Source organism: Acinetobacter soli (genome assembly GCF_018139125.1).
Classification (GTDB): domain Bacteria; phylum Pseudomonadota; class Gammaproteobacteria; order Pseudomonadales; family Moraxellaceae; genus Acinetobacter; species Acinetobacter soli.
Genome location: NZ_CP073241.1, coordinates 1,557,130 through 1,787,815 on the forward strand (window position 1 = coordinate 1,557,130; position 230,686 = coordinate 1,787,815).

At 44.0% G+C, this 230,686-nt stretch carries 204 protein-coding genes, 5 tRNA genes and 1 pseudogene (1 of these 210 cut by a window edge); 86 read left to right on the forward strand and 124 right to left on the reverse strand.

The window, feature by feature from the left end; all coding sequences use genetic code 11:
* From proB to KCV09_RS07140, 9 genes are all read right to left on the reverse strand, one after another.
* A protein-coding gene (proB, locus tag KCV09_RS07100; protein WP_151794522.1) for a glutamate 5-kinase crosses the window boundary here: on the reverse strand, positions 1–248 show its beginning. Its footprint begins 886 nt before the window's first position; 248 of the gene's 1,134 nt are visible here — the first part of the coding sequence; it begins with the start codon at positions 246–248; its stop codon lies off the left edge, out of view.
* Positions 249–266: 18 nt separating this feature from the next.
* Positions 267–1,469: an Obg family GTPase CgtA gene (gene cgtA, locus KCV09_RS07105; protein ID WP_004939203.1), complete on the reverse strand. Its 1,203-nt coding sequence runs from the start codon at positions 1,467–1,469 to the stop codon at positions 267–269.
* Between the two features lie 148 nt (positions 1,470–1,617).
* Complete coding sequence (locus KCV09_RS07110; RefSeq protein WP_004939204.1) at positions 1,618–2,298, reverse strand: hypothetical protein; 681 nt, start codon at positions 2,296–2,298, stop codon at positions 1,618–1,620.
* Positions 2,299–2,307: 9 nt separating this feature from the next.
* The gene (locus KCV09_RS07115; protein WP_151815001.1) at positions 2,308–3,036 is read right to left on the reverse strand and encodes an MFS transporter; all 729 of its coding nucleotides are present in this window, start codon (positions 3,034–3,036) and stop codon (positions 2,308–2,310) included.
* 151 nt (positions 3,037–3,187) lie between these two features.
* Positions 3,188–4,645, reverse strand: a complete 1,458-nt coding sequence (locus tag KCV09_RS07120) for a glyceraldehyde-3-phosphate dehydrogenase (protein WP_025094955.1) — start codon at positions 4,643–4,645, stop codon at positions 3,188–3,190.
* Positions 4,646–4,892: 247 nt separating this feature from the next.
* Positions 4,893–5,825 (reverse strand): EamA family transporter RarD, encoded by a 933-nt coding sequence (gene rarD, locus KCV09_RS07125; protein ID WP_212515726.1) that lies wholly within the window; start codon positions 5,823–5,825, stop codon positions 4,893–4,895.
* 114 nt (positions 5,826–5,939) lie between these two features.
* The gene (locus KCV09_RS07130; RefSeq protein ID WP_004939213.1) at positions 5,940–6,530 is read right to left on the reverse strand and encodes a lipocalin family protein; all 591 of its coding nucleotides are present in this window, start codon (positions 6,528–6,530) and stop codon (positions 5,940–5,942) included.
* A 119-nt stretch (positions 6,531–6,649) separates the two neighbouring features.
* On the reverse strand, positions 6,650–8,671 hold the full coding sequence (gene uvrB / locus KCV09_RS07135; RefSeq protein WP_055415193.1) for an excinuclease ABC subunit UvrB: 2,022 nt from the start codon (positions 8,669–8,671) through the stop codon (positions 6,650–6,652).
* 74 nt (positions 8,672–8,745) lie between these two features.
* Complete coding sequence (locus tag KCV09_RS07140; protein WP_212515727.1) at positions 8,746–9,438, reverse strand: SDR family NAD(P)-dependent oxidoreductase; 693 nt, start codon at positions 9,436–9,438, stop codon at positions 8,746–8,748.
* A 216-nt stretch (positions 9,439–9,654) separates the two neighbouring features.
* Between KCV09_RS07140 and KCV09_RS07145 the strand changes: the two genes are divergently transcribed.
* The gene (locus tag KCV09_RS07145; protein WP_039910097.1) at positions 9,655–10,470 is read left to right on the forward strand and encodes an A1S_2505 family phage non-structural protein; all 816 of its coding nucleotides are present in this window, start codon (positions 9,655–9,657) and stop codon (positions 10,468–10,470) included.
* Between the two features lie 130 nt (positions 10,471–10,600).
* Positions 10,601–12,028, forward strand: a complete 1,428-nt coding sequence (locus KCV09_RS07150; protein WP_076032051.1) for a sensor domain-containing diguanylate cyclase — start codon at positions 10,601–10,603, stop codon at positions 12,026–12,028.
* Positions 12,029–12,097: 69 nt separating this feature from the next.
* On the opposite strand, the gene KCV09_RS07155 is transcribed toward KCV09_RS07150, so the two are convergent.
* Positions 12,098–12,280, reverse strand: a complete 183-nt coding sequence (locus tag KCV09_RS07155) for a hypothetical protein (RefSeq protein WP_004939225.1) — start codon at positions 12,278–12,280, stop codon at positions 12,098–12,100.
* A 210-nt stretch (positions 12,281–12,490) separates the two neighbouring features.
* Here KCV09_RS07155 and KCV09_RS07160 point away from each other — a divergent pair, with 210 nt between their 5' ends.
* Entirely contained in the window at positions 12,491–13,723 is a 1,233-nt protein-coding gene (locus KCV09_RS07160) for a pyridoxal phosphate-dependent aminotransferase (protein ID WP_004939227.1), read from the forward strand.
* A 165-nt stretch (positions 13,724–13,888) separates the two neighbouring features.
* Here KCV09_RS07160 and KCV09_RS07165 read toward each other — a convergent pair whose 3' ends face one another.
* Positions 13,889–14,314: a hypothetical protein gene (locus KCV09_RS07165; RefSeq protein WP_004939231.1), complete on the reverse strand. Its 426-nt coding sequence runs from the start codon at positions 14,312–14,314 to the stop codon at positions 13,889–13,891.
* A gap of 236 nt (positions 14,315–14,550) precedes the next feature.
* Between KCV09_RS07165 and KCV09_RS07170 the strand changes: the two genes are divergently transcribed.
* Positions 14,551–14,626: transfer RNA gene (locus KCV09_RS07170), tRNA-Asn, on the forward strand.
* A gap of 90 nt (positions 14,627–14,716) precedes the next feature.
* Here the strand turns inward: KCV09_RS07170 and miaE are convergent.
* The 10 genes from miaE to KCV09_RS07220 form a co-directional block, all read right to left on the reverse strand.
* On the reverse strand, positions 14,717–15,373 hold the full coding sequence (gene miaE / locus KCV09_RS07175) for a tRNA-(ms[2]io[6]A)-hydroxylase (protein ID WP_004939234.1): 657 nt from the start codon (positions 15,371–15,373) through the stop codon (positions 14,717–14,719).
* Between the two features lie 10 nt (positions 15,374–15,383).
* Complete coding sequence (pdxJ, locus tag KCV09_RS07180) at positions 15,384–16,109, reverse strand: pyridoxine 5'-phosphate synthase (RefSeq protein WP_048764761.1); 726 nt, start codon at positions 16,107–16,109, stop codon at positions 15,384–15,386.
* 13 nt (positions 16,110–16,122) lie between these two features.
* A complete protein-coding gene (gene recO / locus KCV09_RS07185) occupies positions 16,123–16,833 on the reverse strand; it encodes a DNA repair protein RecO (RefSeq protein WP_004948625.1) in 711 nt (236 codons plus the stop codon).
* Between the two features lie 11 nt (positions 16,834–16,844).
* Positions 16,845–17,039, reverse strand: coding sequence for an NF038104 family lipoprotein (locus tag KCV09_RS07190; RefSeq protein WP_004939242.1), 195 nt, complete (start codon positions 17,037–17,039; stop codon positions 16,845–16,847).
* Between the two features lie 15 nt (positions 17,040–17,054).
* Entirely contained in the window at positions 17,055–18,083 is a 1,029-nt protein-coding gene (gene era, locus KCV09_RS07195; protein ID WP_171063765.1) for a GTPase Era, read from the reverse strand.
* Between the two features lie 11 nt (positions 18,084–18,094).
* Positions 18,095–18,787 carry a ribonuclease III gene (gene rnc / locus KCV09_RS07200; RefSeq protein ID WP_004939248.1) on the reverse strand — a complete coding sequence of 231 codons (693 nt, stop codon included), beginning with the start codon at positions 18,785–18,787 and terminating at the stop codon, positions 18,095–18,097.
* Positions 18,759–19,133: a DUF4845 domain-containing protein gene (locus tag KCV09_RS07205; RefSeq protein WP_004939253.1), complete on the reverse strand. Its 375-nt coding sequence runs from the start codon at positions 19,131–19,133 to the stop codon at positions 18,759–18,761. The genes rnc and KCV09_RS07205 overlap by 29 nt, the downstream gene beginning before the upstream one ends.
* Positions 19,134–19,157: 24 nt before the next feature.
* On the reverse strand, positions 19,158–19,985 hold the full coding sequence (gene lepB, locus KCV09_RS07210; protein WP_004939254.1) for a signal peptidase I: 828 nt from the start codon (positions 19,983–19,985) through the stop codon (positions 19,158–19,160).
* A 16-nt stretch (positions 19,986–20,001) separates the two neighbouring features.
* Positions 20,002–21,819: a translation elongation factor 4 gene (gene lepA, locus KCV09_RS07215; RefSeq protein ID WP_004939257.1), complete on the reverse strand. Its 1,818-nt coding sequence runs from the start codon at positions 21,817–21,819 to the stop codon at positions 20,002–20,004.
* A gap of 262 nt (positions 21,820–22,081) precedes the next feature.
* Positions 22,082–22,546: an acyl-CoA thioesterase gene (locus KCV09_RS07220; protein ID WP_149930761.1), complete on the reverse strand. Its 465-nt coding sequence runs from the start codon at positions 22,544–22,546 to the stop codon at positions 22,082–22,084.
* Positions 22,547–22,670: 124 nt separating this feature from the next.
* On the opposite strand from KCV09_RS07220, the gene KCV09_RS07225 reads away from it, so the two are divergent.
* Complete coding sequence (locus KCV09_RS07225) at positions 22,671–24,077, forward strand: glutamine synthetase family protein (RefSeq protein ID WP_373869355.1); 1,407 nt, start codon at positions 22,671–22,673, stop codon at positions 24,075–24,077.
* Between the two features lie 83 nt (positions 24,078–24,160).
* Here KCV09_RS07225 and KCV09_RS07230 read toward each other — a convergent pair whose 3' ends face one another.
* A complete protein-coding gene (locus KCV09_RS07230) occupies positions 24,161–25,543 on the reverse strand; it encodes a Do family serine endopeptidase (RefSeq protein WP_151815474.1) in 1,383 nt (460 codons plus the stop codon).
* A gap of 223 nt (positions 25,544–25,766) precedes the next feature.
* Between KCV09_RS07230 and nadB the strand changes: the two genes are divergently transcribed.
* Positions 25,767–27,407 (forward strand): L-aspartate oxidase, encoded by a 1,641-nt coding sequence (gene nadB, locus KCV09_RS07235; protein WP_119025927.1) that lies wholly within the window; start codon positions 25,767–25,769, stop codon positions 27,405–27,407.
* A gap of 21 nt (positions 27,408–27,428) precedes the next feature.
* On the opposite strand, the gene tmk is transcribed toward nadB, so the two are convergent.
* Genes tmk through pabC form a run of 3 tightly spaced genes read right to left on the reverse strand, consistent with a single transcriptional unit; the run spans position 27,429 to position 29,925 of the window.
* Entirely contained in the window at positions 27,429–28,037 is a 609-nt protein-coding gene (gene tmk, locus KCV09_RS07240; protein WP_004939272.1) for a dTMP kinase, read from the reverse strand.
* A 9-nt stretch (positions 28,038–28,046) separates the two neighbouring features.
* The gene (mltG, locus tag KCV09_RS07245) at positions 28,047–29,111 is read right to left on the reverse strand and encodes an endolytic transglycosylase MltG (protein ID WP_151815472.1); all 1,065 of its coding nucleotides are present in this window, start codon (positions 29,109–29,111) and stop codon (positions 28,047–28,049) included.
* A 1-nt stretch (position 29,112) separates the two neighbouring features.
* Positions 29,113–29,925: an aminodeoxychorismate lyase gene (gene pabC, locus KCV09_RS07250; RefSeq protein ID WP_104124118.1), complete on the reverse strand. Its 813-nt coding sequence runs from the start codon at positions 29,923–29,925 to the stop codon at positions 29,113–29,115.
* Positions 29,926–30,097: 172 nt separating this feature from the next.
* On the opposite strand from pabC, the gene KCV09_RS07255 reads away from it, so the two are divergent.
* From KCV09_RS07255 to KCV09_RS07280, 6 genes are all read left to right on the forward strand, one after another.
* A complete protein-coding gene (locus KCV09_RS07255; RefSeq protein WP_212515728.1) occupies positions 30,098–31,099 on the forward strand; it encodes a sulfate ABC transporter substrate-binding protein in 1,002 nt (333 codons plus the stop codon).
* A gap of 22 nt (positions 31,100–31,121) precedes the next feature.
* Positions 31,122–31,727, forward strand: a complete 606-nt coding sequence (locus KCV09_RS07260) for an alpha/beta hydrolase (RefSeq protein WP_119025929.1) — start codon at positions 31,122–31,124, stop codon at positions 31,725–31,727.
* Between the two features lie 74 nt (positions 31,728–31,801).
* On the forward strand, positions 31,802–32,635 hold the full coding sequence (gene cysT / locus KCV09_RS07265) for a sulfate ABC transporter permease subunit CysT (RefSeq protein ID WP_004939286.1): 834 nt from the start codon (positions 31,802–31,804) through the stop codon (positions 32,633–32,635).
* Positions 32,632–33,522, forward strand: coding sequence for a sulfate ABC transporter permease subunit CysW (gene cysW / locus KCV09_RS07270; RefSeq protein WP_025094972.1), 891 nt, complete (start codon positions 32,632–32,634; stop codon positions 33,520–33,522). The genes cysT and cysW overlap by 4 nt, the downstream gene beginning before the upstream one ends.
* Positions 33,523–33,532: 10 nt before the next feature.
* On the forward strand, positions 33,533–34,594 hold the full coding sequence (locus KCV09_RS07275; RefSeq protein WP_004939291.1) for a sulfate/molybdate ABC transporter ATP-binding protein: 1,062 nt from the start codon (positions 33,533–33,535) through the stop codon (positions 34,592–34,594).
* A gap of 52 nt (positions 34,595–34,646) precedes the next feature.
* On the forward strand, positions 34,647–35,570 hold the full coding sequence (locus KCV09_RS07280) for a CysB family HTH-type transcriptional regulator (protein ID WP_151976339.1): 924 nt from the start codon (positions 34,647–34,649) through the stop codon (positions 35,568–35,570).
* Positions 35,571–35,627: 57 nt separating this feature from the next.
* Here the strand turns inward: KCV09_RS07280 and carO are convergent, their stop codons facing one another.
* Positions 35,628–36,359: an ornithine uptake porin CarO gene (gene carO, locus KCV09_RS07285; protein ID WP_025094973.1), complete on the reverse strand. Its 732-nt coding sequence runs from the start codon at positions 36,357–36,359 to the stop codon at positions 35,628–35,630.
* A 302-nt stretch (positions 36,360–36,661) separates the two neighbouring features.
* Here carO and dapD point away from each other — a divergent pair, with 302 nt between their 5' ends.
* The 5 genes from dapD to KCV09_RS07310 all read left to right on the forward strand — a co-directional run bounded on the left by dapD (position 36,662) and on the right by KCV09_RS07310 (position 39,951).
* A complete protein-coding gene (gene dapD / locus KCV09_RS07290; protein WP_004939296.1) occupies positions 36,662–37,483 on the forward strand; it encodes a 2,3,4,5-tetrahydropyridine-2,6-dicarboxylate N-succinyltransferase in 822 nt (273 codons plus the stop codon).
* A gap of 112 nt (positions 37,484–37,595) precedes the next feature.
* Positions 37,596–38,306: a 7-carboxy-7-deazaguanine synthase QueE gene (gene queE, locus KCV09_RS07295; protein WP_004948660.1), complete on the forward strand. Its 711-nt coding sequence runs from the start codon at positions 37,596–37,598 to the stop codon at positions 38,304–38,306.
* 24 nt (positions 38,307–38,330) lie between these two features.
* Positions 38,331–39,002 carry a 7-cyano-7-deazaguanine synthase QueC gene (gene queC / locus KCV09_RS07300; protein WP_025094974.1) on the forward strand — a complete coding sequence of 224 codons (672 nt, stop codon included), beginning with the start codon at positions 38,331–38,333 and terminating at the stop codon, positions 39,000–39,002.
* 13 nt (positions 39,003–39,015) lie between these two features.
* Positions 39,016–39,426: a hypothetical protein gene (locus KCV09_RS07305; RefSeq protein ID WP_151808278.1), complete on the forward strand. Its 411-nt coding sequence runs from the start codon at positions 39,016–39,018 to the stop codon at positions 39,424–39,426.
* A 60-nt stretch (positions 39,427–39,486) separates the two neighbouring features.
* Positions 39,487–39,951 carry a peroxiredoxin gene (locus KCV09_RS07310; protein ID WP_076032037.1) on the forward strand — a complete coding sequence of 155 codons (465 nt, stop codon included), beginning with the start codon at positions 39,487–39,489 and terminating at the stop codon, positions 39,949–39,951.
* Positions 39,952–39,997: 46 nt separating this feature from the next.
* Here the strand turns inward: KCV09_RS07310 and KCV09_RS07315 are convergent, their stop codons facing one another.
* Positions 39,998–40,561 carry a nicotinate-nicotinamide nucleotide adenylyltransferase gene (locus KCV09_RS07315; protein ID WP_151815470.1) on the reverse strand — a complete coding sequence of 188 codons (564 nt, stop codon included), beginning with the start codon at positions 40,559–40,561 and terminating at the stop codon, positions 39,998–40,000.
* A 100-nt stretch (positions 40,562–40,661) separates the two neighbouring features.
* On the opposite strand from KCV09_RS07315, the gene KCV09_RS07320 reads away from it, so the two are divergent.
* On the forward strand, positions 40,662–41,462 hold the full coding sequence (locus KCV09_RS07320; RefSeq protein ID WP_151791789.1) for an enoyl-CoA hydratase-related protein: 801 nt from the start codon (positions 40,662–40,664) through the stop codon (positions 41,460–41,462).
* Between the two features lie 116 nt (positions 41,463–41,578).
* Positions 41,579–42,361 (forward strand): nitroreductase family protein, encoded by a 783-nt coding sequence (locus KCV09_RS07325; protein ID WP_025094977.1) that lies wholly within the window; start codon positions 41,579–41,581, stop codon positions 42,359–42,361.
* On the opposite strand, the gene KCV09_RS07330 is transcribed toward KCV09_RS07325, so the two are convergent.
* Both KCV09_RS07330 and KCV09_RS07335 read right to left on the reverse strand, forming a co-directional pair.
* Positions 42,345–42,677: an NGG1p interacting factor NIF3 gene (locus KCV09_RS07330; RefSeq protein ID WP_151815469.1), complete on the reverse strand. Its 333-nt coding sequence runs from the start codon at positions 42,675–42,677 to the stop codon at positions 42,345–42,347. The two genes, KCV09_RS07325 and KCV09_RS07330, sit on opposite strands and share 17 nt — an antisense overlap.
* Positions 42,678–43,596: 919 nt before the next feature.
* Positions 43,597–43,674: pseudogene (locus tag KCV09_RS07335) on the reverse strand (NGG1p interacting factor NIF3); the annotation flags it as partial.
* A gap of 122 nt (positions 43,675–43,796) precedes the next feature.
* On the opposite strand from KCV09_RS07335, the gene KCV09_RS07340 reads away from it, so the two are divergent.
* Positions 43,797–44,990 (forward strand): YbfB/YjiJ family MFS transporter, encoded by a 1,194-nt coding sequence (locus KCV09_RS07340; RefSeq protein WP_151815468.1) that lies wholly within the window; start codon positions 43,797–43,799, stop codon positions 44,988–44,990.
* Here KCV09_RS07340 and KCV09_RS16410 read toward each other — a convergent pair.
* Positions 44,977–45,096: a KGW motif small protein gene (locus KCV09_RS16410; protein WP_004939335.1), complete on the reverse strand. Its 120-nt coding sequence runs from the start codon at positions 45,094–45,096 to the stop codon at positions 44,977–44,979. The genes KCV09_RS07340 and KCV09_RS16410 overlap by 14 nt on opposite strands.
* A gap of 121 nt (positions 45,097–45,217) precedes the next feature.
* Positions 45,218–49,054, reverse strand: a complete 3,837-nt coding sequence (gene purL, locus KCV09_RS07345; protein WP_151815467.1) for a phosphoribosylformylglycinamidine synthase — start codon at positions 49,052–49,054, stop codon at positions 45,218–45,220.
* A 254-nt stretch (positions 49,055–49,308) separates the two neighbouring features.
* Here purL and KCV09_RS07350 point away from each other — a divergent pair, with 254 nt between their 5' ends.
* The 10 genes from KCV09_RS07350 to pal all read left to right on the forward strand — a co-directional run bounded on the left by KCV09_RS07350 (position 49,309) and on the right by pal (position 58,394).
* A complete protein-coding gene (locus KCV09_RS07350) occupies positions 49,309–50,643 on the forward strand; it encodes a deoxyguanosinetriphosphate triphosphohydrolase (RefSeq protein ID WP_004939340.1) in 1,335 nt (444 codons plus the stop codon).
* A gap of 110 nt (positions 50,644–50,753) precedes the next feature.
* Complete coding sequence (gene ruvA, locus KCV09_RS07355; protein ID WP_025094982.1) at positions 50,754–51,359, forward strand: Holliday junction branch migration protein RuvA; 606 nt, start codon at positions 50,754–50,756, stop codon at positions 51,357–51,359.
* Positions 51,360–51,366: 7 nt separating this feature from the next.
* Positions 51,367–52,371, forward strand: a complete 1,005-nt coding sequence (ruvB, locus tag KCV09_RS07360; RefSeq protein ID WP_004939345.1) for a Holliday junction branch migration DNA helicase RuvB — start codon at positions 51,367–51,369, stop codon at positions 52,369–52,371.
* Between the two features lie 76 nt (positions 52,372–52,447).
* Positions 52,448–53,080, forward strand: coding sequence for a hypothetical protein (locus KCV09_RS07365; RefSeq protein ID WP_151815466.1), 633 nt, complete (start codon positions 52,448–52,450; stop codon positions 53,078–53,080).
* Positions 53,081–53,368: 288 nt separating this feature from the next.
* Complete coding sequence (ybgC, locus tag KCV09_RS07370) at positions 53,369–53,776, forward strand: tol-pal system-associated acyl-CoA thioesterase (RefSeq protein WP_004939350.1); 408 nt, start codon at positions 53,369–53,371, stop codon at positions 53,774–53,776.
* A 26-nt stretch (positions 53,777–53,802) separates the two neighbouring features.
* A complete protein-coding gene (gene tolQ / locus KCV09_RS07375; RefSeq protein ID WP_004939353.1) occupies positions 53,803–54,501 on the forward strand; it encodes a protein TolQ in 699 nt (232 codons plus the stop codon).
* Positions 54,501–54,947 carry a protein TolR gene (tolR, locus tag KCV09_RS07380; RefSeq protein WP_004939356.1) on the forward strand — a complete coding sequence of 149 codons (447 nt, stop codon included), beginning with the start codon at positions 54,501–54,503 and terminating at the stop codon, positions 54,945–54,947. The genes tolQ and tolR overlap by 1 nt, the downstream gene beginning before the upstream one ends.
* 3 nt (positions 54,948–54,950) lie before the next feature.
* On the forward strand, positions 54,951–56,417 hold the full coding sequence (tolA, locus tag KCV09_RS07385) for a cell envelope integrity protein TolA (RefSeq protein WP_212515729.1): 1,467 nt from the start codon (positions 54,951–54,953) through the stop codon (positions 56,415–56,417).
* 93 nt (positions 56,418–56,510) lie between these two features.
* Positions 56,511–57,794, forward strand: a complete 1,284-nt coding sequence (gene tolB / locus KCV09_RS07390; protein ID WP_004939365.1) for a Tol-Pal system beta propeller repeat protein TolB — start codon at positions 56,511–56,513, stop codon at positions 57,792–57,794.
* 30 nt (positions 57,795–57,824) lie between these two features.
* Complete coding sequence (gene pal, locus KCV09_RS07395; RefSeq protein ID WP_004939367.1) at positions 57,825–58,394, forward strand: peptidoglycan-associated lipoprotein Pal; 570 nt, start codon at positions 57,825–57,827, stop codon at positions 58,392–58,394.
* A gap of 57 nt (positions 58,395–58,451) precedes the next feature.
* Here the strand turns inward: pal and KCV09_RS07400 are convergent, their stop codons facing one another.
* Positions 58,452–58,643, reverse strand: coding sequence for an NF038105 family protein (locus KCV09_RS07400; protein ID WP_004939372.1), 192 nt, complete (start codon positions 58,641–58,643; stop codon positions 58,452–58,454).
* Positions 58,644–58,821: 178 nt separating this feature from the next.
* On the opposite strand from KCV09_RS07400, the gene KCV09_RS07405 reads away from it, so the two are divergent.
* From KCV09_RS07405 to KCV09_RS07425, 5 genes are all read left to right on the forward strand, one after another.
* Complete coding sequence (locus tag KCV09_RS07405) at positions 58,822–59,796, forward strand: class 1 fructose-bisphosphatase (RefSeq protein WP_151815051.1); 975 nt, start codon at positions 58,822–58,824, stop codon at positions 59,794–59,796.
* Positions 59,797–59,845: 49 nt separating this feature from the next.
* Positions 59,846–60,622, forward strand: a complete 777-nt coding sequence (locus tag KCV09_RS07410) for a TrmH family RNA methyltransferase (protein ID WP_151815052.1) — start codon at positions 59,846–59,848, stop codon at positions 60,620–60,622.
* A gap of 163 nt (positions 60,623–60,785) precedes the next feature.
* Positions 60,786–61,403: an RNA polymerase sigma factor gene (locus KCV09_RS07415; RefSeq protein ID WP_048765816.1), complete on the forward strand. Its 618-nt coding sequence runs from the start codon at positions 60,786–60,788 to the stop codon at positions 61,401–61,403.
* The gene (locus tag KCV09_RS07420) at positions 61,390–61,710 is read left to right on the forward strand and encodes a hypothetical protein (protein ID WP_004939385.1); all 321 of its coding nucleotides are present in this window, start codon (positions 61,390–61,392) and stop codon (positions 61,708–61,710) included. Before KCV09_RS07415 ends, KCV09_RS07420 begins: the two co-directional genes overlap by 14 nt.
* A complete protein-coding gene (locus tag KCV09_RS07425; protein ID WP_004939388.1) occupies positions 61,700–62,101 on the forward strand; it encodes a DUF3106 domain-containing protein in 402 nt (133 codons plus the stop codon). The genes KCV09_RS07420 and KCV09_RS07425 overlap by 11 nt, the downstream gene beginning before the upstream one ends.
* A gap of 57 nt (positions 62,102–62,158) precedes the next feature.
* On the opposite strand, the gene KCV09_RS07430 is transcribed toward KCV09_RS07425, so the two are convergent.
* From KCV09_RS07430 to cxpE, 4 genes are all read right to left on the reverse strand, one after another.
* Complete coding sequence (locus tag KCV09_RS07430) at positions 62,159–64,567, reverse strand: CSLREA domain-containing protein (protein ID WP_151815053.1); 2,409 nt, start codon at positions 64,565–64,567, stop codon at positions 62,159–62,161.
* 14 nt (positions 64,568–64,581) lie between these two features.
* Positions 64,582–66,399 (reverse strand): rhombotarget A, encoded by a 1,818-nt coding sequence (gene rbtA / locus KCV09_RS07435; protein ID WP_212515730.1) that lies wholly within the window; start codon positions 66,397–66,399, stop codon positions 64,582–64,584.
* A 114-nt stretch (positions 66,400–66,513) separates the two neighbouring features.
* Positions 66,514–67,221, reverse strand: coding sequence for a DnaA regulatory inactivator Hda (gene hda, locus KCV09_RS07440; RefSeq protein WP_004939397.1), 708 nt, complete (start codon positions 67,219–67,221; stop codon positions 66,514–66,516).
* 20 nt (positions 67,222–67,241) lie between these two features.
* On the reverse strand, positions 67,242–68,432 hold the full coding sequence (gene cxpE, locus KCV09_RS07445; protein ID WP_004948710.1) for a chloramphenicol efflux transporter CxpE: 1,191 nt from the start codon (positions 68,430–68,432) through the stop codon (positions 67,242–67,244).
* 134 nt (positions 68,433–68,566) lie between these two features.
* Here cxpE and purM point away from each other — a divergent pair, with 134 nt between their 5' ends.
* The gene (gene purM, locus KCV09_RS07450) at positions 68,567–69,637 is read left to right on the forward strand and encodes a phosphoribosylformylglycinamidine cyclo-ligase (RefSeq protein WP_004948712.1); all 1,071 of its coding nucleotides are present in this window, start codon (positions 68,567–68,569) and stop codon (positions 69,635–69,637) included.
* Positions 69,634–70,266: a phosphoribosylglycinamide formyltransferase gene (gene purN / locus KCV09_RS07455; RefSeq protein WP_048765810.1), complete on the forward strand. Its 633-nt coding sequence runs from the start codon at positions 69,634–69,636 to the stop codon at positions 70,264–70,266. Before purM ends, purN begins: the two co-directional genes overlap by 4 nt.
* Before the next feature lie 59 nt (positions 70,267–70,325).
* Here the strand turns inward: purN and KCV09_RS07460 are convergent, their stop codons facing one another.
* Positions 70,326–71,129 carry an alpha/beta fold hydrolase gene (locus KCV09_RS07460; RefSeq protein ID WP_004939412.1) on the reverse strand — a complete coding sequence of 268 codons (804 nt, stop codon included), beginning with the start codon at positions 71,127–71,129 and terminating at the stop codon, positions 70,326–70,328.
* Between the two features lie 14 nt (positions 71,130–71,143).
* Positions 71,144–72,160, reverse strand: coding sequence for a signal peptide peptidase SppA (sppA, locus tag KCV09_RS07465; protein ID WP_004939415.1), 1,017 nt, complete (start codon positions 72,158–72,160; stop codon positions 71,144–71,146).
* Positions 72,161–72,293: 133 nt separating this feature from the next.
* On the opposite strand from sppA, the gene KCV09_RS07470 reads away from it, so the two are divergent.
* Positions 72,294–73,310: a lysophospholipid acyltransferase family protein gene (locus tag KCV09_RS07470; RefSeq protein ID WP_004939417.1), complete on the forward strand. Its 1,017-nt coding sequence runs from the start codon at positions 72,294–72,296 to the stop codon at positions 73,308–73,310.
* Here the strand turns inward: KCV09_RS07470 and KCV09_RS07475 are convergent.
* The 5 genes from KCV09_RS07475 to KCV09_RS07495 all read right to left on the reverse strand — a co-directional run bounded on the left by KCV09_RS07475 (position 73,243) and on the right by KCV09_RS07495 (position 79,384).
* On the reverse strand, positions 73,243–75,669 hold the full coding sequence (locus KCV09_RS07475; protein ID WP_212515731.1) for a DNA internalization-related competence protein ComEC/Rec2: 2,427 nt from the start codon (positions 75,667–75,669) through the stop codon (positions 73,243–73,245). The genes KCV09_RS07470 and KCV09_RS07475 overlap by 68 nt on opposite strands.
* A gap of 77 nt (positions 75,670–75,746) precedes the next feature.
* Positions 75,747–76,433, reverse strand: coding sequence for a lipoprotein-releasing ABC transporter ATP-binding protein LolD (gene lolD, locus KCV09_RS07480; RefSeq protein WP_004939423.1), 687 nt, complete (start codon positions 76,431–76,433; stop codon positions 75,747–75,749).
* A complete protein-coding gene (locus tag KCV09_RS07485) occupies positions 76,426–77,661 on the reverse strand; it encodes a lipoprotein-releasing ABC transporter permease subunit (protein ID WP_151815058.1) in 1,236 nt (411 codons plus the stop codon). Before KCV09_RS07485 ends, lolD begins: the two co-directional genes overlap by 8 nt.
* 329 nt (positions 77,662–77,990) lie before the next feature.
* Complete coding sequence (locus KCV09_RS07490) at positions 77,991–78,908, reverse strand: DMT family transporter (RefSeq protein WP_212515732.1); 918 nt, start codon at positions 78,906–78,908, stop codon at positions 77,991–77,993.
* 8 nt (positions 78,909–78,916) lie between these two features.
* Positions 78,917–79,384 (reverse strand): YaiI/YqxD family protein, encoded by a 468-nt coding sequence (locus tag KCV09_RS07495; RefSeq protein ID WP_004939433.1) that lies wholly within the window; start codon positions 79,382–79,384, stop codon positions 78,917–78,919.
* A gap of 221 nt (positions 79,385–79,605) precedes the next feature.
* Here KCV09_RS07495 and KCV09_RS07500 point away from each other — a divergent pair, with 221 nt between their 5' ends.
* Positions 79,606–80,544: a hypothetical protein gene (locus tag KCV09_RS07500; protein ID WP_076032019.1), complete on the forward strand. Its 939-nt coding sequence runs from the start codon at positions 79,606–79,608 to the stop codon at positions 80,542–80,544.
* Positions 80,545–80,582: 38 nt separating this feature from the next.
* Positions 80,583–80,729 carry a hypothetical protein gene (locus KCV09_RS07505; protein WP_004939440.1) on the forward strand — a complete coding sequence of 49 codons (147 nt, stop codon included), beginning with the start codon at positions 80,583–80,585 and terminating at the stop codon, positions 80,727–80,729.
* Positions 80,730–80,785: 56 nt separating this feature from the next.
* Here the strand turns inward: KCV09_RS07505 and serC are convergent, their stop codons facing one another.
* Positions 80,786–81,865, reverse strand: a complete 1,080-nt coding sequence (serC, locus tag KCV09_RS07510; RefSeq protein WP_151815933.1) for a 3-phosphoserine/phosphohydroxythreonine transaminase — start codon at positions 81,863–81,865, stop codon at positions 80,786–80,788.
* Between the two features lie 371 nt (positions 81,866–82,236).
* On the opposite strand from serC, the gene KCV09_RS07515 reads away from it, so the two are divergent.
* The 4 genes from KCV09_RS07515 to KCV09_RS07530 are packed head-to-tail and all read left to right on the forward strand — an operon-like array spanning position 82,237 to position 86,998.
* Positions 82,237–83,661 (forward strand): TolC family protein, encoded by a 1,425-nt coding sequence (locus KCV09_RS07515; RefSeq protein ID WP_212515733.1) that lies wholly within the window; start codon positions 82,237–82,239, stop codon positions 83,659–83,661.
* A 13-nt stretch (positions 83,662–83,674) separates the two neighbouring features.
* Entirely contained in the window at positions 83,675–84,763 is a 1,089-nt protein-coding gene (locus KCV09_RS07520) for an HlyD family secretion protein (protein ID WP_212515734.1), read from the forward strand.
* Between the two features lies 1 nt (position 84,764).
* Positions 84,765–85,895 (forward strand): ABC transporter permease, encoded by a 1,131-nt coding sequence (locus KCV09_RS07525; RefSeq protein WP_212515735.1) that lies wholly within the window; start codon positions 84,765–84,767, stop codon positions 85,893–85,895.
* Complete coding sequence (locus KCV09_RS07530; RefSeq protein ID WP_212515736.1) at positions 85,892–86,998, forward strand: ABC transporter permease; 1,107 nt, start codon at positions 85,892–85,894, stop codon at positions 86,996–86,998. The genes KCV09_RS07525 and KCV09_RS07530 overlap by 4 nt, the downstream gene beginning before the upstream one ends.
* Positions 86,999–87,040: 42 nt before the next feature.
* Here KCV09_RS07530 and gyrA read toward each other — a convergent pair whose 3' ends face one another.
* The 4 genes from gyrA to KCV09_RS07550 form a co-directional block, all read right to left on the reverse strand.
* Entirely contained in the window at positions 87,041–89,785 is a 2,745-nt protein-coding gene (gene gyrA / locus KCV09_RS07535; protein WP_212515737.1) for a DNA gyrase subunit A, read from the reverse strand.
* A gap of 368 nt (positions 89,786–90,153) precedes the next feature.
* Entirely contained in the window at positions 90,154–91,089 is a 936-nt protein-coding gene (locus KCV09_RS07540) for an FAD-binding protein (protein ID WP_004939462.1), read from the reverse strand.
* Positions 91,090–91,106: 17 nt separating this feature from the next.
* A complete protein-coding gene (locus tag KCV09_RS07545) occupies positions 91,107–91,856 on the reverse strand; it encodes an electron transfer flavoprotein subunit beta/FixA family protein (protein WP_004939466.1) in 750 nt (249 codons plus the stop codon).
* Positions 91,857–92,271: 415 nt separating this feature from the next.
* Positions 92,272–93,171, reverse strand: coding sequence for a tyrosine recombinase XerC (locus KCV09_RS07550; protein ID WP_171497753.1), 900 nt, complete (start codon positions 93,169–93,171; stop codon positions 92,272–92,274).
* Between the two features lie 176 nt (positions 93,172–93,347).
* Between KCV09_RS07550 and KCV09_RS07555 the strand changes: the two genes are divergently transcribed.
* Positions 93,348–93,974, forward strand: coding sequence for a LysE family translocator (locus tag KCV09_RS07555; RefSeq protein ID WP_171497752.1), 627 nt, complete (start codon positions 93,348–93,350; stop codon positions 93,972–93,974).
* Here the strand turns inward: KCV09_RS07555 and KCV09_RS07560 are convergent.
* The 6 genes from KCV09_RS07560 to KCV09_RS07585 all read right to left on the reverse strand — a co-directional run bounded on the left by KCV09_RS07560 (position 93,971) and on the right by KCV09_RS07585 (position 100,349).
* Positions 93,971–94,579, reverse strand: coding sequence for an alpha/beta fold hydrolase (locus KCV09_RS07560; RefSeq protein ID WP_151815255.1), 609 nt, complete (start codon positions 94,577–94,579; stop codon positions 93,971–93,973). The genes KCV09_RS07555 and KCV09_RS07560 overlap by 4 nt on opposite strands.
* 100 nt (positions 94,580–94,679) lie before the next feature.
* Complete coding sequence (gene dapF / locus KCV09_RS07565; protein WP_151815256.1) at positions 94,680–95,525, reverse strand: diaminopimelate epimerase; 846 nt, start codon at positions 95,523–95,525, stop codon at positions 94,680–94,682.
* A gap of 3 nt (positions 95,526–95,528) precedes the next feature.
* Complete coding sequence (gene lysA / locus KCV09_RS07570; RefSeq protein WP_151815257.1) at positions 95,529–96,779, reverse strand: diaminopimelate decarboxylase; 1,251 nt, start codon at positions 96,777–96,779, stop codon at positions 95,529–95,531.
* Between the two features lie 23 nt (positions 96,780–96,802).
* Positions 96,803–97,021, reverse strand: coding sequence for an LPS translocon maturation chaperone LptM (gene lptM / locus KCV09_RS07575; protein ID WP_004948757.1), 219 nt, complete (start codon positions 97,019–97,021; stop codon positions 96,803–96,805).
* A 123-nt stretch (positions 97,022–97,144) separates the two neighbouring features.
* The gene (locus tag KCV09_RS07580) at positions 97,145–98,557 is read right to left on the reverse strand and encodes an amino acid permease (protein WP_004939488.1); all 1,413 of its coding nucleotides are present in this window, start codon (positions 98,555–98,557) and stop codon (positions 97,145–97,147) included.
* A 253-nt stretch (positions 98,558–98,810) separates the two neighbouring features.
* Positions 98,811–100,349, reverse strand: a complete 1,539-nt coding sequence (locus KCV09_RS07585; RefSeq protein WP_151815258.1) for an alanine/glycine:cation symporter family protein — start codon at positions 100,347–100,349, stop codon at positions 98,811–98,813.
* A gap of 358 nt (positions 100,350–100,707) precedes the next feature.
* Between KCV09_RS07585 and radA the strand changes: the two genes are divergently transcribed.
* The gene (gene radA, locus KCV09_RS07590; RefSeq protein ID WP_004939495.1) at positions 100,708–102,087 is read left to right on the forward strand and encodes a DNA repair protein RadA; all 1,380 of its coding nucleotides are present in this window, start codon (positions 100,708–100,710) and stop codon (positions 102,085–102,087) included.
* 143 nt (positions 102,088–102,230) lie between these two features.
* Positions 102,231–103,229 (forward strand): Tim44 domain-containing protein, encoded by a 999-nt coding sequence (locus tag KCV09_RS07595; RefSeq protein WP_025095008.1) that lies wholly within the window; start codon positions 102,231–102,233, stop codon positions 103,227–103,229.
* A gap of 36 nt (positions 103,230–103,265) precedes the next feature.
* Here KCV09_RS07595 and epmA read toward each other — a convergent pair whose 3' ends face one another.
* The 3 genes from epmA to KCV09_RS07610 all read right to left on the reverse strand — a co-directional run bounded on the left by epmA (position 103,266) and on the right by KCV09_RS07610 (position 105,760).
* Entirely contained in the window at positions 103,266–104,255 is a 990-nt protein-coding gene (gene epmA, locus KCV09_RS07600; RefSeq protein WP_151815259.1) for an EF-P lysine aminoacylase EpmA, read from the reverse strand.
* On the reverse strand, positions 104,252–105,319 hold the full coding sequence (locus KCV09_RS07605) for a 4-phosphoerythronate dehydrogenase (RefSeq protein WP_151815260.1): 1,068 nt from the start codon (positions 105,317–105,319) through the stop codon (positions 104,252–104,254). Before KCV09_RS07605 ends, epmA begins: the two co-directional genes overlap by 4 nt.
* Positions 105,320–105,427: 108 nt before the next feature.
* Positions 105,428–105,760 carry a hypothetical protein gene (locus KCV09_RS07610; protein WP_151815261.1) on the reverse strand — a complete coding sequence of 111 codons (333 nt, stop codon included), beginning with the start codon at positions 105,758–105,760 and terminating at the stop codon, positions 105,428–105,430.
* 280 nt (positions 105,761–106,040) lie between these two features.
* On the opposite strand from KCV09_RS07610, the gene antA reads away from it, so the two are divergent.
* The 4 genes from antA to KCV09_RS07630 all read left to right on the forward strand — a co-directional run bounded on the left by antA (position 106,041) and on the right by KCV09_RS07630 (position 110,510).
* The gene (gene antA / locus KCV09_RS07615; RefSeq protein ID WP_212514985.1) at positions 106,041–107,456 is read left to right on the forward strand and encodes an anthranilate 1,2-dioxygenase large subunit; all 1,416 of its coding nucleotides are present in this window, start codon (positions 106,041–106,043) and stop codon (positions 107,454–107,456) included.
* A 2-nt stretch (positions 107,457–107,458) separates the two neighbouring features.
* Complete coding sequence (antB, locus tag KCV09_RS07620) at positions 107,459–107,950, forward strand: anthranilate 1,2-dioxygenase small subunit (RefSeq protein WP_004939507.1); 492 nt, start codon at positions 107,459–107,461, stop codon at positions 107,948–107,950.
* 10 nt (positions 107,951–107,960) lie between these two features.
* Entirely contained in the window at positions 107,961–108,992 is a 1,032-nt protein-coding gene (gene antC / locus KCV09_RS07625) for an anthranilate 1,2-dioxygenase electron transfer component AntC (RefSeq protein ID WP_212514986.1), read from the forward strand.
* A 459-nt stretch (positions 108,993–109,451) separates the two neighbouring features.
* Positions 109,452–110,510 (forward strand): AraC family transcriptional regulator, encoded by a 1,059-nt coding sequence (locus tag KCV09_RS07630; RefSeq protein ID WP_076032001.1) that lies wholly within the window; start codon positions 109,452–109,454, stop codon positions 110,508–110,510.
* 87 nt (positions 110,511–110,597) lie between these two features.
* On the opposite strand, the gene KCV09_RS07635 is transcribed toward KCV09_RS07630, so the two are convergent.
* From KCV09_RS07635 to KCV09_RS07725, 19 genes are all read right to left on the reverse strand, one after another.
* Positions 110,598–111,545: a SphA family protein gene (locus tag KCV09_RS07635; protein ID WP_212514987.1), complete on the reverse strand. Its 948-nt coding sequence runs from the start codon at positions 111,543–111,545 to the stop codon at positions 110,598–110,600.
* 48 nt (positions 111,546–111,593) lie between these two features.
* Positions 111,594–112,124: a flavin reductase family protein gene (locus KCV09_RS07640; protein ID WP_212514988.1), complete on the reverse strand. Its 531-nt coding sequence runs from the start codon at positions 112,122–112,124 to the stop codon at positions 111,594–111,596.
* A 23-nt stretch (positions 112,125–112,147) separates the two neighbouring features.
* Positions 112,148–113,386 carry a styrene monooxygenase/indole monooxygenase family protein gene (locus tag KCV09_RS07645; protein ID WP_212514989.1) on the reverse strand — a complete coding sequence of 413 codons (1,239 nt, stop codon included), beginning with the start codon at positions 113,384–113,386 and terminating at the stop codon, positions 112,148–112,150.
* 48 nt (positions 113,387–113,434) lie between these two features.
* Positions 113,435–114,226: an SDR family oxidoreductase gene (locus KCV09_RS07650; protein ID WP_004939520.1), complete on the reverse strand. Its 792-nt coding sequence runs from the start codon at positions 114,224–114,226 to the stop codon at positions 113,435–113,437.
* A gap of 18 nt (positions 114,227–114,244) precedes the next feature.
* Complete coding sequence (locus KCV09_RS07655) at positions 114,245–115,492, reverse strand: dienelactone hydrolase family protein (RefSeq protein WP_212514990.1); 1,248 nt, start codon at positions 115,490–115,492, stop codon at positions 114,245–114,247.
* Positions 115,493–115,751: 259 nt separating this feature from the next.
* Positions 115,752–116,729 (reverse strand): AraC family transcriptional regulator, encoded by a 978-nt coding sequence (locus tag KCV09_RS07660; protein WP_119025961.1) that lies wholly within the window; start codon positions 116,727–116,729, stop codon positions 115,752–115,754.
* A gap of 225 nt (positions 116,730–116,954) precedes the next feature.
* The gene (locus tag KCV09_RS07665; RefSeq protein ID WP_171063767.1) at positions 116,955–118,229 is read right to left on the reverse strand and encodes a Glu/Leu/Phe/Val family dehydrogenase; all 1,275 of its coding nucleotides are present in this window, start codon (positions 118,227–118,229) and stop codon (positions 116,955–116,957) included.
* Between the two features lie 136 nt (positions 118,230–118,365).
* Positions 118,366–118,632 (reverse strand): PAAR domain-containing protein, encoded by a 267-nt coding sequence (locus tag KCV09_RS07670; RefSeq protein WP_004939535.1) that lies wholly within the window; start codon positions 118,630–118,632, stop codon positions 118,366–118,368.
* A gap of 23 nt (positions 118,633–118,655) precedes the next feature.
* Positions 118,656–119,420 (reverse strand): OmpA family protein, encoded by a 765-nt coding sequence (locus KCV09_RS07675; RefSeq protein WP_151976273.1) that lies wholly within the window; start codon positions 119,418–119,420, stop codon positions 118,656–118,658.
* A gap of 2 nt (positions 119,421–119,422) precedes the next feature.
* The gene (tagF, locus tag KCV09_RS07680) at positions 119,423–120,382 is read right to left on the reverse strand and encodes a type VI secretion system-associated protein TagF (protein WP_212514991.1); all 960 of its coding nucleotides are present in this window, start codon (positions 120,380–120,382) and stop codon (positions 119,423–119,425) included.
* 34 nt (positions 120,383–120,416) lie between these two features.
* Entirely contained in the window at positions 120,417–124,238 is a 3,822-nt protein-coding gene (gene tssM, locus KCV09_RS07685; RefSeq protein ID WP_212514992.1) for a type VI secretion system membrane subunit TssM, read from the reverse strand.
* 40 nt (positions 124,239–124,278) lie between these two features.
* The gene (locus tag KCV09_RS07690; RefSeq protein WP_212514993.1) at positions 124,279–125,682 is read right to left on the reverse strand and encodes a hypothetical protein; all 1,404 of its coding nucleotides are present in this window, start codon (positions 125,680–125,682) and stop codon (positions 124,279–124,281) included.
* Positions 125,679–126,677, reverse strand: coding sequence for a type VI secretion system baseplate subunit TssG (tssG, locus tag KCV09_RS07695; protein ID WP_151796235.1), 999 nt, complete (start codon positions 126,675–126,677; stop codon positions 125,679–125,681). The genes KCV09_RS07690 and tssG overlap by 4 nt, the downstream gene beginning before the upstream one ends.
* Positions 126,641–128,452 (reverse strand): type VI secretion system baseplate subunit TssF, encoded by a 1,812-nt coding sequence (tssF, locus tag KCV09_RS07700; protein ID WP_212514994.1) that lies wholly within the window; start codon positions 128,450–128,452, stop codon positions 126,641–126,643. The genes tssG and tssF overlap by 37 nt, the downstream gene beginning before the upstream one ends.
* Before the next feature lie 11 nt (positions 128,453–128,463).
* Positions 128,464–128,937: a type VI secretion system baseplate subunit TssE gene (tssE, locus tag KCV09_RS07705; protein WP_039910098.1), complete on the reverse strand. Its 474-nt coding sequence runs from the start codon at positions 128,935–128,937 to the stop codon at positions 128,464–128,466.
* A 69-nt stretch (positions 128,938–129,006) separates the two neighbouring features.
* Positions 129,007–129,510, reverse strand: a complete 504-nt coding sequence (locus tag KCV09_RS07710; RefSeq protein ID WP_004939568.1) for an Hcp family type VI secretion system effector — start codon at positions 129,508–129,510, stop codon at positions 129,007–129,009.
* A gap of 45 nt (positions 129,511–129,555) precedes the next feature.
* Positions 129,556–131,040, reverse strand: a complete 1,485-nt coding sequence (tssC, locus tag KCV09_RS07715) for a type VI secretion system contractile sheath large subunit (RefSeq protein WP_004939570.1) — start codon at positions 131,038–131,040, stop codon at positions 129,556–129,558.
* Entirely contained in the window at positions 131,033–131,536 is a 504-nt protein-coding gene (gene tssB, locus KCV09_RS07720; RefSeq protein ID WP_004939573.1) for a type VI secretion system contractile sheath small subunit, read from the reverse strand. Before tssB ends, tssC begins: the two co-directional genes overlap by 8 nt.
* A 21-nt stretch (positions 131,537–131,557) precedes the next feature.
* A complete protein-coding gene (locus KCV09_RS07725; protein ID WP_088459297.1) occupies positions 131,558–132,205 on the reverse strand; it encodes a hypothetical protein in 648 nt (215 codons plus the stop codon).
* A gap of 389 nt (positions 132,206–132,594) precedes the next feature.
* Between KCV09_RS07725 and tssH the strand changes: the two genes are divergently transcribed.
* From tssH to KCV09_RS07755, 6 genes are read left to right on the forward strand one after another with little or no spacing between them, the layout of a single operon-like run.
* A complete protein-coding gene (gene tssH / locus KCV09_RS07730; protein WP_407651957.1) occupies positions 132,595–135,258 on the forward strand; it encodes a type VI secretion system ATPase TssH in 2,664 nt (887 codons plus the stop codon).
* A gap of 17 nt (positions 135,259–135,275) precedes the next feature.
* On the forward strand, positions 135,276–136,376 hold the full coding sequence (gene tssA / locus KCV09_RS07735) for a type VI secretion system protein TssA (RefSeq protein WP_212514996.1): 1,101 nt from the start codon (positions 135,276–135,278) through the stop codon (positions 136,374–136,376).
* Between the two features lie 16 nt (positions 136,377–136,392).
* On the forward strand, positions 136,393–137,760 hold the full coding sequence (gene tssK / locus KCV09_RS07740; RefSeq protein ID WP_004939583.1) for a type VI secretion system baseplate subunit TssK: 1,368 nt from the start codon (positions 136,393–136,395) through the stop codon (positions 137,758–137,760).
* 11 nt (positions 137,761–137,771) lie between these two features.
* Positions 137,772–138,575 carry a type IVB secretion system protein IcmH/DotU gene (icmH, locus tag KCV09_RS07745; RefSeq protein ID WP_004939586.1) on the forward strand — a complete coding sequence of 268 codons (804 nt, stop codon included), beginning with the start codon at positions 137,772–137,774 and terminating at the stop codon, positions 138,573–138,575.
* Between the two features lie 11 nt (positions 138,576–138,586).
* Positions 138,587–139,156 carry a hypothetical protein gene (locus KCV09_RS07750; protein WP_212514997.1) on the forward strand — a complete coding sequence of 190 codons (570 nt, stop codon included), beginning with the start codon at positions 138,587–138,589 and terminating at the stop codon, positions 139,154–139,156.
* Positions 139,157–139,165: 9 nt separating this feature from the next.
* Positions 139,166–140,128 (forward strand): M15 family metallopeptidase, encoded by a 963-nt coding sequence (locus tag KCV09_RS07755; protein WP_004948820.1) that lies wholly within the window; start codon positions 139,166–139,168, stop codon positions 140,126–140,128.
* A gap of 17 nt (positions 140,129–140,145) precedes the next feature.
* Here KCV09_RS07755 and prpF read toward each other — a convergent pair whose 3' ends face one another.
* Positions 140,146–141,327 carry a 2-methylaconitate cis-trans isomerase PrpF gene (gene prpF / locus KCV09_RS07760; RefSeq protein WP_111813192.1) on the reverse strand — a complete coding sequence of 394 codons (1,182 nt, stop codon included), beginning with the start codon at positions 141,325–141,327 and terminating at the stop codon, positions 140,146–140,148.
* Between the two features lie 48 nt (positions 141,328–141,375).
* Between prpF and KCV09_RS16415 the strand changes: the two genes are divergently transcribed.
* Positions 141,376–141,507 (forward strand): hypothetical protein, encoded by a 132-nt coding sequence (locus tag KCV09_RS16415; protein ID WP_265735991.1) that lies wholly within the window; start codon positions 141,376–141,378, stop codon positions 141,505–141,507.
* Between the two features lie 424 nt (positions 141,508–141,931).
* Here KCV09_RS16415 and KCV09_RS07765 read toward each other — a convergent pair whose 3' ends face one another.
* Together KCV09_RS07765 and KCV09_RS07770 are read right to left on the reverse strand one after the other, a co-directional pair.
* Positions 141,932–143,224 (reverse strand): Y-family DNA polymerase, encoded by a 1,293-nt coding sequence (locus KCV09_RS07765; protein WP_119025972.1) that lies wholly within the window; start codon positions 143,222–143,224, stop codon positions 141,932–141,934.
* 4 nt (positions 143,225–143,228) lie between these two features.
* Positions 143,229–143,840, reverse strand: a complete 612-nt coding sequence (locus KCV09_RS07770) for a LexA family protein (RefSeq protein WP_025095019.1) — start codon at positions 143,838–143,840, stop codon at positions 143,229–143,231.
* A 144-nt stretch (positions 143,841–143,984) separates the two neighbouring features.
* Between KCV09_RS07770 and KCV09_RS07775 the strand changes: the two genes are divergently transcribed.
* Entirely contained in the window at positions 143,985–144,236 is a 252-nt protein-coding gene (locus KCV09_RS07775) for a hypothetical protein (protein ID WP_212514998.1), read from the forward strand.
* Positions 144,237–144,378: 142 nt separating this feature from the next.
* On the opposite strand, the gene KCV09_RS07780 is transcribed toward KCV09_RS07775, so the two are convergent.
* The 9 genes from KCV09_RS07780 to KCV09_RS07820 all read right to left on the reverse strand — a co-directional run bounded on the left by KCV09_RS07780 (position 144,379) and on the right by KCV09_RS07820 (position 152,571).
* Positions 144,379–144,825, reverse strand: a complete 447-nt coding sequence (locus KCV09_RS07780; RefSeq protein WP_119025974.1) for a PaaI family thioesterase — start codon at positions 144,823–144,825, stop codon at positions 144,379–144,381.
* A gap of 248 nt (positions 144,826–145,073) precedes the next feature.
* Positions 145,074–145,805 (reverse strand): PqiC family protein, encoded by a 732-nt coding sequence (locus KCV09_RS07785; protein ID WP_151815394.1) that lies wholly within the window; start codon positions 145,803–145,805, stop codon positions 145,074–145,076.
* Positions 145,795–147,450, reverse strand: coding sequence for a PqiB family protein (locus KCV09_RS07790; RefSeq protein WP_212515761.1), 1,656 nt, complete (start codon positions 147,448–147,450; stop codon positions 145,795–145,797). Before KCV09_RS07790 ends, KCV09_RS07785 begins: the two co-directional genes overlap by 11 nt.
* A gap of 36 nt (positions 147,451–147,486) precedes the next feature.
* On the reverse strand, positions 147,487–148,245 hold the full coding sequence (locus tag KCV09_RS07795) for a paraquat-inducible protein A (protein WP_151815395.1): 759 nt from the start codon (positions 148,243–148,245) through the stop codon (positions 147,487–147,489).
* On the reverse strand, positions 148,242–148,922 hold the full coding sequence (locus KCV09_RS07800; RefSeq protein WP_151815396.1) for a paraquat-inducible protein A: 681 nt from the start codon (positions 148,920–148,922) through the stop codon (positions 148,242–148,244). The genes KCV09_RS07795 and KCV09_RS07800 overlap by 4 nt, the downstream gene beginning before the upstream one ends.
* Positions 148,923–149,203: 281 nt before the next feature.
* Positions 149,204–150,184, reverse strand: a complete 981-nt coding sequence (locus KCV09_RS07805) for a zinc-binding dehydrogenase (RefSeq protein ID WP_151815397.1) — start codon at positions 150,182–150,184, stop codon at positions 149,204–149,206.
* A gap of 64 nt (positions 150,185–150,248) precedes the next feature.
* Positions 150,249–150,938, reverse strand: coding sequence for a type 1 glutamine amidotransferase domain-containing protein (locus KCV09_RS07810; protein WP_151764022.1), 690 nt, complete (start codon positions 150,936–150,938; stop codon positions 150,249–150,251).
* 3 nt (positions 150,939–150,941) lie between these two features.
* Complete coding sequence (locus KCV09_RS07815; protein ID WP_151815398.1) at positions 150,942–151,565, reverse strand: TetR/AcrR family transcriptional regulator; 624 nt, start codon at positions 151,563–151,565, stop codon at positions 150,942–150,944.
* 82 nt (positions 151,566–151,647) lie between these two features.
* Positions 151,648–152,571, reverse strand: coding sequence for a LysR family transcriptional regulator (locus tag KCV09_RS07820; RefSeq protein WP_151820023.1), 924 nt, complete (start codon positions 152,569–152,571; stop codon positions 151,648–151,650).
* Between the two features lie 89 nt (positions 152,572–152,660).
* Here KCV09_RS07820 and KCV09_RS07825 point away from each other — a divergent pair, with 89 nt between their 5' ends.
* Both KCV09_RS07825 and KCV09_RS07830 read left to right on the forward strand, forming a co-directional pair.
* A complete protein-coding gene (locus KCV09_RS07825; protein WP_212514999.1) occupies positions 152,661–153,299 on the forward strand; it encodes a LysE family translocator in 639 nt (212 codons plus the stop codon).
* A 181-nt stretch (positions 153,300–153,480) separates the two neighbouring features.
* A complete protein-coding gene (locus KCV09_RS07830; protein WP_151815400.1) occupies positions 153,481–154,176 on the forward strand; it encodes a tetratricopeptide repeat protein in 696 nt (231 codons plus the stop codon).
* 75 nt (positions 154,177–154,251) lie between these two features.
* Here KCV09_RS07830 and KCV09_RS07835 read toward each other — a convergent pair whose 3' ends face one another.
* Complete coding sequence (locus KCV09_RS07835; protein ID WP_151765405.1) at positions 154,252–155,139, reverse strand: DMT family transporter; 888 nt, start codon at positions 155,137–155,139, stop codon at positions 154,252–154,254.
* A gap of 202 nt (positions 155,140–155,341) precedes the next feature.
* Complete coding sequence (locus KCV09_RS07840) at positions 155,342–156,220, reverse strand: alpha/beta fold hydrolase (RefSeq protein WP_004939657.1); 879 nt, start codon at positions 156,218–156,220, stop codon at positions 155,342–155,344.
* Positions 156,221–156,583: 363 nt separating this feature from the next.
* Between KCV09_RS07840 and KCV09_RS07845 the strand changes: the two genes are divergently transcribed.
* Complete coding sequence (locus KCV09_RS07845) at positions 156,584–156,751, forward strand: hypothetical protein (protein ID WP_228127985.1); 168 nt, start codon at positions 156,584–156,586, stop codon at positions 156,749–156,751.
* 330 nt (positions 156,752–157,081) lie between these two features.
* On the opposite strand, the gene KCV09_RS07850 is transcribed toward KCV09_RS07845, so the two are convergent.
* The 12 genes from KCV09_RS07850 to KCV09_RS07905 form a co-directional block, all read right to left on the reverse strand.
* Complete coding sequence (locus tag KCV09_RS07850; protein WP_004939665.1) at positions 157,082–157,225, reverse strand: zinc ribbon-containing protein; 144 nt, start codon at positions 157,223–157,225, stop codon at positions 157,082–157,084.
* A gap of 762 nt (positions 157,226–157,987) precedes the next feature.
* Positions 157,988–158,302: a hypothetical protein gene (locus tag KCV09_RS07855; RefSeq protein WP_228301551.1), complete on the reverse strand. Its 315-nt coding sequence runs from the start codon at positions 158,300–158,302 to the stop codon at positions 157,988–157,990.
* An 85-nt stretch (positions 158,303–158,387) separates the two neighbouring features.
* Positions 158,388–158,549: a hypothetical protein gene (locus KCV09_RS07860; RefSeq protein WP_162893984.1), complete on the reverse strand. Its 162-nt coding sequence runs from the start codon at positions 158,547–158,549 to the stop codon at positions 158,388–158,390.
* Positions 158,550–158,572: 23 nt separating this feature from the next.
* Positions 158,573–159,673 carry a hypothetical protein gene (locus KCV09_RS07865; protein ID WP_212515000.1) on the reverse strand — a complete coding sequence of 367 codons (1,101 nt, stop codon included), beginning with the start codon at positions 159,671–159,673 and terminating at the stop codon, positions 158,573–158,575.
* 148 nt (positions 159,674–159,821) lie between these two features.
* Positions 159,822–162,455 (reverse strand): Fe/S-dependent 2-methylisocitrate dehydratase AcnD, encoded by a 2,634-nt coding sequence (gene acnD / locus KCV09_RS07870; RefSeq protein ID WP_212515001.1) that lies wholly within the window; start codon positions 162,453–162,455, stop codon positions 159,822–159,824.
* Entirely contained in the window at positions 162,455–163,612 is a 1,158-nt protein-coding gene (gene prpC, locus KCV09_RS07875; RefSeq protein ID WP_004929159.1) for a bifunctional 2-methylcitrate synthase/citrate synthase, read from the reverse strand. Before prpC ends, acnD begins: the two co-directional genes overlap by 1 nt.
* A 216-nt stretch (positions 163,613–163,828) precedes the next feature.
* Positions 163,829–164,713: a methylisocitrate lyase gene (gene prpB, locus KCV09_RS07880; protein ID WP_004929161.1), complete on the reverse strand. Its 885-nt coding sequence runs from the start codon at positions 164,711–164,713 to the stop codon at positions 163,829–163,831.
* 21 nt (positions 164,714–164,734) lie between these two features.
* Positions 164,735–165,415, reverse strand: a complete 681-nt coding sequence (locus KCV09_RS07885; protein ID WP_004948854.1) for a GntR family transcriptional regulator — start codon at positions 165,413–165,415, stop codon at positions 164,735–164,737.
* Between the two features lie 423 nt (positions 165,416–165,838).
* Positions 165,839–166,846, reverse strand: a complete 1,008-nt coding sequence (locus KCV09_RS07890; protein ID WP_212515002.1) for a transketolase family protein — start codon at positions 166,844–166,846, stop codon at positions 165,839–165,841.
* 12 nt (positions 166,847–166,858) lie between these two features.
* Positions 166,859–167,704, reverse strand: coding sequence for a transketolase (locus tag KCV09_RS07895; protein ID WP_119690468.1), 846 nt, complete (start codon positions 167,702–167,704; stop codon positions 166,859–166,861).
* 18 nt (positions 167,705–167,722) lie between these two features.
* Positions 167,723–169,021, reverse strand: a complete 1,299-nt coding sequence (locus tag KCV09_RS07900) for an MFS transporter (RefSeq protein ID WP_212515003.1) — start codon at positions 169,019–169,021, stop codon at positions 167,723–167,725.
* A gap of 75 nt (positions 169,022–169,096) precedes the next feature.
* Positions 169,097–169,846 carry an SDR family NAD(P)-dependent oxidoreductase gene (locus KCV09_RS07905; protein WP_212515004.1) on the reverse strand — a complete coding sequence of 250 codons (750 nt, stop codon included), beginning with the start codon at positions 169,844–169,846 and terminating at the stop codon, positions 169,097–169,099.
* Positions 169,847–170,032: 186 nt separating this feature from the next.
* On the opposite strand from KCV09_RS07905, the gene KCV09_RS07910 reads away from it, so the two are divergent.
* Positions 170,033–170,935: a LysR substrate-binding domain-containing protein gene (locus tag KCV09_RS07910; RefSeq protein WP_212515762.1), complete on the forward strand. Its 903-nt coding sequence runs from the start codon at positions 170,033–170,035 to the stop codon at positions 170,933–170,935.
* Positions 170,936–170,945: 10 nt separating this feature from the next.
* Here the strand turns inward: KCV09_RS07910 and KCV09_RS07915 are convergent, their stop codons facing one another.
* On the reverse strand, positions 170,946–171,329 hold the full coding sequence (locus KCV09_RS07915; protein WP_119690453.1) for a VOC family protein: 384 nt from the start codon (positions 171,327–171,329) through the stop codon (positions 170,946–170,948).
* 217 nt (positions 171,330–171,546) lie between these two features.
* On the opposite strand from KCV09_RS07915, the gene KCV09_RS07920 reads away from it, so the two are divergent.
* The 6 genes from KCV09_RS07920 (at position 171,547) to tcuB (ending at position 178,647) form a co-directional block, all read left to right on the forward strand.
* A complete protein-coding gene (locus tag KCV09_RS07920; protein WP_039910099.1) occupies positions 171,547–172,476 on the forward strand; it encodes a LysR family transcriptional regulator in 930 nt (309 codons plus the stop codon).
* Positions 172,477–172,743: 267 nt separating this feature from the next.
* Positions 172,744–174,054 carry an MFS transporter gene (gene tcuC, locus KCV09_RS07925; RefSeq protein WP_212515005.1) on the forward strand — a complete coding sequence of 437 codons (1,311 nt, stop codon included), beginning with the start codon at positions 172,744–172,746 and terminating at the stop codon, positions 174,052–174,054.
* 89 nt (positions 174,055–174,143) lie between these two features.
* On the forward strand, positions 174,144–174,938 hold the full coding sequence (locus tag KCV09_RS07930) for a substrate-binding domain-containing protein (protein ID WP_212515006.1): 795 nt from the start codon (positions 174,144–174,146) through the stop codon (positions 174,936–174,938).
* Between the two features lie 131 nt (positions 174,939–175,069).
* Positions 175,070–175,999, forward strand: a complete 930-nt coding sequence (locus KCV09_RS07935; RefSeq protein WP_212515007.1) for a LysR family transcriptional regulator — start codon at positions 175,070–175,072, stop codon at positions 175,997–175,999.
* A gap of 103 nt (positions 176,000–176,102) precedes the next feature.
* Positions 176,103–177,509 carry an FAD-dependent tricarballylate dehydrogenase TcuA gene (gene tcuA, locus KCV09_RS07940; RefSeq protein WP_212515008.1) on the forward strand — a complete coding sequence of 469 codons (1,407 nt, stop codon included), beginning with the start codon at positions 176,103–176,105 and terminating at the stop codon, positions 177,507–177,509.
* Complete coding sequence (gene tcuB / locus KCV09_RS07945; RefSeq protein ID WP_212515009.1) at positions 177,499–178,647, forward strand: tricarballylate utilization 4Fe-4S protein TcuB; 1,149 nt, start codon at positions 177,499–177,501, stop codon at positions 178,645–178,647. Before tcuA ends, tcuB begins: the two co-directional genes overlap by 11 nt.
* Positions 178,648–178,670: 23 nt before the next feature.
* On the opposite strand, the gene KCV09_RS07950 is transcribed toward tcuB, so the two are convergent.
* Entirely contained in the window at positions 178,671–179,315 is a 645-nt protein-coding gene (locus tag KCV09_RS07950) for a TetR/AcrR family transcriptional regulator (protein WP_212515010.1), read from the reverse strand.
* A gap of 310 nt (positions 179,316–179,625) precedes the next feature.
* A tRNA-Ser gene (locus KCV09_RS07955) sits at positions 179,626–179,715 on the reverse strand.
* A 306-nt stretch (positions 179,716–180,021) separates the two neighbouring features.
* Between KCV09_RS07955 and greB the strand changes: the two genes are divergently transcribed.
* Positions 180,022–180,498: a transcription elongation factor GreB gene (gene greB / locus KCV09_RS07960; RefSeq protein WP_004939704.1), complete on the forward strand. Its 477-nt coding sequence runs from the start codon at positions 180,022–180,024 to the stop codon at positions 180,496–180,498.
* Between the two features lie 549 nt (positions 180,499–181,047).
* Positions 181,048–182,160, forward strand: a complete 1,113-nt coding sequence (locus KCV09_RS07965) for an MltF family protein (protein ID WP_004948882.1) — start codon at positions 181,048–181,050, stop codon at positions 182,158–182,160.
* Between the two features lie 75 nt (positions 182,161–182,235).
* Here KCV09_RS07965 and KCV09_RS07970 read toward each other — a convergent pair whose 3' ends face one another.
* Entirely contained in the window at positions 182,236–182,619 is a 384-nt protein-coding gene (locus KCV09_RS07970; RefSeq protein WP_004939712.1) for an SCP2 sterol-binding domain-containing protein, read from the reverse strand.
* 207 nt (positions 182,620–182,826) lie between these two features.
* On the reverse strand, positions 182,827–183,732 hold the full coding sequence (gene ttcA, locus KCV09_RS07975; protein ID WP_025096236.1) for a tRNA 2-thiocytidine(32) synthetase TtcA: 906 nt from the start codon (positions 183,730–183,732) through the stop codon (positions 182,827–182,829).
* 513 nt (positions 183,733–184,245) lie between these two features.
* On the opposite strand from ttcA, the gene KCV09_RS07980 reads away from it, so the two are divergent.
* Positions 184,246–185,094: a lytic transglycosylase domain-containing protein gene (locus KCV09_RS07980; protein ID WP_076031961.1), complete on the forward strand. Its 849-nt coding sequence runs from the start codon at positions 184,246–184,248 to the stop codon at positions 185,092–185,094.
* A 150-nt stretch (positions 185,095–185,244) separates the two neighbouring features.
* Positions 185,245–186,150: a protease HtpX gene (gene htpX / locus KCV09_RS07985; RefSeq protein ID WP_004939720.1), complete on the forward strand. Its 906-nt coding sequence runs from the start codon at positions 185,245–185,247 to the stop codon at positions 186,148–186,150.
* Between the two features lie 43 nt (positions 186,151–186,193).
* On the opposite strand, the gene KCV09_RS07990 is transcribed toward htpX, so the two are convergent.
* The 3 genes from KCV09_RS07990 to KCV09_RS08000 form a co-directional block, all read right to left on the reverse strand.
* The gene (locus KCV09_RS07990; RefSeq protein ID WP_151815293.1) at positions 186,194–186,769 is read right to left on the reverse strand and encodes a DUF4112 domain-containing protein; all 576 of its coding nucleotides are present in this window, start codon (positions 186,767–186,769) and stop codon (positions 186,194–186,196) included.
* Between the two features lie 33 nt (positions 186,770–186,802).
* Complete coding sequence (mgtE, locus tag KCV09_RS07995) at positions 186,803–188,149, reverse strand: magnesium transporter (RefSeq protein ID WP_004948890.1); 1,347 nt, start codon at positions 188,147–188,149, stop codon at positions 186,803–186,805.
* Positions 188,150–188,249: 100 nt separating this feature from the next.
* Positions 188,250–191,348, reverse strand: a complete 3,099-nt coding sequence (locus KCV09_RS08000; protein ID WP_212515011.1) for an efflux RND transporter permease subunit — start codon at positions 191,346–191,348, stop codon at positions 188,250–188,252.
* Positions 191,349–191,609: 261 nt separating this feature from the next.
* Here KCV09_RS08000 and KCV09_RS08005 point away from each other — a divergent pair, with 261 nt between their 5' ends.
* Entirely contained in the window at positions 191,610–191,987 is a 378-nt protein-coding gene (locus tag KCV09_RS08005; RefSeq protein ID WP_004939730.1) for a diacylglycerol kinase, read from the forward strand.
* A 269-nt stretch (positions 191,988–192,256) separates the two neighbouring features.
* On the opposite strand, the gene groL is transcribed toward KCV09_RS08005, so the two are convergent.
* The 4 genes from groL to KCV09_RS08025 all read right to left on the reverse strand — a co-directional run bounded on the left by groL (position 192,257) and on the right by KCV09_RS08025 (position 196,127).
* A complete protein-coding gene (gene groL / locus KCV09_RS08010) occupies positions 192,257–193,891 on the reverse strand; it encodes a chaperonin GroEL (RefSeq protein ID WP_004939733.1) in 1,635 nt (544 codons plus the stop codon).
* Between the two features lie 64 nt (positions 193,892–193,955).
* The gene (gene groES / locus KCV09_RS08015; protein WP_004939735.1) at positions 193,956–194,246 is read right to left on the reverse strand and encodes a co-chaperone GroES; all 291 of its coding nucleotides are present in this window, start codon (positions 194,244–194,246) and stop codon (positions 193,956–193,958) included.
* Between the two features lie 164 nt (positions 194,247–194,410).
* Positions 194,411–195,202, reverse strand: a complete 792-nt coding sequence (locus tag KCV09_RS08020) for a metallophosphoesterase family protein (protein ID WP_212515012.1) — start codon at positions 195,200–195,202, stop codon at positions 194,411–194,413.
* The gene (locus tag KCV09_RS08025) at positions 195,183–196,127 is read right to left on the reverse strand and encodes a diacylglycerol/lipid kinase family protein (RefSeq protein WP_048763991.1); all 945 of its coding nucleotides are present in this window, start codon (positions 196,125–196,127) and stop codon (positions 195,183–195,185) included. The genes KCV09_RS08020 and KCV09_RS08025 overlap by 20 nt, the downstream gene beginning before the upstream one ends.
* A gap of 398 nt (positions 196,128–196,525) precedes the next feature.
* Between KCV09_RS08025 and KCV09_RS08030 the strand changes: the two genes are divergently transcribed.
* Positions 196,526–198,355 carry a phosphoenolpyruvate carboxykinase (GTP) gene (locus tag KCV09_RS08030; RefSeq protein ID WP_151815290.1) on the forward strand — a complete coding sequence of 610 codons (1,830 nt, stop codon included), beginning with the start codon at positions 196,526–196,528 and terminating at the stop codon, positions 198,353–198,355.
* A 103-nt stretch (positions 198,356–198,458) separates the two neighbouring features.
* Here the strand turns inward: KCV09_RS08030 and glpD are convergent, their stop codons facing one another.
* On the reverse strand, positions 198,459–199,976 hold the full coding sequence (glpD, locus tag KCV09_RS08035; RefSeq protein WP_212515013.1) for a glycerol-3-phosphate dehydrogenase: 1,518 nt from the start codon (positions 199,974–199,976) through the stop codon (positions 198,459–198,461).
* 209 nt (positions 199,977–200,185) lie between these two features.
* Between glpD and KCV09_RS08040 the strand changes: the two genes are divergently transcribed.
* On the forward strand, positions 200,186–200,614 hold the full coding sequence (locus tag KCV09_RS08040; RefSeq protein ID WP_004939754.1) for a hypothetical protein: 429 nt from the start codon (positions 200,186–200,188) through the stop codon (positions 200,612–200,614).
* A gap of 32 nt (positions 200,615–200,646) precedes the next feature.
* Here KCV09_RS08040 and KCV09_RS08045 read toward each other — a convergent pair whose 3' ends face one another.
* Both KCV09_RS08045 and folD read right to left on the reverse strand, forming a co-directional pair.
* Complete coding sequence (locus KCV09_RS08045; RefSeq protein ID WP_104124235.1) at positions 200,647–201,318, reverse strand: class I SAM-dependent methyltransferase; 672 nt, start codon at positions 201,316–201,318, stop codon at positions 200,647–200,649.
* A 2-nt stretch (positions 201,319–201,320) separates the two neighbouring features.
* Entirely contained in the window at positions 201,321–202,169 is an 849-nt protein-coding gene (gene folD / locus KCV09_RS08050; RefSeq protein ID WP_004939760.1) for a bifunctional methylenetetrahydrofolate dehydrogenase/methenyltetrahydrofolate cyclohydrolase FolD, read from the reverse strand.
* 153 nt (positions 202,170–202,322) lie between these two features.
* On the opposite strand from folD, the gene KCV09_RS08055 reads away from it, so the two are divergent.
* From KCV09_RS08055 to KCV09_RS08070, 4 genes are all read left to right on the forward strand, one after another.
* Positions 202,323–202,396 (forward strand) — tRNA-Cys (locus KCV09_RS08055).
* Positions 202,397–202,407: 11 nt separating this feature from the next.
* Positions 202,408–202,494 (forward strand) — tRNA-Leu (locus KCV09_RS08060).
* 178 nt (positions 202,495–202,672) lie between these two features.
* Positions 202,673–203,836 carry a glycerate kinase gene (locus KCV09_RS08065; RefSeq protein WP_151815288.1) on the forward strand — a complete coding sequence of 388 codons (1,164 nt, stop codon included), beginning with the start codon at positions 202,673–202,675 and terminating at the stop codon, positions 203,834–203,836.
* A gap of 73 nt (positions 203,837–203,909) precedes the next feature.
* Positions 203,910–203,996 (forward strand) — tRNA-Leu (locus KCV09_RS08070).
* A 119-nt stretch (positions 203,997–204,115) separates the two neighbouring features.
* Here KCV09_RS08070 and KCV09_RS08075 read toward each other — a convergent pair.
* From KCV09_RS08075 to rlmE, 4 genes are all read right to left on the reverse strand, one after another.
* On the reverse strand, positions 204,116–204,430 hold the full coding sequence (locus tag KCV09_RS08075) for a DUF5713 family protein (protein WP_004939767.1): 315 nt from the start codon (positions 204,428–204,430) through the stop codon (positions 204,116–204,118).
* Between the two features lie 78 nt (positions 204,431–204,508).
* Positions 204,509–205,363, reverse strand: coding sequence for a dihydropteroate synthase (folP, locus tag KCV09_RS08080; RefSeq protein WP_151815287.1), 855 nt, complete (start codon positions 205,361–205,363; stop codon positions 204,509–204,511).
* A gap of 118 nt (positions 205,364–205,481) precedes the next feature.
* On the reverse strand, positions 205,482–207,377 hold the full coding sequence (gene ftsH / locus KCV09_RS08085; protein WP_004939774.1) for an ATP-dependent zinc metalloprotease FtsH: 1,896 nt from the start codon (positions 207,375–207,377) through the stop codon (positions 205,482–205,484).
* 135 nt (positions 207,378–207,512) lie between these two features.
* Positions 207,513–208,163 (reverse strand): 23S rRNA (uridine(2552)-2'-O)-methyltransferase RlmE, encoded by a 651-nt coding sequence (gene rlmE / locus KCV09_RS08090; RefSeq protein ID WP_004939777.1) that lies wholly within the window; start codon positions 208,161–208,163, stop codon positions 207,513–207,515.
* A 197-nt stretch (positions 208,164–208,360) separates the two neighbouring features.
* Between rlmE and yhbY the strand changes: the two genes are divergently transcribed.
* Together yhbY and KCV09_RS08100 are read left to right on the forward strand one after the other, a co-directional pair.
* Positions 208,361–208,687 (forward strand): ribosome assembly RNA-binding protein YhbY, encoded by a 327-nt coding sequence (gene yhbY, locus KCV09_RS08095; protein WP_004939780.1) that lies wholly within the window; start codon positions 208,361–208,363, stop codon positions 208,685–208,687.
* Positions 208,688–208,699: 12 nt separating this feature from the next.
* Positions 208,700–209,236 (forward strand): DOMON-like domain-containing protein, encoded by a 537-nt coding sequence (locus KCV09_RS08100; RefSeq protein ID WP_004939784.1) that lies wholly within the window; start codon positions 208,700–208,702, stop codon positions 209,234–209,236.
* 48 nt (positions 209,237–209,284) lie between these two features.
* Here KCV09_RS08100 and KCV09_RS08105 read toward each other — a convergent pair whose 3' ends face one another.
* Complete coding sequence (locus tag KCV09_RS08105; protein ID WP_004939787.1) at positions 209,285–209,713, reverse strand: hypothetical protein; 429 nt, start codon at positions 209,711–209,713, stop codon at positions 209,285–209,287.
* Between the two features lie 342 nt (positions 209,714–210,055).
* Between KCV09_RS08105 and carA the strand changes: the two genes are divergently transcribed.
* The 3 genes from carA to greA all read left to right on the forward strand — a co-directional run bounded on the left by carA (position 210,056) and on the right by greA (position 215,011).
* Positions 210,056–211,195: a glutamine-hydrolyzing carbamoyl-phosphate synthase small subunit gene (carA, locus tag KCV09_RS08110; RefSeq protein WP_004939789.1), complete on the forward strand. Its 1,140-nt coding sequence runs from the start codon at positions 210,056–210,058 to the stop codon at positions 211,193–211,195.
* 14 nt (positions 211,196–211,209) lie between these two features.
* Complete coding sequence (gene carB, locus KCV09_RS08115) at positions 211,210–214,443, forward strand: carbamoyl-phosphate synthase large subunit (RefSeq protein ID WP_004948917.1); 3,234 nt, start codon at positions 211,210–211,212, stop codon at positions 214,441–214,443.
* Between the two features lie 91 nt (positions 214,444–214,534).
* Positions 214,535–215,011 (forward strand): transcription elongation factor GreA, encoded by a 477-nt coding sequence (gene greA, locus KCV09_RS08120; protein WP_004939793.1) that lies wholly within the window; start codon positions 214,535–214,537, stop codon positions 215,009–215,011.
* A 73-nt stretch (positions 215,012–215,084) separates the two neighbouring features.
* Here greA and KCV09_RS08125 read toward each other — a convergent pair whose 3' ends face one another.
* Positions 215,085–215,447 (reverse strand): MGMT family protein, encoded by a 363-nt coding sequence (locus KCV09_RS08125; protein ID WP_212515014.1) that lies wholly within the window; start codon positions 215,445–215,447, stop codon positions 215,085–215,087.
* 199 nt (positions 215,448–215,646) lie between these two features.
* On the opposite strand from KCV09_RS08125, the gene KCV09_RS08130 reads away from it, so the two are divergent.
* The gene (locus KCV09_RS08130) at positions 215,647–216,093 is read left to right on the forward strand and encodes a universal stress protein (RefSeq protein ID WP_004939800.1); all 447 of its coding nucleotides are present in this window, start codon (positions 215,647–215,649) and stop codon (positions 216,091–216,093) included.
* Positions 216,094–216,182: 89 nt separating this feature from the next.
* On the opposite strand, the gene KCV09_RS16355 is transcribed toward KCV09_RS08130, so the two are convergent.
* A complete protein-coding gene (locus KCV09_RS16355; protein ID WP_228301552.1) occupies positions 216,183–230,216 on the reverse strand; it encodes a BapA/Bap/LapF family large adhesin in 14,034 nt (4,677 codons plus the stop codon).
* Positions 230,217–230,686: the final 470 nt, after the last annotated feature.

The window sequence follows — 230,686 nt, forward strand, 5'->3', positions numbered from 1 at the left end:
TGAAGACTGGGTAGATCGGTGGGTCGGCTCGAAAGCTTCATGCGAACCATACCTTCTGCAACCGCACCAGACGACACCAATATAATTTCGTGTCCGGCAGTGTGTAGATCGGCAATTTGAGTTGCCCAATGCGAAATTGCATCTAGATCTAGACCTTGTCCGTTGGCGGTAAGAAGAGATGATCCGATTTTAACAACGATACGTTTACACGCCTTGAGCTGTCGTTGCCCATCGATCACTTCAATCATTTTTCCCTCGAGTTCGTCTTAACGAACGTAAATCACTTCTACTTCGTCATCATCGTCGTCAAAATCATCACCCTGACCTGCTTCACGCTGTGCTTTACGCATGGCTCGGTATGCTTCTTTTGCTGCGATCGTTTGTTCACGTGTTTCAGCTTCAAGCTGTTCACGGAATGCTTTTACTTGTCGTGCGTATTCTGGATCTTCAGCTTCAAGTTCGCGCTGCTGTTCAATCTGATCCATCAAATAGTACACCACTTCTTTGGTGCCTTCTAAGAGTAAGCCTGAGGTACGAAACACCGGGCCAGTCCACTCTAGCTCATCCAAGATATGTTTACACCATTCTTCGCGGCTGGCTTCTTCAATCTGATCGAGTTTGTTGAGTACCAGTACAACAGGAAGCTGAGCCAGCGTTGGAGAGAATTTTTTCAATTCGCCAATGATCGCTTTGGCATTGTGTACCGGATCAGAACCATCAATTGGTTGAACATCCACAATGTGCAACAAAATACGTGTACGTGCCAGATGTTTCAAGAAACGAATACCAAGACCTGCACCTTCCGCAGCGCCTTCGATCAATCCCGGAATATCGGCCATCACAAATGAACGATGTCGGTCGGCATCGACCACACCTAGGTTCGGTACCATCGTCGTAAACGGATAGTCTGCAACTTTTGGTTTCGCCGCACTCACTGCACGAATAAACGTCGATTTACCTGCATTTGGCATACCGAGCAAACCAACATCTGCAAGTACTTTCAGCTCAAGACGAATCTCACGAAATTCGCCTTTAATCCCTGTGGTGAATTTACGCGGTGAACGGTTAGTCGATGACTTAAAGTGTGTATTTCCTAAGCCACCATCACCACCGCCAGCCACCAAAACACGCTGACCATCTTCAACCAAATCGCCAATAATATCGCCAGAATCGACATCCACAATGGTGGTGCCTACTGGTACTTTTAATACAACATCTTCGCCACCACGGCCTGTACAGTTTGCGCCGGCGCCATTTTTACCACGTTCTGCACGGAATTTACGGGTATAACGGTAGTCAACCAGTGTACCGGTGTCGTCATCGGCCTGAATATAGACGCTCCCGCCTCGACCACCGTCACCCCCATCTGGACCACCAAAAGGTACAAATTTTTCACGGCGAAAACTGGCCACGCCATTGCCACCGTCGCCAGCCTCTACGGTAATGACTGCTTCATCAACAAAGCGCATTTGCCAATCCTCTAAAATCTCTAAAACCGCCTATTCTGCCATATTTTAAAGGATTTCTCGAATATAAAATCAGTTATTTCACCTGTACGCGAGAAAGCCGATGCAGAGGCTTGCTGTATATGAAGAACAACATCTTCATTTGAGCTGTTTAGGGGTGTATATTTCGTAGTGGTAACTGGATGTGCATATCCAGATTGGCCTGTGTTTCTCTTACCTCGTTATACATAATGGCATTAAATGTCGCGACTTTTCGCATGGTCATCGGATCATCAATATTCAAAGTCGGTTTAAACTGATGTTTCACAGCCAGATTGATTGGTTCATCAAACTCAAAATACACCGGACCATTAAATACAATTTTAATGGGCACCTGATAAGTACGATTCAAACGAAATGGCACATCCAGCCGAATCGGAATATTCATTTTCAGCGGAAATTTAGGTAACAGCTGATTTTGGTAAATCAGATCTGTCGTGCTCTCGACCGGCATCTGTTCATCAATTTTTATAGTGGTTAAATAATCCACACTCACAGAAACAGGTGTTTCTACTTCAAAGGCCAACTGAGCCAGATATTTGCCTTTAAGGGGCAAGGAAAGCTGTCGGTTAATGTGGATATCGGTATTAAGCTGCCCCATAGAATGGGTTTCCAAATGGTTGCCTACCTCGATGCGTGTAGGCAAATACTCCGATAATTGCACCTGTGCATGCTGCGCTGAAACATACATGGAAGCCTGAATGTTGAGGTAAAGCCAAAATAGCAATGCCACAAGACCAACCACCGCAACAAAGCTCAGTAATGTGCGTTTCAATGATCCGAATAACCACATAGTCACCCCCTATTGCACGCCCGACTGGACAGCAGTTGAGGGAGCAGCAACGGGTTGTTTCTTTAGCGTCACGCTAGACAGCGGAATTTTTAATTCGCCTTTCTGAATTTTGATAGGCAAGGTATTCTTCACTTCTACGCTTGCTGCAAGTGCAGTTTTGATTGGTACATTTAAATGCCCATCGACTGGAATATTGGTTTTCAAGGTCGTGTTGAGCGGTATATTTAAGTTTTCTTGAAGCACTGTTCGCACAGGCGCATCAAATTTTAGATGGACGTTTTGATCAAGTGGCACTTGAATGTCTAGAGGTACGTCTAGGTTAATGGGAATGGTGCCTTTAATCGGCAGCGTGATATCACGTCCGAGTACTCTGACCTGTACTTTGGTATCAATCGGTAAATCCTGACGAACCTTGAGCACTTCTTTTACCGGAATAATGGTTTTAATCGGCACCTGATTATCAAAGTACACTCGCGGCGTCAGCGTTTGAGTGAGTGGGATATTCAGGTTTTCGTGTATGGGAATGGTCGCATTGACGCGTCCGCTCACATCCACATTCAAGGCATCCTGAATTTTAACTTTGGCTTGAAGTGGTTCTTGTAAATCAATATTCACGGCCTGATTTTCAAGCGGGATATACACATTAAAATGTTTAAATACCCAGATACCAATCGCAACACCGACAATACTGGCCAGCACAATAAACACCAGCCCTCCGAGCAATTTCTTGATCTGCAACGTACTTTCCTTTTGCAACTTTTTTATTTTACTTGGCTTTCAGCTTGGTAATCACTCACCAATATCCAGCTTGGTTTCCAATTTAACTGTCATTACATCATACATAAAAAAGCCCAGTCGAAACTGAGCTTTTTATATTTTTTAAACTGGCTTATGCCACGCTAAGTGCAGGCACTTTCGGATAGTTTACGCCACACATTTTTTCTGCAATACGAAGTACCTGACAGCTATAGCCAACTTCGTTGTCGTACCATACATATGCTGTCAAATGTGTACCTGATGTAATGGTTGCTTGCGCATCAAATACACCTGCTGTACGAGAGCCGATAAAGTCGCTTGAAACTACTTCAGTCGAATTGGTATACCCGATTTGACCTTGAAGGTTTGAGTTGATTGAAATTTGACGAATATATTCATTCACTTCATCACGATCAACTTCTTTCTCAAGCGTTAGATTCAAAATCGCCAATGAAACGTTTGGTGTTGGTACACGTACCGAGTTACCTGTGAGTTTACCTTTCAGTGCAGGTAATGCTTTGGCCACCGCTTTTGCAGCACCAGTTTCGGTAATCACCATGTTTAGTGTTGCAGCACGGCCACGACGGTCTGCCTTGTGGTAGTTATCGATGAGGTTTTGGTCATTGGTAAATGAGTGAACAGTTTCCACGTGACCATTTAAAATCTTGTATTTATCATCGATTACTTTAAGTACACCAGTGATGGCATTCGTTGTACAGCTTGCAGCAGAAATGATTTTATCTTCATCTAAAATGTCGGCTTGGTTTACACCAAATACCACATTTTTCATGTCGCCTTTACCTGGTGCAGTCAATACTACACGTGCAACACCTGGGCACTTCAAATGTTGGCTCAAGCCATCAAGATCACGCCATTTACCAGTGTTGTCGATCAAAAGCGCGTTGTCGATACCATAAGCAGTGTAGTCTACTTCTGCTGGACTCGATGCATAAATCACTTTGATGAACTTACCGTTTGCAATAATTGCTTCGTTTTCTTCATCAATCGAAATCGTACCGTCGAATGAACCGTGAATTGAATCACGACGTAGCAAAGATGCACGTTTTGCCAAGTCGCCATCAGATGACTTACGAACCACAATGGCTTTTAAGCTTAAACCACGACCCAAACCAGATTGGCTGATAATCAAACGCGCCAAAATACGACCGATACGACCAAATCCGTAGAGAACGACATCTTTTGGCTCTTCAGAGGCTGCATTGCCTTTGATTGATTCAACAGCTTGCGCAACAAAAGCGTCGACATCGCCGCCCTGCTGTTTGTAGGCCACTGCCAGCTTACCAATATCCACTTCGGCAGAACCAATATTGTCAAGTTTTGACAAGGCTTCTAAAATTGGGAAAGTATTAACAACAGAAAGCTCGACATCGACAACACGTGTACGACGATGTGATTTCAAGATCTGGATGACAGAGCGGTTAATTAAAGAACGGCCATAAACAGAAACAACGATATTTTTTTCGCGATACAACTTGCCAATCAAAGCGATCATATGTTCCGCGATTTCTTCGCGATTTGTCCAACGTCCTTGATGTTCAGCATGCAGTGCGATGATAGTCTCTTTGCTCACAGATACGTCCTCTAATTAATGTTATCTAGGCGTGAATTTCAAAACGCGATAATTGTAAATCAAAAGGCGCCAAGATTAAATCGGGCGCCAGCGCTTACACCTATATTTTTTCATATAATTACTATAAATTTATAAAATGATTAAAAATATTTTTTAAAATTTATTTATAATATTTCGTGACGAAATTATTAAACGCCAAAATATGCTTAGAAAACAAGCATTATTCATTAAAAGCTTCATTTCGTGTTCAATTTTCATCTTGCCTCTTTTCATATTGAGCGACATTACGTTTCAACATACGCGTGTTGCGTTGCTGTCGCCATAAATGCAATGCACCTTCTACCACCAATAACAGCACAGCCACCCAAATTGGGATATAAGTCCACCAGTCTTCTGGGTTGATTGTTTCTCCAATCATGAGCGAAGCAAGCGCGAGTAAAATTGGCTCTAAATAGCTAAGCAATCCAAACAATACCATGGGTAAAAAGCGGCTCGCCAAAATATAACTTCCAAGTCCAATGGCACTGAATAACCCAAGCCCAGTCACGACCAAAAGTAAATTTAATATGCTCCATCCATTAGGTACGGTGCCCAAATACGACACATAATAAAATGCAACCGGTAAGCTGAGGACGATATCCCACCAGAAACCACCTAAATGATCGGTTTTAAGTTTGCGTCGTAAAAAGAAATACGCAGCATAACCAAAGGCGACCAATAAGGTTTCCCATGCGATGGTGCCTTGTTGCCAAATTTCATGTGCAACGCCGAGTATCGCGAGAGCAACTGCTGCTTGCTGAAACTTAGAGAGTTTTTCCTTATAAAAAAGACTGCCCACCAATACTAAAACCAAGGGCAGTAGAAAATAACCGAGCGATACCTGCAATCCCCGACCATTCATTGGCCCCCACATAAATAGCCAAAGCTGGATCGACACTAAAAGAGATGAAAGCAAGAGATACAGTAGAAAAACGGGTCGTTGTTTTATTTTTTCATAAATCTGTTTAATGTAATGTAAATCACCGATTAACCACATAAATAAGGTTAAAAACGGCAAGGTTGAAATCATGCGCCAACCAAAAGTTTGCTCTGCGTTTATTCCGGTCAAAAACTGGCTATAAAAGTACAACACCCCAAACGTAACCGATGCCAAAACCGACAGCGCAATCCCCTGAAGCATATCTCTCCCCCGCTTGACCAAATAATCAAAAAGACGTTGTACAATACTGAATTTAAACATCTAATAAAAGAAAAACCACGCTAGGCATGGTTTTTCTTTTCATCTATATAGCGCTTATTGGGCCGTATGCTGTGGCCGAATAATGTCATTGAGTTCATAACCCAAGCTTTTCGCGTAGGCCAGATAGTCATTTACGACGTCTTCTGAGGGATGAGGCGTCCGCGATAAAATCCACATATATTTGCGAGATGGCTCACCCACCAAAACGGTTTGATAGTGTTCGTCCAGCTTTAAAATCCAGTAGTCGCCGCGTGCAACAGGCACCCATCGCACTATTTCTGGTAAAAAACTTACTTTCAATTTGGAATTATACGGAGGATTGACCACAAAGGCCTCGCCAAGCGACTGATGGCGCTGACCATCACTGCCCATACATTGGTTATCGACTGTAATATTACCGTTTTCATTTAAAGTATAGGTTGCGGTGATATTTTTGACGCATTTATTTTCAAAATACATGGGCTTACGAACCACTTCGTACCAAACCCCCAAGTATTTGTCTAACTCTACACGCTCCACAGGCGCGAGTGGTTTATTGTGTGCGTAAGCCATGGTTGCAACCGCTAATCCTGTCAATACGGCGCCACCCAATGCAATCTTTGCTAAACGCCAGCCCCCTTGTGGGATATTTTTATACAATGGCATTCAAGTTCCCTCAAATATTAGCTCATCATGATAGTTTGCAACGGATTGTTCATTAGAGTAGCGCTTTTTTTTGAAATTAATGTAGAGATATGTAGCACTTAGCTCCACATTCATTGGTATTACTGGATCATTTGCGCTTTAAGCCGCAAGATTTCATCACGGATACGAGCGGCTTGCTCAAACTGCAACTCTTTGGAAGCCTTGAGCATTTCTTTTTCAAGCTTGGCCAGATGTTTCGCTAATAGTTTAGGATCTGCCAAGATATGTCGCTCATCTGCACTCAGTGCTTTTGCCTGAGCAGATTCAGACAGCTCTATCTCGTCTTCATTAAAGACTTCGCCTGTATCAATCTCTTTGATTTTCTGACGCACCGCACTACGTGGTGTAATGCCATGCTGTTCATTAAACTCAATTTGCTTGGTACGACGACGGTCAGTTTCATCAATGGCTTTTTGCATTGAATCCGTCATCTTATCGGCATATAAGATGGCTTTACCTTTGATATTTCGCGCTGCACGCCCAATGGTCTGAATTAAAGAACGCTCAGAGCGTAAAAAGCCTTCTTTATCTGCGTCTAAAATTGCGACCAAAGACACCTCAGGCATATCGAGCCCTTCACGCAGCAAGTTAATACCCACCAGCACATCATATACACCAGTACGCAGCTCATGAATAATTTTCACCCGCTCTACAGTGTCAATGTCTGAGTGTAGATAGGCCACCTTAATACCATATTCTTTTAAGTAAGACGTGAGATCTTCTGCCATACGTTTGGTCAGTGTGGTGATTAACACGCGCTCATCAATCTCTTTACGCAGGTTGATTTCGGAAAGTACGTCATCGACCTGTGTGAGTACTGGTCGAATTTCGATTTCCGGGTCAATCAAACCAGTTGGGCGCACCACCTGCTCCACAATCTGCTCAGACTTTTCTAGCTCGTACTTGGCTGGTGTCGCGCTGACAAAAATTGTCGATGGAACAATTCGCTCCCATTCTTCAAATTTCATCGGTCGGTTATCCAGTGCGCTTGGCAAACGAAAACCGTAATTCACCAGATTTTCTTTACGAGAACGGTCACCTTTGTACATAGCACCAATTTGCGGCACGGTCACATGCGACTCATCAATAATCAGTAAGGCATCATCTGGAATATAATCAAACAATGTTGGCGGTGCTTCGCCTGCCGGGCGCCCAGAAAGATGCCGTGAGTAGTTTTCAATACCGTTGGTGTATCCAAGCTGCTGCATCATTTCCAAATCATAGCGAGTACGCTGATCAATGCGCTGTGCTTCAAGCAACTTGTCATGGTCTTTAAAGAATTTGAGTTGTTCTTTCAGTTCATCTTTGATCGTACCGATGGCGCGGGTGAGATTATCTTTAGGCGTAACATAATGGCTTTTTGGATAAATTGTCACGCGGGGTACTTTACGCTGCATTTTACCTGTGAGCGGATCGAACCAGCGAATTGAATCGACTTCATCATCAAACAGCTCGATGCGAATCGCGAACTGATCGGATTCGGCAGGAAACACATCCAGAATTTCACCGCGAATACGGTAGGTACCTCGTAAAAATTCCAGCTCATTCCGGGTATATTGCATCTCGACTAGGCGTCGGATCAAATCGTCACGATTGACACGATCGCCTTGCACCACATGCAAGAGCATTTTCATATACGCTTCAGGGTCACCCAAACCATAAATGGCCGAAACCGAGGCCACAATAATCGCGTCGCGTCGCTCTAAAAGTGCACGCGTAGCCGACAAACGCATCTGGTCGATGTGGTCGTTAATCGCGGCATCTTTTTCAATAAAAGTATCCGACGAAGGCACATATGCTTCTGGCTGATAGTAATCGTAGTAACTTACAAAGTATTCAACCGAATTATTCGGGAAAAAGGCCTTGAATTCACCATAAAGCTGAGCAGCCAGCGTTTTATTGTGAGCCATAATGATGGTCGGACGCTGTGTTTGCGCGATCACATTGGCCATGGTGTAGGTTTTACCCGAACCCGTAACCCCAAGTAATAGCTGGTTACGATAGCCGCGCTCAATGCCATTGACCAACTTTTCAATCGCTTGAGGCTGATCACCTGCGGGTTGGAAACTTGTCACTAAATCAAAAGGCTGGTTGTCGTTCACTGGCACGCTCAAAAATAAGGGGTCATACAAACTATTAGGGCAAACTGAAACTTTTCAAGCCCGATGACTGGTCGTTAGTAGGCAATTACAGTGCCGTCCCAATTTAATAATTTACCCTGCTCTGCCTGACCAAAATGATCCATAACATCGATCAAACGCGTAGCAGTCTGCTCTGCACTGTACAATCGATCTGGTGAAATATTTTTATGAAAAGGTTTAGACAGCTCAGAATCCGTAGTTCCCGGGTGTAAGCTCGCCACATAAATTTCAGGCGATTTACGCCCCCACTCAATACTCAGGTTTTTAATAAACATATTTAAAGCGGTTTTGCTCATGCGATAGCTGTACCAGCCACCCAATGCATTGTCATCCAGACTGCCCACCTTAGCCGATAAAGACAGCCATTTGAGTGAAGAGGTTTTGGTCAAAACAGGAGCCAAGGCTTGTGCAAGATGTATATGCGTGAGCACATTTTTTGAAAAAGATTCATACACCCAGTCATCCTGAATCTGGCTGAGCATTTTTTCTGGCATATGAGTATCATCGTGCAACATACCTGCACAGCAAAAAACGCGAGTGGGTTGAATTGAAGCAAGAAAAGTCTGTACTGCCGAAATATTCGAGGCATCGGATAAGTCGATCTGTAAATTATGCTGCCCCAAATCCGAACGGCTAATGGTGTAAACTGGTTCGTCTGAACGCGCTCTTAGCGCTGCAACCAATGCATTTCCAATGCCTGTAGAGGCGCCTGCGACAATTATGCTCATGATCTTCTCTTTATAATGATTTTCTACAGATTCAGCATAAAAAAATGCGTGTGAATTTTATGTCATGAAAAAATAATCTTGCTATTCTTGATCTGTTTCTCTCAAAATCATGTCACGCTACTAAGCCCTGTAAAATAAAAAAGCGCACTATTTTTTGCTTGATTTGTGACTGAATCAATTGCACCATGAACTTATTACAGCAAGAATAAGATCATGATGAGCTTTCAATACCACGACGAAACAATTGTGACTGAGCTACCAGAAAATACCGTGTTTGTATTTGGTAGCAACATGGCTGGGCAACATACGCATGGCGCTGCACGTATCGCCGCACAGCATTTTGGTGCTGTAAAAGGTGTAGGACGTGGCTGGGCGGGCCAAAGCTTCGCGATTCCTACCTTAAATGAACACCAACAACAAATGCCGCTTTCACAGATTGCGCACTATATCCATGATTTTAAAATTTATGCTCAAAATCACAGCAAAATGACGTATTTTTTAACGGCACTCGGCTGCGGGATAGCAGGCTATAAAGTATCGGAAATCGCGCCACTATTTCGTGGTATGAGCAGCAATATCATCTTTCCAGAATCATTTAAACCCTATATCGAAGAGAACGCGGTTTCACTGTTTCCAAATCTCACCTCGCGTATGGTGCAAGCATTTATTACCGATGAGGTGATTTTTTACTTCGATCATGGCAGTGAATCCTTCGAGGATGCACTACAAAAAACATCATTGAGCGATACCGAGAAAGCCATTGCATTAATTGTCTTAAATGAAGATTTATATCCACGAGATCGTTACGGACGTGGTCGTGAACACGAGCTAAAAGACATTCTTGGAAAATTAAACGGTAAAATCTTTAATTTTCATGGCAATACCGAAGGCGCCATGATTTTTGTCAGCGTGATTGTTGCATTGATGGAACTATATGACATTGATGAACAGGATTTCGTCAAACTCTGGCGTAATGAAATCGAAATTGTTCATCCGGCAAATCGAGGCCAAGCGATCAGCGAAACCACTTAAAGGTCATTTTAAGCAGTAAAAAAAAGATGACCTAACTGGATGATTTTTTTAGCCAGTCTTATTTTTTGTTTAAAAACACAAGGCTTATGATTATACTGCTGAAAAAATAGCCCTTGAAAGTTGAGCCACCATGCCTACGCTAGATTCTTCAATTTTTGATCTTGCACCTATTCCAATGTGGCTCGAAGATTACAGCGGGATCAAAATTCAGTTTGATGAGTGGCGTGATCAAGGAATCCAAGATTTACGAACTTTTCTTCGTGAAGATCTCGAACGTGTTCGACAATGCGCACATAAAATCAAGCTGATTCGTGTCAATCAAAAAACCTTACAACTTTTTGAAGCAGCATCGTTTGAGCAGCTTTGCGACAATCTGGCGGTTATTTTTCAGCAAGACATGCTCGATTCACATTTGAATGAATTGGTCGATTTATGGGAAGGTAAAACGCTATTTTCAAGTATGGCCGTCAACTACACGCTCAGTGGTCGGCGCTTGGATATACAATTGCACGGTACCATTTTACCGGGCTATGAAGATTCATTTGCGCGTGTACTGGTCACCACTGAAGATGTCACCCAAGTTCACCATGCACGCCGCTTAGAAGAAAAAAATCGTCGACTGGCCGAATCTCGTTTTCACTATTCACCGGCCTCGTTATGGGTTGAAGATTTCAGTCGTGTCAAATTCCGGCTTGATCAGCTCAGACAGCTGGGAATAGATGACTTTAGAACCTTTATTGATGTCCATCCCGAGTTTGTCAATCAATGTGTGGAAGACATCCTGATTTTAGATGTCAATCAAGCGACCCTCGATTTATTTCAAGCACCCGATAAAGCAACACTGCTTAAAAATACGCATAAAATATTTGCAAAAGAAATGCTCAGCACCTTTCGTGAACAGCTTATCGAGTTATGGAAAGGCAATATCCATCATCAGCGAGAAGCAATTAATTATGCACTCGATGGCAGTATTCGCAATGTATTGCTGCAATTTACCGTGTTTCCGGGTTATGAGCACAACTGGGGCATTGTGCAGGTCGCCTTAACCGATATTACAGCACGCAAAAAGGCAGAAAATTACCTTGAGTATTTAGGTAAACACGATGTGTTGACCAAACTTCATAACCGCTCGTTTTATAGCGAAGAAATTCATCGCTTAGAACGCAGTATGGTGCGCCCTATCTCATGTATTTTTTTAGACATGAATGGGCTTAAAGCTATCAATGATTATCATGGTCATGATGCGGGAGATGATGTACTCAGGCGTGTGGGTCAGATCTTAACGCAATCGATTCAGCAAACTCCATATACGGCGTCTAGAATTGGCGGCGATGAATTTGTAATTTTAATGCATGGAGCAGACGAAACGGCGGTCAGCGTGATGCTACAAACCATTGATGCCCTACTCACTTTGGATAATCAGTTTTATTCGAGCCAGCCGATCAGTATTTCTATGGGATATGCCACAACACGCGAACATGAAACGATGGAAAGCATGTTAAAGCGCGCAGATGCCGAGATGTATACAAAGAAAAAAATGCATCATGATCGCGTTTAAACCATTTTATCTCATACAAAAAAGCCCCTACAATTTTGCAGGGGCTTTTTAATTGTTTGATGACGCTGCTTAGCGTTTTCCCATCGAACGACGTGTTCCGCGCGGTGGCATCCAGGTGCGGTCTGCATACTGCTCAGGTTTCGGACGCACATAATTGTGTGCGACATCCTCTTCGTTTTGATCTGCTGGATTTGCAATTGGAAAAGGTAATTTAACCAAAGCTTTTTTGGCTTTTGGCTTGGCTTGACTCATGTTCTGTACTCAAGTTTTCTTGAACAACGCATATATTAAATGATTTTGCTTCAGGATGCTTTTAAAAATCGTAAATGATGATGATCAAGCTGAATTTACAGGTGTCTCTGAATGTTTTTTTATTTTTGTTTTGATAATAAAACACGAACTGAGGTTTTTGGGCTAAGATAGTGTGCTTTTATTTTTTATCCCACAAGAAGGAATATTGCCGTGGACGTACGTCTGTCTGATCGTGTAAATGCCATCAAGCCGTCCCCTACTTTGGCCGTTACGAACAAAGCAGCAGAACTTAAAGCTGCAGGAAAAAACGTAATTGGTTTAGGTGCAGGTGAACCAGATTTCGATACCCCGCAACACATCAAAGATGCTGCGATTGAAGCAATTCACAATGGCTTCACCAAATATACCGCAGTAGATGGTACGCCAGGCTTAAAAAAAGCAATTATTGCAAAATTCAAGCGTGACAATAATCTAGATTATCAAGCAAACCAGATTTTGGTTTCATGTGGTGGCAAACAATCGTTCTTCAATTTGGCACTTGCGTTGCTTAATAAAGGCGATGAAGTAATCATCCCAGCACCATTTTGGGTGAGCTACCCAGATATGGTGATTATTGCCGAAGGTACGCCAGTCATCGTGAAATGCGGTGAAGAGCAACGCTTTAAAATTACCCCAGAGCAGCTTGAAGCAGCCATTACTCCAAATACACGCTTATTGGTATTGAACAGCCCATCCAATCCGACAGGCATGATTTACACCAAAGCAGAGCTTGAAGCACTTGCCGATGTACTTCGTAAGCACCCACAAGTATATATTGCATCTGACGATATGTATGAACCGATTCGTTGGGAAGATGAATTTTATAACATCGCGACTGTGGCACCCGATTTATACGACCGTACCATTGTATTAAATGGTGTTTCAAAAGCGTATGCCATGACTGGCTGGCGCATTGGCTATGCAGCGGGTCCTGCAAAAATCATTGGCGCAATGAAGAAGATTCAGTCGCAATCGACTTCTAACCCAACCTCAATTTCACAAGTTGCAGCAGAAGCAGCACTAAATGGCCCTCAAGATGTGTTAGAGCCAATGATTGAAGCGTTCAAACGTCGTCATGATTTGGTTGTAAACGGCTTAAATGCCATTCATGGTATTTCTTGCCTGCCTGCGGATGGTGCATTTTATGCCTATGCCAACATTCGCCCATTGATTCGTGCCAAAGGCCTCAAATCGTGCACCGAGTTTTCTGAGTGGTTATTAGAAGAAACTGGTGTTGCAGTTGTACCTGGTGATGCATTCGGTCTTGGTGGCTTTATGCGTATCTCATACGCTACCGCAGATGAAGTATTGGTTGATGCATTAGCCCGTATTAAAAAAGCGGCAGAATCCATTGACGGTATCGATGCAGCCATTGCTTCAATTCAAGCTGAAAAAACAGCTTAACTGTTAAGTTCCCGATTTATAAAAAAAGCCTGTCTTCGGATAGGCTTTTTTTATGGCTGAATTGTTCATTATTTTTCACTTGATATACTTTTATTTTTGCACAGCTATTTATACGTTTAAATACACTGCATCCCGCTCATCATATAGCTTTAAACAGCATTTTGCTTAGCTATAACGCTTAGGGCGTGATAGTGTCAAATAATGACAATAATACGGAAAGGTATGATCAATCTCGATCTGCTTTACCTGCTGATCTTGTGTGCTCCATGCATAGGCATAAGCAGGAGAAAATAGACCGCTACGCTCAATGGAAAACAAAAACAACGAGTTATCCCAGCTTTCAGACGCACGTTCCCACAAGTGATCCGCTGAATCATGTAGCAATTTAACCTGATGCTCAGTCCATTTATCGCCAAACCAGAGTTGCAATAAATCGCCTAAATAGATTTTTTCTTGACTAAAAACGGCAAAATGAATGTGCGCGTCGGTGACATTTTGATAATACTGCTGAGGATCGCGAATAATGTCGAGATAGTTTTTTTGATAGAAAGCGAAATCAGAAAAGATTTGTTCAATTTGAAGAGTCGGCATGATATAGCCCTCCGGTTTAGCCATTTAGTGCTGGCAAGTTGGTTAAATCCACACTGTTCAGATGACCATCTGAACGTTCTCTTATATAAAACATAACAGTGATTTTCGTGCCGTGCAAGCAAAATTGATAATTTGAGCCAGTTTGCTCAAATAAGAAACATACACACTAAAAATGAAACAAAGATGACAAATTTGGCTTGACCCCTGTCAAAATCTCCTTATAATCGCATTCAGATTCTCCCATAGCTCAGTCGGTAGAGCGACGGACTGTTAATCCGCAGGTCCCTGGTTCGAGCCCAGGTGGGAGAGCCAAATATCAAAAAGCCCGCAGCATTAAAGCGGGCTTTTTTTTGCCTAAAAATCGCTATAAAAAAACCTCTTATACAAAGAGGTTTTTTTATTTTAAGCAGCCTGTGCTTCTGGTACGCCACTATGAAAACGAAACACTTTATCTGCTGAGAGAATGAGGTTTTTTTCTACTTCACGAATTTGCACAATGCGCTGTTGAATATCCTCTTCAGGGTTCTTCATTTTTGCCGTTTGTGCAACCTCTAAAGCCAGTGCCAGATAGTCCTCAAAATGCCGAGATTCAGACTTGAGTAGATATCGGTAGTAACGCCCTAATTCGTCATCGACATGCGGTGCCAAGGCATGAAAACGCTCACACGAACGCGCTTCAACAAAAGCACCAATGATTAAAACATCAATGAGTGCTTCTGGCTCATAGGTTCTAATTTGTTTGCGAAGTTCACCCGCATAGCGCCCTGCACTGACCGCCTTCCATTCCTGCCCACGTTTTTTCATCAACTCGAGCACTTGCTCGTAGTGCAACATTTCTTCACGCACCAGTTGCGCCAGCTTCACCTGTAAATCTGTAAAAAAACTGTAGCGGAACATCAAATTCATGGCTGTTCCTGCTGCTTTTTTTTCACAATTGGCGTGATCTTGCATTAATAATTCAAGATTATTGAGCGCTTCGTTCAACCATGCTTGAGGTGTTTGACACCCCAAGAATTCAATTACAGGTTGCATCAGTTCATCATAGTTTGGACTTGACATCTTGACTCACTTATCCTGCCGCTTGAATCGCAGCCTTCATTTGCTTTACAGCTTGCTCAAGTCCAACAAATACACTATCTGCAATAATCGAATGACCAATATTCAATTCATGAATCTGCGGGATCGCAGCGATCGGAGTAATGTTCTCTAAATTCAGGCCATGCCCTGCATTTACTACCAGCCCTTTGCTTGCAGCATATTCAGCGCCACGTACAATCCGCTCTAGCTCGGCACGCTGTTGTTGCTCACTGCTTGCATCGGCATAGGCGCCTGTATGCAGTTCAATCGTCGGCGCACCACAGGCAATGGCAGCATCAATCTGGGCAACATCGGCATCGATAAATAACGACACATCACACCCTATGGCAGTTAACTCAGCTGTCGCTGCTTTCACTTTTTCAAAATTCCCTAGAACATCTAGCCCACCTTCTGTGGTGACTTCCTGACGTCGCTCCGGAACAAAGCAAACATGTTGAGGTTGAATTTCCTTGGCAAATGCAATCATTTCATCTGTCACTGCAAGCTCAAGGTTCATACGTGTTTTAAGCACTGGACGCATACGACGTACGTCGTCATCTTGAATATGACGGCGGTCTTCACGCAAATGCAGTGTAATGCCCTCGGCACCTGCTTGCTCACACACCAGTGCAGCCTGTACAGGATCTGGATAAACGGTTCCTCTAGCCTGTCTCAAAGTTGCGACATGATCGATATTGACGCCAAGCAAAGCAGCCATACAAACATCCTATTTATGAACGAGATTGAGTATTTTGAATCCACAATTGGCGACTTTTTAATGGTCGGTCTCCCAAAAGGGATGTAATCATCTGACGGTATAGTTTACCTAATAATTGTAATTGGTCGGGAGAAAATTCGTTCCCGATTTGATAATTCTGCATGCAGCCAATCAATTGCCCAGACAAGGTCGACTGGGTGTGCTGTAAAACAGGCATAAAGCCTTCTGTAGACTGAAACTGATAGTGCGCTAACGGATTAATCGGTTGCTGATTAGCATCGATTTCAAAATCGATGGCATAGCCCAGCTCTTGCAATAACACATGCTCAAACTGCCTTAAAATCTGTTTCAGGTAATGACTCGGTGCCTGTTGCTGATGCAAATGTTGTAATTGCAGCAAAGTGTGCTGATAGTGCCGGAAAGTTTCTGGCATAGGCTCTTCTAGCGGGCATAAACGCAGTAAAACTTCGTTGAGATAAAATCCGGCAAAAAATGCATCGCCCTGAAAGAAAACCGGAAAGTTTAAAATTTCGAGCTTGGTAAAATTTTTTAAGTCACCTTTGCCTGTGGCTTGCAAGGTAAGAGGCTGATACTGCGGAGGAGGATTTTGCCGAAGAATACCATCGATACGACCGTATTCTTCGCTAAACAAATGCACGATATGACTTTTTTCACGATAACGCCGGTGATGAATCAGATAACCATGAAGGACTTGGTTTCGCATAAAAACGCAAACTAATCCTTCTTGGCTGAGTCTTTATCGTCATCCCCATCGGGAATCACGGCACCCACCACCGCAGCAGTACCTTTAACCACCCCTTTGGTGGTTTTGTAGGCCACCTTGACAGGAACAGTCACAATCTTGGTAATACAGCCTTGAAGCATCAACACGCAACCCAGCAGAACAACACAGCGAATCATGACTGTCATCGACATTACTCTTGTTTAAATATCACTATAGCCCAAGCTTTTCAGCGCACGCTCATCATCAGACCAGCCACCTTTGACTTTCACCCAAAGCGTGAGCATGATTTTTTGTTCAAACATTTTTTCCATGTCTGTACGTGCTTCCATACCAATCCGTTTGAGTTTAGCGCCTTTATCACCAATCACAATGGCTTTTTGTCCAGCACGCTCAACAAAAATGGTCGCATCGATATAGGTACAAGCAGGCTTCATACGGCCAGTCTTTTCACTTATCGCCGGTTCTTCAGTTTTAAATGATTCAATCTGCACCGTCAAATCGTATGGCAATTCTTCACCAAGCTGACGCATGATTTTTTCGCGAATAATTTCGCTGGCCAAGAAACGCTCTGAACGGTCGGTCACTTGATCGAAAGAATACAATGGCGGTTGAAACGGCAGGTATTTTTCAATGATGTCACGCAAATGATCTAGATTTGCACCACGAAGCGCAGAAACAGGAATAATTTCTGCAAAGTTCATGAGCTTTGCGCGCTCTTGAATGAGAGGCAGCAAGCTGCGTTTTTCTTCTACGGTATCAATTTTGTTGATCACCATAATGACCGGCATATCTGCGTTTTTGAGCTTTTCAAGCACAAGATCGTCATTTTGAGTCCATTTGTGACCATCGACCACAAATAGCACCAAGTTCACGTCACGCAGTGCAGAGTGCGCTGCACGATTCATCATCTTGTTGATCGCACGCACTTCTTTTTTATGCATACCCGGCGTATCGACATACACCGCTTGAGATTTTTCGCGTGAATCGATTCCCACAATTTTATGACGTGTGGTTTGCGGTTTACGTGAAGTAATCGAAAGTTTTTGACCCAACAAATGGTTCATTAATGTGGATTTACCCACATTTGGACGCCCAACAATTGCAACAAAGCCGCTACGGAAGTCGGAAGGTATCTCGACACCGGCGGAACTAAAAAATTGATCAATCAGATTTGGGGATTGATTTTCATCATTATCATGTGAATCTGGATTGATTTGATCAGAATGCATCGACATGCAAATTACTGCTCCAATAACTTTAAAATTTCTGCCGCAGCTGCTTGCTCAGCAAAACGGCGGCTCGAGCCCTCACCTAAAACATTTGGTAGCCCGGCTACCACACATTCTACTTTAAAGTGCTGGTGAGGGGCATCCCCTTGAATATCCACAACCTCGTAAACAGGGAGAGGTTTTTTACGTGCTTGTAAATACTCTTGTAAACGCGACTTCGGATCTTTTAACTGATCTGTCGGTTCGATATGATCCAGATAGGGTACATACCAGTTTAAAACAATTTTGTTTAACAAATTTAAATCGGCGCTATCGACATAAATTGCACCGATAATCGCTTCGACCGTATCGGCCAGAATTGATTCGCGATGATGTCCACCCGATTTTAATTCACCTGTGCTTAAAATTAAACAGCGACTCAGTTTCAAATCATTTGCGATTTTACCAAGCGCTTCTTGACGCACCAAGGTCGCACGCATGCGCGTTAAGCGACCTTCATTTTCATGCGGATAAGTCTGATACAAATAATTGGCAATGATCATACCCAACAGCGAGTCGCCCAAAAATTCAAGGCGCTCGTAGTTGTACTTGTGACTAACAGATCGATGCGTGAGTGCAAGCTGAAGTAATTCCAACTGCTTAAACTCGTATCCGATCCGACTCTGTAATCTTGGATCACTGAGTTTGGACTGCGTTTTGTTCAAAATTTTTCTCAAATTTTATAACTAAATCAATATTAAACAAGAACGGTCTTCTTACTTCATATTGTTTGCTAACGCGTAAACCACCTTTGTTCGTTACCTTTGCAATCTCGTTAAATCGAACGTCACGTACACTGTTCATGTCTAAACGCTGATTCATCTGGGTCACAAATTTATCGACCGCGATATTGCGAGGAGATTCACGCATTAAGGCGTCGATCTGGTTATTGATGATTCGATCATCCCAATAAGCCGGAGCAACTGCCACTGCTGCTTTAAGTACTAAAGCAAAGACAATAATCCCCAAAAAAACACCTAAATACGAAGCACCCCATTGAGACTTGCGCATTTGTTGTTGTCCTAATTTCTAATTTTAGTCAATTGTACCATTTCGGTTGAAGGATGGAATCTTAAAGCCAGGTTCTTTATGCATCCAAATATAGAATGCACGCCCAGTCAGATTCTCTTCAGGTACAAATCCCCAAAAGCGACTATCTGCACTCTGATCACGGTTATCGCCCATGGCAAAGTAATGCCCTTTTGGTACCGTAACTTCCCAGTACATTCCGTCTTCAGCGGCATATTTACCGTTGTCGATGTAATTGATAAACGGCGCTTGGCGTGCAATGTTGACCCCTTCAAGCTCACGCATGGTAAAGGTATGCTCACCCAAGGTCTCTTTATGATAAATCGAGGTTGGAGTGTCTAAACTGTCTTTTTCACGACTAAACTGAGTCGCAACTTTAGGTACTTTCTGACCATTAATGCTTAACTGACCATGATCATAGACAATATGATCGCCCGGCAGGCCAACCACACGCTTGATGTAACTGATGGTCGGTTGTGGTGGATAACGAAATACAATCACATCACCGCGTTTTGGCTCACCTACATCAAGAATTTTGGTGTTTACGATCGGAAGACGAACACCATAGTCGTATTTATTGACCAGAATAAAGTCGCCAGTTTCGAGGGTAGGTACCATTGAATCAGACGGAATATTAAACGGTTCAATAATAAACGATCGAAGCACTAAAACCACGGCCAGCACTGGCCAGAAGTCGTACGCCCAAGTAATGATAAAATTTTCGCTTCCCCGTCCTTTGGTTACACGTTGCTTAAACACCAACTTGTCGAGAAGCCACACCAAGAAAAAAATGAGCGTGACAGGAACGAGAATTAAATTAAAATCAAAATCCATGGGCGAGTCCTAAAGGTTATCTCTCTACTTTTAATACAGCTAGAAACGCTTCTTGTGGGATTTCAACACTTCCCACTTGCTTCATACGTTTCTTACCTTCTTTTTGTTTCGCAAGCAATTTCTTCTTACGCGAAACGTCACCACCATAACACTTCGCCAATACATTCTTACGCATGGCTTTTACGGTTGAGCGCGCAATAATTTGAGCACCAATGGCCGCTTGAATTGCCACGTCAAACATCTGACGAGGAATCAAGTCTTTCATTTTTTCAACCAGTGCAATACCACGGTGACGCGCATCCTGACGGTGACAGATCATGGCCAATGCATCGACCTTTTCACTATTAATTAACACGTCTACCTTAACCAGAGATGAACTTTCAAAACGGACAAAGTTGTAATCGAGTGATGCGAAACCACGTGAGCAAGATTTTAAGCGGTCGAAAAAGTCCATGACCACTTCAGCCATTGGAATTTCGAACGTCACCGACACTTGGTTGCCTAAGAATTTCATGTCTTTTTGTACACCACGGCGCTCGATACATAGCGTCATGACATTACCAAGATATTCTTGAGGCACCAGAATATGACATTCTGCAATCGGTTCGCGAAGGTCTTCTACCGTGCTGGCATCTGGCATTTTAGACGGACTGTCGATATAAATCGTATCGCCTTTTTTGGTCAGTGCCTCATACACTACGGTTGGTGCAGAGCTGATCAGGTCTAAATCGTATTCACGTTCAAGTCGCTCTTGTACGATTTCCATGTGCAGCATGCCCAAGAAACCACAGCGGAAACCAAACCCAAGCGCATCAGAACTTTCAGGCTCGAAAAATAATGCCGAGTCATTAATTTGAAGTTTCTGCAACGCTTCACGGAACGGTTCAAAATCGCTTGAATCGATTGGAAATAATCCCGCATAGACCTGTGGTTTAACCTTTTTAAACCCTGGCAAAGTTTTAACTTCTGGCGTTGCAGAAAGTGTGATGGTATCACCTACCGGCGCACCAAAGATGTCTTTAATCCCCGCAATCACAAAGCCTACTTCACCCGCTTCGAGCATGTCAGTTTCGGTATGTTTTGGATTGAATACACCTACAGAGGTGACTGGATGCACCTGACCGGTCGACTTAACCAGCATTTTGTCGCCCTTACGGATACGACCTTGCTTGATACGTACCAAGGAAACAACGCCTAAGTAGTTGTCAAACCATGAATCGATAATCAGTGCTTGCAGTGGCGCATCACGATCACCTTCTGGTGCTGGAATCACATCGACCAAGCGCTCAAGCACACCTTCAACCCCAAGACCAGTTTTTGCTGAACAAGTCGGTGCTTCAGTGGCTTCAATACCAATAATTTCTTCAATTTCGTGAATAACGCGTTCTGGCTCGGCCTGTGGCAAATCAATCTTGTTGAGAATCGGTAAAACTTCTAAGCCCTGCTCAATTGCGGTATAGCAGTTGGCAACAGATTGCGCCTCAACACCTTGTGCTGCATCGACCACCAAAAGTGCGCCTTCACACGCTGCAAGTGAACGTGACACTTCGTATGAAAAGTCGACGTGTCCTGGTGTATCAATAAAGTTGAGTTGATATTCTTGTCCATTCGGATGCGTGTAATACAAGGTTACCGATGCCGCTTTAATGGTAATTCCACGTTCCCGCTCAAGTTCCATTGAATCCAATACCTGAGCTTGCATTTCACGATCTTGCAAGCCACCGCACATTTGAATAAAACGGTCAGCAAGTGTCGATTTGCCGTGATCGATGTGTGCAATGATCGAGAAGTTACGAATATTTTTGATATCAACGGATTTTTTAGCCGATGCCATAGATTACTCTGAAAAAAAGTACACCTTAAAGCGCAATACTGAACATAGCATGCAAGGTGTAAAAAGGACTGTCCTGAATTGCTGCACAGTATAAGCAACCAGACACCAAAAATATAGTGCGATCCGGCGCATTTCACAAAGTAATCGAAATGGGTTAAGAGCGTTGCATCTTGAGCCACGCCTCCCTTATTCACTTAAACCACTGTTCTATGACATCTCTTTAACATGCACTGATATCCCATCAGATCAATCAATCGCGCACTTATTTAGAAGGATGAACTGCGTAACACATCGTAAAGTCGATCGGATTAATGTCCTTCGATAAAGGCTGATACGCTTGAGTAAACGTCGGAGACATGCGTTTTGGTCGGCCTGAACTCATCTCGATGCAGGCCCATTTGGTTTTCGCTACAAACAAGATTGTCTGATCTTTAGGGCGATAAAATACGTACTGGCGTGATAGGTACAAACTATCGAGTGCATCTAACCATGTGCGTAAAATCAGTTCATCTCCTTCAAACGCGGCCTTACGATACTGGACATGATGCTCCACCGCCACCATGGCATGATTGAGCTGTTGATACTGTTTTAATCCAAGCCCCAGTGCATTGACATGCTTACTGGCCACATCTTGCATCCACTGCACATAAACCACATTGTTCACATGACCCAGTTGATCAATGTGTTCAGCGCTCACCGTCAGAGCCAAATCAAAAATTGCACTCATCTTTTGTCCGTTATTGTCATTGAAAAAGTTACGCAGAATTTACGTTACATCTTGCTGTGCTTCATCTACGCTTTTGAGCACGATACAAAGATAGGTTTAAAACATGAGTAGCCTGATCGTTTCAATGTCAAAGCAAACCCCACGTCGCTTTTCAGTGAGCTCATTGCCCATTGACCTTGAAGCGCCTACCACCGCACATTCTAAAAATAACAGCTCTGCGTTTTTGCAGGAAGTCGAAGAATACCTGAAACGCTATCCAAATACACAACATATTGATGTATGCCTGCACGATCTCAATGGTCATATTCGTGGCAAACGCATCGATATCAACAGCCTGCGACAACTCGATAAAGGCTGCTATTTCCCCCTATCGGTCTATGCCATGAATCTAGATGGAAAAGTCAATGAAGAGACGGGTTTAGGTAAATATATTGGCGAGCCAGACCGATTATGCCGTCCTATTTTAGGGAGTTTAAAACCCGCAGCGATTCAACCTGAACTCAACGCTCAGGTGTATGTTTCAATGCAAGATGACACGCTAATAGACTGTCCCTATGAACCTCGGAATGTGCTCAAGAAAATTGTCAATCAGCTACATGCTGAGCAGTATTATCCAGTGATGTCGGCCGAGCTTGAGTTTTATTTGTTTGATATCACCGCCCGCTCACATGATGCCCTGCTCAGTAATCAAAGCTTTGATATGGACATGCCTGAACGAGATTTACAGGTGCTGCAAGAAATTGAACGAATTGCGAAATTACAGTCGATTCCCATTACAGGCCTAGTCGCAGAATCTGCCATGAGCCAATATGAGATCAATATTCTACATCGTCCTGATATTCTGACCTTGTGTGATCAGATCCTGTCGTTAAAACGTATTGTTAAGCAGGTCGCCAAACAATTTCATATGCAGGCCTGTTTCTTGGCAAAACCCGATTTGCATCAGGCTGGAAGTGGCATGCATTTTCATCTGAGTATCTGCGATTCAAATTTGCAAAATCGCTTTCGTACCTCTTCGCCAGATCAACCCTGCAATGCATTACAACAAGCCATTAGTGGATTGGTCGATTTAATGCCTGCTTCCATGGCAATTTTAGCACCCAACATCAATTCTTATCGTCGTTTTCAACCCGGCCAGCATGTGCCTATGGAAGCCAACTGGAATATCAATAACCGCAATGTGGCCATCCGCATTCCCTGTGCAGATGCAGAGAATCAACGGCTCGAATATCGGGTAGCTGGTGCAGACTGTAATCCCTATTTAACCGTAGCGGTGATTTTAACGGGAATTTTACATGGTATAGAGCACTCACTGGAAATGCCTAAACCTTCCCACCAAATCAAGCAGCTTCACGAACATATTTTTTTACCTCAGCAGCAACTAGATGCACTTGATCGGTTTAAAAATAATACAACACTCCAGCACTATCTAGGTCGAGAGTTTTGCGAGCTCTGGCACACCTTAAAGTACGCCGAACATCAACACGTTTATCAGCAAATCACCAGTGCCGAAAAAGCATGGGACTTATAATAATAACAACACGTTTAAAACAACAAAAAGCCAGAAGCAGATGCTTCTGGCTTCAAATTAAGTACGTTTTAACATTGTGCCGATTAGTTAATACGTAAACCCAACATGGCGCGTTGCCCTTGACGAATCAGTGAAATGCGAGCAACCGAATTTTTAGGAAGCGCAGCAACCGCTCTGGCAAACTCGCTGGTATTGTTAATTCGAGTTGAATTGATTTGAACAATCACGTCTCCCGGCATTAAGTTTGAGCGCGAAGCCAAACCGCCACGGGTCACATCCTGCACAAAAATACCGCCCGAAATATCCAGACGCGCTTGTTCATCGGTGGTTAGGTTACGAATTGCCATACCCAATACCGGCCCGTTTTGTGCAGCCGCTTTTTCAGAAGTTGCAGGTGTATCGTCTGGTGCTGTGGTGAGCGTAGCCGCAACATTCATTGGCTTACCGTCTCGAAGGATTTCCAATTGAATCACCTGTTTCGGCATGGTTCGATTCAGATAATTCAGTAGCTCAGAAGTGCGTGAAATCGGGTTGCCATTATATTTCATAATAATGTCCCCTGCCTTTAAACCAACCTTGGACGCAGGTGAACCCGGTGTAACCTGATTAATCAGCGAGCCCTCAGGTTTTGGCAAGTTGTAGGCATCGGCAAGATTCCGGTCAATATCTTGTAGCATTACACCCAAATACGAACGTGTGACTTTGCCCTTGGTTTTTAATTGCTGTGCAACGTCCATTGCCACATCAATTGGAATGGAGAACGACAACCCCATATAACCGCCTGTACCGCTGAAAATTCTGGAATTGACCCCGACCACTTCACCTTGCTGATTAAATAGTGGGCCGCCTGAGTTGCCCGGATTTAATGCTACATCGGTCTGGATAAAGGGCACTGAGGTTTCGCCCACCATATTGCGTGATTTTGCACTGACAATCCCCGCAGATGCCGAATAATCAAAACCAAACGGCGAACCAATTGCTAAAACAGGCTGTCCTACTTTCAGCTGATCGACATTACCAATTTTTAATGCAGGAAAATTCGCACCATCAACTTTCAATAAAGCCACATCGGTACGTTCATCACTTCCAACCACTTTGGCATCAATTTCACGACGATCATTTAACGTGATGGTAATGCGTGATGCATCCTCAACCACATGATGATTGGTGAGCAAGTAGCCATCCTTGCTGATAAAAAATGCACTGCCGTATCCCGTTTTTTCTTGCGGTGCCTGCTGCTGTGGAATAATGACCTGATTTCCAAAAAAACGGCGTAGGATTTCAGGAACTTGCTGCTGTAATAGCTCCTCTTGCGTCATTTTCTTAACGACACTGACACTGACCACCGCCGGACTGACTTGCTCGACCAGATTGGAAAAGTCCACAGGTGCTGCTGCATTTACCTGTGCAGCTGCCACGGTAAACGTCACCGCATACAATCCTTTTTTTAAATAACTATTACGCATCACAAATTACACCTACACAATTCGCTTCAATCGTTTTGTTTTTATCATAAGATTTTTAGACATTTCGTAATAATATGTTTAATTAGTGGTGGCAAAACAAGACCTTAGTTTTCCGTTACAAAAATGAAATATGATTGAAATTTTTATTCACCTCAAACCGGTCGAAGTCTTGCCTTTTTTGCAAAAAAGCGTTGTTATTATCAGACTTTTTTAAAATTAGCTGATGGACATGTCTAATTTAAATTCTACGCATCAGTTTGATGTGATTATTGTGGGCAGTGGCGGAGCCGGCTTAAGTCTCGCACTTTCACTTCCGAGCCATTTCAATATTGCGATTTTGGCCAAATCTTCTCTCACTGAAGCCAGCACATTTTATGCGCAAGGCGGCGTAGCTGCTGTACTCGATAAAACCGACTCTATTCAACAACACATCGACGACACTATGGTTGCTGGTGCGCACCTGTGTGAATTAGATGCGGTCAAGCAAACCGTGGAAGGCGGACGTCCATCCGTTGATTTCTTATTAAAACAAGGGGTTGAGTTTACTCTCGATGAAGATGCACAGCTTCACCTGACCCGTGAAGGTGGACACTCGCAGCGTCGTATTATTCATGCAGCCGATGCAACCGGAAAGGCCATTTCGACCACATTAGTGCAGCGTGCACAAGAGGCACCCAATCTCACAATTTTTGAAAATTTCGTCGCCATTGATGTGATTAGCCTGCATAAGCTTGGACACACAGATCAACCCAATCGTGCAGTAGGTTTATACGCACTTGAAGAAGCAACAGATCGAATCCATACATTTTTGGCGCCTTTTACCGCATTGGCTTGCGGTGGTGCCATGAAGGCTTATCTGTATACGTCTAACCCGGATATTGCAACAGGTGACGGGATTGCGATGGCCTATCGTGCAGGTTGCAGGGTTGCCAATATGGAATTCAACCAGTTTCATCCCACCTGTTTGTATCATCCACAAGCACGCTCATTTCTGATTACTGAAGCCATGCGCGGTGAAGGTGCCTACTTACGTTTACCCGATGGTGAACGTTTTATGCTTCGATTTGATTCACGTGCAGAATTGGCGCCACGCGACGTTGTGGCGCGTGCGATCGATTTTGAGATTAAACGACTCGGTATTCGTCACGTCTGGCTCGACATTACCCATAAGCCGGCAGCATTTATTCAGGAGCATTTTCCCACCCTGTATGCGCGCTTACTGGAACTGGGCATCGATATTACCACGGACATGATTCCAGTCGTACCGGCTGCACATTATACCTGTGGGGGTGTGGTGGTCGACGAAAACAGTCAGACCGATCTTGAAGGGCTATATGCGATTGGTGAAACATCGTACACCGGATTGCATGGTGCAAACCGTATGGCCAGTAATTCACTGCTTGAATGCTTTGTTTATGGGATGGGCGCAGCATCTGATATTGAGCGAAAATTTACTCAACCGTTTGATTTTCCAGATGTGCCTGCATGGGACGACTCACAAGTGACCAATGCCGATGAAGATGTGGTGATTTTACAAAACTGGGATGAGCTACGTTCAACCATGTGGAATTATGTGGGGATTGTTAGAACAACCAAGCGTCTACAGCGTGCACTGCATCGCATCGAAATGCTTAAAAGTGAAATTACCGAATATTATCAAGATTACCGCGTCAGCAAGAATTTGATTGAACTACGGAATTTGGTATTGGTGTCCGAGATGATTGTACGCTGTGCCATGCAGCGCAAAGAATCACGCGGCTTACATTACACACTGGACTATCCAGAGCTTGGCTCAGAACTTCGAAAAACGGTGCTCACTCCACCTCATTTTGAAGTGGAGCAACCGCTCGTCAATCTGGCATAAAGGCCTAGCACGAATCTAAAGTCAGATTCGTGCTTCTAAATGCTCGAGCGCAGCTTCAAATACTCGATCTGGCGCTTGTGTCGCATCCAGACGCTTGACGCGTTCTGGATATTGCAGGCTCAACTCTTCATAACCTGCACGAACACGACTAAAAAAAGTCATTTTTTCTTGTTCAAAACGATCCAGCTCTCCACGCTCGCGCGCACGCGACATCCCCAGCTCAATCGGTGCATCTAACCAGAAGGTCAGCTCAGGCATACAATTGACAAAGGTTTGATTCAAAATCGAGAGTTTGTCTTTACTTAAACCACGGCCAGCACATTGATAAGCATAGCTGGCATCGGTAAAACGATCGCTCAGAACCAGTTTCCCCTGTTTCAATGCAGGCTGAATGACTTCTTGAATATGCTGCGCACGCGCCGCGTACATTAGCAATAGTTCAGTGTCTGAACTCATACTTTCGCTATGATTAACAGCAAGCAGTAAACTGCGAATCTGTTCTGCAAGCGGTGTCCCTCCCGGTTCACGGGTAAGTACCACCTGCTGACCGGCTGCCTCAAAATATTCGTACAGCTTACGAATTAGCGTGGTTTTTCCTACACCTTCCGTGCCTTCAAAACTAATAAACATTCAAATACCTTAATTTTTCGATCTTAACACGGACAAATACTGTTGAACCGCTTGATTGTGCTCCTGCAAAGTCGCACTAAATTTATGCCCGCCGTTGCCAGTAGCAACAAAATAAATATTGTCAGAATTGTCTGGATGCATGGCAGCCTCAATGGCTTTTTTACCCGGCAATGCAATTGGGGTTGGGGGTAATCCAGCCATGGTGTATGTGTTATAGGCAGTAGGTGTTCGCAAATCCTGACGGGTAATATTGCCGGTATAGCGCTCACCCATACCGTAAATAACAGTCGGATCTGTTTGCAATCGCATACCCAATTTTTGACGACGTACAAACACGCCCGAAACTTGACGTAGCTCTGAATCCAAACTGGTTTCTTTTTCAATAATCGAGGCCATAATCAACGCCTCATATTTATTTTTATACGGCAGACCCGGTGCTCGCTTTTGCCACGCCTCATCTAAGGTTTTCATTTGATAGCGATACAAATCGATTAGGATTTTTTTATCCGACTCACCTTTGGCAAAAAAATAGGTGTTTGGTGCAAATAGTCCTTCAGGATGATCGTACGGAATATCCAGAGCCTTCAACATTTCTTGTTGCGGTAAATTGACCACGCTTTTTTCAACCAAAGGATCTTTTTTAAGAATCTCGACCAACTGTTTAAAAGTGGTACCTTCAATCACCAAAATACGATTCATTTGCGCATTATCGGCGTTTGAGAGCATTGCCAGAACTTGTCGAATACTCATGCCCTGCTGAATTTCATATACGCCTGCTTTTAAACTGTCATGAATAAAAAACTTTTGATAAATTTTCAAAACGATTGGCAAGCTGACTTTTTCATCACGACCCAGACGGTCGATAAATCGCGTGTAGGTATCACCGGGAGCAATCGACAGCATTTGTTTTTTACCTTCGATTGGGTAGGCACGAAACAAATTACTCCATAGCACCCAAAACATGGCCACTAAGATGATCAATAGTACACATGTGAAACGATGTTTTTTCCACCCCGAAGAAGGCAGTTTTTGCGATGTGTTTTTAGATTTCGGCTTTGTGGGCTGCTTCGACATATCAATCAATCTGATTCAGTTTAAGAGTGTGGAAAAGTGTCAAACATGCCTCGGTACTTAAAGATCGCGAATGCATCCGCGAGGCAATGGTCATCGGATGAAGCGTATTACAAAAAAATAGCGCCTGAACCTGATCGAGTTCATCGAGATGAATCTGACGTTCAAGAATATCGATACCGGCCTGTTGGGCCCGATCCAAAATTTCAGTTCGCATTAAACCGCGAACGCCATTATAGCGAAGTTCGGGCGTAATCCATGCGTTATTTAAGTAAATAAAGCAGTTACTGCTTACGCCTTCAACAATATTCCCGTTTAAATCTGCCACCAGTGCTTCTGCCCAGCCGTATTGATCTGCCTGCTGCTTGAGCAAGACTTGTTCGAGTCGATTGAGCGTCTTAATGCCGACCATATCTGGCATGGTCAATCCGATACGGCGTGGCAAAAGACCGACTTCTACATGCTGCGGTGCGGTGTCACTATAGGCTTGCGGATAGAAAAATACATACAGATCCGCATTATGATCTGGAACGCTATAGCCTCGTGGGCCTTCACCCCGACTGATCAAAAGTTTCAGCGTTCCAGTGAGCACTATCTCCTGATGAGTCAGTTGCTGTAGGCTTTGCTCAATCAGCTTTAAATCAACATTTAATCCCAATTGCTGGCAGGCATAGTTCAAGCGCTCATAATGTCGATTGGCCAGTTGAATCTGCCCTTTCACAATGCGTGCTGTCGAAAAACACCCATCCCCATATTGAAATGCGCGATCCTGTAGAGCAACAGACGCAACGGGTTGAGCATTTTTAAAGCACCACATAGGTAATTTCTCTATTTTTAGGCAGCTTAGTGTAAAACCGAACCATAAAAATGATGCATTTTCTTATTTCTTTTTTATTCATATAAAATTCATTTTTTATTATTTTTTATGGATAGTAACTCATTGTATTCTCCTTTTTAGATTTAGAACTAACCTATTTAAGGATATGAATATGCGATTTGCACAGTTAAAAATTGGGGTACTGGCTGCATTAATCTCCGTTTCTTCATTTGCAGCAAAAGACTTTTTAAACGTGTCTTATGACCCAACACGTGAACTCTACGAAAACTTCAACAAGGAGTTTGGCGCGTACTGGAAACAACGTACTGGTCAAGAGATTAACTTTAAACAATCACACGGAGGTTCTGGCAAACAAGCACGTGCCGTGATTGATGGTTTACAAGCCGATGTGGTTACCCTTGCTTTGGCTGCCGATATCGATGAAATTGCCGATAAAGCAAAACTACTACCACCCGATTGGCAAAAGAAATTTCCAAATAACTCAACACCATATACCTCAACGATTGTATTTCTAGTCCGTAAAGGTAACCCAAAAGGTATTAAAGACTGGAGCGACATTACCAAGCCTGGTGTCGAAATTATTACGCCAAATCCAAAAACCTCAGGTGGTGCACGCTGGAACTACTTAGCGGCATGGGCATGGGCAAAACATAAATATGGTTCAGACGCCAAAGCACGCGATTTTGTGCGCCAAATTTACAAACAGACCAAAGTGCTTGATTCAGGTGCTCGTGGTGCGACCACAACCTTTGCTGAACGCGGTATTGGCGATGTGTTATTGGCATGGGAAAACGAAGCTTATCTGGCGGTACGTGAACAACCTGGCAAGTTTGAAATTATTACGCCTTCGCTTTCAATTTTAGCTGAACCACCTGTGGCAATTGTAGAAAAGAATGTTCAAAAAAATGGCAACGAAAACCTAGCGAAAGCTTATCTAAACTTCTTGTATTCACCTAAAGGCCAAGATATCGCGGCGAAAAACTTTTATCGCCCACGTGATCAAAATATTTTGAAACGCTACAGCGGCACCTTTAAACCACTCAAACTGGTCACGATTGATCAAGAGTTTGGCGGCTGGAAAAAAGTACAAAAGGCACACTTTAGTAATGGCGGCGTCTTTGACCAAATTGTTAAAGAAAATAGCGCAAAATAATTGAGCGTTCAGGAGCATGATGATGGTTCATACAGTAATTGTTCCGGGTGTTGGTGGTAGTGAACAACATCATTGGCAGTCATGGTTACAACGTCAACTGCAGTCATGCTCACGTGTCGAACAAGCCGATTGGCATCGACCTGTACTTTCTGAATGGGTAGAACAACTGGCGAAGCATGTACGCTCAATTCATGGACCAGTACAACTGGTGGCGCATAGTTTTGGCTGTTTAACCAGTTTGGCGGCTTTGAAAGAGCATCCAGATCTGACGCACAAGATCAAGCATTTGACCTTGGTTGCACCCGCGAATCCAGCGCGTTTTGGAGATGCAGGATTCGCCAGAGACAGCACCAACAATTATTTAGCCTATTTTGAATCACTTAAACCAATCGTTCGAACACAGTTGCTGATGAGTGAAAATGATCCGTGGCTACATGTGCAAGATGCACAGCATCTTGCACACTGCTGGAAGTTAAAGGCCGTCAGCCTAGGCCATGTTGGTCATATCAATGTGGCTTCGGGTTTCGGTCCTTTTCCAGAAATATTTGACTACATTCTCCCAGAAAAACAGCGTACTGGATCTGTACGTGCGCGTTACAGCAATCGATTTTTTGGCTTTGCACTGTAAATCAATGTTGGGATTAAGATTTTTTATTTTTCGTTTGCTTGATTGAGCAAACCTGCTCTTTTTCAGGAGTTACCATGTCGCAGCGATCCCGAGTGCTGCCAGGGTTTGGTCTTTCACTGGGCTTTACCCTTGCATATTTATCTTTAATCGTGCTTATTCCATTATCTGCCGTTTTTATCAAATCTCTGGGTGTGGGATGGGATGGACTCTGGGAGATACTGAGTTCAGAGCGCATTCTTAAATCTTTGCAACTCAGTTTTACGACTGCCATGATTGCCGCGCTCATTAATGTAGTGTTTGGCTTGCTTCTGGCATGGTGCTTGGTGCGCTATAGCTTTCCGGGTAAACGTATTGTCGATGCGTTGGTGGATTTACCATTTGCCTTACCTACTGCGGTTGCAGGTATTGCCCTCACCTCGCTATACGCTTCGACTGGCTGGGTGGGTCAGTATCTTGAGCCACTTGGTATTAAGGTTGCATATACACCGATTGGCATTACCCTCGCTTTGGTGTTCATTGGATTACCTTTTGTAGTACGTACTGTGCAGCCGGTTTTAAGCGATATCGAAACCGAACTTGAGGAAGCTGCATCGGCTCTGGGTGCCAACCGTTTTCAAATTATCACCAAAATTATTTTGCCCATTTTATTTCCAGCCTTACTCACCGGTTTTGCCTTAGCGTTTGCACGTGGCGTGGGTGAATATGGTTCAGTGATTTTTATTGCTGGCAATCAACCTTTTAAAACAGAAATCGCACCGCTAATGATTATCTCCAGACTCGAAGAATATGACTATGAGGCTGCAACCACAATTGCGGTCGTAATGCTGGTGATTTCCTTTGTGATCTTGTTTGCGATCAATCTTTTACAAGCATGGGCGAGCCGCCGTACCGGGAGAACAGTCAAATGAGCTTAGTCACCGATAGCCATTTACTGGCAGAAAAGCTTCAAAGCCGTGATGCCACACGCGAGCCCAAGTGGGTTCGTTATACGCTGCTGAGTATTGCGTTACTGTTCTTTTTAAGCTGCCTGATTCTGCCCCTTATTTTGGTCTTTGTAGAAGCATTTCGACAAGGTGTCGAGGTATATATCAATGCACTGATTAATCCAGACACTTTATCAGCAGTCAAGCTAACCTTGCTTACGGCAGCAATTGCGGTACCACTCAATGTCATCTTTGGTGTGGCAGCAGCATGGGCCGTGGCAAAATTTCAATTTGCCGGAAAATCGATACTCACGACCTTAATCGATTTACCGTTTTCAGTTTCACCTGTAATTGCAGGTTTGATGCTGGTCCTGATCTTTGGTATGCAAGGCTGGTTCGGGCCATGGTTTATGGATCATGACATCAAGGTATTGTATGCCGTACCTGCGATTGTATTGGCTACTGTTTTTATTACCGTACCTTTTGTGGCACGTGAGCTGATTCCTTTAATGGAAGCGCAAGGCACTGAAGAAGAAGAAGCGGCGATGGTTTTGGGTGCATCGGGCTGGCAGACCTTTTGGAAAGTGACCTTACCCAACATCAAATGGGGCTTAATTTACGGTGTGATCTTGTGTAATGCACGCGCGATGGGTGAGTTTGGTGCAGTTTCTGTGGTTTCAGGACATATCCGCGGTGAAACCAATACTTTGCCACTGCATGTCGAGATTTTATACAACGAATACACCTTTAGTGCCGCTTTTGCCGTGTCTTCACTGTTGGCGCTACTGGCGATTGTGACCCTGATTTTAAAAACATGGGTGGAAGTGCGTCAGGAAAAACAAAACAAACAACATGATTCAACTTCATCTTGAGGAATGACAAATGAGTATTCAAGTTAAAAATATTGAAAAACATTTTGGTGCATTCCATGCATTAAAAAATATTTCATTAGACTTTCCAGAAGGTGAACTGGTGGCATTGTTAGGACCATCAGGCTGCGGAAAAACAACGCTTTTACGTATCATTGCCGGACTAGAATCGGCAGATGGCGGGCAAGTGTTGCTTGAAGGCACCGATGCCACCGATATTCATGTGCGTGAGCGTCAAGTGGGATTCGTATTTCAACATTATGCGCTGTTTCGCCACATGTCCGTATTTGACAATATTGCCTTCGGTTTACGTGTACGCTCACGGCGGACGCGCCCATCGGAAGCAGAGATTAAAAAGCGCGTAACACGTTTGCTGGATCTGGTTCAACTCGGTTTTTTAGCCGATCGCTACCCTTCTCAACTTTCGGGTGGTCAGCGCCAGCGTATTGCATTGGCCCGTGCACTGGCAGTGGAACCGCGCGTGCTACTGCTTGACGAACCATTTGGTGCGCTGGATGCCAAAGTGCGTAAGGAATTGCGACGCTGGTTACGGACACTGCATGACGAGCTACATATTACCTCGATTTTTGTGACACACGATCAAGAAGAGGCGCTTGAAGTTGCCGATCAGATTATTGTGATGAATAAAGGGAATGTCGAGCAAATCGGTTCACCACGTGAAGTATACGAAAAGCCAGCGACCCCGTTTGTTTTTGACTTTTTAGGACAAGCCAATCGCTTTGATGGACATTATTATGAAAACATCATTCAATTGGGCGATGACAAAATTATTTTACCGAATGCCTCGCAAACACCTCACGGTAAAGTGATAGCATTTGCTCGACCAAATGAACTACATATTCATGCACAACCAACAGATAACACCATTCAAGCTACCTTTTTAAGAGAAGTCTGGATTGCTGGAAAAGTCGTTGCTGAATTACAAGATCGTAATGGCAGACTGATCGAAATTGCCCTGACACCCGATGAAGCACGCCTTCATCAATTTAGACCGAACCAAACGGTTTGGATCAGTGTGTCTCAACTTCATCTTTTTGAAGAACGGGTTGCTTAGAATTAAAAAATGGGGGCAAGTCCCCCATTCTCGTTGAGAGGATCAAGAGAACATGAATTTTCAACAATTACGCATTATTCGGGAAACCGTGCGTCAGAATTTTAATCTGACCGAAGCTTCTGCTGCACTTTACACTTCACAATCAGGTGTCAGTAAGCATATTAAAGATTTAGAAGATGAGTTGGGTGTACAACTTTTTGTTCGCAAAGGAAAACGATTGTTAGGTTTGACAGAACCCGGCCAATCCTTGCTTGGCATTGTTGAACGTATGTTGGTCGATGCAGAAAATATTAAACGTCTGGCCGATGACTTTAACAAAGTTGATGAAGGCACCTTGACTATTGCCACCACGCACACACAAGCTCGTTATGTGCTGCCTCCGATTGTCAATCAATTTAAGAAACTGTTTCCAAAGGTACATTTAATCTTGCAACAGGCCAGCCCAACCGAAATCTCAGAAATGTTGTTGCTTGGTGAAGCGGATATCGGTATTGCCACCGAATCTTTGACCACCGAAGATAATCTGGCCAGCGTCCCTTACTATCAATGGGAACACAGCATTATCACGCCGCAAAATCATCCGCTTGCCAAAGAAGCCGACATTACACTTGAGAAGCTCGCAAATTTTCCAATCATCACCTATCACGGCGGCTTTACTGGGCGTTCAAAAATCGACAAAGCCTTTGAAGATGCCGGCATTGATGTCGATATCGTCATGTCTGCACTCGACGCCGATGTCATTAAAACCTATGTAGAACTCGGAATGGGTGTGGGAATTGTGAATGACGTGGCCTACGATAAAGAACGAGACTATCGCTTGAGTCAACTCAAAACCGGAATTTTTGGCTTAAATACAACATGGATCGCGGTTCGTAAAGGACACTTACTTCGTGGTTATGGTTACGAGTTTATTTCTTTATGCTCACCAGAAGCGGACATTAAGCAGCTTAAAAAAGTGGCTTACCCAGACGAGTAAAATCAAATTTATAAAACAAAAAAAACGGGATTTCTCCCGTTTTTTTTGTTCAAACAATTACCAGTTGTAGCTTACGCCCACTTTACCAACAGGTAACCATTTGTATTTGTCATCGTTACGGATTTTATTTTCTTCAGCCGCCAAATCACGATCAAAATCTGCACCGTTCACATTAACGAATGTACCGTTTGCGTCAAGATTTACACGTGGATTACCTGCATAATAAGCACCGATTTCACCAAAAACGCCCCAGTTTTTAGTCAACTTAGGTGAGAAACCAAGTCCAACGTACGGTGCGATATCGTTTTTATAATCTAGCTTACCGCGAACTTCACCATTAAAGTTATAGTTATTACCATTTACTTTAATTGTTCCGTCAGTTGAGCGCTTACTTAAATCGTAATCGTTATCTAGGTATGCTGCACCTGCCGCAACATATACAGCTTGAGCCCAACGGTTCTGGCTTGCACCCCAAGGACGAATTTCTGCATTTAGGTAAACGTTGTTGTTATTCATATCAACATCGTATTTAGTACCGTTCACAGATAAATCATCGCGCCATGAAATGTCGCCACCATTGTAACCAAGTGCTAGACCTACATACGGGTTTGCTTGCCAAAGCAAAGCACCACCGTAACCTGTTGTGCCTACTTCAGCACGAACACCTACAGGAATGAGCTGCTGCGCGTCAAATGCATAACGGTCATGTACCACAGCATCATCAGCTGATGCAACGCCTGCTACAGCGCTAAGTGCACCTGCTAATGCGAATACTTTTAATACTTTCATTTTCGTCTCCTCAAAAAGAGTAAAGGCTTGTTCTAATAAATCTGATTTCTTTTGGTAAGCCCATAGTAGATGAAATTGTGATTTGTTTTTATACAAAATTTGCTTATTTTCTGTTAATTTTTGATACAAGTTGGCCTTTTAGCTTGTTTTTTAATCAATTTTTATTGAATTTAAATATAATTACTGCTGCAAAAACGCAATGTCTAAATTTTGATTGTTTTTTAATCACGGCAATCATTCAACCCAAGATTCTTTGGCCGTTTTCGTGTAGAATCTTTAAAATTTTTTTTGGAAGGACGTCCATGTCTGAGCTTTCAACGATCATTGAGCAAGCGTTTGAAAATCGTGCCAACTTTACCGCTGCTGATTGCCCTACAGAAATTCGTGAAGCAGTTGAACATGTTATTGCTGGTTTAGACAACGGCACTTTACGTGTTGCTGAAAAAATTGATGGTGAATGGATTGTTCACCAGTGGGTTAAAAAAGCGGTTTTATTATCGTTCAAACTTAACGACAACAAACCTGTTGAATCTGGCGATTTAGCGTTTTACGATAAAGTAGACACTAAATTTGCAGGCTGGACTGAAGCGCAGTTTAAAGAAGCTGGTGTTCGTGTTGTTCCTCCTGCTGTTGCACGCCGCGGTAGCTTCCAAGCAAAAAATGTTGTGTTGATGCCATCTTATGTCAACATTGGTGCTTATGTTGATGAAAACACCATGGTTGATACTTGGGCCACTGTAGGTTCATGTGCTCAGATCGGTAAAAATGTTCACTTGTCTGGCGGTGTAGGTATTGGTGGTGTACTTGAACCACTTCAAGCCAATCCAACGATTATTGAAGATAACTGCTTTATTGGCGCGCGTTCTGAAATTGTTGAAGGTGTAATCGTAGAAGAAGGTTCTGTAATTTCAATGGGCGTATATATTGGTCAGTCGACTCGTATTTACGACCGTGAAACTGGTGAAATTCATTACGGCCGTGTACCTGCGGGTTCAGTAGTTGTACCGGGCAGCTTACCGTCTAAAGACGGCAAGTACAGTCTGTATGCTGCAATTATTGTGAAAAAAGTAGATGCGCAAACACGCTCGAAAACCAGCTTGAACGATTTGCTTCGCGCTGAGTAATTCTCACAGATTAGCGAAATATTGATGCTCTTCGGAGCCTGATTCGCTTCTCGTCTCTACGGTCAAGCCTGATCGTAGAGATTTTTGTTTTTCAACTCTTGGTAATGCTGTAATGACTTCTTTACGTTCTACGACAATTCCAGTGACGGACCCGGCTGCGGGACTACGCATAACGGAAATTTTCTACTCTTTACAAGGGGAAGCCAATACTGCGGGTTTACCAACAGTTTTTATCCGCTTAACGGGTTGCCCTTTACGCTGCACATATTGTGATACCACTTATTCATTTGAAGGTGGGCAACGACTTTCAATTGATGAAATCATAGAAACTGCACGTGCCTACAAAACGCCTTATATTTGTGTGACAGGTGGCGAGCCACTGGCTCAGCCCAATTGTCAGGTATTATTAACGCGTCTGTGTGATTTAGGTTTTGACGTTTCACTGGAAACCAGTGGTGCACTCGATGTTTCAATGGTCGATGCTCGGGTATCAAAAGTGCTTGATCTCAAGACGCCAACCTCTGGTGAAGAGAAGCGTAACCTGATGAGCAATCTTGATCATTTGACTCCTCACGATCAGATCAAATTTGTGATTTGTAATCGTGAAGATTATGAATGGTCCAAACTTCAGGTTGAACAATTTCAACTTGAGAAAAAAGTGAGTACCGTATGGTTCTCGCCTGCTTTTGCCGTTGAGAAAAATGCAGCTAAACTGCCTCAACTGGCTCGTGATTTAGCAGAGTGGATTCTAAACGACCATCTCCCCGTGCGGTTTCAGTTACAGCTCCATAAAATTTTATGGAACGATGAAACGGGTCGTTAATTTAATTTGATTGGAGAATGATATATGCGCCCTCGTGCCATTGTTTTATTGTCAGGCGGCTTAGACTCAACAACCTGTTTAGCTTGGGCACAAGCGCGCTATGAATGCATGGCCTTAAGCTTTATGTATGGTCAACGTTCATCTACAGAGCTAGATGCAGCCAAAGCACTGACTCAACGCGCTGGCGTTGAACATCGCGTGATCAATATCGATTTAGGTAATTTGGGTGGCTCTGCCCTTACCGATCACAGCATTGATGTTCCAGAACAACAACAAGATGGTATTCCGGTGACGTATGTACCGGCTCGAAACACAATTTTTCTCTCGTATGCGCTTGCTGCAGCAGAAGTTTTTGGCGCTGAGGCTATTGTTATTGGCGTAAATGCAGTAGATTATTCTGGATACCCAGATTGTCGCCCAGAATATATCGAAGCGTTTACAAATATGGCACGCTTGGCAACAAAAGCGGGTGTAGAAGGAAAACCTCTTACATTTGAAACACCTTTGTTACATTTATCCAAAGCGAATATTATACGTCTTGGTATTGAACATGGCGTAGACTATAGTCAAACAGTTTCTTGCTATCAGGCTGATACGCAAGGCCGTGCTTGTGGTAAATGTGATAGCTGCCGCTTACGTAAAGAAGGTTTTATTGAAGCTGGCGTCGCAGATCCAACACGCTACATACCGCAATAATAAGGTACTATTTATGAAATTTTTGAATACCAAACTTTTACTTTCTTCTGTAATGGCATCTGCAGCTTTGTTTGCATCTGTAACTCATGCAGACGACAACAAACTTCAGCAAGCCTACAAAAGCACAAATGTAAAAGGTGCTTTGATCAATCTGTGTAAAGAAGAGACTGCTAAAGGTAATAAACTGAACAGCGCAGAAGTAGGCAAATATTGTTCATGTGCAGTAGAAGCAGACGGCAGAATGACCAATGCACAAAAATGGGAAATTCAAAGCGCGATTAATGCTAAGAAAAGCCCAAGCACATTGGCTTTCGTACAACAGCAAAACAAAAGCCTTCAAACTTGCTTAGGCCCTCAGTTGACTTCAAAACTTAAAACTTTAAGTGAAGAAGCTATGAAAGCCGCACCAGCAGCGAAAAACTAAGTTCATTTTAAAATGACATTACAAGCCACATTATGTGGCTTGTTTTTTATGGAGAGAACAATGAGTAATGTAGAAATTCAATTACCGGATCAAGTGTTTCCAACTACAACGGGTGAAATTAATTTATCTGATTTAGATAACGAATGGTTGGTGATCTATTTTTACCCAAAAGACTCCACCCCGGGTTGTACAACACAAGCAGTTGGCTTTTCTTGCTTGAAAGATCAGTTTGATGCTCTGAATGTTAAAATTGTTGGTGTATCACGCGACTCGGTCAAATCACATCAAAACTTTACAGCAAAGCAAGCACTCACCATCGATTTGATCAGCGATAAAGAAGAAGTGTTGTGTAAGCATTTTGACGTAATCAAAGAAAAAAATATGTACGGTAAAATGGTGATGGGGATTGAGCGCTCAACCTTTATTTTTCACAATAAAAAATTAGTCAAAAGCTATCGTAAAGTGAAAGCAGCTGGGCATGCAGAACAGGTGCTTGAGGATATTCAGGCGCTTCAAGCCAACTAATCTAGTCCAATAGACTTCGCTTAGAGCGAAGTCTATTGTCAACATATTAAAGATTTGAGCTGTCGTGATAAGAAAATTTGTGCTGTAACTCTCGATAGGTATCAGTTTTTTGAAAAGCCTTCAAAAATGCAATGGTGCCTTGTGGAAAAGCAGACTCATCAATGCAACCCTCATAGAACGCTTCACGCAGCGGCGTGGCCGACATAGACTGCTTTAGGCTGTCCAGTTCAACCATGTGCCACTCTGGAAACAACTTTAAGTAGTAGGATGACTCATCCTTAAAATGGCCAATTAAACCAATCTTACTTGTGGATGGAGCCAGCGCATAAACACCAGATTTAACTTGCTCAACCCACTTTTTATCGTCATAGACATCAATAATGGGCGCAAACAAAATACGTGTTTGCTGTTCGGGTGTAAAATTTGACAAGATCATGTCTTGTCGCTCTGCCGCCAGAAACGGATTTTTAATATTTCGCTCTACCTGAGCCGACCCCAAAGCAATAATCACTTGTCGACTCTGCTGTAATGCAATTTGAATCGTTTCAAGATGAGCCAAATGAAAAGGCTGAAAACGCCCAATAAAAACAAGGTAATCAAACGTATACATATATCAACTTAACTTCAATGAACTCATCAGTTGCTTTTTTCAAGCAGTTTTAGGACATAATGAGCCGCATAGCCTTTTATAAATAACCAAGGATAGTACGATGACACTACAATGTATTCAACAACCTCATCAACATTTACAAGCAAATTTAGAAAATGGGGTGCTTACCTTAGCGCTTAATCGTGCAGAAGCAAAAAATGCACTTTATGGCGAATTATATCTTTGGCTGGCAAAAGCGCTCGATGATGCTGATGCATCGTCTGAGGTTCGAGTGGTTGTGTTACGTGGTGTTGATGCAGATTTTTCGGCTGGCAATGACATGAAAGACTTTATGTCATTTATTCAAAAACCGCATGAAGGCAAAGCTGGCGATCAACCACCTTTTGTCTTGTTAAAATCGGCTGCGCGCTTTTCAAAGCCACTTATTATTGCAGTTCGCGGTGTCGCCATTGGTATTGGAGTGACCATTTTGCTACATGCAGATATTGTTTACGCCGACAATACGGCGTTGTTCCAGATTCCATTTGTCAGCCTAGGACTGTCACCTGAAGGAGCTGCAAGCCGTCTGTTGGTGCAACAAGCAGGATATCATCGTGCGGCAGAATTACTGTTTACTGCACAAAAATTTAATGCCGAAAAAGCGCTACAAGCCAGTTTGATCAACCAGATTTCAGAAGATGTCTATACATTAGCAAACAAAACGGCTCAACAGTTATCTGCCCTTCCTTTAGCTTCCATCAAGCAGTCTAAAGCCCTGATGAAGCAAGACCTCTCTGAGATTATCGACTGCATTGACAAAGAAGCCGAAATTTTTATGCAACGTGTACAATCGGCAGAAATGAAAGAAGCGGTGCAAGCTTTTATGCAAAAACGCCAACCTGATTTCTCACAGTTTGCCTAATTATTATACTTCAATACAATCAATCGCTTAATCATCAGTTTTGTGATACATTTTTTTAACATCACAAAATTGATGCAGTGATATGCTCATTTTATTGTCTCGCTTAAGTAAAGATCATGACCACGACTTCTCACGATTCAGCAACCTCAGATTCAACTGAAAAAAAACGCTATTTTGAGCCTGCACCTCAAGATATCGATGTCGATAACTTTCGTAAAGTGCTTGAAAGCAGACGCTCGGTACGCAAATTTACCGATAAAGCCATTCCTACTGAGGTCTTAGATGCCTGTCTGGATTTGGCCCTACTGGCACCAAACTCGTCAAACCTTCAGCCATGGACATTTTATGTAGTGCAAAATCCAGCCAAGAAAAAGCAGCTGGTTAAGGCTTGCTTAGGGCAATTGGCTGCAAAAACAGCGTCAGAACTGATCGTCTGTGTTGCGCGTACCGATCGTGTTGATGAAATGGCCAAGAAAAATATTTCTGAATTTCCATTTAATGAACCGCCTAAAATGGTTAAACAGTATTACCGTTTTATTCCGTTCAACTACAAAACCGGCTATTTCAACGCACTGGGAAATTTAAAAAAAGTGGCTTTTAAAGTGGCCAGAACACTGGATCGCCAGCTGCCTGTGACGGCATTTAATCCAGCCGATGCAAAGCTTTGGGCTGCAAAGAGTACCGCACTGGCCTGTGAAAATCTGGTCTTGTCATTACGAGCCTATGGATTTGATAGCTGCATGATGGAAGGCTTTGACGAGCCAATGGTTCATAAGCTGCTTAAACTCAATGACGAGCAATTTCCCATTATGGTCATTGCGGCGGGTGAACGTGCCACAGATGGTGTGTTTTATCCACAGTACCGATTTGATCGTAAGCTGTTTATTCAGAAAATCTGATTGAATCAATATCTACCATTTGAATAAATTCAAATGCGGGTTCTTCATACGGATGAATTGCACTTAAGGCCAAGGCAACTGCTTTGGCCTTTTGTTCAGATACAATCGTTTCCACACGCCATTCTTCAAGCTGCTCTAGAGCGTCTAGTTGCCCTAAAAAAGGTTGAGCATCTTTAACTGGTTTAAATTGTCCAATACCTTTTACTTGCCAAGCGCACTGCTCATAATGACCAACACCGCCTGCCCCGGCGGCAAAAATTGCAGCTTTGGTCGATTCCAGATGAGATTCAGGTACGTAATAAATTAGTTTAAGCATTAACTTACTGCCAAAAATCAAAGTAGTTCAAGTTATTTCATAATATCATAAATAAAATACAAGCTATCTCAAAATATATTATAAAAAAATTTAAATCTTCTTATTATAAGAATCATCAAGAAAGAAATATTATAATTCTACTCTATATTTTAATCACTTTAACTATTAAGAATTAATAAATATTTAGGTTTTTTATAATTCAGTTTATCTTAATAAAATTTTCTTCAATATGATCTGATAAAATTTTTATTAATTCATTCTTTTTATCGGCCACTACTGGAATAAGATATATCGATTTAGAGCTTTTGATACCCACGCAATCGAAAAACTCTTTTTTAAAACCATTTCTATACTGAATACGATAGGATTCACCAACTACAACTTCAAAGTCTTTAACAGTAACAGTTAAGAACCAACATATATTCAGTTTTATTAAGTTCTCCTTAAAAGAAAAGCTAAACACAGTGTAACGATAAGTTTTGAAAATCTTTATTATTATAGCAATAATACAAAAAAACCTAAGAGTACTGGATATAAATAATATAATGATATATTAAAATCAAAATAATATACTTGTAAAGCGTTCGATTCAAAAACAGACGGAAATAAGAATAATGTACCAGCAGAAAGAAATATTAATAAAAATATCTCACCTAATATCAATTTTATACAAGAAGGATTAATAAAATAATCATACTTACTTAAATTCATATATATACAAATTTTTAATCTTATTCATTAAAATATAAAAATTACAATAAATTCTTATAAAAACATTAGAAATTATAATCATTACATCTTTAGAATTAATTTTAACATATAATATTTTCAAGTCTAGAAATATCAAATCTAACGAGAAAAATTTATTAATTTTTTATAAATCAAAATATTTACAGACTAAATTAAATACATAACAAACTCCTTCTACAGCGGCAAAAATTGCAGCTTTGATCGATTCCAGATGAGATTCAGGTACGTAATAAATTAGTTTAAGCATATAAAATTCCTAATAATTTTAAATAGTGGTTATAGATTAATGATATTCGAAGCGAACCAAAGCATGGTATTTTAGCTGTTCCAAATACAGCTGTCAGATCTATAGATGGAGCTTATAGTAAGATGACACTCACCGCCTCCTCGCCACGCCCAGCCGAAACGTTACTTATCCTGTTCGCAGGCATTTCAAGTTTAATTGTGGCACATGGTCTAGGGCGATTTGCATTTACCCCCTTACTGCCTTATCTCATTCAAGATAATGTGATCACACTTGCTCAAGGGGCTAATCTCGCAACTTGGAATTATATTGGCTATTTGGTCGGTGCACTGGTGGCAGTCTCTCTACATGGACGAAACAGCACGCAAAGTGTGCTGATCTGGGCATTACTCGTCAATGCAGGATTGACTATTTTGCAAATTATCACAACAGATTATACGTTTTTTCTACTGCTGCGTTTATGCAATGGTATCACCAACGGGCTGGTGTTTGTGCTGGTCCCTGCGCTGATTCTTGAATGGTTGGCAGAGCATCATAAAACACAATTAAGCGGGCTGATGTTTACAGGCGTGTCGATTGGGCTCATTTTAGACAGTATATTAATCGACTGGTCATCGGCATGGTTTAGCGGACAATTGCGCTGGATTCCAATCGGGTTGATGGCGCTGCCGCTGGCGTTATTTAGTGTCTGGCAACTTAAGAAAATTACATTATCTTCTCGCCCTACAGCCGTCATTCGTTCATCACGCTTACTAGACCGAAACAGTACTCCGTTATTTATCGGCTATGCAGGTGCTGGCTTAGGCTATATTTTACCGATGACATTTTTGCCTACACTAGCACATGAGTTAATTCGTAACCAGCCATTTATTCTGACCAATATCTGGCTAATTACGGCACTTTCTTGCCTAATCTTGTTACCTTTCTGGAATAAGCTTGGTGCAAGTACCAATGACCGCTTTGCACTGATTTGTTCTTATATTGTGCAAATTTTAAGCTTGATTGCTGTATTGATCTTTCATAATGCAATCGGTGTGGTGATCTGCGCGATTTTGATGGGTGGGAGTTTTATGGGGACTGTGGTGTGCTCTCAGCGAATTGCGCGAATCTTTCAACCGCATCAAGGCCCTAAACTGTACGCAGCGCTGATTAGCCTATATGCTGGCACCCAACTGATTGGACCGTGGCTGGCTAAACTCTGGATTGATCATGGCGGGACATTACTGCAAAGCTTTTACATGGGCTTGGCAGCTCTGATCTGGGGCCTGCTCTGGACACTGCGTACACCGAATCCCGCGAATGTCGTTACGACACATTAAGGCGTAAATAATTTGCCACAATCCAGAGCATTTCCAGACTCATCACCATGCCAAATAACCACCACCCTCTGCGTTTGTGTTGAACTGTGTGCTTATTAGAATACATTGCAGATACATCCTTTTTTTATTGTGCTGATAAATCTAAAGCAAAAGCCATACCACAGCACAAAATATAAACACCATAAAAAAAACGCCACACAAGGTGGCGTTTTTTTTATGCGGCTGAATTAGCCAATAAATTTACGTGCGTTACGGAACATACGTAACCATGCACCATCTTCAGTCCAGTTTTCTGGTGACCAAGAGTGTTGAATGGCACGGAAGTTACGCTCTGGATGCGGCATCATAATGGTTGCACGGCCATCTTTAGAGGTCACACCTGTAACAGCTTCTGGTGAGCCATTCGGATTCAGCGGATAATGCTGAGTTGGGTTACCCAAGCTGTCGACATAACGTAAAGTGACTTGCTGATTGGCATTTAAGCTCGCCAAATGAGCATCGGTTGTCACTACACGACCTTCACCGTGAGCGACTGCAATTGGCAAGATCGAACCTTGCATATCTTGCAACAATACCGACACCGATTTTTCAACACGCACGTTTACGCTACGCGCCTCAAACACTTCCGAAACGTTACGATGGAAACGTGGCCATGCATCAGCACCCGGAATAAGCGGTGCAAGCTGTGACAGCATTTGACATCCGTTACAAATCCCCAGACTAAAGGTATTGTCACGATGGAAGAAGCTCTCAAACTGATCGCGTAATTTCGGATTAAACAGCACCGATTTGGCCCAGCCACCACCTGCACCCATGACATCACCGTAAGAGAAGCCACCACATGCCACCAAACCTTCAAAATCTTGAAGATCGACACGACCGGCGAGTAAGTCACTCATGTGAACATCAATGGTGTTGAATCCGACTTTATCAAAAGCTGCCGCCATTTCAACGTGCCCATTGACACCTTGCTCACGCAAAATCGCCATATTTGGACGACGTGTCGCAATGAAAGGCGCTTCAACTGGTTCGTTTAAATCAAAAGTAGCTTGTGCAATCAAACCTTTATGATCTTGATCTGAAATCAAGGCAAATTCTTGGTCGGCAGTTTCAACGTTGTCACGTAAACGCTGGATTTGATGAGACACTTCTGCCCATGCACGTTGTAATTCGGCACGTTCAAAAGTTAAACCGTTCACAGTTAATTGATCTGAACTGTTCACACGGCCAACTACCGAAATCGCATCTTTAAGGCTAGAAGCCGAAATTTCAGCTTGTACAGCGTCCCAATCTGCAGCTTTTAACTGAACCACTGCACCAATTTCTTCTGCAAACAGGCTTTCAACGCTTTGCTGTTCAAGTGCAACACCTAAACGTGATGCAAACATCATTTCGGCAACCGTAGCGAGCAAGCCACCATCACCGATATCGTGATAGGCCTGAATTAAACTGCGATTATTCCAGTCTTGTACCAACGCAAAAAATGCTTTTAAGTCATCAAAACTGTCAACATCTGGCGTGACCGTCCCTATTGCCTTGTATACTTGAGTGAGAATCGAAGCGCCGAGACGGAACTGGCCTTTCGATAAATCGATACGAACCAGAACAGATTCATCAATTTTTTTCAGCTCTGGTGTTAAGGTTTTACGCACATCACTCACAGGTGCAAATGCAGTAATCACACCCGACATTGGCGAAGTCACGGCTTTGTCTTCACCATTATCATTCCACGTGGTACGCATGGAAAGCGAGTCTTTACCGACCGGAATCGCAATACCCAGCGCAGGGCACATTTCCATACCAATGGCTTTTACACCTTCAAATAAAGCTTGATCTTCACCTTTTTGACCTGCAGCTGCCATCCAGTTTGCAGAAAGTTTGATGTCACCAATTTGTTCGATATTGGCCGATGCAATATTGGTAATCGCTTCAGCCACCGCTAGGCGTGCAGATGCCGCAGGGTTTAACAATGCCACTGGCGGGCGTTCACCCATTGCCATGGCTTCACCTGTGTACCCTTGAAGGCTGGTTGTGGTCACCGCAGCATCGGCAACAGGCACCTGCCATGGGCCAACCATTTGGTCACGTGCCACCATACCCGTAATCGAGCGGTCACCAATGGTGATCAAGAATGATTTAGATGCCACAGTTGGGTTTTTAAGTACACGGAAAATGGCATCTTTTAAATCGATCTGTGTCGTATCAAAAGCTGTACCTTCACGTTCAATGCTTTCATAAGAACGTTGCATACGAGGCGTACCACCTAGCATGACTTGCATCGGGATATCCACCGCATTGTTTTCAAACAATGGATCTTCAACCGTTAAATGACGCGCTTCAGTTGCTTCACCAAGCACAGCAAACGGACAACGCTCACGCGCACAGATTTCTTCAAACTGAGCCAAAGACTCTGGACGAATCGCAAGCACATAACGTTCTTGTGCTTCGTTTGACCAGATTTCCATTGGGCTCATGCCAGGCTCAAGCGATGGAATTTTACGTAAATTTAAAATCGCACCCAACTCATGGTCGTTTACCAGTTCAGGCATCGCATTTGAAAGACCGCCTGCACCAACGTCATGAACAGACACAATCGGGTTGAAATCTTCTAGGCGCCAGCAGGTATCAATCACTTCTTGGCAACGACGCTCCATCTCTGGGTTTTCACGTTGTACAGAAGCAAAATCAAGGCTCTCACCCATGGTACCGCTGTCTACAGAAGACGCTGCTCCACCACCCAAACCAATCAACATGGCTGGTCCGCCGAGTACAATCAGTAAATCACCTGGTTGAATTGCATCTTTTTCGACATGATCTGGACGAATGTTACCATAACCACCCGCAATCATGATTGGCTTATGGAAGCCTTTCACTTCGCCGTTGACATTTTGTTCAAAAGTACGGAAATAGCCATTTAATGCCGGACGGCCAAATTCATTGTTAAATGCTGCACCACCCAATGGACCTTCAATCATAATTTGAAGTGGAGATGCCATACGTGACGGTTTACCGTAGTTTTCTTCCCAAGGCTGTTCAAAGCCCGGAATATTGAGGTTTGAAACGGTAAAGCCGGTCAAGCCTGCTTTTGGTTTACCCCCACGGCCTGTTGCGCCTTCATCACGGATTTCACCGCCTGAACCCGTTGCAGCACCCGCAAATGGCGAGATTGCAGTTGGATGGTTATGGGTTTCAACTTTCATCAGGATGTGTGCAGCCTGACTCTTATATTTATAAATATAATGACCGGTGTCGTTGTCTTTTTTTGGATAAAAACGCTGAGTATCGTAGCCCACAATCACAGACGCATTATCTTTATAGGCAGATAACACTTCGTCTGGTGACTCTTTATAGGTGTTTTTAATCATCTGGAACAAGGATAACGGCTGTACTTCACCATCAATCGTCCATTCTGAACCAAAGATTTTATGACGGCAGTGCTCTGAGTTTGCCTGAGCAAACATCATCAGCTCGATATCGTTCGGGTTACGGCCCAATTGAGTAAAGGCATCGGTAAGGTAGTCAATTTCTTGCTCAGACAATGCAAAGCCAAATTCATTGTTGGCTTTAACCAGTGCCGCTTTACCCTCACCCAAAATATCAACCGAGTTGAGCGGTTTTGGCGAAGTTTCCAAAAACAATGCATTGGCACTGTCAATTTCTGCAAAAACTGTTTCAGTCATGCGGTCATGAAGTGCTTGTTTCACTTCATGGGTCATTTCGCTAATCCCTTTAAGGGTAAACAAAATACCACGCTCTAAACGATGAATCGGTGTATTACAGTTTTTGAAAATATCGGTGGCTTTAGACGACCACGGCGAAATGGTGCCGATACGTGGCGTCACCAAAACTTGGATTTCATCTGTTGCCGCCTGACGCAGCTCAAACGATGATCCATCATTTAATAGTTGTAATGCAGATTGATGCTGCTGCTCGTTGAGCGCTTGATCAAACAGATAAACCCATTGGCTGTCAAAAGATTGTACAGAACTAATTGACGATAAACGTGTTAATAGTTGAGCTTTCTTAAAAGAAGAATGTGCTGGTGCACCGGCCACGATAAACATGTTGATTTTGGCTCCACGGGCAAGTCTGATGAACTTTACCGCAATGTGACTTTAGAGAGAGCGCATATTCTACTGTGAAAAGCAAAAATCGGCTAGATGAACATTCCGTATTATCTAAATGAATTGCATCAAAATAATCACATTCACGAAAAGAAATTAAATTTCACTAAAAGCGCCAACTTCTGTCGCACTGATCTAGTGCTTTTTTCTTTTTTTTGGCATCATGAAATCAGAGATCTCAAGAAAAGTTATAAATGGAACAAATGCGCTGGTTAGAGCTGCTTTCAGCGGTTCGTTTAGGTAGTAAAAAAAGTAAAACTGAATTGGCCCGTAGCCCATATCATAAAGATTATGATCGCATCATCTTCTCGCCGAGTTTTCGACAACTAAACCGCAAAACTCAAGTCCACCCGCTCACCCAGCAAGATGGCATTCACACACGGCTCACACATTCACTTGAAGTGTCTTGTGTTGGGCGTACATTAGGAATGTTAGCTGCTGAAAAAATCAAGAATGAACTTCCCGCATGGATTTCTCCATCAGACATCGGTGCCATTATTCAGGCCGCGTGTCTTGCACATGACATTGGCAATCCACCTTTTGGTCATGCAGGTGAATATGCCATTCGTGACTGGTTCGATGAAGCTGAAAACCAGCGCTATCTTGAAGGCCTTACCCCCGAACAACATGCCGATGTATGTCAGTTTGAAGGCAATGCCCAAGGCTTACGTATTTTAACGCGTCTGGATTATCACCCCAATGACGGTGGGATGCGACTCACTTTTGCTACACTGGGTGCTTATTTAAAATATCCTTGGTTGTCTCATCCGGTTGACCATATCGACTCAACGCATCTGCGCTCCAAGTTTGGCTGCTATCAGTCTGAAAAAGAAGTACTGGTGCAAATTGCAGAACAACTCGGGCTCATCCAGTTAGGCGAATATCATTATTGTCGCCATCCTTTAACCTATTTACTCGAAGCGGCCGATGATATTTGTTATGCCCTGATTGATCTTGAAGATGGCATCAGCATGAATATGCTCGAATATGATGAAGTTGAGCCTTATTTTCTGAATTTGATTGGTGACTATGGCACCCCACACGAACTGACCCTCCCACACGCCACATGGCATCAGAAAGTCGCGGCCTTACGTGGACGGGTGATGAAACGTTTAGTTGCAGAAGTAACCAACGCCTTTGCACGTCATCATGATGAAATACTGGCGGGTAAGCTCAATGGCGGTTTATTGCAATATTGCCCAAGTGATATTCATATTGGTATTCAAAATGCAAAAAACCTGACTCGAGATAAAATTTTTGATCATCCACACAAAGCGGATCTTGAATTACTGGCACACTCGAGTTTGCAGCATTTACTCGATGCTTTTATTCCGCTTGCCCAACCAAAACAGCGGCTACGCTTTAAAGATCAGCGTTTAATGGTAATTTTGCAAAATCTTGGCATGATCATGAGTGATGATCTCTATCAAAACATCATGCAGATTTTAGATATTATCAGTCGTTTTTCCGACCATCAGGCTTATGCCATTTCGCAAGAGCTCAAAGGCAATAAAGTCAGCATGTTTTAAATTTTAGTCGCCAGATCAAATCAGTTGCTTGTACAACAGCCGGTTATTTGCTGTGGAGTATCAAGATTTTTGTTATTGTATTTTTTGAATTTGAAGAGTGATTGAATCGCATGATTGGTTGTTTAATTGGTGAAGTTTTTGCGCTTGAGGCGCCGACCGTATTGCTGAATGTCAATGGTGTCGGTTATGAAATCGACACGCCGCTATCAACATTTTGTCAGTTGCAAAAAGGACAACGCGTCACATTATGGACGCATCTGGTGGTTCGAGAAGATGCACAGCAACTGTTTGGTTTTATCGATGCACAAGAAAAGTTGGTTTTTAGAACCCTACTCAAAGTGAACGGTGTTGGTCCCAAAATGGCATTGGGCATTTTATCTACCCTCAGCATTGATTTACTGATCCATACCATTGAGCATGATGACATCAATACTCTTATTAAAGTTCCTGGGGTAGGTAAAAAAACAGCCGAACGTTTAATGATAGAGTTACGTGATCGCTTCAAAGCCTTATCTACTCCGAGTGGCACAGGCTCCGCTATGGCGCCAGCACAGATCCAGTTTAGCGCTAACTCCCCCGTGGCAGAAGCAGAAGCCGCCTTACAGTCATTGGGCTATAAACCAGCAGAAGCACAAAAAGCAGTGGCAGCAGCAAAAGCCAACCACACCGAAGCAGCCGATATTATTCGTGCTGCATTAAAATCGATGATGAAGTGAGCCGTCAATGAGTGATCGTTTAATCAGTGGCAGTGAAAAACCAGAAGATCATTTTGATCGCGCCATTCGTCCTACCTCGCTCGCTGACTATATTGGTCAGCCCGTGGTTCGTGAGCAAATGGAAATCTTTATTGGTGCGGCACGTGGCCGAGGTGAAGCACTGGATCATACGCTTATTTTTGGTCCTCCTGGCTTAGGAAAAACCACACTGGCCAACATTATTGCCAGAGAAATGGGTGGAAACCTCAAGTCAACTTCAGGCCCGGTGCTTGAGCGTGCCGGTGACCTTGCCGCCATGCTGACCAACCTTGAAGAAGGTGATGTGCTGTTTATCGATGAGATTCATCGTTTATCGCCGGTCATCGAAGAAATTCTGTATCCAGCAATGGAAGATTATCAACTGGATATCATGATTGGTGAAGGGCCTGCTGCGCGTTCGATCAAGCTTGATCTTCCACCGTTTACCCTAGTGGCCGCCACAACACGAGCAGGTCTACTCACCTCGCCGCTGCGTGATCGATTCGGTATTGTCCAGCGTCTTGAATTTTACTCGGTCGAGGATCTGACCCATATCGTGACGCGCTCTGCAAATCTGATGGATGTTCCGATCACACATTCGGGTGCGGCCGAAATCGCACGTCGTGCACGAGGTACGCCGCGTATCGCCAATCGTTTGCTCCGACGAGTACGTGATTATGCGCAGGTAAAAGGGACTGGTGAAATTACACAAGAAATGGCGCAACGTGCACTTGATATGCTGAATGTAGACAAAGACGGGCTAGACACACTCGATCGACGTTACTTAAGCATGCTGCTTGAACGTTTTGATGGCGGACCGGCAGGTGTGGAAGCATTGGCTGCCGCTATGGCAGAAGATAGCGGAACGCTTGAAGATGTGATTGAGCCGTATCTTATTCAACAAGGTTATGTGATGCGTACCGCTCGTGGCCGAATTGCCACCAACATGGCGTATTTACAATTTGGCTTAACCCCGCCAGAGCCTAAAAGCTAACTTATATATGCCAGAACCAGAATCATGCCTATGATTCTGGTTAACCCATTATTTTTAAATTTTAAGAAACAACAAAATGCTAGAACAAAAAATAATCCGCGACATCAAAGATACTTATGATGAATTACTTCACGATGTAATGCCAATTGAACATCTTCCAACAAATGTAACCATTGAAACATTGAGTACATCGCAACAAGATTATCTTTTGAGATTGATCCGTGACAAAGAGGTATTGCTTATTTGCATCTCGTTGAAAATAAACCATCAGATTATCGACATTGATGAGCTAAATCCCGAAGATCTACAAATTAAGACATTAAAAAAATACATGTTGCATTCTATTGAGTTTAAACAAGCGACTGCACTGTTATGGATTGGAATGTTTTTTGATGAAGATGTAAAGAAATTAGCAAATGATGTGTACATACCACCAAAAATAAACCAAAAATCTAATACTCTCATCTTGGCTACGCTGATCATCCTTATTTCAATCTTTCTCTGGTGGTTTTATGCAGTGGAATTCTCAAGTCTATTTGGAACAATTTTGTTTTTAGTCATCTTCTTAAGCCTCGCATATATTTGGGATACTTTCAAAGAAACCTTACCGAAAAATCAAAAGAAACATTTAGCTGAACATCAATTTTATGTTGCAAGTTATCTTTCTGAACATCTAACTGAACATGCAGTTAAAAAATTAATGCTTTGACCTTGCTTAGATTCAATAACTAAGAGCACAAACTTTTCTGGCTTTAAAATATTATGTTGAGTGTTATTAATATATTCGTCATTCTTATTGAAACAATTCCTTAGGTTTGAAGATCACGCTGATTAAGTTTTACAGATTGAAAACTTGTGCCATTGGACGCTTCAGATAAGCTGATAAACTTCAATGCGGTAGAACCTTGGCGCATGAGCAAATTTCTCTACTTTTCCCACAGATTTTGAACAGCGCCAACTCAAAACACAATATTGAATCAAAAGACGGAACACTCTCATGGCGAATAAATTCGAATTCCAAATTCGTGTATATATTGAAGATACTGATGCCGGCGGTATCGTCTATCATGCTAACCATATTCGCTATCTTGAAAGAACTCGTACAGAATGGCTTCGTGCCTCTGGCATCGATCACTACTGGCACCAAAAAGACTATAACTTTGTTGTGCACAAAATTGCACTGAAGTACATTCGCCCAATCATGATGGACGATATGATCACTGTTACAGCAAGTGTAGTTTCATGTAAAGCTTCGTCATTTGTATTGCAACAAAATATATATCGTGGTGAAATCATGCTAGCTTCTGGTGAAGTGGAACTGGCGTGTTTAAATGCTGAATTGCGCCCTCGTCGTTTACCAGATGAAATTCGTGGTCTTATTCTTCAAGAATTGGAACAAGCTTAAAAAAACAAACTTTGGCATACGTAACTATGGCAACACCAGCTCAATCTTCATTGCATATTTCTGATCTTATTTTACAAGCAAGTCCTGTGGTACAGGCCGTAATGTTGATCTTACTTTTCGCATCGATTTATAGTTGGTATCTGATTGCCAAGTTACATATGAGCTATAAAAAATCTGCACAACAGGATGAACATTTTCAAAAAATGTTCTGGTCGGGTGCAGAGCTGAATACGCTTTACAACAATGCACAGCTCAACTCAAAACGCACAGGTCTTGAAGATATCTTTTATCATGGACTGGGTGAGTTTTTTAAACTAAAAAAGCGCCATGCTCCCGCCTCTCAAAGTATTGAAGGAACTGAGCGAATTTTACGTGTCGGTTTAAGTCGGGATCAAGGCCGCCTCGAACAAGGACTTGGTGCCTTGGCCAGTATTGGTTCTGTTGCACCTTATATTGGTCTGTTTGGTACCGTATGGGGCATTATGAATGCCTTTATCGGTTTGTCAGCAGTTGATCAAGTCACCCTGGCCACTGTTGCACCAGGCATCGCAGAAGCACTTATTGCCACAGCAATCGGTTTGTTCGCTGCAATTCCAGCGGTACTCGCCTTTAACCATTATACGGCTAAGGGTGAAGCGCTTTATTCTGACCGCGCACTTTTTGCAGAAGAAATGGTCGCATTGCTGCAACGTCAATCTGTAGGTTCCACTCAGGAAGACGTATAATGGCCATTCAGCGTTCCGGGCGCTTTGAGCGCATTAAAAAGCCGTTAAAAAGTGACATGAATGTCGTACCCTATATTGATGTCATGCTGGTGCTCTTGGTTATTTTTATGGTGACTGCTCCAATGATCACCAGTGGTATTAAAGTAGATCTACCACAAGCCAATAACACACCAATTGAATCTAAAGAACCCGCAATCGTAACCCTTGGACAAGATGGCCAGATTTTTCTGCAATATAAAGATCACAAAGAAGAACCTGTTTCACTCGATCAGCTCAAAAATATATTAGGAGAGGCTCAAGCTCAGGCTGATCAAAGCAATCAGAAGCTGACTGTATTGGTCAATGGTGAAAAATCTAGACCTTATGGCGATGTGGTTTCACTCATGTCTACTTTACAAGCAGCAGGTTTAACACAAGTTGGTCTGCTTACAGAACCATTAAAGTAACCCATGAAAAATTTTCAAAAGCCCGCTTTTAAAGAACGATCAATTGCACTAGGATTTACACTTGGTGTGCATACGCTGGCAATTGTTGGCTTACTTTATTTGGGCTTAAGTAAACCACCTGAACCGCCTAAAAAAATCACCACTGTACTGGTGAACCCTGCCGATTTGGCTTTACCTGTTCAAGAAGCAGATACGACGAGTACGCAAGTCGCACAGAACATACAGTCAACACAAACACCCAATAAAGAAGCTCCCATTATTCCTGCAAGTCCTCCAGAGCAATCTCAATCTGAGGCAAATGCCGCCGCACTCGCAGCAGCAGCGGCTGCCGCAAAAGCTCAAGAGCTGACACAAGCAAAAAAAGCAGCAGCTGAAGCAAAGCGTGAATCAGAAGATAAAGCTCGAGCTGAAGCTCAAGAAAGATTAAAAGCCAAGGCAGAGGCTGCTGAAAAGACTAAAGCCGATGCAGCCGAAAAGGTCAAAGCTGAAGCCGCTCAAAAAGCTAAAGCCGATGCCGCTGCAAAAGCCAAAGCGGATGCTACTGCAAAAGCCAAAGCCGACGCTGCTGCAAAAGCTAAAGCGGATGCTGCTGCAAAAGCCAAAGCGGATGCTACTGCAAAAGCCAAAGCCGACGCTGCTGCAAAAGCCAAAGCCGACGCTGCTGCAAAAGCCAAAGCCGACGCTGCTGCAAAAGCCAAAGCTGAAGCAGCAGAAAAAGCCAAAGCGGATGCTACTGCAAAAGCCAAAGCCGACGCTACTGCAAAAGCCAAAGCCGACGCTGCTGCAAAAGCTAAAGCCGACGCTGCTGCAAAAGCCAAAGCCGACGCTGCTGCAAAAGCCAAAGCGGATGCCGCTGCAAAAGCCAAAGCGGATGCTGCCGCAAAAGCCAAAGCGGATGCTGCCGCAAAAGCCAAAGCTGAAGCAACAGAAAAAGCCAAAGCGGATGCTACTGCAAAAGCCAAAGCTGAAGCAACAGAAAGGGCCAAAGCCGACGCTGCTGCAAAAGCTAAAGCGGATGCCGCTGCAAAAGCTAAAGCGGATGCCGCTGCAAAAGCCAAAGCCGACGCTGCTGCAAAAGCCAAAGCGGATGCTGCCGCAAAAGCCAAAGCGGACGCTGCTGCAAAAGCTGAAGCTGAAGCCCGTGAATCTGCAGCAGAAAAAGCACAGCAAGAAGCGGCACAGAAGAAAGCTGAAGCTAGACGCGTGGCTTCAAGTGCCAAAAAAGATTTCGAGCAGAAAATTTACCGCGCATGGAATATTCCTATGGGTGCAGCTGGTAAAAAAGCCACTGCACGTGTCACTTTAAGTGATAGCGGCTCTGTACTTTCGGTGGTGGTGAATTCCAGTGATGCAGATGTCAAAGCGAGTGTCGAAGCTGCGGTACGATCAGCCGCCCCTTATCCAATGCCGTCAGACCCAGATGCACGACGTGAAGCGCGTACGTTTACCTCGTCGTTTACAGCAAAATAATTTTTGATTGTGATTACATGCTTTAAATGGATTCAAAGCATGTAATCGTGCTAAAACAGCACAAGCCATTCAATTTGACCCTATATCACGATTATGGATATGACGCGTAAACATTTACTTTCTTTCGCACTCATTGCGGCTCTCGGGATGACCGTGACTTCAAACACGTTTGCCCAATTGCATCTTGAAATTGCAAAGGCGCCTGAAGAAGCGCCTAAAATCGCGATTGTGCCCTTTGCAAATGATCAATCCTTGTTTCCGATTGTGGAAAACGACTTGAATCGATCTGGTCGTTTTAGCAGTTCATCCAAAAATTTACCCGCTACAGCTTCGGTAGATCAGGTGCAGGCTTCAGCATGGCAATCTGCCGGCATTCCCTATGTCGTGGTAGGTAATGTTAAACCTGCAGCCAATAATGCACTTGAAGTACATTACCAACTTTACGATGTGCAAAAGCAGCAATATCTTTTAAATGAAGTCTTAACTGTTCCAGCTTCGCGCGTACGTCAGGCTGCGCATATGATCAGTGATGCGATTTATCAAGCCCTCACTGGTATACCGGGCGACTTTAGCGGGCGTATTGCCTACGTACTTCGTAATCCTGCTACTCCAAATCAGCGTTATACACTCCAGATCGCAGACACAGATGGCGAACAACCTAAAACCGTTTTATCGTCTCGTGATCCAATTCTATCACCGGCATGGACACCCGACGCTAAAAAGATTGCTTATGTATCTTTTGAAACCAAACGACCCGCTATTTATTTGCAAGATTTAGCAACGGGGCAACGCGAAGTTTTGGCAAGTTTTAAAGGCTTAAACGGCGCGCCAAGTTTTTCTCCAGACGGCAAATCGATGTTATTTACAGCGTCGATGAACGGCAATCCAGAAGTCTATCAAATGGATTTAACCACCCGCCAATTACAGCGCATGACCAACGATAACGCGATTGATACAGAAGCACGTTATGCACCAGATGGCAAATCCTTTATTTTTACCTCAGATCGCGGTGGCTCACCTCAAATTTATCGCTACAGTTTCGATGATTCATCGGTTAAGCGCTTGACCTTCCGTGGTGCCTTTAATGCACGTGGCACACTCAGTGCAGACGGTAAGAATATCGCATTGGTACATCGCCCTTCAGGTAGTAATTACAAAGTGGCCATCATGAATATTTCGACTGGTATCGTGAATATTCTGACCCCAACCAGCCTTGATGAATCACCAAGCTTTTCACCGAATGGCCAGATGGTGGTCTATGCTACCTATGAAGGAAGTCGTGGCTTATTGTCTATTATGTCGACAGATGGCCGCTTCCGAATGAATTTACCAAGTGAACAGGGTGAAGTGAGAGAACCTGCGTGGGCACCGAAATAACGCTTAGACATAATCTTACTGGAGATTAATATGAACGCTGTGAAATTATTTGTTTTACCTGTGCTGGCAACAGCGGTAATCATGACAGGATGTGCAAGCCGCAAACCTGCTGCACCTGTGACCACTGGAACGAATCCAACTGGCACGACCACTGTAAGCACAGAAGGTTTAAGTGAAGATGCTGCATTAAATGCAAAAAATCTGACTGGTGCGTCATCTAAAGGGGTCACTGCTGCAAATCGTGCCTTTCTGGCAAAACGCGTGGTCCATTTCGATTACGACAGCAGTGATTTATCCACTGAAGACTATCAAACACTTCAAGCACATGCTCAATTTCTAATGGCAAATGCAAACTCTCGTGTTGCATTGACAGGTCATACAGATGAACGCGGTACACGTGAATACAATATGGCCTTAGGTGAGCGTCGTGCAAAAGCAGTACAAAGCTACCTAATCACCAATGGCGTCAATCCACAGCAGCTTGAAGCAGTGAGTTATGGCAAAGAAATGCCAATTAATGCGGGTCATGATGAAGCAGCATGGAAAGAGAACCGTCGCGTTGAAATCAATTACGAAGCAGTTCCTCCTTTGTTGAAGTAATAGATAAAAAATATAAAAAGCGCCTTCATTGAAAGGCGCTTTTTATATGAATGTCTTTTACTGTGAAGTATGGTTTGAATCTGCTTCTTGGTGCTGAAACGACTCGATCAAATCGTGTTTATTAAACTCTTTATATTCAGGTTTTGCTTGATACCCTTCCCAAGCTGCAGCAATACTTTCTTTGGAGATCTCATCCAAACTCAAAGCTTCGCTCGGGGTGGGACTTGGCTCAAACTTCTTGGTCGTCATTTTTGCTGCTCCTACCCTCGGATTTCTCCTATGCCACTAAACATAACATGTTATGGCAAGCTTGCAAGCAAAAAATAACCAGAAATAAAGTAAGATAATTTTTCTTTTTGTCCAATCTCATCTAAACTATGCGCCAGTTGCAGATCACCACTATTCATCTTCTTCGGAGTTATTTTGTATGTCAAATCTCACCTTGGCTCAATACCTACAACAAAAAAATGGGAATTTGACACCTGAGTTGGCACAAGTGATTGAAACAATTACAAATGCTTGTAAAGAAATTGATCAAGCCATTCAAAAAGGAGCATTGGCCGATCTGCTTGGAAGCGCAGGTAACGAAAATGTTCAGGGTGAAACGCAGAAAAAACTCGATGTGTTATCAAATGATCTTTTGCTTGATGCCCTTCAAGCACACCCTCAGGTAGGTGGCCTTGCATCGGAAGAGCTGGACGATTTTACCCCAGGTCATCAAGATGGCAAATACTTGGTTTTGTTTGATCCTTTAGATGGATCAAGCAACATTGATATCAATATGTGCGTCGGCACTATTTTTTCGGTTTTACCTGCCAAACAAGCAGTGACACAAGCTGCTGACTTCATGCAGCCTGGTACAGCTCAGGTTGCTGCCGGTTATGTTATGTACGGGCCTTCAACTATGATGGCGCTTACCTTTGGTGCAGGCGTAGACTTCTTCACTTTCGATATCGAAAGCCGTGAGTTTATCTTGACGACTGCGTCGGTTAAAGTTAATGCGGATACTCAAGAATTCGCTATCAACGCTTCAAACCAACGTCACTGGGAAGCACCAGTTAAACGTTATATCGATGAGTTGCTTGCAGGAAAAACGTCGGTTCGCGGTAAAGATTTCAATATGCGCTGGATCGCATGTATGGTGGCAGATGTTCATCGTATTTTATGCCGTACTGGTATCTTTATGTATCCATACGATTTGAAAGATCCAAGCTCAGCTGGACGTTTACGTCTCATGTATGAAGCCAATCCAATGAGCTTTATTATTGAACAAGCAGGCGGTGCAGCAACCACGGGTCGCGTGCGTATCATGGAAATCGAGCCAAACGATCTTCATCAGCGCATTCCTGTCATTATCGGCTCAAAAAATGAAGTCGATCTTGTGACCGGTTATCATCAGTAATTTTATCAGACTGTGATGTCAGTTTTGGCATCACAGTGGACTTTAATATATGTCGATTATTTATCTTGAATCTAAAGATAACCCCAAAATTAAACATTTGCGCGGGCTGATCGAACAGCAAGCTTTTCGTAAAAAGAACCGTCAAACTGTACTTGAAGGCACACATTTATGTTTGTCTTGGTTACAGCAACAACGCAAAATTAACAGCATTTTTACCACTGAAGCCGCATTAAAACATCCAGATTTTGACGCCATCGCAGCGCAATATACTGGCCACGTGTTTATTTTAGCAGAAAGTTTGTATCGCGATTTAAGTACGCTTGGTACCTCACTGGCATGTTTGGCGATTATCGACTTACCTCAATCAAGTCAGGCCATCGATTTTTCTCAAGATACACTTATTTTGGAAAACATTCAGGATCCAGGCAATGTCGGAACGTTGCTTCGCTCTGCAGCGGCGGCCAATATTAAGCAAGTCATTTGCACCAAAGGTTCGGCATCTTTATGGTCGCCTCGCGTGTTACGAGCCGGGATGGGTGCACATTTTAGTCTGTTTACCTTTGAAAACATTGCGCTTGATGTTGTACTTGATCAGTTTAAAATTCCGGTCTATGTGACCAGCTCGCACGAGGCGACCAGCATCTATGATCAAGATTTAACCCAACCTTGTGTCTGGATATTAGGGAATGAAGGTCAGGGTGTGTCAGATTATGCACTTGCCCATGCGCAAAGTGTCACCATTCCGCAGCCGGGTGGTCAGGAATCCTTAAATGTGGCCATTGCAGGCTCTATCTGTTTTTTTGAAATGGTTCGCCAACGACTGTAGAAACGTTAATTTATATTAAAGTCTCTCTTTTATCGAATAAAATCATTTAGACTGTATGTAAATAACTGTTGATGTTGTCAACCTATTCTTCTTATTGAGCGTTATATAGAACATGTAACCAGATAGGAAGAATGGGGATCGAATGACAGGATTTTCCATCTCTATGGATTTAGCGCCCAAACAGTCTCGAACTGAACGCAGTACCCATGAAGGTACCGTCGAACAACGTCTTAAGTTTTTTATGCAAGATGTGAGCGGCCGTGCGCTTGTCATGATGGAAAGTGCCACTCAAGGTCAGCAAGGCATTGCCATGGATCTGGTACAAGAAGCGTTTATTTCGCTTCACAAGTCTTACGCAGACAAGAGTATCGATGAATGGTATCCTCTTTTTTACACCATACTGAATAATAAATTACAGGACTGGCGGCGTAAGGAAGCCCGAAGGTCTAATCCGTTCTCTTTTTTTAAAAAAGTCAGTTTAGATTCCGACGACGAAATAACTGATGTTGTTGATGAAACAACACCTAATCCTTTTGACTTTCTGGATCAAGCCGTAACCATTGAAGAGATTCAAGACGCCATCAGTAAACTACCTGTTCGACAACAACAGGCGTTTATGTTGCGTGCTTGGGAAGGGTTTGATACTCAAACCACTGCTCAGATCATGAATTGCACAGAGGGAAGCGTAAAAACGCATTACCATCGCGCTATTCAGGGTTTACGCGCTTCGTTAGCTCATTTAAATCCATCTTTGGGAGGTTCATCAGATGAATCAAGATGATTTCACAAAGCGTGTGACGTCTAAGCTTGATGGACTCGCACGTCATCATAAAAACAAAGCTGTTGTCATGACCCATGTTCTTGAAAAAATTAAAGAAGAACCAAAGTCATACTATAGCGTGTGGAAAATGTCAGGTTTTGCACTGGCCGCAGCAATCACAGGTTTTGTGATTTTGCCAAGCTCGTTTGATCTGACTGAAAAACCACAAAATCAAGTCATTGTGACACCAAAACTTTCACCGCAAATGGTGGAGGATTTTGAAATGCTAAGTGTACTTGGCGAAGATAAGGTGCCTCATGGTAGCTAAACGACTTGCCATTGCCCTATGTGCTTTAAGCTTTCTGCAAACTAGTTTTGCAGGATTCGAGCGTTTTTGGTTTTTTTCCAAAGATGCCAATACGCAAGTCAATGAAACCTGGGATGCACTTTCAGATGACGAACAACGTGCACTCATACAGCGCTACCAATCGCTGAAAGAGGCACCAAAAGATAAAAAAATTGATTTGCAGCAGCGTATGGACTGGTTCACTCAGCTTCCAGAGCAAGAAAAACAAAAAATGCGAGATACTTGGCAAAAAATGAGTACTCAAGAACGCAACGATTTAAGAAAACGTATGCAAAATGCCAGTATGGAAGAGCGTACTCAAATTCGTGAAGAATACATTCACAAGTATCTGACGACCGCCGACCCGCAATAATACAGCGATATAACAAAAAAGAGGTCGATTGACCTCTTTCTTACTTTTAGAAGTTGACTATTTGAAGCGTCTGTATAGCGCAAGCCCCATAAGACCAATTACGCCGAATACACCAAGACTGCCACCCCCACCGCGACTGTCATTGGTTGTTGTTGCGGTATTGACCAGTTTCACAGTCGCTTGTTCAGACTTTAGACCTTCAGCATCGTAAATCACATATTTGAAGGAATAATTAAATGGGCTGAAGTTGTTTTTTACCTGTATACGCAGATTACCGCCATAACAAAGATTAGCAATATCATCACCCGGACAGTTACCTGTTCGGTCTGCTGCAATGGTAATACCTGATGAGACATCAATTAAACTTACTGCAAGCTCTGCCCCGTCATCGTTGCGATAAAATTTTGGTTTATTTGGATTTGACGTTAAGGTTGAACTTGGCCCATCGCCATCATCACTGTCATTGCTCAGCAGATTAACGCTAATTTCTTGACTGCTGCCATATTGCAGACTGTACTCATCATCTTTTGCAATTGGTTTAATATTGACAAACTGTGCAAATAACAATCCAGATGACTGACTACTCGAATCCGTTTTTGACGTTAATGTATATTGGCAAATGTTGTATTCATCGGCTTGTGTAATGGTATCGTCTTTACGTGAAATAATGATCCGTTTTAAAGTCGGATTCCATTCACACTGTAAATTTGCATCGTCTCTTAATTTGATTACGCTTGCGGTACTGCTTGAGTTATTCAATGTACCAATTCCAAAACGTTGCACGCTTACATTATAATTTTCCAGATTTAATGGCTGGATTTCATGCGCGGCGTTTTCATTGGCAAAACTTTTTGCAAACGGATCGACGTAAATTGCACGGTACTTTAAATTGGCTTTTGTATTGGTCACCAAGTCACTGTATTTTTGAAATTCATCGCGATATAACGGTAAAAATTTCGGATCTGTGGCACTGTCTTCAATCAGTTTCTTATACGAATCCCTTAAAGTTTCATAACCTGAATTAGTATTTGTGAATAAATCGACCAATGATGTATTGGTTAGATTTTTTAAATCACTTGCGGTCAGTTTTAACAATTCAATCGAACCGATATCACAGCTATTGGCAGCAGCGGGATTCAGCAATAACGTCGCATCGGTAATCCGCTGAATACCACGTTGATCATTTTTGGCATTACAACTGGTCGAGCCGACATCAACCAAATCGCTTTGATTTTGATTATTTCTTGGAAAATATACAGGTAAGTAATTGGTATTTTTATCACCTGCACGTAAATCTTCGAACAGGCTTGAGAAGCTGGTGGTACTCACATCGTTGGTATTGTGCTGTGTAGCTAAAACCTCATTACCGACATCACACTGCCCTTCTTTTGCAGCAGACAAAACCAGCGCATTATAAGATAAATTTAAACCGGTCGAAGTTTCTGATTTGGCATCACCGTAGGCATAACGGCATGATTTTCCAGTATTTGCAAATAAAGCATTCAGGGTTAGTCTTTTGGTACCAGTCTTGTCGTATAAAAAGGTACTAAATGCTGTGTTTTTAACAATCGTGTTATTTTCAAGGGTTAAATTGGAGCTGGCATCAAGATTACTCGATTGCGAGTTTGATTGATCACTGCTGAATTTTATAATACTGCCAGAAGTCGGATTGGCAGTGTTGAGTGCAATCGTGTTAGCAGTTAAAGTTGCTGTGGGCGTTCCACAAAAGGTCAGTACACTGTCACTCGATGCACTGCCATTTTGTATAATGCTGTTATTGGTCAGCGTGAGAGTGCGTGGATTAAGCACACCGAAGTCACGGCATGCCATGCCCAGTACTGCATTGGTTGATGCTGTATTTCCCTGAATAAGGCTATTACTGATGGTCACGGCACTGGTGCCATTTTCAAGATAAATTGCGCCACCATTGGCTGCGCTCGAGTTGAGGATATTTACCCGATTGAGCGTGGTCGATCCGCCTAAATAAAGCGCTCCCCCACGATCCGAACTACGGCCCTGACGTAACTCGAGATCATTCAAAGTGAGTGCAGATTTCGCATTGGTGGTATTTAAAATACGTACATTATTTTGCCCTGAAATCACAGTTTTCACTGCGGTCAGTGCAGGATACTGCTGGGTGATGGCATCTTTTTGCGTATAATCGAGCGCCTCTTTTCCTTTAATAATCACCTGTGAAGTCGGTACCAGCTCGGAACTCAAATTATACGTTCCCGCTTCAAGCTGGATGGTATCGGTGCTAGATGCAACGGTATTTCCAGCCGAACATCCACCATAGGCTTTATTGGCTGCCGCGGCTTTAAGCGCCATGCGGAGTGAACATTTGGCACTTGAGTCACTGTCGATATCTTCAAAGGTATTCACGTATATGGTTTTATCTTCTGCTGCCATGAGTGACATGGCTGATAAAATCATTAATGTCAGTATTCCTTTTTTATAATTCTGCATGATTCATCCTTTTCTTACTGCTGACGTTTCCGACGCCACATCATCAATCCACCCAATACAATCAAGCTTCCCCAGCCGAAACTCCCACCACCACCTGTACTGACTTTTTTATCTTCAAAGGTGTTGGGCGGGTTTTGTACAATACGCACAGGAATATCGATATACTTGCTGTTGGTCGACGAACTAAAACGGCTAAATGTGGTTACAACACGGATTTTAAATTCATCTGTTCCGTGCCAGTTGCCATTGGGTGCGTAGACCACATTTCCATCCTGATCGAGCGTTAACGCTCCCTTAGATGGCGTATTGGTTTGTATAACGTCCAAACAACCGACTTGCCATGCTTTACCGTCTGTACGTTTTCCTAAAATAGCCTCGCACGCACTCGCCGGAACTAATTCCCCATCTGTGAGTTGTTCTGCAATCGAAAATTTTGCCTGTTCACCATATAAAATATCACTTCCCACAGTAGCGATTGATGAGGTGTCGATGACGAGTTCAATGGCACCCAAGTCACATGATTGATTACTACTACGAGATTTACCACGCTGATCGACTGATTCACATGCACCCGTGCCACTAATACGACCACGATTCACAATCAAAGAGTCATCTAAACTGTTGTAGCTAAGCAATAGGCGCGGTCTAAAAAAACCTAAAAAGGTCATACTCGGTGTAGCAAACGGACACAGTAATCCTTCAGCCGGTGCGAGTGTACATTTTCCTTCTACACTCGAGCCTGCAAATAGTTTTACAGCACCGAGATTAATATTGGGTGCATTACTTGAACCCGATCCACAGTCAGAATTCACTAGATTATTTTGAATCAAGCTTTTGTCAGAGCTTGTAAAGGTACAGTTCTTGGCAGTTTGTAATACTTCGTTTTGAACAATCCCGTTTTCAACCACAATACTATTGGCTAAATAGGCATTACCAAGCGGCGCATCGAAATAGATACCCAAAGAGTTGCGTACCACTGTGTTGTTATTCAAACTCTGGCCATCACGTAAATTGATGAGATAGCCCGTGTTTTTAAGGATTGTCGAATTTTTTACACCATACAACCCCGAACTAAAAAAACCCGCTGTAAGATCATCGCTAAACTTTGCTGCGCTAAAAAATAATGTCGGTGTCGTTGTAGTCGTTGCAGTGTTGTCTCGCACAACCGATTGAGTCATCACAAATTGGGGAAGATCACTGTAAATTACGGCGCCTTGGCTGGCGGTATTATTTTGCATCAAACTATTGATAATGGTGACTGATCCACTGGATTTATCTGTAGTTGATGCTTGTGCGTTATAAATTGCACCACCCAAATTCGCATATCCGTTTTTAAGCGTCACATAACTTAAAACGAGTGTCTCTTGGTTGTATATCAAACCACCCTGAGCAATGCCGCAATCTTTGGCACAGCCATCCAGATTCACTTCTGTGAGCTGAACATTATATTGCTCATTCTGGGTACTATCATCACGGATTCGAAAAATTTGATCAGCCCCTGTCATTTTGATGGTGGCATTATTCAAACCTAGCTGATTGGTAATAGTCGTGTCGTAAGTGGTTTTAATTTGCAATGCTTTTTTAATTTCAATTTTGCTTTTTAATTCATAGTTTTTACTTTTTTCAAGCAAAATCAACGGGTTGCTGTCTTTGCCCCCGCATCCATTGTAGCCTGATTCAGGCGACCCTCTATTAATGTACTCCACAGCTTCACGTAGCGAGCACAATTGGTCATCTTTTACTTCATCCGCTGTGGTGTTTACTATAATACTGTCACAGTACGCATGCCCCGCAATACACAACAAGCCAATGCCTAAGCCCTGCTTGAGCATATTATTCTCCTTAACATTCCATTTTTCATTATTTTTTTAAAGTTGCTCTATCCCAACAACTTTGAATTCTTTGCCTACTTTGTCACAGCTAGAGTAATTACTCAAGATCTAATTTTAATGTCGATATTCATCTATCAATGCGTAAATCTGACGCAAGGTCGCATTGGATAATTTTGTCTTTTCGCCTTTTAATAATTTTTCAAGCTGGGCAATGGTTTGCAAGAGTAATGACGCTTGATGAGGCCCGTGCAAAAGCAAATAGTCTAAAATTTGCGGATCAAATTGCAAACCACGACGCGTCATGGTCGATACTATGAGTGCCTGCCGATCGGCATACAAACTACCATTGGGTAATTTTACACTGACTGCCTGCGTAAGACGCGATTGTAAATCCGGTAATTCCAGACGTAGTTCAATGGGGGCAACACGTGAAGAAAACACCAATTGTCCGCCCACTTCATTATTGTAATTAATTAAGTGAAACACAGCTTTTTGCCAATGCGGAACACCACTGATCGATTCGATATCATCTAATGCCACAAGATCGTATCGTTCAAGCGAGGTGATGGCTTCAATAGGCGCATCTAAAAGCTCTAACAAAGAGACTTTAATGGCCGACTTTCCAATTTCGAGGTAGGAATCACAGATAGCCGAGAGTAAATGGCTTTTACCGGAACCCGCCCCTCCGTAAATATAAAAGCGGTTCATTAATCCGGCATGTAACTGGCGTACGGCGTCAACCACATGCCCCCATCCCGGCCCGGAAAAATCGCTAATACGGGCATCGAGCTGAGGTTCTATATCCAACTGTAGTTGACGCATAAATCCAATAGACCTTCGTGTTACTTCCGATCAACATCAATCGATGTATCAGTATCTTGCGGCTTTTTGACCTCAATATCAAGATCAACCGATTCAGTTTCTACACTGATACGCTCGCTGTCTCCAGTAGAAACGACCACTGCTGATCCACCATATAAAGCAGTATGTTCATAGGCTTCGCGAATGTGCCTGAGCAGAACCACAATGACTGCTGCCACAGGCAAAGCAATCAACATGCCTAGAAAACCAGCTAACTGTGCACCAGCCAATACGGCAAACACCACTGCAACAGGTGATAGGCCAATTTTATCGCCTAACAAGAACGGCTGAAGAATATAACCTTCGACAGCTTGCCCAATCATAAAGACCACCCCCACAAGCGCCAGTTGCATCCAGTCGACGCCAAACTGAAAGAGGGTCGCAATCACGGCCGCAATAATTCCGACTGCAAAACCTAAATACGGAATGATACTCGCCAGTCCGGCCACCATTCCGATAATCAGACCGACCTCTAAACCGATAAGTTGTAAGCCAACAGCATAGACAATCCCCAAAAGTAGCATGACCAAAAACTGACCTTTGACAAAAGCACCTAAAACACTGTGACACTCACGCACAATTTTTAACGTGCTGTGTTCATATGGACGAGGAATTAATCGACGCAAACTATTCAGCATTCGTTCCCAATCGAGCAAGAAATAAAACGAAATGATCGGGATCAGTACAATGGTGCCGCCCACCTGAATAAAGCTCAAACCAGATTGTGCCAAACGTAGCGCCATGCTTTGAATACTGTCTGCGCTGTAGTTGGTCTGAATGTACTCCATAACCACAGTCGAAATCTGATCGGTATCAATTTCCATCCGCTCAACATTAAAGTTGTGCGAAAGCCACGGTAAGAAGGTGGCATTAATCCAATGAATCCCCGAAGGAATACTGTCTCGTGCATAAATGAGCTGACGCCAAACTAACGGCACCACATACCACATCGCCCAAGTAAGTAATACTCCAATGCCGACAAACACAATACTAATCGAAAGCCAGCGAGGCAGATGCAGCTTGCAAAGTTTATCAACCAATGGACTAAACAAATAAGCGATTAAAAAAGCGCCAATAAAAGGCAATACGACAGGTTTAAGTAAGTACAGGATCCACAATAAAAGTGCTATACCTGCCAAGATGAACACGCGTCTAAGCATACGATCTTGCATAAATTCTAGCCTTTTTTTAATGTATTCGTTATAGATGCAAAAATAATTCAGTAAAGATAGCATTTTCGATCATAAATACCATAAGAGTTTCGTATATTCAGGTTATAATCTGCCGCCAATGCGGAGACTTCACTATGAGCAACTCAACTTCTACCCCTAACACTGGTTTAAGCTATAAAGATGCGGGTGTCGACATCGAAGCGGGCGACGCATTAGTCGACCGAATCAAGTCGGTAGCTAAACGCACCACTCGTCCTGAAGTAATGGGCGGTCTTGGTGGCTTCGGCGCACTATGCAAAATTCCAAAAGGCTATGAAGAGCCAGTACTGGTTTCAGGTACAGATGGTGTAGGTACAAAGCTACGCTTGGCACTCAATCTTAATCGTCATGACACTATTGGCCAAGATTTGGTTGCCATGTGTGTAAACGACCTTTTGGTGTGTGGCGCTGAACCTCTATTTTTCCTTGATTACTATGCAACAGGTCATTTAAATGTAGACGTTGCAGCCGACGTTGTGACTGGAATTGGTAAAGGTTGTGAGCTTGCTGGTTGTGCACTAGTTGGTGGTGAAACAGCAGAAATGCCGGGTATGTATGAAGGTGAAGATTACGATCTTGCCGGATTTGCCGTAGGTGTGGTTGAACACAGTAAAATCATTGATGGCTCAAAAGTCAAAGCGGGTGACGTTTTAATCGGAGTAGCATCAAGTGGTGCACACTCTAACGGTTACTCCCTGCTCCGCAAAATTTTAGATGTTAAAAATGTTGATTTAAATCAACAAATCGATGGACGTTCACTTGCAGATGTTGCAATGGAACCTACCCGTATTTACGTTAAGCCTGTTCTTGAATTATGCAAGCAAGTCGATGTACATGCTATGGCGCATATCACTGGCGGCGGTTTACCGGGTAACTTACCGCGTGTTTTACCAAATGGTGCGCAAGCTGTGATTGATGAAGCATCATGGGAATGGCCAGAATTGTTCAAACTTTTGCAGCGTGAAGGCGGTGTTGAGCAGTTTGAAATGTATCGTACCTTCAACTGTGGCGTAGGCATGGTGATTGCGGTTGATGCGGCGGACGCACAAAAGACCATCGATGTGTTAAATACACAAGGTGAAAAAGCATGGAAAATTGGTCATATCCAAGATAATCCAGCATCCGTTGAAGGCGCAGACGAAAAAATTCGTGTGATCTTTGCATGATAAAAATTGCGGTACTCGTTTCAGGAAATGGCAGTAACTTACAAGCTCTGATTGATGCAAATCTTTCAGGTGAGATAGTCGGTGTCATTTCCAACAAAGCAGATGCATATGCACTAAAACGTGCTGCAGATGCCAATATTCAAACCAAAGTGATTGAACATAAAGCGTATCCTACTCGGGAACTCTTCGATGCAGCATTGCATCAACAGCTTACCGAGTGGGAGGTCGATTTGGTGGTCTTGGCAGGCTTCATGCGGATCTTGAGCGAAAAATTTGTACGAAACTGGCACGGAAAGATGATCAATATTCATCCTTCCTTGTTGCCTTTGTACAAAGGAATGCATACCCATCAACGCGTATTAAATACCGGTGATGTGTATCATGGATGTACTGTCCATTATGTGACCCCAGAGCTGGACGCAGGGCCAACGCTCTTACAGGGAGTGATACCCGTCGGTCATCATCAAACACCTGAAAGTTTGGCACATCGTGTACATAGCATTGAGCATAAAATTTATCCACAAGCTGTGGAGTGGATTTGTAACGGTACACTCAAACATCTTGAAAATGGTCAGATTTTGTATAAAGGCATACCACTGAATAAACCTATTCAGTTTTGTGATTTATAAATCAAAAAACGCATCCACGGATGCGTTTTTTATGACTAGGTTTTATGTGTCTAGATTTCTTAGTTCTTGGAAATCAATGTTTTAATGTGAGCAACGGTCTCTTCAGGATGCTCCAGAGGGAACATATGACCACCACGCAATGTGGTAAATGGAATACCTAAACTTTTCTTGGCTTTGTGCGGCAAGCGTCGTTTAAAAAAGTTACTTTGCTCACCCACCACCAACTGAATCGGCACGGATGGTTTACGATTAAGCGTCAGCCACCACCATGAAGGATTAGTTCTGAAAATCGCCACTTCATCCGCTTTTGGAATACTTAAGGTCACGCCACCTCGAACAGGATCTTCTGTCAAGGCATAATCTAGATAGGCTTGAAAGCAGTCTGGATCAAAATCTCGATAAAATCCTTTAGGACGCAAGCGTGAAGCAGCATCTTCTCGTGACGGCCAATGGTCACGTCGATGTACAGATAACCCAGCGGGCGTCATCCGATCAACCGTTTTGGGGCTAAAGACTTTTGCTAAATGAAAGGCAAAAGAATAAGCACCCAAAATTAAAGGCGGGTCGAGCATGATCACTTGCGAAAAAAGCTCAGGACGCTTGTAACTGGCCATCATGGTTAAAACTGAACCTAAGGAATGTCCTAGACCAATCACTTTTCGTCCATTTGCCTGACGCACAATGCTGTCAATCACTTGATCGACCAGATGTGACCAGTGATTGGTTACAGGATAGCGCTTATCTGGACCAATCATCGGCACATAAATAATGTCGTAACGATCGCTCAATAGATCGAACAGTTTTTGGTATACCTTCGAAGGTATACCGTTAGCATGGGCAAAATGAATTAAAGGCTTGTTCAAGTGATCCTCGAGATTTATTGGAGTTTCGCCTGCTGTTCCGTTTGCAGGTGCTGGCTCAACGATGCAGCGACACCTTGACCAAATTCTGAACCCATTCGACCTAGAATTGTTTCAAATGGATTGCGCTCAATCGTGTAATCTACTTTATTGTCTACTTTTAACTCACGCATCAAGGTTTGTAAATTACCTGTCCGGTCAGCCACACCCAATTTGACCGCTTGCTCACCCGACCAGAACAAGCCCGAAAATACGGCTGGATCATTCGATTTTAGGCGATTGCCCCGCCCCTCTTTAACCGCATTGATAAAATGTGCATGAACGTTATCTAAAACTGATTGCACATGTGCACGTTGTGCAGGATTAACCGGTTTGGTCATGCTTAAAATATCTTTGTTATCGCCAGATGTAAGTGTACGGTCTTCAATGCCCAATTTTTGCGCCAGACCAGTAATGCCATAGTTTGGCATAATCACACCAATTGACCCCACCAGACTCGAAGGGTTGACAATAATTTCATCTGCAGCAGAAGCAATATAGTAGGCGCCTGAAGCCCCCATATCACCAATTACGGCATAAACCTTTTTATCTGGGTGCTGTTTTTTCAAATAACGGATTTCTTGCCAGATTTCATCTGACTGAACTGGCGAACCACCCGGCGAATTGATATTGAGGACCACGGCCTTACTTGATTTAGCTTCAAACGCTCGGGTAAGTGCTTTGTTGGTATCTTCACTATTGACCGATTTACTGCTTGAATCGATGGTTCCAATAATATTGACCACAGCCAAATGTGGGCTACTACTTGACGTACCGCTCGCCCCATCACTAACAGAACAACCACGGCCCAGCAAAACCAGCACGAACAGTACATATAAAAAAGTAAGCGTTTTAAAGAAGATCCCCCAACGACGACTACGACGCTGCTCTTCGACAGAGGCCAAAACAGCTTTTTCTAAAATCTGCCATTCTTGACCAGTTTTATTGTTGCTATTTTGCACTTCATTTTGTGGTTTAGGCGGCCAATCAGACATAAAAAATAACCCAAAAAGTTGAAAATACTGCCATTATATACACTGAATCGGGAAAAACTGTTTAATCGTTATGATTTAACTTATAATATTTTTATCCGACAAGCCTCCGTTTTTGTTTTTAAGCACTTTTATAATGACGACTTCCGATTCACGTAGCTTAATGTATCGCTTACTTAATTTTATTAGCAGACAGCCTATCCAGCTTTCTCGTCTATTCGCACGGATGCTTGCTAGCCTTGTAAATGGTTTGAAACTTACAAAAACATCTAAGACCATACAACTCAACCTAAAAATTACCTTGCCGTATCTCAATGACGAGCAGCGTCATGACATCATTCGTAACGCAATTCGAAATGAACTAATGTCTTATATGGAATTCTTTAGTATTTGGGGATCTTCCAACGAAAAAAATATTTCTCGAATTCATAGCATTCAAGGTGCAGAATACTTTCACCAAGCGGTCGCCGAAAAAAAGGGACTGGTTTTGATCGTGCCACATTTTGGTACATGGGAAATTATGAACGCATGGTGCGCTCAATTTACCGACATGACCATTTTATATAAACCAGTCAAGAATGAAGATGCCGATCGCTTTGTACGCGAAGCACGTAGCCGCGAACAAGCCAATCTGGTTCCAACTGACGAAAGTGGTGTTCGTCAAATTTTTAAAGCCTTAAAACAAGGCGGAACTACCGTGATTCTGCCCGATCATACGCCTAACGTGGGCGGCGAGCTGGTTGAGTATTTTGGTATCCCTTTGGCATCGAGCAATTTAAGTGCCAAGCTTATTCAGAAAACCAAAGCCAAAGCCTTGTTTTTATACGCCATTCGTAATGAAAATCACGGTTTCGATATGTATATCGAACCTATGGATACAAAAATCTATGAAGGCACAGATCGCGATGGCACAGCGGTGATCCATCGAGCAATTGAATCTTTAATTCAAAAGTATCCAGATCATTACCATTGGAGTTATAAACGCTTTAAAGCCAACCCTGAACTCGACAATCTTTACACCTTAAGCGAAGAGGAAGCACTCGAAAAAGTGCAACAGGTACGTGACGCCAATCAGCGCGAAAAGGCTATTGTGTTAACCAGCGGTATTGATGGCGATAAAAACGTGGCTGCTCATTCGCTTGATCAAAACTAAAAGAAATACTGCCTGCTTTGGCTGTGCTGAGTAAAGGAATTTGTAACGCTGCCAGTCGTGCCTGAACTTCAATACTAGGATGTCCATAACGATTGGTTGCACCTGCAGATGCAATCGCATATTGAGGCCGATAATGCTGTAAAAAATCATAGGCTGAACTATGACGACTCCCGTGATGCCCCAAAACCAAAACATCTACGCGCAGATCCGGATAATGTTGAAGTAATTTAAACTCGGTTTCCCAACCTGCATCTCCCATAATTAAAAAATGTCGTATGGGTTGATTGTTTTTAAACTCGATATGCATAACACATGACGATTCATTTCGATTCGTATCAGCACGTCCGATCTCCTGAAGCGCTGGTGATAAAACTTGTATAATGGTTTCAGGTGTCTCAAAACGCTGTCCGGCATAGCACAGCTCAAAAGTAGATTGAAGTTTAGGCATTGGTTCATTGGCTTGAATCTGCGTAACCGATATTGCATCCAGAATCGCAGGTAATGCCCCGCTATGATCTTGATCTAAATGTGACAGTATAATTCGGTCTAGCTGCTTTACGCCCTGTGCCTTCAAAAATGGCACCACCACCTGCCTACCTACACTAAACTTTTGCTCATCGTGATTGCCGCCAGTATCGAGCAGTATTCGTTGTGTCTGATCTTGGATGAACACAGACTGTCCTTGACCGACATCTAACACCACTAATTGGGTAGGTGATTTTAATTGTGCAGGTAGAAAAACAGGCACACAGCATATGATTGACCAGCATTTAGGCACTGTGCCTTTAGGTAAAAATAAAATTAAAATGCCAAATGAAATGCTGATGATCATCCAAGGACGAAGTGCAAAATATTGTAACTCCGGTGCAAAGATATGATCCATCATATTAAACAGACCCAAAACAGCCTGTAATACTCCATCGTTGAGTTGAAAAATCAAATGTCCAAATGCAGGAAGGATGAGCCAGAAGCATGCAGCGATAACATCTAAAGGCACCACGATGGCACCCAGAACTGGAATGGCAATGATATTGGCAAATGGAGTCATCCAAGAAAACTGTTTAAAGAGCAATAAGGTCAGGGGTAACAGTGCGAGAAAGATTTTCCATTGTGTCTTGATGAGAAGCTGCGCAGCATATCCGATTCGAATACGCCAAGATTGACCAGTCTTTTGCTCCTGTACAATTTCCTGATAAATACGAATCAGAATAAAACAGGCCCCATAAGATAGCCAGAATGCTGCCGAGAGTATGCTAAACGGATCGATAAGTAATAGAACAGAAGCACTGAACAGCAACAAGAAACTGGCATGTACGGGACGTTTTAAAAGTATGAAAATACTCAGTATGGTTACGGTCAGCAGCGTTCTTAGAGCAGGAATTTCAAACCCCACCAATGCGCAATACAGGAGTACACATAATAAAAATGGAATCAGCATCAGTCGCTGGCGTGGAATCACCAAATAAATTGCGGCGTAGTATCGATTGATCAATTGGATAATACACCATGTCATCAGCGCTGCAAAAATAAGCACATGCGGCCCAGATATCGCCAGCAAATGTGAAATACCAAAGCGTTGAAACTGCTGCTCAAGCTCAGGATCAAGAAGACTTCGATCGCCCGTGAGTAAGGCCAGAAGTAAGCTTTGATGTTGTAAGGAAGAAGCAAGAAAATAGCCTCTAAATTTTAATCTTAAGTGCTCGGCAGCAAGCAAAAATTTTCGAGTCCAAGATTGTTGCTGTTTCACATGATCATAATATCCTTCACGTAGCGCCTGTTCACTTGAAAGCATTTCGAGTTGTACAACTTTGCCACGTCCTTGCCAGTTTTGTTGTACGAACCATTTTTCTACATCGAATGCACCTTGTATAGCGTAACCATGCACAGGTTGACGCTGGATCACGGCACGATAATACTGCCCAACAGCTAAACTATGCGCCATGGTATCAGCAGGTATAAGTGTTTCATCTATGGAAAGTACCCAGTGAATGGGAGCATCATTTTCATTGAGAATCTGTGCAGGCTGTCTGATTCCGTTTTGAGACTGCTCCCCCATACGGTTGATGTAGATGATGTATGAGTCGACTGAAGAGGTCGTGACACGATGCTCAAGCCGCGTGGTGAGTGCCTGATCGGCGTAATAGACGCCACAACTAAACGACAAACACACCGAAAAGATGCCCAATAAGCCGCCTAACAATTTCGAAGAGTTGAACTGTTGGGCCACACGTAGATAGATGAGTAAAAATAGGAAATATAGACCGATCGCGATACCGAGTGTGACAGGCGATATTGGATCAAATATATGCCCCATGGTTGCAATTCCTGCAATCCACCCCAGAAAAATAAGCTTTAGCATTGTTATTTAAAATCTATTTTATGTACTTGTATTATAAAAATTGAAAGCCCCCGAAAGGGCTATCAATACGAATAAAATCAGACTGGATCGACCCAAAGGCCATCTTGCATATGTAAAATTGAATCTGCAGATTGTGCCAACTGCTCATCGTGAGTCACGATCAGCATGGCCATATTGAATTCTTTTTTCAGCTCGGTGAGTAGCTCAAAAATACCCAGTGCCGTTTTGCGGTCTAGATTTCCTGTTGGCTCATCTGCCAGCATCACTGCCGGACGCCCAACCAGTGCACGTGCCAATGCAACACGCTGGCGCTCTCCGCCAGATAATTCACCAGGCTTATGCGTCAACCGATGTGACAACCCAACACGATCCAGTAAGTGTTCAGCCTGTTGTTTGACCTCTTTATAATTAGTCTCTGCACGAAGCATCAGCGGCATGGCCACATTTTCAAGTGCCGAAAACTCAGGTAGTAAATGGTGAAACTGATAGACGAAACCCAAATAATGATTTCGTTTATAGCCGCGCTGCGCTTCACCCAGATTATCAAAACGCTGACCATCCAGAAAAACCTGACCCTGACTCGGCGTATCGAGTCCGCCCAGTACATGCAGCAAAGTGCTTTTACCTGAACCACTTGCTCCAACAATCGAAACAAATTCCCCTGCTTTTACCTGAAGCGATAAGCCTTTAATCACATCAACTGTCGATTTTCCATCGGTAAAATGCTTATGAATATCTTTGGCTTCAAGGACAATCTTACTCATAGCGCAATGCCTCCGCAGGTTGAATTTTCGCTGCACGCAATGCCGGATAAATCGTGGCAAGAAAGCTCAATAACAGTGAAACCGACACAATCAAAGCCACATCTTGCCAGCGTAGATAAGACGGCAAGTAATTAATGAAATACGCATCGAATAAATGTAAACCAAGTACCGTATTGAACCAGTCAATAATATTACTTACGCTTGAAGCAAACACGACTCCTAAAATAGCACCCGCAACCGTACCGATCACACCAATCACTGTACCTTGAACCATAAAGATTTTGGTGATGGTGGCTGGTGATGCACCTAGTGTTCTTAAAATCGCGATGTCTGATTTTTTATCGGTCACTACCATGACCAGTGAAGATACAATATTGAATGCTGCAACCAAAACAATCAGGAACAATAGCAAGCTCACCATGGCTTTTTCCATTTGAATGGCGCTAAACAAGTTACCGTGAGTATAAGTCCAGTTAGACGCATAGAAATTGGATGGTAAGGTCTTCACAATATCGTCTGCCACTTGAGGTGCTGCAAAAATATTGTCCAGTTTAAGACGAATTCCTTGGGCGCCATCGGGTAAGCGCAACAGTGTAGATGCATCATTCAAGGCAATATAGCCCATCATCGAATCTACTTCGGCACCAATACTGAAGATGCCCACAATTTTAAATCGTTTAAATCGTGGCACCACCCCAGCAGGTGATGGCGTCGCTTCAGGCAAAACCAGCGTCACACTGTCGTTTAGACCAAGCCCGAGTGCGTCGGTCATTTGCTTGCCGAGTACAATGCCGTATTCGCCTTTTTTAAGGCTGTCGATACTACCTGCCACCATATGGTTTTGGATAATCGAAACCTTTTTTTCATAACTTGGTTCGATTCCGCTGACCATAATCCCGGCAACTTGGCCTTGTGCGGTGAGCATGCCTTGTAATTGTGTAAATGGTGCAACACCAGTGACATGAGGATGACCCTCAATTTTTTTAGCAAGTTGAGGCCAGTCGGTTAGAATCTGGTTCGATGAAATCGTGGCCTGCGGTACCATACCAAGTACACGATTTTTCAACTCGCGATCAAAGCCGTTCATCACGGACAAAACGGTAATCAGTACCGCAACGCCCAAGGTCAGACCAATCATCGAAACCAAGGCAATAAACGAAATAAAGTGATTACTACGCCGAGCGCGGGTATATCGCAACCCTATATACAGCGAGATTGGTTTAAACATACCACTTAGTCCAAGGTCATTTCATAAAAGAAAAAACAGTATTTATTTAGATACTGCGATTAACATCGATTACGCACAGATACACCAAAAGAATCTCGATAAAACTTCACCCGGCAGACTCTTATTATTGAATGACCCTTACGATTCAGATTATATAGCGGGCTTATTTTGTACCAGATACCGCAGTAGATCAATTTGATCGTACCGATTACTACGAAATCGAACAATTAAGGCATAAAGATCAACATTTTGATGTACTTTATGAAGCGTATGTTACCCGGTTTTAAGCCAAATTCAATCGTACTTGTCTGTGCATTACATTAGGCAAGCTACAGTGATCCCCAAGATTTGATGTGTTGTTTGTAGCGTCGATTAGCCTGAATATCACGATAAAAATATAAAAATAACCCACTCAAAATAATACAGGTACCTAAAATCATCATGAGTGAAATCTGCTCATGATTAAATAAAGCGCCAATCACCAAGGCCAGTATAGGCGTCATCACATTGGTGAGCGATAATGTGGTCGGTTCAATGTTTTTGACCAGTTTAAAATAGCAAAACATTGCAATCAGTGATGCCATGATCGTGGTGTACAACAACGCCAGTAATGACTTCATTTCCGGCAGATGCGTAGGTGCATGTGACCACACAAACGGCAGTACACACAAAGACACCAAGGTAGAAACCAGAATTGACCCAGTGGCTTGTGCCATCGGCAAGACATCGGCATTGACCTTTTTTACCCAAAAAATTGAGCTACAGTAGATAAAGACACTCATGAGCATCAGACCGATGCCCAGCGGATGCACATGCTGTGATGACCCGCCAAAGCAGATCAATGCCAAACCGACAATTGCAATGGCCATACCCGTCCATTGCAGGCGATTGAGTTGCTGCGCAAAAGCAAAACGGCCAATCAAACCGGCAATGATAGGTGCAAGCCCAAACATCAGCGCAATCACCCCAGAGCTTAGATACTGCGTAGCAATATAGGTAAACACCTGCGCGCCAATTAAGCTAAACGAGCCTGCAATATAGCTATGAATGGCGTTTGGGTTGAGTGGAAAACGAATTCTGAGTACCAGTAATATCACTACAGCAATTGGCAGCGCCAAAAAGAAGCGTAACATCATGGCCCAAAGTACATGCAGATCCGCCACGCTCCAGACAATCGCCAGCGGAGTCGATGCCCAGATCAAAACCAAAACAATATAGGTCAGTATGATATTGCTTTTTGAAGGCATAGCCGGTCTCAAAGCGTTTTACGCTTTTGCTTTAAAATGGTTTGATCAAGCGCACTTGAAAACTCGCGTTTATCGCGTTCGGAAATGGGCGGTGGTCCGCCAGTTTGTACGCCAGCACCCCGCAGGGTGTCCATAAAATCACGTAAATGCAAACGTGCTTTTACATTGGCATCGGTATAGATTTCGCCTCGTGGATGAATCGCAATACCGCCCTTTTCAATCACTTGTGCAGCTAAAGGAATATCCTGAGTAATCACAATATCATGTGCCTGCATGCGCTCGACAATTTCACGATCGGCCTGATCGGCACCACTCATAACCTGAATCGATTTGATCCGGACAGATGGCGTAATGCCCACGTTTTGATTTGCAACAAAAATGACTTCAAGCTGATAGCGATCTGAAGCACGCAAAATGACTTCTCGCAGAATCTTTGGCAATGCATCGGCATCGACCCAAAGTTTAAATGGCAACACGCAATTTCAACCTTTTTAAAGAGGAATTTATTTTAACAGACTTAAGATTTGATGGTGACCTGTAGGCTTGTTATTTTTACATAGATCTAATACGCCGACATCTCGATGAAATTCAAAAAGAAAATTAAAATATTTTTTACATAATTGCATATCAACACTTGAAAAAACTTAGATATGCTCGATTTATATATCTAAATCTTTTAAAAATTCTTCAGGGTTATATGAAAAATCAAAACAGTCCAGAAATCGTTACTATTCAAGATCAAGGTTTTGGCAACCATGGCGAGCATTGGGCGTTATTGAGTGATACACCTGAACAAGTCGTGCCTAAATGGCTCAGTATGGCACTCGACGCTCCTATGATGCCAATGGGTTTATGTGAAACTGAACAGGATATGGATACCGACGTATGGTTGATTCAAGGCCCATCTGAATCTGGGATTAAAGTCAGCCAGATTATTGCGGTCGAAAATAATAAACCGCGCGCGCTGAAAACTGCATTTCCAAGTTTTGAAAGCCCATATAAATATAATGCTGTGATTGATCGCATCATTGCCTGCGAATCAAATACTCAGGCTGTTTTACGGTTGAGTTTAAATAAAAATACCACTATTTACGCTTACGATAATCTATATAGCGTCAATCACAATCAATATGAAAAAAATCAGGCCTATCAAGTTCAGTTAAATGCTTGGGCCTATGAACTTGAAGTCGTTGCCGACAACGAAACCATTGAAGTCGACGATCCGGCATCGATTAAACATCATCGTGCGTTAAATGATATTTTGTCGGCCAATAACGGTGTTGCGCCTGAAAATCTGCAAGAATTGATTGATGCGTGGCAACCTAAAACGCCTGAAGATCAGGAACCTGTAACGGTCGATTTTTCTAAAATGGTGGCTTATTTATTTGGCGAAACCATGGGCCAAGAAGACGAAGCTTGGTTTCAAGGCAATATCGTAGGTAAATCATCGGCGACATTTATGGATGAAACCTATACCCTTTATGATGTGGTGTTGGTGCTAGAAGACGAGCTACCTGCAATATTAATTCGTCTCGCCACTAAAAATAATGCCCACGAAAATTTTGAAATTGGTCAGTATATTCGAGGTAATATCTGGATTCAGGCGAATATTTATGCTAAAAGTAAAGTTGAATAATAGCGTTTCAACGAATAATTAATAAATTAGGCGTATTGATGAAAATTATACCTGAACAATCGACCAATCTGATTCAATTGAGCGGACAGCGTATTAAATTCGATACAGTTGCATTATGCTTTTTTGCACTCGGAATGTTTCTAGCAGCAGTGATGATCCATTATTTTGGTTTCTTATCGCTTTAAATGAATCATTAAAAAAGCCCCACATGATGTTGGGGCTTTTTTTATTGCCTTTGCAATTAGCCCTTGGCTTTGACAAATGCGTCCATAAAGTTGACCAGTGCTTGCACGCCTTCAAGCGGCACAGCATTGTAAATGCTGGCACGCATTCCACCAACTGAACGATGTCCAGCAAGGTTCAATAGATTGTTTTGCTCTGCTTCTTTTAAGAAACGTTTTTCCAATGCTTCATCTGCCAAAGTGAATGGCACATTCATAATCGAGCGATTGGCCGGCGCAATCGGGTTGTTATAAAAATCACTCGAATCGATATAACCATAGAGTAATTTGGCTTTTTCAAGGTTGGCTTGATGAATGGCCTCAACACCACCTTGCTCTTTTAACCACTCAAATACCAAACCAGCCAAATACCATGAATAAGTTGCCGGTGTATTCACCATAGAGTCATTTTTAGCTTGTGCAGAGTATTTTAACAGGCTCGGAATATCTGCACGTGATTGGTCAAGCAAATCGTCACGAACAATGACCAAAGTAAGACCTGCGGGGCCAATATTTTTTTGCGCACCAGCATAAATCAAACCAAACTTACTCACATCTAGCGGTGCAGACAAAATGCTAGACGATAAATCCGATACCAACGGCGCATTAACCTCAGGAATACCTGCAAATTGTAAGCCCCCGATGGTTTCGTTATCTGCATAATGCACATAAGCTGCATCTTCAGACAATGCCCATTCAGACTGAGGCTTAATACCAAGCTTGCCATCAATTTGAGTGCCTGCTTCGATTACATTGATATCGCCATAACGCTGAGCTTCTTTTAGCGCTTTTTCAGACCAGATTCCAGTATGGATATAATCTGCCTTGCTGTTTTTTCCAAGCAAATTTAATGGAATTGCTGAAAACTGTAACGATGCACCACCTTGCAAGAATAAGACTTTATAGTTTTCAGGAATGTTCATCAGCTGGCGCAGATCGGCTTCAGCCTTTTCTGCAACGGCAACATAATCAGCGCTACGGTGACTCATTTCCATGATGGAAAGCCCTTTACCCTGCCAGTCCAACAGTTCACGTTGAGCTTTTTCTAAAACAGCAGTCGGTAATGCAGCTGGGCCAGCACAGAAATTGTACGCGCGCATGATCGTTCCTTTATATAATTGAAACTAAACTAAAGTTCGCATTTAACCACATCTTGCCAGCGCATGCAGCAGCATTGAGCATATATTTTTTATATAACTTGATGCCTTTTGGCCTGAATTTACGATTGATCAAATTAGATAAACAATAGAATATCCAGTCAGATTAATCCAAGCATATTGATTGCTTTTTAAACACCCCACGTGCTATACATTTGTATAATAAACAAGACTATAACTGATGCTTTTACAATAAAGATTATACTTTCAGGAACAACACGACGTGACTTGATATGACATTACAACAGCGAATGATAAAAATGAATTTCAGGTGCGCAACCTCACCTCCTCCAGTCAAGTTTTTGTTTGGCTGTATGGCAGCTTTGCTTTTATGCAGTGAAGTGGCACTTGCTGAGGGCATCAGTTATGTAAAGGCAGAGCAACAAGCGCTTACATCCTCTTACAGTACTCAGGCCAATCAAGCCTTTGAACAGGCAGCACGTCTTGATGCACAAGCCACTAAAGGCCTAGGACGCCCACGTATTGACCTTAATGTACGGGCTTACAAATTCCATAGCGAAGTTGATCTCCCTTTAGACAGTTTTAAACAAAATCTTGAAAATACTTTGAGTCAACGCTTGAGCGAGCAGTTGTCTCAGGTGGGTGGCGTGTTGCCACCAGATGTACTCAATACGATTCAGACGGGCGCGAATACAGCCATTTCAGATGGAATTAATCAGTTTCCCAATTACGCAAATTTAAGTATTGAAGATGAAGTGATCAGACCCACCATTTCTCTAGTCATGCCCATTTACACAGGCGGCCTGATTAAAAGTGCCAAGCAAATTGCTACCATACAGGCCATGCGGGCACAACTCAGTACAGAACAACAGCAAGATATCCAACGATTTGAAATTATTCAGGCTTACTTTAATACTCAGCTACAAACGCAATTGGTGAAATCGAGCCAGTTCAATGCGGATGCCATGCAAAAACATGTCAATAACGCCTTCAAGCTCGAACAGCAAGGCTTTATCAGCAAAGGCCAGCGAATGCAGTTTGAAGTGGCACGTAACAACGCCCTGCGCTTATTACAAAATGCTCAAAGCAACTTAAACAGCAGTCAGTTTCAGTTAAATCATCTATTACATCAGCAAACGAACGGGAATCTCACCACACCGCTTTTTGTCAATACAAAACAAACATTGCCTTTGAATCAATTTTTGAGCTCGTATCCCAATCAGTCTAATCTCATTCGAAAAATGCAAATAGACACCCAACTGGCGGATGAAAATGTGAAAGCACAGCGCGCCGCCAAAAAGCCGACTGTATTTGCCTTTGCCGAATATAGCTTAGACAAAAACGAAAACTGGATTGTGGGTGTGGTGGCACGCTACAACCTGTTTGGTGGACTAGATAAAAATAAAAGTATCGAATCTGCCGAACTCAAGCGCTATGGCAGTCAGCTTTTAGTCGAGCGTACCAAACAGGAAATTGAAAATATTATTCAAAAATCTTATAGCGAAATGGGTTCTTCGCAGCAAACACAAACGCTGCTGAATGAAAATAAGCGCGCTGCACTTGAAAACTTACGCATCCAAGAGCTTTCATTTAGAGAAAACATGGGAACGGCCAATCAAGTGATTGATGCACAAAATGCCGTGCAAGTGATTGATACAGAAATGGCCATCAATGCTTATAAATACGTGCTCTCTCTGGCCACGCTGCTCCAAAGTCATGGCTCGATTAGTCAGTTTAAAACGTATTTAAATCAGCCTAATACAGTATATATTTATTAATTACGAGGACATCATGCCGACAGATCAATCGTCTTCTGACACTGAACATCCGGTGCCCTCTGCCTCTGAGTCGGCAACGACCACCGGACCCCAGCAAAAACAGACACCATATGGCCCTAAGCGCGCCGTAAAAATCATTGGTTTAATCATTTTATTACTCATCATTGGACTGATTATTTATGGTTTATGGAAAGCGTATCAGCCTCGTAGCGTAGCATTGCAAGGGCGCGTTGAAGCCGAAACGCTTTACGTCACCACCAAAGTGCCTAGTCGTATTGCTGAAATCTTTGTCGAGGAAGGTCAGAGTATTAAGAAAGGTCAGGCACTTGCTCGCTTGGTTAGTCCTGAGATAGAAGCCAAAAAGCAGCAAGCGCAAGCCGCTTTACAATCGGCTTTAGCACTTCAATCGACAGCAGAGCGCGGTTCTCAAGAAGAAAATATTGATACCTTATATGCCAACTGGCAAAGTGTAAAAGCTCAGGCGGAACTGGCTGAAACCACGTATCGTCGTGGTGAAACACTCTACAAAGAAGGCGTCATTTCACGTCAGCGTCGCGATGAAATGTTCGCAGCACAGCGCTCTGCCCGGGCTTTAAGCGAAGCCGCGTATCAACAGTATGCACGTGCCAAGCGTGGCAGTACGCCACAACAAAAATCGATGGCAGATGCACAGGTCGATATTGCACGTGCTGCGCTGGGTGAAGCTGAATCGTTAGAAACTGAAACCAAACTCTACTCCCCAATAAACGGCACTGTTTCCAAAATTTATGGGAAACCCTCGGAGTTGGTCGCTGCCGCAGTGCCTGTGGTCAGTTTGTTAGAGGATGACGAACGCTGGGTCAGTTTAAATGTCCGGGAAGATCAGTATCGAAGTGTCTATCAGCAAAAAACACTTCAGGGATATGTACCCGCACTTGATAAAAAGATCAATTTTAATATTCAACACATCGATGCCGAAGGTGAGTTTGCCACCATTAAAACCACGCGACAAACCGGCGGTTACGATATCCGTAGCTTTAAGCTTCATCTTAAACCCACAGAAGCAGCAGCTGATTTAAAAGTGGGTATGAGTGTGATTTTTGATGTAGTTGAGGCCAATTGATATGTGGGCCTGTTTCTGGCGTGAGTGCATTTATCTGCTCAAAAACAAATGGGATTTGGCGATGGTTACACTCGCCCCCCTATGTGTAGTGGTGCTGTTTGCAAGTATGTTTTATCAGGGAAAACCCGATCATCTTCCCATTGCACTCATTGACCAAGATCATAGCCAGCTGAGTCGCATCATCGAACAGGATTTACGCCATAATCCCACCCTAGATTTGAAATACGTTTTAACCAATACGTCTGAGGCTGAGGAACTCGTAAACAAAACCCAAATTTGGGGATATGTACATATTCCAGAAGGTGCAGAACAGCGTTTAGTGAATGCACAAGATGCACAGATTAGTGTGGCGTTTAATCAGTCATTTTTTAGTATTGGCAACACCATTTCAAGTGCCATGCTCATCAGCACACTCAATGCCATGGGCGAGTTTGGTGGTGAACACTATTTTTCAGCATTATTGCCTGCCATTGACCTGCCCACACCGCATGTCAAAGTCTCAACACTTTACAACCCTAGCTTAAGCTATGAGTTTTATCTAGAGCCTTTCATGGTACCCGCGATTTTGCATTTATTGCTGTGTTGCTGCGTTGCATTTGCAATTGGTCAGGAATTTAAGCGCGGCACACTGACGCAATGGAGCGCACCTGACAATGCCATGAAAATGCTACTTGCCAAAACTTTACTCTATGTCGTGATTTTTTGTGCTTGGACATGGCTATGGATGTTCTGGCTAATTGTGATTCGTGGCTGGTTTGTTGCGGGCAGTTTGAGCCTGCTTTTAATGGCACAGTTTTTACTTTATTTCGCATATGCCATGATTAGCGCAACCGTTATGATTGCATCGCAAAATATGGGCCGAACCTTTGGATTTATTGCCGTTTATGGCGGATCATCCTTAAGTTTTGCAGGTGTTACTTTACCACTGAACAATGCACCGATTTTTACACAATTTTGGTCCATGATTATTCCATATACACCGTACGCAAAGCTTCAAACCGAGCAATGGGTGGTTGGAAGTGATGTTTCTATTTCATTATGGCCCCTTCTGATCTTGCTGTTTTACTGTGTTTTTTATTTTTTGGTGTCGAGTCGCTTGCTTAAAAAACGTGTGCAGGAGGCGCTCTCATGAAAAAATTCTGGTTTTATTATCTGCACACGTTTAAAGAAATTGCAAAAAATTCCTCGATTTTGACGACTGTTGTGTTGTCAGTGTTTTTTTACAGCTTCTTCTACCCCACTGCGTATAAGTCAGAACATGCTGAATCACTCCCCATTGTGATTGTGGATGAAGAACAAAGTGCTTTAACCTCAACCATCATTAGTCAAGTCGCAAATAGCCCTAAAATCAAGATTGTTGCAACCACGACAAACTTTCTTGAAGCAGAGCAAATGGTTAAAAACCAAAAAGCAGATGGTATTTTGTATCTGCCTGATCAATTAAGCATGAGTGTTCGACGTGGTGAAATGGGCGGCGTTGGACTTTATATCAGTGCTGCATATTTTTTAAAAATCAAAGAAATTGGTTTAGGACTGGCGCTCTCTATCGAACAAGTGATTGCCGAATATGCCGAAAAATTTGGTCAGATTACACATTTTAAACCGGCGCTTTCGATTCATCAGATTCCGCTTTTCAACACGCTTTCAGGCTATGGGAGCTATGTATTTCCCGCCGTCGCACCGCTGATTATTCATCAAACCATTGTACTGGGTTTAGGTATGTTACTTGGAGGATATAAAGAAGAACGGTATCAGCCCACATCGAGTCAGTTTTGGGGAATATTTGCCAGCTTTTTTACCATTGGATGCCTAGGCTGTCTGTATATGTTTGGCTTTGTGTTTTGGAAAAATGATTATCCGCATGGCGGAAATTTCTGGGGCATGCTGGTTGCGGTTCCAATCTTTGTGAGTTGTATTGTCAGCTTGGGTCTGCTTTTTGGTTCTTTACTCGATATGAGCGAACGTGCCGGACATTTTCTGGTTTTTACTTCTATTCCATTGTTTTTACTCACTGGAACCGCCTGGCCGATACAGGCCATGCCTCAGTGGATGCAGATTTTTAGTGCGTTGCTGCCATCTACGCATGCAGTACAGCTATTTGTACAGCTCAATCAAATGGGGGTTCATTTAAGTGCTGTCATGCTCAAACTTATGATATTGACGCTCATGACCGTAATCTTTTTAGCATTGGCTTACTATCGGTGGGTTCATCGCACGCACAATCGACATTCATAAAAAAAGGAAGCCAAAGCTTCCTTTTTTTACATATCAAGATGGTTAAGCTTGATCATTGCTCTCTGAGTCATTTGCAACACTTTGATTTGCTGTATCAGACTCGATATCTGCTTGCTCTACTGCATCTGATGCTTGAGTCTCGAGATCTTCAATCAGATCATCTTCATCTTCCACAGCCTCAATGGATACCACACCCACCAAGGTTTCTGCATCGCTGAGACGGATCAAGCGAACACCTTGTGCATTACGGCCTGTCATTGCAACTTCGGCGGCACGGGTACGTACCAAGGTTCCGCCATCTGAAATCAACATTAGCTCTTTGGTTTCATCAATTGAAACAGCGCCTACCAATTCACCATTACGCTCGGAGGTCTTGATTGCAATCACGCCCTTGCCGCCACGTTTTTTGGTTGGGAAGTCATTTACTGGTGTACGCTTACCATAGCCGTTGGCACTGGCACACAGCACTTCACCGGTTTCAGGTACAACCACCAATGACACAATGCGACTCACCAGATTTGAATCGTTAGATTCATCTGAATCATCTGCTTCATCGGTATCGAGTTCTGCATCTTCACTATCTACAGCAGCAGCCAGCGTCACGCGCATACCGCGTACACCTTTTGCGGTACGCCCCATAGCACGCACATCGGTTTCTGCAAAACGAATGGCCTTACCTTCATTAGAAAACAGCATGATTTGCTGTTGACCATCGGTAATGGCTACACCAATCAAGGTATCTTCTTCATTGAGTTCGATGGCACGTAAGCCGTTTGAGCGGATATTGGCAAACTGCTCAAGTTCTACACGTTTTACCGTACCTGAAGCTGTTGCCATAAAGACATAATGGTCTTCTGGGAATTCAGTCAGCGGTAAAATTGCAGTGATGGTTTCATTGGCATCTAATGGCAGCAAATTGACCATAGGACGGCCTTTTGCACCACGCGATGCTTGCGGCACTTCAAACACTTTCAAACGGTACACTTTACCCACATTGGTAAAGCACAGCACGGTCGCGTGATTCGACGCCACAATCAAATGCTGGATTATATCGTCATCTTTCATTGAGGTTGCAGATTTACCACGTCCACCACGGCGCTGCGCCTGATAGTCTGACAATGGCTGTGTTTTGGCATAACCCGTTTGTGAAACGGTCAATACCACCTGCTCTTCTGGAATCAAATCTTCACGACAGAAATCAATACGTGATTCGACAATCTGAGTACGACGTTCATCACCATACTGTTGTAAAATCAGCGCAAGCTCTTCACGTATCACCGTCATCAACAGATTAAAGTCGTTTAAAATTGCTGTCAGCTCGGCAATTTGAGCCAAAATTTCACTGTATTCGGCATGGAGTTTGTCTTGCTCTAAGCCTGTTAAACGATGCAAGCGAAGCTCAAGAATTGCACCCACTTGCGTTGGTGACAAGCGGTAGATCTGGTCAGATAAACCAAATGGGCGCGCTGGATCTTCACCCTCAATTTCATCTGGACGAACCGAAACCGAACCTGCTTTTTCGAGCAAGGCAATCACACCGCCACCAGCCCACTCGCCCGCCAAAAGGCGTTCACGTGCTTCAGCCGGATTCGCCGAGGTTTTAATGGTTTCGATGATGTTATCAATATTGGCTAAGGCAACCGTTAAGCCTTCCAAAATATGACCACGTTCGCGCGCTTTACGCAGTTCAAACATGGTACGGCGTGTTACCACTTCTTGACGATGACGGATAAATGCCGCAATGATGTCTTTCAGGTTCATCAACTTTGGTTGTCCGTTGTCTAGACACACCATATTGATGCTGAATGAGTTTTCTAACTGGGTATTCAAAAACAGGTTATTGACGATCACTTCCGCGTTTTCACCGCGTTTCAAGTCAATCGCAATACGCATGCCTTCTTTGTCGGATTCGTCGCGAAGCTCCGAAATACCCTCAAGCTTTTTCTCTTTGACTAATTCGGCAATACGCTCAATCACACGTGCCTTATTGACCTGATACGGAATTTCCGTAAAGACAATGGTGGTACGTCCGGTTTTTTCATCTTCTTCAAAATGATATTTACCGCGAATATGCAAACGCCCTTTACCTGTTCGGTAAGCATCGACGATGCCTGATTTTCCATAGATGATACCACCTGTCGGAAAGTCTGGACCGGTGATATGTTCCATCAAGCCTTCAATGGAGATATTCGGGTTGTCTGCATAAGCTAGACAGGCATGAATCACTTCATTTAGATGGTGCGGTGCCATATTGGTCGCCATACCGACGGCAATCCCTGCTGCTCCATTGATGAGCAGGTTTGGAATGCGCGTTGGCAACACATCTGGAATACGCTCTGAACCGTCGTAGTTATCCACCCAGTCCACGGTGTCTTTTTCAAGATCTGCCAGAAGCTCATGTGTCAGCTTGGTCATACGCACTTCCGTATAACGCATCGCTGCTGCACTGTCGCCGTCCACAGAGCCAAAGTTACCCTGACCATCGACCAACAGATAACGTAGACTAAAATCTTGTGCCATACGCACAATTGTGTCGTATACAGCAGTATCACCGTGCGGGTGGTACTTACCGATCACATCACCTACAACACGTGCTGACTTTTTATAGGCTTTGTTATAGTCATTGCCGAGCTCGTGCATGGCATAAAGCACACGACGATGCACTGGCTTAAGGCCATCACGTACATCTGGCAATGCACGCGATACAATTACGCTCATCGCATAATCTAGATATGAATGCTTGAGTTCGTCCTCAATGGCAATCGGTCGGATTTCCGATACGCTCATGCATACTCCTTGTAGACAGCAAGCGCTAAACTTGCTGCAATATGTCTTGATCTTGCAATAAAATTCAACTCAAAAAAGCTGAACTAAAAATAAAAAATACAGCGGCAAATGATAGCATAATTCTGCTTCTGAATGTACGATCTCGCCGTGATCTGGCTTTTATATTTATATAATTTACAGATTATTTACAGATTTAATTTTATACTGATTTAAAAATAGACAACTGTATTCTCAGTCTGGTTTTTTACATGACTTTTTTAGTAAATGGTCACGCTTTTCCTAAAACAACTCACGCTAAGTTTGGCAGTATTGATCAAATAAAAAACCCCAGCAAATGCTGAGGTTTTCAGATCCAATCAAAGCGCTGATTAGAGCTTAGATACCAATTCTGGTACAACAGTGTTCAAGTCACCGACTAACCAGTAGTCAGCAACACTATTGATTGGCGCTTCTTCATCCTTGTTGATTGCAACAATGACTTTAGAATCTTTCATACCCGCCAAATGCTGAATCGCACCTGACAGACCAACAGCAAGATAAAGATCTGGTGCTACGATTTTACCCGTTTGACCCACTTGATAATCGTTTGGTACAAAACCGGCATCTACAGCCGCACGTGAAGCACCTTGCGCTGCACCTAGTTTATCTGCCAATGGATCGAGTACCTTGTGATAGTTCTCACCTGAACCCACACCACGGCCACCTGACACCACGATACGTGCTGCAGTCAACTCTGGACGATCCAGTTTCACAATTTCTTCGTTTACAAAAGTTGAAACGCCTGCATTGGCTGCCTCACCGACTGCTTCGATTGCAGCAGAGCCACCTTCGCTTGCCACTGCATCAAATGCAGTACCACGAACGGTCGCCACGATAATTGATTCTTCAGATTGAACTGTTGCAATCGCATTACCAGCGTAGATTGGACGCTTAAACGTATTTTCAGATTCAACTGCAATAATGTCGGAGATCATGCTGACATCAAGTAAAGCCGCTGCGCGTGGCAGAATGTTTTTACCTGAAGTCGTTGATGCTGCCAAAACATGCTTATAACCTGATTTCGCTACATCAGCCACAAGCTGTGCAACGTTTTCAGCCAATTGGTGTTCGTACACGGCGTTGTCTGCAAGAAGAACTTTGCTGACACCCGCAATTTTTGCTGCCGCGTCTGCAACAGCCTGAGCACCAGCGCCTGCAACCAATACAGCAATATCACCACCGATTTTTTGTGCTGCAGCCACAACATTCAAAGTTGCACCGTTAAGTGTCTTATTGTCGTGCTCAGCGATAACTAAAATACTCATGATTTTATCCTTCCGTATTAGATCACTTTCGCTTCATTTTTTAACTTTTCAACAAGCTCATCTACCGATTTCACTTGAACACCTGCTTTACGCTCTGCTGGTGCTTCAACTTTAACGGTTTTGAGTTTGGTGGTCGCTGTTACGCCATAATCTGCTGGAGATTTGGTTTCAAGCGGTTTTTTACGTGCTTTCATAATGTTTGGAAGCGCCGCATAACGTGGCTCATTCAAACGAAGGTCGGCAGTCACAATCGCAGGTAGCGTCAGTTCAACGGTTTGCAAACCACCGTCGATCTCGCGTGTAACTTGAACTTTACCCGCGTCTACTTTCACTTCTGATGCAAAGGTACCCTGACCTGCATTCAAAAGTGCACCGAGCATCTGACCCACTTGGTTTGAATCATCATCAATGGCTTGTTTGCCCAATAAGATCAGTTCTGGCTTTTCAGCGTCTACCACACCTTTAAGAATTTTAGCCACTTCAAGTGCGCCAATATCATCAGATGTTTCAACCAAGATACCACGGTCTGCACCCAAAGCCATTGAAGAACGGATTTGTTCTTGCGCTTCTTTCGGGCCAATTGAAACCACAATAATTTCAGATACAGTTCCCTTTTCTTTTAAACGAACCGCTTCTTCCACTGCGATTTCACAGAATGGGTTAATTGACATTTTTACGTTGGTTAGGTCAACCCCAGTATTGTCCGGCTTAACGCGAACTTTAACGTTGGCATCAACCACACGTTTTACAGCAACAAGAGCCTTCATGTAATCCTCGGCTGTTTCAGCAAGTAAATGTTCAGAAGCATTATAGTAACGCTTCAATATAAATTTTTTAGGTGCTTTATCTTGCTATGTGTTTGGCATTTCGGTCAAGTCACAATTACAGCCGCCAAGATAAATCTGCAATAAAACTGTGGAATCCACAGTTCATTTTTTCTAATCTAAATGTTTTGTTATTGAATTTACAGTATTTTTAATTATTTTTTACTTATTGATTTATATTATGTTTTTATTTGATTTGTTTCATCAGCGTGCCTGATAGTTTGGTTAATTTATGTAAAAAAGCTCACTTCTTCATCATTTTGAAATTGATTGACTGCCTAGATCAAAGATGTCATTCGAGTAAGCGAGTGTTAAAGCGACTCGGAAGTCATATTTTGTATTGTCATTTTTCTTCAAGTTATCGCGATTTATCTGGCTTATGCGCCCGAGGATGCGCTTGGTCATACACTTGCGCCAAATGGTCAAAATCGACATGCGTATAAATTTGAGTGGTACTTAAGTTAGAATGGCCCAGCATTTCTTGAACCGAGCGCAAGTCCCGACTGGCCGAGAGCATATGACTGGCAAAGCAATGCCGAAGTAAATGGGGATGTAAATCGACATTGACGCCTGCACGAATGGCCTGAAACTTCACCCGATTTTCGATTTGTCGCGGTGAAAGCACGCCCCCTTTTTGCGACACAAAAAGTGGATCATGCGGCTCGAAATGCCCCTTCCAAAGCTGATATATCTTCAGCCATGCCATGATACTGTCCTTTGCTTTTTGACCAAACGGGACGACGCGTGTTTTATTGCCTTTACCGGTCACACGTAATAATTGACGTTGAAAATCGAGATCACGGAGTTCAAGTCCTTGCAACTCGGCCAAACGCAAGCCGCTTGAATAGAGCAATTCAAGCATGGCTTTATCTCTTAGCCATAGCTGATGATCAACCGCATCACTTGGTGCAGGTTGATCTAAAATCTGCAGCACAGTTTCGATATCGACCAAGCCCGGCAACGGTCGCGATTTGCGTTTGAGTTTAAAATCATCGACAGGATTATGGCTTAAATGGTTCGACTGCTGCGCCCATTTCATAAACTGGCGAATCGAGGTGAGATGACGCTGTAAACTCGCTGAACTTAAATGATCATGTTCAACACGATGTGCAAGATATTCTCTTAAATCCGCCGCTTCGATATTGCCAAGACTGAGTTTTTTCTCTGTGCAAAACGCTAAGAAATGAGTTAAATCACGATGGTAAGCACGCAGTGTATGCTCAGAATGGTTCTGAAGTTGTTTTTCCTTGAGCCACATGCCCAGTAACTGCTTTTCAAACGCCAAACGTGTCTTCCTTAATTTTAATCAATTTAACTTTGGTGATGACTGAAACTGCCGAATATAACACCACTTAAAAACGGCAACTGACAACTCATCGATCAATGCAACTTAGTATACAATTCATTGATCACTCTGAGAGAAACTTTGTTGCCATGACGACTCTGCTGGTTTCTTATTTAGTTGCCATTAGCATACTTACAATTACGCCGGGGTTGGATACGACATTGATTATTCGTACCGCAACACTAGAAGGAAAATCCAGCGCCTTTCATGCAGCGCTTGGGATTAGTACAGGCTGTATCGTGTGGGGGCTCGTAGTTGCCTGTGGATTAGGCGCTTTATTCATGGCTTCGGCAATGGCTTTTAGTGTATTGAAATGGGTTGGTGCGGCTTATTTAGCTTGGCTTGGGCTAAATATGCTCTTCAAACCTCGCCATCATCTGGGTCAAATGTCTTCAAACATTCCCCCTAGTTTTGCACTACGCCAGAATGCATTTTTTAAAGGTTTTCTGGGCAACTTACTTAATCCCAAAATTGGGGTTTTCTATCTTTCTTTTTTGCCTCAGTTTATTCCCGCAGAAGCCGCTGCATTTTCATGGATTATGGGGCTGGTGATGTTGCATGTTTTGATCGGTATCATCTGGTCAATGCTGTTGATTTGGGCAATGCAACCTATTTCTCGCTTTTTAAAACAACCCAAATTTGTGCGCGGTTTAGATCGTGTTACGGGCAGTATTTTCCTGATATTTGCCCTCAAACTCGTTTTGAGTAAACGCTAATCCAACTGCTTGATAAATTGTAAAATCGGCGGAGCAATCTTACTCGCTTGCTGCTCGGCCAGTGCATGATCACCTTCTGGTACCACAAGTAGGTTCGCAGCGGGCAGCAAGTGCTGTAAATGTACCCCGACGGATACCGGACTGATACGATCTTGATCACCCCAGATCAGAAGTACGGGTTGCTGAATGTCATGTAAACGATGCTCATGATTGACTCGTGTATGAACAAACCAGTCTGGATAATTTAAATAATGTTCTTGATAAGCACTTCGCCAGTCTTCAACATCAAAACCACTCAAATCCAGACCACCCGAAGTGACAATCAACACCAAGCCTTTGACCATTTCCGCTTTTTCGAGTGCGGCCTGAACCGCAAAAATTCCCCCCATCGATTGAGCAATAATAATAGACGGCGTATCAATTTGCGCCAGCACATACTCAGTTAGCGTATCAAAATCGGTGATCGCGTCTTGAGCCGGTTCACAGCCAAATCCCGGATAAGCAATTATCTTGCTTATATCGTTTGATCCTAAATAGTGAATTAAAGGCTGCCAAAATTGTGTACTGCCCGATGCACCGGGTAAAAAAATTAATTGTGTGGTCATTTTTTTTTCAGTTATTCAATCGATTAAATTTAAAATATGCCATATTTCAGCATAAAAAAAGCACGCCCAGTCTAAGCGTGCTTTCTTGGTATTTTATAGATCAGGTTTGAAAGTAACGTAAATCAAGGCGTCCTTCATAGACTGTTGCTGTTGGCCCCGTCATCCAGACCACATCGCCCTCTTGCCACTCGATTTGAAGCTTTCCACCCGCCAGCTCGACTTCTACCGAATTTGCCAGTAAACCACGACGCATACCACTTACGGCTGCCGCACATGCACCCGTACCGCAAGCAAGCGTTTCGCCCACACCGCGCTCAAACACACGCAAGCGCACATGCTTTTCATCCAAAATCTGCATAAAACCCGCATTGACACGCTGTGGAAATTGCACATGTGCTTCGACTTGTGGCCCCATGCCTGCAACATCGGCTGTCAAGATATCCGGCACAATGGTCACCGCATGCGGATTTCCCATATTGACGACATCAATTTTTAAGCTTTGCTCATTGGCTAATGGAAGCGTATACAAGGCATCCAGTTCTTCTGTCAGAAATGGAATATCCTGTGGATGAAACTTAGGATAACCCATATTGACGCGTACCCAGCCATTAGGGCCAAGTTCTGGTTCAACAATTCCCGCTTTGGTTTGCACTCTGATTTTGTTTTTTTTGGTGAGTTGTCGCTCATGTACAAAGCGGGCAAAACAACGCACACCATTTCCGCACTGCTCGACTTCCGAACCATCTGCATTGAAAATGCGATATTTAAAATCGGTTTGCGGATCATCTGGTGGCTCGACAATCAATAATTGATCAAAGCCAATACCAAAATGACGATCTGCCATACGCTGGATGGTGGTGGTGTCTAAGTAAGCACGTTGGCTAATTAAATCGAGCACAACAAAGTCATTGCCCAGACCATGCATTTTGGTAAATTCAAGTAACATGTCTTAACCCTCTGGCAGCAAACGTTCTTTTTCCCACAACGACTCGATGGTTTCACGCTCACGAATCAAATGTGCGGCATTACCTGCCACCATCACTTCTGCAGCACGGCCACGGGTGTTGTAGTTTGAACTCATCACAAAGCCATAAGCACCTGCGCCCATCACCGCCAGCACGTCATTTTCTTTAAGTGCAAGGCTTCGATCTTTACCCAGAAAATCACCTGTTTCGCAAATTGCCCCAACGATATCCCAAGTTTTTTCTTCAGCATCCGATGACGCTGAAACAGACTGAATATCCATCCATGCTTCATACAATGACGGACGAATCAAGTCATTCATGGCTGCATCAATAATAGCAAAGTTACGATGATTGGTTGGCTTGAGCAAATCAACTTTGGTCAATAACACACCCGCATTGGCACTAATGCTACGACCTGGTTCCATATATACTTTAAGCCCAAGTTTTTGTAGCGCAGGCTTGAGTGCAGCAGCGTACTCTGCAGCAGTTGGCGGTGTCTCGTCTTTGTAACAGACTCCCAAACCACCACCGATATCGATGTGCTTGATCTCAATTCCCAGCGTTTTAAGCTGTTCGATCATCACAATCACGCGATCTAAAGCATCTACAAACGGTTTGGTTTCGGTCAACTGTGAACCAATATGACAATCGATTCCAACTACATCTAAATGAGACAGCGAGGCTGCATATTGATACGTTTCAAATACGGTATCACTTGGAATACCAAATTTGTTTTCTTTTAAACCCGTTGAAATATAAGGATGTGTCTTGGCATCGACATCGGGATTAACGCGCAATGAAATGGGTGCACGTAAGTTGAGGCTCGCTGCAACCTTTTGAATACGGTCAAGCTCGGCATAAGACTCAACATTAAAACACGCAATGCCGACCTCAAGTGCTTTTTGAATATCGGCCTCAGATTTACCCAAACCAGAAAATACGATTTTGCTTGGATCACCGCCCGCAGCCAATACACGTGCGAGTTCGCCACCGGTTACAATATCAAAACCTGAACCCAGTTTTGCCAAAACATTCAGTACCGCCAAATTAGAGTTTGATTTCACCGCAAAACAGATTTGATGATCAATAAAATCAAAGGCACGATCCATATCTTGATAATGTTTTTCAAAGGCTGTCTTTGAATAAACATAAAGTGGCGTACCAAATTGCTGCGCGAGCTGCTGAAGTGAACATTGCTCGGCATGCAATATCCCATTAATGCGGGAGAAACTCATGAATGCATCCTTATTTTTAAAGCTTAAGGTGAAGAAGGAACTGGCTGAGAAGACGCTGAATGATCAGGAGTCGAAGTTTTGTCTTTCGAGGTTTTGTCAGACTGAGGCTGTGAATACAGCAAATATTTTGCACGTTTGTCGTAATTTGGATCGGATGGCAAATGTAATGCACCCGTTTGACCACAGCCCAGCATAGCCAGACTCATGGTGAGTAAACTTGTGTAGCAAATGAAACGGCGCATCTGATCACCTACTCAAAAAATTTGAATAATTATACCGTGATCCAGCACAGGACCAAAGTACAAAAGCACCAAGCTTAAAAGGAAGCGAAAAAAAACGCCAGTCATTGACTGGCGTTTTTTTAATTATTTCTTGGATTTCAATCGAGGCTTGTAAAAACCAAAGTAACCAATCACCAAAATAACCAGCCAGATTGGGCTGACCATCAAGGCTTTCATGGTGTCTGGCTCTAATGACAGCACATAAATCATTCCAATAAAGAAAATGATCACCACCCAGCAGGTAAACAAACCGCCTGGTAATTTGAAAATAGATTTGGCATGTAACTCTGGACGGGTTTTGTAATAGACCATGTAGCTCCAGATAATCATCAGCCACACACAAATAAACAAAATGGTCGATAGCGTAGTCGCCAGTGTAAAAGCTTCAACGGTATTGGGTACAAAATATTGCAGCGCTGCACCGAGCAACAAACACACCGTTGAAAAATACAATGCATTTGCAGGAACACGACCTTTATTGAGCGTACCAAAAGGTTGAGGTGCCTGACGTTCTTTAGACAAACCAAATAGCATGCGACTGGTAGAGAATACACCGCTGTTCATCGATGACATCACCGAAGACAAGACCACCAAGTTCATGATAATTGCCGCTGCTGCAATGCCTGCCTGACTAAACAGATTTACAAACGGGCTGATGTTTGGATCAATCTTATTCCATGGTGTCACCGACATCACAATTAACAGGGCCAGTACATAGAAAATAATGATTCGAATCGGGATAGAGTTGACTGCCTTAGGCAAATTACGTTCCGGATTTTTGGTTTCAGCCGCAGTGGTACCCACGAGCTCTACCCCAACAAAGGCAAAGATCGCAATCTGAAAGCCTGCCAAGAAACCGTGCATACCCGTTGGGAAGAAGCCACCATTAGCCCACAAATGCGTAAATGATGCCACTTCACCACTGGTCGAGGTAAAGCCCGTGAAGATCATCCAGAGTCCGACCAAAATCAGGACCACAATCGCAGTAATTTTGATCATGGCAAACCAGAACTCAAGCTCACCAAACAGTTTTACGGTCATGAGGTTCAGCCCCATGATGAAGATAATCGCCGCAATACTGATCATGGCGCCTTCGGTTGGTGTAAAAGGAAGACCGTTATTAAAAAACTGCAAATAATAAATAATCGCAGATAAGTCGGCGATACCGATGGTAATCCAGCACAACCAGTAGGTCCAGCCCACAAAATATCCTGCCCAAGGGCCAATCAAATCAGTGGTAAAGTCGATAAAAGACTTATATTGAAGATTGGAGAGCAACAATTCGCCTAGCGCACGCATGACGAAAAAGACCATCACTCCAATGATCAGATAAATAAATAAGATCGATGGGCCGGCAAGACTAATGGTTTTACCAGAGCCCATAAATAAACCTGTTCCAATTGCACCGCCAATTGCAATCAGTTGCAAATGCCGATTAGAAAGGCTTCGTGATAACTCATGTTCTCCAGAAGATGAGTCGTGGTTATAATTCGACATTGCTACAAAACACTCCAGTATTTTTATAGAGCCAAAGCAGCGTCTCCTCAAAAACAATTCCGCACCATTTTATGGCATCTTATTCAACTGAATGATTTTGATAAACGTTCTGCTTGGCGATTGCGTAGTTGTATAACGCCACGCATGTGTGCGTACACTCGTTTTCGATCATACGCATAAGGTAGAAGCAATACAATTCACATTTTTCGACACCTGAGTCTTCAAAAAAAGTGAATTTAAATTGAGTGGCATGTTAGGTTGCGGTCTTTTTCGACGACGCGTTTTGAGCTTGCGCCTCTAAAGCATTTTTGATTTTTAAGCGTTCTTCCCAGTAAGTGGCATTTTTAATACCGAGTTTAATTGGATCGAAGGTATATTCTTTTACACCTGCTTTTTGTTGCTCCTCATAGTCTCGTAGCGCCTTGATGGTCGGTTTCCAGACAAAATAAGTCACAATAATCCCGATAATGTTAATCCATGCCATAAGTCCTACACCGATATCACCAATTCCCCAAATGTAGCCTGTGGCACTCATGACGCCATAGGCAACCGAAAGAATGATAAAGCACTTGGTTAGAAACAGTAGCGAAGGTGTTTTGGTGATGTAACTTAAATAAGTGATGTTGGTTTCCGCGATGTAGTAATAGGCAACAATGGTTGTAAAGGCAAAAAAGAATACGGCAAGTGCAACAAAGATCTGCCCAAAGCCACCAAATACGGTACTAACGGCCATTTGAGTAAAGGCAGGTGAACCAATTTCTGCGGTTGAAGTGACGTTTTGTATAATGAACTGACCAGCTTCTAAAGTTCCTTGTACATTGTACATGCCCGTAATCAAAATCATAAAAGCGGTTGCAGAGCAGACAAACAAGGTATCTACATAAATCGAAAATGCTTGTACAAACCCCTGTTGTGCCGGATGCTGCACTTCTGCCGCAGCGGCGGCATGCGGACCGGTTCCCTGACCTGCTTCGTTGGAATAAACCCCACGCTTCACCCCCCAGCCAATTGCCGCACCTAATCCGGCCATCGGGCTGAATGCATCTGCAAAAATCATTTTGATCACACCCGGTAAGGCTTCAAGATTCATAAACACAATCACTAAAGCCATCAAGATATAACCAAGCGCCATAAACGGCACCACAAATTCGGCAAAACGAGCAATACGCTTAATCCCACCAAAAATAATCACGGCCAGTAAACTAACAATGACCACCAATGCCAGAAGTTTATAGGTTCCTACCTTACCAAAAACAATCGCCCCTTCTCCTGTAATCTGAGTAAAGGCATTTCCTACTGCATTGGCCTGAATTCCCGGTAAAAATAATCCGCAAGACACCAACGCGGCAATGGCAAATAAAACCCCCAGCCAGCGTTGGCCCAAACCACGATCGAAATAAAATGCCGGGCCGCCGCGATATTGTCCTTGATATTCAACTTTATAGATTTGTCCAAGTGTCGATTCAACATAGGCAGTACTCGCGCCTAGAAAAGCCACCACCCACATCCAAAACACCGCACCAGGGCCACCAAATCCAATTGCAGCGGCAACACCCGCAATATTACCTACACCCACGCGCCCTGAGAGCGACACAGAAAGTGCCTGAAATGATGAAATTCCCTGTGCCGATGATGAACCATTCACCAATAAACGGCCCATCTCTTTGATTTGTCGCACCTGTACAAATCGCGTCAAAATCGAAAAAAACAACCCTGCGCCCAAGCACAAATAAATCAGTGCCGGACTCCAAATAATACTATTGACCCAATCGACAATTTCAGCTGCACTCATATACATTAACCTTGCAAATTTATTTATTTTTTTGAAAAACAGATTCAATGACCTGTTTTCATGTCTTTGAGCAAGAGCAATAACTATGCCAGAGTCTTATCAGGTTATGGCAAACGTCGATACAGTTGCTCAAAGTTCCTCCATGGAAGCGCAAACAGAATGATAACGATCGAGAAAAATCCAATTTCAACGATTGTGCAAAAATTCCTTATCATGTTATTTTCCTGATCACTTCCCTTTAATCAGTCAAATACAAAACTCGCTTGTTTATGTGGCCTTATAAAAATTGGGTGTACATGCGATATTTTGTACTTCCTTCTGTTTTAACTTCTTTATCTAAAATTTTCAATTTTTAAATATGGCAAAAATCAAAAGTGTCTATCGCTGTGAACAATGTGGTGCAGATCATTCTAAATGGGCAGGCCAATGCTCTGAATGCGGAGAATGGAACTGCTTGACTGAAGTCCGATTGGAAAGCGTAACACCACATCGGGCAAAACCTAAACTCGGTGGATATGCAGGAGAAATCTCCACTGTTACCACGCTCAATAAAATTTCGGTTTCGAATGTACCGCGTGTTGCCACCGGTATTAGTGAATTTGATCGGGTACTTGGCGGCGGTTTGGTTACGGGTTCGGTGGTTTTAATTGGCGGTGACCCGGGGATCGGAAAATCCACAATTTTGCTGCAAACGGCAACACACATGGCCAGCAAAAGCAGTACTGCACTTTATGTGACTGGCGAAGAATCGCTGTCGCAAGTGGCACTGCGGGCACAACGCTTAGATCTACCTACCGATCAGCTCAAAGTCATGGCAGAAACCTGTGTCGAGAGAATTTGTGAGATTTTGGCACAAGAGCGCCCAGTGGTGGCCATTTTAGATTCGATTCAGACCTTATATACCGAAACACTGCAATCGGCACCGGGCGGGGTTTCACAAATTCGCGAGTCGGCTGCTCTTCTCACTCGCTTTGCCAAAAACAGCGGAACCGCATTATTTATTGTGGGTCATGTCACTAAAGAAGGCGCACTGGCAGGCCCACGTGTGCTTGAGCATATGGTCGATTGTGTGCTGTATTTTGAAGGCCAATCCGATTCACGTTATCGCATGATTCGTGCGGTAAAAAATCGATTTGGCGCGGTAAATGAGCTTGGCGTTTTTGGGATGACCGATAAGGGCTTACGAGAAGTGGCCAATCCCTCTGCCATTTTTTTAAGCCGTTATAATGAAGCGATTCCCGGATCGATTGTGATGATTAGTCGCGAAGGCACGCGCCCCCTCTTGGTGGAAGTTCAGGCACTGGTCGATGATGCACAAGGTCAGCCGCGGCGTGTGGCACTCGGCCTCGAGCAAAACCGCTTAAACATGCTGCTCGCAGTGATGCATCGGCATGGCGGTGTGCAAACCTCTGGACAAGATGTGTATGTGAATGTGGTCGGCGGATTAAAAATTACCGAAACAGGCTCGGATCTGGCTGTGTTGCTGGCCTGTGCATCTAGCTTAAGAGCCAAGGCGTTACCACAACAACTGGCCGTTTTTGGTGAGGTCGGGTTATCGGGTGAAATCCGCCCGGTTCCAAATGGTCAGGAACGTTTAAAAGAAGCTGTCAAACACGGATTTACTCATGTCATTTTGCCTAAAGGTAATGCTCCGCAAAAGGCAATTGAGGGCGTACAGGTGATTGCGGTATCACGTTTGCACGAGGCCTTGCAAACCGCGATGGAGCTATCCGAATAAGATAAAATTGGAGCATCTTTTGACGCGAATATGTTTCGACATAAAAAACATCTTTTTTGTGTTGAAATTCGCCTCAAAAGCCTGCATATATGTAGTCTTAGATTCTTTTTATTTTGTTTTTATTTTTTATACAGGAATTTTAAATGAAAGTAAGACAGCGTGGCCTGATTACAGGCATCATGATGGCTGCTTTAGTTGTTGCTCCTCTTGCAGAAGCAAAGCGTGCGGGCGGTGGTAAAAGCCACGGCATGTCTCGCTCTGCGGCACCGACTCAATCTTACCAACAGCCTCGTCAGGTTACGCCAGCGCCTCAAACTGCGCCAGCGGGAACACCTCAACGTTCTGGCCCAGGTGTGGGGACAGTGGTTGCTGCAGGTGTAGCGGGTGCTGCAGTGGGTGCGCTTGCCGCCAATGCAATGGCAGATGACAAACATACAACATCGCCAGAACAGCAAGCGACTCAGGCTCAGCAACAGCAGCAAGAAGAGAAAAAAGGCGGCCTACCGGGCTGGATCTGGATTGTGCTGATCGCTGCAATTGCTTTCTTTATTTTCCGTCGTTTCGGTGCTAAAAAAAAATTAGCAGGTAATAATAATCCTTATGCACCAAACAACAGCGGTTCTTCACCGTTTAACAACAGCTCTACGCCTGCTGCTCCACGCGCTGCAGCCGGCGGTGACAACACCAATATTTTTGGTCAGTCTGTTGGTGGTTCAGCTGCACCAAGTGCAGCGCCGTTTGGTGGTGCTTATACACAAAGCGGTAATCAGTTACCGGATGGTACTGAACCGGCGGCGTTCTTGCGTATTGCACGTCAACGTTTTAACCATATTCAGTCTGTCAATTCTGCAAATAATGTTGAAGAAATTCGTCGTTACTTGACGCCTGAATTGTATGCATCGATGTACAACGACATTTTGGCCAATCAGGACCAAGACGTTGCTGAATTTAGCAACCTAAATGCAATGGTCGTCGATTCTGCGACTGAAAACGGTCAATATGTGGTGAGTGTACGCTTCACAGGTACTGTGAGTGAAGATCTAAACAGTCTTCCACAACCGTTTACCGAGATCTGGCATTTTGTTAAGCCTGCGGGTTCAACAGAAGACTGGAAAGTCGCGGGTATTCAGCAAGAACAATAATATATAAATAAAAAAAGCCGCGTTACGCGGCTTTTTTTACGCTCTAGATGCAGGGAAAGCAATCACCTGTTCTATGTTAAGCTTCTGAGTGGCCACCATTAACAAACGGTCAATACCCAAAGCAATGCCTGAGCATTCTGGCATATGTGCTAAGGCTGCCAGTAAGTTTTCATCGAGTGGCATCACCTGTAAGCCTAATTTGTCTCGCTCTTGGTTATCTGCTTCAAAACGTGCGCGGAGCACCGATGCATCAAGCAATTCATCGTAGGCGTTAGCCAGTTCCAAACCCTCGATATACACTTCAAAGCGTGCGGCAACTTCTTCGCCGTCTTCATCTAGACGTACTTTGGCCAAAGAAGCCATTTCTGGTGGAAAATCGGTGAGGAAAATTGGTGTATCAAAGCCCAAACTTGGCTCGACAAAATGTGAAAATAATAAATCCATATAGGCTAAACGATCATCGCCTAAATCTAGCGTCAATCCTACACGTTGTGCAGTCTGTTTTAATTGTGCCAGCGTTGCCTGTAAAGGATTAATATCTAAACGATCTTGAAATGCATGTTTGTAGCTCAAAACCAGTGGGCGAATTTCATCAAAACGATGCGCTAAACACACGTTTAATAGCGCTGCCGTTTCATGCATCAACTCGCGTAAATCTAGCCCAGGGCGATACCACTCCAGCATAGTAAACTCACTGTTGTGTTTGCGACCATGCTCGTCGTCTCGAAAAACCTTACAGATTTGATAAATCGGACCACTACCCGCAGCTAGCAGACGTTTCATGGCAAACTCAGGTGAGGTTTGTAAATACTGTTGCTGCACGCGACCTACGATATGGCGTTGCGCCTGCACAGATGCCAAATGAACATCAGTAACTCCTGCCTGAGATACGATCGGCGTTTCAACTTCCATGACATCACGCTGGGCAAAAAACTCTCGAATGGTACGGTAGAGCTGTGCGCGTGCTTTAAGTGCCTCAATTGAACAAGTAGGCAAAGCCGTCTGACTTTCAAAGCGTTGACTCATGCCACAGGGCCTCCGTGTGCAGCCCATTCACGGCGTAGTGGATATTCTTTCCGAAGTCGATCAAAGGCTTGTTGGTCTACCCGCCCCGCCTTTAGACACGCTCTTAAATTTTGATCATCACGCTGGATATCGTAGATCTGATGAAGATGGGCTTTTAATGCCTCAGTCAGCGTGTTTTCTGTGAAATAGGCATCGCCTTGAGGCAGTTGGGTTTCAAATCGCTTGGTCGCTTCAAAGCCAAATACCTTACAAAACGCCTCATAAACCATTTGTGTACCGCGGGCTTTGCCTTCTAGACTATAGCCTGCAATATGAGGCGTGACCAATGTCACCAAATCAAGCAGCTCTTCTGAGATTTCAGGCTCATGCTCAAACACATCGAGTACAACTTTGCGCTGTGTACGTTTAAGATCAGCAATTAATGCTGCTTCTTCAACAACCGGCCCCCGCGCACTATTGATCAATATGCTATCTGGTGGCATGTGAGCGAATACATCATGATTAAACAGATGCTGTGTCGGATATGCTCCAGACGTGGTTAAAGGTACATGAATAGAGATAGCGTGACTATGCTGAATCAACTGCTCAAAACTGACGTTTTGAATGCCGTCGAGTTGCACAAAGGGATCATATCCCATCACTGTCCAGCCGATTTGCTGCGCCATCGATGCCAGTCGGCGCCCTACGTTTCCTAACCCCACGATTCCTAAATGGAAGCTTTTACCTTGATCGAGTACAGTGTTATCAAGCTGATAGAGCGCAGTAATAACATATTCAGCCACTGCTTGCGCATTACAGCCGGGTGCATTGCGCCATGTAATATTTTGACGGTCGAGCGCTACGGTATCCAGATGATCTGTCCCAATGGTGGCGCTGCCAACAAACTGTAACTGACTATCTTGAATAAGCGCGGCGTTGACTTTAGTGACGGAGCGAACAATCAATGCCTGTGCATCATGCACATCTTCGGCAGTGAGCAAGCGCCCTGCCCGATGCTGAATTTCTCCAAATGATAAAAAAAAATAATCTGTAAACGCAAGATTTTCATCTGCGACAATCTTCATAATATCGTCCCGTCATGTCAACGCTGCTATGATACCGCGTCACGTGTACGGTGACCACGTTAAAAAAGTCTGGTCTGCTCTTAAGAAGAATATTGAGTCGGCATCATCTTAGCTGGTGGGATTAAATTCCGATACATACGCTTTTTTGGTGGTTTTATTCCATAGGCAGAGTTCCTGACCAGTTTTATTTTTCATATGTGCCTGAGGAAAAGTTCCCTGCATCAGCACGGCCGAATATCCCGCACGATCATCAAACAGCATGATATTACTCACCAGTTTAACCTTTTTAAGCTGACTGGCCTTAACACAGGCTGTTTTCATGGCTTGATCATGCTGTTTCCATGCTTCATTTGAACTGGCAAATGAAACACTACTCAATGCAAGTAGTATCATGCTTCCAAGTGCATATGCACCAGATCTGAATGAACGAATGTGAATCATTGGGGTTGCTCCTGCACGTTATATTCCACGCTGTATCCTCTATAGTGATCCAAGACGTACATGCTGACCAGTCTCAACAACATACTGTAACCAGTCGCTGCAAACAGACAACATCGTCGTCTATTTCATTTACCTCATCTTCATCTTAAAAAATGAACAGACCGATTAAGCCACCAATAAATTGCATAAAGTGGATAAAGATCCGGAAAATCTGGATAGAGTGCGGCAGTAAATCGCGGTTCAATCAATAAAACGCATTGATTGGATAGAGGATGAGCCCATGACTGCACGTAACCTCGCCGAATGGCAAAATTTTGTACAAGGTTGTATCGATTTTCGCCCAAATGATGGTGTCTATCGGGTTGCTCGCGATATGTTTACCGAGCCGGAACTGTTTGAGTTAGAAATGGAACTCATTTTTGAAAAGGTCTGGATTTATGCCTGCCACGAAAGTGAAATTCCAAACAACAACGATTTCCTGACCGTTCAAATTGGACGCCAACCGATGATTATTAGCCGTGATGGCAAAGGCGAACTCCACGCTATGGTCAATGCTTGCGAGCATCGCGGTGCAACGCTTACACGCGTTGCCAAAGGTAATCAGTCGGTATTTACCTGCCCGTTCCATGCATGGTGTTACAAATCGGACGGTCGTCTGGTTAAGGTGAAGGCACCGGGTGAATACTGCGATGACTTCGACAAGTCCAGTCGTGGTCTAAAGCAAGGACGTATCGCCAGTTATCGTGGATTTGTCTTTGTCAGTTTAGATACTCAAGCCACCGATTCTTTAGAAGACTTTTTAGGCGATGCCAAAATTTTTCTCGATTTGATGGTCGATCAATCGCCTACAGGCGAACTTGAAGTATTGCAAGGTAAATCGGCTTATACCTTTGCCGGCAACTGGAAACTTCAAAATGAAAATGGCCTCGATGGCTATCATGTCAGTACCGTACATTACAACTATGTTTCGACCGTACAGCATCGTCAGCAAGTGAATGCTGCCAAAGGTGGAGAGCTCGATACACTCGACTACAGCAAACTCGGTGCAGGCGATGCAGAAACCGATGATGGCTGGTTTAGTTTCAAACACGGACACAGCGTATTGTTCAGTGATATGCCAAATCCTACAGTGCGTCCCGGCTACGACACCGTTATGCCTTATATGGTCGAAAAGTTTGGTGCCATACATGCCGAATGGGCGATGCACCGTTTGCGTAACCTCAACTTGTATCCAAGCCTGTTTTTTATGGATCAAATCAGTTCACAACTTCGAATTGTTCGTCCGGTCGCGTGGAATAAAACTGAGGTAATTAGTCAGTGTATCGGGGTGAAAGGCGAATCTGCTGAAGCACGCCGTAACCGTATTCGCCAGTTTGAAGATTTCTTTAATGTATCGGGCTTAGGTACACCCGATGATCTGGTTGAATTCCGTGAACAGCAAAAAGGTTTTCAGGGACGTATCGAACGCTGGAGTGATATCTCGCGTGGCTATCATAAGTGGACCTATGGCCCAACACAAAATGCTCTAGACCTAGGCATCGAGCCTGTGATCACAGGCCGTGAATTTACGCACGAAGGACTCTATGTCAATCAACATGGTCACTGGCAGCGCTTGTTACTTGACGGACTCAACAATAAAGCACTCAAGATGCATGACCTAACCTATGACAATCAGTCTGTAACGGATGAGGTGTAATCATGTCTTTAGAACTTCACTATGCAGTTTCCCAGTTCCTCTACAAAAAAGCGGAACTCTGCGACAACTATGACTGGGATGCCTACCTTGAACTCTACGATGAAGACAGTGAATATCATATTCCGCAGTGGATTGATGACCACACTTATGTAGAAGATCCAAATCAGGGACTCTCTTATATTTACTACGCAGACCGCTCTGGTCTTGAAGACCGGGTATTTCGTATCCGTACAGGCAAGGCAGCTTCTGCTACCCCGTTGCCTCGTACCCAGCATAATATTCACAATGTGCAGGTGCAAACACGTGACGATGGCCTTGTCGAGGCGAAAGTAAGCTGGCGTACCCTGTATAACCGTCAAGGACTGGAAGGCTGTTTCTACGGCAGAGCAACTTACGTGCTTCGTCCAACCGAAGACAGTTTTCGCATTCGCCGTCAGCACAGCATTTTACTTAACGACAAAATAGATTCCGTACTGGATTTCTATCACGTTTAGGGAGGCCGATATGAGTCATTCTGTTGCACTCAACTTTGCCGACGGCAAAACTTTTTTTATTTCTGTTCAATCCGACGAATTGCTGCTTGATGCTGCTGTTCGTCAGGGAATTAATCTGCCGCTAGATTGTCGTGAAGGTGTATGTGGAACCTGTCAGGGAAAATGTGAAACAGGGATTTATGAACAAGAATATGTCGATGAAGACGCATTAAGTGAACGTGATCTGGCAGAGCGAAAAATGCTTGCCTGCCAGACACGCGTTAAATCTAATGCAGCGTTTTATTTTGATCATCACTCAAGCATTTGTAATGCAGGTGAAACCTTAAAAATTGCCACTACAGTCACTGGCGTTGAACTGGTTTCAGAAACGACGGCGATTTTACATCTCGATGCAAGTGGCCATACCAAGCAGCTCGATTTCTTGCCTGGTCAATATGCACGGCTTCACATTCCTCAAACCGAGGATTGGCGCTCTTACTCATTTGCCAACCGACCAAACGCACACAATCAGCTACAGTTTCTGATTCGACTTTTACCAGATGGCGTGATGAGTAACTATTTACGTGAGCGCTGTCAGGTTGGTCAAACTATAATGATGGAAGCGCCTCTGGGAAGTTTTTATTTGCGTGAGGTTGAGCGCCCACTGGTGTTTATTGCAGGTGGAACGGGCCTATCCGCATTTTTAGGCATGCTCGATAATATTGCCGATCAACCCAATCCGCCTCCTGTTCACCTGTATTACGGCGTCAATACTGAAGCCGACTTGTGCGAGCAGCAGCGTCTGCTGGCCTACGGTGAGCGTATTAAGGACTTCAGTTATCACCCAATTGTGACCAAAGCATCTGAAAGCTGGACTGGTAAATCAGGTTTTATTCATGAACACTTGAATAAAGAACAGCTAGATGAGAGAAGTTTTGACATGTATCTTTGTGGTCCTCCTCCAATGATTGAAGCAGTTAAGTCTTGGCTTGATACGCATGCGATTGATCAGTGCCATGTTTATAGCGAAAAATTTCTGCAAAGCAACACAGCACGTACCTAAGCTGAGGCTGCTTGTTTCAATCAGCTCAATCTTTTATTTATGCTAAAAGAACGACAAAGAATCTGCATGTTCAACCATGCAGATTCTTTATTTTTTATATAGGTGCTACCTGTCGCAATTCACGTAAATACATTGATACGACCAAATGAATTTGCTATAAAAGAATACAGATCTTAAGGATTAAGATCGAATAAAGCGTTTAGAATAAGTAAACCCTTACAGGCCGTTTTCACTCAGTTTTTCAACAAAATTCTTACATGACTGACCTATTGTATGTTCAGCTTCATCACATACAGATTGCTACGATCATGTAGATAAAATTCCTGATCTGGTCTACTTTTTGCTTGATTCTTTATTCAGATAAGCCACTTAAATATTTTAAGTCGTGTTGATTTCGTCGAGCTGCTGTTTTGTCGTCATGCTGCTCAATTCAATACGTTAGCCCAAAAGGAATATGTTATGAGTCAGGCCAATTCCCATATAGAACTGAATGGACGTCACTTGCAACAGTGCTCGATTTTTTCATCGCAAAACTTGATTTTTCAGCATCAGGATATTGGGGAAACCTGCAAAAGTGTCGGTCAGATTTTTAAACCGCACTTACTCAAAATTGTGCAACAAAAGAGCGAATTTCAGTCGTCGATGCACCATCTTAAAACTGGCCGTTTATCGATCAGCCGTCTTGAATACGGCACCGATGTTTACATCGAACCCGATCATCTTGAAAAGTTTTATCTTATTCAGATTCCTACTCAAGGATATGCTGAAATTGAAGTAGACCAGCAAAAGTTTATTTCCTATCCACAAGTCGCTTCAGTCATATCGCCAGATCAAGCCTTGAAAATGCGTTGGCACGCGCATTCTCCTCAGCTTATTTTAAAAATTGACAAAGATGATTTAGTACAACATTGCAGACAGCATTTGCCTGAAAGCACACGTCATACGCCTATTTTTGAAACCAAACTGGATTTCTCAACGCATAGTGGCGGATATTTTTTACAACTGATGACCACCTTAATGGAAGCACTGGCATGTGAAAATCATCCACTGCATCATCCTATGGTGTTTAAACAATTTGAATCCAATCTGCTCAATGCCCTCTTATATGGTCAATCAAATACATTGCTTGAGCATTTGAATCAGGCCAAAGAGAAGGTCGTTTCTCCGTATTTTATTAAGCGAACTGAGGCTTATATGCGAGAAAACCTGCATATGGCACTGAGTATCGAACAGCTTGCCGAGCATGCTGGTGTAAGTGTGCGTACCTTATTTGCAGGCTTTAAAAGCTTTTTAAATACAACGCCTATGGCCTACCTAAAAGAATTACGTTTTGAGCAGGCACATCTTGAGCTGATGCAAAACGAACAAGCGTCAGTCACCGATGTGGCTTTTAAATGGGGCTTTAGCCATTTAGGACGTTTTTCTCAAGAATATAAACGTCGTTATGGAGAGTTACCATCTTCAACACGACGCGGTAGCCTTGAACATCCAGAAATGTATTTACGTAACTTTTCTTAAACTGTGTTCAGCCATAGTATTTGAATACTACAGTTTCAATCTATTTAACCGAAATTAAATAGGTCACAAGTACTGCGCTTAATGGCTTTAAAAATGATGGATGTAACGGAACGAAACGCGTGTGCCTTCTGGACGGTTTTTCGCATCTTGTTCGAAATAAGCATTAGCAACCAAATGATCATTTTTGGAAAAACTATACATTGCCCCCGGGCCTATAGCCCAAACTTGTTCACGTCTACCTTTGACTTTCTCGCCATCGACTTCTGTGTCGGTCACTTGCTTCAGCCAGTATCCATTGATCCCCAGACGTAGCTGCGGCGTTACCGCATAATCGGTTGCAAAGTTGGCGTGTATGGCTTGCCCTGCTTGTATGTCATCTGCTGCACCAAACGCATAGCCTGGCTCATTATTTTTAAAATTATATAGGTAATGAATACGCGTCGATGCTGTCCATTTCGGATTTAGCCAGTAGGTGGCTGCCCAATACGGATCAAGCGATACCGCATTATTACCCGGATTAATATCTTTATTTCGATCATATTCACCCGTTGGCAAATTCACCTGAAACTCGATACGCTGTACAAATTTTGGCCCCGCAGCTCCCATCACTGGATCGAACTGTATAAACGGGCCAATCATTAAATCGCCAAATCCACCTTGGGCTTTAATGGCCGCATTATTTAAGCCATCATCCATGTCCATTTTACTGACAAATGGCAGTAAAAAATTTAAACCCAACCCAGCATGCTGTCCTACACGTATATTCGACATATAACTGACTTGCTCAATAATCGCCTGATAACTTAAGTCGGTTTTAGGTAAGCCAAGTGTATTGCCATTATTATCGACGAGTTTGGAAGCATCATAGTTTTGTAGGTAAGTTTGAGAATACCAGCCCGGGCCTGCGGGTAATCCACCATCCATAAAGCTGGTTAAACCCAAGTTGACAGTCGGTAAGTCGTAGGCATAAGCCGAAACCGACGCTAGAACCACTGCCCCTGCTAGAAATCCCTTTTTAATCACATTGTTTTTCATTTTAAATCCCCAAAAAAAATCACGATCTGGATGATCGTGATTTGTTGTTTAAACACTAAGTTCAGGATGTGCTGCTGCAATCCGGTATTGTCCCGCATGAAACACCAAAGGTTCACCCATGCGTTGCTGGTAATGCTCAATCTGACCAATAAAAATCAGATGATCGCCACCTTCGTATTGATTGACATTTTTGCAGACCAATGTTGCCAAAACATCATCAAGAAGCGGTACGCCATACTCGCATTCACGGTGTGCAATCCCGACAAATTTATCTTCTGCACCGCGGGCAAAATGTCCAGACAATACATGATGTTCTTGGGCCAGCATGTGAATGGCAAAATACTCTGCCTTTGTGAAATCTGGCAGGCTCGGCGCAGTTTTTGACAAACTCCATAAGATCAGAGGCGGATCAAGCGACAATGACGAAAACGAGTTTGCGGTCATTCCAATTTTTCGACCATCTTGTCCACGTGTGGTGATAACGGTCACGCCTGTGGCAAACTGTCCCAGCAAATTACGTATTTCTCTTGGGTTTTCAGGGTCAATTGCTTTTAAGCCTTGCTGCATGGATGTATTCATATCGTTCACCAATTCCCTTTGTATTACGCCACTTTCTGACACTGTTTCGACTGAATAAAACGTTGAGCTGCACTTTGATCGAACCACCACGGTGCAAACTGGCGCGGATCGTCAAAATTGTTGGCAATGGTCGAAGCAATCGCTTGGTTTTGGCTCGCTGCCGCCAATACGTCAATCATTTGCGGCTCAGGCGGTACCAGTAAGCTATTGGTCCATGCCACCACGGTTTCGGCGTAGTTCCAGTAGCTTTCGAAAGTTTGTTGCATCCACTCCGAACTAAATTCTTGAGAATCACGGGCCAAAATCGCATCGAAGTAAATCTTGCTACATTTGGCGGCGTTATTCGATCCTTGACCCGTGATTGGATCATTGACCACCAGTGCATCGGCCATACCAAATACTTTTCGTCCAGATGCCAAGGTTAGAATCGGTTTACGTACCGAAGGTGCAAAACGTCCAGACAAGTACCCTCCTGCATCGGTCAGTTCAATCTCGCTACAGCGCTCGGCTTCCCAAGGTAAATAAGTGTTTAAGATGTCCTTACTCATTTGAAGATGTTGTTCAGGCGTTTTGGCATCTTGCCAGCAATCCATTGGCCCTTCAGGAATACCTTCAAACACCATGATTTCACATGGTCCATTCACAGTGAGCGCTGGAAAGCAAAAGTATTCTCCAACACCCGGAATCACGTTAAATGTCACACGTGAATAAGGTGAGATCGGTTTCATTCCCTTGACATAAGTGAGTGCCAAGGCACGCTGCGGCTTATCGAAGGTGCTACGCTGAGCGTCACGTTCAAACTGCTTCACCACTTCGCCCTTACCCGCTGCCAAAAGCACCAGCTCATACTCGGCCGTCAGTTGCTCAAGCTCATCAATTCCAACATCCTGAATGATGAGTTTGCCACCACGGCGCTCAAATTCTTCTATCCAGTACGGCATCTTCACACGCTGATCTACAGACTGAGCATAGCGCTCCAAACGTGCACTCCAGCTAAATGCAGCATCGCCAGTTTCAGGGTTAACCAGCGTAAAGCCAATCCCTTCTACTGCGGGGCACTGTTCCTCCCAAAAGTTCAGGCCAACATCACGTTCTGTTTGTAAGGCCGTATGAAACATACACTGACTGGACATGACCTTCCCTTGACGAATCTCATCTGCTGTCCGGTTGGTCACAATTGTGACGGTATATCCAGTTTCTAGTAAACTTAATCCGAGTTGCAAGCCAGATTGACCCGCACCAACAATTGCTACATTACGCATTATGGTTCTCCCATTTTCTATGTCTTTCGTAAATTAACGCGTGTGCGATTACGCTTCATCGGCTAAACGTGGAATAGCCGGTTGATTCCCTTCAGGTCCCATAACCGAATATCCGCCATCGACGGCATAATCGGCACCAGTGACAAAACGCGCCGCTGGAGAGAGTAAAAAAACAACAACATTTGCAACTTCTTCAGGTTCGCCCAAGCGACCCAAAACATGATAATCGGCAGCCACTGCATCGGCTTTTTTGCGGTCATTGCCACTGACTTCGGCAATGACTCTTGACCATGTCCAGCCCGGTGAAACCGAATTGACCCGAATGCCATCGGCAGCAAAATCCATGGCCATGGACTGGGTCAGTTGACGCATTGCCGCTTTGCTGACTGGATACAGCCAGCGACCCGTTTGCGCAATCTTGGCCGAAATCGAGCTAAAATTTACAATCGCTCCGCGGTTGTGTTGCAGATCGGGATATAGCGTGCGAGTCAACTCGACCGCCGACACCAAGTTGATATCCAGTGCATGCAACCAATCACCACGAGTCGACTTAAAGCCATCATCTAGGTAGGTACAGGCCAGATTAACCAAAAAGTCGACACGTCCCAACTGACGATGAATCTGTTGAAGCGCACGTTGCAGCCCTGTATCACTGGTAATATCGGTCTGAATAAAAACAGCCTGACCGTGCATGCTGTTGGCGATCTCTTGACCATTGGCATCGATATCGAGAATTGCAACTTTGGCACCAGCATCAACCAGTGCCTGCACCACGGCACGACCAATCAAGGTGGCTCCACCACTCACCACGGCAATTTTGTCTGTCATTTCAATTTTCATAGCATTCTCCTGTGCTGCTTAAACTGGCTTATGCTCGCTTGAGGCCCATGAAGGCATCAGCGTATTGGACGGCAGTTCTTCGTCGAGCAGCTTCTGGGCCGTTTCAACGCCCGCAACAGGTAAACCCGTCGGATCAAGCAATCCGATCTGTACCAGTACAGATGCTTGATCCCAATAAATATGTTCATGACATAGCTTTGGACCACGGAACTGGATCACACCCAGCATTGGAATCTCGACATATTTTCCGGTTGGCGCAACACCAGGCAGTAACCAGTCAATTTCACTGTCGTGGGTAAAACTCATGATGAATTCATCGACCACCTGCGTCGATCCCACCGTGCGTGAGATTGAGGTGATTTTCATATCTTTTGGATTTTGGTGAACAAAATGATGTTGATAAAAGCGTGCAAGCTGGCGCTGACCTACACCACCAGTAAGTGTCGGAATATGATTAACATAAGGTTCTTTGACCATTGTCGCCATGGTGGCAGGCACATCCCGAGTATCAAACTCATGCCGGATATGCTCTTCCCATAAAGCCACCAGATCGTAAACCGGTCCAATGGTCTGATGCAGTGCAGTCACGCTACGTTCATGCGCAAAGCGTGCCGATGGTTTGTGATAATGCTCACTATTTGGGCGCGCAAAGGCATGATCCACGCCTTCATACACATAGGCTTGTGCACGTGGATGCTGAGCCGTGGCATCTAAGATAGCTTGACGTGCTTCAGGTGGAGTGAATTTGTCAAGCTCGGCAATATGAAGCACCAATCGACCTGTTAAGTTATTCAGCTCGTCTAAGGCGTGATCAATGCCGACGCCGTAATAGCCCACAGCACATGCCACCTCAGGTAATCGGCAAGCGGCTAAGTACGCGAGCTTTCCACCTAGGCAATAGCCAACGACCCCGAGCCCTGCTGAGGCATCACAACTCTCAAGTGTTGAAAGCGTTGCCAAGCTATCGCGGATGTCATCAATTCCCAAGTTTTCATCGTAGGCTTGGTATAACTCAAAGGCTTTTGCAAAATCTTGTTCGGTATACGCCAGTTCAATTCGTGGTGCTGTACGCCAGAATAAATCTGGTACCAAAACGGTATATCCTTCTTCTGCCAAAAAGTCAGCTTTGGCACGCATGGCTGTATTCACGCCGAAAATTTCTTGGCAAAGTACAATGCCCGGGCCTTTACCACCCTCTGCAACGGCCAAGTAGGCCGCAAACGATTGTCCTGTTGCTGTTTTTACTTCAATGTATTGACCTGACATCGGATTCACTCCAGACCCTGTGATTGGAGTTATCATGTCGCTGAATACGGGTTGTCGTCTGTCCAAAAATTGCGAGTACTATCCATCCAGTGCGAGAGAATGCATTGGTCAATGAAAACCGAACAGATCATTAGAAATCGTCATAAAGATACGAATTACGCTGTTGAATTAACTAATATAAAAAAATAAGACCATAATTTTATTTTTAATAAAAAACCCAGAAAATCTGGGCTTTTGAAATCAATTAAATGAATCTGTTTTAAAATTTACTTCGCGTCTCGCTCGGGCTTTCACCAAATTCATCCCGATATTCTTGTGAAAAGCGTCCCAAATGATTGAATCCCCAATCATACGCCAGTTTTGAAATCGAGACTTTTTTATGCGCAGAAGCCGTCAGAATTTTTCGGACCTGTTGCAGGCGATATTTGCGCAAATACACCAGCGGACTCATACCATAATAATGTTGAAATTCTTCATAGAGTTTCGATTTTGATACGCCTGCTAAATGGTGTAATTCATCAGTTGAAATCGCTTCATGCGCATGTTCAACCAGATAGTGACGAACACGTCGAATATAATCGGGTTCTTGTAAATAGGATTGCTGCCGCAACCGCTCGCTATAATTGTTTTCCTGTGACAGTAACAACGATTTAATCAAAAAGTTTTCATAATCTTCAGACCAAAGTTGCAGACCATAACCCGCATACTGCGACTTAAGCTGTAAAAACGTTTCAATATTTTTCCACCACGCTGCAATATATGGGTTGTTTCCAAGATGCATATCGGGATTAAACAATACTGGCTTATCGATTGGCTGTTTGACCAGTTCGGACAGCACGGAATTTAGGCTTTGTTCTGGAATCACCACCTGAAATTTTTTACAATTTTTATCGATCATCAAATCTTGCAGTTCTGCATTAGACACAATTAAGCCGCTATCTCGATTTGAAAAATAGGTTTCACCGCGCACATTCAACGTTTGCTTGCCTTCAAAAGGTAAACTGATGCTATAAGCACGTAGTTGTGAGGTATTGATTGCAACATTGGCCCCATAGCTAATTTTACCAAGCGCCATTTTACGGTACGGCAAACGCATCCCTTCATAATGAAAATTCAGCGTGTCTTTACACGTGGTGTCGAGACGATGTTCGCCACAAATAGTCGACATCAAATGGTGGGCAAATTCCGCCTTGTGTGACGAATGATTAAGATCCATCTCTTGGCTGAGTGACAGCATATCCTTTTCACCTAGCTAACCTTTATTGTTTTACAGCAATTTATGTGCCATGGTTTCAGATGGCATACAGTTCCAGATTATCCATCATCTGGTTGCTTGCCCTAAACTGGGCAAGTTCAATTTGAGTATACTCCAAATCTGTGTACAAAAAACCCAAAAAATCGATATTTGGAACTTCACTCAAAACAGTGAAGGCAGTATAAATCACTGCCTCCACTGAACAGCTTAACCGGGGAAAATGCCTCGCTCTTTACGTGCTTTTAAAATGCGTTCACAGGCTAAGATATAAGCGGCGGTACGCATAGTACAGACCTTATCTTGCGCTTTTTGCCAGATATCTGCTACGGCTTGAATCATCAGCTTGTCGAGCCGCTCATTAATTTCGGCTTCTGTCCAGAAGTAACTCGACATATCCTGCACCCACTCGAAATAACTGACCGTTACACCACCAGCGTTACAAAGTACATCCGGCACCACAATAATATTGCGCTGCACCAGTACATCATCTGCATCTGGATAAGTCGGTCCGTTCGCGCCTTCAAGTACCAGCTTGGCTTTTAAGGTCTGGGCACGCTCTGCCGTGATCTGCCCTTCTAATGCGGCTGGAACCAAAATATCCATATCGATGTGCCAAAAAGCGTCATCGTCGATTTTTTCTGAGCCAGGAAATCCAGCCACGCCTGAGGTTTTAAGCACATGCTCTTGTAGCTGTTTGATGTCGAGTCCGTTTTCGTTATAGATGGTGCCCGTATGGTCTTGTACACATACCACCTGTGCATTGGATTTATGAAACAGATATGCTGCTTCGCTGCCTACATTACCAAAGCCTTGTACAGCGACCCGACTGTTTTCGATTGGCAGATTAATTTTCTTGGCGACCTCTAGCCCTGTCACAAATACGCCGCGGCCCGTAGCCCTTACGCGCCCAAGCGAGCCACCCAGATGAACTGGTTTGCCTGTAACAACACCTGTGACGGTATGTCCTTTGATGCTTGAATAGGTATCCATCATCCAGCCCATGATATCGGCATTTGTGCCTACATCGGGCGCAGGAATATCATTTTGAGGCCCAATAATTGGGCTGATTTCACTGGTAAAACGTCGGGTTAGGCGTTCCAGCTCTCGGCTAGACAGTTTTTTAGGATCAACTCGAATACCGCCTTTGGCGCCACCATACGGTAAATTCAATACTGCGGTTTTGATGGTCATCCAAGCAGCCAAGGCCATGACTTCATTGAGCTCAACATCCGGATGATAACGGATACCGCCTTTGCCTGGCCCTCGCGATAAATTGTGTTGTACACGATAACCTTCAAAATGCTGAATGGAACCATCATCCATGACAATCGGCACATCGACAATCAGAGCGCGTTTAGGGCGCTTCAATGTATGAATATAAGGCACCAAAGCGTCTTCAAGATATGGCGTCACACGGTCTACTTGAGCCAGATAGGTTTGCCATGCACCGTTATTTTCATTTTCATAAGAAAGCGACATAATTTCATTATCCTTTATTTTGTATTTTTTAATCGGTAACCCAATACTTCGATGCTATTTTTAAGTTCACAAAAAATAGCACCATTCATTGTTAATATGATTCTTCTAATTTAAAAAGCAAGGGCTGGAAAATTTAATTTTAGTTATTTCCCACGGTTAAGGATTGATTGGCAATGCATTTACATCCACAAGACAGCGCTGAATTATGTTGGGCAATCGCTTTACCCATCATCAGCATATGATTGTCTCCAGCCACAATGGTCGCAACTGTTTTATGTTTAGGGCAAGTGGCTTTATCACCGACACATGCAACCGCCTTTCCCTCAATTAAAAAACCTGCGTTGGCGGTAATCACTTTACCGCCGCCTGTAGTTGGTGAGCCAATGGTAATATATGGAAGTGCCATAAATCCTCCTGTATGTGTTGTTCTTATTGCACCTCAAACTCGATGCGTCGGTTTTTGCGTCGTCCTTCGGCTGTCGTATTATCTGCCACCGGTTTGCTTGAACCTAAACCTTCTGTGCTTAAATTATCACTGGATAAGCCTTTCGTAAGTAGGTAGTTTTTTACTGCGCCCGCTCGTTCTTGACTTAAAACCAGATTTTTACCGGCATCACCTGAACTGTCGGTGTGCCCGATAATCTTGACTTTTTTACCGCCCACTTTTTTCAGTGCTGCTGCCATTTCGTCTAAGATTTGCTGACCAGAAGCCGTTAAAATTGCACTTCCTGATTCAAATTCGATAATCCGATTTTTTAACGCATCATCGACAATTTTTTGTTCAGCCTGATTTACCGTTAATTGTGAGTTGAATCGATACGGTGGCTGGACCAAATTTTGATACTGCTGAATAGTGGGTTGGATGTCATTTGGATTGGTCATTTTACCCGTCAATTCAACTTGAGTGCCGCGCACAGTGAGTTTGCCCTGCTTGACTTTTTTCAGATCGGGACTGATCACTTGAGTGACTGAATCGCTCCAGCCATTTGGTGCATTGACCGGACGAACCTGAATTTTATCGATCACCTGATCAGCTCCATAAACAGCCTGCATTTTTTGCAAAATGGCTTGTTTTGAGGCGGCGTTAGGCACCACGCCTTCAACCACAATCGGCTCTGCAAAGACAGGTGAAGCTGCGACAAGCGTACTGAGCAATAATCCAAATTTCAGGCTGCGTAAGTTATTTTTTTTCATGATTATTCATCTAAAAATGTTTGTCTAAAGAGCTTCAAGCCTTGTGACAGGCTTAACTGCCGCTGACACAGCGATTGCTCCAAGGTGGCCAGTCCCGCATTTTGTTCAAGGTAGCGGTCAATCCACTGAGCTTCAACCAGCGAAACCCAATGTGAACTTTGCATGTTTTGCACAAACAGATCACTCAGTGCCAGTATGTCGGCACCTTGAAACCCAAACAAAAGTACCGGCTGCTCACGATGCAACAATCCAATTAACACTTCGGTGTTGTCTTGCTTTAGAAAACGCCCAATTAAACTGACCCAAAAAGCGGCAATTTCATAGCAATACATCGGATTATTGAGCGGCAGAACCAACACCTTATTTAGCTGCTTGGTTCCATTTTTTAAAATCGGTTGCAGCAACAAACCCAAACCAATCATGCTTTGTGCCAGCTGATATACATTCATTTTCATCAGTTGTGCAAATGAATGCATGGTGTGGTTTTCATAAAATCCTGCATATTCCTCAGCAGTAAAAACCTGTGCCTGTGCTGGCAGTTGATTGAGTTTGTCCATTAAAATGCCCGGCTCACGTATGGTTTTGATCACCTTGTTTTTTTGATACAAATCGACCAGCAGCATTTTGTAGCGATACGGCGCAAACAAGATATTCTGATAAGGCTGCTCCACATCCATCAATTGACCCAGCACCATTGGAAAAGCACGTCCAGAACTGTCCTGACTGGTAATCAGATTGGCAGCCAGAAACATCTTTTCCTGTGGGTTGGCAATAAAAAAGTCTAGCGCTGGAAAATCGGTATAGCGAGCTTTGAATTCAGGCGCTTGCATTGCATTTTCCAGTGCCTCCGTGATCCATTGATCAATCAATTGGAGCAGTGAGGGCTGTCCTTTACTTTTTAGAAAGTCGCCACGTGCTGGACTTTTACCAAAATACAAGGGAGTGGTATTTACGTGCTGCATACATTCCTCCCTATGTCAGACTGGTTGTTTCTCATTATGGGCGTGCTCCCGTCGCTGGTGCCTGTGCCCCAGCAGCTGGTGTATTGTTGGTTGAAGGTACAGTGGGTGCTTGCTGAGCAGCCACTACACGAACCGCCTTGGTGGTGGTGACTTTATCGACCAGTTGTAAGCCCGTATAACCACGGCTTGAGCCAATATTGCCAGAGTGATTACCGCTGATGAGTCTGAAATTCACTTTGACCATCAGATTTGGATCGGTTTTACTTTTCCACGTCATCTCAAAACTACCATTTTGCTCTTTGCGCTGTGCACGGTCGATCAGTCGATTAATGCCATACTCACCCGGCTCATCAAAAATGGTATGGGTTTTTCCTTGTAAATCGACTGCTGTAATACGAGCACCCGGTATTGCACCTTGATTTGGCCAAACAAAATTGACCCACTGTTGAATACCGTTCTCGTAGGTCATACGTTGGCCGTCGATATCAATCGTATACGAGCTGAACTGGCTATTCGGTAATGGATAAAATTGGAAGTTAGACTGAGCTGCCGCTGGTGCAGCAGCAGGCGTTTGATTTAATTCGCCTGTTGCCATGCCATTAATCGGCGCAACATAACGCTGGAAATTCATCACAAACTGAGGATTTAAGCTAATGCCCAAGTCTTTCCATGTTTTTGAGGTCAGTGTATAGCCACGTCGAATCACTAGCGGATCCAGATTTTCTTTAACAAAGCGCGCAATGCTGCCACTTTCACCAAAAATTTGCCCGATTTCAGCATTGGTGGCCTGCAAGGTAGCCGATGAATTAAACGGATATTTCTGACCTAAATTGGTACTAAATGGCTGATAGGCCTGCATGGTCCATAATTTATTAATTTCGTCTTGTGCAGGTACAATCAGACTGTCAAAAGACTGCGTCAGCGGCGTCACTAAAAAGCGTTGCAACATCTGCTGATCCAGCTCATTTGCGCCGACCGAGATTTTTTCATCAATCAATTTCTGTGTGACATTAAACACCGAAGTTTGATCGTTGATGGTTTGTTTCACCAAAGTGATTGCACTTGGGCCAATCTCACCCGCATTTTTCAGCTCGTTGAATTTACTACGCACTTGCGCGAGATTTTCAAGGTATTCATCTAACAGTGATTTGTTTTGCTGATCATCGCGTTTGCGCACCAGTTGATAAAACATCTGATATTGCTGTGAGATCTGCCCTTGGGCTTTGCTCATGGCTTGTTGCTTGAGCTTATCATCATCACGATTAAGCACTTTGCGTTTAAACCATGCAATAAAACCTTTTTGCGGTGCAGCCAGTTCGGCCTGAACCACCGGGTTATCCCAGTTGGTTTCTATTGCAACCCGATCAAGAAAGGTACGAATCGGTGAATTTTGCGGTTCACCCAAAACATCAATATTTTTCACTTGCTGGCTAAATTGAGTGGCTTTGGCGTAATGCACACCATTTAAAAACTTACGCCATTCTGCGATATAGTCTTGTTTATATAACGCCACCAATTGTTTGCGAATCTGCTCTGGGCTTCCCGAAAAGGTCAGGTCATCCGATTGGCGGCTATTGAGTACCCAGTCTTTGGTGTCTGTAGGTTTATTGGCGACTTCATCAATAGCGGTTTCGATATAGTCAGTCCATGCCTTATGAGTGAACATTCCCGGGAGCGCATAACTGCCTAGGATAATTCCTTTACTGTTTTCACCCACAATCTGCGAGACAGTTAATGCAGGATAACGCACAGCAGCACGCATTTTAATTTCGTTATACACACGATCACGCGCAGGCATTCCCCGAATTACGGCCAATAAGACCTGACGTGTTTGATCGACCAGTTGGCTATCGGCTTGTAACACCGGGAAATTTGAATCGGTGGTCAGTGTCAGTGCGTAAGATAAAATTTGTTCAGCTTTTTGGATCATTTCACCGCGCGGCATCTGACCTTTATTGGCATCTAGCCAAGAGCGCCAGAAACGCGTCACTTGATCATTTAAATGGCTCGATTCGCGGTACTGCGGATTACTCATCATCAGATACGCTTTGAGTGCATTATAGGCATCTTGCGGATTGCTGTCTGATGGCTCGAGATACTGCTGTGTTTTTGCGACTTGTTTGATCTCGACATTAGAATGATTGGCTTTAAGCGACTCTTCATTGCCTTTTACACGTTGCAAATACTGTGCAATATTTTGCTGCGTAGGTATCAATACAATTTGACCAACACCATTGAGATACTCGGCACGCAGTTGCTCACGCAAGCGATTACCTTGATACAAACCAAAACTAAATTTGAGCGGGCGATGCTGATCAAACTCATCAAGCTGTTGCAATCGTTCTTGTAAAATCAACAGTGCATCCAACTGGGTCGAGAGTTGCTGACCGGAAGTTTTTTCTAATTGCACCACTTTGTTTAAATCGGCCTGCACATCTTGAATCAGTTGCTGATTATTGCGATATGACCAGACCCATACCCCCAAAATTAACGCAACCCCCACTAACGAACCAATAAAGGCAACGTGGCGCTGACGTTTTTTGGCTGGATTGATGTGCTGTTTGACCAGTTCTTTATCACGCAAAATCACATCGGAAAATAATCCTTTTAAGAAATAACCGTGATTCTGAATCTGCGATTGAGTTGCGTGTGGCTGTTCGGGATGTTCAATGGCCGATAAGCGAAACTCCTGAGCAATCTGCTCGGTCATCGGGCTTTCGACCACACCCTCTTGTAAGGCACTGGTAAAATAAAAGCCGCGAAATACGGGTTGGAACTGGTACGGATTATCTTCAAATAGGGTTGAAACAAAGCTTCTTAATGCGGGTTTAAGTGTTTTAAACTCAAGTGGGAAGGTCATGACGCTCGGTGAAATATTTTGCGCATGACGCCGGCTTAGATGTGTCGTACTGACCCCTTTTAGCCCTTCATACAAAACATTGTAATGATGATCAAAAAGATCCACAGCATTTTGCGATGAGTTTTGCTCATACGGCAGTGTAGCGCCCCAAGCCTGATTGTATTCTTGCGCTTCGTAGCAATCGAAAAATTCGGTAAACCCTGCAATTAAATCCATCTTTGAAAAGACCAGATAAACCGGAACAATTACTTCAAGCTTTTCGGTCAGATCTTGTATACGCGCACGTAAGTTTTTCGCAAGCTTGAGCGAACTTTCAGGACTTTGACTAATGAGCTCTGCAATACTCACAATCACAATTAGTCCATTCACAGGTGCCTTCGGGCGATTTTTTTTCAATAGGCTTAAAAAGCCCAACCACTCAGAGTGATCTTCTGAGTACACCGAGTAGCGCCCCGCGGTATCCAGTAAAATACCGTCAGTCGAAAAAAACCAGTCGCAGTTTCGCGTTCCGCTGAGTCCCGCAGAGACCATTTTCTGATGGTTCTCTTCAAAAGGAAACTTTAAGCCAGAATTATAAATTGCAGAACTTTTTCCCGCAGCAGGATTCCCGATCACCATGTACCACGGCAGCTCATACAATGCCGCGTTGCCCTTCTTATCTCCAAGGCGAGACTTACGAATCAGTTGAACCGACTCTTTCATTTGTTGCTGCATCAAATGCAGTTCGTCTTTATTGTTAGGTGAATGCGTTTCTGTTTCGATTTCTTTTTCAATCGCCTGTGCCAGTTCTTCTCCTTGTTTGGCATGTCGGCGACGCTGAATTAACCAGTAAATACCATATGCAAGCAGCATCAGCACGTACAAAGCCAGCAAAATCCAGAAAATGGTCTGGGGAATATATGAATACGATGAAATTAGCGCCACCAGCAACGACAGTGCGATGATCGCTTTTGGATTAGTGATGTACTGCCACAAGTAGCCTAAAATTGTATACATCGTGTTCTCATTTCAAATTTAAAATTAAAAAAAGTTAAGGTCATGCAGCAGCCTCATCCTTGGTTTCAACCTCAGCCACTGGATTTTGAATGACCGTTAATGTTTGATCTGTTGTACTCACCACCACATTAAGCGGCGGGAGAGTTGCTTGCATCGCCAGCATCGTGGCATAGATTTTTGCCACCTGCTGAGTGTCGGCATTGAGCGCGCACGGATAGAGATAGTGATGCGCCTCAATTGAAGTTTGTTGAAAAAAATGATCGAGTTTTTTGCTCAAATTGAATTGTGTTGCTGGCTCAAGCACATACACAAAAGGATCTTCCGCTTCATACTGCGCATGTGTTTCCAGATTTAAATCACAGAGTGCAGCGTGAGCGTGCGCAGCAGCTTTACAGACATTCAGATGCTTGATAGGTTCTAAGCCTTCAATCACCACGGTCTCTGCTGCTATACAACAGCTACTGATAAACTCGGCCGGTACGTGATTTTCTTTTTGCCAGAAGCGCTCGTCTATTACATCCTGATCAATTTCCGAATCGACTGCTGCCACCCAATACACTTCATTTGGTTTACTTGTAATTTCTCGAAGTAAACTGTTCCATTTAGAATAAGCCGAAACTGAACTCACAAATTGATACTCAATCATGAGCTGCTCTGGATTTAAGCCGTACTGCGTAAGCTGTGCATAGATCAGCGAATTGGCATGCTCATCCTGCCAAATGTGTAGCAAGTCTTCAGGCAAAAATAGTTGTAGCGTTAAACGATCGAGCTGCTGTACAGGTGGCGTGAATATCGCGGATTCAAGCTCAGGTGTATCGGCTTGCTCATTTTTCCAACCTGGATGAACACGATAGTCATAACTTTCCTGTGTGTCATAAAATAATGCAGAACGATTTAAATGCGCGGCAATCGACTCAAACACCGATTGATGCTGTTCGAGTTGATGCTGAATCAAGCTATAAATTCGCTCCTGACGAAGCGCAAGCTCCGATTCATCGTCAGCCAAAACTAAATCTGCAATGCGATATGACAAAATAGGCAAACCATAAGAATTGGTCAGCTCACTATCTAAACTTGGACTTTGATAAGCCACAATCGCCTCAAGAATATCCGTGTTTTCACCACTTGCGGCATAGGCAGATGCGGCAAAAACATTCAGCTTAAGCCACTCGGGCACTTCTGCCTGCACGGCTTGAGCAGGTATTTCCTGAGCATGTTGCGGCTGCATTGAAGCTTGCTGCTGACGATTTTGATATGCACGATAGGCGCGATAAAGAAGCCATGGACTTAAGATCAAAAGCCCCAGTACAAGAGGCAGTACAAACAGATACAGCCATAAATCGGTACTGCTTGGATCAAACTGACTGTCCTTCCAGTAAAGAATCACTACACTGATAACCAGTAGCAAAACACCCAGCAACACCCATATTATTTTTTTAATCATGCAACCACCCCGATCAAGGCATAGCAGGTGTCATCACGATCTTGCCCAGATGCTGCCGACATCAAAAAAGCACCTTGTCCTAGCCCCTGCTCATGCACTGAACTCAATTGAAATGGTTGTACATCTTCATGTTTTAAAATCAGACGTACATCGACCAATAGCGTCGGGTTACTCCATGTTTGTAAAATTTGTTTTAATCGCTGGCTATGCTCACCAGACGGCAAAAAACGCAAGTAATCCTGACGTTGCAGTGGACCAATCTGGATCTCAATTTTGCCATCCATCTGCTCTACTTGATCACCACAGAAGGTATTCACGCCCAACAAGCTCGGGTTTTGTCCGCCTAAAGAAGTTTTCTGTGCATCGTTTAAGGCAAACTTTTCCCGAATAAACTCTTGAACTTTTACTTGCTGTTTAAAAATACAACGTAGCATGGTACTGAGTGCATAAGCCGTATGGTTTTGCCCCTGCATTAAGCCTGCAAATTCTGCGAAGTATTCGTCTAACTCTGGCTGCTGATGCTGCTCGGCAATATAGCCATTCAGTGCATGCAAAATCTTTAAATAATGATTTTCTTCTTCAATTTCATAGCGAAGCGGTAAATGATGTACCAGACTGGCATCTACATACTGGGCAGACAAAGTGTGGTTAAATAGACCTAAAAAGGCTTGGGTTTCTTTACGTTGAGGTCGTGCACTGCGCTTGACTTTGTTGGTATAGGTATAAGGCAATGCGCCTTGCGTTCCAGTTAAGCCGACAATCAGATTGACCAGTTCGATACGATCATTTTCTTGTGCCAGATGCTCAATTTCAGTGGCAGGAAAACCTAATTCTAACGATGTACCAAAATAAAAATGCGATGCCCAGCGACGCTGATTGAGGCGAAATGGTACATGTCGTAGTAAACGGATGGCCTGAATAAATTCGAATTTTTTAGGTGTCTGAAACAGGTTTTCTGTTACAGAAGTGCTTTGCCACCAACGTTCTGAACGCATTGGTATAACTCCTGTTGACGTTGACTGTCCCAAATCACCACATCGACAAAACTGTTCATTTGAACTTTTAAATTGAAGATATGACTGAGCAACTGACTGAAAATATATACGCTGTGCCCACGAAAAACTGTAGGATCAACATAAACATTGGCTTTGATCCCTCGCACAAACATAGGAAAAGGTTTGGCCTCGACTAGCTTGTGCGTTAATTCAAACTGGATTTGTTTGATGGCATGAATCAGTAATGTATTTTCTTTAGAATGTGGCAAATTATAGAGCGCTAAAAGTTCCTTTAGATGCGACAGGCTATCGCCTTTCATGAGTGCCAGCGTATTGAGTGATAAATGCGAAATAATTCGCCACTGCTCATTTTTATTTTGTTCAAACTGATACGGCATGGTAGGTCGTTTTAAAACCGTTGCACGGCGTGCCAGCGTACTGTTGTTTAGATTGAGCGTGGTGTGTGTTTGTCCCAAGACCTCGTGTGGAAGGTCCCAGTTTGAACACAACAATTGCGTACTCACGTAGTCTGAAGACGTATTAAATGGTTCCAGCTGTTTTGAAACAATTGTAAATCGGGTCTGCATCCGGCTCGAACTGCTTATTTTTTGCTGATTCAATGCATAAAAAAACTTAACCGTCTGAGGGTGATAATGACTCATGGCGAAAAAAGGTAAAACAGGTGTGGTGATCTGTTCCTGATTACTTTTCTCGCGAATCATCTGCATATTTTGAATAGCATACACCTGATAGGCATCAGGATAATGAGCATCGGTCAACAATGAATATTCAAGTTGCTGATGATTGATCTTTTGTGGTTCGGCCTGTTTTTCAAAAAGATTGATAATCGGTGTGGTAAAGAGTTTGAAGTTTTCAGTGACAAGTTCAGAGTAATTACGAACGCTCGCTGTATCATTCAAGTTGAGTTTAAGATGAACTGATAGCTCAAAATCAGACTGGCCCGACAAGAACGACTTGAGTAAAGAAAGATTAAGCTTTAAATAATTGAATTTTTCTGGAAAGCAAAAATATTCCATCAACAACCGATAAGCATGATGGGTATGCTGATCAATCGGCAGTAAGGCCTGCTCTTCTTCAAAGCCCATGATCTGAAATGGATTCGGAATACTATGCGTCTGGCGGTTTACAGTAATCGAAAACTGGGTCTCTGTTTTAAATAACTGATCGAGTACTTGAAGCGGAAAATTAGAAATACTGTCCAGATAAATCGGTAATTGTTCATCAAGCAGCCATGTCTGCGCCGGATTTAAAAGATCAAAATGAAAATTAAAGCTGGCATTTTGGCTCAAGTGTGCACGAGCACTGTCTAATGTTTTAAATTCAACCCGTGCCAGTTGAATGGGCAATAAGCGTACATCGTAGGTGGTGTTAAATTCGCACTGCACGCCTCGAAAGCTGCGCGATTTCAAACGTGTTTGTGCCGGAATAAGATGTGGCTCGGTCAATTGTTTGAGTTTCTGAGGATCATCAAAACTCACCACACTACAGGCTGGAAAGTGTCGCAAATATTGCGGAAACATCACCTCAAATAATGAGCGGGTAAAAATGTCGTGGCTGTCTGTAATTTTTTTATCAATACGCGCCGCAATTAAAGAAAAGGCCTGAATCAAGCGCTCGATATGCGGATCATCAATCTGTTCTTGATTGAGCGCGAGACGCTGTGCAATTTTAGGATATTTCTGCGCAAACTCACGCGATTGCTGACCAAACTCTTGAAGCTGTTTTTCATAGTAGGGTAAAAGTTCTTCTATCACAGCAGCTCCACTTAGCTTTGAGCAGAAATTACATATTGTTGTGTGGTTGGTTTCAGCAAGGCATCAAATACCACTGGTTCATATAATGGGTGGATATTCAGATAGGCCTGAATACTCAAACACAATGCGCCCATATTATGACCATCAAGCAACATCTCGACCTTGACCTGCTTTAAGCGAGGCTCATGTGCGGCAATCGATTGTTCGATTGATTGACAGATTTTTTCCCGATCCATTGGATTGGCTGTCGATAAACCGACAAAGTCGATAATGCCAAACTGCAAAATAGATTTTTGAGCCAATGGATAGTGATCCATGACATGGTCCATTTTTGCAATGCGGCTGTTGAGCAAATCTTCTAAATCACGTGCCACAGATTCGCGCAATTGTTGTACGGACAAACCGCTTAAGTCTTCTTGTTCAGGGGCAAGTCGATCAAACAGTGTCGAACGAAATCCAAATGGATATAAATGATCTAGATTCATTTTCTCAAACATGAAAAACCAGATAGAGAACAATCGAAATTGTTCTCTATCCAGCTCGAAGTTAATGCATTATGCTGCGTAAGACGCGGTGTTGTTAGACAACGACCATTTCTTGGTAACGGCACCCTTCGCTGTACCATTGATGTCTTGCTGGTTGTAAGTCCACTCTACTGCTGCGTACTTAAGACCAAACGTTTCAGTCGGTACACCTTCTTCATTTACAGTTGGTGTCACGCTTGATACCAAGACATGCTTCAATTTAATCTGCAAGTACTTGATTCGTTTGTCGCCATTGGCACGGTAAAAGTCGATCTGTACTTCGTCGAAAGTGTAACCCGCTGAACATGCTTCCCAAAGTTTTGGACTTGTTGCATCCAAATCTTTTACAAAGAGCATGTCTGAGTGTTCAACACGTTCTGCTGTATGACCACCGACGCTACTTGAAGTTGCTGATTTTGGCTGACGAATGTTATGAGCCCATGAATTGACTTCTAGCCAGTCTTTGTGCTCAGCATCACGTGACTCGCCATCCACCTTGTATTTACCACGAAATTGAACGTATATATCTTTCATTTCAAAATTATCCTATTGTAATTTAAAGTTATTATGAGCTGTTCTCTAATTTGAGGACTGCGGAAGTTCCGTGACTAGTCTTAAAGAAACTGACAACTCATCCAGCTGGAAGTGGGGTCTTAAAAAGACCACCGATTTGTAGTGTCCCGGTTGTGCCGGATCTTCTACAACCTTTACAGATGCCTCACGAAGTGGGTATTGCGCTTTTGCTTCTTGTGAAGCTCCATCATCAAGCAATACATACTGAGACAGCCATTCATTCAAGAAGGCTTCTACGTTCCCTGCTGAAGCAAAACTTCCGACTTTATCGCGCATCATTGCTTTTAAGTAATGTGCAATACGCGATACGGCCATGATGTATTGAATTTGACTCGACAATGCGGAATTGGCATTTGCAGTATCACTGTCGTACTTTTTCGGTTTTTGTGTCGATTGCGCACCAAAAAATGCAGCGTAATCGGTATTTTTACAATGTACTAACGGAATAAAGCCTAAATCGCTCAGCTCTTTTTCACGACGGTCTGTAATCGCAATTTCAGTTGGGCATTTAAATGCCACCTCGCCGTCATGCGTTTTAAAGGTGTGTACAGGCAGGCCTTCGACCAATCCGCCACCTTCAACACCACGAATCGCGGCACACCAGCCGTGTAAATCAAACGCATTGGTGAGTCGAGTACCAAAGGCATAAGCGGCATTCATCCACAAATAATCGTGGTGATCTTGACCTGTCACATCCTCTGCAAAGTTAAAGCCTTCAGTGGCTGTACCTTCTTTCGGATGATACGGCAGACGACCCAAAACACGTGGCATCGTCAACGCTACATAGCGCGCGTCTTCACTGTCTCGAAACGAACGCCATTGTACATATTCGGCCGTTTCAAAAATTTTCGATACATCACGAGGGCGATCAATATCTGTATAAGACTCCAATCCAAACATATTTGGATCGGCAGCCGAGATAAACGGCGCATGAGCCGCAGCAGCTACATGTGAAATTTGCTCAAGCAGATACATGTCCGATGGCGTGCGGTCAAACTCGAAATCACCAATCAACGCCGAATAAGGTGCACCCCCAAAAGAGCCGTATTCTTCTTCATAAATCTTTTTAAACAAGGTACTTTGATCGAAATCGGTTGCACCCTGAAAATCCTTAATCAGCTCTTTTTTTGTGGTATTGAGCATGCGGATTTTGATTAATGGATTTGACGGTGTTTCTTGGCAGAAATAGTAGAGTCCACGCCAAGTCGATTCAATTTTTTGAAACTTTTCATGATGCATAATTTCGCTAAGCTGCTGGGAAATCAAGGCATCAATCTCTGCAATTCGTTTGTCAATTGACAAGGTCATGTTTTCAGAGACGGTAATGGTACCTGCCATCACCTCTTTGGCCAATTCACCAATAAGGCTTTTGGCACGTGTATGCTCTTCATCATTACGAGCAATGCGGCTTTGCTCGACAATTGAATCGAGCAAAGGTGTACTTTGAGTCTCGACTGCTGCCGCTGTATTGGCCAGTTGTGAATTACTCATGATCCACCTCATTGCTTAATTTACGCACTTGATCAGTATTTTTCAGCACTTCATCGAGTAAATCTTCAAGTCGCTCATTATTCGAAATTTTATTACGCAAATCGGTCAGACGCTCACGTGCTTCGACCAGCTTACGTAATGGCTCAACTTGTTGAGCCACATGCTCTGGGCGAAAGTCATCCATCGAATTAAAGGTTAAATCCACATGCATTCGTCCGCCTTGTTCAGTTAAGGTATTCCCTACATCAAACGCGGCACGAGGTGCCATGGATTGCATCACATCGTCAATATTGTCTAAATCAACGTTAATAAATTTTTTATCTTTTAATTTGGTTTTTTCAACTTCTGACGCCGCAGAAAAATCTCCCATTACGCCTACCACAAATGGCAACTCTTTTGCTTCTTTGCCATCACCAATCTCAACGTCATAGGTGAGTTGTACACGTGGTGGTCGAATTCGTTGAAGCTTCTTTTGTACGCTTTCTCTTTTCGCCATGGTCAATTTTCCTGTGTCAAATTACTTTAAAGAATCAAATGGACTTGCACTTGATTTCGATGCGGGAGCGGCGGCTTTGGCTGGAGCCGGGCTTGACGCTTTTGGTTTAGGCGTACTTTTTGTAGAACGCTTCGTGCTGGACGTTGCAGCTACACGTTGGGCACGTGCTTTATTTCTGAGTGATTCATCGGTGATGGGTTTGAGGTTTGAGGTATCTGGCGCAGGAACAGCACTTTTAATCGCGTCGGCAAGTTCTTTCGCGGGTGGATAAGTCGTGTCTTCAGTGAGAAAACGCATTTCAGTGTTACGCATATCTTTTAAGCTTGTATTGGCAATCGCAACGCTCGATAAGAAAGTGACGTCTGTGAGGAGATTTCCGCGAACATTCTGCTGCTTGAGTTGATTGACCAAATACAGCGCATTCATATTTTGTCCGATTTGATGAAAACGCATCGCAGCCTGAGCCAATAAATCATTTTTACGATCGGCATTTTTTTTATCACACACTTGTGCATAAAGTGAAAGTAGGGCTTGATCTGTTTGCCCTGCAGCCTGCGGATAATCACGTATACAGCTCTTTTTCAGCTTAATATTTTCATCGTTTGCATGAGCAGAATTTAAAAATGTTAAGCCAACTAAAATCACTGAAAATACAATACTTTTTCTCAAAATATGCCTCTTAATCATTTAAATTTTTTAGGGAAAGACATTACAATTTTTTGTCAATCACAAATCTGCTCATCAATTTTTATAAAATTCGAACGTGCGGATTCTATCAAAAAACACACCAAGCTCGTCAAGACTAATCTGTCTATTTATTTTAAAACTTTATTTAACACGCAATCAATAATCAATACAAGAGAGTTTAATACAATCAACTTCATCTACCCATTAATGTTTTTTTTCGGTAGAATAAAAAAGCAAAACGCACCTAAAAAAGTATAATTTATTTAAAATCAATAAATTATACATAAAAAATGGTGTTTTATTTTTTAGAAGATGTGAATTTTCTTATTCAAGATTCTAGTAAATATTAATAAAACGACCTGAGATTTATGATGAGCAACTTAAAAATTCTAATTACCAAATTATCGAGTAACTCTCGGACAGCATTAGAAAAATCAGCAAACTCATGTATTTTGTTACAAAACTTTGAAATTGAAATCGAACACCTGTTTTTAGAGCTTTTAAATCAAAGCAGCAATAACGATTTAAAAATTTTACTAAATAAATACAAAATTAATTTAGATGAACTTTCAAGTGATTTAAATCAATCACTTAACACCCTGCCTAAGGGAAATAATCGCACGCCAATTTTCTCAAAATCAATTGTTCGATTATTGGAACAGGCTTGGTTAGTTGCATCAGCAGATCAAACTCCGATTATTCGAAGTGGCCATTTATTGGTCGCGCTATTAACAGCAGCCGATCTTTATCAAATTGCGATTCGTGCATCGGAACGTTTTGAGGATATTCCAGTTGAATTACTCAAACATAAATTTCTCGAAGAGTGTGAACACAGCCCAGAAAATATTCATCACGAAGACGTTAATCCTACACCTGCAAAAGCGTCAGATACCAAACAAAAAACGCCAGCACTCGATTTATACACCATCAATCTAACCGATAAAGCTAAAAATGGTGCAATTGATCCTGTAATTGGCCGTGAAAATGAAATTCGCTTAATGCTGGATATTTTGATGCGTCGACGTCAGAACAATCCGATTTTAACTGGTGAACCAGGCGTGGGAAAAACCGCGGTGGTTGAAGGGCTTGCACTCAAGATTGCACAGGGTCAGGTACCGAGTGCCCTACTCAATGTACACTTGCATACCTTGGATATGGGGCTGCTACAAGCAGGCGCAAGTGTAAAAGGTGAATTTGAAAATCGTTTAAAACAAGTGATTCAAGAAGTTCAATCTTCGACGCATCCTATTATTTTGTTCATTGACGAGGCACATACCCTGATTGGTGCAGGCGGACAAGCCGGGCAAAATGATGCTGCCAACCTTTTAAAGCCTGCCCTTGCGCGGGGTGAGCTTCGAACAATCGCAGCAACCACGTGGGCAGAATACAAACAATATTTTGAAAAAGATGCTGCGCTCAGCCGTCGCTTTCAGGTCATTAAAGTTGAAGAACCGTCTGAAGAAGTTGCGGTTGACATGCTGCGCGCCATGATTCCAGTCATGCAGCAGCATTTTAATTTACATATCGACGATGAGGCGATTGTGACAGCCGTACAGGCCTCGCATCGCTACATCAGCGGTCGTCAGCTCCCAGACAAAGCCATCAGTGTGCTCGATACCGCCGCAGCGCGTGTCGCACTGACACAAAATGCACAGCCGGTGATGCTCGATCAGCTACAGGCCGAACTACATAATCTTCAACTTGAACACGATTTATTAACGCATGAGCATCGCCACTCTGCGGCACATGAGCAGCGTTTAAACAGCTTGAATCAGGATATTCAAGCTGTAAATCATCAGATCCAAGCCGTACAAGCACGCTGGCAGCAAGAGCTTGAACTGGTTAAAAAAATTCAGGATATTCAAAAAAATAGTGAAAATTTAGAGGATTATTCAGCTCAGCTTTTGCCATTGCGTAGTAGCTTACAACAGCTTCAGGGCAATGAGCCATTGGTGTTTGAACGTGTGACTGCACAGATGATTAACCAGATTATTTCCGACTGGACCGGTATTCCAATGGGTAATATGGTACATGACGAAATTCAACATATCCTGACGCTCAAAGATAAATTAGAACAGCGCGTAATAGGACAAGACTATGCGCTTGAACAGCTCGTGCAGGGAATTAAAACCTCTAAAGCTCGTTTGGAAGATCCCAATAAGCCACAAGGCGTATTTTTACTGGTAGGACCAAGTGGTGTCGGTAAAACAGAAACTGCACTTGCACTTGCAAATGAGCTTTATGGTGGTGAACAACACCTGATTACCATCAATATGTCTGAATACCAAGAAGCACATACCGTTTCATCCCTAAAAGGTGCGCCTCCAGGCTATGTCGGTTACGGTCAAGGTGGCGTGTTAACCGAAGCTGTGCGTCGTCATCCGTACAGCGTGGTATTACTCGATGAAATTGAAAAAGCCCATAGCGATGTTCAAGAGCTGTTTTATCAGGTGTTTGATAAAGGCATGCTTGAGGATGGTGAAGGCCGGTTAATCGACTTTAAAAATACCACCCTCATTCTGACCTCAAATGCGGGTTCAAGCAGCATCATGAAAACGTGTATTAACCGCCCAGTCGAGGAATGGCCAAGTGCGATTGAATTGATTGAACAACTTAAACCAAGTTTATATCAGCACTTTAAACCGGCATTTTTAGGACGTATGCGAATTGTGCCCTATTTTCCATTGCACGATGAGTTACTGATTCAAATTATCCGCCATAAACTCGATAAAATTGTCCACCGTTTGACGGCCCAGTACAGTACAGAGGTGGAGTATTCAGATGATGTGGTTGAACTCATTTTGATGCGTTGTACCGAAGTCGATAGTGGTGCGCGTAATGTTGATCATATTTTAAATGCAAGTGTATTACCAGCACTTGCCACCCACATTTTGATGGCGTTGGCCGATCAAAACCTACCAAAACGAATTGTAATAGATACCCAAGACGATGAAATCGTCTACCAGCTTGATCCTGTTGAAAAAAAATCGAGTAAAAAACGTGTCGTCAAAACGACTAAAGTGTCTGAAGCGTGAGTCTATAGAGTAATGCTATGCAACTAAATTTGTCAGAATTGCTAAATCCAATTACTGAACACTCGCCATGTGGAGAGGATTATTCATTCTCCAATGAATTTCATCGGATCAAGCAGGCCAGAACACAAGATGATCTGCTGCTTGATCAGGGAGATTGGGTTACCGCACCCAAACAGGCCAACTGGGAATTGGTCATTGAGACATCGACAGATTTATTGCAACAGCACACCAAAGATATTCGTTTACTCACTTGGCTCATTGAAGGCTGGGCAAATCTGGCTGGATTTGAAGGTATTGCCAAAGGCGTAGAGCTGAGTCATCTGCTCCTCGATCGTTACTGGGATTCGATTCATCCGGTGATTGAAGATCAGGATTTAGACCAGCGTTTGGGGCTATTACAGGGATTAATTAATCAGCTTCCAATGCTTGTAAAAAAAGTACCTCTGATCAATACAGCACCTCATTATGCATTGCTGCAATACGAAAGTTTTCTTTACCATCAGAATATTCGTAGAAAGCAAAGCGATGAATACTCCGATTCAGATGCACCAAATGAACTTGAAGTATTTGAGCAAGCGCTGTTTAACACTTCAAAAAGTTTTCAATATCAAAACTATCAGTCATTTAAAGAAATTCTTGAGCAATGGCATAGCTTAAAACAGGTACTTGATACACATATGGGGCTTGATGCGCCAAGCTATGCTGCAATTGATTCGAGTCTGGAGGGAATTGATGTGACCCTGCGTAAAATTTATAAGGCCGATACGTTCGATACTGCGCCAAGCCAAACCTCCTCCATATCTGATCAAAACCACAATGATGTTGTCGCTTTAGACCAAAGTAACCATCCTGTAGCACAGCCTGTATCCTCACAGTTTCAGCCAGTTGCTCAAAGCCATATTGAAAACCGCGAACAGGCCATTCGCGTACTACAGCAAATTTCGGACTATTTTCAAACCAATGAACCGCATAGCCCTGTCAGTTATATGCTGCAAAAAACCATTAAATGGAGTCAGATGCCGCTACACGAATGGCTGGCCCAAGTGATTAAGGATGAACATCCGCTTCAACAAATACATGATGCATTGGGTGTTCAAACCCAAAATGAATACGAATAAATGTGGGTAAAAACATATGTTTAAAGCAGAAAAAATCCTCTGGGGCGAAGGATTGTTTTTACGTCCACAGCATTTTCAAATTCAGGATAGCTATCATGAGCAGCGCCTGAATCAAACCATTCGGTCAACCATTCCATTTGCATATGGTATTCGGCAACTGCGTTTTGACGAGTTACAACTCGGTACGCACGTGCTGGCACTCGAAAGCATTGAAATGATTTGGCAAGACGGCGAGATTTATCACGCACCGAGTACAGATTTATTGCCGGAACCTTTGTTACTTGATGATCTGAATTTCCGTGGTGAAATGACGATTTATCTGACGCTACCTGTGGTTCAACCCAATAAAAAGAACATGAGTCATGATCAAGAACAGCAGCATTCGGGGCGTTATGCATCGCATCTTGCACATACACATGACTTGTTTACCGATGCTCAACCTGCCGACATCACCTTACTCCGACGTCGTGCCGTATTACGCTTACTCGATCCAGTCGCAGATCCAATCAGCCAGTTAGAGGGTTTTTTATACCTCCCGATTGGACGCATCAAACGTCATAGCTCTGGCGCTTTCGAACTGGATCAGAAGTTTATTGCACCGCTACTCCATATCGAAGCTTCAGAGGCCTTAACCTCTAATTTAAAACGTACGCTGAATGTCATTCGCGCCAAAATTAAAACGATTCAGACCAACAATCGCGAAAACGAACAGAAACTCATCGAATTTCGCTCTGGCGATATTGTCTCGTTCTGGTTGGTCAATGCACTGAATACAGCGCATGCCACATTAAGCCATTTTTTGCAGTATCCTCAAATTCATCCAGAGCGGCTTTTCTTTGAGTTGTTACGCCTAACAGGGTCTTTACTGACGTTTTCAACCGCTTATGAAGTCGATCAGTTGCCTTCATATCGCCATCATCAATTACAGCATAGTTTTCAAGAGCTGGATGTCATTTTACGCGATTTGCTAGATACGATTATTTCGAGTCGATATATCAGTATTGCGCTTAAGGAAATTCGTCCTTCTTACTGGTTGGGTAGTCTTGAATCAGACAAAATCACCCGAGATACACGGCTGTATATCGCAGTGTCGAGCAGCATGATGCAAACCCACGAACTGGTTCAGATCGTGCCGTTACGCTTTAAAGTGGGCAGTACAGTGGATGTCGAGCAACGCGTGGTGGCAGCCCTACCTGCCATACCATTGCATCATCTGATGCAGGTGCCGACCGCTATTCCCGTGCGCTCTGGGGTAAGTTATTTCGAAATTGAACCACATCACGATCTGTATCAACGCATGCTGGAATCCGAATCGATCTGTTTATACGTTCCATCGGGTTTTCAAGATATTAGCATTGAATTGATTGCTGTGATGAACGCCTAAGGAGAATCTGGATGAGCCAACCTACTGGTGCCCCTTCACTATTTGACGATGGCAAAATCGGCGGTGATTTTTCAGCACCCAATCAATACAGTCAGCAGCAAAGTGTCAATCTGGTCGATTTGTTACATGATGGGTTTTATATTGTTTTCCTCATTCGAAATCAGTATATCCCGTCGGATGTACAAGAATTCCGCCAGAAAATTGTCGACTTACTCAATCGCTTTGAACAGCAAGCTAAAAAGCTGCATTTTTCAGCCGATGATATCCACGATGCTAAATATGCTTTTTGTGCGCTGATAGATGAAACGATTGTGACTCAGCAAGATCCAAGTTTCTTTCACTTGCAAAATGCATGGCTGATCAGTCCATTGCAATTAAGCCTATTCGGTTCACAGCTTGCTGGCTATCAATTTTTTGAAATACTAGAACAACTACGCAGTAAAGGGAAAGCGCGTCTCGCGTCTTTAGAAGTCTTTCATTATTGTTTATTGCTCGGATTTCAGGGCAAATATCGGATTGAATCGATTGAAAGTCTGAATCATTTAGTGGCACGGGTTGGAGATGAAATTGACTACTTAAAGGGTAAAAAGGCAGCCTTCTCACCTTTTGCGGCTATTCCCGATCAAATTCGAAATATGATTCATGGTGAGCTGCCATTTTTTTGGATTTTAATTATTTTACTGATTTTTGCACTTTTGAGTTTCGGCGGACTCAAATATATGTTGGGGCATCAGGCCAATAGCTCACTTGCACCTTATCAGAATGTGGTTTCCGCGCCTGCTGAAGAAGCACATATCACCATTTACTTACCTTAAAAGGCACGGATATGGCACAAGAAAAACCGACTTCATTACGTATATTACAAACATCTAAAAAAAAATCAGCTTCACCTTTTATGTTTGGTCTTGTGGGGTTCATGACCGGCGTTGGCGTCACTTTAATGGGATTTTTTCTGGTTTTACAACCGTCTATGGGTTTATCTTCGGCACATTCACAAGCCGACGAGGTTGTGGTTCCAATTACGCCGAATCCACCTAGCTTACGTCAGGATGTGGAAACACCTGCACGTTCAGAAACCGCGCATGTAACCGCGACAACGGGCGATGAAACCGATACTGAAATCGCACAGCCGAAAGACAGTGAGCTCAGCAAACTTTTTTCGCATACCCCCGCAGCCGCGCCGGTTCAACGTGTTTCGCCATTTGATCAATCGCTACATGCGACACCGAAAACAGCAACATCCCCTAAACCTGCGGCGCAAGCGACACCCAAAAAAGCCAATACAGCAGAGCCTAAAACGAATCAAGATGTTGCCGCGCCAGTTACGAAGCCGACAACAGATTCTACAGCCGAGCCTTCAACTGCTGCACCAGCAAAACCTGCAGAGGCAAGTTAAGTCTCATCTATGATCATTCTGATTATTTTGGGTTTTATTGCAGTGGCAGTGACATTGACACTGTTTATGTCATACGAGCTGCGCTTCAAAGCGAAACAATGGCTTCAAACACTTCTCCCCCAAAGTAAACATAAAATCCAGCATGCTAAAACGATGGTACAGCGCATGCATGCAGCATCGTCATCGCAGCAATTACAGTCGCAATGGCATTTGCAGCAATGGTGGATTTTAATTGCAGGATTACTATTGTTTAGTAGTGTGCTGGTGTTTGCTTTTACACGACCAGTCAGCTCGAGCAAAATTGAGGCCGAATATCTAAAAGAAGTCGATCCACAAATCTATACGCTCTTAAATGGTGAAATGCTCACGCCTCCACCAGAGGTCGATCAATCCTTGATTGAAGCTGCAATTGTTGAGGCCAATCAGCTCGAACAGCAATATGCCAGTAGCCGGCCTGCAGAGCCGAATATTACAGCGGAGGCCGAAGGTATTGGGCACCATAGTCTGATTATGGATACCCAGTTTGTTGATCGTAAATGGGACAAGATGAATCCGCGTTACAAACAACGTTTGTTGATGGTGTTTAAAATCATGAAAGAGCGCCATGGCTATGAATTGGTATTACTCGAAGGATACCGTAGCCCTGAGCGACAGAACTTCTTGTCTGGCAACCCCAATACCACACGTGCCCGGGGCTATCAAAGCTATCATCAATTTGGCCTAGCCGCCGATGTGGCATTTAAACGTAACGGCAAAGTCGTGATTTCGGAGCGTGATCCGTGGGCCATGCGTGGCTATCAGCTTTATGGTGAAGTTGCAGAGTCGGTAGGCTTAACGTGGGGAGGCCGCTGGAAATCGATTCAAGATTACGGGCATACCGAATATCGAATGCCCGGCTTGAAAAAAACGAAAGAGATGGCCGAACAGCTCATTGCTGAAGGCCAACTCAGTGCGTCAGACAGCAACAGTTAGTTTAAGCCTGATACATATTACTGAGGCACATAAACAAAACCCTCCATCAGAACGCGGGCGCTACGACTCATAATTGCTTTTTTCACTTGCCATTGTCCGCTGGTGTCTTGTACTGCTTCTGCACCAACACGCAAGGTACCCGATGGATGACCAAATCGAACCGCTTCACGTGGTATGGCACCAGCAGCTGTGTGTACCAACGTTCCCGGTACGGCAGCGGCAGTACCAATGGCGACTGCGGCGGTTCCCATCATGGCATGGTGCAATTTACCCATCGATAATGCGCGCACCAGTAAATCGATATCGGATAGCTCAACCGTTTTTCCGCTCGATGCCTGATAGGACTGCGGCGGCGCAACAAACGCAATTTTCGGTGTGTGCTGGCGTGATGCTGCTTCTGAAATGTCTTTGATAAGCCCCATTTTGACTGCTCCATGGGCACGAATGGTTTCAAAACGCGTCAGCGCAGCAACATCATTATTAATCTGATCTTGTAATTCGGTACCTGTATAGCCCAGTTCTGCTGCATTTAAAAAGATGGTCGGAATGCCTGCATTGATGAATGTGGCTTTAAACGTTCCAACTCCAGGCACTTCTAGATCATCGACAACTTGACCCGTTGGAAACATTGCCCCGCCATCCTCACCGTCTTCGGCAGGATCTAAAAATTCGATCTGAACTTCTGCGGCGGGAAAAGTAACTCCGTCGAGTTCAAAATCGCCAGTTTCTTGTACCACACCGTGTGTGATCGGCACGTGGGCAATAATGGTTTTTTGAATATTTTTTTGCCAGATGCGTACTGTGCAGTGTCCGTTGTCTGGAACTCGCTCTGGGTCAATCAATCCCTGACGAATCGCAAAGGCACCCACTGCTGCGGTTAAATTGCCGCAATTACCGCTCCAGTCGATAAACGGTTGGTCAATCGAAACCTGTCCAAACAAATAATCAACATCATGCTCGGGTTGTTGACTTTTGGCGAGAATGACCGTTTTACTGGTACTTGATGTTGCACCGCCCATGCCGTCAATTTGCTTGCCATAGGGATCGGGACTTCCAATCACACGCAGCAAAAGCTGGTCGCGAGCGGCTCCTGCAACCTGCGCCTCAACGGGCAAATCATTCAAATTAAAAAATACACCTTTGCTGGTACCACCACGCATATAGGTTGCTGCAATTTTTTGTTGAGGAGGAAATTTCATGATGTTGCTTTATCCATTTCGCATTTTTATTCGATGCTTAGAGTTTAAATGATTTTTCTGGCAGTGGCTGTGACTGATCAGATCTGCGCGACTAAAGTTCAAAATCAATCTGGGCTGATCTGTTCTATTTTGCGTCAAGATGAAGATGAAGATGAAGATGAAGATGAAGAGAGTATATAAATGCTGAATGTTAGATTTTTATAATGTTTTATATTCTTTTAAAATTTTGAGGGTGTTTAGGGAAAACAATATGTTTAACTTCAACAATTAAAGCTTTGTAAGCTGTAACCTTTTGCCTATAAACTCTTGATCTATAGCGTCCTAAGCCGAATCGAGACCTTTTGGGTGAGTACACACTAACGTTATACGTTTTGGTGCATGCTACTCTTTTCGATCCCTATCACACCCTTGAGATATAGTGTAGGAAAATCAGGGTGGGATTGTTTCCCTTAAAATCACTTTTTTATTTCATTTTTTAAATTTTTTTTCATTTAAAGCCAAATTAGTGACAATTTTTTCAATTTAAAGAAAAAATATACTTTTATTCTTTCATTATAATCAAAAAACAAGGTTATTTTTACCAAAACCAATACTTAAAATTTAATCATTGCACCCTCAGCACATCCGCCCACTGAGTAAGATAACTGGGCGATTTATGTGCTTGATTCATTTTCCAAGGTCGAGGCTGCTTATTCGTCAAAGGAGCCAAAACAATTCGATCTTTGCCATGCTCTTTGTTTATTTGTATCAATATATCCAGTAATTTTTGATTTTTAATGGTGCTCTGTGCATCGAAAAACAGATCTGGTACATATTGCTGCCGAGGAATTACATCTAGTAGCGTAATACCGGCTTTTTTGTAGCTGTGCCCTACTTTAAAGATACACTTTAATCCATATTGAACCGCTTTATTAATTTCCAGCAGATTGTCGGTGTAATCTCTCAAATGGACAATCGTATAGGGATGAAAATACTCAGCGTCTTGAAAGCGGTTGGTACGGATACTAACACCGATCGATTTACATAACAGGCGCTGTGCATAAAGCCGCTCTACAGCCCGCTGGGTAAACTGCGTTAAGGCTTCACTTAGATTTTGCAAATCCTTAACAGGTTGTCCAAAGCTACGGCTACTAATAATATGCTGCTTATCGGGCACTTGATGTTCAAGTTCAATACAAGATATCCCTCGAAGCTCACGGACTGTATTTTCAAGCATCACTGAAAAATGTTGACCGAGTCGCTTATCATCAGCTTCAACCAAATCCATCACGCTGCAAATCTGCATTTGTTCAAGACGCTTTTGTAGCTTGCGCCCGACGCCCCACACCTCCCCTACATCGGTGTGTGCCAGCAAATCTTCAATCACACAGGGGTCTTCATCGACCATGTTACAGACACCATCAAATGCAGCATGGGTTTTGGCGAGGTGATTGGCCATTTTGGCTTGAGTTTTTGAGTAACCAATACCAATACAGCACGGTAGTCCTAACCATGTCTGTACGGTTTTTAAAATCTGGCGTGCATATTGACTGAGATTTTCTCTGTGTTGATGATCGGTCAGCTCCAAAAAACATTCATCAATGGAATAGATTTCCTGATCGTTCGGCCCGACAAAGTTAGCCAGAATATTCATAAAGCGTCTGGACATTTCGGCATACAGTGCATAGTTGCTCGAAAGCACTGCCACGTGATGCCGACGAATCAAATGCTGAATCTGAAAAAGCGGAACTGCCATTTTAATGCCCAATGCCTTGGCTTCTTTAGAGCGTGACACGACACAGCCATCGTTATTAGACAAAACAACCACTGGGCGTTGATGTAATTTGGGGTCGAATACTCGCTCACAACTGACGTAACAATTATTGACGTCGACGAGCGCAAAAACACGCTGTTTCATGGACTTATCGCATTCGTTTAAGATTGTAAGTCACCACACCCCAAATTACCAATTCTTGGCCTTCATCGATATAAATATCTTGAAAGTCAGGATTTTCGGCTTTTAGCCAGATTTTTGGGGGCTGAAAATGATGATCGATCATCAAGCGTTTGACCGTAAATTCATTGTCGACCATGGCGATCACAATATCGCCCGATTTTGCAGGAAGGCTGCGGTCAACGATCAGTGGATCGTCGATATCAATACCTGCATCGAGCATGGAAAGCGAATTGGCCTTCACAATAAACGTCGCACTTTCGTTACGAATCAGATATTCGTTTAAATCGAGTCCCTGTTCGACATGATCTTGTGCCGGCGACGGAAAACCTGCCGCAACGCGCTCAGTGGCAAGTGGAATCTGATAGATTTTGGCAGTATTGGGCTGAATCGCCTGTGCCTTGATCGAAGCTTTAAAATCGACCAGGTTATTGGTTTTTAAATTATCGAGCAGCCATTGTTTGATAAATGCCACTTGCGACTCAGGCACACGAATCACCTTAGTGGGCTCCTGAAATTTTGCCTTTCGACCCGCATTGGCCCGTGCACCGCCGTGCTCATTTTTATGTTGTTCAGCCATCATTCTCCTCCTCGCTTGACCATTCATCGTATTTTATTAATCTATCTTGAATTCGTTACAAATTCAAGTTGACGACGTTTTACTTTTGCATAACAATAGTCATGAGCAGATCAAATTATCAACAATATCTGGTGGAGCGTAACAATGAAAAAACAACGTGATGCAGTATTCGGCTATGCACAGGATTTACATGCTTACTACATTCAGTTTATTGAAAATAATAAGATTTTAGAAAATCGCTACGGCCTTGTATGCAACCTAAATGATGAAGATCAGGCCGACATTATTATGACAACCTTGATATTAAAGAAATCCTTCTGGATGAATGGCTCGTCTTTGCACGACATCACCCGTGGACTACAGTTATTGGCACCGCATTTTAGCCATGCCTGTTAATGTTCAAGCTTTAAATGCTCAAACAATCCGGTTCTGCTGTTCGACACTTGCGAACCGGATGATGAGATGAAGTCTAATTTTCTATTTCATTTTTAAAAAATAAATTGATGTCATGCATCTAAATATTATTTTAATGCTGTTTTCAGGCTGATTTGGCACGCAAAATCATATTGGTTGCGGTGGCATGCGCATAGAGTTTTCCTTCTTCATCACGCAAATAGCCTTCAGAAATAATCAGGTTTTTTCCGATATTAATTACTTTCCCTTCTGCTATGAGCGGCGTATTAAACGGTACTGGACGGCACATTTTTATGGCCAGATCGGTGGTACCATAGCCTTCTCCAGCAGCCAGAACCGAATGCGCTGAACATCCAGTTACAGAATCCAAAACAGTTGCGGCAAATCCGCCATGTACGCCACCTAAAGGATTGGTATGACGCTCATCGGCCAATGCGCGCATGACAATTCGGCCAAACTCGGCTTCGACCAACTCACTCATTCCCATAGTTTTTGAAATTCCAGGAGCCGGAACCAAGCCTTTTTGAAATGCTTGCATCATTTCAAGCCCCGTCATTTGATGTGGGTTCATATTATTTTCCTCGCAAATTCTTTCATCATGTAGTTAACCGAATCTATTTATTTTTTCAGCCGTATCAATATAAAACCTAAGCCTAATTTTAAGTTCCAAAAAAGAACTAAACAAAACGTACAGCGGTATCCCAACAGAGTCAATCTATAAAACCCTAGAATTCTTGACTAGCAAGTTTTTTAAGGCGATTTGATCATCTCGATAAAAAAAGCCTCAACGCGTGAGGCTTTTTTAATGATGCTGAAGTTTTACGAACAACGTACGCCCTGAATGGTGGGGCGTGTTTTGGCTTCGGTGGCGACTACGGACTGCGCCACAGCATCAATCACACGTTCCATTGCCACACTAGAAGCACGCACAGTTGCCTGAATATCACCTGCACCAGATGCCACTGGCTGCTGAAAGGTCATACGACAACTCATTTGACGATCGGCAATTTCCGCACTTCCCGCCGCTGCGGTTTTCACAGGTACATTGATCGGTTCTTGTCGTTTGATAATCCAGGCCACCGCCACATCAATCATACGAGCATTCGATTTCATCTTTTCACCATTACCCGCGCTGATGATATCGAAATGAGAAAAGTCGGTTGCAATACGATACGAGACCTGCCCGCCAGTCATACCGCTGCTGTAGCGATCGACGGCGCCCAGCTTACGTTGTAATCCAGCCGACAGACTATCACGCAGTTCAGAGCTAAAGGTAGAGGTCCAGCGATCATTATCGAGTACCTTGGATTCGCCCGAAGGTTGCTGCAAGACCAACGGAATACGGTTGAGGCGGTCGGGCAACGCCACAGGAAGCACCTCAATGACTCGAACATTCGAGCTGGCCAAAGGCGTTACCTGAGGTGAAAGCGTGTAATAGTTAGGTGTTGGCGAACTGCTACAGGCACTCAGAAGCCACGGTAAAGTCACAAATGTGACACATCCCAGTAGTCGACGACCCAGTGACACTGGGTGTGTAATCTTATTTATCATCATCATCCTCTGGTAATTTGCCGCGAATCAAAGATTCTGGATGTTGTTCAATATAATCCGCCATCAATTGCAACGATGCTGCGGCGCGCGTCATTTGCTGTAACGCACGGCGAACATCTTGCTGCATTGGTGCATCACTCGACAAAATTGATTCGCTTGATTTCACAGTTTTACGCACTTCAGTGAGTGTGGCTTGCAAATCTGGTGCAACTTTTCCATCTAACTGTTTAACCAGCTTGTCGGTCGATTCAATAGCGGTATTCATGTTTTTCAGCGTTTTGCGGACATCTTGACCAATTTCAACCAGTGGGAATTTGGTGAGCTTGTCGGCAATTTGTGAAACCTGAGCCTGTAAGCCGCTGAGTTCTGTTGGCGTGGTCGGAACTTCCACGACACCATTTGGTCGAATGATCAGATTTGCTGGTTTGGCTTTCGGGAACTTATCAAAGGCAATATAGTTTTGGCCCGTTAGCAAATTCCCTGTACGCATCTGAGCACGCCAGCCTTGCTGGATAAATGATCTGAAAATATCACCATCTGGATTGAGCTCTTTACCGTTGGCCAGACGCGACGGATAAATCAGCGCCTCAACCCGCATACGAAGCTGCGTATAATTGGCGTTGAATTCAACATTAATCGATTTCACATTCCCAATTTCTAAGCCCATAAAGTCAATCGGTGCGCCTGCAGTTAGACCACGAATAGAATGATTAAAGTACATAATGATCTGTTTTGGTCGGCCGTCTGGTTCTTTAAGCGCTTCTGTGCGTGAATCTGCCAGAATAAAACGACTGTGATTGGCCGCAACCCCCGCATTAGATGATTCCGGATAACCAAAGGCAATCCCGCCCGCCACAATACTGGCCAATGACTGGGTGTCTAAATTAAAGCCTGATGCATTGAGCGTGACATCAACGCCGCTGGCTTGCCAAAAGCGCGCATCGGTGGTGACAAATTTATCGTAAGGTGAACGAACAAAGGTTTGTAACTCGACGCTCTTGCCATCTTGCGAGAGTTTATACGCTGTAATCTGTCCGACATTGATGCGTCGATAATAAATCGGTGAGCCAATATCCAGCGAACCCAAATCACGCGCTTTAAGAAAATAGACTTTGCCGGGTACATCCGACGCCACCACAGGCGGCACTTCAAGCCCAGTAAATTCTTCTTGCTTTTCTTTGGACTTGCCGCCATCGACCTCGATGTATGCACCCGACAATAAGGTATCAATGCCAGATACACCACTGGTTCCAATTCGTGGACGCACCACCCAGAAACGCGAATCTTTTGAGGCAAACTGGCTGGCGTCTTTGCGTAGCTCGATTTTGGCAATGACATGAGAGCCGTCGTCAGCTAAATCAATTTGACGCACTAGTCCGATATCGACCTGTTTATAACGCACAGTGGTTTTGCCTGCCACCAAGCCTTCAGCCGTACGGAACGATACATCGATTGTGGGCCCGGTGTTTAAAATAGCCTTAACCGCCAGCGAGAGCGCGATCAATAACGCCACAAGCGGAATGAGCCAGATCAGTGCCGGCCTCCACTTGCCTTTTCTCTTTTGTGGTTCAGGCAAGCCACGCGAAGTATGATTCGGATCTGGAACGGGATGTTCACTGTTTGGAGTATGCTCAGACATGCTTATCGTTCTTTTTAAAGGTCATTAAAGGGAAAATGTAATTCAATGGTGCTGCTCCATCATCGTGGTCGCTGGGCCTTGAGCTGTCTGGGACTGCTGTTTGGACTGTCCGGAATAATAGTTATCCCAAATCATTCGGGGGTCGAAACTCAAGGATGCAAACATGGTTAGGACTACCACGGCGCCAAATGCAACAGCACCCGGCCCAGCCAAGATCGTGGCCAGTGATTGAATCTGAATCAGCGCGGTGAGTAAGGCCACCACAAAAACATCAATCATGGACCAACGGCCAATAAACTCAACAATGCGGTATAAAATCGAACAATGCTCAGGCGAAAAACGCCAGCGTAATGAAGATTGCATGCGGACTGCAATCAGCAGGAAAAATAGAATAAACAGTTTAAGCAGCGGAATAAAAATACTGGCCATAAAAATGACCGTCGCCACCAGATAATCACCACTTTTCCAGAAGTAAATCACCCCACTCATGATGGTGTCTTGCTGACTGCCCAATAATGAATTAGTAATTGTCATGGGCAATACGTTGGCGGGTATGTACAAAATACTTGCTGCCACGGCCAGTGCAAAAGTCCGGTTTAAACTACTGGGTTTTCGCGCATGCAATGCACTGTGGCATCGGACGCACTTAGGTATGCTCTCATCGGTATGCGAGATGTCGACATGATTGAGTAGCCCGCAACAATGACAACGCACGAGCGAAAGTTCATGCGCTCGAGGTGGATGCACATCGGAAACAGGACTGACCACATGCTGTTGCTGTGACTCATGTTGAGTACTCATGGCACCCTCCTGTCAATTTCATCCCACAGATCATTGATCTTAAACGATGCAATATAAACCAGTAACACACTCAATAGTGCAAATGCCCAAAGTGCAATACCCGGAATGACCACCACCATTGCGATCAGCTTGACCAGTGTCACCAGTACTCCAATCAGGAATACCTCAATCATGCCCCATTCTCGAAAAAGAAATAGGGCTCTGAGTGCCACCAACAAATAAGAAGGACGCGTTTTAAATACACTCACCGAAGCCAGAACGTAAGTGAGTAACAATAAATCCAGCAAAGGAACAATAAAGGTCGTGATCAGAATGAGCACCCCCACAAATGCCCGATCAATATGAAACATCGCCATCGCGGCACCAATGAGCGTAGTCTGAGAGGAGTTCCCCTGCAATTCGACCTTTACAATGGGAAAACTATTGGCAATCGCAAATACAATCAGCGCTGTGAGCACCAGCGCTAGCAAAGTGCTGAGCGACTTGCTTCGTCGATATAATTCGGCACCACAACAGTTGCAGTAAGCACGTTCACCCGCAGCCAACGTGACCTTGCGGTAAATAGCATCGCATTCTTCACACCCTGCCAATTCTGAAGGTGTAAAGGATTGTCCCGCTATAAAAATTGTCGGGCTTGATGGTAAGGCTGATGACTGCTCTGAAACATCTCGACTCATGGAGCACGTGACCCAGTATAAAATTAAAGGCGCTATGAAATAAAAGTTGTCGCTTTGATATGTAGATGACTGACGTCCTGTACAAACTTATATTTCTTTTTCTTGTCCATCTTAACCGATGATCAAAGACTTGGCACACCATTCGAACAAAAAACATAAACGATGTCGCATAACAGCTTACTGAATGTTTGGCTTTTATATTTCCCTCTATTTTTAAGGCACAAAAAAAGCACATGCCAGAACTCTTCTGACATGTGCTTGTACTTATATACAGTGATGGCCTAGTTAGGTTTAAACAACACCTTGCCTTTGCGGCCACTTTGGGTTGAAAGTCGTGCCGCTTCATCGACCTGATCAAAGCTTAAAATCGCCTCGACCGGAAGTTGCAATTGTTTACTTGCCGCCAGTTGAATCAGTTCGCTCAGTAGCTCACGTTTGTGTGCTGGCTCCATGTTCTTGCTCACGACACTGGCCCAAAACCCTTTCACCACAGCCTGCTTAAAAATCAAATCACCCGAAGGTAGCTGCATCGGTTCGCCAGTCATGCTACCAAAGGACACCAATGTGCTGTCATCGCCTAATAAGCTCAGCACTTCAGCACTGGCCTGTCCACCAATTGAATCGACACCTGCTACCAACGTATGCTCACCGAGCAGGGTTTTAACCTGTGCTTTCCAGTCGTCTTGTTCGGTAGCAACCACATGCTCAATTCCGAGCGCCGTCATTTCATCGACCGCACTTTGGCGTCGCACCAGATTGATCACACCAATACCACGAGATTTCGCAATCATGGCCACTGTTTTACCTACTGCGCCGTTGGCAGTGTTTTGAATCATCCATTGACCCGGCTGAATGCCAATAAAATCGAGTAACATCAGCGCGCTGATCGGCATGCCAATCAACTGTGCCGCGGTTTGGTCATCAATTTCGTCTGGCAATGGCACCACACCTGCCGCTGGTGCAAGAAAGTACTCTGCCCATGTGTTATGTACAGAGGCCACCGACACACGTTGTCCAACTTGAAGATGCTCAATGCCCTCACCCAACGCATCAATCAATCCAACCGCCTCACTGCCTCCAATTGCAGGAAGTTCAGGCTTATAACCATAGCGCCCGCGTACTGTCCAGACATCGTGGTTATGAATTGGGGTGAGAATTGTTTTGATACGTACCTGTCCCGCTTTTGGCTCAGGCACAGGCGCTTCTCCCAGCTCCAGTACATCGACAGGTTCACCAAAGGTTTTATGAAGTACGCTTTGCATATAAATTTCCTAAGTTTAAACAAGAATTAAAGAAGGATTAAACGTGGCCGTATCGGCAGCGCACTTAGGCGCTACGCTGACTCAATAGTTTGAGCAAATGCTCTGCCACAGCTTCAGAACTGGCCGGATTTTGACCCGTCACCAATAAGCCTTCTTTTACGGTAAAGGACTGCCAATCTGCACCTTTTTCATAATGTGCGCCTTGGGCCTTAAATTCATCTTCAATCAAAAACGGTACAACATCAGTCAGTTGTACACCCTCTTCTTCACTGTTTGAAAAACCAGTTACATGCTTGCCTTTTACAAACGAGCCGCCTTCTGGCGTTTTTACATTTTTAAGCACTGCCGGCGCATGGCATACCAAACCCAATGGTTTTTGATCTTGAGTGACCTGCTCGATCAGACGAATCGAATGCGAATCGTTGGTCAAATCCCATAGCGGGCCATGACCACCCGAGTAAAATACAGCATCGAAATCATCTGGATTGATTTGCGCCAGCGGAATAGTATTGGCAAGCTGTTGCTGTGCATCTGGATCTTCTTTAAAACGACGGGTTGAGTCGGTTTGAGCATCCGGATCGTCACTTTTTGGATCTAGCGGTGGCTGTCCACCTTTAGGAGATGCCAATACCAGCTCGGCACCTGCATCTTTAAATACATAATACGGCGAGGTAAATTCTTCTAGCCAAAAACCGGTTTTTTTGCCTGTAGAACCAAGCTGACTATGTGAGGTAAGAATGATTAAAATTTTCATTGATTATTTTTCCTGTTGGTTATGCTGACATCCCGTTAAAAGGGCTTTGCTGGCATCAAGCGCCTGATAAAGAGGGGTCTTTTCTTTGTGCAGTTTGCTGAGCAATGCTGCACCCAAAAACATCTGATAAATGACCTGTGCAAGACTCTGTGCCGGTTGTACAGAAGCAATCGAGCTCTCTTTTTGCCCTTGCACAATCAAGTCCGCCATACGCGCGGTTAAACGCTTCACACCTTCATCCATAATCAGTCGCATGTCTTCAGATAAATCTGCAACTTCTGCGGCCATTTTTACAATCAGGCAAGATTCGGCCCAACTGTGTTGGGTAGAAGGATCTTCAATCCAGCATTGAAAATACGTGAGTAATTTGTCTCGTGCAGACTGCTCGCTGGCCCACAACTGATTTAAACGTATTTGATAATCGGATATGTAGTTCTTGAGTAAAGCACAACCAAAGACTTCCTTCGAATCGAAGTAATGGTAAAAAGAACCCTTTGGAACACCGCTAGTTTTTAAAATTTCTTGTAAACCCACGCCAACAAATCCTTTACGTAAGACCAAACTAAATCCGGTATCGAGGATATGTTGCCGTTTCGCTTCAGATTTTTGCGCTTGATGTGTTGTCATGACCTTCACAATAAAATAGACCAGTCGTCTATTATTATACGTCAGATTTCTTCTATGTAAAGCCAGATACTCAATGAGTCATTTAAAGTGTTGGTTCTAAAGCAAGTTTTTCTGCCAAAAATTGAATAAACACACTAAGCTTTGGCGGCAAATGTCGCGTGGGTGGATACAGTAACCATGCATCACCACTGTAATAGGTTTTAAAATACCAGTCTGGCAATACCTGAATCAGCCGACCGTCTTGCAAGGCATGTCTTGCCACAAAATACGGCAGGCTGGCAATGCCAATATGTTTAAGTGCAGCATCTAAACGGATGCCCGTGTGATTGGCCGAGTAACGTCCGCTCACCTGTACCGTGATGGTTTTCGAGCCTTGCTGGAATTTCCATTTCGAATCGCTGGGTTGTTCACCCAAATAAATACATGAGTGTTGTTTTAAGTCTTGAGGCTGTTCGGGAGTGCCGTGCTCGGCTAAATATTGCGGCGTGGCGCAAAGCAGATGATTGATTTCAATCAAGCGCCGCCCCATTAACCCACCCGGCGGGTGATCGGTGATACGAATGGCTAGATCGACACCGTCATCGATAAAGTCAACATAACGATCTTCAAGTAGCATCTGGACATCAATTTTTGGATAACGCTGAAAAAACTCTGGCATATGCGGATGCAACATAAAATGCCCCACCGCTTTGGGTACACTCATACGTACTGTACCTTGCGGCTCACTATGAAACTGCCCTGAACTTTCCATTACGGCCTGCGCAGCATTGACCATGTCGAGACAATTGACATAAATCTGCTGGCCACTTTCACTTAAACGTAACTTGCGCGTTGTGCGCTGAAGCAAACGCGTGCCCAATACTTTTTCCAGACGAGAAATTGCACGGCTAATCGCAGACGGTGTAGCGCCCATCTGACGGGCTGTTTCAGAAAAACTTCCCGTTTCGACCACTTTCACAAAAATGGCCATTTCCTGCATATAATGAATACTTTGATTTGTGCTCATGAAGCAAAAATAATTTGAATTTTTACTAGATTATCATCATCTACATGTTTTTTTACACTAAGACTTAACAAATTTTTGGGACCTTTCCGATGCTGACACACTATTGGCCTGAATTTTTAAGTTTAGCGATTGTTCACCTGCTGGCAGTGATTTTACCCGGCCCCGATTTTGCGATCAGTGTGCGTCAAAGTTTACGCTATGGCCACCTTATTGGCTGCCTGACCGCAATTGGTATTGGCATGGGAATTTCGGTGCATGTACTTTATACCTTGGTTGGGGTTGGATTTTTTATCCAAAAAAATGAGTGGCTCATGCTGCTGTTTAAATCTGCGGGTGCATTGTACCTGTGCTATCTGGGCTGGAAACTGATTACCAGTAAATCTAGCGGCGTGATTGATCTGGAGCAGCCTGCATCTGCGCATGCAAAAATGAGTAAATGGCAGGCCATCAGTACCGGATTTATGACCAATGCACTCAACCCCAAAGCCACCATTTTCTTTTTGGCTATTTTTACGACCTTAGTTAGCCCGAATACCCCCACCAATATCCAGATTTTTTATGGTGTCTGGATGTGTGTGGTGACCGCCTTATGGTTTATTTTGGTTAGCTTACTGTTTTCACGTGCCAGCATCCGTCAGGCATTTTTAAAACGTGAAACCGTGGTAGAACGCGGCATTGGTGTGGTGCTAATGGGTATGGCCATCAAACTGATCATGACCAGCGTATAGATTTAACCACGCGCTGAATCAGCATAACGATAAAACATTTAAAGAGAGACAACCCATCTCTCTTTTTTATTTCTTAGCGCATCACAAACCATGCGACCAACCATTTCACAGTCATCTGTTGCAGATTCATTCAAATTTTGGTTAAAGTTTTATCACAATAAACACAAGAAGATGTTTTGATATGCGCAATTACGTCCAGCGAAAAATTATTATTTTGATTGCTGCTTGTACGCTTAGCGTAGCAGCATGGTCTGAACCGAGCGTCAGTGATATTCGTAAAGAGGCCGAGGCTGGCAAAGCCACCGCGCAGTATCATTACGGTATGATGCATTTAAGTGGTGAACAAGGTGTTCAGCTTAATAATGCCGAAGCACTCAAGTGGCTCACTCGCGCCGATGACAATGGCAGCGTAGGCGCCAAGTACAGTCTTGGCATGTTGTATTTGGTCGGTCAGGGAGTGAAAAAGGATGAAGCACGCGCACTCGATTATTTTAAACGGGCAGCCAAGTCTGGCCATGCCAAAGCGCAGTATGTAGTCGCTCATATGTATCGCGAAGGGCGAGGAACCCCACAAAATGCACAAGAAGCCTTTAACTGGATGAGTCAATCTGCACAGCAGCACTACCCGCCTGCACAATATAGCTTGGGGCAAATGTATTCTAACGGTAAAGGCGTCCAGAAAAATGATACACAAGCATTGCACTGGTACACACAAGCAGCCGAAAACGGTGAAAAAGATGCACAGTATAATTTAGGCATGATGTATTTAAATGCAGAAGGCACAGCAAAAAATCTGCCCCTTGCCAAAAAGTGGCTACAACGCGCTGCCGATGCAGGCGACTCAGATGCCAAGCAGGTATTACAAGGACTCAAATAAACATCCTGTAATATATGATCGGAATGAGCATACCTTGCAATAAACGCAATGGAGTGATCAAAGTTTTATTTACGGCTAAGCCCAAATCACCATAATTGCGGCCACAATCACCAGCCACAAACCCATATGGTCTGTTCTAGCGAGTTTTTCTTTAAAAAAGAAAGCTGAAATTAACAGACTAAATAAAATCTCGACCTGTCCTAACGTTTTAACAATGGCAACGGTTTGCATGCTCATGGCACTAAACCAACCCAAAGACGCCAAAAAACTGCAAACGCTGACCTTAAAGGTTAGTCCAATTCGTTGCCACATATGATAAAGCGTTTGTCGGCTAAAGATTCCCAGATACAACAGCATGATGATGCATTGAAAACTGATCAGACTACATAGCACCCACGCAGCGCGATGTAAAAATGGCAGCATGTCGAGCTCTAAACTGGCTTCACGTACCAATAGTGATGTAACGGCAAAACACAGGCCACTTCCCAAACCAATCATGAGAGTTTTTAGCGACAATTCACTCTGCTGCCGACCTTTACTGAGTAGAAATACCGCAACTGCACCAATCGACACGCCCACCCAGCCCCATGCGGTTAGATGCTCTTGTAGAAACAATACCCCCACCAAAGCGGCCAAAATCGCTTCACTTTTGGCAAGCCCCACCCCAATGGCATAATTTTTTTGCTGAAACAATTTAACCATTAAGGCGGTGGCATAAATCTGGCTCACTCCAGCGATCACAATACACAGCCAAAATTTTGGAGAAAAGCTGACATGCGCAGTGATAGGCTGCTGATGATATAAAAAAGCAAGATAACTCAGTGCAAATACTGGCGAAAATAAAAATCGAGCCAAGGTGGTGCCATAGATATCGACACTGCCACTGAGCTGCTTTTGAAATGCATTACGCCACGCCTGCATAAATGCCGCCATCAACGTAAATAAAATCCAGACAATCGCCATAGGCCCCATATGCAATTCAAAAAAACACTGTAATGTACTGGATTGTGGTCAAAGTTTCGAGCATGGTTTAAGCGTTTTAAGTCGAATTTTAAAATAACGTTTGTTTTGCTGAAGTTGATCGCCCTCATAAAAAAAACCTGCTTTAAGGAGCAGGTTTTTTTCGATGTTTTATAGCATGAGTAAAAAAGCTTACACTGCCTACTTAAAAACGATCGACTGAATGCTGTACACCCAAGAAATCGAGCAAATCTTGCGCTACGCGTTCTTGTTGCGTCGCTAACACACCATGTGGCTCATCTACATACTCGATGAGTTTGGCATTCGGCAACGCTTTTTGCACCGCATGTGCGGTAATCCCAATCGGAACAGTTTTATCCGCTGTTCCATGAATCACCAGCACTGGCACGGTAAAAGCGGCCAGATCGGGTCTGAAATCTGTATAGGCAAAGGCTCTTACACAATCGACTGTGGCTTTCAAACTGGCTTGCATCGCCACTTGGGTATTCCATTTAATAAATTCATCACTGACCGCATGGCTTAGAAGGCCTACACCATAAAAATCTTTAAAGAAGTGATTAAAAAACTTTGGACGTTCATCTAAGATGCCTTCAATCATGCCTTGAAAGACTGAGCCGTCTACACCTTCAGGATGATTATCGGTTTTTAATAAAAACGGCACGACCGATGAAATTAAAGCCACCTGTTTAATATCTTTGGCTTGATGGCGACTCAAGTAACGTGCAATTTCGCCGCCTCCCATAGAGAACCCCACCAAAGTGACATTGGTGAGCTGTTTGTCTTCAATTACACCGCGTAAATCATCTGCAAAAGTATCGTAATCATAACCCGACCATGTTTGCTCTGAACGACCAAAACCACGACGGTCATAACTCACCACACGAAAGCCAGCTTCGACAAGTTTAATCGCGATCCAGTCCCAACTGTCTGAAGACAACGGCCAACCATGAATCAGTACCACAGGCTCTCCTTGGCCCCAATCTTTGACATATAATTTTGCTTTATTGGTTTTATTTGCAGTGTTTTCAGCGCTTATATTGTATTGATTTTCGTAAAGTGACATGTGATTTCCTTAAGTAAAGAGCATGCATTGGTCTATCAATCTAAAGCTGAATGATCATTTCTGGTGAGGGTTTAATGTGTAGATTTTATACAGTACGTGAGTCTTTGTTCACGTTCGGTGAGTGTGGGAGAACAGTACTGTTAATAGATTAAATTTCATACCGATATTACTATTTAAAAAACGTCACCTTATCACTATGCTACTGATATCTTAGGTTAAAATAAAATTACAAATAGAAAGAAAAATCAACGTTTTGTTGCGCGAGTGCATTATTTGTATAACAGCTTTGTACTATTGAAATATTTTGAGCAATGCTAAATTGGCAACATCATAAATAAGAACAGTACACTCATGAAAACTGAAATGACCATACAACTTCCTTCTATCATGGCAATGTGGACTTTTTTAAATGAAAACCTACATTTCAAGCTGTCTAAATACGAATTTGTTGAAGGTGGCATAAAAGTAATTGTGCAAACCAGTAAAAGTATTGCCTCGACCAAACCCAAACGTACTAAACGATTCTTTTAAGCCAAAAGCCCATTGTGAAATAAAATTTTGTAGGCTTTGGCGTACAAAGTTTTAAGGATTTTGCGGATTGGCAGCCCAATGGTACAGGTCTATTCTAAAGTCATACAGGAACAGGACGTTCCAAAACATAAAACAACAACAATAAGTTTAAGCATCAGGACGTGAGGTACGACAGGAGTTATACCTAGTAACGAAATACGAAAAAAGCCCAACAGGATGTTGGGCTTTTTTTTGCTTATTTGAATGATGGCTGAGTATTATCAATAAAAAAATCCCGTCGGTTGACGGGGATTTTTCAAAATAGCGGATAGCTGTTTTGTATTATGCGGCTTAGGCAAGCTTACTGCTAAATTGCTTGCCAAGGCATTTGGTACACGGAGGTAGTCGATCTGTACCAATTTCTAAGTAAACGCGATGTCCGCATTGGACACAAAAATAGAAGCCTGTTCCAGGTTTTTCGCCAGCTGTAACCATTTTTGTTCTCCATATATTTTAGAAATGGTATATATACTATAGCGTGATACTCTTGATTATATATTGACCTTTCTGACAAACGGTCATGATTTAATAGCGAAGTGCAGTTGTGTACGTTTTGACGTACATTGTTTTAGGGATTTTGCGGATTGGCAGCCCAGTGGTACAGGTCTATTCTAAAGTCATACAGGAACAGGACGTTCCAAAACATAAAACAACAACAATAAGTTTAAGCATCAGGATGTGAGGTACGACAGGAGTTATACCTAGTAGCGAAATACGAAAAAAGCCCAACAGGATGTTGGGCTTTTTTTTTTGCTTATTTGAATCGTGGTTTAATGTTTTCGGTAAAAAATCCCGTCGATTGACAGGAATTTTTCAAAATATTGGATAGCTGTTTGCTATTATGCGGCTTAGCTAAGCTTAATGCTAAATTGCTTGCCAAGGCATTTGGTATACAGAGATAAACGATCAGTAACAATTTCTAAATAGGTGTGATGCCCGCATTGAACTCAAAAATAGAAGCCAGTTTCAGGTTTTTCGCCAGTAGTAACTATATTTGTTTTCCATAGATTTTATAAATGGTGAACAAAGTATAGACGAAATGTGACCCTTGCCTACTGACTATTTTTTGTAAATTAATGATTTCATTTTTACAAGAAATGGTTTTGCTTAAAATTCATCATGTTTTGATCTGTTTATTTATTCTTCGTTCATTGAATCCAATACAACGATTTGTGATTACCATTTTGAAGATTGGTCCTATTTATTAAAATCGTATAAAGTCATTCCATCTTTGCCAAAAACTATTCCACGTTCTAACAGTTTTTCATACGCTGCATGATGGACGACACCTCGTTTACTGACTTTTGACTCAAGTAATCTTCTTAAAGTCGCATCACTAACGTTGGGATGCCCTACATCTTCGATGCGTACACCCACAAATTTGTCATTGGTAAAACGATCGAGTATTTCTGCGTCTGCATCGGGATTCATGGTAGCTGTGACACGGATTGCTTGATTCGGGTCAGTTAAAAATGGTTCAAGTTCTTCTGAATTGGCAGCATAACTTGTCAAAACATAGCGACGTTCTTCTTCGGCTTTTTGTTCGGGGATTTTTTGGACATATAAACCTCAAATATTTTCTTCTGCTTTTAATAAATTACAAATCTTCGCGTTCACGAGGTGGTTCATCTTTTCTTTCTTCAAAGCAGAAGTCGGGAGGCATTTCAGAAAGTAATTTAAACAGCTTTTCTATTTTAATGGTTTCATCTTGAAATTGATTTTCTTCAACTTTATAAGGATTTTCTTTTTTTAATGACACTATGAACTCCCAATTATGTAGAGTTATCGAGAGGTTGGGAGAACTATAACTTCCCTAAATTCAGTTAATTTATTTCCATCAATATCAAACAAGTGGATTTGTACTATGTAACCCATGTCTTTCATCATCATTAAAATACTTGATTGCTCAAAAATGATTTTTTTGAAATTTAAAATACCTTCACAGTTTAAGTCAATAACATTGATAACAAATGATTTTTTATGTTTTTTTATTTCCTTTATTTTATAACTAGATAAGGCTAAAGCATGGCCGATTTGTGAACATAAAGTTTCGATATTTACGTCTTTCTCTCCCCAATCAATATCCTCAAGATATTCTAAAAATAAAAATTCTATAGCAATCTTATGTAAAGCCTGAACTATATTTAAATGTGAAAGTATTTGATAAAGATCATCAATAGATATATTTATTTCTTTTTCATTGTTGTTACCATATAGACATTTAATATTTTTTTTGTTTGCGTCATAAATATATGATGAATGTTGTGCAATATTCCTCCATTGGCTTAATGGTACATGTAATAATTTCTCTTTATAAACTATTTTAAGTTTTTCATTATGTATAAAATCATTTACCTTACTACCAAATGACTTCGAATTTTTAAAAAAAATATTATCAATCGATATCAATCCATATATAAATTCGATTAAAGGCTTATGTGTACTTTCTATACTATCTCCTAACATTCTAAACAATGCCCTTACTTTATGTTTTTTATCTTTGATTTTTTCAAAATCAGATAAATAAAAATTTTCATGCCAAGTTTCTAAAGCACGAAAAAATTTAGGGGATTCTTTTTCAAGATATCTTAATCCTTGATCTCTATTATTCTTAAGGGCCTTATTTAAAGCGGACATCAAAAAATCGAAAGCTTCTTGAAACCAAACTTCATCCTCTAACTCCCAAAGTACAGAAATTTCCCAAGTATGTGTGTTTCCATGGATTGCAAAAAAAATTATTTTTTCATTATCTATATATTTTTTAAATGTTGAATACATTTTTTCTTGAAATTTTTTATCTCCTAATTTATTTTTCTGCTCAGAAATAAATTCCACATCTGAAACTGAAGCCACTAATGCTCTTTTAAAATTATTTAAATCCATATTTAGTAGTACCCCTTTTTATTCCAGCATGAATAAACACCATATTGGCTCAATAATTTTAACACTCTGAGACCAAATAATAAGCCCCTTTTTAATTTAATAAATAGGGGCTTATTATCTAATATCAATAGTTATAAATTGATAAATATCAAGCCACTTGGCCTTCTAAAAAGTCTTGCGCAAAACGTTGTAACACTCCACCCGCTTCATATACAGATACTTCTTCTTCGGTATCTAAACGGCACGTTACAGGCACTTCCAGAATCTCTTCCTTACCATCCGCTGTAGCACGCTCAATCACTAAAGTTAGCGTCGAACGCGGTGCAATATTCCCAATCACGCTATATAGCTCAGTACCATCGAGTTTTAAGGTTTTACGGTTCACACCTGCTTTAAACTCAAGCGGTAATACGCCCATACCTACAAGGTTAGTGCGGTGAATACGCTCAAACCCTTCGGCCACAATCGCTTCTACACCTGCAAGGCGTACACCTTTTGCAGCCCAGTCACGGCTTGAACCTTGACCATAATCTGCACCCGCAATAATGATCAACGGTTGCTTACGGTTCATGTAGGTTTCAATGGCTTCCCACATCCGCATCACTTCGCCTTCTGGCTCGACACGCGCTTTTGAACCCTGCTTAATGGTACCGTCGGAGCGTACTACCATTTCATTAAACAATTTCGGGTTAGCAAAAGTGGCACGTTGTGCAGTTAAATGGTCGCCACGGTGGGTTGCGTATGAGTTGAAGTCTTCTTCTGGTACGCCCATTTTATGCAAGTATTCACCTGCTGCCGAATCCATCATAATCGCATTTGAAGGTGATAAATGGTCGGTGGTGATGTTATCACCCAAGATTGCCAGCGGACGCATATTGGTCAAAGTGCGTGGTGCAGCCAGCGCGCCTTCCCAATATGGCGGACGGCGAATATAGGTACTTTGTGGGCGCCAGTTGTACAGTGGGCTTTCGGCTTGTTCAACCTCACCCAGATCAAACATAGGAATATACACTTTACGGAACTGTTCAGGCTTCACCGCTTCTTTGACCAGTGCATCTATTTCGGCATCGGATGGCCAGATGTCTTTAAGGTAAATGGCGTTACCGTTTTGATCGGTGCCGAGTGCATCTTTTTCGATATCAAAACGAATGGTGCCGGCAATCGCATACGCCACCACGAGCGGTGGAGATGCCAAAAAGGCCTGTTTTGCATATGGATGAATACGCCCGTCGAAGTTACGGTTGCCCGAAAGTACAGCCGTTGCGTACAAATCGCGATCGATAATTTCTTGCTGAATGGCCGGATCAAGCGCGCCAGACATCCCATTACAAGTGGTACAGGCATAGGCCACAATACCAAAACCGAGTTGTTCTAAGTCTTTGAGTACGCCCGCTTCTTCTAGGTAAAGCGCTGCCGCTTTTGACCCCGGTGCAAAAGAAGATTTTACCCAAGGCTTACGAACTAAACCTAACTCGTTGGCCTTACGTGCGAGTAGCCCTGCGGCCACGGTATTACGTGGGTTTGAGGTATTGGTACAAGAGGTAATCGCCGCAATGATGACGGCGCCATCTGGCATCAAGCCTTCTGCTTCTTGTGCTTTGGCTGCATCTAAGTTGCCTGCAATGCCTTTTGCTGCCAAGTCGGCGGTTGAAACACGGGCATGCGGATTAGATGGGCCTGCAATGTTGCGTGTAACAGTAGATAAATCAAAACGAAGTACGCGCGGGTACTCGGCTTGAGTCATTTCAGATGCCCAAAGACCGATTTCTTTAGCATATTGCTCAACCAATGCCACTTGAGCATCTTCACGGCCTGTCAGACGCAAATAGTCGATGATGTTCTGATCGATATAAAACATGGCTGCGGTGGCGCCATATTCTGGTGTCATGTTTGAAATGGTGGCACGGTCACCCACCGACATGCTGTCGGCTCCCTCGCCAAAAAACTCCAGATATGCCCCGACCACGCGTTCTTTTCGTAAAAATTCAGTTAAAGCCAGTACGATATCGGTCGCGGTAATGCCGGCCTGACGCTGCCCGACCAGCTCGACGCCAATGATATCGGGCAAACGCATCCAAGAAGCACGGCCCAGCATCACGTTCTCTGCTTCTAAGCCACCAACACCTATCGAAATAACACCCAATGCATCGGTATGCGGAGTATGTGAATCGGTGCCGACACAGGTATCTGGATAAGCTACACCATCACGTGCCTGAACTACTGGCGACATTTTTTCCAGATTGATCTGGTGCATGATGCCGTTTCCGGCAGGAATGACATCGACATTTTTAAATGCCGTTTTGGTCCATTCGATAAAATGAAAACGGTCTTCGTTACGACGGTCTTCAATCGCGCGGTTTTTCTCAAAGGCATCGGGATCGAATCCGCCATATTCGACCGCAAGCGAATGGTCGACAATCAGTTGCGTCGGCACCACTGGATTCACTTTAGACGGATCGCCACCTTTATCTGCAATGGCATCACGCAGGCCCGCAAGGTCAACCAGTGCGGTTTGGCCTAAAATATCATGACAGACCACACGCGCCGGATACCAAGGAAAATCTAGATCCTGACGACGTTCGATCAACTGCTTTAAATAATCGGTCAGATGCGCAGGATCTGCTTTACGAACCAACTGCTCGGCCAGCACTTTTGAGGTATAAGGCAATGTCTGGTAAGCACCTAGCTGAATATCTTCAACAGCCTGACGCACGTCGTAATAGTCAAGCGGGGTATCGCCAAGTGCAGCATTGGGCAACGGTTTACGATATGGATTTGACATTAGCCACGCTCCGCCAACGGTTTAAATTCGAGATTTTCTGGGCCGGTATAGTTTGCACTTGGACGAATAATCTTACCGTCTTGACGCTGCTCGATCACGTGCGCCGACCAGCCTGCGGTACGTGCAATCACGAACAATGGTGTAAACATGGCCGTTGGCACACCCATCAGGTGGTAACTTACCGCGCTAAACCAGTCGAGGTTAGGAAACATATTCTTCACTTCTTTCATCACGGCTTCCAAACGCTCCGCGATCAAATACATCTTGGTGTTTTGCTGTGACTGTGCCAAATCGTAGGCCACTTTTTTAATCACTTCATTACGCGGGTCGGATACGGTATAGACCGGATGACCAAATCCGATCACCACTTCTTTCTTCTCTACACGGCTTCGAATGTCTGCCTCAGCTTCGTCTGCATTGTCATAACGTTGCTGAATCACAAAGGCCACTTCATTGGCACCGCCGTGTTTAGGGCCACGTAGTGCGCCAATTCCACCGGTAATGGCCGAGTACATATCTGAACCTGTACCGGCGACTACGCGTGAGGTAAAGGTAGATGCATTAAACTCGTGCTCTGCATACAAAATGAGTGAGGTGTGCATGGCCTGAATCCATTCTTCAGATGGTTTTTCGCCATGCAACAAGTGCAGGAAATGCGCTGCGATTGAGTCGTCGTCGGTTTCGACCTCAATACGGCGCCCATTATTACTAAAGTGATACCAGTACAGCAGCATCGAACCGAGGCTGGCCATAAGTTTATCGGCAATGTCTTTTGCGCCGGCTTCGTTATGGTCTTCGTGTTCTGGGGTTAAACAACCCAATACCGACACGCCCGTACGCATCACATCCATGGGGTGAGCAGACGGCGGAAGCTGTTCAAGTGCTGTTTTGAGTGCTGCCGGTAAGCCCCGAAGTGCCTTTAATTTGGCTTTATACGCTTTAAGCTCAGCTTGATTTGGTAATTTGCCATGAACCAGCAAGTGTGCCACTTCTTCAAACTGGCTGCCTACAGCGAGATCTAAAATGTCATAGCCACGATAATGCAAGTCGTTACCGCTACGGCCGACGGTACAGAGCGCGGTGTTGCCTGCCACTTGTCCACTTAAGGCAACTGATTTTTTTGGTTTAAAGCCTGTTGTTGTTTCATTTGAGCTCATAAGATTGTCCTTTCCTATCGATCTGAATTTATTTATTAGGCACGATGGAGTCGTACCATTTTCACTTCTTATTTCGAGATTAACCACTTCGCCTTGCGCCTCATCAGAGCTTTAATCGCTTTAAAAGCAGTGCAAGGCCGTCCAATGTAGCTGCATCCATGCCGCCCTCACGATAGTCAAGACTATCGTTTTCGCTTCTTTTCAAAGCGGGCTTGTTCATTTCTTTTTCGCAAATGCGTTATCTAAATAGTCTTCAAATGCATAGTAGTTAATGCGCTCATACAGCTCTTTACGCGTTTGCATGATGTCGACCACATTCTTTTGTGTGCCTTCTTTACGCAAGGTTTCATAAACTGTTTCGGCTGCCTTGTTCATGGCACGAAATGCAGAAAGCGGATACAACGCAAGGCTGACATCGGCAGAGGCCAGTTCATCGGTGGTAAATAGTGGCGTAGAACCAAACTCGGTAATATTGGCCAAAATGGGTGCACCAGTCGCCTGTGCAAATTGCTTATACATTGCAAGCTCGGTAATGGCTTCTGGAAATAGCATGTCTGCACCGGCTTCGATATACGCACCTGCGCGATCAATCGCAGCCTGTAAACCATCGACAGCCAATGCATCGGTACGTGCCATAATCACAAAATTTTCATCGGTCCGTGCATCGACCGCCGCTTTAATCCGGTCGACCATTTCTTCTTGGCTCACAATCGCTTTATTTGGACGATGACCACAACGCTTGGCACCGACCTGATCTTCAATGTGCATGGCGGCAGCACCAAATTTAATTAGCGATTTGGTGGTACGAGCGATATTAAATGCTGAAGCGCCAAAGCCTGTGTCGGCATCGACCAGCAAAGGCAAATCGCATACATCCGTAATACGGCGCACATCGATCAATACATCGTCTAAATTACTAATACCTAAATCGGGTAAACCAAGCGAACCCGCCGCAACGCCACCACCCGACAAATAAATGGCTTTATAACCTGCGCGTTTGGCCAATAAGGCGTGGTTGGCATTGATGGCACCCACCACCTGTAATGGACGTTCACTGGCGACTGCATCTCTAAATTTCTGTCCTGCTGAGACTGTAGACATGTGCTGCTCTCTCCCTGTCAATTAAATAAAATGTTGTTCGATGTTGCGATACGATGCTGCGATATGCCGGCGCATCAGAAGTTCTGCCAGTTCAGCATCGCCTTCGGCAATCGCGTTTAAAATATGTAAATGTTCAGATAGTGCTCTGTGCGGACGATTCGGGGTTTTGGAATACTGCACCCGATACATTCGAATTAAATGATAGAGTTCATCGCAGAGCATTTTTTCCAAGGTTTTGTTGCCACAATTTTTAATAATGCAGTAATGAAAATCGTCTTGGCCTTCTTGTAAATAGTAGCCCTTACCTTCTTTAAAATCGGGATCTTGCGCGTGCAGATGCAATACGTCACGCAAATTTAAGATTTGCTGTTTGTCGATGCTTTGCGCGGCTAGTCGGCAAGCCAGACCTTCTAGGTTTTCACGAATCTGATAGAGTTCTCGCAATTGCTGATGTGACAGCGATACCACCCGCGCGCCTACGTGTGCGGTGCGCTCGACCAGTTTTTGTCCTTCTAGCCGATGAATGGCTTCTCGCAACGGCCCGCGGCTGATGCCATAAACACGTGCCAATTCTGGCTCCGAAATTTTACTGCCCGCTGCGATTTCACCACTGACAATCGCCGATTGAATTTTTTTAAAAATCTGATCGGTCAGGGTTTCTTGTGTACTTGCGCGCGCGGCTGGCTCAAGAAGTTCGGTCATGATGATGTCAACAATTACGACGATGCTGTTGTTAAAATACGCACAGATAACGCAAATTGCAATCACATTGTCGACAATATAAAAAACTCACACGTTTACTTTTTTAGCATTAAAACTATTAATTCATTGAAAATAATTAATTTATTCAAATAAACTGAATATCGAATTATCTTTTAGACTTAAGTCGAAGTTCTCAAAGTGTAAACAGTTTGGCGGATTTGATTACTTTTCTAAGCCTATACATGTAGAGGTGTATATGCCATGAGCTTAGTGGCATCTTAAAAAACAGCCCCGCCTAAAAGACTTCTTATAGGTGGGGCTGTACTTTTTTAACTTGTTTTGAAATAAATGCTGTCGTGTTTTTCGATAATTAATCCTCAATTGAGCGTGGCTTTGGGGCGTGCTTAAACACGTGTAGAGTCATTACTTCGCCAAATGTGCCTTGATTTTGTCTTTCACTGCTTCGGTCGAAATACCATAGCGGTCATGCAAGGTGGGTAGCGCACCTGCATCTAAAAAGGCATCTGGCAGCCCAATCATATCAAACCGCGGATGCTGACCATGTTTAAGCAGCAAAGCACCTACTGCTTCTCCAAGCCCACCCACCAGCGAATGATTTTCTGCGGTTAGTACCGGACATCCACCTTGAGCCACTTCCTGCAAAATGGTGTCTTCATCGAGTGGCTTGATGGTTGGTACGTGCAGCACTGCCACGTCTATCCCTTCTTGCGCCAAAGCTTCGGCTGCTTCAAGGGCACGCATGGTCAGTAAGCCTGTAGAGATGATTAACAAATCTTTGCCGGGCTTAATCACTTGGGCCTTGCCGAGCTTAAACTCATAGTTGTATTTATCGAGTACTAAAGGTACTTGACCACGCAATAACCGCATATAAACCGGCCCTTTATGCGCTGCAATCTGAGGAATGGCCTGCTCGATTTCCAGCGCATCGCATGGATCGATCACCATCAAGTTCGGCATTGCGCGAAAAATCGCGATATCGTCGGTAGCCTGATGGCTAGGTCCGTAACCTGTGGTCAGGCCCGGTAGAGCCGCGACAATCTTGACGTTTAAATTATCTTCTGCAATCGCCATACAGATAAAGTCGTAAGCACGGCGCGATGCAAACACCGCATAGGTGGTTGCAAAAGGAACAAAGCCTTCACGTGCCATACCTGCGGCTGCACTCATTAAGAGTTGTTCAGCCATACCCATCTGAAAAAATTTATCGGGATTTTCTTTGGCAAAAATGTGCAGATCGGTGTATTTCGATAAATCGGCCGATAATCCGACAATATCGTCGCGCTCTTTTGCGAGTGCATTAAGGGCATGACCAAATGGCGCTGGCTTGGTAGGTTGTCCTTCCGCAGCAATTGAAGCAATCATGGCTGAGGTAGTAAGTTTTTTCTTTGGCGGATGTGTTAACTGGCTCATCAGAAATGCTCCTTATTGACCATAATGCGTCAAAATATTTAATGCTTGATCCCACTCGTGTTCATCGACACGAATAAAGTGAGTTTTTTCACGGCTTTCCAGAAACGATACGCCTTTGCCCATTTTGGTGTCACAAATAATTACTCGTGGGCGCTGTCCGGTATGCTGTTTGGCTTGATCAAACGCATTGAGCAAGGCAGGTACATCATTGCCATCAACACGCTGGGTAAACCAGCCAAAGGCTTCCCATCGATCTACAATCGGCTCGAATGCCAGAATTTCACTTGAGTGGCCGTCAGCTTGCTGATTATTGACATCAATAATTGCAATTAGGTTGTCGAGTTTCCAGTGTGAAGCCGACATCACCGCTTCCCAAGTTGAGCCTTCGTTTAATTCACCATCGGAAAGCAGGTTATACACAAAAGCATCGGATTTTTTTTGCTTGAGTGCCAAGCAAGCACCCACTGCAATGCCCAAACCGTGTCCGAGCGAGCCACCGGTAATTTCCATACCGGGCGTATAAGAGGCCATGCCTGACATTGGTAAACGGCTGTCATCGGCTCCATAGCTTTCCAGCTCGTCGAGAGGCACAATTTTGGCCTCGATCAGCGCGGCATAAAGTGCAATTGCATAGTGACCAATCGAAAGATAAAAACGGTCACGACCTTCCCATTCTGGACTTTCAGGTTGATACTTCATGGCATGAAAATATGCCACAGCAAGTAAATCGGCTGCACCCAGTGCCTGCCCTACGTATCCTTGCCCTTGTACCTGCCCCATACGCAATGCGTGCTGGCGAATGTTATAGGCGCGTTGATGAAGTTCGGCAATTTGCCCAGCGCGATCGATATTTAACATTGTCATTTTCTTTCCTTTTTAACGATTGACCAGTTTTGCTGGAACACGAGACACTAAGGTCGCACCGAACAACAGAACCGCGGTTATAATGAACATGCCGATGGCATTGGATCCCGTATTGGTCGTTACCCAACCGATCAAATACGGTGAGCAAAATCCGGCAAGATTGGCAAAACTGTTGACTGCTGCAATACCAGCTGCGGCAGATACGCCACCTAAAAAGTTGGTAGGCAACATCCAGAACAATGATGATGCAGTCAGTACACCTGAAGCCGCGATACAGAGGAAAATCAATGAAACGGTTAGGTTAGAGACAAACAGAGTGGCCAGTGTCAAGGCTGCCGCACCTGCACACATCGGTATGATTAAATGCCAACGGCGTTCTCTAAAATGGTCACCACTGCGGCCCGCCATGAGCATTACAAAAATGGCACACATATACGGTAAGCTGGTGAGTAATCCGATATGCCAGTTATCGCTGATTCCGGAGTTACGAATGAGTGTGGGTAGCCAGAAGGTAATGGCGTACTGTCCCATCACCACGCAGAAATAAATACCCGCCAGCAACCATAATCGACGGTCACGAATAAAATCTTTGATGCTGCCGTGGCCTTCTTTGTGCTGGTTATCTTCGGCAATTTCTTTTTTAACCAGACTTTTTTCGTCGTCTGTTAACCAGTTGGCATCATTGACCGAGTCTTTAAGTATTGCCAAAACCAGAAGCCCAACCACAACCGTGGGAATGGCTTCGAGTACAAACATCCACTGCCAGCCATGCCAACCGCGCACATTGTTCATCTGGTCCATAATCAAGCCCGAGATCGGACCGCCAATCATGCCCGAGATCGGAATGGCGATAAACCAAAGTACGGTCATGCGGGCACGTCGGTACGATGGAAACCAGTACGTGAGATAAAGGAGTAATCCCGGTGCTAGTCCGGCTTCTGCTACGCCCAGTAGAAAGCGCAAGGTATAAAACTGCCATTCTGTTTGTACAAAGGCAAAACAACCCGACAAAATACCCCATGTAATCATGATGCGGGCAATCCAGCGGCGTGCACCGACTTTATGTAAAACGATATTGCTGGGCACTTCACATAAAAAATAACCGAGAAAAAAGATTCCTGCACCTAAACCGTATACCGCTTCACTAAATTGCAAATCGTTCATCATTTGCAGCTTGGCAAAACCGACATTAACGCGATCGAGGTAAGCACAGAAATAACACAACATTAAAAATGGCATCAGCCGAAACGCAATTTTTCGATACGCAGATTTACGCACTGCATCCGATTCTTGAAAATAAACCGTATCCATTACTTGAGTCCCTGTATATGTGGCCACGCTATCCTCGTGTGGCCGTTACTCTATTTTAATTTTTGGTTTAAACCATTAGTGAATGAGCATCCCGCCATTGACATCTAATGTCACACCCGTGAGATAGGCCGACAAATCGCTGGCTAAAAATAGCGCAGCATTGGCCACATCTTGCGCTTTACCTAAACGGCCTAGTGGAATTCCGGACAAAATATCATGGCGACGATCATCATTCATGAGTCCACCCGTGATATCGGTTTGGATGAGTCCGGGCGTAAGTGAATTAACGCGAATATTATCTGCACCAAACTCGCGCGCCATCGCTTTGGCCAACCCCAGCACGCCTGCTTTGGCTGCACTGTAATGTGGTCCGCCAAAAATACCGCCGCCACGTTGTGCCGATACCGATGACAGGCATACAATACTCCCGCCTCCACTGGCTTTCATGGATGGGATAACCGCTTGAGACATGATTAATGTGCCGCGTAAACTCACATCGAGCACGCGATCGTAATCATTACGTTGAATATCGAGTGTTTTGATGGGCTGAGTAATTCCGGCATTATTCACCAAAATATCGATTTTTCCAAAATGCTGAATTGCCGCATCGACTGCCGCTTTGGCCTGCTCTTCATTGGCCACGTTTGCCGCAAGCCCAAGATGACCTTCGCCCAGTGCCTGCGCAGCGTGCTGGCTTTGTTCAAGATCTAAATCGACCACCACCACTGTGGCGCCTTGCTGTGCAAAAATTTCTGCTGTTGCACGCCCAATACCTCGTGCAGATGCTGCACCAGTAATTAATGCCACTTTTCCTTGTAGTAACATGCTCAATCCTCTTCGTTTAACTCTATTTGTGTGCTTTTGCGCTAGATTCGCTCTTTTCAGTGCAGGCAGCAATACGATAGAATTCAGCAAGGCATGAAAAAAATTCACGCCTAAAGATAATCAAAGCAAAATAAAACTCAAAAACCGGACAGAACTATGGATAGCCGTGAAAACAATTTTAATCAGATTCCGTCCATCAAAACCCTTCAGGCTTTTGAGCAAACAGCACGGCTAGGTAATGTGGCCAAAGCAGCAGACAATCTAAATTTAACGCCTTCGGCAGTGAGTCATCAGATTGCCAAACTAGAAGACATGATTGGACAAAGCCTGTTTATTCGCGGCGCACGCGGTGTCACGCTGACCCCGTCTGGAGAACGCTACTTTCACGAAGTGACCACCATTTTGCACAATCTGATGCTTGCCACAGAAAAAGCGGCAGATAAAAGCCCTAAAGACAGTCTGTACATTCACTCATCGCCGAGCTTTGGTTTGCTGTGGTTGTTGCCACGGCTTGAGGCGTTTAAAGAAAAATTTCCGATGCTACAGGTAAATCTGTCGTGCTCGTACGAAAACCTGCACTTTACCCGAGATAAAATTGATATCGATATTCGGCATGGTTTACCGAACTGGACGGGGGTCGAAATCAGAACCATTCGGAATGAACAGCTTGAGGTACTGGCCTCACCCAAACTTTTGACGAGAAGCCCAGTATACGAACCCAAAGATTTGCTTAAAAAGGAGCTGATTTTGTCACGCTCGACATTGGTGACTTGGCCGCAGTGGTTTGCCCATCAGGGTTTGAGTATTCCTGAATTTCCTTATACCTTTAGTTTTGACCGCTCTTATATGTCGCTTGAAGCGGCGACACACGGCTTGGGATTCGTGCTGGAAAGTAACTTACTCACTCAAAATTATCTGGATTCGGGCAAATTAGTGCGTGTTTTTCCCGATTCATTCTCCATTCCAGTTTCGGCACATCATCTGGTTTATCCGCGCACGCACCAATTTATTCCCAAAATCGAGATGTTTTTAAACTGGATTCAGGACGAGTTATTCTCGCAGAATCACACTCAACCCGACACGGTGTAAATTTAAGGTCTCAATCGGTATAGTTTGAAATTTCAATCAGATTTAGATCTGGATCGCGTATGTAGACCGAGCGAATACTGCCTACAGCTCCAGTACGATTCACAGGCCCTTCGCAAATTGCAATTTGCTCGGCATTTAAGTGCGCAATCACCTGTTCAAGCGGCGTTAGAGTAATAAAACATAAATCGGCTGAGCCTTTGGTTGGATGCTCAGCTTTAGGCTCAAACTCTTTTCCAGCCTGATGTAAATTGATCTTTTGCTGACCAAATTTAAGCGCCTTACGATTGTCTCCAAATACAATAACTTCAAAACCCATCACGCGCGCATAAAACTCACATGTGGCTTCGATATCTTGCACGGTTAGAACCAAATGATCTAAATGTGAAATGTGCATGTTGCAACGATCTCCTGAATACTCTTAAAACCAGATACGTGAAAAGTCATGAAATATATTTTTGATCATAAGCACACCACGGCGCAGTTGTGAATAGGTCAAATGAAGAATCTGTGGCTTGTTGCGTTTTTTAATCCTGCTATGATGCGGTATAACTGGCTGCCAAAATGGCAGTATTAGTCCAGTATTTGCATGGATCATGAGCGAAACGCTGCGTATGGAAATCAAACAAATTAAATATTTTTCAACCGTGGTTGAGGCAGGCAGTATTGGTAAAGCCGCTCAAAAGTTAGATGTCGGTGCTTCTGCCATTAGTCAGCAAATTACCAAGCTAGAACAAGAGCTCAGCATTCGTTTATTACAACGTAATGCATTTGGTGTGACCCCAACCCCCGCGGGTCTTGCTTTTTTAAAACACTCTCAATTAATTTTGCGTCAAATTAATTTTGCGATTGATGCAGCGCATTCAGCACGTCTGTCTGGTCATGTGAGTTTGGGTTTTCCGCCAACCATCAGTGCATTGATTGGCATCCCTTTAATGAAATTAATGTCTGAACGCTACCCGGATATTCGCCTAGAAATTGTCGAAACGCTGTCAGGCAATCTGATTCAGTCAATTAATTCGCGCCAGCTTGATATTGCCATTATTTTTACTCATGAAATTGATAAGCAATGGGCCATTCAGCCCTTGGTTAAAGAGCAAATGTATCTGATGGCACGAAAAGAAGTGCTGATCAAACATGGTTTGTCGGATTGCTTGCAAACCGGCATTATTCAGTCACAGCAAATTGGGGATATTCCACTGGTCCTCCCCCGACAGCGCCACAGTTTACGTAAACTGCTCGAACACAAAATTGGTCAACTCAATGTGGTGTATGAGATTGATGGCCTACACCTGCTCATGGATAGCCTGATTCATCTGGATCTGGCCAGTGTCCGGCCAGGAAGTGCTTGTTTACAGAAATACAAGCACCAGATCCAGCTCTTAAAAGTGATTGATCCTGAAATCGAACGGATTAATTATCTGGTCAGTCTGGCAGAAGAAGAGCTTTCGCCAGCAGCACTGGCAGCCAAATCAGCCATTAAAGCCTGTGTAAAAGAATTAATTCGCGCACAAATCTGGCCGTGCTCCGAACTCATTTTATAAAGGGTCATTAATTTTTTTAAATACCCAATTACTTTTAGACTCTCACTCCTTTTCTGTTTTTCCTCGTACATTTCTGCCACATGGTAAATGAATTGTTCTTTATCAAACTTTGATAAGTCGTTTGAACTGGAAACACGGTATCACCCTCTCTTACCAAAATATCTGCATGACGTTGTGTCACGATCAATACGACACCCTAAGACGGACCATGTGGCCATAAAAAAGAGACACGTGATGGTTTCCATTTTTCAGACCAAGGAGGTCTTAATGGAACAGGTTGCTAAACGTAGTGCTACGTTTAAAAAAATTCTAAATGTCACCAGTGGCAATTTCTTAGAACAATATGATTTTTTTCTTTTTGGATTTTATGCAACCTATATTGCAGCCAAGTTTTTTCATTCAGAAAATGAATACGTCTCACTTATGATGACCTTTACCGTATTCGCGGCAGGTTTTTTAATGCGACCGTTGGGGGCGATTTTTCTAGGCGCCTATGTCGACCGCGTGGGGCGTCGTAAAGGTCTGATTATCACTTTAAGTTTAATGGCACTGGGTACTATTTTAATTACCTTTGTTCCAAGTTACGATGCGATCGGCATCATTGCACCCATCTTGGTGGTGATCGGACGATTATTGCAAGGCTTTTCTGCCGGTGTTGAATCCGGTGGTGTATCGATTTATCTGGCCGAAATTGCCACAGACAAAAACCGTGGTTTTATTACCAGTTGGCAATCGGGTAGCCAGCAAATTGCAGTAGTATTTGCAGCGTTATTAGGTTATTGGCTGAATTCCGTATTGAGTCATGCTCAGGTCAGTGACTGGGGCTGGCGTATTCCATTTTTAATTGGATGTTTGATCATTCCGCTTATTTTTGTGTTCCGTCGTACGCTGGAAGAAACAGAAGACTTTAAAGCACAAAAAACCCATCCAACGACCAAAGAAATTTTTAGCACATTGGCAAGCAATTGGCGCATTGTACTGGCCGGTATGATGATGAGTGCCATGACCACGACCACGTTCTATTTCATTACGGTTTACACCACTGTCTATGCAAAACGTACTCTAGAAATGTCGATCACAGATAGCCTTTTAGCGACTGTATTTGTAGGGTTATCCAATTTCTTCTGGTTACCTATGGGTGGCTTGCTTTCCGACAAAATTGGACGTCGTCCTGTGCTGGTCGGTATTACGACAGTTGCAATTTTTACCAGTTATCCGGTTTTAAGCTGGTTGGTCAGTGACATTAGTTTTACCAACCTGATCATTGCACTTGCGTACTTCTCTTTCTTCTTTGGTCTGTATAACGGCACCATGGTTGCCACACTGGCAGAAGTAATGCCAAAACGCGTACGTACCGTTGGCTTTTCTTTGGCATTTAGTCTTGCCGCTGCGATTTTTGGTGGCATGACGCCGATGGCCTGCACCTTCTTGGTTGAGCACACTGGCAACCCAAGCACTCCGGCTTTTTGGCTCATGTTTGCTGCCGTATGTAGCCTGATCTCAAGCCTGTATTTATGCCGTGGTGCTAAAAAGAACAATCCTGACGCAGTTGTTGAACCGGCAAAACTGAGTGTCTAACACATCAGCATCATTTGAAAATTTTAATGAACAGCACGGCGTGCATATTGCAACCGTGCTGTGTTCTTGTGTCCTTCAAGTGAGTTACTATGAAAAAATCTCCGATTGTATTGAGTATGTGCTTAGCTGGTGCAGGTTTAGGCTCTACATTCACCCATGCAGACACGCTCGAAGTGATCAGCTCTGGCGGTTTTTATTCATCTATGGAAAAACTCATTCCATTATTTGAAAAACAAACTGGTCACACAGTTCATCTGTCTTCTGGTTCATCTATGGGTGCATCGCCCACTGCAATTCCAAACCGTCTTGATCGTGGTGAGCGTTTTGATGTGGTGATGCTGGCTGCTCCAGAACTCAGTAAGCTTGCAGAAAAAGGGTATGTCGATCCAGATTCACAACGTGCCCTGGTCAATTCAAGTATTGGCATGGCTGTTCCCAAAGGTGCACTAAAGCCAGATATTAGCTCTGCGGCAAAATTTGAACAAGTTTTACTCAATGCCAAGCACATTGGCTATTCAGCAAGTGCGAGTGGTACACACCTTGAAAAAAATGTTTTTCCAAGCTTTCCACCGGTCGAATACAAATTAATTTCGAGTAAAGCAGAAAAAGTCGTCGGCGACCGCGTTGCAAAACGTATTGCTGAAGGACAGTTTGATATTGGTTTCCAGCAAATTAGTGAAATCAAACCGTTTACTGGCCAATATGGTCAAGTTGATTTGGTCGGCCCGATTCCTGCGCCTTACCAAAAAGTCACGGTATTTGCTGCTGGCATTGGTAAACACTCTGAACATGTAAAAGCAGCAAAAGAACTGATTCAATTTGTGAAATCGCCTCAAGCGACACAAATGATTGAAGAACAGGGTCTTGAGCAGGTTAAACAATAAAAGCTCTAAAAGGCAGCATTTTGAGAGAATGTTGCCTTTATTCTTTCGGCGGTTTACGCAGCCTGATAGAACAAAATGCAAAGCGATAAACCCGTGTAGAATAATAAACAAAGGACAATGTAGTATTTGCCGTGGAACTCAAACAATTAAAGTATTTTATTGCCGTGATCGAGTCTGGAAGTTTGGGTAAAGCTGCAAAAAATCTCGATATTGGCACTTCTGCATTAAGTCAGCAAATCTCAAAATTAGAAAGCGAGCTTTCTATTCGCCTTTTACAACGTACTACTTTAGGTACAGTCCCCACCCCTGCGGGTTTAGCATTTTTTCAACAAGTACAACTGGCGCTTAGGCACCTAGAGCATGCCGTAGATTCTGCGCATTCTTCACGCTTAAGTGGTCATGTGACCGTCGGTTTTTCACCAAGTGTGGCGGCTGTGATTGGCACACATTTTTTAAAACTCATGAGAAACCGTTACCCCGACATTAAAGTCCGTTTAATAGAAGGATTATCGGGTGACTTAAAAGCTTTAGTTAATGCAAGGCAGCTCGATGTGGCTATCATCTTTCGTGACGATGTCGATCCACAATGGGCTATTCAGCCTTTGATCAAAGAGCAAATGTTTTTAATCTCGCCTAAAGAAGTGCTGAGTCAGTATCACCTTGAAAGTTGTATCGACAAGCAAACCATTACGCATACACAGCTTAAAGCACTTCCCCTGATTTTACCGAGCCAACGACATGGCCTGCGCTTGTTGCTCGAACAAAAAATTCATCAACTTAAAGTGGCCTATGAGATTGATGGACTACATTTGCTGATGGAAAGTATCAGCCAACTCGAAATGGCGACTATTCAACCTGCGGGTGCCGCATTAAACTCACGCCAAGATTTATGTTTGCTACGCGTCGTTGAACCTGCCATTGAGCGTATTAACTATTTAATTAGTTTGTCTGAAGAAGAACTCTCGCCTGCCACTTTAGCCACTAAAGTGGTGATTCGTGCATGTGTAACCAACTTGATTCAAGAAAATCGCTGGCCCGGTGCGAAGCTTATAAACACTTAAGCCATTTGTATTTATTTTTACTAAACACCCATTCAAGCTAAGCCTCTCACTGCATATTGCCTTTTAAAGCTACATTAGCCTGAGCTAAAAAAGGAAGAAATCTATGCATGATGTGATTGTCATTGGGGGTGGAAATGCCGCACTGTGTGCCGCGCTCACAGCAAAAGAGAGTGGTGCTTCTGTGCTAGTTTTAGAGGCAGCGCCTAAAGAATGGCGTGGTGGTAATTCACAGCACACTCGTAACCTCCGTTGCATGCATGAGGCTCCTCAAGATGTACTGGTCGATGCCTATCCCGAAGAAGAATATTGGCAAGACCTACTTAAAGTCACTGCTGGCAAAACCAATGAACACTTGGCCCGTCTGGTCATTCGTAGCACGGCAACATGTCGCGACTGGATGCGTAAACATGGTGTCAATTTTCAGCCGCCACTATCAGGTGCTTTACATGTTGCGCGTACCAATGCATTTTTTATGGGTGGTGGTAAAGCCCTCATCAACGCCTACTACCGAAGTGCGCAAGCACTTGGTATTGAGATTTTATACAACACCAAAATTAAAGACCTCAAGTTAAATCAAGGACATTTTGAAGCTGCAATTGCAGAAGATGGCCGTGTGTTTCAAGCAAAAAGCTGTGTATTGGCCGCCGGGGGATTTGAGTCAAATTTAGAATGGTTAAGGGCAGCATGGGGACAAAATGAAAACGGTGAATGGCCTGCCGATAATTTCATTATCCGCGGAACCCGCTTTAATCAAGGTAACTTACTCAAATTTATGATCGATCAAGGCGCCGATATGATTGGTGATCCATCGCAATCGCACTGTGTGGCTGTAGATGCACGCGCACCGTTATATGACGGTGGCATCTGCACTCGTATTGACTGCGTTTCACTGGGAATTGTGGTTAATAACAAAGCCAAACGTTTTTACGATGAAGGCGAAGACTTCTGGCCAAAACGTTATGCGATTTGGGGTCGCCTTGTGGCCAAACAGCCACAGCAAATCGCCTATTCCATTATTGATTCAAAAGCCATTGGTCGCTTTATGCCACCTGTATTTGCGGGAGTAAAAGCAAGTAGTATTCAAGAGCTGGCCGAAAAAATCGGGCTAGATGCAAAAACCTTATGTCATACCGTAGACGAATTTAACCAAGCCTGCGTACAAGGCACCTTTAACCATACGGTTTTAGACGATTGTACCACTCAAAATATTGTTCCCAACAAGACTCATTGGGCCGTTCCGCTCGATCGCCCGCCCTTCTATGCCTATGCGCTCAAACCCGGCATTACTTTTACCTATTTAGGCTTAAAAGTCGAAGACGATGCTGCTGTGCGTTTTAACAATAAAGCCAGCCGCAACTTATTTGTGGCAGGTGAAATGATGGCAGGTAACGTACTTGGCCAGGGTTATACCGCAGGCGTTGGCATGTCGATCGGCACCACCTTCGGACGCATTGCCGGAAAAAATGCAGCCCGCTATGCACTTTTACAAGGAGTTGAACATGAATGCTAGTACTCAAGCCCTAATTCCAGTTGTTCAGCTCTCTGAGCATGAGCAGGAAGTTCAAAGAGCGCTACAGATTTGTAATGCTTGTCGTTACTGTGAGTCGTTTTGTGCCGTGTTTGCCGCCATGACCAAGCGCCTTGAGTTTAATCAAGCCGATATTCATTATCTCGCAAACCTGTGCCATAACTGTGGTGCGTGTTTACACGCTTGCCAATATGCCCCGCCACACGAGTTTGGGGTAAACATTCCTAAAGCGATGGCGCAAGTACGTTTAGAAACTTACCAAGAGTTTGCAACCCCGCAGCCTTTAGGGCGACTTTATAAATCTGTGGGAATTCCTTTTGTTTCGGTATTAACACTTATTTTCTTTTTATGTATGCTCGCTGTGGTGCGGTACAAAGGTACCGACCTGTTTGCAGGCTATCAAGGTAATTTCTATGCGATTTTCCCGCATAACTTTTTGGCTCTATTGTTTGGGGCAACCTTTAGCGTTGCCATTGTTTTGCTCGGTATTGGAATTGTTAAATTTTGGCGACAAACATCTAACGTTATTCACGGTAAAGTTGAGAAACCCGATCTGGTTCAAGCCTTTCAAAATGTGTTAACGCTTAAATATTTAGATGGTGGACATGGCAAAGGCTGTAATGAGCAAGATGACCGTTACACACACATTCGTCGTGTGTTCCATCACCTGACGTTTTATGGCTTTATGCTTTGCTTTGCAGCCACAGGTGTAGCGACTTTATATCACTATTTCCTTAACCTCCATGCACCTTATCCTTACCTAAGCTTGCCTGTTATTTTGGGTACGTTGGGTGGAATCGGCTTAGTGGTTGGGCCATCTGGCCTGCTCTATTTAAATCTTAAACGCCATCCACTACATGGTGACCGCGAGCAAAAACCTGTAGATCGAGGCTTTATTTTCCTTTTAATTTTAGTCAGTGCTTCAGGCTTAGCGCTCATGGCATTTCGTAGTTCTCCATACATGGCGCTTTTACTGATTTTCCACTTAGCAACAGTCATGACCTTCTTTATTACCATGCCTTTTGGAAAGTTCGCACATGGTTTTTACCGCAGCGCATCTTTACTCAAATTTGCCATTGAAACACGCCAGCATACCACCCAACAGGACACATCAGCTTAAGCTCAAAAGAATCAGGTGGGATATTATCTGAAATTTGATTCATGACCTGTTGTAGCAGTTGATGAGTGCTGAGGCACATCAAGCATTTCATCCAGTGCGTTTAAACATACCACAAACATCTGTTCGAGTCGCTCAATGTCGGCACGACTGGAAAAGCCGTGTAAACGTCGAAGTAAACTTCCTTCTGTAAATATCGCCACCATTTCCGATAAGGCCACAATCTGTGCTTCAGTGGCCTGCGGATATTTAAAGCGCAGCATTTGTAGACCAAATTCTGTTAAGCTGTCATCTGCTTCTTGTGCATACACAAAGAGTGGATGTTGCTGGTTTAATTTCATTAATTCATAAATCAGTCTCACTTCATCATTAGTTAAATCGCTCTGATAAATTGTACTGATTTCTTTAGCTTTTTTATGAATGTCATGATTGCCCAAATGAAATAGAATCAGACGTTTTTGCGTCACCTGCTGAATCACCTGCTTTAAAATTTCATTTTTATCTTGGAAACAGCGATAGATTTGACCATGACCCAAACTGGTGGCTTTGGCAATTTCCGCAATTGAAACGCCATCTATTCCTTTTTGCGCAATCAATGCCAGTGTTTTATCGATAATGAGGTGACGCCGCTCTAATGTCTTTAATGATTTCGACGCGATCTTGTTGGCCATAGCGGATTTATCGTTAAATGAGAATTTTCATTATTATTTTATAAATCAATTGTATAAAAAGTATGGAGAAAAGCCAATTTGGCTTAATTAAACTTATGTTGACACTCTATTTTTTGGTTTTCATTCGATGATTGATTCACGATGAAGATATTTTGTTTTTTTGATTCAGTCAAAACGAAATTTCAAAATTCACAACGGCAATCTAAAATGTGTGATGAAACTCCAGATTTACATTTTAGAAAGACTATGCTACATCAGCATCAACGCTTAAAATAAAAAAGCCCTGATTTTTTCAGGGCTTTTTTGTATTTGGCGGAAGCGGTGAGATTCGAACTCACGGAGGACTCACACCCTCGTCGGTTTTCAAGACCGGTGCATTAAACCGCTCTGCCACGCTTCCAATGGCGGCTATCATATAAATAAAAACATCACTTGGCAAATTATTTTTAATAAAAATCAGTTAAATGTTCAAAATAAGCACAATATAGGCATTTTTTCTCATGTTGAGTATTTAGTAGAATCATTTACGAGCAAAATCGGGCACTTTTCGCACATAAAGCACAAAAAAACAGCTTTTTTAATACCTTCATTAATTTTTTGCTCAGATGAAATTATAAGTGCGCACCCATGTGAAAAAAGTACTGCATCTAGAGCGCAGAGTGTAGTAGCTTTACACAGCAGTCTGATATGCATTTGGAGTAATCTCTTGAACCGCAAATTACTCACCTCAGAGGGTTATCAACGCTTACAAAATGAGCTTAACGATTTGGTGCGTAAAGAACGTCCTGAAATTACCAAAATTGTGTCTTGGGCAGCCAGTTTAGGCGATCGGTCAGAGAACGCCGATTATATTTACAACAAGAAAAAATTACGCGAGATTGATCGCAGAATCCGATATTTAACCAAACTTTTTGAAGTGGCACATAAAGTAGAGTACAGCCCTGAGCAAGACGGCAAAGCGTATTTTGGTGCTTGGGTAGCGCTTGAAAATGACGAAGGTGAAACCATTGAATTTCGGATTGTGGGGGATGAAGAAATTTATGGCCGTAAAGATTATATCTCGTTGCAGTCTCCCATGGCCAAAGCATGCTTGGGTAAATCCATCAATGATGAGGTGACTGTACAAACCCCATTGGGTCGGAAGATATGGTACATCAATTCGATTCGCTATCAATCAGGCTAATCGATACGGTACAAATGATTGATCATTAGAGCAGATACCCTACAGCTAATGCGTATCTGAATATTGCAAATGTAAGTCGAAAAACATGAATTTTGCACATAAAATAAACAGGATATTTTTGCTTTCGTGTCTTTGTTTACAGGCCTTACAAGCGTTGAAATAACCACCAAATTAAGTAAAATTATAATATTCATAACAGTTACCAATTTACAATTTGGTTACATACTGTTGCAGAGCTTCCTCTTTTGCACCACAACTTCAGTGTATAAATTTTCTTCCCTTAGTAAATCATAGGCTTACATATCGTAGAGACTATTTTTTGACCTAAAAATTTGACAAGAGGTTTTTAGGCAATTATTATTCGCCCTACTTTTTATTTGGTTGTTTTTTAAACTTTGTAGTTTTTCTACATAGTTATTGTTAATCCCATGTCATCACGAATGACGTCATGAATGCCCATCCTCTTTGGATTTACCAACTTGAAAAAAGTTTTGTGTATTCGTTTTGCCAAAATTTTTTAGGGCGTAAATTATCTGTAGCGGAGACAACATGCACAGTAGTTCAACTTCTGGGTCGAGGCTTGGCCTAGACACTTTATTTTCTTCTCTCCCCTTGAAAGCGCTTGCATTAAGTACAATGGTGTTTCCGTTTCACAGTATTAGTGCCAGCAAAGCCCACCAGTATAATACGGTGGTTAATAGTAATACCCTCACTGTGGTTGCGGTCGAATCGCCTACTACAGTGTTTAAAGACGGTGAGTTTATTCATGGCTTTGGTTACGATCTGGCAAGAAATTATGCACAGAGCCTTAACGTTAAGCTCAAGTTTAAAACCGTCAAAGATGATGCGACTGCGTTAAAATGGATCAACGAAGGCCGGGCCAATCTGGCCATGACCACCGCAGATTTACACAGCATTGAAACCAAGCAACTGATTTCTTTTTCGGCCAGCTGTGGTGCAGACAGTACACTGACGCAAAATGGACTCAATGCATCGCTCAACTGGGTGTTTAAATATGCCGATGATCCACTGACACAGACTGCGAGCAGTTATGTGTGTCAAAGTAAACAAAATGGCACCATGCAGCAATTGGCGTCATTTTATAACCGCAATGTGGTGCAGCCTGAATCGTGGGAAATTATTCAGCGCGATTTGAGTAACCGACTTCCGGTATATAAGGCAAGCTTTAAACGTAGCGCCGAGCAATACAATCTGGATTGGCATTTATTGGCAGCCATAGGCTATCAAGAGTCTTATTTAAAGCCCAACTCAGTCTCTCCCACTGGTGTTCGCGGTTTGATGATGCTGACCAATAATACAGCGCAGGCGATGGGCGTCAGTAATCGCAACGACCCCACCCAAAGCATTCAGGGCGGCGCAAAGTATTACGATCAAATGCTCAAGCAGTATGAAATGATTCCGTATCCAGATCGTAACTGGTACGCTCTGGTGGCGTACAACATGGGGCCAGGTGCAGTCGCTCAAATTCAAAAGCGCATTCAGGCACAGGGCAAAAACCCAAACCAGTGGCTTAACCTGTACAACTACCTAAATCGTAATCAGGCCAGCAATGGCCGCTACAGACAAGCCTTGCAATATGTTACGCGGATTCGTGCCTATTTGGAGCACATCAAGACTTCACCACGCTGGGTTGATGTTTAAGCCGAATTGATCATACAGATATAAAAAAAGCTTACTGCATCTGCGTAAGCTTTCTTTATACAAGGCTGGCGTAAATTAAGCAGTATGCTCAAGTACGCGTTTGAACAGATCTTTTTGCTCTTGGCTAGGCTTTGCAGTTTGTAAAGCCATCAACTGAGACATATCGCCCTGCACTTTGATTTTGCCTGTCATGAAGGCTTGCATTGCAGCCGCCATATCAAACTCTAAAAACACCTTACGAAGCGTCTCAGCATCCATATTTAAAGTGGTTTTGGCATTCGGAGAAAGACCTTTATGAATTTTTCCGTTTTCCAAGGATACTTCGGTGGTGTTGTCTGCATTTGCAACAACAAGATTAATGGCTAAATTTGCAAGTGCTGGTGGTAAATTTAGATCACCTGCGTCTGCACTTAGTTTTTCAACAGTTGTAAACCAATCATCAGTTAAAAATGCAGGCATGATTATTCCTCAAGTCAATTTATTCAATTATGTGTGCTGTTTTTCCAGACAGCATCATGGTTGAAGCGTTACAGCTTTTGCTTTGTTATAGCATGATCTCTAAAAAGTCCGTTAACCTTTTTTGTATGAGTCCCTTAATTTTTAGAAGAATCACAATTTTTAATCAAAAAAAAGCGCTAACTTTTTAAGAGGTTAGCGCTTGACTTGTTAGTCAGCAGCAAAGCTGAGATTGACCACATCCAGTCGTTTTTTTAATTCTTCAGGTTCTTTAAAGTCGAGTTCACGCTGTGAGTCCAAGGCTTCAAAATCAAACAGCTCACGATCTGCCAACTGCGATGGCGAGACATTTTGTAATGCGCCAAAAATACTGTGCAAGCGTTTTGGATACTGTTTGTCCCACTCACGTAGCATCTCGTTGAGCATGGCACGTTGCAGGTTTTCTTGCGAACCACACAAGTTACACGGAATAATCGGAAACTTACGCATTTCAGCATATTTGATAATGTCTTTTTCTTCCACGTAAGCCAGCGGACGAATCAAAATATTCTTCTTGTCCGATGAAAGCAGCTTCGGTGGCATCGCCTTTAGACTTCCCCCATGGAATAAGTTCAAGAAAAAGGTCGCGATAATATCATCGCGATGATGGCCTAAAGCCACTTTGGTCGCCCCAATTTCTTGCGCAAAGCCATACAGCGAACCACGGCGCAAACGTGAACACACCGCGCAGTAGGTTTTACCTTCCGGCGTAAGGCGTTTGGTAATGGTGTAGGTGTCTTTTTCAAGAATGTAATACGGAATATTGTTCTCTTCCATATAGCGTGGCAACACGTCTTCTGGAAAGCCCGGCTGTTTCTGATCGAGATTGACCGCGACAATATCAAAGTTGATGGGTGCAATGCGCTTAAATTGCAGCAAGATATCCAGCAAGGTATAGCTGTCCTTACCGCCAGAAACGCAGACCATCACTTTATCGCCGTCTTCGATCATTTTGAAATCACGAATCGCGTGACCCACTTGTCGACGGAGCTTTTTCAGTAAGCGATAATAGGCGGAGCTTGTAGGAAGCTCTGGCTTAAAATTAAATCCTGCTTCGGACTCAACTGGCGAGTACATAGACACACGTGACCCATAAAAAAAATACTGGGCAATTTTATATGATTCGCGCGTGAATCGCATCTATAGATTTTGAATTCTTTAAATTGTCATGATTTTGTATCATGCTTTTTTATTGTCCTGAAAAAAGTAGATCTTTGAGCATTTTTTGCACAGAACGCTTATATTTTGGACTTTTCCACAGTTTTCCACAAAACCTGTGGATAAAATTGTGGATTTCTGGAGGCTTGACAAAGTGACTAGACGAAAAAATAAGGGTTTTGTTTAAATTGATCATTTTTTAACCAATTATTTTATTTATTTAAAATCAAACGCTTATTAAAGTCAACCCAACTATTTCAAAAAAAAATTTAATTTTTTTTTGATTAACATCCAAACAATAAAGCTTGATTTTTTCTGTCAAACAGTTGTGAAAAATTTTAGCTGTATATCTCGTGTTGACGTTTTTTTTTGCTACACTGGCTTACAAGATGTCACTACTTTTAGCGAATCACCTAAAGCGAATAACATAAAATGAAAAAACGCATGGATTCTTGTTTACCATTTATTTGCTCTTTCTTACTGAGTTATGGCTGCATAAATACCGCCATCGCGGGACAGATGTTTATCTATAAAGATAAATCCGGCGCAACCTTGCTTACCAACCGTAAAAGTTCAGACCCTGCCTTAACCAAAGTCAAAGTTACTTATTACCCAGACAGTAATATTCATACGTACCGCAACTGGGGTGCCTCAGAAGCATCGGTTTTACCGAGCTACAGTAAAAACGTCAATGCTTTCGATCATATTATCCGTCAGGCAGCGCAGCGCCACGGAGTGTCAGAAGGCCTAATCAAAGCGGTCATGCATACCGAATCGGGTTTTAATATTCGTGCCCGTTCGCCCGTAGGTGCGCAAGGACTGATGCAACTCATGCCAGCTACAGCAAAACGTTTTAATGTGTCAAATGTATTTGATCCCGAACAGAATATTTTTGGTGGTGCACAGTATTTAAGCTGGCTCATGAAACGCTTTAATGGCAATATGCAGCTGGTTTTGGCAGCCTACAATGCAGGAGAAGGCAATGTCGATAAGTATGGCGGCATTCCACCGTTTCGTGAAACCCAAGATTATGTAAAGCGTGTGACCAGCCGTTACCAAAATCTGTATGTTTCTTCACAAAGCTCAAGCACGGATAATCCGTTATCATCACAAATTATTGCCCAATCGGCAAACTATACACATTCCGATGCAAACACTGCCCCGAAATATACGCAGCAACGCCAGATTATTGCTCTTGAAAATGGCAGTTTTACCGATGCACCAAACACTTATGTGACCCGTAATGCAACGGCTTCAGCCCGAATTCAGATTTCAAATTAAGCACGTCGCCCACCCCTTACAGGATTTAACTTAAAAAAAGCTTAAATCATGTAATTGGTCTTGAATTTTCTTGGGATTCCCCTCATATTGAGAGCAATGATTTATGATGAATGAATCATAATAGGTTTTATTTATAAGAGGATTTTCTCAATGATGCGGATTGGTTTGTTTTTGCTAACCAACCTCGCGGTACTGGTTGTGGCTGGCATTATCTTGTCACTCTTCGGTGTCGGTAGTTACCATGGCGCGGGTGGCTTAAATCTAGGCAACCTTTTGGTCATCTGTTTTGTGTTTGGTATGGTGGGCTCTTTAGTCTCCCTTTTTATGTCGAAATGGATGGCTAAAAAAACCACTGGTACAGAGCTGATCGATCCGAATGCGCCTCGTAATCAGGCTGAAGCATGGTTATTGCAAACTGTTGCAGATCTCTCTCAACGTGCGGGCATTAAGATGCCTGAAGTTGGTATTTTCCCGTCGTATCAATCGAATGCATTTGCAACTGGCTGGAACAAAAATGACGCATTGGTTGCCGTTTCTTCAGGATTGCTCGAACGCATGAACAAAGACGAGCTACGTGCGGTACTGGCACACGAGATCGGTCACGTTGCAAACGGCGATATGGTGACACTGGCCTTGATTCAAGGGGTGGTCAACGCCTTTGTCATGTTCTTCGCGCGTGTGGTCGGTGATTTTATCGATCGTAATGTCTTTGGTCGTCAAGATGGTGAAGCACCGGGCATCGGTTTCTTCGTTATTACCATCGTACTCGATATTGTATTCGGTATTTTGGCCTCAGCGATTGTGATGTGGTTCTCCCGTCAGCGCGAGTATCGTGCCGACGAAGCAGGTGCACGACTTGCTGGCAAACAAGCCATGATTTCGGCATTGCTTCGCCTACAGGCGGAATCTGAATTGCCAGATCAGATGCCAAAAGAAATGAAAGCGTTTGCAATTACGGAAGGTAAGGAACAAGGATTTAGCCTTGCAGCATTGTTCCAAACTCACCCAAGTATCGAACAGCGTGTCGCAGCACTTCATCAGTTAAACTGTCCGTAAGTGTAGCCATTAAAAAAGCCTCCAATTGGAGGCTTTTTTCACTTTATATTTCTTGGTACCACTGCCATACATAACTTAAACCGAACCACATTGCGACCAGTAGCAGCACCAGAAATACCAACCCAATCAAATCTGGAATATGCAACCAAATCCAGCTCACCACCGGATTACGCCAGAATGCAGAATGCTGCTGTTTGCGTTCTAATTGCTCATGTAAATAAGGATGAACCACATGATCGTCACTATTAATCGCATACTCATCACGAATGTGCTGATGCACGACTTCTAGCGCTTTGCGGCTTGGTCGGATAAATATATCAAACACCGTTCCGGCCACTGGAATAAACCCGAGTATGGCATCCATGGCGGCCAGTTTGAGTACTGGCGTAAGTTTGTGTTGTGGCACCCCAATCTGCCGGGCTTTATGAATGGCATACAACGTGAGTGCAAAGCCAGCGACATCGCCTGCAACCGGAATGGTACTCAACGCAGCATCGGCGCCCACCCCCTGCTTGGTAAAGGGAATACGCACTACACTGTCCATGATATTGGCAAACTTTGCCAAATCTCGCTCTAAGCGAATGACCTCTTGTTGGGATATTTTTTTTGGATTGGACATGGTGATTTCACTTCTTAAAACGAAATTAAGTGTTTAAATTTGAGGCAGCAATTGCGCCGCAATACATAAATAAATCACGACCCCTGTTGCATCACAAATCGAAGTGACCAAAGGCGCAGAGGCACTGGCCGGATCAAGATTCAAACGATTTAAAATAAACGGTAAACTCATACCAATTACACTGCCAATCAGCACAATCCCAATCATACTTAAGATCAATACCAAAGCCACCATGGCATCGCCACGAATATAGCCCAGCACTGCAACGGCCATCGCCATCGTAACACCAAGTGCCAGAGCCACCAGACATTCACGCCCCAAAAGCAGCAGCCAGTCTTTTAAGACCACATCACCTGTCGCCAATGCACGCACCATGAGCGTAGCCGACTGAGAACCTGCATTTCCGCCACTTCCCACCAGTAAAGGCAAAAAAAACACCAGTACAATATTCGATTCAATAATTGATTCGAAATGTGCAATTCCCAATCCTGATAGCAAACTGCCAAAAACCAGAATGACCAGCCAAAAAACACGTTTTTTATAAAGCTGAAACAGCGGCGTTTGTTTCAAATTAAGTGTAGGCGCAGATGCCTCCACCCCTGCACTTTTCAAGAAATCTTCATTGGCCTCTTCACTGGCGACATCCATGGCATCATCATAGGTCACTATTCCAACCAGCCGATGCTGCCGATCAATGATTGGTAACGCCAGTAAATCGTATCTGGCAATTTTCTTGGCCACATCGTCCTGATCATCATCGACATAAGCATAGACAATATCTGTAGCCATTAAAGCACCGACATTGGCATCTACAGGTGCCAGTATCAACTGATGTAATGAAATCTCACCTAATAACTGTTGCTGCTCATCAATGATGTACGACTCATAAATCGTTTCGGCATCTGGGGCTTCTTGACGTAAAAAATCAATCGCTTCAGCTATACTCATTTCGGCGCGCAAGGTGGCATATTCCGAGGTCATAATCGCCCCTGCCGTACCTTCTTGATACTCTGCCAGCCGGCGCAGATCTTCACGCTTGGCTTGTGCCAGTGCAGGCAACAAGGCCACCTGCTCAGAGGGTGCCAAAGCCTTAAACACATCGGTGCGTTTGTCCGCCGGCATTTCTGTAACAATGGTCGCCAGATCGGCACGAGATAAAAGTTGCGCCAAACGCGCCTGATAAGCAGCATGCATCGCAGCATAAACTTTGGCGCGCTTGGGCAACTGCATCAAAATCAAACTGGATGACTCAACTGGTAGTTGCTCAAGTGCCTCGGCCACATCAATCGATTGCAGCTCATGCAGTAGCATTTGAGCCGCACCAATATCCATATGTGCCAAGGCATCGGCCAAGGCTAAGATATTTGGAGCCGTTTTCATTGTTTCTCTCCAAGTACTATGTTTATTTTTATAGCAGGTGGTTTCAACCCCACCCAGATTGTTCTGTTAAAGCAAATATCAAATTTAAAATGCTAACCGCTTAAGATGCCCTAGATTTTGTGCGTCCCATTGAACGAACCAATACATACATAAACGGAATAAAGATCAGCACCAAAATGGTCCCAAACACCACACCTCCAAACACACTATACCCGATCGCCTGACGGCTTAGCGCACCCGCGCCAGAAGAAAACATCAATGGAATCACACCTGCACCAAATGCCAGCGAGGTCATCAAAATCGGTCTTAAGCGTAGTCCAGCAGATTTCAGTGCGGCATCAAGAATACGATGCCCTTGATTTTGCAAGTTAGAGGCGTACTCCACCATCAAGATCGCATTTTTACACGACAACCCAATGGTCGTGAGTAATGCGATTTGAAAGTAAATATCATTGGCAAAATTAAACCAAGAACTAAATAAAATGGTGCCGCCTATCCCAAGCGGAATAGCAGCCATGACGATACTCGGAATCGACCAGCTTTCATAAAGTGCTGCAAGACACAAAAAGATAAACACAACAGAAATGACATACAACCACACCGCTTGGTTACTCGACTCGCGCTCTTGATAGGCAATGCCACTCCACGCCAATCCCACTTCTGGCATTTTATCGACCAGTTGAGTCAAACTCTGCATGGCTTGTCCCGTACTTGCGCCGTTGCCTGCATCGGCTTCCATTTCAAGTGATGGATACCCCATAAAGCGTTCCAGCAATGGAGGAGCACCGGTCCATTCAACCTGACTAAATTGTGAAAACGGTGTCATTTGTCCTTGCGCATTTTTAACAAACCAGTAGCTTAAATCTTCGGGTTTCGAACGATATTGCATGTCACCTTGTAAATACACACGTTTGATTCGACCGCGATCAATAAAATCATTGATGTAACTGCCGCTCCACGCTGTGGAAATGGTCTGATTAATCTGTGCCACATCTAGCCCGAGTGCCATAGCCACTTTATGGTCAATCTTGATATTCAGTACAGCTTGATCGTCATTACTGCGTTTATCAATGTTGCGTAAATCCTGTGTGGCGTCTTCTTGGTCTTGAAGTTGCTTAAAGGCATCCAACAGATGCTCACGGCCAAGTCCTTTTAAATCTTGCAGCCAAAATGAAATCTTGTCTGAATTACCCAATCCGCGAATCACAGATGGCATGAGTACAAAGATACGTGCTTGATTATCCTGACTAAAATACTGCATTGCACGCTCACGAATTTTCTGCGCGCTGTTTTCACTGCCCTTTCGCTCATCCCAGTGTTTTAAGGACACATAGGCCTGCCCCAAGTTTTGTCCTGTTCCCGAATTGTTTCGTCCTTGAATTACCATAATACCGTTCAGATTGGCTTTTTCATGTTGCATAAAATAGTCTGAAATCTGCTTGCCAATCGCTTCGGTTTTACTCAGCGGTGTCCCCTGAGGCAAAGTAAACTGAACGCTCAATGCTCCCTGATCTTCTTGCGGTAAAAAGCTGGTTGGCAAATTCCGATATACCCATACAAAGGTCGCGATCAGCGCCACAAAGATTACCAGCGTGATGGCTTTGGTTTGAATACTGCGCTCGGTTAAACGCAAATACTGGTCTCTAAGTTGATCCAGCTTATGATTGAACCAATGTGCCCATTTAAACTCACGTTTGTGGGGCTTTAATAAGACTGCACACAGTGCTGGAGTTAAAATCAGTGCCACCATCAATGACAGCGCCATCGCTGCGACCAGCGTAATCGAAAACTGCCGGTAAATAATGCCCGTTGCACCACTAAAAAACGACATTGGAATAAAGACGGCGGTCAGCACCAAGGTAATGCCTACCAGTGCACCACTGATTTCCTGCATAGACAGGATACTGGCTTCACGTGCATCGACCTGTTGCTCATGCATTAAGCGTTCCACGTTTTCGACCACCACAATCGCATCGTCGACCAACAAACCAATCGCCAAGACCATGGCAAATAGCGTTAAGGTATTAATGCTCATTCCCAGTACTGCCAGTACGGCAAAGGTCCCCAAGATCACAACGGGCACGGTAATGGTTGGAATGAGCGTGGCGCGCCAGTTTTGTAAAAACAGAAACATCACCAGTACCACCAGCACAATCGCCTCAAGTAACGTGCTCACCACTTGTTTGATGGATTCTTTTACAAATGGTGTGTCATCTCGTGGATACACAATAAAGTAACCATCTGGCAGATTTTTTTCGAGGCGTGCAATTTCCTGATACACCGCATCGGCGGTCTTCACTAGATTAGCACCCACTGCAAGTGATACCGACAAGCCCGCTGCCGGATAGCCATTGAGGCGGTTAAACACCTGATAGTTTTGCGCACCAATCTCGACACGTGCAATGTCTTTTAAATAGACAAAACTGCCATTATTGTTGGCTTTAACAATGATATTTTCAAACTGTTCTGGCGTTTTTAACAGCGAGCCAGATGTGACCTTGGCATTTAGGTATTGGTCGTCGGGTGCAGGTAAATCACCAATCGCACCTGCCGCCACCTGAGTATTCTGATTTTCCAGTGCAGAACGTACTTCACCAACGGTCAATTGATAATGCTGTAATTTAATCGGATCGAGCCAGATGCGCATGGCGTACTGAGAGCCAAACACATTAATTTCGCCCACGCCTTCAATACGGCTTAAGTTCAGCTCGAAATTGTTGGTCAGATAATCTGCAATATCAATATTGCTTGATTTACCTGAGCGATCACCTAATCCCATCACCAAAAAAGAATCACTTAAGGACTTTCGAACAATCACGCCTTGACGCTGCACATCGTCTGGAAGTCGGTTTAGAGCTCCATTGATGGCATTTTGAACTTGGACTTGGGCATGATCTGGATTGGTTCCTTGCTGAAAGTACAAACTAATTTGGCTGTTACCATTGGCATCACTGCTCGAACTAAAATACAGCAGATGATCAATACCCTTGATTTGCTGCTCGAGCACTTGAGTCACACTGTCTTCAACAGCCTGTGCATCTGCACCGCTATAACTGGTCGAAACGACAATTCGAGGCGGCGCGATATCCGGATAACGCTCGACAGGTAGATTGAGAAGGGAAAATACGCCCACCGCCATCACAATAATTGCCAAAACTACAGCAAAAATAGGTCTATCAATAAAAAATCTGGATAGCATGATGGCGTGCGCTCAAAATTGAGTGAATGACCGCAAAGATCATTCAGATTTTTAGGTACTAGCTGATACGCTGATCATCAATGAGCAACTCATGAAATACAAGCAGAATTTACAGAATCGTGTAGTAATTTATAACTTTGGATAAATCATGAAGATTTGGTAACTATAAGGCTAGTTTGGATATTTGAAAATTTGGTTGTCTTAATTGTTTCTTAAGCCAATTCCCTTAACTTTAGAGCAAATTTAATTGCTTAAAACGTTATGACTCCCTATTCCCCATTTAAAGGTAAACAAGGCTTAAAACGTATTTTCAATGCAACAGGCTACTCGGTGGCAGGCTTTAAATCTGCATTTCGACTAGAAGCGGCATTTCGACAAATTATCTTGCTGAATATTGTGCTGGGAATCATCAATTTCAGTTTGCACTTAAGTGCGCTCGAACATGCAATTTTACTGATTGTGGGACTACTGGCCATCATTGTCGAACTCTTTAATTCGGCTATTGAAGCAGTGGTTGACCGGATTTCTTTAGAGCGCCATGAGCTATCCAAAAATGCCAAGGACATGGGCAGTGCTGCGCAGTGTGTTGCGCTCATCATGATTGCCGCGACATGGGCGATTATTTTATTTTGGACATAAAAAAACCATGCTTATCCAGGAATAAACATGGTGAAAACCAGAAACTACAGCCTTTGTTTCTGAGTTAAGAATAAGCATTGAAACTTAAAATTAAATTAATCCACGGCTAAAAATTGATTTTTTAAGCACATTCATCATCAAATTGTGGTTTTTTAGTTGATTCTTTATCTTAAAGCCAAAGCATCACCATAAAAAAAGACCGTGAGCAGGCTCACGGTCTTTTTAGATATGCAATCCCGATTGTATTTAAAATCGGGATGCGGTCGATATTACATCATACCGCCCATACCACCCATGCCACCCATATCAGGCATTGCTGGTTTGTCTTCTGGAATATCTGTGATCATCGCTTCAGTAGTCAGCATCAAGCCCGCAACAGATGCTGCATGCTCAAGCGCAGAACGCGTAACTTTAGCTGGATCAAGAATACCCATTTCAAGCATGTCGCCATATACACCCGTTGCTGCGTTATAGCCGAAGTTACCTTCACCTGCTTTGACTGCATTGACAACAACAGAAGGCTCATCACCTGCATTCGATACGATTTGGCGAAGTGGTGCTTCAATCGCACGACGTAAAATGTTGATACCAACAGTTTGGTCATCATTTGCGCCAGTTAAGCCGTCAAGTGAGTTCACTGCACGTACAAGTGCAACACCACCACCTGCAACCACACCTTCTTCAACCGCAGCACGCGTTGCATGAAGCGCATCGTCTACACGGTCTTTCTTCTCTTTCATTTCAACTTCAGTTGCTGCACCGATTTTGATCACTGCAACACCGCCAGCAAGTTTTGCTACGCGTTCTTGAAGTTTTTCTTTGTCGTATTCAGAAGTTGACTCTTCGATTTGCGCACGAATCTGCTGAACACGTTCTGCAATCGCATTGGCATCACCCGCACCATCTACAATCACTGTGTTTTCTTTCGATACTGTGATTTTGTGTGCAGTACCCAAATCTTGAAGTGTAGCTTGCTCAAGCGACATACCTACTTCTTCAGAAATTACAGTAGCGCCAGTCAAGATCGCGATGTCTTGTAACATTGCTTTACGACGGTCACCAAAACCAGGTGCTTTTACCGCACATACTTTGATAATACCGCGCATGTTGTTAACAACAAGTGTTGCAAGCGCTTCGCCTTCAACATCTTCAGCAATGATCAAAAGCGGTTTACCCGTTTTTGCAACTGCTTCTAGAGTCGTAATCAATTCACGAATGTTGCTGATTTTTTTATCAACAAGAAGAATGAACGGATTTTCAAGTTCTGCAGTGAGCGTGTCTTGCTTGTTTGCGAAGTATGGTGAGATATAACCACGGTCAAACTGCATACCTTCTACAACATCAAGCGCATCTTCAAAGCCTGAACCTTCTTCAACGGTAATCACGCCTTCTTTGCCCACTTTTTCCATTGCTTGAGCAATCAATTTACCTACAGTCTCGTCAGAGTTTGCAGAAATTGAACCCACTTGCTCAATTGCTTTGAAATCGTCAGCAGGTTTAGCTGTCGCGCGAATGTTTTCAACTACTGCTCTTACTGCAATGTCGATTCCGCGTTTAAGATCCATCGGGTTCATACCAGCAGTTACTGATTTGATCCCTTCATTTAAGATCGCTTGTGCAAGAACAGTCGCTGTCGTTGTTCCGTCACCAGCGATATCGTTGGTTTTGCTTGATACTTCACGTACCAACTGTGCACCCATGTTCTCAAATTTGTCTTTGAGAGAGATTTCTTTTGCAACCGTTACGCCGTCTTTCGTAATGTGTGGTGCACCGAAAGAACGGTCAATAACCACGTTACGACCTTTAGGGCCGAGTGTCACTTTCACTGCATCTGCAAGAACGTTTACACCTGCGATCATTTTTGAACGCGCTGAATCACCGAATTTTACGTCTTTAGCTGACATTCTCTACTCCAATTTTTTCTATCAATGCTTGATCTGATTTATCAATGAGTGGTTAATGCGCAAATTAGCCTTCAAGAACAGCTAAAATGTCAGATTCTTTCATGATTAAGAATTCGTCACCATTTACTTTCACAGTTGTACCTGCATAAGTACCGAATAACACTTTGTCGCCCACTTTTACGTCAAGTGCGCGAACGCCGTTATCCGTAATTTGACCATTACCTACTGCAATGACTTCACCTTGAGCCGGTTTTTCAGCAGCAGAACCTGGCAATAAAATTCCGCCAGCCGTTTTTGTTTCTTCTTCAACACGACGAATTACTACACGGTCATGTAATGGACGAATGTTGCTCATAAATAACTCCATCAGACTAAGTCTATTTTAATAAATGATGTTTGCTGTCATTCTTCCTAAAGCAATCATCAAAATGAATTTGATGACACTTTTGTGGGGATGGAAAAAACGGCTTCAAGGGCAAAAAAGAAAAAAAAATGAATTTTTGTATTTTTTTTAAACACTCATTTGTGATCTGACAGCTTTTCAATCGGTGCAGGCTGTAAAACAAACTGACGTAAGTTGGAATCAAACCAATAATGCTGAACCTGACCATCTTTAAAAATCACGTTAAAGCTGTTGGGTAAACTTTTATAAAGTCGATAAGACGTCGCTGTGCCAGCATGAATGTCATAAACCGGATGCGCTGCCTGCAAATCATAAATCTGATTCAAATCATATACCGCAGTTTTATGCAGATGTCCGTGGAGCACACCAAACAAGCCACTTTTACTCCAGTTATTCAGCGCCATTCTGCCGAGCACCGGACAATCTTTAATACCGTGCGGTTCATCTGGCGGGGTATAAAAGGGCTGATGCAAGGTGACCAGCTTAAGCTTATGGGCAGGGCCGCGTTTAAGCAACTCATTGGTTTTTTGAATTTGTTCTAGCGAAATATAGCCACGGGTATGATAGCGACGCCGAATACTATTCACACCAATGACATAAAAATGCTCGGTTTCAATAGTCGGCTCAAGTGCGCCGAAGAAAAACTGATAGCGAACAAATGGAGAAAAAAAACGGTTCCACAAATGGTACAGCGGAATATCGTGGTTGCCGGGAATAACCATATAAGGAATACCCAGACTATCGAGAAATTGCTTGCACGAATAAAACTGCGTAAAGCGGGCACGTTGGGTCAGATCACCACTTACTACAATCACTTCCGGCTCATGCTCCTGACAAAAAGCAGCAATGGCATCTAGACACTCTTGTTTCTCGGTACCAAAGTGTAAATCAGACAGATGCAGCAGCATGAGGCACCATAATAGTTAAGGCATTTTTTTTCACGGTAAAAGTTAAAGGTGTCGTCAACTCTTCAATTTCTCCATCAATGGCAATTTTTAATTTTTTACGCTTACAATCGACGACTACGCGATCTGCACTAAAGCTGTATACATCTTTGGCCTGCTCGAGCGCACCGCGAATCAATTGATAGAGCATTTTAAAAAGACTGGTCTTATCGCTTTTGGCCAGCACTACACCTGCGACTCGCCCCTGCGCCGCGCATTCTGCGATTTGCAGATTCATTTCTCTGAGTTGAAGCTGATTATTACCAAAGAAGATCAATGGCGTTTTGACAGGATAAAGGTGGTCATCCACTTTAATCGATAATTTGAGCTCTTTACGATCACGAATGAGTACATCTAAAGCCGAAGTGTATGCATTTAAAGGTAAACGTCCAAAACGCTGATTATACATTTCACGCTTTTGAATAAATAAGGGATACAACCCCAAACTGGCATTGTTCAAATAAATACGATCATTGACACTTGCCACATGGACTGATCGTTGGGCACCTGTTGCGATCACCTCGGCGGCTTGAATCAGATCAAGCGGTATATCGAGAACGCGTGCCACATAATTGAATGTACCGAGCGGCAAGATTCCCATTGCAAGCCCGGTATCGACCAGCTTGGTTGCCACCGCATTAAGTGTACCATCTCCACCAGCCGCAACCACTACTCCCTCATACCCAGTACGGTCTGAGGTTTGATGACGTTCGAGTACATTCGACATGAGCGTATTAAACGACATGTCATGTTCCAGCTCAAAAACCTGAATCTCAAAATCATAATGAGTAAAGAGTGTCATGATTTGTTCATATACCCCCTCATTATCACTTGCATGAAATCCAGATTTTCCGTTATAAATGATGGAGAGTGGTTTTAATTTAGTCATACGTTTTAATATGTCAAACAGTGGACATACTTTATTTTTGAATACAAAATACACAAATAAAAGCGCTTTTATGTAATTTTTGAATGGTGATCATTTATTTTATCAATAATATATATTAGTCAAATCCGCCATATAAAATCATGATATGCAAATTTATTTTATAAATAAATAGTCTCTATTTCTTTAATAAATACCAAAAACACACTCTAAAAACAACTTAAAATATTGATTTATAACAAATTAAACAAAAATACTCTCCAAAGCCCCTGTATAGTCTTTAGTCTTATTTTTTTTAGTGATTTATGCTTTAATAGCGCCACTTTTTTGACTTCGTCTCTTTTGTTGTACCACAACCAAAGGGAATTGTACGTTGTACACATTTTAGAATAGGCCTCACCATGACCCAAGTGAACGCACCTGAATTCGTTCGTCATCCTAAGCTTATTGCATGGGTTGAAGAAATTGCAAAATTGACCAAGCCTGCAAAAATCGAGTGGTGTGACGGTAGCGAGGAAGAATATCAACGTCTGATCGACTTGATGATCGCAAACGGCACCATGCAACCGCTCAACCAAGAAAAACACCCAGGTTCTTATCTTGCAAATTCTGACCCATCAGATGTTGCTCGTGTAGAAGATCGCACGTTCATCTGCTCTGAAAAGCAAGAAGATGCTGGTGCAACAAACAACTGGGAAGCGCCCGCAGTAATGCGTGAAAAGCTAAACGGTCTATTTGATGGTTCAATGGAAGGCCGCACCATGTATGTGGTTCCATTTTCAATGGGTCCATTAGGCAGTCATATTGCGCAGATCGGTATTGAATTGACCGATTCTCCTTATGTTGCAGTCAGCATGCGTAAAATGGCACGTATGGGTAAAGCGGTTTACGATGTATTAGGCACTGACGGTCAATACGTTCCATGTGTTCATACTGTAGGTGCGCCACTTACAGAAGGTCAAAAAGATGTTGCATGGCCATGCAACCCTGAAAAATATATTGTGCATTATCCAGAAACCCGTGAAATCTGGTCATTTGGTTCAGGTTACGGCGGTAACGCACTTCTAGGTAAAAAATGTCTTGCGCTTCGTATCGCTTCGGCAATGGGCCGTGAGCAAGGCTGGTTAGCAGAGCACATGCTAATTTTAGGTGTGACGAATCCACAAGGCGAAAAACATTATATCGCTGCGGCATTCCCGTCTGCATGTGGTAAAACCAACTTCGCTATGCTCATTCCACCAGCAGGCTACGAAGGCTGGAAAATCGAAACCGTAGGTGACGATATCGCGTGGATTAAACCAGGCGAAGATGGTCGTTTGTACGCGATTAACCCGGAAGCAGGTTTCTTTGGTGTTGCACCAGGCACCAATACCAAAACAAATCCAAACTGTATGGCAACCTTGCATAAAGACGTGATCTATACCAACGTTGCAGTTACAGAAGACGGTCAAGTATGGTGGGAAGGTCTTTCTAAAGAAGTTCCAGCTAACTTAACGAACTGGAAAGGCCAGCCACACGTTGCGGGTGAAAAAGCTGCACATCCAAATGCGCGCTTTACCGTATCTGCTGGTCAATGTCCTTCTATTGATGCTGACTGGGAAAATCCAGCGGGCGTGCCAATTTCTGCGTTCATTTTTGGCGGTCGCCGTGCGGATACAGTGCCGTTGGTTTCTGAAGCATTTGACTGGGTAGATGGTGTTTATAAAGCAGCAACCATGGGCTCTGAAACAACTGCTGCAGCTGTCGGTCAACAAGGTATCGTTCGCCGTGATCCGTTTGCGATGCTTCCGTTTGCAGGTTACAACATGGCAGACTACTTCGACCACTGGTTACAACTTGGTCAAGAAGTTGGCGAAAAAGCTGAAGCAGCTGGTAACAAGCTACCAAAAATCTTTAACGTAAATTGGTTCCGTCGTGATGCTGAAGGCAACTTTGTATGGCCTGGCTTTGGTCAGAACATGCGTGTACTTGAGTGGATGATCGACCGTGTTGAAGGCCGTGCAAATGCAGTTGAAACTGCTATCGGCTACGTACCAAATTACGATGACTTGAACTGGACTGGCACAGACTTCTCTAAAGAAGAGTTTGATCTTGTCACATCTCAAAGCAAAGATCAGTGGATTACAGAGATTGAAAGCCACACTGAATTGTTCAATAAACTTGGTGAACGTCTTCCAAAAGCATTGAAAGAACGTCAAAACCAGTTACTTGAAGCAGTAAAAAAGAGCTAATCTAGCTTAGATAAAAAAGGTCACATCTGTGGCCTTTTTTATTTTCTACTCAATGCTCAATGCATCACATTGTATTTGATTGTTTATTTGTACGAATATAGAGTTAAGCAATCAATCCTGTTGTGTATCCCATACGGTTCATCATGTAATCTTCAAGAATACGTTTTTCTGTACTACCAACGTGATAACCCAGTTTTGTTCTGCGCCATAGTAGATCATCAACTGTCTGCACCCACTCCACCCGAATCAAATAATCAACCTCAACCCGATACAACTCATCAGCAAAATGCTCTCCCATATCCTCCAATTTGGCCACTCCCTCAAGCAGTTTCCAAACACGCGTACCATAGGTCGATGCCCAGCGTGTAGCCAATGTTGGTGATATCCCTTTCACACGGCACTGAATAGCTGCTGCAAGCGTAACCTTCGATTTAAAGTGCTCTCCACCTGGCAGAGGTTCAGTCTTGGTCCAAGCAGGTGCCATATGCTTAAAATACGGTTTTAGGCGTGTCATGGCAGACTCGGCCAGCATACGGTAAGTGGTCAGCTTGCCGCCAAATACAGATAACAGCGGTGCATTTGGAGCGACCATCTGTAATGCAAGCGTATAATCACGCGTAATGGCAGATGGCTGGTCAGATTCATCATCGCACAGCGGGCGTACACCCGAAAAATGCTCAACAATATCTTCTTTCGTAATTGGCTTTTTAAAATGTGCATTGACCACCTCCAGTAAATAATCTGTCTCACTGGAGGTGATTTCAACTTGATCCAAATGCTGCGTATAAAGTTGGTCCGTTGTTCCAATTAATGTAAATTCATTCAGATAGGGAATGGTAAACACAATCCGGCGATCATTATTTTGCAAAATATAAGCATGATCCCCTTCATACAATCTTTTGACAACTAAATGGCTGCCTTGTACCTGCCGGATCTTATACGGTGAGGGTTGATCAAGCTGCGTTTTAATAAATTCTTCGACCCAAGGCCCCGTTGCATTGACCAACGCTTTGGCACGGATTTGAAAGTATCCTTTTGCACCCTGTAACGAAAGCACCCATACCCCCTCCACAACCTCGGCACAGACACAGCGGGTACGAGTCATCAGCTCTGCCCCATTCTCTCTGGCTTGCATCGCATTTAAGATCACCAAACGACTGTCGTCTACAGCACAATCAGAATACTCAAACCCCAAACAAATTTCCGGAATTAAGGAACTACTGGCATTCATATGAATTTTTTTGGAGGCCGCCAATGTTTCACGCTTACCTAAATAGTCATACAAGAACAAGCCTGAACGAATCAGCCATGCAGGGCGTAAATGCGGCCGATGTGGCATAACAAAACGTAGAGGCCACACAATATGCGGCGCCTTACGCATCAATACTTCACGCTCAGCAAGCGCTTCATGTACCAATCGAAATTCATAGTGCTCAAGATAACGCAGACCACCATGAATTAATTTGCTGCTAGCAGAAGAGGTATGACTGGCAAAATCATCTTTCTCACACAAAAAGACCGACAGACCGCGTCCCGCAGCATCGTTGGCAATTCCCACACCATTAATGCCACCACCTATCACTGCAATGTCGTACAACGGAAGCGAATTTTCTATGTTCATCATCCCCGCCTTTTTGTGGTTTTTATTTTTAACGTTAACAAAAAACATCCAAATTGGAAAGCCAGACGGCCAGATTTTCACACGCCACAACCCACCAAACGTGTACACTTTTTAAGTGATGTAAAGTCCAGCGGATTCACCCTGCTTCAGACACCACGTTATGCTTAAAACTATGCGATACTAACCACAATAAGAGAAGGATGAATTTCATGAAAATGTATAATTTATTGGGTGTTTTAGCGCTTGCAGCGAGTCTTGCGGCTTGTCAAAGCACACCACGTCAATATAACGGCAATACAGGCTATCAAGTCGAAAATAAATCTGCCAATTCGGCAACGATTTCGTATACGCTTGCAAATCGCGCGAATCAAGATTTAGATCAGAGAAAATTACAACGTGCCTGTCAATCGGTATTAGGAACGACCAAAACCTATACGCTGTCGATTTTAAGCATCAATGAAATTCCAAATACAGCAGCCAACCGATCGCAAGATCAAGGGATTGCCATTCGTAACTCACGTATGTCGTTTGGCTTATCCGACAGTCCAAGTCTCAACAACAGTGAAGGCTATGCAACGCGTGAAGCCTTAGAGGCACGCCCAAGTACGCTTAAAGTCGTGCGCTATACCTGTTCTTGATTTAATCTGTCGCATAAAAAAAGACGCTGTGATCACAGCGTCTTATAAAAACTCACATTTCGAAACTCTTTCGCCTCATCCAGATCTGGCCATGTGGTTGCACTTCGTTCATCCATTTTCATATAACGCGAATGGCTAAAGTTTTTTACCCGGCTATCGGCCACCCACACCTGAGGTGCGAATTTTAAAAATTCATCCAGAAAAAAACGATTACACTGGTCATATAGTACATCGGCCGCCAGCAACACATCGACTTGCTCCGACTGATATAAGTCCTCTAAATACTCCAGTTCCACCGAGTTTAAACGTGCATTTTCACGGCAGGCCGCCAAACTAACCGCATCGATATCACAGCAAATGACGCGTTTTGCACCAGCCAGTTTTGCAGCAATTGCCACCACGCCAGAACCGGCACCAAAATCCAGTACCACCTTGTCACGCACATGTTCAGGCTCTGCCAGCAACCATTGTGCCATCGCCAAACCCGAAGCCCAACAAAAAATCCAGTACGGTGTATCGTTCCAGATTCTACGCACCACCTCATCATCGAGCCGATCTACTGGAAATACTGGAGGAATCAACCAGAGGGAAATTGGCGTATCGGGTAATTGCTGTGCCTGTAATTCAGCATTTGGAATAATGGCATGCAGTGCTTCGAGTAAAACAGGCGGCACTGCATGTGCTCGCGATATATGATCGCTCATATTTAGACGAGTGCTTTTTCGGCAGCTTCAACAGTCTGACGGATCAGCGTAGTGATGGTCATTGGACCCACACCACCCGGAACAGGCGTGTAAGCCGAAGCGATAGTCTCGATACCCTCAAGCTGAATATCACCTACACCACCGCCATCACGCGGATGAAAACCAGCATCGACCACTACCGCGCCCGGTTTGATCCAGTCTTTTTGAATCAATTCAGCCTTACCTACAGCACCGACAATAATATCTGCCTGCTTCACAAACTCAGCCAAGTTTTGTGTACGCGAGTGACAAATCGTAACGGTCGCATTCGCTTCAAGCAACATGGCGGCCATTGGCTTACCTAAAATTGCCGAACGCCCTACGACAACAGCATGCTTACCGGTCAGCTCAATATTGTGTTCTTTTAAAATTGTCATAATTCCGGCTGGAGTAGCAGAACCATAGGCTGCCTCACCCATTGCCATGCGACCATAGCCCAAGCACGTCACACCATCGACATCTTTATTGAGTGAAATCGCATCGAAACATGCACGCTCATCAATCTGTGCAGGAACAGGATGTTGTAGCAAGATTCCGTGTACATCTGGATTGGCATTGAGTTTTTCAATTTCTGCCAATAGCTCTTCGGTAGTCGTGGTCTGTGGAAGTTCAATTTTTAATGAATCCATTCCCACACGGCGACATGCATTGCCTTTCATACGCACATAGGTTGCAGATGCACCATCATCACCGACTAAAATTGTTGCCAAAATTGGAGTACGACCTGTTTTTGCTTTCAGTGCTTCAACACGCACCAACAAGTCCGCTTCAATTTTCTTTGCTAATGCACGACCATCTAAAACCAATGCCACGGCACATCTCCAAGCTAGATATGAATCAATTTTTGCAAATGATACATGATAATTTGGGTAATTTTATTTTAGATGTTGTTTTTCTGCGCATATTCGCTGAATTTAGTATTGTTTTTTTTCTGAAGCTTGCTAATATGTGCATCACCAAATGATGGCGGGGTGGCAGAGTGGTCATGCAGCGGACTGCAACTCCGTGTACGCCGGTTCGATTCCGACCTCCGCCTCCACATTTGGTAAAGCCCGGGTGGTGAAATAGGTAGACACAGGGGATTTAAAATCCCCCGCCCACAAAGGCGTGCCGGTTCGAGTCCGGCCCCGGGCACCATTTTAAATCTTTTGAAATGGTGCAATAAAGAATCCAGCAATACGCTGGTTTTTTTATGCCTGAAATTTATGTTTTTATATTTTCTTTATTCAAGCCAAGACTTTCTCATTTAAATCTCAAGATCTGAGTGTTATCTTCATAACAAATCCAATAACAATGTGCATCGCTTTATTATTCAATGATGAAAACAAAAACATTTGTACTCGCCCCTGACTCCTTTAAAGAAAGTATGACTGCCAGAGAAGCATGTTTGGCCATGCAACACGGTTTACAACGTATTTTTCCAGATGCCAAGTATGATTTATGCCCTATGGCAGACGGTGGTGAGGGTACAGTAGATACCATCATCGATGCGCAACAAGGCCAAAAAGTATATATCACAGTGAGTGGTCCTTTGCATCTTTATAAAGTCCAGACCTATTTTGGATTGATTGATCAGGGGCGTACCGCAGTGATCGAAATGGCAAAGGCCAATGGTATTCACTTACTCACACCCGATCAGCGCAATCCCCTACTCACTTCGACTTATGGTACTGGAGAGCTGATTCGCGCTGCTTTAGATCATCAGGTATCGAAAATTATTATCGGGCTTGGCGGTAGTGTTACCAATGATGCTGGCATGGGAATGGCAAGGGCTTTAGGTGTACGATTTTTAGATCAATTCGATCAAGAGATTGAATTGGGTGGCGGGCAACTGAATCAGATTGCATCAATTGATATCACTCAACTCGACCCACGCTTGGCTGATGTTGAGATCGTAATTGCCACCGACGTGAATAATCCATTAATTGGCCCACACGGCGCAACCTATATTTTTGGGCCGCAAAAGGGTGCCACACCGGATATGCTCATTCAGCTTGAGGCCAATCTTTGTCATTTTGCCGATATTATTCAGCAGACTTTAGGTATCTCTTTACATCATGTAAAGGGTGCTGGCGCCGCAGGAGGACTGGCCGCAGGCCTAATGGCGTTTACCACGGCAAAAATTCAGTCTGGTGTTGAAACAGTCATTGAATCTATTCAATTGGCACAGAAAATTCAGGCAGCAGATTACATTTTTACTGGCGAAGGCGGAATCGATATACAGACGCAGTTTGGAAAAACACCGATTGGAGTGGCGCGTTTAGCTAAAACGTTTAACAAGCCTGTATTTGTATGTGCAGGCTATATCGGCCAAGGTATCGAAATGCTGTATGAAGATGGTATTACTGCGATTTTCGGTATTCTCGATGGTGCCAGTAATATTGAACAAGCTTGTAAAAATGGGGCAATGAATCTTACACGTACAACAGAAAATATCGGACGCCTCATTAAACAGCTTGAATCGACTGAAACAAAATAATTGCTTGAAAAATCTGCATATAATTCAAGATTTCCTTGCCTAATTTGCATGGTTACACTATGATGGCGCTCATGCCCGGGTGGTGAAATAGGTAGACACAGGGGATTTAAAATCCCCCGCCCACAAAGGCGTGCCGGTTCGAGTCCGGCCCCGGGCACCATTTTAAGTCTTTTAAAATGGTGTAATAAAAAAATCCAGCAATATGCTGGTTTTTTTATGTCTGCTCGCTATTAAATGTAGATCACACCGATGACTACACATAGATGGCGAGAACGGTGATCACCATTCTCGGTTTGCAACCAATTCCTCAAGATCGATATCCATGTAACCCGCATCTTGTACGGCCATCATCATTGCTTCCGCAATATAATCAGTGGCTGTATCGTCCAAATTCGAGTCAAGATCCTCAAAGTCTGGTTTCATTTCATTGATTTTCAGCAAGGTTAAGTTTGCCAAGCGATAAATTTCAGAATCAGATTGCTCAATTTTCTGAATCTTTTTAGCAAATTCAACAATATACTGCTTAACTTCTGCAACTAACACTTCTGGATAGTAGCCGTCATCAAACATAGGGAGAAGTAAATCGTTAAACATCAGCACATCTTTTCAATAAAAAACGTGCTGCTTATATCATACCTGATACAAAAAGGCGACCTTCTTTAAAGGCAATATTCACGATGCAGCCAACATCGCCTGCCACATACGTACCGCATCCACGGTGGCTTTTACATCATGAACACGAACAATGGAGGCCCCTTGCTGAAGACTCAGTAAATGCCCAGTTACACTCCCCACCATTCGCTGATCTGCGCTTGCGCCTTGCAAGACCTCTCCAACAAATCGTTTGCGCGACAAACCCGATAATACTGGGTACCCTAAATCTGTAAATCGCCACAGCGCATTGAGCAAAGTCAAATTCTGCTGGGCATTTTTTGCAAAACCGAATCCAGGATCGACAATAATATGTTCCTGCCGAATACCAGCTGATAACGCAGCTTGAATGCGCTGCTGAAGCTCATCAATCACATCTTCTATAACATTGTCGTACTGATCTAGCTGATTCATTGTGGTCGGTTCACCACGCATATGCATGATAATCAAAGGAATATTCAATCTCGCAGCCATCTCAAGGGCGCCTGGGCGAGTAAGTGCACGCACATCATTCCAGATATGTGCACCTGCTGCCACAGCGGCTTCTATCACACGAGGCTGACTGGTATCGATAGAAATGATGACATTCTCTTGTGCCAAAGCTTCAACCACAGGTACTACACGCTGTATCTCTTCTTCAACCTCCACTATCGATGCACCCGGACGAGTGGATTCTCCTCCAATATCAATAATACTCGCACCATCTGCAATCATCTGCTGTGCATGCACTATTGCGGCTACCTTGGAGTTATGTTTCCCTCCATCACTAAATGAATCTGGTGTGACATTTAAAATACCCATAACATGGGGACAGGATAAATCCAACTCCAATGATCCACAGGAAATGACTTTCTGCGGTAAGGGCATCAATCTCATGCAATGACTCCACATTTAAATGCCATCATTTTAACAACCTCATCACTTTAAAGATAATTTCCATTTTGTTTTAAATAAAAAAAGAGCCGCTCTAGGCGACTCTTTCTTGATTTCACACTTAGCTCATTGATGGCAATGGCGGAGGTGTAGATGGTCCATTACTTGGTGGATCCAAATCAACAACTGGATTTTCAGCAACATAAACCTTTGGTGGACGGGGCTCACGACCTTCCATAATATCCAGCACTTGATCACGATCAATGGTTTCCCACTCCATCAAGGCTTTCACCATGGTATGCGCTTTATCCTTGTTGTTTTCAAGAATATCCCATGCCACTTTATACTGCTCATCTAGAATACGACGAACTTCTTCATCAACCTGTTGTTGGGTTGCTTCAGAAATTGTACGGCTACCCACATTTCCAAAGAAACCTTGAGTATTGTCGTCTTCATAAACCATCACGCCTAGTCGATCTGACATACCGTATTTGGTGACCATCGCACGTGCCATTTTAGTTGCACGTTCAAAGTCGTTTGATGCACCAGTGGATTGCTGATTGATGAAAATTTCTTCAGCAATACGACCACCAAATAAAATCGAAATTTCTTTCAACATTTTATCTTTGTAGTGACTAATCTGATCCTGCTCAGGCAACTGCCAAGTTACACCTAGCGCCCAACCACGTGGCATAATGGTCACTTTATGTACTGGATCGGTACCCGGCAAAGCTTCTGCAACAATGGCATGGCCCGACTCATGATATGCCGTTGCACGACGCTCTTCTTCACGAAGAATCATCGATTTACGCTCAGGACCCATATAGATCTTGTCTTTGGCATCTTCAAAGTCATGCATATCGACCGTGTTTTTGTTACGACGTGCAGCAAATAAAGCCGCTTCGTTAACCAGGTTAGCCAGCTGTGCACCAGAGAATCCCGGTGTACCGCGTGCCAATACCTTAACGTCTACACCAGTCACTGACGGTAATTTTCTGAGGTGAACATTTAAAATCTGCTCACGACCATTAATGTCAGGTAATCCTACCATCACTTGACGGTCAAAACGGCCTGGACGCAACAAGGCTTTATCGAGTACATCGACACGGTTGGTCGCTGCAATCACAATCACGCCTTCATTACCTTCAAAGCCGTCCATCTCAACCAGCATCTGGTTTAATGTCTGTTCACGCTCGTCATGACCACCACCGGTACCTGAACCACGGTGACGACCAACTGCATCGATCTCATCAATGAAGATAATACATGGCGCATGACGCTTAGCTTGTTCAAACATATCACGTACACGTGAAGCACCAACACCCACAAACATTTCCACAAAATCAGAACCTGAAATGCTGAAGAATGGGACTTTTGCTTCACCTGCAATGGCTTTCGCCAAAAGGGTTTTACCCGTTCCTGGAGGTCCAACCATCAAAACGCCACGCGGGATTGTTGCCCCTAAACGTTTGAATTTCGCCGGATCTTTTAAAAAATCTACGATCTCTACAACTTCTTGTTTTGCTTCGTCACAACCTGCAACATCTTTAAATGTTACTTTGATTTGATCTTCCGAAAGCATTTTTGCCTTCGACTTTCCAAAACTCATTGGCCCGTTTTTACCACCTGCACCGCCACCCATGTTGCGCATAAAGAACATGAATAACAGAATGATTAAAAGCACAGGGAAACTAGCAATGAGAAGTTGCATCAACAAGCCTTGACGTTGAGGAGCTGTACCTTCAACCACCACATTGTTCTTGTTTAGGCTAGGTAAAAGCTGTGTGTCTTCAACTTGCGGACGTACTGTCTCAAAGTGAGAGCCATTGGTTTTCTCACCACTAATATTCAAACCATCAATAGTGACTTGCTTAATTTGACCAGCATTCACCGCCGCAACAAATTCCGAATAATTCATTGCAGATGGCTTATTACGGTCACTGATGTTACTGAAAATCAAGATCAGAACACCAAGTATTATTAGCCACAATACGGCATTCTTGAAGAGATCGCTCAAAGCTTTATTCCCATTATCAATCTAATTTGATCATGCCCATATCACTGGGTTGACCCTAGTTCACAGCAAGTCTCGCGCTTGCAACAGTTCAAATTGTACAAAATGCACAATTTTTAACGGCTTGGCAAGTAAACTTTATTTCAAGGCCTTTTTACGCCCTTGACCGATTAAGAATACTTCCTTTGATCGAGCACGAGAGGCAGCAGGTTTTGCAGTTTTAAGAATATCGAAACTCTCAACTACCTGCTTACGAAACTCATCAAAACCTGATCCTTGGAAAACCTTTACCACAAACTGACCATCTGGACCAAGTACTTTCTGGGCAAAATCGAGCGCCAGTTCACATAAGTAAATCTGACGAGGCTGATCTACTGCCCTATTACCTGATGTATTGGGGGCCATATCTGAAATTACAATGTCTACAGTACGCCCATTTAAAATATTTAACAATTTTTCGAACACTTCCTCTTCGCGAAAGTCACCTTGCAAGAAAGTCACGTCCGGCAGAGCGTCCATTGCCAAGATATCAGAAGCTATCACTAAACCTTTACTACCTACAAGCTTGCCTGCAATTTGCGACCAACTTCCAGGCGCAGCACCCAAATCGACGACTGTCATTCCGGGTCTGATCAGTTTGTATTTCTCCTGAATTTCTAAAAGTTTATATGCAGCACGTGCACGGTAGCCTTCTTTTTGAGCCTTTTTTACAAAAGGATCATCAAGATGCTCTCTCATCCACGCACGACTACTTTTAGATAACTTCTGGTTGGTAATGCGTGTCGCCATAACTTACTAAATATTAAAAAACTTCTTGACCTCTATTGTACGTCAAAAACGGCATTGATGCAGTATGGTTGTGTATCAGAAAGCCCCACTTTTGGTAGATTTTTTCCTATGATCATGATCGAATATTTCAACAATAGTGCGCGCGTTTGACCTTCAACTTTGCTATACTTAGGCGCTTTTAATCCTAGGTAGTTTCAATGGCAGCTTTATCTATCCAAGAACGTAAACGCTTACGTCAAATCGGGCATGCGCTCAATCCAGTGGTCATGATCGGTGGACAAGGGTTGACGGAAGGTGTTATCGAAGAAACCAACCGCGCACTGAATGATCACGAATTGATTAAAATCAAAATTGCAGGTGAAGACCGCGACGCGCGTGCACAAGTGATTGATGCTTTAATTGCAGAGACTCAAGCTGAAGTGGTACAGAAAATTGGCAAGATTGCACTTTTGTATAAAAAAGCTGCAAAACAAAATCCAAATCTTTCAAATCTTGTGCGTCATGCGCATTTGGGCAACAAATAGTTGATTTGATGTATGGCGAGTTATGAGTTAAATGCATTTGATCGGTTTGAAGTCATTTCACTGGTCGGTGCGATTGAGCAACAACATCCATCTGTTTTAAATATCGGATTCTGGGTACGTGATCCCAACCAGCTGATTGAATGGCCCAAACGTGTCTCAGCGCATCCTCGTCAAGATTATTTATGGAATTCAACTTGCTTTGAAGTCTTTATTGGCATTAAACATCAAGATGCGTACCGTGAGGTTAATCTCTCCCCTTCACAGGCCTGGCAAGTATATGAGTTTGAAGAGTATCGCTATCCAGAGCAGATGCCTCCTGTTGCCGCGCATGATATCGAACTCATCAAGCTAGAGCGCACGCATTACGGTCTAAATACAAGCCTCGATCTTGGTAAATTTATGCGTCAGCACCAAGTGAAATGGACAGATCTCTATGTGGGGTTAAGTGCTGTACTCAATACCTCTCAAGGAACACAGTTCTATGCCATGCAACACAGTAGTCCACAACCCGATTTTCATAATAAACGGGATTGGCTACATCAGTTTTAAAAAAAAATGCGAGATACTAGATCTCGCATTTTTGTCTTTTGCTCAATACTAAGCACTCTCTTTGACTTTATGCCATGCTTCAAGCGCCTGATCTTTAGAACGCTTAAGCACTTCAGTCAGCGTTTCCTTGTGTTTTGAAGTCACATGGGTCAGATCATCTTTAATTTCTTTACCCAATTTGCTTAAATCATCACTGAGTTGCAATAACTCTTTTTTAAGTACTTCAACTGCCTCAGACAAATCGCCTTGTGAATGTGTGAGTTGCGATTTGATCACATCTAAGCGGCCAAGCACATCGGCTTTAATTTGTTGATACTGGGTTTGGATGGTCTGGTTTAATTCTTTGGCTTCAGTTTCAATTTTTTCCTGCGTTTCGTTCAGCACTTCTTGTACCTGTGCTGTGGTGTCACTACACAGTTGATCAACTTGCTGTTGATGCGCTTGGACCGCTTGTTTTAATGATTTTTTTGTTGTCATGAATACACCTCTGATTCACGTAATAGTATCGATTTGGTCACCGCATATTACATAGTAAGCCTAATGTTGAGAAAACTGATAAAAATTGTTCGACAATCTTGAATTTCAGTGTTTTTTTCAAATTTCGATATCAAAATTCAGTAAAAACAATGAATTGTTTTAATTCAGAATTTTTCAAATAAAAACGTAGACTTTGGTCTAATCGATGCGTATAATGCGCTGTTAAGTTATAAGCGAGTAGACTGAAAGGAGGGCATGTTTTTGAAGGCAGCCTACCTTTTTTTACGTCTACTCGCTTTTTTACAGCCCTAATTTTTGTGGTTTTAGTTCAGGAGCTTTGGTTTGAGCACCCCCGCCATTTTAGCCCTTGCTGATGGAACGATCTTTAAAGGTACGTCTATCGGTGCTACGGGTTCAACGACTGGTGAAGTCGTTTTTAATACTGCCATGACTGGTTATCAAGAAATTCTGACCGATCCAAGTTATGCACAACAAGTTGTGACATTAACTTATCCTCACATTGGAAATACTGGATGCAATGACGAAGACGCCGAATCGGGTCGCATCCATAAAGTGTGGGCAAATGGTTTGATTATTCGTGATCTGCCTTTGCTTCACAGTAATTTCCGTTCTGAACAATCTTTAGGCGACTACTTAAAACAGCACAATGTTGTGGCAATTGCCGACATTGATACGCGTAAACTGACACGTATTTTACGTGAAAAAGGTGCGCAAAACGGCTGTATCCTTGCGGGCGACAATATTACAGAAGAACAAGCGCTCGAAAAAGCACGTGCCTTTGGTGGTCTAAATGGCCTCGATTTGGCAAAAGAGTGCTGTGATCCTGAAGGCTTTGAATGGACGGAAGGTTCATGGACGCTTGGACACGGTTTTACTCAACCTGAACTTAAATATCATGTCGTTGCATACGATTACGGTGTCAAAACCAACATCTTGCGTATGCTTGCAGACCGCGGTTGTAAACTTACAGTTGTTCCTGCTCAAACACCTGCCGAGAAAGTTTTGGCAATGAATCCAGATGGCGTTTTCCTGTCGAATGGTCCTGGCGATCCAGCGGCATGTGACTATGCAATCGAAGCAGTTAAAACAATTGTGGAAACAACCAACTTACCAGTATTTGGTATTTGTTTGGGTCACCAGATTTTAGCGCTGGCATCAGGTGCAAAAACCATGAAAATGAATCATGGTCACCATGGTGCAAACCATCCTGTACAAAACCTTGAACAAGGTACAGTGATGATTACTTCTCAAAACCACGGCTTTGCTGTTGACGAAAGTACTTTACCTGCAAATGTGAAGGTGACTCACCGCTCACTGTTTGACGGTACAAACCAAGGTATTCATCGTACAGACAAACCCGCATTTAGCTTCCAAGGTCACCCAGAAGCTAGCCCAGGTCCACATGACTGTGCCCCATTGTTCGATCATTTCATCGAACTTATCGAAGCAGCTAAGAAGTAATTGAGGAGCGAATAATGCCTAAACGTACGGATATTAAAAGCATCTTGATTATCGGTGCTGGTCCAATTGTAATTGGACAAGCCTGTGAGTTTGACTACTCAGGTGCACAAGCATGTAAAGCGCTTCGTGAAGAAGGTTACCGTGTTATTTTGGTCAACTCTAACCCAGCGACCATCATGACCGATCCATCAATGGCGGATGCGACCTACATTGAACCAATCACTTGGCAAACTGTTGCGCAAATTATCGAAAAAGAGCGTCCAGATGCTGTGCTCCCTACTATGGGCGGCCAAACTGCATTGAACTGTGCGCTTGCTTTGGACGAAAATGGTGTTCTAGAAAAGTTCAATGTTGAACTGATTGGTGCCACTAAAGACGCAATTGAAAAAGCAGAAGATCGTAAACTTTTTGACATCGCAATGCGTAAAATCGGCTTAGAGTGTCCTCGTGCCGATGTTGCAGAAAGTATGGAACATGCACTGGAAATTCAGTCACGTTTCGGCTTCCCGGTCATCATTCGCCCATCATTCACCATGGGTGGTTCTGGTGGCGGTATTGCTTACAATAAAGAAGAATTTATTGAGATCTGTGAGCGTGGTTTCGATCTTTCTCCGACTAAACAATTATTGATCGATGAATCACTGATTGGCTGGAAAGAGTACGAGATGGAAGTTGTTCGTGATAAAAACGACAACTGTATTATCGTCTGTGCAATCGAAAACTTTGACCCAATGGGCGTGCATACAGGTGACTCGATCACTGTTGCACCTGCACAAACACTAACCGACAAAGAATATCAAATCATGCGTAATGCATCGATTGCAGTTCTTCGTGAAATTGGTGTTGAAACAGGTGGTTCAAACGTACAGTTTGGTATCAATCCGAAAGACGGCCGTATGGTTGTGATCGAGATGAACCCACGTGTATCGCGTTCATCTGCTCTTGCTTCAAAAGCGACAGGCTTCCCGATTGCGAAAATCGCGGCGAAGCTTGCGGTAGGCTACACCCTTGATGAATTAAAAAATGACATCACCGGTGGCGTAACACCAGCATCATTTGAACCTGCAATCGACTATGTAGTAACCAAGATTCCTCGCTTTAACTTCGAAAAATTCCCGCAAGCAGAGCCTGTGTTAACCACACAGATGAAATCTGTGGGTGAAGTAATGGCGATTGGACGTAATTTCCAAGAGTCTGTACAAAAAGCCTTGCGTGGTTTGGAAGTGGGTGTTTGTGGCTTTGATGAAAAAGTTGAAGCCGGTACCACCAATGCCAAAGAGATTATCTTAAAAGAACTTAAAGTGCCTGGTCCGGAGCGTATCTGGTACGTGGCTGACGCATTCCGTCATGGTTTTTCTTTAGATGACGTATTTGAAGCGACCAAAATCGACCGTTGGTTCTTGATTCAAATTGAGGACATTATCAAAACTGAAGCGCAAGTGAAGACGCTAGGTTTTGGTGATTTAAACGCTGACAACATCCGTTCGTTCAAACGTAAAGGTTTATCTGACCTACGTATTGCCAACTTGATGGGTATTTCACAAAAGCAATTCCGTAAGCAACGTTGGAATTTGGGTGTTTATCCGGTTTACAAGCGTGTGGATACCTGTGCAGCAGAGTTTGAGTCAGGCACTGCCTACATGTACTCAACTTATGATGAAGAATGCGAAGCGAATCCATCGAACCGTGACAAGATCATGGTTATTGGCGGTGGTCCAAACCGTATTGGTCAAGGGATCGAGTTTGACTACTGTTGTGTACACGCAGCGCTTGCAATGCGTGATGACGGTTACGAAACCATTATGGTGAACTGTAACCCAGAAACAGTTTCAACAGACTACGACACTTCAGATCGTTTGTACTTTGAGCCCGTTACGCTTGAAGATGTACTTGAGATTGTGCGTACCGAAAAGCCAAAAGGCGTGATCGTACAGTACGGTGGTCAGACACCACTTAAATTGGCACGTGCGCTTGAAGAAGCAGGCACACCAATTATTGGTACCTCACCAGATGCAATTGACCGTGCTGAAGACCGTGAACGTTTCCAGCAAATGATTCAACGTCTACAACTTCGCCAACCGAACAACAGTATTGTAAAATCGGCTGAAGAAGGCATTTCAGAAGCAGCGAAAGTGGGATATCCATTGGTTGTTCGTCCATCTTATGTCTTAGGTGGTCGTGCAATGGAAATCGTGTATAACGAAGAAGAGCTGAAACGTTATCTTCGTGAAGCGGTACAAGCGTCGAATGAAGCGCCTGTCCTGCTCGACCGTTTCTTGGACGATGCAACTGAAGTCGATGTAGACTGTGTCTCTGACGGTAAAGACGTGGTGATTGGCGGTATCATGCAGCACATCGAACAGGCTGGTATTCACTCTGGTGACTCAGCTTGCTCAATCCCGCCTTACTCGCTTTCTCAAGAAGTTCAGGATGAGATGCGTCGTCAAACCGTTGCAATGGCAAAAGAGCTCGGCGTTATTGGCTTGATGAACGTACAATTTGCTGTAAAAGGTAACGACATCTATGTTCTTGAAGTAAATCCACGTGCTTCACGTACCGTACCATTCGTATCGAAATGTATTGGTGAATCACTGGCGAAAGTTGCAGCACGTTGTATGGCGGGTCAATCACTAGCGTCTCAAGGATTTACCAAAGAGATTATCCCGACACGTTTTGCTGTAAAAGAAGCAGTCTTCCCATTCGCCAAATTCCCTGGCGTAGATCCAATGCTTGGCCCAGAGATGAAATCGACAGGTGAAGTGATGGGTGTGGGTCAAACCTTTGGTGAAGCATTCTACAAAGCCGTACTTGGCTCAAACGAACGTCTGCCTGGTTTGCCAACTGATGGTGAAGTGAAGTATGCATTCTTGTCTGTACGTGAATCTGACAAGAAATACATTGCTGATATTGCTAAGCAGTTAATCGCGTATGGCTTTAAACTTGTTGCAACAAATGGCACACATAAAGTCCTCCGTGAAGCAGGTCTGGAGTGTGAAGCAGTAAATAAAGTCACCGAAGGTCGTCCACATATTGTGGATCGCTTGAAAAATGGTGAAATTCATCTTATTGTCAACACAACAGAAGGCAAACAAGCGCAATATGATTCTGCCATGATTCGTCGTGCTGCCCTACAGGGTAAAGTGTATTACACCACGACCATCAACGGTGCAGAAGCCGTTTGCCAAGCTTTTGCTGTGAAATTGCCAATGGATGTTTACCGTTTGCAAGATTTACAAACAGTAGGTTAATTCGTTACCGATAAGTCCCGCCACCTTATCGGTGGCGGGCTTTTTTATTTTTTAAAAATGCGGTTTTCCCATTTTATTAAGAGGGACTAAAATGCAACGTTATCCAATGACTCCCGAGGGCAAATCTGCTCTAGAGAAAGAATTACAACATCTGAAGAGTGTTGAACGTCCACGTATTACACAAGCGATTGCAGAAGCGCGTGAACACGGTGATTTAAAAGAAAATGCCGAGTATCACGCTGCACGTGAACAACAGGGTTTCTGTGAAGGACGCATTCAGGATATCGAAGGTAAATTAGGCGCAGCTCAAGTGATCGATATTAAAGAGCTTGAACACAATGGCCGAGTGGTTTTTGGTGTGACTGTGACCATTGAAAATCTTGATACCGAAGAGCGCAAAACCTATAAGATCGTGGGTGATGATGAAGCTGATTTTAAAATCAATAAAATCTCTGTGAATTCGCCAATTGCACGTGGCCTACTGGGTAAAAGCGAAGGTGACGAAGCCAAAATCACGACGCCTCAGGGTGAAGTCGAATATGAAATCGTAAGTGTGGAATACTTATAATTTCACTCGATGACTTAAGCCTCAGTTCGCTGGGGCTTTTTATTGTGCTCTATTCATCTCAATTCTAGTTTGCCTAAATTTGAGATGTGTCAGTCATCCACTGGTACTTCTTCAAATCAATTCGTCCATCTTTTATGATGATACCTTCTTGTATGAGTTTGAGTTCTTGAATATTTTGACCAGCATCATTGATTTGCCCAGTACTGATTCGTCCCTGTGCATTAATAATCCGGTGCCAAGGCAAATCTGACGTCTCACTCATCTGTTTTAAAACAGCTCCAACCAATCGAGCATGTTTAGGTAATCCAGCAAGTTTGGCGATCTGCCCATAAGTGGCCACATAACCTTCAGGCACTAATGCAACCACAGCCAATATCTGTCGATATAGCTCAATCGATGACGCTTTTTGTGGCTGAACTTGACGGAAAATCACCATAAGCACATATCTTATATAAAACAATTAAAAATTTGATTATGCATGAATTCTAAAGTTGAATCTTTAAGATTATTTTGTGCTAATTTATGAAAGCAACTCATACTAAAGATAATTAAGTCGCCTCTATTTTTTATAAATTAAATAGAATACTGTTTGGATGCAATAAATCTTATCAATAAATACAAGGGAGTATATAAGAATGGGATATCAACATATCATGGTGCCCGTTGATGGATCACCCACATCTTTAACTGCAATTCAGCATGCCGCCAAGCTTGCAACCACCTATCAAAGCACAGTGACTGTGATCTATGTCTTAACAATTGATCCATTCATCAACATTGAATATATTAATTCGGCACATCAAGTGGAAAACGACGCGCTAAAACAAACTCGGGAAATTATTAAAACCATTGTCGATGAAGCAAAACAAAAATTCTTAACATTTGGAATTGATGCGAATACTGTCATCATTGAAGGCCAAGATGTTCATAAAGAGATTATTAAAGCATCTGAAGAGCATGCGGTCGATTTAATTGTAATTGGTTCACATGGCCGAACAGGTATTCGTAAATTAGTTCTTGGTAGTGTCACTCAAAAACTCTTAGGGGAAACCACACTGCCTGTACTGGTAGTGCATAAATAAGATTGATGTTTTTAACATATAAGATATTAATTTTTATAATATTTAAATAAAAAAAGAGGACCTGACGGTCCTCTTTTTTTTCTAACGAATTAGTAAATCAAATGATTGTTTTGCAACAGTTCATCTAGAGTTGTATTCACATTTTTCAATGTAAGCAACTCAGTGCTTTGGTAGGTTGTTCCTGTTCCATCACGATCAATGCTAATTACCGTATCTGCACCATCTTTGGTTACTGTAACGTAATTCGCAATATTAGATGCTGTGACGCTTTGACCTGTTAACAATGCACTGATATCCACTTTATCACCTTGTGCTTTGCTGAAATCAGTCCATGTGTCATGACCATTTCCACCAGTCGCATCAGTGTTATTCAACAAGTTGAAGATCACTTTGTCTGCACCTGCATTGGTGGTGAAGGTATCATCACCTGCACTGCTAGTAATAATATCGGCACCTGCACTGGTGTTGTATACAAAGCCGGCATTAAACTTCAGTGTTGCAGTCGATTCATCGCCGTTTGGTGCAATCAGTTTATAAGTAAACTGATCTTCGCCGCCACCTGTAAGTGTCGCATTTGGCGTATAGGTATAACTACCATCGGACTTAATCACAAGTGTACCGTGAGCTCCCTGAATCGTTGTACCTGTACTAGTGACAGTAGAGTAAGCTGATCCATTGTTTGAAATCGCGATATCGGTGTATTGAGATGCAACGTTGTCTACGCCTGCACCAGTATCTTCCGTTAAGATATTTCCTTTTACAGTTTCACGAGAAGTTACGGTGTAAGCGTCGAGATCTGTTGAAGTTACTTCACTAGAAACAGATACGTTACCAGCAAGACCTACACCTCGATTGTAATTTAAAACATAACGATACTCTCCAGCTTCCAAATCGCCATAGACCTTACCATTACCGTTCGGGAACAATCCAATAAGATCAACAAGGCTATTTGCAGAAATGATATCTACCGTTGTCCATGTGTTATTTACCAGTTTTTGGAATATTACAGATGCAGCTCCACCTAAACTCGCCAGTGAACTTGTTGATAAACCGATTTCAATAGCTCCCAAGTTACCTTGAGCAATGGTGATGGTTTGACTTGCAACAGTTTGACTTCCTCCAAGACCAACAAGCCAAGATTGATTGATCGATGGACCAGTCACAGTGGTTTCAGTATTGGTCGCTCCAATGCCAACAGTATCCTCATTATTGGTTGCAACAACGCTGGTCGCATCTGCCTCTGGGTTGTTTGGATTCCAAGTCAAGTCTAGATCACTATTAGTTCCAATTTGAACAATCAGTTTAGCTGTATCACTCTTACCTGAAGTTGTATCGGTAATGGTGTAAGTAAAGACATCAGTTTTACCAATTACGTTTACATTACTAGTAGGAGTGTACTTATAGCTTCCATCCGCTTTAATGGTTAAGGTACCATGCTCTCCGATAACTGTGGTCGTACTACCATCAGCAGCGACAGTTTGGCCATTCACGGCTGTCACCTTGGTTTGTGATGTTACTTGATCCTGACCATTGGTTTGATCATTATCTATGATCACATTGCCTTCTTTAGAAGTAATGCCACTCACGACTGGATTAGCAGCCGTATTTTCGGTTGTTAATTGCAAATCTGCTTTAATCGAAGTGCCTAGACCGATTAATGAACCGCCAGTAAAGTCAAATCGATAATTACCAGGTGTTAATCCTTCGGCAGTTACTTTAGTCGTTTGACCAAAAATACCTAGCAAATCTAGCAAGCCAGGGGATTTATTATCTGCAATCAACTTCCAGCTACCATCATCTTGCTGTTTGTATAATTTCATTTCAGCATTATCAAACAAGTTAATAAGCGAACCTGTAGATACTGAAATTACCGCATCTGCTATCTGATCTTGGCCTACAGTAAAATAGCCAGGGTAAGTAGAAGTTCCTATATTAATAAGCGAACTTTCATTAATAATATTTTGACTTGGATTTACTGTAACTGGGTAAGTAAAGTCGACCTTAGCCTCAACAATATTATCTTTCGCATCAATAACAATATTTGGTGCTGTTAGATCTGTGGCTTGTGATTCATTGCCTGCTTTGTCTGTTGCTGTAATTTTTACTTTTTCAGCATCATCCAATGGATCGGCAAAAGTCACTGTGTACTTGCCACTTGAATCTGCAGTCGCTGAGCCTAATACATTACCATTTGCATCTTTGACTTTCACAACAGATCCAGCTTCAGCAGATCCTGTAATCTCAGAACCACTAGCATTAAATGTACCCGATGGTGCATTCGGTGGAGTTAGGTCAACAGTCAGGTTGAACGGATCGCTCTTGCCGCTTTCGTTGCCCACAGGATCGGTCGCAGTCACGCTTAGGTTGTGCGGACCTTCGGTCAAGCCAGGTGCCGGGATGGTGTAGTTCCAGCTACCATCTGCTCCTACCGTGACACTGCCCACCACATCATTGCCGTCATATACCTTGATCACATCACCCGGTGTCGCGCCTGTACCACTGAGTGTCGGCGTGGTGTCATCCGTGCTGGCACCGTTGCCAAGCGGACCTTGTACCAGACCCACATCGTCACTCACCAGACCAATGCTCGGAATGCTCGGTGCCGTGGTGTCAATCGTCAGATTGAAACTCGCGCTGCCTTGTGTTCCTGCCGCATTGCTCGCAGTGGCCGTATAGCTATGTGACCCTTCGCTTTGTGTTGGTAAGGTGTAGCTCCAGTTACCGCTACTATTCACCACCGCTGAGCCAACTGCCGCGCCACCATCGACGCTGATCGTCACAATCGCTCCCGCTGTACCTGTTCCCACCAGTGTTGGTGTGGTGTCATCGGTTGCAGCATTGTTGGCCAAGTCACCGACCTTGCTGCCAACATTGTCGACCGCCTTGTTGATGCTTACCACCACATTCGTGGTGTCTACCGTAAAGTTCAGTGCATCACTGGCCGCGCTGGTGTTGCCTGCCGCATCCGTCGCAGTCGTGGTAATGCTGTGTGCCCCGTCTGCCAAGCCTGTCGATGGCGTGAAGCTCCAGGTGCCATCGCTTGCAACGGTGGTGCTGCCCAGTACCGTGTTGCCATCTTTAATGGTAATCACGTCACCTGCGGTACCCGTACCTTTGAATTCTGGATTCTTGTCGTCGGTGGTGCCGTTATTGGCAATCGGACCTTGGATCTGGCCTTGATCGTCAATTGCTGTCACCACACCAGGTTTCACTGGCGCTGTGGTATCCAGTACGATTGGATAAGCACCTGAATCCGGGCTCGACTGGCCTGCACCGTCGGTCTGTTTCGCAATCAGGTTCTTGGTGCCGTCTGCACCTAGATCCGTCGTGGTCACACTCCAGGTCCCGTCTGAAGCCACTGTGGTTGAACCCACTGCCGTGCCGTCAACATATACCGTCACCACCGCACCCACTTGCCCGGTACCACTGATGGTCGGCGTGCGGTCATCTGTGGTCTGGTTCTTCTGCAGATCTCCTGTCACATCACCCTGATTATCCGTCACGCTCTGAATGGATGGCGCCGATGGGGCTGCACCCACCACCTTGAATTGCCATGCCGCGCTTTGCGGTCCTTCGTTACCTGCTGCATCCACACCACTGGCGGTGAAACTGTGTGGTCCTGCACCAATCGGTGTACTTGGCGTGAAGCTCCATTTGCCATCTGTACCCACGGTCGCACTGCCTAGGTATGCGCCATTGTCGTAGACTTTCACGATCGCCACCGAGGCATCTGCCGTTCCTGAATATGCCGGACGGGTGTCATCGGTCAGACTATCTGGACTGTTGCTGACGGTGCCCTGAATCGCGCCCACATCATCGTATAGATCCAGCACCGTGACTGCATTTGCCAATGGCGGGATGGTATCTACGGTCAGGTTGAAGCTTGTTGAAGTCGTACCCACATTGCCGGCCTGATCTACAATCGCAGCAGTGTAGCTGTGTGGTCCTTCGCTGACATTGCTCAACTGGTAACTGAAGCTTCCACCGGTGACGGTTGCTGTACCCAGTAAAGTAGTGCCTTCATAAATCTGTACGCTATCGCCTTCTTTAAGACCTGTCACTGTACCTTTGAGCAATGGTGAGGTGTCGTTGGTCGTGGTGCCTGTACCGAAGTCTCCTGTATTCGGCGCAACATCGTCTGCATAGCCAGTCAGGCTAATGCTGTTGTCGGTGGTCGGAGCTTGGGTATCGACCACGATCACTTGTGTCGCCGCAGTGCCGGTATTGCCAGCTGCATCCACCACGCGGGTCTGGATGCTGTAGCTGCCATCGGCAAGCGTATTGCCTGTGTTGTCATAGCTCCAGCTGTTGCCACTGCCTTGGACTGCATTGATCCAGGTTGCACCGCCATTGAGTGAAATCTGTACATATTCGCCTGACGCCAGCGTGCCTGTCGTGCTCAGGTTGAACACCAAGGTGTTGTCGCTGGTCACAAAGTCACTGCCTGAACTGCCGGTGTCTTGGGTAATGCTCACCAGACTTGCTGTCGCGGTCGGTGCGGTCAGATCCACATTGACTGTAAACGGATCGCTCTTGCCACTTTCGTTGCCCACAGGATCGGTCGCAGTCACGCTTAGGTTGTGCGGACCTTCGGTCAAGCCAGGTGCCGGGATGGTGTAGTTCCAGCTACCATCTGCTCCTACCGTGACACTGCCCACCACATCATTGCCGTCATATACCTTGATCACATCACCCGGTGTCGCGCCTGTACCACTGAGTGTCGGCGTGGTGTCATCCGTGCTGGCACCGTTGCCAAGCGGACCTTGTACCAGACCCACATCGTCACTCACCAGACCAATGCTCGGAATGCTCGGTGCCGTGGTGTCAATCGTCAGATTGAAACTCGCGCTGCCTTGTGTTCCTGCCGCATTGCTCGCAGTGGCCGTATAGCTATGTGACCCTTCGCTTTGTGTTGGTAAGGTGTAGCTCCAGTTACCGCTACTATTCACCACCGCTGAGCCAACTGCCGCGCCACCATCGACGCTGATCGTCACAATCGCTCCCGCTGTACCTGTTCCCACCAGTGTTGGTGTGGTGTCATCGGTTGCAGCATTGTTGGCCAAGTCACCGACCTTGCTGCCAACATTGTCGACCGCCTTGTTGATGCTTACCACCACATTCGTGGTGTCTACCGTAAAGTTCAGTGCATCACTGGCCGCGCTGGTGTTGCCTGCCGCATCCGTCGCAGTCGTGGTAATGCTGTGTGCCCCGTCTGCCAAGCCTGTCGATGGCGTGAAGCTCCAGGTGCCATCGCTTGCAACGGTGGTGCTGCCCAGTACCGTGTTGCCATCTTTAATGGTAATCACGTCACCTGCGGTACCCGTACCTTTGAATTCTGGATTCTTGTCGTCGGTGGTGCCGTTATTGGCAATCGGACCTTGGATCTGGCCTTGATCGTCAATTGCTGTCACCACACCAGGTTTCACTGGCGCTGTGGTATCCAGTACGATTGGATAAGCACCTGAATCCGGGCTCGACTGGCCTGCACCGTCGGTCTGTTTCGCAATCAGGTTCTTGGTGCCGTCTGCACCTAGATCCGTCGTGGTCACACTCCAGGTCCCGTCTGAAGCCACTGTGGTTGAACCCACTGCCGTGCCGTCAACATATACCGTCACCACCGCACCCACTTGCCCGGTACCACTGATGGTCGGCGTGCGGTCATCTGTGGTCTGGTTCTTCTGCAGATCTCCTGTCACATCACCCTGATTATCCGTCACGCTCTGAATGGATGGCGCCGATGGGGCTGCACCCACCACCTTGAATTGCCATGCCGCGCTTTGCGGTCCTTCGTTACCTGCTGCATCCACACCACTGGCGGTGAAACTGTGTGGTCCTGCACCAATCGGTGTACTTGGCGTGAAGCTCCATTTGCCATCTGTACCCACGGTCGCACTGCCTAGGTATGCGCCATTGTCGTAGACTTTCACGATCGCCACCGAGGCATCTGCCGTTCCTGAATATGCCGGACGGGTGTCATCGGTCAGACTATCTGGACTGTTGCTGACGGTGCCCTGAATCGCGCCCACATCATCGTATAGATCCAGCACCGTGACTGCATTTGCCAATGGCGGGATGGTATCTACGGTCAGGTTGAAGCTTGTTGAAGTCGTACCCACATTGCCGGCCTGATCTACAATCGCAGCAGTGTAGCTGTGTGGTCCTTCGCTGACATTGCTCAACTGGTAACTGAAGCTTCCACCGGTGACGGTTGCTGTACCCAGTAAAGTAGTGCCTTCATAAATCTGTACGCTATCGCCTTCTTTAAGACCTGTCACTGTACCTTTGAGCAATGGTGAGGTGTCGTTGGTCGTGGTGCCTGTACCGAAGTCTCCTGTATTCGGCGCAACATCGTCTGCATAGCCAGTCAGGCTAATGCTGTTGTCGGTGGTCGGAGCTTGGGTATCGACCACGATCACTTGTGTCGCCGCAGTGCCGGTATTGCCAGCTGCATCCACCACGCGGGTCTGGATGCTGTAGCTGCCATCGGCAAGCGTATTGCCTGTGTTGTCATAGCTCCAGCTGTTGCCACTGCCTTGGACTGCATTGATCCAGGTTGCACCGCCATTGAGTGAAATCTGTACATATTCGCCTGACGCCAGCGTGCCTGTCGTGCTCAGGTTGAACACCAAGGTGTTGTCGCTGGTCACAAAGTCACTGCCTGAACTGCCGGTGTCTTGGGTAATGCTCACCAGACTTGCTGTCGCGGTCGGTGCGGTCAGATCCACATTGACTGTAAACGGATCGCTCTTGCCACTTTCGTTGCCCACAGGATCGGTCGCAGTCACGCTTAGGTTGTGCGGACCTTCGGTCAAGCCAGGTGCCGGGATGGTGTAGTTCCAGCTACCATCTGCTCCTACCGTGACACTGCCCACCACATCATTGCCGTCATATACCTTGATCACATCACCCGGTGTCGCGCCTGTACCACTGAGTGTCGGCGTGGTGTCATCCGTGCTGGCACCGTTGCCAAGCGGACCTTGTACCAGACCCACATCGTCACTCACCAGACCAATGCTCGGAATGCTCGGTGCCGTGGTGTCAATCGTCAGATTGAAACTCGCGCTGCCTTGTGTTCCTGCCGCATTGCTCGCAGTGGCCGTATAGCTATGTGACCCTTCGCTTTGTGTTGGTAAGGTGTAGCTCCAGTTACCGCTACTATCCACCACCGCTGAGCCAACTGCCGCGCCACCATCGACGCTGATCGTCACAATCGCTCCCGCTGTACCTGTTCCCACCAGTGTTGGTGTGGTGTCATCGGTTGCAGCATTGTTGGCCAAGTCACCGACCTTGCTGCCAACATTGTCGACCGCCTTGTTGATGCTTACCACCACATTCGTGGTGTCTACCGTAAAGTTCAGTGCATCACTGGCCGCGCTGGTGTTGCCTGCCGCATCCGTCGCAGTCGTGGTAATGCTGTGTGCCCCGTCTGCCAAGCCTGTCGATGGCGTGAAGCTCCAGGTGCCATCGCTTGCAACGGTGGTGCTGCCCAGTACCGTGTTGCCATCTTTAATGGTAATCACGTCACCTGCGGTACCCGTACCTTTGAATTCTGGATTCTTGTCGTCGGTGGTGCCGTTATTGGCAATCGGACCTTGGATCTGGCCTTGATCGTCAATTGCTGTCACCACACCAGGTTTCACTGGCGCTGTGGTATCCAGTACGATTGGATAAGCACCTGAATCCGGGCTCGACTGGCCTGCACCGTCGGTCTGTTTCGCAATCAGGTTCTTGGTGCCGTCTGCACCTAGATCCGTCGTGGTCACACTCCAGGTCCCGTCTGAAGCCACTGTGGTTGAACCCACTGCCGTGCCGTCAACATATACCGTCACCACCGCACCCACTTGCCCGGTACCACTGATGGTCGGCGTGCGGTCATCTGTGGTCTGGTTCTTCTGCAGATCTCCTGTCACATCACCCTGATTATCCGTCACGCTCTGAATGGATGGCGCCGATGGGGCTGCACCCACCACCTTGAATTGCCATGCCGCGCTTTGCGGTCCTTCGTTACCTGCTGCATCCACACCACTGGCGGTGAAACTGTGTGGTCCTGCACCAATCGGTGTACTTGGCGTGAAGCTCCATTTGCCATCTGTACCCACGGTCGCACTGCCTAGGTATGCGCCATTGTCGTAGACTTTCACGATCGCCACCGAGGCATCTGCCGTTCCTGAATATGCCGGACGGGTGTCATCGGTCAGACTATCTGGACTGTTGCTGACGGTGCCCTGAATCGCGCCCACATCATCGTATAGATCCAGCACCGTGACTGCATTTGCCAATGGCGGGATGGTATCTACGGTCAGGTTGAAGCTTGTTGAAGTCGTACCCACATTGCCGGCCTGATCTACAATCGCAGCAGTGTAGCTGTGTGGTCCTTCGCTGACATTGCTCAACTGGTAACTGAAGCTTCCACCGGTGACGGTTGCTGTACCCAGTAAAGTAGTGCCTTCATAAATCTGTACGCTATCGCCTTCTTTAAGACCTGTCACTGTACCTTTGAGCAATGGTGAGGTGTCGTTGGTCGTGGTGCCTGTACCGAAGTCTCCTGTATTCGGCGCAACATCGTCTGCATAGCCAGTCAGGCTAATGCTGTTGTCGGTGGTCGGAGCTTGGGTATCGACCACGATCACTTGTGTCGCCGCAGTGCCGGTATTGCCAGCTGCATCCACCACGCGGGTCTGGATGCTGTAGCTGCCATCGGCAAGCGTATTGCCTGTGTTGTCATAGCTCCAGCTGTTGCCACTGCCTTGGACTGCATTGATCCAGGTTGCACCGCCATTGAGTGAAATCTGTACATATTCGCCTGACGCCAGCGTGCCTGTCGTGCTCAGGTTGAACACCAAGGTGTTGTCGCTGGTCACAAAGTCACTGCCTGAACTGCCGGTGTCTTGGGTAATGCTCACCAGACTTGCTGTCGCGGTCGGTGCGGTCAGATCCACATTGACTGTAAACGGATCGCTCTTGCCACTTTCGTTGCCCACAGGATCGGTCGCAGTCACGCTTAGGTTGTGCGGACCTTCGGTCAAGCCAGGTGCCGGGATGGTGTAGTTCCAGCTACCATCTGCTCCTACCGTGACACTGCCCACCACATCATTGCCGTCATATACCTTGATCACATCACCCGGTGTCGCGCCTGTACCACTGAGTGTCGGCGTGGTGTCATCCGTGCTGGCACCGTTGCCAAGCGGACCTTGTACCAGACCCACATCGTCACTCACCAGACCAATGCTCGGAATGCTCGGTGCCGTGGTGTCAATCGTCAGATTGAAACTCGCGCTGCCTTGTGTTCCTGCCGCATTGCTCGCAGTGGCCGTATAGCTATGTGACCCTTCGCTTTGTGTTGGTAAGGTGTAGCTCCAGTTACCGCTACTATTCACCACCGCTGAGCCAACTGCCGCGCCACCATCGACGCTGATCGTCACAATCGCTCCCGCTGTACCTGTTCCCACCAGTGTTGGTGTGGTGTCATCGGTTGCAGCATTGTTGGCCAAGTCACCGACCTTGCTGCCAACATTGTCGACCGCCTTGTTGATGCTTACCACCACATTCGTGGTGTCTACCGTAAAGTTCAGTGCATCACTGGCCGCGCTGGTGTTGCCTGCCGCATCCGTCGCAGTCGTGGTAATGCTGTGTGCCCCGTCTGCCAAGCCTGTCGATGGCGTGAAGCTCCAGGTGCCATCGCTTGCAACGGTGGTGCTGCCCAGTACCGTGTTGCCATCTTTAATGGTAATCACGTCACCTGCGGTACCCGTACCTTTGAATTCTGGATTCTTGTCGTCGGTGGTGCCGTTATTGGCAATCGGACCTTGGATCTGGCCTTGATCGTCAATTGCTGTCACCACACCAGGTTTCACTGGCGCTGTGGTATCCAGTACGATTGGATAAGCACCTGAATCCGGGCTCGACTGGCCTGCACCGTCGGTCTGTTTCGCAATCAGGTTCTTGGTGCCGTCTGCACCTAGATCCGTCGTGGTCACACTCCAGGTCCCGTCTGAAGCCACTGTGGTTGAACCCACTGCCGTGCCGTCAACATATACCGTCACCACCGCACCCACTTGCCCGGTACCACTGATGGTCGGCGTGCGGTCATCTGTGGTCTGGTTCTTCTGCAGATCTCCTGTCACATCACCCTGATTATCCGTCACGCTCTGAATGGATGGCGCCGATGGGGCTGCACCCACCACCTTGAATTGCCATGCCGCGCTTTGCGGTCCTTCGTTACCTGCTGCATCCACACCACTGGCGGTGAAACTGTGTGGTCCTGCACCAATCGGTGTACTTGGCGTGAAGCTCCATTTGCCATCTGTACCCACGGTCGCACTGCCTAGGTATGCGCCATTGTCGTAGACTTTCACGATCGCCACCGAGGCATCTGCCGTTCCTGAATATGCCGGACGGGTGTCATCGGTCAGACTATCTGGACTGTTGCTGACGGTGCCCTGAATCGCGCCCACATCATCGTATAGATCCAGCACCGTGACTGCATTTGCCAATGGCGGGATGGTATCTACGGTCAGGTTGAAGCTTGTTGAAGTCGTACCCACATTGCCGGCCTGATCTACAATCGCAGCAGTGTAGCTGTGTGGTCCTTCGCTGACATTGCTCAACTGGTAACTGAAGCTTCCACCGATGACGGTTGCTGTACCCAGTAAAGTAGTGCCTTCATAAATCTGTACGCTATCGCCTTCTTTAAGACCTGTCACTGTACCTTTGAGCAATGGTGAGGTGTCGTTGGTCGTGGTGCCTGTACCGAAGTCTCCTGTATTCGGCGCAACATCGTCTGCATAGCCAGTCAGGCTAATGCTGTTGTCGGTGGTCGGAGCTTGGGTATCGACCACGATCACTTGTGTCGCCGCAGTGCCGGTATTGCCAGCTGCATCCACCACGCGGGTCTGGATGCTGTAGCTGCCATCGGCAAGCGTATTGCCTGTGTTGTCATAGCTCCAGCTGTTGCCACTGCCTTGGACTGCATTGATCCAGGTTGCACCGCCATTGAGTGAAATCTGTACATATTCGCCTGACGCCAGCGTGCCTGTCGTGCTCAGGTTGAACACCAAGGTGTTGTCGCTGGTCACAAAGTCACTGCCTGAACTGCCGGTGTCTTGGGTAATGCTCACCAGACTTGCTGTCGCGGTCGGTGCGGTCAGATCCACATTGACTGTAAACGGATCGCTCTTGCCACTTTCGTTGCCCACAGGATCGGTCGCAGTCACGCTTAGGTTGTGCGGACCTTCGGTCAAGCCAGGTGCCGGGATGGTGTAGTTCCAGCTACCATCTGCTCCTACCGTGACACTGCCCACCACATCATTGCCGTCATATACCTTGATCACATCACCCGGTGTCGCGCCTGTACCACTGAGTGTCGGCGTGGTGTCATCCGTGCTGGCACCGTTGCCAAGCGGACCTTGTACCAGACCCACATCGTCACTCACCAGACCAATGCTCGGAATGCTCGGTGCCGTGGTGTCAATCGTCAGATTGAAACTCGCGCTGCCTTGTGTTCCTGCCGCATTGCTCGCAGTGGCCGTATAGCTATGTGACCCTTCGCTTTGTGTTGGTAAGGTGTAGCTCCAGTTACCGCTACTATTCACCACCGCTGAGCCAACTGCCGCGCCACCATCGACGCTGATCGTCACAATCGCTCCCGCTGTACCTGTTCCCACCAGTGTTGGTGTGGTGTCATCGGTTGCAGCATTGTTGGCCAAGTCACCGACCTTGCTGCCAACATTGTCGACCGCCTTGTTGATGCTTACCACCACATTCGTGGTGTCTAGATTAAAGTCTAATGTTGGACTTTTACCACTTTCATTACCTGCCGGATCCTTTTCAGTGTATCCAATACTGTGGCTACCATCTGTCAAAGGTGTATTTGGCGTGAAGCTCCAGGTGCCATCGCTTGCAACGGTGGTGCTGCCCAGTACCGTATCACCATCTTTAATGGTAATCACATTACCTGCTGTGCCTGTACCAGCAATAGTTGGGGTACTGTCATTAGTTGAACCACCTGATGTAATAGGTCCAATAACAGGTGCTTGATCATCTGTTCCTGTTGGAGCTGTAGTCGGTGTAGCCGGCGCTGTGGTATCCAGTACGATTGGATAAGCACCCGAATCCGGGCTCGACTGGCCTGCACCGTCGGTCTGTTTCGCAATCAGGTTCTTGGTGCCGTCTGCACCTAGATCCGTCGTGGTCACACTCCAGGTCCCGTCTGAAGCCACTGTGGTTGAACCCACTGCCGTGCCGTCAACATATACCGTCACCACCGCACCCACTTGCCCGGTACCACTGATGGTCGGCGTGCGGTCATCTGTGGTCTGGTTCTTCTGCAGATCTCCTGTCACATCACCCTGATTATCCGTCACGCTCTGAATGGATGGCGCCGATGGGGCTGCACCCACCACCTTGAATTGCCATGCCGCGCTTTGCGGTCCTTCGTTACCTGCTGCATCCACACCACTGGCAGTGAAACTGTGCGGTCCTGCACCAATCGGTGTACTTGGCGTGAAGCTCCATTTGCCATCTGTACCCACGGTCGCACTGCCTAGGTATGCGCCATTGTCGTAGACTTTCACGATCGCCACCGAGGCATCTGCCGTTCCTGAATATGCCGGACGGGTGTCATCGGTCAGACTATCTGGACTGTTGCTGATGGTGCCCTGAATCGCGCCCACATCATCGTACAGATCCAGTACCGTGACTGCATTTGCCAATGGCGGGATGGTATCTACGGTAAAGTCAATTGCTGGACTCTTACCGCTTTCATTTCCCGCTTTATCTGTTGCTGTGTAAGAAATACTGTGTGAGCCATCTGCTAGCGCAGGTGATGGTGTAAATGACCATTTCCCATCTGAACCCACTGTGGCTGTACCCAGTTTGGTAGCGCCATCATAAACGGTAATGATATCGCCCGCAGTGCCTGTACCCGTTAATGTTGGGGTATTGTCATTGGTCGAACTACCAGCAGTAATTGGACCAATGACAGGTGCAACATCATCTGTAGCATTTGGAGCAGTTGTTGGCGTATCTGGTGCGATGGTATCCACGGTAAAGTCAATTGCTGGACTCTTACCGCTTTCATTTCCCGCTTTATCTGTTGCTGTGTAAGAAATACTGTGTGAGCCATCTGCTAGCGCAGGTGATGGTGTAAATGACCATTTCCCATCTGAACCCACTGTGGCTGTACCTAGTTTAGTAGCGCCATCATAGACGGTAATGATGTCGCCCGCAGTGCCTGTACCCGTTAATGTTGGAGTATTGTCATTGGTCGAACTGCCAGCAGTAATTGGGCCAATGACAGGTGCAACATCATCTGTAGCATTTGGAGCAGTTGTTGGCGTATCTGGTGCGATGGTATCCACGGTAAAGTCAATTGCTGGGCTCTTACCGCTTTCATTTCCCGCCGCATCTTTAACTGTATAAGTAATGCTATGCGTGCCATCGGTTAATGGTGTGGTTGGTGTAAATGACCATTTACCGTCTGAACCTACGGTGGTAGTACCCAAAACAGTATTGCCGTCATATACCGTAATTGTCGTGCCAGCTGTGCCTGTACCACTAATTAAAGGAGATGCATCATTCGTGGAGCTGCCGTTGCTTACATTGCCAGTGATTGGTTGTTTATCGTCAAAGACAGTTGCTGGAGTGGTAGGTGTTGCAGGCGGGTTAACCACAGGCGGGTTATTGTTATCGTTATCACTATCTCGATTGTGCGCCCACCACAAGATACCACCTGCAGTTACTGGAACGGCTGCCCATGCCCATGGACTTGTTTCACTGTGACCATATAATAAAGGCTCGATTGAATCGATTGGTTGATACGCCACATTTTCAAGCAGGGCGCCTTGTGCATCTGTGAATTGTACCCAGATCAGTTTATTAGAATCATCTTGAAAAACTAGGCTATTGTCTGTAGGACCTTCCGTACTGAAAAAGTCGTCAATAACGATGACTTCGCCATTCTTGAGCTTAATGATAGCACTGGTACCATCACGGGTTACTTCTTGAACATCATCTGCTGAAACCTTAACCAATACAACAGATGCTTCTGTGAGTTTGGCGGAGTTTCCTGTGATATCTGCCAATACGGCATGCGATTCTTTAGCGATAATTTGTATGTTTGGCATGACTTTCATCTCTCTCGTATGCTTTATATTTTTTAATGTGCTTCCCCACACCGTGATGGCTTACTCAAAACAACCATCTTTTATGATTTTTGCACGTAATCCATACCATTAAACATTCAAAAAAGAAAAAAATAAATACAAAAACAGCTCAAAAAACAAAAAAAAGTGATAACTGGTTCACATAAATTATGCTTATATTTACCTTATAGTAAATTTTTTATTTTAATTAATTGATTTATATATATTTTTTATAAAAAAAATTCCACGATCGAACAATTTTGATACAAATCTCTGATACAAGAATCTTATAGAAAACTTGGGCAACCTCTTTAAACTTAGTAATTGATTTAAAAAGTGTGAAAGAACCGAGTTCAATCAGCTCAATCACAATTTTTAGCTCATTGAATAACATGATGTATATTTTTATTTAAATTATACTTATTCATAAATTCTATTAAACAATCGAATGA

Bases quoted from the DNA above. Each gene is read 5' to 3' on its own strand.
- KCV09_RS07920 (WP_039910099.1), top strand. From the start codon at position 171,547: ATGGAAATCAAACAAATTAAATATTTTTCAACCGTGGTTGAGGCAGGC.
- tssG (WP_151796235.1), bottom strand. From the start codon at position 126,677: ATGCGTTCAGAACGTTGGTGGCAAAGCACTTCTGTAACAGAAAACCTG.
- ruvA (WP_025094982.1), top strand. From the start codon at position 50,754: ATGATTGGTTGTTTAATTGGTGAAGTTTTTGCGCTTGAGGCGCCGACC.
- KCV09_RS07470 (WP_004939417.1), top strand. From the start codon at position 72,294: ATGACGACTTCCGATTCACGTAGCTTAATGTATCGCTTACTTAATTTT.
- KCV09_RS07660 (WP_119025961.1), bottom strand. From the start codon at position 116,729: ATGCTGTCACTCAGCCAAGAGATGGATCTTAATCATTCGTCACACAAG.
- recO (WP_004948625.1), bottom strand. From the start codon at position 16,833: ATGCGAAACCAAGTCCTTCATGGTTATCTGATTCATCACCGGCGTTAT.
- KCV09_RS07280 (WP_151976339.1), top strand. From the start codon at position 34,647: ATGAATTTTCAACAATTACGCATTATTCGGGAAACCGTGCGTCAGAAT.
- KCV09_RS07675 (WP_151976273.1), bottom strand. From the start codon at position 119,420: ATGAAAAAAAATAACTTACGCAGCCTGAAATTTGGATTATTGCTCAGT.
- miaE (WP_004939234.1), bottom strand. From the start codon at position 15,373: ATGTCAAGTCCAAACTATGATGAACTGATGCAACCTGTAATTGAATTC.
- KCV09_RS07340 (WP_151815468.1), top strand. From the start codon at position 43,797: ATGACACTCACCGCCTCCTCGCCACGCCCAGCCGAAACGTTACTTATC.
- KCV09_RS07635 (WP_212514987.1), bottom strand. From the start codon at position 111,545: ATGAAAAACAATGTGATTAAAAAGGGATTTCTAGCAGGGGCAGTGGTT.
- KCV09_RS08075 (WP_004939767.1), bottom strand. From the start codon at position 204,430: ATGTTTAACGATTTACTTCTCCCTATGTTTGATGACGGCTACTATCCA.
- KCV09_RS07915 (WP_119690453.1), bottom strand. From the start codon at position 171,329: ATGCACATTTCACATTTAGATCATTTGGTTCTAACCGTGCAAGATATC.
- KCV09_RS07225 (WP_373869355.1), top strand. From the start codon at position 22,671: ATGTCAAAGCAAACCCCACGTCGCTTTTCAGTGAGCTCATTGCCCATT.
- epmA (WP_151815259.1), bottom strand. From the start codon at position 104,255: ATGAGTCAACGCTTTGAAAGTCAGACGGCTTTGCCTACTTGTTCAATT.
- KCV09_RS07820 (WP_151820023.1), bottom strand. From the start codon at position 152,571: ATGAGCACAAATCAAAGTATTCATTATATGCAGGAAATGGCCATTTTT.
- KCV09_RS07785 (WP_151815394.1), bottom strand. From the start codon at position 145,805: ATGATAAATAAGATTACACACCCAGTGTCACTGGGTCGTCGACTACTG.
- tssB (WP_004939573.1), bottom strand. From the start codon at position 131,536: ATGGCGAAAAGAGAAAGCGTACAAAAGAAGCTTCAACGAATTCGACCA.
- KCV09_RS07670 (WP_004939535.1), bottom strand. From the start codon at position 118,632: ATGGCACTTCCATATATTACCATTGGCTCACCAACTACAGGCGGCGGT.
- KCV09_RS07365 (WP_151815466.1), top strand. From the start codon at position 52,448: ATGCTAGAACAAAAAATAATCCGCGACATCAAAGATACTTATGATGAA.
- tolQ (WP_004939353.1), top strand. From the start codon at position 53,803: ATGGCAACACCAGCTCAATCTTCATTGCATATTTCTGATCTTATTTTA.
- KCV09_RS07605 (WP_151815260.1), bottom strand. From the start codon at position 105,319: ATGAAGATTGTCGCAGATGAAAATCTTGCGTTTACAGATTATTTTTTT.
- radA (WP_004939495.1), top strand. From the start codon at position 100,708: ATGGCAAAAATCAAAAGTGTCTATCGCTGTGAACAATGTGGTGCAGAT.
- nadB (WP_119025927.1), top strand. From the start codon at position 25,767: ATGGACATGTCTAATTTAAATTCTACGCATCAGTTTGATGTGATTATT.
- KCV09_RS07325 (WP_025094977.1), top strand. From the start codon at position 41,579: ATGACCACGACTTCTCACGATTCAGCAACCTCAGATTCAACTGAAAAA.
- cgtA (WP_004939203.1), bottom strand. From the start codon at position 1,469: ATGCGCTTTGTTGATGAAGCAGTCATTACCGTAGAGGCTGGCGACGGT.
- tolB (WP_004939365.1), top strand. From the start codon at position 56,511: ATGGATATGACGCGTAAACATTTACTTTCTTTCGCACTCATTGCGGCT.
- tssC (WP_004939570.1), bottom strand. From the start codon at position 131,040: ATGAGTAATTCACAACTGGCCAATACAGCGGCAGCAGTCGAGACTCAA.
- KCV09_RS07850 (WP_004939665.1), bottom strand. From the start codon at position 157,225: ATGGTTACAGCTGGCGAAAAACCTGGAACAGGCTTCTATTTTTGTGTC.
- KCV09_RS08000 (WP_212515011.1), bottom strand. From the start codon at position 191,348: ATGCTATCCAGATTTTTTATTGATAGACCTATTTTTGCTGTAGTTTTG.
- KCV09_RS08040 (WP_004939754.1), top strand. From the start codon at position 200,186: ATGAAAATGTATAATTTATTGGGTGTTTTAGCGCTTGCAGCGAGTCTT.
- KCV09_RS07780 (WP_119025974.1), bottom strand. From the start codon at position 144,825: ATGAACCCACATCAAATGACGGGGCTTGAAATGATGCAAGCATTTCAA.
- KCV09_RS07530 (WP_212515736.1), top strand. From the start codon at position 85,892: ATGAAAAAATTCTGGTTTTATTATCTGCACACGTTTAAAGAAATTGCA.
- cxpE (WP_004948710.1), bottom strand. From the start codon at position 68,432: ATGCAAGATCGTATGCTTAGACGCGTGTTCATCTTGGCAGGTATAGCA.
- KCV09_RS07405 (WP_151815051.1), top strand. From the start codon at position 58,822: ATGTCAAATCTCACCTTGGCTCAATACCTACAACAAAAAAATGGGAAT.
- prpB (WP_004929161.1), bottom strand. From the start codon at position 164,713: ATGTCTACAGTCTCAGCAGGACAGAAATTTAGAGATGCAGTCGCCAGT.
- KCV09_RS07430 (WP_151815053.1), bottom strand. From the start codon at position 64,567: ATGCAGAATTATAAAAAAGGAATACTGACATTAATGATTTTATCAGCC.
- KCV09_RS07815 (WP_151815398.1), bottom strand. From the start codon at position 151,565: ATGACAACACATCAAGCGCAAAAATCTGAAGCGAAACGGCAACATATC.
- KCV09_RS07655 (WP_212514990.1), bottom strand. From the start codon at position 115,492: ATGTCAGGTCAATACATTGAAGTAAAAACAGCAACAGGACAATCGTTT.
- KCV09_RS07310 (WP_076032037.1), top strand. From the start codon at position 39,487: ATGAGTAATGTAGAAATTCAATTACCGGATCAAGTGTTTCCAACTACA.
- KCV09_RS07505 (WP_004939440.1), top strand. From the start codon at position 80,583: ATGAAAATTATACCTGAACAATCGACCAATCTGATTCAATTGAGCGGA.
- KCV09_RS07205 (WP_004939253.1), bottom strand. From the start codon at position 19,133: ATGCGCAAGTCTCAATGGGGTGCTTCGTATTTAGGTGTTTTTTTGGGG.
- KCV09_RS08020 (WP_212515012.1), bottom strand. From the start codon at position 195,202: ATGCTGCTGCATCTGTCTGATTTACACTTTGGTACCGAGAAACAAGAG.
- KCV09_RS07950 (WP_212515010.1), bottom strand. From the start codon at position 179,315: ATGGCCAACAAGATCGCGTCGAAATCATTAAAGACATTAGAGCGGCGT.
- antC (WP_212514986.1), top strand. From the start codon at position 107,961: ATGAGTCATTCTGTTGCACTCAACTTTGCCGACGGCAAAACTTTTTTT.
- rlmE (WP_004939777.1), bottom strand. From the start codon at position 208,163: ATGGCGACACGCATTACCAACCAGAAGTTATCTAAAAGTAGTCGTGCG.
- KCV09_RS07810 (WP_151764022.1), bottom strand. From the start codon at position 150,938: ATGAAAATTTTAATCATTCTTACCTCACATAGTCAGCTTGGTTCTACA.
- KCV09_RS07320 (WP_151791789.1), top strand. From the start codon at position 40,662: ATGACACTACAATGTATTCAACAACCTCATCAACATTTACAAGCAAAT.
- KCV09_RS07710 (WP_004939568.1), bottom strand. From the start codon at position 129,510: ATGAAAGATATATACGTTCAATTTCGTGGTAAATACAAGGTGGATGGC.
- KCV09_RS07190 (WP_004939242.1), bottom strand. From the start codon at position 17,039: ATGACAGTCATGATTCGCTGTGTTGTTCTGCTGGGTTGCGTGTTGATG.
- serC (WP_151815933.1), bottom strand. From the start codon at position 81,865: ATGCGCGCGTACAATTTCTGTGCTGGCCCAGCTGCATTACCGACTGCT.
- KCV09_RS07990 (WP_151815293.1), bottom strand. From the start codon at position 186,769: ATGTCCAATCCAAAAAAAATATCCCAACAAGAGGTCATTCGCTTAGAG.
- purN (WP_048765810.1), top strand. From the start codon at position 69,634: ATGATAAAAATTGCGGTACTCGTTTCAGGAAATGGCAGTAACTTACAA.
- rarD (WP_212515726.1), bottom strand. From the start codon at position 5,825: ATGCTTCAGGGGATTGCGCTGTCGGTTTTGGCATCGGTTACGTTTGGG.
- KCV09_RS07415 (WP_048765816.1), top strand. From the start codon at position 60,786: ATGGATTTAGCGCCCAAACAGTCTCGAACTGAACGCAGTACCCATGAA.
- prpF (WP_111813192.1), bottom strand. From the start codon at position 141,327: ATGAAATTTCCTCCTCAACAAAAAATTGCAGCAACCTATATGCGTGGT.
- KCV09_RS07260 (WP_119025929.1), top strand. From the start codon at position 31,122: ATGGTTCATACAGTAATTGTTCCGGGTGTTGGTGGTAGTGAACAACAT.
- KCV09_RS07165 (WP_004939231.1), bottom strand. From the start codon at position 14,314: ATGCCGACTCTTCAAATTGAACAAATCTTTTCTGATTTCGCTTTCTAT.
- lolD (WP_004939423.1), bottom strand. From the start codon at position 76,433: ATGAGTAAGATTGTCCTTGAAGCCAAAGATATTCATAAGCATTTTACC.
- KCV09_RS08045 (WP_104124235.1), bottom strand. From the start codon at position 201,318: ATGAGCGATCATATATCGCGAGCACATGCAGTGCCGCCTGTTTTACTC.
- hda (WP_004939397.1), bottom strand. From the start codon at position 67,221: ATGCGTCAACTACAGTTGGATATAGAACCTCAGCTCGATGCCCGTATT.
- tssM (WP_212514992.1), bottom strand. From the start codon at position 124,238: ATGTATACAATTTTAGGCTACTTGTGGCAGTACATCACTAATCCAAAA.
- KCV09_RS08005 (WP_004939730.1), top strand. From the start codon at position 191,610: ATGACTCCCTATTCCCCATTTAAAGGTAAACAAGGCTTAAAACGTATT.
- KCV09_RS07865 (WP_212515000.1), bottom strand. From the start codon at position 159,673: ATGGATTTAAATAATTTTAAAAGAGCATTAGTGGCTTCAGTTTCAGAT.
- KCV09_RS07425 (WP_004939388.1), top strand. From the start codon at position 61,700: ATGGTAGCTAAACGACTTGCCATTGCCCTATGTGCTTTAAGCTTTCTG.
- KCV09_RS07650 (WP_004939520.1), bottom strand. From the start codon at position 114,226: ATGAAAATTGAAATGACAGACAAAATTGCCGTGGTGAGTGGTGGAGCC.
- KCV09_RS08125 (WP_212515014.1), bottom strand. From the start codon at position 215,447: ATGGTGATTTTCCGTCAAGTTCAGCCACAAAAAGCGTCATCGATTGAG.
- tssH (WP_407651957.1), top strand. From the start codon at position 132,595: ATGAGCAACTTAAAAATTCTAATTACCAAATTATCGAGTAACTCTCGG.
- ybgC (WP_004939350.1), top strand. From the start codon at position 53,369: ATGGCGAATAAATTCGAATTCCAAATTCGTGTATATATTGAAGATACT.
- KCV09_RS07490 (WP_212515732.1), bottom strand. From the start codon at position 78,908: ATGCCTTCAAAAAGCAATATCATACTGACCTATATTGTTTTGGTTTTG.
- KCV09_RS07525 (WP_212515735.1), top strand. From the start codon at position 84,765: ATGTGGGCCTGTTTCTGGCGTGAGTGCATTTATCTGCTCAAAAACAAA.
- KCV09_RS07805 (WP_151815397.1), bottom strand. From the start codon at position 150,184: ATGCAAAGCGTACTTCATAAAACCTTTGGTGAACCTGTCGATGTACTG.
- KCV09_RS07550 (WP_171497753.1), bottom strand. From the start codon at position 93,171: ATGTGGCTCAAGGAAAAACAACTTCAGAACCATTCTGAGCATACACTG.
- KCV09_RS07885 (WP_004948854.1), bottom strand. From the start codon at position 165,415: ATGACCGAACTTCTTGAGCCAGCCGCGCGCGCAAGTACACAAGAAACC.
- KCV09_RS07835 (WP_151765405.1), bottom strand. From the start codon at position 155,139: ATGGCGATTGTCTGGATTTTATTTACGTTGATGGCGGCATTTATGCAG.
- sppA (WP_004939415.1), bottom strand. From the start codon at position 72,160: ATGTCTGATTGGCCGCCTAAACCACAAAATGAAGTGCAAAATAGCAAC.
- prpC (WP_004929159.1), bottom strand. From the start codon at position 163,612: ATGAGCTCAAATGAAACAACAACAGGCTTTAAACCAAAAAAATCAGTT.
- KCV09_RS07775 (WP_212514998.1), top strand. From the start codon at position 143,985: ATGAAAAAACAACGTGATGCAGTATTCGGCTATGCACAGGATTTACAT.
- KCV09_RS07155 (WP_004939225.1), bottom strand. From the start codon at position 12,280: ATGAGTCAAGCCAAGCCAAAAGCCAAAAAAGCTTTGGTTAAATTACCT.
- KCV09_RS07580 (WP_004939488.1), bottom strand. From the start codon at position 98,557: ATGTCGAATTATAACCACGACTCATCTTCTGGAGAACATGAGTTATCA.
- KCV09_RS07520 (WP_212515734.1), top strand. From the start codon at position 83,675: ATGCCGACAGATCAATCGTCTTCTGACACTGAACATCCGGTGCCCTCT.
- KCV09_RS07630 (WP_076032001.1), top strand. From the start codon at position 109,452: ATGAGTCAGGCCAATTCCCATATAGAACTGAATGGACGTCACTTGCAA.
- KCV09_RS07230 (WP_151815474.1), bottom strand. From the start codon at position 25,543: ATGCGTAATAGTTATTTAAAAAAAGGATTGTATGCGGTGACGTTTACC.
- KCV09_RS07585 (WP_151815258.1), bottom strand. From the start codon at position 100,349: ATGAGTGCAGCTGAAATTGTCGATTGGGTCAATAGTATTATTTGGAGT.
- tcuC (WP_212515005.1), top strand. From the start codon at position 172,744: ATGGAACAGGTTGCTAAACGTAGTGCTACGTTTAAAAAAATTCTAAAT.
- pal (WP_004939367.1), top strand. From the start codon at position 57,825: ATGAACGCTGTGAAATTATTTGTTTTACCTGTGCTGGCAACAGCGGTA.
- KCV09_RS07110 (WP_004939204.1), bottom strand. From the start codon at position 2,298: ATGTGGTTATTCGGATCATTGAAACGCACATTACTGAGCTTTGTTGCG.
- KCV09_RS07140 (WP_212515727.1), bottom strand. From the start codon at position 9,438: ATGAGCATAATTGTCGCAGGCGCCTCTACAGGCATTGGAAATGCATTG.
- gyrA (WP_212515737.1), bottom strand. From the start codon at position 89,785: ATGAGCGTATCGGAAATCCGACCGATTGCCATTGAGGACGAACTCAAG.
- KCV09_RS16415 (WP_265735991.1), top strand. From the start codon at position 141,376: ATGATTTTTCTGGCAGTGGCTGTGACTGATCAGATCTGCGCGACTAAA.
- KCV09_RS07555 (WP_171497752.1), top strand. From the start codon at position 93,348: ATGACGACTCTGCTGGTTTCTTATTTAGTTGCCATTAGCATACTTACA.
- KCV09_RS07545 (WP_004939466.1), bottom strand. From the start codon at position 91,856: ATGAAGGCTCTTGTTGCTGTAAAACGTGTGGTTGATGCCAACGTTAAA.
- pabC (WP_104124118.1), bottom strand. From the start codon at position 29,925: ATGTGGTGCTTTAAAAATGCTCAACCCGTTGCGTCTGTTGCTCTACAG.
- KCV09_RS16410 (WP_004939335.1), bottom strand. From the start codon at position 45,096: ATGTATTCTAATAAGCACACAGTTCAACACAAACGCAGAGGGTGGTGG.
- KCV09_RS07130 (WP_004939213.1), bottom strand. From the start codon at position 6,530: ATGCCATTGTATAAAAATATCCCACAAGGGGGCTGGCGTTTAGCAAAG.
- lepA (WP_004939257.1), bottom strand. From the start codon at position 21,819: ATGGCATCGGCTAAAAAATCCGTTGATATCAAAAATATTCGTAACTTC.
- KCV09_RS07755 (WP_004948820.1), top strand. From the start codon at position 139,166: ATGATCATTCTGATTATTTTGGGTTTTATTGCAGTGGCAGTGACATTG.
- queC (WP_025094974.1), top strand. From the start codon at position 38,331: ATGCGCCCTCGTGCCATTGTTTTATTGTCAGGCGGCTTAGACTCAACA.
- KCV09_RS07485 (WP_151815058.1), bottom strand. From the start codon at position 77,661: ATGTTTAAACCAATCTCGCTGTATATAGGGTTGCGATATACCCGCGCT.
- tmk (WP_004939272.1), bottom strand. From the start codon at position 28,037: ATGTTTATTAGTTTTGAAGGCACGGAAGGTGTAGGAAAAACCACGCTA.
- greA (WP_004939793.1), top strand. From the start codon at position 214,535: ATGCAACGTTATCCAATGACTCCCGAGGGCAAATCTGCTCTAGAGAAA.
- KCV09_RS07540 (WP_004939462.1), bottom strand. From the start codon at position 91,089: ATGAGTATTTTAGTTATCGCTGAGCACGACAATAAGACACTTAACGGT.
- dapF (WP_151815256.1), bottom strand. From the start codon at position 95,525: ATGTTACTTGAATTTACCAAAATGCATGGTCTGGGCAATGACTTTGTT.
- KCV09_RS07350 (WP_004939340.1), top strand. From the start codon at position 49,309: ATGGAACAAATGCGCTGGTTAGAGCTGCTTTCAGCGGTTCGTTTAGGT.
- KCV09_RS07330 (WP_151815469.1), bottom strand. From the start codon at position 42,677: ATGCTTAAACTAATTTATTACGTACCTGAATCTCATCTGGAATCGACC.
- folP (WP_151815287.1), bottom strand. From the start codon at position 205,363: ATGAGATTGATGCCCTTACCGCAGAAAGTCATTTCCTGTGGATCATTG.
- KCV09_RS07900 (WP_212515003.1), bottom strand. From the start codon at position 169,021: ATGGATACGGTTTATTTTCAAGAATCGGATGCAGTGCGTAAATCTGCG.
- KCV09_RS07595 (WP_025095008.1), top strand. From the start codon at position 102,231: ATGAAAGTAAGACAGCGTGGCCTGATTACAGGCATCATGATGGCTGCT.
- KCV09_RS07305 (WP_151808278.1), top strand. From the start codon at position 39,016: ATGAAATTTTTGAATACCAAACTTTTACTTTCTTCTGTAATGGCATCT.
- groL (WP_004939733.1), bottom strand. From the start codon at position 193,891: ATGTCAGCTAAAGACGTAAAATTCGGTGATTCAGCGCGTTCAAAAATG.
- KCV09_RS07970 (WP_004939712.1), bottom strand. From the start codon at position 182,619: ATGCCTGCATTTTTAACTGATGATTGGTTTACAACTGTTGAAAAACTA.
- KCV09_RS07905 (WP_212515004.1), bottom strand. From the start codon at position 169,846: ATGTTACTACAAGGAAAAGTGGCATTAATTACTGGTGCAGCATCTGCA.
- KCV09_RS07890 (WP_212515002.1), bottom strand. From the start codon at position 166,846: ATGAGCCAGTTAACACATCCGCCAAAGAAAAAACTTACTACCTCAGCC.
- KCV09_RS07800 (WP_151815396.1), bottom strand. From the start codon at position 148,922: ATGAGTCGAGATGTTTCAGAGCAGTCATCAGCCTTACCATCAAGCCCG.
- KCV09_RS07895 (WP_119690468.1), bottom strand. From the start codon at position 167,704: ATGTTAAATATCGATCGCGCTGGGCAAATTGCCGAACTTCATCAACGC.
- KCV09_RS07220 (WP_149930761.1), bottom strand. From the start codon at position 22,546: ATGAGTGCAATTTTTGATTTGGCTCTGACGGTGAGCGCTGAACACATT.
- KCV09_RS07610 (WP_151815261.1), bottom strand. From the start codon at position 105,760: ATGATTCACATTCGTTCATTCAGATCTGGTGCATATGCACTTGGAAGC.
- KCV09_RS07275 (WP_004939291.1), top strand. From the start codon at position 33,533: ATGAGTATTCAAGTTAAAAATATTGAAAAACATTTTGGTGCATTCCAT.
- KCV09_RS08130 (WP_004939800.1), top strand. From the start codon at position 215,647: ATGGGATATCAACATATCATGGTGCCCGTTGATGGATCACCCACATCT.
- tolR (WP_004939356.1), top strand. From the start codon at position 54,501: ATGGCCATTCAGCGTTCCGGGCGCTTTGAGCGCATTAAAAAGCCGTTA.
- antA (WP_212514985.1), top strand. From the start codon at position 106,041: ATGACTGCACGTAACCTCGCCGAATGGCAAAATTTTGTACAAGGTTGT.
- yhbY (WP_004939780.1), top strand. From the start codon at position 208,361: ATGGCAGCTTTATCTATCCAAGAACGTAAACGCTTACGTCAAATCGGG.
- mgtE (WP_004948890.1), bottom strand. From the start codon at position 188,149: ATGAAAACGGCTCCAAATATCTTAGCCTTGGCCGATGCCTTGGCACAT.
- rbtA (WP_212515730.1), bottom strand. From the start codon at position 66,399: ATGCTCAAGCAGGGCTTAGGCATTGGCTTGTTGTGTATTGCGGGGCAT.
- KCV09_RS07980 (WP_076031961.1), top strand. From the start codon at position 184,246: ATGAAAAAACGCATGGATTCTTGTTTACCATTTATTTGCTCTTTCTTA.
- mltG (WP_151815472.1), bottom strand. From the start codon at position 29,111: ATGTCGAAGCAGCCCACAAAGCCGAAATCTAAAAACACATCGCAAAAA.
- KCV09_RS07825 (WP_212514999.1), top strand. From the start codon at position 152,661: ATGCTGACACACTATTGGCCTGAATTTTTAAGTTTAGCGATTGTTCAC.
- KCV09_RS07255 (WP_212515728.1), top strand. From the start codon at position 30,098: ATGCGATTTGCACAGTTAAAAATTGGGGTACTGGCTGCATTAATCTCC.
- ruvB (WP_004939345.1), top strand. From the start codon at position 51,367: ATGAGTGATCGTTTAATCAGTGGCAGTGAAAAACCAGAAGATCATTTT.
- carO (WP_025094973.1), bottom strand. From the start codon at position 36,359: ATGAAAGTATTAAAAGTATTCGCATTAGCAGGTGCACTTAGCGCTGTA.
- dapD (WP_004939296.1), top strand. From the start codon at position 36,662: ATGTCTGAGCTTTCAACGATCATTGAGCAAGCGTTTGAAAATCGTGCC.
- tcuA (WP_212515008.1), top strand. From the start codon at position 176,103: ATGCATGATGTGATTGTCATTGGGGGTGGAAATGCCGCACTGTGTGCC.
- KCV09_RS07475 (WP_212515731.1), bottom strand. From the start codon at position 75,669: ATGCTAAAGCTTATTTTTCTGGGGTGGATTGCAGGAATTGCAACCATG.
- carB (WP_004948917.1), top strand. From the start codon at position 211,210: ATGCCTAAACGTACGGATATTAAAAGCATCTTGATTATCGGTGCTGGT.
- pdxJ (WP_048764761.1), bottom strand. From the start codon at position 16,109: ATGGCTGCTTTGCTTGGCGTCAATATCGATCATGTCGCAACTTTGAGA.
- KCV09_RS07965 (WP_004948882.1), top strand. From the start codon at position 181,048: ATGCACAGTAGTTCAACTTCTGGGTCGAGGCTTGGCCTAGACACTTTA.
- KCV09_RS07840 (WP_004939657.1), bottom strand. From the start codon at position 156,220: ATGTCACTTTACGAAAATCAATACAATATAAGCGCTGAAAACACTGCA.
- KCV09_RS07750 (WP_212514997.1), top strand. From the start codon at position 138,587: ATGGCACAAGAAAAACCGACTTCATTACGTATATTACAAACATCTAAA.
- KCV09_RS07560 (WP_151815255.1), bottom strand. From the start codon at position 94,579: ATGACCACACAATTAATTTTTTTACCCGGTGCATCGGGCAGTACACAA.
- KCV09_RS07845 (WP_228127985.1), top strand. From the start codon at position 156,584: ATGACCATACAACTTCCTTCTATCATGGCAATGTGGACTTTTTTAAAT.
- KCV09_RS08025 (WP_048763991.1), bottom strand. From the start codon at position 196,127: ATGACTAAATTAAAACCACTCTCCATCATTTATAACGGAAAATCTGGA.
- lysA (WP_151815257.1), bottom strand. From the start codon at position 96,779: ATGAGTTTCTCCCGCATTAATGGGATATTGCATGCCGAGCAATGTTCA.
- KCV09_RS07500 (WP_076032019.1), top strand. From the start codon at position 79,606: ATGAAAAATCAAAACAGTCCAGAAATCGTTACTATTCAAGATCAAGGT.
- purM (WP_004948712.1), top strand. From the start codon at position 68,567: ATGAGCAACTCAACTTCTACCCCTAACACTGGTTTAAGCTATAAAGAT.
- tagF (WP_212514991.1), bottom strand. From the start codon at position 120,382: ATGCAGCACGTAAATACCACTCCCTTGTATTTTGGTAAAAGTCCAGCA.
- KCV09_RS08100 (WP_004939784.1), top strand. From the start codon at position 208,700: ATGGCGAGTTATGAGTTAAATGCATTTGATCGGTTTGAAGTCATTTCA.
- lptM (WP_004948757.1), bottom strand. From the start codon at position 97,021: ATGCGCCGTTTCATTTGCTACACAAGTTTACTCACCATGAGTCTGGCT.
- tssK (WP_004939583.1), top strand. From the start codon at position 136,393: ATGTTTAAAGCAGAAAAAATCCTCTGGGGCGAAGGATTGTTTTTACGT.
- cysT (WP_004939286.1), top strand. From the start codon at position 31,802: ATGTCGCAGCGATCCCGAGTGCTGCCAGGGTTTGGTCTTTCACTGGGC.
- KCV09_RS07145 (WP_039910097.1), top strand. From the start codon at position 9,655: ATGAGCTTTCAATACCACGACGAAACAATTGTGACTGAGCTACCAGAA.
- tolA (WP_212515729.1), top strand. From the start codon at position 54,951: ATGAAAAATTTTCAAAAGCCCGCTTTTAAAGAACGATCAATTGCACTA.
- htpX (WP_004939720.1), top strand. From the start codon at position 185,245: ATGATGCGGATTGGTTTGTTTTTGCTAACCAACCTCGCGGTACTGGTT.
- KCV09_RS16355 (WP_228301552.1), bottom strand. From the start codon at position 230,216: ATGCCAAACATACAAATTATCGCTAAAGAATCGCATGCCGTATTGGCA.
- purL (WP_151815467.1), bottom strand. From the start codon at position 49,054: ATGTTTATCGTGGCCGGTGCACCAGCACATTCTTCTTTTAAGAAAGCT.
- tssA (WP_212514996.1), top strand. From the start codon at position 135,276: ATGCAACTAAATTTGTCAGAATTGCTAAATCCAATTACTGAACACTCG.
- KCV09_RS08105 (WP_004939787.1), bottom strand. From the start codon at position 209,713: ATGACAACAAAAAAATCATTAAAACAAGCGGTCCAAGCGCATCAACAG.
- KCV09_RS07400 (WP_004939372.1), bottom strand. From the start codon at position 58,643: ATGACGACCAAGAAGTTTGAGCCAAGTCCCACCCCGAGCGAAGCTTTG.
- groES (WP_004939735.1), bottom strand. From the start codon at position 194,246: ATGAGCAACATTCGTCCATTACATGACCGTGTAGTAATTCGTCGTGTT.
- KCV09_RS07795 (WP_151815395.1), bottom strand. From the start codon at position 148,245: ATGAGTACTCAACATGAGTCACAGCAACAGCATGTGGTCAGTCCTGTT.
- icmH (WP_004939586.1), top strand. From the start codon at position 137,772: ATGAGCCAACCTACTGGTGCCCCTTCACTATTTGACGATGGCAAAATC.
- tcuB (WP_212515009.1), top strand. From the start codon at position 177,499: ATGAATGCTAGTACTCAAGCCCTAATTCCAGTTGTTCAGCTCTCTGAG.
- KCV09_RS07690 (WP_212514993.1), bottom strand. From the start codon at position 125,682: ATGATTAAAAAAATAATATGGGTGTTGCTGGGTGTTTTGCTACTGGTT.
- antB (WP_004939507.1), top strand. From the start codon at position 107,459: ATGTCTTTAGAACTTCACTATGCAGTTTCCCAGTTCCTCTACAAAAAA.
- queE (WP_004948660.1), top strand. From the start codon at position 37,596: ATGACTTCTTTACGTTCTACGACAATTCCAGTGACGGACCCGGCTGCG.
- tssE (WP_039910098.1), bottom strand. From the start codon at position 128,937: ATGAATCTAGATCATTTATATCCATTTGGATTTCGTTCGACACTGTTT.
- KCV09_RS07930 (WP_212515006.1), top strand. From the start codon at position 174,144: ATGAAAAAATCTCCGATTGTATTGAGTATGTGCTTAGCTGGTGCAGGT.
- era (WP_171063765.1), bottom strand. From the start codon at position 18,083: ATGCATTCTGATCAAATCAATCCAGATTCACATGATAATGATGAAAAT.
- KCV09_RS07315 (WP_151815470.1), bottom strand. From the start codon at position 40,561: ATGTATACGTTTGATTACCTTGTTTTTATTGGGCGTTTTCAGCCTTTT.
- KCV09_RS07645 (WP_212514989.1), bottom strand. From the start codon at position 113,386: ATGCGTAATGTAGCAATTGTTGGTGCGGGTCAATCTGGCTTGCAACTC.
- lepB (WP_004939254.1), bottom strand. From the start codon at position 19,985: ATGGATTTTGATTTTAATTTAATTCTCGTTCCTGTCACGCTCATTTTT.
- KCV09_RS07830 (WP_151815400.1), top strand. From the start codon at position 153,481: ATGCGCAATTACGTCCAGCGAAAAATTATTATTTTGATTGCTGCTTGT.
- KCV09_RS08065 (WP_151815288.1), top strand. From the start codon at position 202,673: ATGATGAAAACAAAAACATTTGTACTCGCCCCTGACTCCTTTAAAGAA.
- ttcA (WP_025096236.1), bottom strand. From the start codon at position 183,732: ATGTACTCGCCAGTTGAGTCCGAAGCAGGATTTAATTTTAAGCCAGAG.
- KCV09_RS07515 (WP_212515733.1), top strand. From the start codon at position 82,237: ATGGCAGCTTTGCTTTTATGCAGTGAAGTGGCACTTGCTGAGGGCATC.
- cysW (WP_025094972.1), top strand. From the start codon at position 32,632: ATGAGCTTAGTCACCGATAGCCATTTACTGGCAGAAAAGCTTCAAAGC.
- KCV09_RS07150 (WP_076032051.1), top strand. From the start codon at position 10,601: ATGCCTACGCTAGATTCTTCAATTTTTGATCTTGCACCTATTCCAATG.
- acnD (WP_212515001.1), bottom strand. From the start codon at position 162,455: ATGTCAAATCCATATCGTAAACCGTTGCCCAATGCTGCACTTGGCGAT.
- KCV09_RS07640 (WP_212514988.1), bottom strand. From the start codon at position 112,124: ATGAATACATCCATGCAGCAAGGCTTAAAAGCAATTGACCCTGAAAAC.
- KCV09_RS07765 (WP_119025972.1), bottom strand. From the start codon at position 143,224: ATGAAACAGCGTGTTTTTGCGCTCGTCGACGTCAATAATTGTTACGTC.
- KCV09_RS08030 (WP_151815290.1), top strand. From the start codon at position 196,526: ATGACCCAAGTGAACGCACCTGAATTCGTTCGTCATCCTAAGCTTATT.
- glpD (WP_212515013.1), bottom strand. From the start codon at position 199,976: ATGAACATAGAAAATTCGCTTCCGTTGTACGACATTGCAGTGATAGGT.
- KCV09_RS07770 (WP_025095019.1), bottom strand. From the start codon at position 143,840: ATGGCTGAACAACATAAAAATGAGCACGGCGGTGCACGGGCCAATGCG.
- KCV09_RS07420 (WP_004939385.1), top strand. From the start codon at position 61,390: ATGAATCAAGATGATTTCACAAAGCGTGTGACGTCTAAGCTTGATGGA.
- KCV09_RS07410 (WP_151815052.1), top strand. From the start codon at position 59,846: ATGTCGATTATTTATCTTGAATCTAAAGATAACCCCAAAATTAAACAT.